Here is a 230686-nt window from a genome sequence, read left to right on the forward strand (position 1 = left end):
AGCGAGTCGCGCCAGCCGTCCTCGGACGCGCGGATGAACCCGTAGACGAGCGAGGTCATCCCGGCGGTGGAGGTGAGGGCGCCGGCGGCGTCGAAGCGGCCCGGGTGGCGTTCGGACTCGTTGATGTAGAGCGGGGCGAGGACGGCGATGAGCACGCCGATCGGCACGTTGACGAAGAGCACCCAGCGCCAGTCGAGCCACTCGGTGAGCATGCCGCCGGCCAGCAGGCCGACGGCGCCGCCGCCGGCGGACACGGCGGCGAAGACCCCGAAGGCGCGGTTGCGGTCGGGGCCTTCGGCGAAGGTCGTGGTGATCAGGGCGAGCGCGGTGGGCGAGGCGATGGCCCCGCCGACGCCCTGGAGGGCGCGGGCCGCCATCAGCTGCCAGGGCTCCTGGGCGAATCCGCCGAGCAGGGAGGCCAGGGTGAACAGCAGGATTCCGGCCATGAAGACGCGGCGTCGGCCCAGGATGTCGCCGGCCCGGCCGCCGAGCAGCAGCAGTCCGCCGAAGGCGAGGGTGTAGGCGCTGATCACCCAGGAGAGGTCGGTGGTGGAGAAGGAGAGCGCCGTCTGGATGTGCGGGAGCGCGATGTTCACGATGGTCGCGTCGAGGACGACCATGAGCTGGCAGGCGGCGATGACGGCGAGCGCCACCCCGGGACGTCCGGGCCGTCGGGCGGCCCCCGGTATCCGGGGCTTGTCGAGCTGAACGCTTGTCACTGTGGATCCCCCCGAAGTGAAATAGTGAACGCATTCGTTCACTGCGGGTCCACGGTAGGAGCCCGAATGTAGGGAACGCAAGCGTTCACTAAGGCGGAAAATGTGCGCGGGAATCGCGCGGGCCGGTCGGAGGTACGGGCATGGCGGGTTCGGGCTGGTCGGCGGGGGCGGCGCCGGTGCGCAGGCGGGGGCCGGCGCTCGAACGGGCGATCCTGGACTCCGCCCTGGAGCAGCTGAGCACCGTCGGCTGGAACGCCCTCACCATGGAGGCGGTGGCGGCCGGGGCGCGCACCGGCAAGGCGGCCGTCTACCGGCGCTGGCCCACCAAGACCGATCTGGTGGCGGAGGTGCTGCGCGCGGGGCTGCCCGCGCTGGGGGAGATCGCCGACCACGGGTCGGTGCGCGAGGACCTGTACGTGCTGTGCGTGCGGATGCGTGACGTCATGCGCTCCCAGGCCGGGGTGGCCCTGCGGGCGGTCCTTCACGAATGCGACCACGCTCATGCCGATCTGTTCCGCGAAGTGATCTGGAAGGGCCTGCACGAGCCGGCCCATGAGGTGATACGCGAGCTCCTCCAGCGCGGAATCGAGCGGCAGGACGTCCGGGCCGATGCCACGAGTCCCCTGCTCACCGATGTGATTCCGGCGATGCTCATGTACCGCGCGAAGGTATGCGGAAGCGAATGGCCGGACGTCGAGATCGCGGAGATGATCGACGGCGTGATGGTGCCGATGCTCCGGGCGTGAACCCCCGGGAAGCCCGGCCGGCGCCTCGCCGAGGCCCCCCGGCGGCGCTTGCCCCGGGCCGGGGTGTGCAGGCGGCCCGGGGCGGCGTAACCTTGCTGGCGCCATGCCGTACGAAGCACCCACCCACACCGTCGAGCGCTCCCTCCGTGCAACCACCGGCGCCAAGGTCATCGCCGGGGTCGACGAGGTCGGACGAGGGGCCTGGGCCGGTCCCGTCACCGTCTGCGCGGCGATCACCGGCCTGCGCCGGCCGCCCGAGGGGCTCACCGACTCCAAACTGCTCACCCCGAAGCGGCGCGACGCGCTGCTGGGGGTTCTGGAGGACTGGGTCACCGCGCACGCCCTGGGGCACGCCTCCCCGGAGGAGATCGACGAACTCGGGATGACGGCCGCCCTGCGGCTCGCGGCGGTGCGCGCGCTGGAGTCGCTCCCGGTGCGGCCCGACGCGGTGATACTCGACGGCAAGCACGACTACCTCGGCCCGGCCTGGCGGGTCCGCACCGTCATCAAGGGCGACCAGTCCTGCGTCGCCGTGGCCGCGGCCTCGGTGATCGCCAAGGTCCGGCGCGACCGGATGATGGCCGCACTCGGCGAACCGGGCGACGGCATCGAGGACTTCGCCTTCGCCGCGAACGCGGGCTACCCCTCGCCGGTCCACCGGGCCGCACTGGAAGTACGCGGGCCCACCGCGTACCACCGGCTCTCGTGGTCCTACCTCGACGCGCTGCCCCAGTGGCGGCACTTGAAGAAGGTGCGCCGCAGCGAGGAGGCCCAGGAGCTGGAAAACGGAGGCCAACTCGGCTTCGATTTCTGATCGCATCCACGTGCCACCGACCGGTACGTTTCGTACCGGTGTTTGATAGATATCAACTCATGCCTCTCACCCCCGCCATCGAGGAGCCTCAGATTCACGAGAGTGCCCAGGGTCCCCGCGTCACGCCGGCCGCGAGCCGCACCGCGCAGACCCCCCGCCCCGTACCTGGTCCGCGTCCCGTAGCCGTTCCGCGGCCCGGGCGCCCCGGTCCCACTCCCGCCGCGGCGAGCCCCGCGGGTGTAGCCCCCCGGCCCGCTCCGCCCGCGCCGCGCGCGGCCGAGTCCACTCCCGGACCCGTTCCCGTAGCCTCCGCCGCGCCGTCCGTCTCGGCGGCGGTCCCGCAGGTCCAGCTGATCCCGGCCTCTGCCGAGGGTGCGCTGGACGCGGCCGAGGAGGCCGTGGACCTGCTGCTCGACACCGGGCGCGCGCCCGGTGAGATCCTGGTGATCACCACCGGCGACCCGCACCCGTGGGCCGCTCACGAACTGTCCTTCGGCGAGGCCTCGTACTGGGCCCAGCACGACGCCGGGGACGACGTCTTCTACGCGGACGCGGCGCACGTGCAGCGCGCCTCCGGCCGCCCCGTCGTGGTCTTCGCCGCCAATGGCGGACCGGCCTCGGCGACCTCCACCGCCCTGCCGGTGGCGCTCACCCGCGCGGCTGCGCTGCTGATCGTGTGCGGCGACGTCAAGCAGATCAACTCCGTGCTGGGTGCGGGCGTCTGACGCCCCGTATCCCGCACGGGCGAGGGGCGGGGCGGCCCACGGGCCGGCCCCGCTGAAGTCCGGAGCCCGACCAGCCGTACCCCCTTCGCGGGAGTACGGCCGTGAGGGCTGCCCCCGCTCGTACGGCGCGGGGCCTCCGACGGCGTACCGGTGTCCTACGGGTTGCCGTCGGCGTCCGGCCCCCGGACCGGGCCCGTCCGGTCGTGGGTTCCTCAGCGCGCGGCGGTCCGGCGCAGGGGCTCCGACGCACCTCCCACGGTGCTCAGCGTCAACGGCGTGAGCTCGGGGGTCAGCGAACCGAGCGGCTCGGGCAGGGAGTCCGAACCGGGCCGACGCCCGCCCCGGCCCTCACCCACCACCTGCCAGCCGCCGCGGGTCAGCGTGATGTACGCGCCGCAGCGCAGCCCGTGCAGGGTGCAGGCGTCGCGCAGCCCCCACATCCAGGCGCCGTCCTCCTCGGTCCAGCGCTCGTCGCCGTCACGGCAGTACATCAGCACCGCCGTCCGCACCGGGGTCCTGCGCCGCAGGTCGTGCGGGATGACCCGGCGCAGCCGCGACAGCAGCGCGTTGCGGTACTCCCAGCCGTCCGCCGAAGCGGACTTCTGCACGAACGAGGCGCTCGCGACGAGCTGTTCCTCGGGGCCGAGCACGGCTATGACGGCGGTGGACGGCGTCGGGGCGTGCCGGGAGTGCAGCCCGCTGACCACCTCGCGCGGATTGCGGAGCAGGGGGACCCCCGCCGCCGTCCACTCGGAGGGTTCGAGCAGTCTGCCGTGCCGGCTGGCGCCACCGGCCGCCGCTGCCAGTGACGTGGTCGAGGACGGGGCGAATCCGAAGGTCACGGTCCTCCCTTCGGGTACACGCCCGCGTACGGGCACGGCTGAGGTGTGGGCGCGCCGCAGCGCGGCCCAGGAGGGTGCCGACGAGCCGAGCGGGAGCACTCCAATTCTCGCGTGGCCCGCGAGGATGGGGCAATGAGCATTTGCGGCCGCGGACCGGAATTCGCCGGTATGCCGCTCATATCCTTGCCCCCCACGCCGAAGATGACGCCTTCCGCTATGCCTGGAGCGCCAGCACCAGCGGAAACACCCCCTCGGCCCCCGCCCTGCGCAGCAGCCTGGAGGCCACCGCGAGGGTCCATCCGCTCTCCGCGCGATCATCGACGAGGAACACCGGACCCCGGACCTCGGAAAGGCTCGCCGCCAGGGCTGGCGGCACGGTCAACGCCTGGTGGAGCCCGCGGACCCGCTGGGCACTGTTCGAGGACGGCAGCCCGAACTGCGGCGCCTGATCCGTGTATTCCAGCGCCCCCAGCAGCGGGATCCGCCCCACCTCGGCGATGCGCGCCGCCAGGGAGCCGACCAGCTGCGGGCGGCTGCGCGAAGGCAGCGCGACCACGCCCACCGGCCGGGCCGGAGCATCAGCGGCCCCCGAGGCCCAACCGCCGGGACCCCGGGCCCAGTCGGCGAGCACGGCCACCACGGCCTGCGCGACATCGTCCGGAACGGGCTGGTCGGCCGCCTGCGGGGCCAGCATGGGGCGCAGCCGGTTGCCCCAGCCGATGTCGGACAGCCGGCCCAGGGCGCGCCCGGTCGACGACTGCTCCCCGGCCGGGATCCGCCCCTTGAGGTCCACGCCCACCGCCACGAGCCCGGTCGGCCACATCCGGCGCGGTTCCAGTTCCACTCCCGGGCGGCCCAGTTCGCCCCGCGCGGTGTCCAACGCCGCGCCCGATACGTCAGCCGTGAAGCGGGCCCCGGCGCAGTTGTCACAGCGGCCGCAGGGCGCGGCCTCCTCGTCGTCGAGCTGGCGGCGCAGGAACTCCATCCGGCAGGCGGTCGTGGCCGCGTAGTCCCGCATCGCCTGCTGCTCGGCGGCCCGCTGCCGGGCGACCCAGGCGTACCGCTCCGAGTCGTACACCCAGGGCTCGCCCGTGGACGTCCAGCCGCCCTTGACCCGGTGGACGGCCCCGTCCACGTCGAGCACCTTCAGCATGGTCTCCAGCCGGGTCCGGCGCAGGTCCACCAGCGGCTCCAGCGCGGGCAGCGAGAGCGGCCGCCCCGCCTGGGCCAGCGCGTCCAGGGTGCGCCGCACCTGCTCCTCCGGCGGGAACGCCACCGAGGCGAAGTACTGCCAGATCGCCTCGTCCTCACGGCCCGGCAGCAGCAGCACCTCGGCGTGCTCCACACCACGGCCGGCGCGCCCGACCTGCTGGTAGTAGGCGATGGGGGAGGACGGCGAACCCAGGTGCACCACGAAGCCCAGGTCGGGCTTGTCGAAGCCCATCCCCAGGGCGGAGGTCGCCACCAGGGCCTTGACCCGGTTCGCCTGGAGGTCGCTCTCCGCCTGCTCGCGGTCGGCGTTCTCCGTCCGGCCGGTGTACGAGGACACCGTGTGCCCGCGGTGGCGCAGGTACGCGGTGACCTCCTCGGCGGCGGCCACCGTCAGGGTGTAGATGATCCCGGAGCCGGGCAGCTCGGTGAGGTGATCGGCCAGCCAGGCCAGCCGGTGCGCGGCGTCGGGCAGGGCCAGCACCGCCAGGCTCAGGCTCTCGCGGTCCAGCGGGCCGCGCAGCACCAGCGCGTCCGTGCCGGCCCCCGTACCCAGCTGCTCCGCCACGTCGGCCGTCACCCGGGCGTTGGCGGTCGCCGTCGTCGCCAGCACGGGCACGCCCGGCGGCAGATCGGCGAGCATCGTGCGCAGCCGGCGGTAGTCGGGGCGGAAGTCGTGCCCCCAGTCGGAGATGCAGTGCGCCTCGTCGACCACGAGCAGCCCCGTCGCGGCCGCCAGCTTGGGCAGCACCTGGTCGCGGAAGTCCGGATTGTTGAGCCGCTCCGGGCTGACCAGCAGGACGTCGACCTCCCCCGCCGCCACCTCGGCCTGGATGCCCTCCCACTCCTCGGGGTTGGCGGAGTTGATCGTCCGCGCGTGGATGCCCGCCCGCGCGGCGGCCTCCACCTGATTGCGCATCAACGCCAGCAGCGGGGAGACGATCACGGTGGGGCCGGCGCCGCCCGCCCGCAGCAGCGACGTGGCCACGAAGTAGACCGCCGACTTGCCCCAGCCGGTGCGCTGGACGACGAGGGCCCGCCGCTTGTGCGCGACCAGGGCCTCGATCGCCCGCCACTGGTCCTCGCGCAGCCGCGCGGTGCCCGTGGGGTCGCCCACGAGACGGGCGAGTACGGAATCGGCCGAGGACCTCAGGTCTGCGTTCATGCCCCCATGCAACCCGATGGCTCTGACATCGCGCCAATGCGGCTCCGGACCTGTGGAAATTGAAGATCGAACGAGTTATCCACAGGGCTTTCCGGATCGGAGCGGGCGCGGGACCGTCGGACGCATGACGACGAACCACGAACCGACCAGCCCGTCCGGACGGCCCTCCATCAGCCCGTCCGGAGTCCCCACCGAACCCCAGATCACCCTGCGCAGCCCGGCGGAACTGGCCGACGCGCTGCCCTACATGCTCGGCTTCCATCCCACCGACTCCCTCGTCATGGTCGCCGTACACGGCGAGAACGGACGCTTCGGCGGCCGCCTGCGCGTGGGCATCCCGCTCGCCCCCGCCGAATGGGAGGACACGGCCCGGCAGGTCGCCGAATGCCTCATCCGCGGAAGCGAACGGCGCGCCGGCAAGCCCGACGGCATCGTGGTCTTCCTCTGCCAGGACCCCCGGCGCGGCGAGAGCGGGCAGCGGGTCATGACCCGGCTGCGGCCGCTCGCCCAGCGGATCCGGATCGCCTGCGGAGCCCTCGACGTGCCCGTCCTGGAGGCGCTGTGCCTCTCCGCGGGCCGCTACTGGTCCTACACCTGCGCCGACGACGGCTGCTGCCCGGCCGAGGGCAACCCGCTGGCACCGCCGGGCACCTCGGTGATGGCCGCCGCGGCCACCTTCGCGGGGCTCCAGGTGCGCGGCTCCCTCAAGGAGATCGAGGGCCGGCTGACCCCGCTCGGCGGGGCCTGGGCCACCGAGCAGGAAGAAGCCCTGGAACGGGCCGCCACGGCCCTGGTGCCGAAGATCCTCGACGGGGCGACCCGGGAGGAGATTGGCGCGCAGACCCTCGACCTGGCGCGGACCCTGATGAGGCGCCTGACCCTCGCGCCGCCCGCCGAGGGCGGGCCCGGCGCCGACGACTGGGACGACGCGCTGCTCGGCCACGACGAGGCCGCCGCCGTGATCCTCGGACTCCAGGACCGGGAGATCCGCGACATCGCCGCCGAATGGATGGAGGACGAGGAAGCCGCGCCCGCCCTGCGGCTGTGGCGGGCCCTGGCCAGGCGCTGCGTCGGCGCCTACGGGGAACACGCCGCGGCCCCGCTCACCCTGGCCGGCTGGGTCTCCTGGTCCACCGGGGACGAGCCGACCGCCCGGATCGCGTTCGGGCTGGCGCTGCGGGCCGACGCCGAGTACCGGTTCGCCCAGCTCCTCCACCACGCCTGCAACGAGGGCATCGACCCCGAAGGGCTGCGGGAGTGCCTGAGGGAGGAGCGCAGGCGCCGGGAACCGGGCCGCAAGCGGCCCGCCGGAGCCACCCGGCCGCCCGGCCGCCGCACCGCACAGCGCCGCCGCCCCTCCCGCCGCACCGAGGGGAGCGGTCAGTGAGCCCCCGACGAGGCCTCGCGGGGACCCGGTGGAGGCCGGGGGGCCGGGCTCCGCGGGGCTCTACGGGGGCCCCGTGCTGGCCGGGGGGCCGGGCTCCGTGGGGTGCGACAAAGGCCCTGTGCCGGCCGGGGGGTCGGGCCACACGCCGAAGCCGGGCCGCCCGGTGCGGGCAGCCGCCACCGGGGGCCGTGACCCGGGCGGGGGTGGGGGCGTTCAGCTGGGGGGTGGTGGGGGCCCGGCCGCGCCGCCGCCCCGCAGAACCGGCCGGAGCGCAGACAAGGCGGCACATGGCTCCCCCCGCACCCCGAAGCGGCCCCTCCGGGCCCCCTGCCACCCCGACGCCCCGCGGGGCGGAATCCCCACCCGGCGGTGGTCCGGCTGAGCTCCCGCCCGAGCGGCAGGCGGGGGCGGTCGGGCCGGGCAGGCCGGACCGACCGGGCGGCCCGCTGCCGGGGGCCGGCGGGCCGGCGGGGGCTGCCACGGCCTCGGGGGCTGCCGGGGGCCGGCGGGCCGGGGGGCCGTGGGGGCGGGAGGCCGCTGGTGGTGCTGGTGTGGATCCTGGCGGGGCGGGGTGGGGTGCCGTCGCGGGGCTGCCGCCTGGTGCTGGGCTGGCGCCTGGTGTCGGTGCCGCCGGTGGGGGTGCTGGGCTGCCGTCTGGTGCCGGGGCCGCTGGTGGTGGTGCCGGGCTGCCGCCCGGGGCCGGGGGCCGGGTGGGCGGTGGGGTGGCCGGGCAGACGGGTGCCGCGGGGCGGCGGGGCGAGTTGCCGCCGGTGCACGGGGCGCTCATCTGCGTCGCCGCGCCCTGCCTGGCCATCTCACCCGAGCACGGCCAGCTGACGGGGCGGGGCATCGACGGGATCTACCGCTCAGGGCGAAGGCTGCTCTCCCGCTGCGTGCTGCGCGTCGCCGGACGGGACCCCGTCGCCCTCCAGGGCCGCAGCATCGGAGCGGACCGCGCCGCCTTCACCGCCACCGTCCGCACCGGCGTCGAGCCCGGACCGGACCCCGACATCGGCGTCGAACGCATCCGCCACGCCGACGGCACCGAGCGCATCACCGTGCGCAGCTACGCCGCCCGCCCGCTGCGCCTGCCCGTGGAGGTCTCCCTCGGCACCGACCTGGCCGACCTGGCCGCCGTCGCCGCCGGCCGCGCCGGGCCGGAGCTCGCCGCCGGGGTGCACGCGGCGGGCCTGCGCTGGAGCACCGGGGACGCCCTGGCCGTCACCACCGCCGAACCGGCCCCCGACGACGCCCTCGCCTCGGCCGGGCTGCTGCGGTGGGAGCTCGAACTCGGCCCCGGGGAGTCCCGCACCATCGAGCTGCGCACCACCCGGGACCGCGCCGCGCGGGCCCCCGCCGGGCAGGTGGCGAACCCCCTGGCCGCAGCCCGCGCCGAGGGGGACGACCCGAGGGCCGACGCGTGGTTCCGCACCAGCGTCGAAGACCTCCGGGCCCTGCTCCTGCGGGACCCCGCCGAACCCGGCGACGCCTTCGCGGCGGCAGGAGTGCCGTGGCGGCTCGGGCCCGCCCCGGCGGAGTCGCTGTGGGCCGCGCGGATGGCACTGCCGCTCGGCACCGGGCTCGCCGCTGCCACGCTGCGGATCCTGGCCCGCGCGCAGACCGGGGGCCGGGGCCCGGACGCGGGGAAGATCCCGGGTCCGTTGCGGGCCGCCGGGCCGCAGCTGCCGCCCGGGTGCACCGGGACCGAAGCCACCCTCGGCTTCCCGGCAGTGCTCGCCGAGGCCCGGCGGTGGGGCCTGCCCGAGGAGGACGTGGCCCGGCTGCTGCCCGTCGCGGAGCGCTGCCTGGACTGGCTGCGCGGGGCGCTGGGGGAGGACGGCTTCCTGGCCGACCCGGATCCGGGGCCCCGGCGTTGCGAGACCCAGGCCCACGCCCACCGGGCCGCGCTGCTCGGCGCCGACCTGCTGGACGGGTGCGGGCGCGGCGGAGCGGGGGAGTGGCGGGAATGGGCGGCCGCCCTGCGGGAGAGGTTCCGGGCCCGGTTCTGGATCGACGGCCCGGACGGCGGCCGCCCGGCCGCCGCCCTGCACCCCGACGGCCGGCCGCTGCCGCGGCTCACCGGAGCGGCCGCGCACCTGCTGGACACCGGCCTGGTCGGCGGGGGCCGGATGGCGCCCGGGCTGCTCGACTCCGTCCGTACCGAACAGCTCGCCCGGCTGCTCGGAGCCCCCGCCATGGATTCGGGGTGGGGGCTGCGGAGCATGGCCGCCCGGGAGCCCGGGCACAACCCGTTCGGCCACCGGTCGGGAGCGGTCCGGGCCCACGAGAGCGCGGTCGCGGTGGCCGGGCTGGCCCAGGCGGGCTTCGAGAAGGAGGCTGCCGGTCTGCTGCGGGGCCTGCTCGACGCGGCGGAGGCCTTCGGGTACCGGCTGCCGGAGATGCACGCCTGCGAGCAGCGCACCGCGGGCAGCGCACCCCTGCCGCACCCGGCGGCCTGCCGGCCCGCCGCGGTGGCCGCGGCCGCCGGGATCCACGCGCTCACCGCCCTCGCCGGCATCCGCCCGGACGCCCCGGCCGGCACGGTCGCCGTGGCCCCCAGGGCGGGTGCCCCCCTCGGCGCCCTGCGCCTGTCCGGGCTGCGGGTGGCGGGGGAGCCCTTCACCGTCAGGATCAGCCGCCTCGGCGTCGGCATGGTGGAGGAGGCGGCCGATGGGCTCCAACTGGGAGGGTGAGGAGAGGCCCGCACGATGGCCCCTGGTACTCGCGAGGATCGTGACTGGGGTCCAGATCACCGTCCTCGGGATCACGAAACGACTGTTTATCGTCAGGCAGACGACTATGATCGCGGCATGTCGCCCTACGACCCGTCGGCCTTTCCGCCCTTCGCCGTCACCGTCGACCTGGTCGTGCTCACCGTGCGGCGCCACGCGCTCTGCGCGCTGGTCGTCCGACGGGGTGAGCAGCCGTTCCAGGGGCGCTGGGCGCTGCCCGGCGGTTTCGTGCGCGGGGACGAGGACCTGGCCGGGGCCGCCGCCAGGGAACTCGCCGAGGAGACCGGCCTGTGCGCGCACGACCCCGCCGCGCCGGGTGTGGACAACGGCGCGCACCTCGAACAGCTCGCCACCTACGGGGACCCGAAGCGCGATCCCCGGATGCGGGTGGTCAGCGTGGCGCACCTGGTCCTCGCCCCGGACCTGCCCGCGCCGCGGGCCGGAGGCGATGCCAACGGTGCCCGCTGGGCCCCCGTCGACGAACTCCTCGAAGGTCCCGACCAGGCCTCCGCCGGGCTCGCCTTCGACCATGCGACGATCCTCGCCGACGGTGTGGAGCGGGCCCGCTCGAAGATCGAGTACTCCTCGCTGGCCACCGCCTTCTGCCCGCCCGAGTTCACCGTCGGTGAGCTGCGCCGGGTGTACGAGGCCGTGTGGGGCGTGGCGCTCGATCCGCGCAACTTCCACCGCAAGGTCACCGGGACCCCCGGGTTCCTGGTGCCCGCCGGGGGGACGACGACCCGTCAGGGCGGACGGCCCGCACAGCTGTTCAGGGCCGGCGGGGCGACCCTGCTCAACCCGCCGATGCTGCGCCCGGAGGTCTGAGCCGCCGGTGCCGGGGCGGCGGCCTCCGCCGTCCGGGGGGTGGCCTGCGGCCATGTCGGTACGGACTCGGGCCGGTTGCGTACAAAATCGGACATATCGCGTTATCTTGCATGCGGTACTCACGCTGCCGCAAAGCGGTCTCACACCCCGCGAGAGAAGCGATGCTCCAGGCCATCGGACTCACCAGCACACCCCGTCGAAATCTCCCGCCCCTCGTGGACGACCTCACCTTCGAGGCCCGCCCCGGGTGCGTGACCGCCCTGCTCGGAGAGCCGGGTTCGGGCAAGACCACCGCACTGCGGCTCATGCTCGAACTCGAACCGGGCCGCGGCGTCACCTACTTCCGCGGCCGCCCGCTGCACCGCATCCCGCATCCCGGCCGCGAGGTCGGGGTCCTCCTCGGCGACGTCCCCGGGCACCCGTCGCGGACGGTCCGCAACCAGCTCCGGATGCTCTGCGCCGCCGTCGGCGTCCCCGCCTCCCGGGCCGACGCCGTGATGGAGGTCGTCGGCATCGGCGGCCTGCGCGACCAGCGGCTCGGCTCGCTCTCCGCCGGGATGGACCGCCGGGTCGGGCTCGCGGCGGCCATGCTCGCGGACCCCTGCACCCTGCTCCTCGACGAGCCCACGGCCGGCCTGGCCCCCCGGGAACGGGCCTGGCTGCACGGACTGCTGCGCGGCCACGCCTCCCTGGGCGGCGCCGTGCTCTTCACCACCGACGACGCGAAGGAAGCCGCCCGGAACGCCGACCGGGTCGTCTCCATCGCCGCGGGCCGGCTCGTCGCCGACCAGGACGCCGCCGACTTCGCGCGCACCCGGCTGCGGCCCAGGGTCGCCGTGCGCACCCCGCACGCCGCCCGGCTGGCCGACGTACTGGGCCGCGAGGCCCGGGCCGCCCACCGGGTGGTGGAGATCGTCGAGGAGAGCGGAAGCCGGCTCTCGGTGTACGGGAGCAACTGCGCGGAGGTCGGCGAGGCCGCGTTCCGCCACGGCGTACTGGTCCACCAGCTCGCGGACGAGACGGGTGACACCGGAGCCCCCGTCCCGCCCGTGCCGCAGGCCCGCACCAGGACCGGCTCGGGGGTCCGGGTGGAGGCCCGCGCCGAGGCCCGGGTGGAAGCCGCCGCGCAGGTCCGCACCGGCCCCGGCGCCATCATGGCCGGCGGTGACGGCGGCGTCCACGCGGAACCCCGGACCGGCACCGGTCCCGCCGACGGGGCCTTCCCCGGCCCCGCCACCACAGCCCCCGCCGCCGGGGGTCGCGGCGAGCCGGCCGGCGAGGCACCGGCCGCCCCGGCCCCGGCATCCGCGCCCGCCCCGTCCTCTCCCGTCCCAGCGCCCGCCGCCGAGGCCGCGGGGAGCACGCGGTCCCTCGCGCGGCGGGCCCGGCACGCCCGGCCCGGGCGCACCGCCCCGGCGGTGCGCCGCGTGGGCGGCCCGCTGCGGCCGCTGCGCTACGAGCTGCGCCGCGTCTTCGGCACGGCCACCCCCTTCCTCACCGCCGCCCTCGTCGTCGCCGTCTCCGCCGCCACCGCCCTGGTGCTCGCCCGGGCCGGCCACACCCCGCGGAACCGGATCCTCGCCGCGTGGCCCGAGCCGTTCCCGCTGCCCCCGGCCGCGCTCGGCGCCGGGCTGCTGGGGGCCCTGGCCTTCGGCGAGGAGTACCGCTACCCCGCCCTCGCCGCCGACCGGGGCACCGTGCCGCGCCGGCTGGGGCTGCTCACCGCCAAGCTCGGGGTGTGCGCGGCCCTCGCCCTCGTACTCGGGGCCCTCGCGGTCGCCGCCGACGCCGCCGCGCTGCGCCTCGTCTTCGGGACCGCCCCGCTGCGGGCCCCGGCCGAGTGGCTCGCCCCGGCCGCCAGTTGGGCCGGGCTGCTGGTCGGCTGCGCCTGGGCCGGGGTGCTCGCCTCCGGGGTGTTCCGGTCCTCCCTCGCCGGCCTGGGCGCCGTGCTCGCCGTACCGGTGGCGGTCGTACCCCTGGTGCGCAAGGCCCTGGAGGGGCAGTCCGCGTACCCCGCGAGCGGGGTGGCCTCCCGGCTGCGCGCCCTGGCCTCCGCCCCCTGGCCGCCGGAAGGCGACCGCTACGTGCTGGGGGCCCTTCGGGTGATGGCCCAACCCGTGGGCACCGCACTGGTGTTGTCGTTGATGGTCCTGTTGTGCGCCTATGGGTTCACAGGACTGCGTGCCAGAGTCCGTTGGTGATCGTTCCGTTGCGGGAGGCGACTGCGGGGAGACCGTAGAAGTCCGCTTCGCGCGGAATCAGGCGAAGCGGACCGCAACTTCCCGCAAAACGCCCGGTTCCTTACGATAAGGCGTCAATTGCGTAGGTGGCACCGATCACCCTTTCGTGTGCTTTTCACCAAAGACCTCAAGGGTCATGGAGGCACGGCCGACAAAGGATTCGTGAGTACCCTTGCGCACACCATGATGACCGCCGCCCGCCATGCCGACACCGGCCTCGCCGGCCCGGGCGAACTCGACCGCTACCCCTACGCGGAGGCCACCGGCTCCGACCGGGTCGGACCACCCCACTGGGACGGCGCCGACGTCGAGTTGAGCCGCGTCGGACGCCGGGCGGCCGGCAGCCGCGGCCGCGGACTGCACGGCCAACTCGTCCAGCAGCTCGGCCAGATGATCGTCTCCGGCGACCTCGGCGCGGACCGGCCGCTGGTCCCCGAGGAGATCGGCCAGCGCTTCGAGGTCTCCCGCACCGTCGTCCGCGAGTCGCTGCGGGTCCTGGAGGCCAAGGGCCTCGTCAGCGCCCGCCCCAACGTGGGCACCCGGGTCCGCCCGGTCGCCGACTGGAACCTCCTCGACCCCGACATCATCGAGTGGCGCGCCTTCGGCCCCCAGCGCGACGACCAGCGCCGCGAGCTCAACGAGCTCCGCTGGACCATCGAGCCGCTGGCCGCCCGCCTCGCCGCCGGACACGGCCGCCCGGACGTCCAGCAGCGCCTCTCCGACATGGTCGAGATCATGGGCCACGCCATCGGCCAGGGTGACGCGATCACCTTCGCCCGCGCCGACAACGAATTCCACGCGCTCCTGATCCAGGTCGCGGGAAACCGCATGCTGGAGCACCTCTCGGGCATCGTGTCCGCCGCCCTCCAGGTCTCGGGGAGCCCCATCACCTCCTGCGACCGCCCCAGCGAGACCTGCGTGGCACACCACGCGCGGATGGCGGAGGCCCTGGCCTCCGGCGACGGGGCGGGTGCCGAGAGCGCCATGCGCCAGCTCCTGACGGTGCATCCGGAGGTCGAGCGCGTGGTCCCCGCCCCGCGCGAGCACTGACGCTCCGACGCACGGGGGCGTGGGAGCGCACCACCGGTCGCCGGGCCCTTTTCGGGCCCGGCGACAGCGGCATGCGGGAGCCGTGTGCGGGGCTCGGCAGGAGCGGCCCCCAGCGAGCGCGGACGACCGCGCGACCGGCATGCCCGCGCACACGGTGTGACGGAGGCCACGAAGGGCCGTATCGGGGACACGAAGATTGGGCGTAACGCTCCGCGACGTCACGCGATGACGTAAGAGGTGATGGCCGACGGAGGGAAGACAGCAGCCCTTGGGGGTGCTGTGCAGCTCCCCGGCCCCTGCCCGCGCCCCCGGCCCATCCCCAGTCGGTGGTCGTCGGCTCCGGTCCAGCACCAGGCCGGGGTCGGAAGCCGTTCCCATCGTTCCGAGAGGTTGTTCGTGTCGGCCAGCACATCCCGTACGCTCCCGCCGGAGATCGCCGATTCCGAGTCTGTGATGGCGCTCATCGAGCGGGGCAAGGCCGAGGGGCAGATCGCCGGCGATGACGTGCGTCGGGCCTTCGAGGCTGACCAGATTCCTGCGACCCAGTGGAAGAATGTCCTGCGCAGCCTCAACCAGATCCTCGAGGAAGAGGGTGTGACGCTGATGGTCAGTGCCGCGGAGTCGCCCAAGCGCACCCCACGCAAGAGCGTCGCAGCGAAGACTCCCGCGAAGCGGACGGCGACGAAGACCGTCGCGGCCAAGACGGCGGCCGCCCCGGCAGTGGCCGACACCGTGGCGGAGGCGGAGGCGGGGGCCGCGGACCCCGACACCGCCGACGCGCTCGCCGGGGAGCCCGCAGCCGAGCCCGCCGCGAAGAAGACGGCGGCGAAGAAGACGGCGGCCAAGAAGGCCGCACCCGCCAAGAAGACCGCCGCGAAGAAGACGGCGGCGAAGAAGACCGCCGCCAAGAAGGACGCCGCCGAGGGCGACGAAGAGGCCCTCGACGAGGGCCCCGACGCCGTGAAGGCGGAAGCCGAGGAGGAGGACGAGGGCGGCGAGAACAAGGGCTTCGTCATCTCCGACGACGAGGACGACGCCCCCGCCCAGCAGGTCGTCGTGGCCGGCGCCACCGCCGACCCCGTCAAGGACTACCTCAAGCAGATCGGCAAGGTCCCCCTCCTCAACGCCGAGCAGGAGGTCGAGCTCGCCAAGCGCATCGAGGCGGGCCTGTTCGCCGAGGACAAGCTGGCGAACTCCGACAAGCTGGCCCCCAAGCTCAAGCGCGAGCTGGAGATCATCGCCGAGGACGGCCGACGCGCCAAGAATCACCTCCTGGAGGCCAACCTCCGCCTCGTGGTCTCGCTGGCCAAGCGCTACACCGGCCGCGGCATGCTCTTCCTGGACCTGATCCAGGAGGGGAACCTGGGCCTGATCCGTGCGGTCGAGAAGTTCGACTACACCAAGGGCTACAAGTTCTCCACCTACGCGACCTGGTGGATCCGCCAGGCGATCACCCGCGCCATGGCGGACCAGGCCCGCACCATCCGCATCCCGGTGCACATGGTCGAAGTGATCAACAAGCTCGCCCGGGTGCAGCGCCAGATGCTCCAGGACCTGGGCCGCGAGCCCACCCCGGAGGAGCTGGCCAAGGAACTCGACATGACCCCCGAGAAGGTCATCGAGGTCCAGAAGTACGGCCGCGAGCCGATCTCCCTGCACACCCCGCTCGGCGAGGACGGCGACAGCGAGTTCGGCGACCTCATCGAGGACTCCGAGGCGGTCGTCCCGGCCGACGCCGTGAGCTTCACGCTCCTGCAGGAGCAGCTCCACTCCGTCCTCGACACCCTGAGCGAGCGCGAGGCGGGCGTGGTCTCGATGCGCTTCGGACTCACCGACGGTCAGCCCAAGACCCTGGACGAGATCGGCAAGGTCTACGGGGTGACCCGTGAGCGCATCCGCCAGATCGAGTCCAAGACCATGTCGAAGCTGCGCCACCCGTCGCGCTCGCAGGTCCTGCGCGACTACCTGGACTGATCCGGTCCGCAGCGGCCCGGCCCGGCGGCGGGCCGCCTCCCGGCCGGGGCGGGCCCCGACCGGGCCTCGACCCCGCGCCGGGCGGTCCGCGACCTGCCTTCGACCGCCCCGGCCCGCTCCGGGGCCGGTCCCGGGGCAGCAGGTGCGCATATCCTCATGGCATCCCACTCTGGGTGTAGTCGAGCACACTCAGAGTCAGGAGGCCTCATGCGTCGTCCCTTCGCCCGTGCCCTGGCGGGCGCTCTGACCCTGGTGGCGGGAGCGGCGGCGGCGCCGCTGGCCCAGGCCCCCAGGGCGGCCGCGGACAGCGTGGTCATAGGCGGGAGCCCGGTACGGGTCGCCGACAGTCCCTGGGTGGTGGCCCTCGCCAGCCGTGACCGGTTCGGAGGTATCCGTGACGGGCAGTTCTGCGGCGGTGTGATCGTCGCGCCGACGACCGTGGTGACGGCCGCCCACTGCCTGGGCCGCCAGGTGCTCGGGGGGCCGGTCGAATCCGTCGCCGACTTCCGCGTGATCACCGGGCGTACGGAGCTCCGCGCGCCCGAGGGCCGCGAGATCGCGGTGGTCGGGGCCCGGGTCAACCCGGCCTACGACCCCGGGACGAACGCCGGGGACCTCGCCGTGCTGGAGCTGGCCGAAGCGGTGCCCGCGGACCACGTGCTCCCCTTGGCCGGGGCCGGCCACCCCGCCTACGGCGAGGGCACCGAGGCGGCCGTGTACGGGTGGGGCGACACCAGCGGCTTCGGCGACTACGCGTACGGGCTGCGGGCGGCGCGGGTCACCGTACTTGCCGACGAGGTCTGCCGGCGGGCGTACCCGGGGGACTCGGACGGGCAGTACCGGGAGGACTCCATGGTGTGCGCGGGAGACCGCGCCGGTGGCAAGGACGCCTGCCAGGGGGACAGCGGCGGCCCGCTGGTGGCCCAGGGGCGGCTCATCGGGCTGGTGTCCTGGGGGCGCGGCTGCGGGCGCGCCGACAGCCCGGGGGTGTACACCCGGATCGCACCGCTCGTCGGCTTCGTGAGCGGCCCGGAGAGGCACGCGCGGCCGAGCGGGGTCTAGGGCACCGCACGAGGTGCCCGGAGGGGCCCCAGGCGCCCCGCAAACCCCGGGAAGGGGCGCCGGGGCCGCCAGGGGCGGACTCGGCGGCAGGGCTCCGGCATCCCCGGGCGCCTGCGGACATGAGGACGGGCGGCGCCCTTGGGTCTCAGGGGTGCCGCCCGTCGACCGGCCTGGCCGGTCCTGGCTCGTCGGATGCGAGGTTCAGGCCTTGTGTCAGCGGTCCTCGTCGGCCGCAGCGGCGGCCGGAGCGGACGTAAGCCGCTCGGTCTCATCCTGTATTTCCGCGGCGATCTTCTTGAGTTCCGGCTCGAACTTACGCCCGTGGTGGGCGCAGAAGAGCAGTTCACCACCGCTCAGGAGGACGACGCGCAGATATGCCTGGGCGCCGCAACGGTCGCATCGGTCAGCGGCCGTCAGCGGGGTCGCGGGTGTCAGAACAGTAGTCACGTCGCCTCTTCTCTAGCTCGACGAGCTGTCGTACCAGGGTCAACATCCAACCAGGCCGAAAACGTTCCCGCTCGCGGCTTTTCCTCGAAACTTCCTTCCGAAGCTGGCCGGCTGCTGCCGGTTGGCGGCGAAGGAGCCGTATTGCGTTGCTTTACGGTTTCGCGTTGTCAGTCGTTCGCTGTAGCAGTTCTCGTCCTCCCGGCGTGAGTGCCGGTTGTTCATGAGGACGTGCCCGAACCCTAAATGGTTCATGCGTCGAAGGGAACGTGATGTTTGCTTCACCCCCACGGGGGATCGAACATCCGTGCGGATCTGCACTAGGCTGTGGAACCCACGAGGGTGGCGTTGCATCGGCTCTACCAGGCCTCGGTACCCTTCGACCGGCGACCCAGCCACCCCTGCGCCCGACCGGGCCAGAAAAGAAATTCAGCGAGGAGCGAACTGCGTGACCGCCGACACGTCCGTGCCTTCCAGCGCGCTGCTGTCCGGAGCAGACCGGGACGGTTCCAACTACACCGCGCGGCACCTGCTCGTCCTCGAAGGCCTCGAGGCCGTCCGCAAGCGCCCCGGCATGTATATCGGCTCCACCGACAGCCGAGGCCTGATGCACTGCCTCTGGGAGATCATCGACAATTCCGTCGACGAGGCCCTGGGCGGCTACTGCGACCACATCGAGGTGATCCTCCACGACGACGCCTCGGTCGAGGTCCGCGACAACGGCCGCGGCATCCCGGTCGACGTCGAGCCCAAGACCGGCCTGTCCGGCGTCGAGGTCGTCATGACCAAGCTGCACGCCGGCGGCAAGTTCGGCGGGGGCTCCTACGCGGCCTCCGGCGGCCTGCACGGCGTCGGCGCCTCCGTGGTCAACGCCCTCTCCGCCCGCCTGGACGTCGAGGTCGACCGGAACAGCTCCACCCACGCCATCAGCTTCCGCCGCGGCGTCCCGGGCGTCTTCACCGAGCAGGGCCCCGAGAGCCCCTTCGACCCGGCGAACGGCCTGCGCAAGGCCAAGCGGATCGCCAAGGGCAAGACGGGCACCCGGATCCGCTACTGGGCCGACCGCCAGATCTTCCTCAAGGACGCCCGGCTCTCCCTGGAGACCCTCTACCAGCGCGCCCGCCAGACCGCCTTCCTCGTCCCCGGCCTGACCATCGTCGTCCGCGACGAGCGCGGCATCGACGGCGCCGGCAAGACCGAGGAGACCTTCCGGTTCGACGGGGGCATCAGCGAGTTCTGCGAGTACCTGGCGCAGGACAAGGCCGTCTGCGACGTGCTGCGCCTGACCGGCACCGGCACCTTCAAGGAGACCGTCCCCGTCCTCGACGACCGCGGCCACATGACCCCCACCGAGGTCACCCGCGAGCTCGGCGTGGACATCGCCCTGCGCTGGGGCACGGGGTACGAGACCGGCGTCAAGTCCTTCGTGAACATCATCGCCACCCCCAAGGGCGGCACCCACGTCTCCGGATTCGAGCGCGCGGTCACCAAGACCGTGAACGAGGTGCTGCGCTCGGCGAAGCTGCTGCGCGTCGCCGAGGACGACGTGGTCAAGGACGACGCGATGGAGGGCATGACCGCGGTCGTGACCGTCCGCCTCGCCGAGCCGCAGTTCGAGGGCCAGACCAAGGAGGTGCTCGGCACCTCCGCGGCGACCAGGATCGTGGCCGCCGTCGTCGCCAAGGAGCTCAAGGCCTTCCTGACCTCCACCAAGCGCGACGACAAGCAGCAGGCCCGCGCCGTGATGGAGAAGATCGTCGCGGCCGCCCGGACCCGGATCGCGGCCCGCCAGCACAAGGAGGCGCAGCGCCGCAAGACCGCGCTGGAGTCCTCCTCGCTGCCGGCCAAGCTGGCCGACTGCCGCAGCGACGACGTGGACCGCAGCGAGCTCTTCATCGTCGAGGGCGACTCCGCCCTCGGTACGGCCAAGCTCGCGCGGAACTCCGAGTTCCAGGCGCTGCTGCCGATCCGGGGCAAGATCCTCAACGTCCAGAAGTCCTCGGTCTCGGACATGCTCAAGAACGCCGAGTGCGGCGCGATCATCCAGGTCATAGGAGCCGGCTCCGGCCGCACCTTCGACATCGACGCCGCCCGCTACGGGAAGATCGTGCTCCTCGTCGACGCCGACGTCGACGGCGCGCACATCCGCTGCCTGCTGCTCACGCTCTTCCAGCGGTACATGCGCCCGATGGTCGAGGCGGGCCGGGTCTTCGCGGCCGTGCCGCCGCTGCACCGGATCGAGCTGGTCCAGCCCAAGAAGGGCCAGGACAAGTACGTCTACACGTATTCGGACAACGAGCTGCGCCAGACCCTGCTGGAGTACCAGCGCAAGAACATCCGGTACAAGGACGCCATCCAGCGCTACAAGGGCCTCGGCGAGATGGACGCGGACCAGCTGGCGGAGACCACCATGGACCCCCGCCACCGCACCCTGCGGCGGATCAACATCGGCGACCTCGACTCCGCCGAGCAGGTCTTCGACCTGCTCATGGGCAACGAGGTGGCCCCGCGCAAGGAGTTCATCACCGGCTCCGCGGCGACCCTCGACCGCTCGCGCATCGACGCCTGACCCCTGCGCGGTACCGGCCGGCCACGGCCGGTACCGCGGATGCGGAAACGGCGTTCCGGCACACCGGTGCCGCTCCTTCCATCACCTGAAGGGGTGAAGAGCACCGGTACATCAGTCCGGAAACCGACCAACCGGCACATCCTTGTGGGCACGCGGCCAATGCGGCGGCGGACAAGGAGAGTTCGGTGGACAAGCACGAAGGTCGTGATGCCGGAACGATCCGGCTGGACGACCCCTGGTACGACGCACTGGCCGTCGGCTGGGGCGAGGGCGAGGACACGGTCCCGGCCCAGGCAGCCCTGGTCCCCGGAGGCCGGGCGGCGCCCGGCGCGTCCGAGATCTACCTCGAAGTGCAGCGCAGCGCCGCCTTCCAGGAGGTCCGCGGCCGCTACCGGGGGTTCGTCGTCCCCGCGACCGCCGGCTTCTTCCTCTGGTACGTCGCCTACGTGGTCGCCGCGACCGCGGCACCCGGGCTCATGGCCCGGCCCGTGGCCGGCGCGGTCAACGTGGCCCTGCTGGCCGGCCTCGGCCAGTTCCTCAGCACCTTCCTGCTGACCTGGGCGTACGCCAGGCACGCGCGGCTGCGCCGGGACCGGGCCGCGCTCGACCTGCGCTGGACGGTCTTCGAGCAGGAACGCGTGCAGGAGCGCGCACAGGACCGGGCGGCCGCGCGCGAGCAGGAGCGCGGCGGGCCGCGGACCAGGACGGTCCGGGGGGAGGGCGCGTGACCACCGAACACCAGACCCTCGCGCTGATCCTGTTCAGCGCCTTCATCGCGGTCACCCTCGGCATCACGACCTGGGTCAGCCGCAACCGGCACGGCTCGGCCGAGGAGTTCTACGCGGGCGGGCGGCTGTTCTCCCCGATGGAGAACGGTTTCGCCATCGCCGGCGACTACATGTCCGCCGCCTCCTTCCTGGGGATCTCCGGGCTGATCGCCCTCTTCGGCTACGACGGCCTGCTCTACTCCGTCGGCTTCCTCGTCGCCTGGCTGGTGGTGCTCTTCCTGGTCGCCGAACTGGTGCGCAACTGCGGCCGCTTCACCCTCGCCGACGTGGTGGCCGCCCGGATGAGCGAGCGGCCCGTCCGGATCGCCGCGGGAACCTCCTCGGTGGTCGTCTCCGTGCTCTACCTGGTGGCGCAGATGGTCGGGGCGGGCAGCCTGGTGGGCCTGCTGCTCTCGGACTCGGGCCCCGCCGCCCGGACCCTGACCGTGATCGGCGTCGGGGCACTGATGGTGGTCTACGTGACCTTCGGCGGGATGCGGGCCACCACCTGGATCCAGATCGTCAAGGCCGTGCTGCTGATGGGCGGGGCCGTCGCCCTGACCGTGCTCGTCCTGCTCCGCTTCCACGGGAACCTCGACCAGCTGCTCACCGGCGCCGCCGAACGCAGCGGGCACGGGGCCCGCTTCCTGAGCCCCGGCCTCAAGTACGGCGGCGGCTGGACCGCCCGGGTCGACTTCATGAGCCTCGGCCTCGCGCTGGTGCTGGGCACGGCGGGGCTGCCGCACATCCTGTCGCGCTTCTACACGGTGCCGACCGCGCGGGCCGCCCGCCGGTCGGTGGTGTGGGCGATCGCGCTGATCGGGGGCTTCTACCTGATGACCGTCGTCCTCGGCTTCGGGGCGGCCGCGCTGGTGGGCCCCGAGGAGGTGCGGGCCTCGAACGCCTCCGGGAACACGGCCGTACCGCTGCTGGCGGCGTTCCTGGGCGGGGGCGCCGAGTCGACCGGGGGCGCGGTGCTGTTCGCGGTCGTCGCCGCCATCGCCTTCGCGACCATCCTCGCGGTGGTCGCCGGGATCACCCTGGCCTCGTCGGCCTCCGTCGCGCACGATCTGTACGCCTCCCTCAAGCGCCGCCACGCCCGGCAGCGCAGCGAGGTGGCCGTGGCGCGGGTCGCCGCCGTCGGGATCGGGGCGGTGGCCATCGCCCTCGGACTGCTCGCGCAGGACCTGAACGTGGCCTTCCTGGTGGGGCTGGCCTTCGCCGTGGCCGCCTCGGCGAACCTGCCGGTGCTGCTGTACTCGCTGTTCTGGAGGGGCTTCACCACGCGGGGGGCGGTGTGGTCGGTGTACGGGGGGCTGGTCCCGGCGGTGCTGCTGGTGGTCCTCTCGCCCGTCGTCTCCGGGAGCCCGGAGTCCCTCTTCCCGGGCGTGGACTTCCAGTACTTCCCGCTCCAGAACCCGGGCATCGTCTCGATCCCGCTCGGCTTCCTCGCGGGCTGGCTGGGCACCATGACCTCCGCGGAGGAGGCGGACGAGCGCAAGTACGCCGAGACGGAGGTCCGGTCGCTGACCGGGGCCGGCGCGGTGTGAGGCGGTCCCCGGGCTCTACGGGGTGTCCGACGGGCGCCAGGTGTAGCGGTGTTCGGGGCGGCCGGTCTCGCCGTAGCGCAGGGCCAGGGTGACCCGGCCCGCCCGGTCCAGGAGCTTCAGGTAGCGCTGGGCGGTCTGCCGGCTGATGCCGGCGCGGTCGGCGATCTGCTGGGTGGACAGCGGGCCTTCGGCGGCGCGCAGGACCTGGCGGACCAGCTCCGCGGTGGTGGGGGAGTGCCCCTTGGGCAGCTCGTTCGGGGTGCCCGCCGCGGCGAGGGCGCCGAAGATCCGGTCGACCTCGGCCTGTTCGGCCTCGCCGCCGCCGGAGAGGGAGCGGCGCAGCGAGGCGTAGGCCTCCAGCTTGGCGCGCAGCCCGGCGAAGGTGAACGGCTTGACCAGGTACTGGAGGGCGCCGAGCCGCATGGCCGCCTGGACGGTGGCCAGGTCCCGGGCCGCCGTGACCATGATCACGTCGGTGTGGTGGCCGAGCTGGCGCAGGCGGCGCACCAGGGCGAGGCCGTTCTCGTCCGGGAGGTGGTGGTCGAGGAGGACCAGGTCCACCGGGCGGGCGGTGAGGAAGTCCAGGGCCTCGGCCGCCGAATGGACTTCGCCGCAGATCCGGAAACCGGGAACCTTCGCCACGTAGGCCGCGTTGATCCTGGCAACACGCATGTCGTCGTCGACGACCAATACGTGGATCGGGGTCTCGTTCACCGCAGGGCCTCCGGGAGCACGACGGAGAATTCCGCCCCTCCGTCCTCTGCCGACCCGGCCCGGGCGCTGCCGCCCTGCCGCTCCGCGAGGCGGCGTACGAGGGCCAGCCCCAGCCCGCGCTCGCGGTGGGCTTCGGGCTTCTTGGTCGACCAGCCCTCGGTGAAGATCTCCTCGTGCCGGCCGGCGGGGATCCCCGGGCCGCTGTCGCGCACCCGCAGCACGGCCGTGCGTCCCTGCGCGCGGATGTCGACCTCGACCAGGGGTGCGGCCGAGCCGGCCGCCGCGTCCAGGGCGTTGTCGACGAGGTTGCCGAGGATCGTGACGAGGCCACCCGGGTCCACCAGGCGGTCGGGGAGGAGGGCGTCCGGGGCGAGGCGCAGGGCGACGCCGCGCTCGGCGGCGACGGTCGCCTTGCCCACGAGGAGGGCCGCGAGCAGGGGATCGTGGACCTTTTCGGTGACCTGTTCGGCGGTGGTGCGGTGGACTCCGACGACCTCGTTGACGAAGTCGACGGCTTCCTCGTGCAGGCCCAGTTCGAGCAGGCCGAGGAGGGTGTGGAGGCGGTTGGCGTGTTCGTGGTCCTGGGCGCGCAGGGCGTCGATCAGGCCTTTGGTGGAGTCCAGTTCGCGGCCCAGGCGTTCCACCTCGGTGCGGTCGCGCAGGGTGGCGACGGCCCCGCCGTCGGCGGTCGGCATCCGGTTGGCGACCAGGACGCGGGGGCCCTGGACGGTGAGCAGGTCCCGGCCGGTGACCCGGCCGGTCAGGACGTCGCTGGTGCGGCCCGCGCCGAGGACCTCGTCCAGGGGCCGGCCGGCGAGGACGGCGGCGCTGTCCGGGGGCAGGCCCAGCAGCCGGGCGGCCTCGTCGTTGACGAGGCGCACCCGGTCGTCGGGGTCGAGGGCGATCACGCCCTCGCGGATGGAGTGGAGCATGGCCTCGCGCTCCGCGAGGAGCCCCGCGATGTCGGAGAAGGCCAGGTCGCGGGTCTGCCGCTGGATCCGGCGGGAGAGCAGGTAGGCGGCCAGCGCACCGGCCGCCAGGGCGCCGCCGGCGTAGGCGAGCAGTCCGGGGATGGCGCCGAGCAGCCGGTCGCGGACGCTGTCGTAGGCGATGCCGACCGAGACGGCGCCGACGACCTCCCCGTCGGCGGCGACCAGGGGGACCTTGCCGCGGGCGGAGCGGCCGAGGGTGCCCTCGTCGATCTCCATCACCTCGTGGCCGGCGAGGGCGTCACTGGGGTCGGTGGAGACGGGCCGTCCGATCCGGTCGGGGCTGGGGTGGGAGCGGCGGATGCCGTGGAGGTCGAGGACCACCACGTACTCGGCGCCCGTCGCCCTGCGGATCCGCTCGGCCGCGGACTGGACGGGGCTGTCGGCGGTCGGCTGCGACCGCAGGAGGTCGGCGGCCAGGGACGGGTCCGCGGCCGTGCTCTGCGCGATGGCCAGGGCCCGCCGCATCGCCTGGTCGTCCAGCTGGCCGCTGAGGGGGGCCAGGAAGAGCCCGGTCGCCAGCACGGCGACGCCGGCCGCGATGGCCAGCTGGGTCAGCAGGATCTGCGAGACGGCCCGTCGGGGCAGCCCGAGGCGCCGAGCGCCCGTGGGGAGGAACCGCATGACTAGCACCGTAGGTCGGCGGGGGCGTAAGCGGAATTTCCCCCGTCTATGAGAAGCCCCACCCGGAGGTCGCCGCCCGAGCCCGTGGCCGCCGGGGCCCGTGGCCGCCGGGGCCTGTGGCCGCCGGGGCCTGTGGCCGCCGGGGCTCATGGCTGCCGGGGCTCATGGCCGTCTGGGGCCAGGGCCGCCTGGGCTCATGCCGCCTGGGACCAGGGCCGCCTGGGCTCATGCCGCCTGGGACCAGGGCCGCCTGGGTCCAGGGCCGCCTGGGCTCACGGCCGCCCGGGCCTGTGGTGGCCTGGGCTCATGGCCGTCTGGGACAAGGGCCGCCTGGGCCGTGGCCCGGCGGGCTGTGCTGTCGGGGGTGGGGGCCGGTGGTCAGGGCAGGGGGCGGGGTGGGCGGGGGCCGGTGTAGTGGCCGCTGGGGCGCATGCGCAGGGGGCGCTCCTGGTACTCCTCCAGCGCGTGCGCGATCCAGCCCGCCGTCCGGGCGACGGCGAAGACCGTCTCGCCGGCCTCGGCGGTCATCCCGCAGGACACCGTCAGCACGGCCAGCGCCAGGTCGACGTTGGGGTGCAGGCCGTGCCGGGCCATCACCGCCGCGACGTCCCGTGCCGCGCCGAGCGCCGACGCGGCCGCCGGGAGCCCCTCCAGGTGGTCGAACAGGGCCCGCGCCCTCGGGTCCTCGCCCTGGTACAGGCGGTGGCCGAACCCGGGCACCCGGCGCCCCGCGCGCAGGTGCTCCGCCACCACGGGCGCGGCCCCGCCCCGCTCCAGCACCTCCGCCAGCATCCCGTGCGCGAGCCGCCCGGCCGCCCCGTGCAAGGGGCCCTCCAGGGCGCCGAGCCCGGCCGAGACGACCGCGTACGGGTGGGCCCGCGCCGAGGCGGCCACCCGCACCGCGAGGGTGGAGGCGGCCAGGTCGTGGTCGACCAGCAGGGCCAGCGCCAGGTCCAGGGCGTCGACGGCCACCGGGTCCGGCTCGTGTCCGGTCAGCCGGGGCCACAGCGCCCGGGCGAGCCGTTCACCGTCCTCGGGGGCCCGGGCCGCCTCCGCTCCCGGCAGGGCGCCGACCAGCGTCGGGATCAGGCAGCGCGCGGAGCCGAGTACCGCTTCCTCGGACAGGTCGAAGCGCAGCGGGTCCACCACCGCCGCGGCGGCGACCGCGACCCGGAGCCGGTCCAGGGGCCCGCTGTGCTCGGGCAGGGCGGCCACCGCCCGCCGGGCGGCGGCGAGCGCCTCCGGGGGAGCGGTGAACCGGGCCCCGTGCGGCAGGGCCCCGGTCCAGAGCCACTCGGCGACCTCCTCGTACGGGTACCGCGAGGCCAGCTCGACGGCGTCGACACCGCGGAAGAAGTACCGGTCGGCCTCGATGAGGGTGAGCGCGGTGCGTACGGAGAGCTCCCCGGCGGGCGCGGCGGCCTCCCGCCGGCTGCGCCTGGCCAGGGCCTCCACCTCCCGCGCGTCGAAGGTGCTGCCCCGGCCGACCGCGTCGCGGCGGCTGCCCAGCTGGCCCCGGCTGACGTACGCGTACACGGTCGCGGGCTTCACCCCGAGGACCTGCGCGGCCTCCCGGGTGGTGAGCCGCCTCTGGTCTTCGCTCATGATGCACACCCTACATATGTTGATCGGATCAATATTGACATCGATCAGATCAAGGATGGATGGTCAATCCATGAACACCACCGTCGAAGTACCCCGCGGTCTCGCGGGAGTCGTGGTCACCGAGACCCAGCTCGGTGACGTCCGGGGCCGCGAGGGCTTCTACCACTACCGCCAGTACTCGGCCGTCGAGCTCGCCGCCGGCCGCACCTTCGAGGACGTCTGGCACCTGATGTTCCGCGGCGCGCTCCCCGCGGACGCCGCGGAGCGTGCCGCCTTCGCCGCCGAGACCGCGCGGCTGCGGCACCTGCCCGACCAGGTCCGCGAGGCGCTCCCCGCCCTCGCCGCCGCCACCGCCCTCTCCGGCCCCCTCGCCGGACTGCGCACCGCGCTCTCGCTGCTCGGCGCCTGCTCCGGCTTCCGCCCGGTGTACGACCTCGACCCCGAGCGCCGGGCCGCCGACGCGCTCGCCGCCTGCGCCGCCGTACCCACCCTGCTCACCGCCCTGCACCGGCTCGGGCAGGGCCTGGAGCCGGTCGCGCCGCGCGACGACCTGCCGTACGCCGCCAACTACCTGTGGATGCTCACCGGTGAGGAGCGCGACCCGGTCAAGGCCCGCGCCGTCGAGCGGTACCTGATCTCCACCGTCGACCACGGTTTCAACGCCTCCACCTTCACCGCCCGCGTCATCGCCTCCACCGGCGCCGACGTCGCCGCCTGCCTCACCGGGGCGATCGGCGCGCTCTCCGGCCCGCTGCACGGCGGTGCGCCCAGCCGGGCCCTGGACACCCTGGACGCCATCGGCACGGTGGAGCGCATCGGGCCGTGGATCCGGGAGCGGGTCCTGGCCGGGGACCGGATCATGGGCTTCGGGCACCCCGTCTACCGCACCGAGGACCCGCGTTCGCGGATGCTGCGCGACATCGCCCGGCAGTTCGGCGGGCCGCTCGTGGACTTCGCCGTCGAGGTCGAACGGCAGGTGGAGGAGATCCTCGCCGAGCTGAAGCCGGGCCGGGAGCTGCACACCAACGTGGAGTTCTACGCGGGCGTGGTCATGGAGCTGTGCGGGCTGCCGCGCGAGATGTTCACCCCGACCTTCTGCGCGGCCCGGGTGGTGGGCTGGAGCGCGAACGTCCTGGAACAGGCCGCCGACTCGAAGATCATCCGCCCGGCCGCGCGCTACACCGGCCCCACCCCGCCGCAGCCGGTGCCCGCCGCGGGCTGACTACGATCGTCCGGGTGAACAGCGTCCAGCCCATTCCCGTCGTGGTCCTCGCCGGATTCCTCGGCTCCGGCAAGACCACGCTCCTCAACCACCTGCTCGGCAACCGGGGCGGCACCCGGATCGGGGTCGTCGTCAACGACTTCGGCTCGATCGAGATCGACGCGATGTCGGTGGCCGGACAGGTCGGCGACTCGATGGTCTCCCTCGGCGGGGGCTGCCTGTGCTGCGCCGTCGACGGCAGCGAGCTGGACGCGTACCTGGACAAGCTCGCCGCCCCCGTCCACCGGATCGACGTGATCGTCATCGAGGCCAGCGGGCTCGCCGAGCCCCAGGAGATGGTCAGGATGCTGATCGCCAACGAGAACCCGGCGATCCGCTACGGCGGCCTGGTGCAGGTCGTCGACGCGGCTGAGTTCGACCGGACGCGGGCAGCGCACCCGGAGACCGACCGCCACCTGTCCGTCGCCGACCTGGTGGTCCTCAACAAGACCGACCGGGTGGACCCCGCCGAACGCGCGCGCATCGAGGGGGAGATCGCCGCGCTCTGCGCCCCCGGGACGCCCCTGGTCGGCGCCGACCACGGGCGGATCGACCCGGAACTGCTCTTCGACCGCCGCCCCTGGACCGAGACGCGGGGGCAGCTGTCCTTCGAGGACCTGCTCGCGGAGGCCGCCGACGGCACCGGGCGCGACGGCCACGCGGACCACGCCCACGCCCGCTACGAGAGCGTCGAGTTCACCTCCGACCAGGCCCTGTCCCCGCGCCGCTTCATCGAGTTCCTCGACCGGCGCCCGGCCGGCCTCTACCGGATCAAGGGGTTCGTCTGGTTCGGCGTGCCCGGCCACCGGGAACGGTACGAGGTCCACGCGGTCGGCCGCTTCCTGCGCTTCGCCCCCGGCCCCTGGGGGCGGGGGGAGCGCCGCCGCACGCAGCTCGTCCTGATCGGCTCCGGCACCGACGGGCCGGCCCTGCTGCGCGAGCTGGACGCCTGCCGGGAGGAGTCCCCCGAACAGGCCCCGCCCGAGAGCATGTGGGGCGTCCTGCGCTACGTCGCGCCGGCCGACCGCGGGGACGACCCCGCGGCGCAGGACGACACCCCGCCGGAAGGCGACCCCGCGCCGGAGGGCGACACCCCGGCCTAGGCCACCTCGACGCCGAAGTCGCCCAGCAGGGCCTCCAGGCCGCCCCGGTAGCCCTTGCCGCCGAGGACGAACTTCCAGTCGCCGCCCGGGCGGCGGCGGAAGGAGCCCAGTACCAGGGCCGTCTCGCCCGCCCGGCCGTCGGAGACCTCCAGCTGGTCGATCTCCGCGCCCGACGCGTCCAGCAGGCGGATGCGGGCGTCGGTGAAGCCCGCCAGATCGGCGTCCGGGTTCACCTCCGGGTCCACCGCGGCGACCAGCACCAGACGGTCGGCGTGCTGCGGCAGGTCGTCGAAGCCGACCTCGACGGCCGCCTTGTCCGGGGCGGAGTACGGACGCGAGCGCACCGAACCGTCCGGGGTGCTCGGGTTGTTGAAGAAGACGAAGTGGTCCTCGCTCAGCACCCGGCCGCCCTCGCAGACCAGCGCGCACACGTCCAGCGCGACCCCGCCCGACCAGGTCATGCCCAGCACGTTGCGGTCGGCGGGCCCGGGAGCCACCTCGACCAGGGTCGGCGTCCCGGCCGGGCCGCCCGCCGGGACCGTGGCCGGGCCGCCGGCCGTGCCCGCCGCGGCCCCGGAAGTCCGCTGGGCCGGCACGGAGCCGCCGCCCAGACGCCCCCGCAGCCCGTACCGGTGCAGCAGCTCCACCAGCTCGGCCCCGGGAACCAACTCCAGCGGCTTGCCGTTGGCAAAGGTGTACGACCCGGGCCCGAAGGACGCGGTGGTGACCAGCACCCCCTTGTTCGCCCCCTTGTCCTGGACCGTGCCGTACAGGTCCCGGACGGCCGTCGGCGGCACGGTGTTGCGGTAGCGCTTGACCTGCACGACGATCCGCCCGCCCCGGATCGGCGCCGGGTCCACGGCCTCGACGTCCACGCCGCCGTCACCGGACCGCTGCGTGGTCACCGCCTCCATGCCCATCGCCCGGAAGAGCTCCGCGACCAGGTTCTCGAAGGCGATCGGGTCCATCTGGAAGAGGTCGGGCTCGTCCTCGCCGCCCGCGGCGTGCCCGCCGTGGCTGACGACGTCCCCGCCGACCTCGCCCGGCCGGCGGCCCGCCCGGACGGCCGTCAGCTGGTCCGGGCGCGCCGACAACTGCCCCCGCAGCCCCTCGACCAGGCAGTCCACCGCGCTCACCTGCTCCAGCCGCAGCCCGGAGAAGGCATCGCGCGCCGCCTGCACCGTCGCCAGCACGAGCTGCGCCTCGCGGCCCGTCACCGGATCGTGGTCGTCCACGAACCCGTTGACGACCACCGAGTCCAGGGCGCCGAACTCGTCCGCCGCGTACAGCTCGCGCAGCACCAGCAGCAGGCACTGGGCGAGCAGGTCCCGGTACAGCGCCCGGCGCTGCGTGGCCGGTCGCGCCGTCTCCCGGTCCTGGTCCGTGCTCGGCACGTACCGCACGGCCTTCACCTCCGGCACCACCTCGTACCGGGGCAGCTCCCAGTCCAGGACGAGCTGGCGCGCCGCCGGGTCGTACGCCGCCGACACCTGCCGGGGCAGCTCCCCGGGCCAGGCCGTGGAGGCGTACAGGGCTGCCGAGAAGTACTCCACCACCGCGTCGGGTTCTGCGGCGCGCAGGGAGGCGGCCAGATCGGTGAGGCCGCTGTTGTGCCGGCGGACACCGGCGAGCTGCTCCGCCGCCCACTGGTCGTACTGCTGCCGGTACGCCGCCAGCTGCCGCAGCCGCTCCTGCTCGGCGGCGTGCGCGGCCTGCCAGGCGCGGGTGTACCGGTCGTGGGCCTCCCGCTCCGCCCGGCCGCGCGAGCCCAGGGCCCAGCCGCCGCCGTGCTGGTGGAACTGGGCCAGCTGCGGCATGGGCACCGGATGCCCGAGGCCGCCGGGGTCGAAGGGCTGGACCTGCTCGGACCGCACCAGGGAGGCCATCCGGAAGGCGGGAGCCCGGCAGCCCGAGGCCAGCAGCCCCTGCAGGGCCGCCACCTGCGCCTCCAGCTGCTCGGTACGGCGCCGTGCCTCCGCCTCGCGGTGCTGCTTGTACGCGGCCTGCTGCTCGCGCCGGTCCCGGGCGGCCTCACGCTCGTACGCCCGCTGCCGGCGCTCCGCCTCGCGCGTCTGGATCAGCTGCGTCTGCTGCTGCTGTCGCTGGGCCTCGGCCCACACACCGATCATCCCGCTGGACCGACGGCTCATCAGCTCTGCTCTCCCCCCACCCGCGTGTACCGGGAAAACAGTAGTGGGCGGGCGGGGCCGGTGACCCGGGGAACGCCTCCGTCCACCCGGTCCACCCGCCCCGACCGCCCCTCACACGGCTACAGCGCGGCCCCCGCCAGCGACTCGACGTCGGCCGGCAGCGCGGCGCCCGAGCCGTCGCGGCGCGGGTCCGGGGCCGGCAGTTCGGCCGGGGAGCCGTTCTTCGCGGCCGCGCGGACCGGGGCGTTGCCCGTCCAGGCCAGCGTCAGCAGGTCCTCGCCCTTCAGGAACCGCTGGCAGCGCACGCCGCCGGTGGCCCGGCCCTTGCGCGGGTACTGGTCGAACGGGGTCAGCTTGCCGGAGCGCACCGAGTCGTCCAGCGTGCCGTGGGAGCCCGCCACCGTGAACACCAGGGCGTCCCGGGCCGGGTCCACCGCCGAGAAGTGGATCACCTTGGCGTTCTCGGAGAGCTTGATGCCCGCCATGCCACCCGCCGGGCGGCCCTGGGGGCGCACCTGGCCCGCCGGGTAGCGCAGCAGCTGGGCGTCGTCGGTGATGAAGACCAGGTCCTCCTCGCCCGTGCGCAGCTCGACCGCGCCGACGATCCGGTCGCCCTCCTTGAGGGTGATGACCTCCAGCTCTTCCTTGTTCGCCGGGTAGTCGGGCACGACCCGCTTGACCACGCCCTGCTCGGTGCCCAGGGCCAGGCCCTGCGAGGACTCGTCCAGGGAGAGCAGGCAGACCACCGTCTCGTCGGCCTCCAGCCCGGAGAGGAACTCCGAGACCGGGGCGCCGCCCGCCAGGTTCGGCGCCGCCGCCGTGTCCGGCAGCTGCGGCAGGTCGATCACCGCGAGCCGCAGCAGACGGCCGTACGAGGTGACGACGCCGATGTCGGCCCGGGCGGTCGCCGCGACCTGCGAGACGACCACGTCGTGCTTCGCGCGGGCGCCGCCCTCCTCGACGGGGAGCGGGCCGGCGTTCGCGGTACGGGCCAGCAGGCCCGTGGAGGACAGCAGCACCCGGCACGGGTCGTCGGCGACCTCCAGGGGGACGGCCGCCACCGAGGTGCCCGCCGACTCCAGCAGCACGGTGCGCCGCTCGGTGCCGAACTTCTTCGCCACCGAGGCCAGTTCCGCGGATACCAGCTTGCGCAGCGCCGAGTCCGACTCCAGGATCCCGGTCAGCTCGTCGATCTCGCCGGTCAGCCGGTCGCGCTCGGACTCCAGCTCGATCCGGTCGAAGCGGGTGAGGCGGCGCAGCGGGGTGTCCAGGATGTACTGCGTCTGGACGTCGCTCAGCGAGAAGCGCTCCATCAGGCGCTCCTTGGCCTGCGCGGAGTTGTCGCTGTCGCGGATGATCCGGATGACCTCGTCGATGTCGAGCAGGGCCACGAGCAGGCCCTCGACCAGGTGCAGCCGGTCGCGGCGCTTGCCCCGGCGGAACTCGCTGCGCCGGCGCACGACCTCGAAGCGGTGGTCGAGGTAGACCTCCAGCAGCTCCTTGAGGCCCATCGTCAGCGGCTGCCCGTCGACCAGCGCGACGTTGTTGATGCCGAAGGACTCCTCCATCGGCGTCAGCTTGTACAGCTGCTCCAGGACGGCCTCGGGGTGGAAGCCGTTCTTGATCTCGATGACCAGGCGCAGGCCGTGCGAGCGGTCCGTGAGGTCCTTGACGTCGGCGATGCCCTGGAGCTTCTTCGAGCCGACGAGGTCCTTGATCTTCGCGATGACCTTCTCGGGACCCACCGTGAAGGGCAGTTCGGTGACGACCAGGCCCTTGCGGCGCGGGGTCACGTCCTCCACGGCCACGGTCGCGCGGATCTTGAAGGTGCCCCGGCCGCTCTCGTAGGCGTCCTTGATCCCGGACAGGCCCACGATCCGGCCGCCGGTCGGCAGGTCCGGACCCGGCACGAAGCGCATCAGCGCCTCCAGGTCCGCCTCCGGGTACCGGATCAGGTGGCGGGCGGCCGCGATGACCTCGCCCAGGTTGTGCGGGGGCATGTTGGTGGCCATGCCGACCGCGATGCCGGAGGCGCCGTTGACGAGGAGGTTCGGGTAGGCCGCCGGCAGGGCGACGGGCTCGCGCTCCTGGCCGTCGTAGTTGGCGGCGAAGTCGACGGTGTCCTCGTCGATCGACTCCGTCATCAGCGACGTGGCGTCGGCCATCTTGCACTCGGTGTAGCGCATCGCGGCCGGCGGGTCGTCGTTGCCGAGCGAGCCGAAGTTGCCGTGGCCGTCGACCAGCGGGAGCCGCATCGAGAAGGGCTGGGCCATGCGCACGAGGGCGTCGTAGATCGACTGGTCGCCGTGCGGGTGGAGCTTGCCCATGACCTCGCCGACGACGCGGGCGCACTTGACGTAGCCCCGGTCGGGCCGCAGGCCCATCTCGTTCATCTGGTAGACGATGCGCCGGTGCACCGGCTTCAGGCCGTCGCGGGCGTCGGGCAGGGCGCGGGAGTAGATCACCGAGTACGCGTACTCGAGGAAGGAGCCCTGCATTTCGTCGACGACGTCGATGTCGAGGATCTTCTCCTCGAAATCCTCCGGCGGCGGGGTCTTCGTGCTGCGGCGGGCCATCGCTGCGCGGCTCCTTAACCAAGGTTCGGGGGGTACTGGGGGGATCTGGCGTGTTTGACGCGGACCATTGTGGCCCGAGGCACCGACAACGCGGACTCCGACCCCGGGGGTCCCCCGTACGGAGTCGGGGGGAGTGACCCGGGAACTTGTCCGGCCGTCGGTGCGCTTGCATACAGTGGCAGGTCTGACAGAAATCTCTGCATCGCGATCGAAGGGACCACATGCCCATGGGTCACACGGCCACAGCTCAGGCCGGCTCCGGCGGCCTGACAGCGACCGAGCACCGGCTGGCCAACGGCCTGCGCGTGGTGCTGTCCGAGGACCACCTCACTCCGGTCGCCGCCGTCTGCCTCTGGTACGACGTCGGCTCGCGCCACGAAGTCAAGGGGCGGACCGGTCTGGCTCACCTCTTCGAGCACCTGATGTTCCAGGGTTCGGCGAGCGTACCGGGCAACGGGCACTTCGAGCTCGTCCAGGGCGCCGGTGGCTCGCTGAACGGCACCACCAGCTTCGAGCGCACCAACTACTTCGAGACCATGCCGGCCCACCAGCTGGAGCTCGCCCTGTGGCTGGAGGCGGACCGCATGGGCTCGCTGCTGGCCGCCCTGGACGACGAGTCCATGGAGAACCAGCGCGACGTGGTCAAGAACGAGCGCCGCCAGCGGTACGACAACGTCCCCTACGGCACCGCGTTCGAGAAGCTGACCGCCCTCGCTTACCCGGAGGGCCACCCGTACCACCACACCCCGATCGGCTCGATGGCCGACCTGGACGCGGCGTCCCTGGAGGACGCGCGCGACTTCTTCCGTACGTACTACGCGCCCAACAACGCCGTGCTGTCGGTCGTCGGCGACATCGACCCGGAGCGGACCCTCGCCTGGATCGAGAAGTACTTCGGCACCATCCCGGCGCACGACGGCAAGCAGCCGCCGCGCGACGGCTCGCTCCCGGAGACCATGGGCGGGCAGCTGCGCGAGGAGATCGTCGAGGAGGTCCCGGCGCGTGCGCTGATGGCCGCCTACCGCCTGCCGCACGACGGCACCCGCGAGTGCGACGCCGCCGACGTGGCGCTGACCGTGCTGGGCGGCGGTGAGTCCTCGCGCCTGCACAACCGCCTGGTACGCCGTGACCAGACGGCCGTGGCGGCCGGGTTCGGCATGCTGCGCCTGGCCGGCGCGCCCTCGCTGGGCTGGCTGGACGTCAAGACCTCCAGCGGCGTCGAGGTGCCCGCCATCGAGGCGGCCGTCGACGAGGAGCTCGCGCGGTTCGCCGCCGAGGGCCCGACGGCCGAGGAGATGGAGCGCGCGCAGGCGCAGCTGGAGCGCGAGTGGCTGGACCGGCTCGGCACCGTGGCCGGCCGCGCCGACGAACTGTGCCGCTTCGCGGTGCTGTTCGGCGACCCCCAGCTCGCCCTGACCGCCGTCCAGCGGGTGCTGGACGTCACCGCCGAGGAGGTGCAGGCCGTGGCCGCGGCCAGGCTGCGCCCCGACAACCGCGCGGTGCTGGTCTACGAGCCGCTGGCCGGCGCCGAGGCCCACGAGACCGAGCAGCACGACGAGAACGAGGGGGCGGAGCAGTGAGCGACACCGCAGCCGTCACGATGACCTTCCACCCGCGGCCGCAGGCCGGCGAGGCGAAGCCGTGGGCCTTCCCGGCCCCGGAGCGCTCCACGCTGTCCAACGGCCTGACCCTGCTGCGCTGCCACCGCCCCGGCCAGCAGGTGGTGGCGGTCGAGGTCAACCTCGCGGCCCCGCTGGACGCCGAGCCCGAGGGCCTCGACGGGGTGGCCACCATCATGGCCCGTGCCCTGTCGGAGGGCACCGACAAGCACTCCGCCGAGGAGTTCGCCGCCGAGCTGGAGCGCTGCGGCGCCACCCTCGACGCCCACGCCGACCACCCCGGCCTGAGGGTCTCCCTGGAGGTCCCGGCCTCCCGGCTGCCCAAGGCGCTCGCCCTGCTCGCCGAGGCCCTGAGCGCGCCCGCCTTCGCCGACAGCGAGGTCGACCGCCTGGTGCGCAACCGGCTCGACGAGATCCCGCACGAGCTGGCCAACCCGCAGCGCCGCGCCGCCAAGGAGCTCTCCAAGGAGCTGTTCCCGGCCGCGCTGCGGATGTCCCGCCCGCGCCAGGGAACCGAGGACACGGTCGCGCGGATCGACTCCGGTGCCGTACGCGCCTTCTACGAGGCCCACGTACGCCCCTCCACCGCCACCGCGGTGGTCGTCGGCGACCTGACCGGCATCGACCTGGACGCCCTGCTGGCGGACACCCTGGGCGCCTGGACCGGCGACACCGCCCCGGCCCGCCCGGTGCAGCCGGTGACGGCCGACGACACGGGCCGCGTGGTCATCGTGGACCGGCCCGGCGCCGTCCAGACGCAGCTGCTGATCGGCCGGATCGGCCCGGACCGGCACGACATCGTCTGGGCCCCGCAGGTCCTCGGCACCTACTGCCTCGGCGGCACCCTCACCTCCCGCCTGGACAAGGTGCTGCGCGAGGAGAAGGGCTACACCTACGGCGTGCGCGCCTTCGGGCAGGTGCTGCGCTCGACCGCCGACGGCAAGGGCGCCTCGATGCTCGCCATCAGCGGTTCGGTGGACACCCCCAACACGGGTCCGGCGCTGGAGGACCTGTGGAAGGTGCTGCGGACCCTCGCGGAGGGCGGCCTGACCGACGCCGAGCGGGACGTGGCGGTGCAGAACCTGGTGGGCGTGGCCCCGCTGAAGTTCGAGACGGCCGCCTCCGTCGCCGGCACGCTCGCCGACCAGGTGGAGCAGGAGCTGCCGGACGACTACCAGGCGCGGCTGTACGCGCGGCTGGCCGAAACCGGTACGGCGGAGGCCACTTCGGCCGTGGTGAACGCCTTCCCGGTGGACCGTCTGGTCACCATCCTGGTGGGCGACGCCGCGCAGATCGAGGAGCCCGTCCTGGCCCTCGGGATCGGTGAGGTCACCGTCGTCTCCAACTGAGCGGCGGGGGGCCCGAGACGGGCCGGGCTCCGGCCCGTTTCCAGGGGGGCTCCGGCGGAACATCCGCCGGAGCCCCCTTTGTCCGTTTGGTGGCGTGGTTGCAGGTATGCGGTGTGGCGTACGCAACAAAACCGCTCGTCTGTTTGGCGATTGACTGATGATCCGCCTAGCGTCGGCCGTGCTGTTCGTCAGTTGTAACCGCCGCACCCGCGGCACCGGACAGCGATCGCCGAGTCCCCGTCAGGCGCGAGCCTGGGGAGCCGGGGACCCACATGTCCCTGGGGTGAATCGGACCCCCTCGCCAGAGGAGGCCCGTAGGAGACCTTCCTGCTCCGAACCCGTCAGCTAACCCGGTAGGCGAGAGGGAAGGAAAGGATCACCCCCTTCATGGCGTTTGGCAGTCGTGCCGCCGGTTCTGGTAAGCACCGTGGTTCCAGCCGTCTGAGCCGCAAGACCGCCGGCTTCGCCGGCGTCGCCGCCCTCGCCACCACGGGCGTGGTCGGCACCCTGGCCGCTCCGGCCTTCGCGGCGGACCACAGCAGCTCCCCGTCCATGGAGGACACCGGTCAGAACGCGATCGTCGTCGCCGACGGTCTGCAGGACGACATCGAGGTCCAGGCCGCCACCCAGCAGAGCGCCGCCGAGGCCGTCGCCGCGCAGGCGCAGGCCGAGGCCGAGGCGAAGACGCGGGCCTCCGAGGCCAAGCGCGCCGCCGAGGCCAAGGAGAAGGCCGAGCGCGAGGCCGCCGAGAAGGCCGCCCAGGAAGAGGCCCGCAAGCGCCTCAACACCTTCGTCGCCCCGGTGGACGGCTCCTACGTCAGCACCCAGTACGGCGCGGGCGGCGGCATGTGGTCCTCCGGCAGCCACACGGGCATCGACTTCCACGCCGACGAGGGCAGCATCGTCCACGCCGTGGGCGCGGGCACCGTCGTCGAGGCCGGCTGGGGCGGCGCGTACGGCAACAACGTCGTCATCCGCCACAACGACGGCACCTACACCCAGTACGGGCACCTGATGTCGCTGAGCGTCTCCGCCGGCCAGACGGTCACCCCGGGCCAGCAGATCGGCCTGTCGGGCTCCACGGGCAACTCCAGCGGCCCGCACCTGCACTTCGAGGCCCGCACCGGCGCCACGTACGGCACGGACATCAACCCGCTGACGTACCTGCGCAACCACGGCGTCGGCGTCTGACCCGCACGCACGCGGCACGCTTCACCGAGGAAGGCCCCGGCTCACCGAGCCGGGGCCTTCCTCGTATTTCCGGCCCTCTTTCCGCACCCGCTCGTAAACCCGCCGCGTATTGCAATAGAGTCGCGGCACGGCCACGATAAACCGAAACGAAACCAGCGGAGGTCCGGCCTTGCGTATTCCGGCGCACGCGGTGTGCACAGCGATTCGCGACGACATCGTCTCCGGTTTCTTCGGTCCGGGCGGCCGGCTGACCGAGGAGGTGCTCGCCCGCCGCTACGGGGTCTCGCGCGTTCCGGTCCGCGAGGCGCTGCGGACCCTGGAGTCCGAGGGCTTCGTCACCACGCGGCGGCACGCGGGCGCCTGTGTGGCCGAGCCGACCGCGCAGGAGGCCGCCGACCTCCTGGAGCTGCGGATGCTGCTGGAGCCGCTCGCGGCCTCCCGGGCCGCCCGGCGGCGCACCGACGGCCACCTCAAGGTGCTGCGGGGGCTGGTCAGGCTGGGCCGGGAGCGGGCCGGCCGGGGCCGGGGGGAGGACCTGCGCTCCCTGGGGAGCTGGTTCCACGAGACGCTGGCCCAGGCCTCCGCGAGCCCGGGTCTGATCGCCCTGCTGACCCAGACCCGGCACAAGATCGCCTGGATGTACGTGGTCGAGACCCCCGCGCAGCCCGTGGAGTGCTGGGCCGAGCACGCCGCGATCGTGGACGCCGTCGCGCGCGGTGACGCGGAGCGGGCCAGGGCCCTGACCGCGCTGCACGCGCAGAGGTCGGCCGGGGCGCACCGGCCGAGGGTGAGGAATCCGCAACCTGCCGTAAACACGGCGGGCTCTCCGCATTAACAATTCCCGTATACAACGGAGGGGTATTCCCGCCCGTCCGTTCTTTCCGCCCGCCGGGACTGCCGGGGAATTGCCGTCGATTTTTGCGCCGCCGCTGCCGCCGGGTCCCGTCGCGTCGAATTCGCGGATCACCCGAACGGGAAAGCACGGAAGCCGCGGTCCCCCGGGTGTGGGGAGCGCGGCTTCCGGTGTACCGGACCCGAAGGGGTCAGACGGTCTCGGGGAGCTCCTCGAGACCCTCGGCGACCAGCTTCGCGAGGCGGTCGAGCGCGGCGTCCGCGCCCTCGGCGTCGGAAGCCAGGACGATCTCCTCGCCGCCCTGGGCGCCCAGGCCCAGGACCGCCAGCATCGACGCGGCGTTGACGGGGTCGCCGCCGGCCTTCGCGATGGTCACCGGAACTCCGGAGGCGGTCGTCGCCCGGACGAAGATCGAGGCGGGACGAGCGTGCAGGCCCTCGGCCCAGCCGACGTTGACGCGGCGCTCTGCCATGGTGATGCCCTTCAGGTTCTACGGGTTGTCTAGACCAGTCTCTCACGCCGTCCGGAATGCTCGGACCGACCTTCGGCCCGCATCCACCGCCGTTCGACCCTCCCCAGCTTGCACTGGTTCGCCACGGTGTGCCGCATTCGCCGCGCGCTCGCCGGGCGGGCCGCCCACCGCACCCGCACACCCGGCCGGACCGCCCCTTAAGGTGGCCCCATGACCACCGCGTCGGACCCCTCCTACCCGGCCCACTGGGAAGCGGACGTCGTGCTGCGCGACGGCGGCACCGCCCGGATCCGCCCCATCACCACCGAGGACGCGGGCCGCCTGGTCAGCTTCTACGAACAGGTCTCGGACGAGTCGAAGTACTACCGCTTCTTCGCGCCCTACCCCCGCCTCTCGGACCGCGACGTCCGCCGCTTCACCCACCACGACTACGTCGACCGGGTCGGCCTCGCCGCGACCATCGGCGGCGAGTTCATCGGCACGGTCCGCTTCGACCGCATCGGCCCCGACGGCCGGCCCGCCTCCGCCCCCGCCGACGAGGCCGAGGTCGCCTTCCTCGTCCAGGACGCCCACCAGGGCCGCGGGGTCGCCTCCGCCCTCCTGGAGCACATCGGCGCGGTGGCCCGCGAACGGGGGATCCGCAGGTTCGCGGCCGAGGTGCTGCCCGCCAACACCAGGATGATCAAGGTGTTCACGGACGTCGGCTACCAGCAGAAGCGCAGCTTCGAGGACGGCTCCGTCCACCTCACCCTCGACCTCGAACCCACCGCCGAGTCCCTCGCCGTCCAGCGCGCCCGCGAACAGCGCGCCGAGGCCCGCTCCGTCCAGCGCCTCCTCGCCCCCGGCTCCGTCGCGGTGATCGGCGCCAGCCGCTCCGGTGCCGGCGTGGGCGCCACCGCCCTGCGCAACCTGCGCGACGGCGGTTTCCGCGGACACCTCTACGCCGTCAACGAGGCCCGCGCCCCCGGCATGGAGGGCGACCTCCTCGAAGGCGTACGGGCCTACCGCGCCCTCGCCGACGTCGGCGCCCCCGTCGACCTCGCCGTGATCGCCGTCCCCGCGGACCGGGTCCCCGACGCCGTGGCCGCCTGCGGCGAGCACGGAGTGCAGGGCCTGGTGGTGCTGTCCGCCGGATACGGCGAGAGCGGCCCGGCCGGACTCGCCCGCCAGCGCGAACTGGTGCGGCAGGTCCGCTCGTACGGGATGCGGCTCATCGGGCCCAACGCCTTCGGGGTGATCAACACCGCCCCGGAGGTGGAGCTGAACGCCTGCCTCGCCCCGGCCCCCGCCTCCGCGCGCGGCCCGATCGGCCTGTTCACCCAGTCCGGGGCCATCGGCATCGCCCTGCTGTCCGCCCTGCTGCGGCGCGGCGAGGGACTGTCGTCCTTCGTCTCCGCCGGGAACCGGGCCGACGTCTCGGGCAACGACATCCTCCAGTACTGGTACGAGGACGAGGCCACCGACGTCGCCCTCATGTACCTGGAAACCCTCGGCAACCCGCGCAAGTTCACCCGCCTCGCCCGCCGCACCGCCGCGGTCAAGCCCGTCGTCGTCGCCCTCGGCGGCCGCCACACCCCCGCCGGACACGTCGTCCCCGGCACCCGGCTCCCCGAGGCCACCGTCTCCGAGCTGCTCCGCCAGGCCGGCGTCATCCGCGTCGACACCGTCACCGAGCTGGTCGACGTCGGCCTGCTGCTGGCCGGGCAGCCGCTGCCGGCCGGCCCCAGGGTGGCCATCCTCGGCAACTCCGAGTCCCTCGGAGTCCTCACCTACGACGCCTGCCTGACCGAGGGACTGCGCCCGCTGCCCCCGCTGGACCTGACGACCGCCGCCGGCCCGGCCGACTTCCGCGCCGCCCTGCGCGCGGCGCTCGCCTCCGGGGACTGCGACGCCGTCGTCGTCACCGCCATCCCCTCCGTGAGCGACCGCCGGCTCGCCGACGACCTCGCGCAGGCGCTGCGGGAGGCCGTCGCCGAGGTCCCGGGCAAGCCCGTCGCCGTGGTCCACGTGGAACTCGGCGACCTCGTCGAAGCCCTGGCCGCCGCGGCCGGCGACACGCCCCCCGCCTCGCCCCCGCCGCCCGCCGAGGTGCCCGGCGGCGGCGCCCACGGTGGCACCCACGGCATCGAGGGCGCCGGCCGGATCCCCGCCTACCCCGCGGCCGAGCGCGCCGTGAAGGCCGTCGCCGAGGCCGTGCGGTACGCCCGGTGGCGCCGGGACAACGCCGAGACCGGCCAGGTCCCCGAGTACGAGGACATCGACGAGGCGGGCGCCGCCGCCCACCTCGCCACCCTGCTGACGGGCGTCGAGGAGGGCGCCGCGCCGACCCTGGACGAGGCCGACGCCCGCGGGCTGCTGGCCCGCTACGGGATCCGGGTGCTGCCCACCCTCCCCGCCCCCGGCCCGGACGCCGCCGTGCGCGCGGCCCGGGTCCTGGGCTACCCGGTCGCCCTCAAGACCACCGCCCCGCACCTGCGCCACCGCGCGGACCTGGGCGGCGTACGCCTCGACCTCACGAGCGAGGCCGAGCTCAGACGTTCGTACGAGGAGCTCACCGAGGCCCTCGGCAAGCCGGCCGAGCTGCAGCCCGTGGTGCAGTCGATGGCCCCGCGCGGAGTGGACACCGTCGTCCGCGCCACCGTCGACCCCGCCGCCGGAGCCGTCCTCTCCTTCGGCCTCGCCGGCGTCCCCTCCGAGCTGCTCGGCGACACCGCCCACGGCCTCGTCCCCGCCACCGACCGGGACACCGCCGCCCTGATCCGCTCCATCCGCGCCGCCCCCCTGCTCTTCGGCTGGCGCGGCAGCGACCCCGTCGACACCCCCGCCCTGGAGGAGCTGCTGCTGCGGCTGTCCCGGCTGCTGGACGACCACCCGGAAGTGACCGGGGTCTCGCTGGAGCCGGTCGTCGTCGCCACCGAGGGCCTCTCCGTGCTCAGCGCCACCGTCCGCGTGGCACACCCGCCCGCCCGGACCGACCTCGGCCCGCGCACGCTGCCGAGCTACTGAGCGCACGGCAGGCAGGGGGAGCCCGTACGGGCCTTAGGATGGACCTCATGGCGAAATCCGGTACGACGACCCAGGGGCTGCGCGCGGCCATCGAGCGCAGCGGCTACTACCCGGCCCTCGTGGCCGAGGCGGTGGAGGCCGCCGTGGGCGGCGAGCCGATCTCGTCGTACCTGGTCCACCAGGAGACCACCTTCGACTCCAACGAGGTACGCCGGCACGTCACCGTGCTGGTCCTGACCGGCAACCGGTTCATCGTCAGCCACACCGACGAGCAGGCCGCCGACGCGGGGTCGCCGTCCCCGTACGCGACCACCTCCACCGAGTCGGTCAAGCTCTCCAGCATCTCCTCCGTGGTGCTCAGCCGCGTCGTGGCCAACCCGGAGTCCTACACGCCCGGCCAGCTGCCCCGCGAGGTCGTCCTGACCATCGGCTGGGGCGCGGTCTCGCGCATCGACCTGGAGCCCGCCGCCTGCGGCGACCCCAACTGCGACTCCGACCACGGCTACACCGGCAACTCCACCGCCGACGACCTCAGCCTGCGCGTCAGCGAGGCCGGCGACGGCCCCGAGACGGTCCGCCAGGCGCTGCTCTTCGCGCAGGCACTCAGCGAGGCGACGGCGGCGACCTCCGGCCCCGCCCGCTGATGTCGTACTCCGTACCGTCGAACTGGCAGGACGAGCCGGAACCGCTCGACCTCGCGGGCGCCCCCGTTCCCCAGTACGGCTCCGGCTCCCTCGCCGACCTGCTGCCGACCCTCGCGGCCGGCCAGGGCGTACCCGGTCTCGCCGCGGGGATCGCCGAGCTGGCGCCGGCCGACCGGAACTGCGTGTTCCTGGTCGACGGCATGGGCTGGGAGCAGATCAAGGCCCACCCGGACGAGGCCCCGTTCCTCACCTCCCTCCTCGCGAGCTCGCGCGGCGGCACCGGCCGGCCGATCACCTCCGGCTTCCCCGCGACCACCGCCACCTCCCTGGCCTCCGTCGGCACCGGCCTGCCCCCCGCCCGGCACGGCCTGCCCGGCTACGCCGTGCGCAACCCGGCTTCCGGCGAGCTGATGAACCAGCTCCGCTGGCACCCGTGGACCCCGCCGAAGGCCTGGCAGCCGTACCCGACGGTGTTCCAGCTCGCCGACGCGGCCGGGGTGCACACCGCGCAGGTGTCCGCGCCGAACTTCCAGAGCACCCCGCTCACCAAGATCGCGCTCAGCGGCGGCACCTTCCACGGCCGGATGACCGGCGAGGAACGGATGGACCTCGCGGCGATCCAGCTCGCGGCCGGCGAGCGCTCGCTCGTGTACACGTACTTCAGCGAGCTCGACGGCGCCGGCCACCGGCACGGCGTGGACTCCGACGCCTGGCGCGGCCAGCTGATGTACGTCGACCGGCTCGTGCAGCGCCTCGCGGAGCAGCTGCCGCCGCGCGCCGCCCTGTACGTCACCTCCGACCACGGCATGGTGGACGTGCCCTTCGACGAGGACTCCCGGATCGACTTCGACGAGGACTGGGAGCTGGGCGCGGGCGTGGCCCTGCTGGGCGGTGAGGGACGGGCCCGGCACGTCTACGCGGTACCGGGCGCCGAGGCCGACGTACTGACCGTCTGGCGCGAGGTGCTCGGCGACCGCTTCTGGGTCGCGAGCCGCGAAGAGGCCCTGGCACTGGGCTGGTTCGGGACGCCGGGGGAGTGCGACGAGCGGGTCCTCGGGCGGATCGGCGACGTGATCGCCGCGGCCCAGGCCGACGTCGCGATCACCGCCTCCCGCAACGAGCCCAACGAGTCGGCGCTCACCGGGATGCACGGCTCCATGACCGCGGCCGAGCAGCTGGTCCCGCTGCTCGAAATCCGCACCTGACCGCCCCGCTCCTGCCCGCCACCCTCCACCCCGACCTGAAAGGTCCCGTACTTCCCATGCCCGAGCTGGTGTTCTTCTCCGGAACGATGGACTGCGGAAAGAGCACGCTGGCTCTGCAAATCACGCACAACCGCTCCGCGCGGGGGCTGGTGGGCGTGATCTTCACCCGCCAGGACCGGGCGGGCGAGGGCAAGCTCTCCTCGCGCCTGGGCCTGGTGACGGACGCCGTCGAGGTCACCGACGTCATGGACGTCTACGCGTACCTGGTGGGGGAGCTCTCGGCGGGCGGCAAGGCGGACTACGTGATCGTCGACGAGGCCCAGTTCCTCGCGCCCGAGCAGATCGACCAGCTGGCGCGCGTCGTGGACGACCTCCACATGGACGTCTTCGCCTTCGGCATCACCACCGACTTCCGCACCAAGCTCTTCCCCGGCTCGCAGCGCCTCATCGAGCTGGCCGACCGGATCGAGCAGCTCCAGGTCGAGGCCCTGTGCTGGTGCGGCGCCCGCGCCACGCACAACGCCCGTACGGTGGGCGGGCAGATGGTGGTCGAGGGCGCGCAGGTGGTGGTCGGCGATGTGAACCGCCCGGCGGAGGAGATCGGCTACGAGGTCCTCTGCCGCCGTCACCACCGCCGCCTGATGACCTCGGCGTCCGCCCACGCCGGCTCCCTCTCCCCGGACGTCCTCCCGGTCAACAACGTCTGAGCCGTTCAGAAGAGGCCCGGGGCGGTGGGGCCGACGATGCTGAACGTGGCGCCGTCGGGGTCGCGCAGGGTGCGTTCGTGGGGGAAGGCCGCGGAGTCCGCCGCGGGGACGGTGGTGCCGCCGAGGGCGGTGGCGGCCTCGATCGCGGCGTCGAGGTCGGGGACCCGGAAGTGGGCGCGCCAGCGGGGCCTCAGGTGCGGGTCGGGGGCCTCCGCGAGGGTTCCGCCGTGCAGGCGGGCCACCGTCCGGCCCGCGCGGCGGAGCAGGATGCGGTCGTCCTCCTCCACGTAGGCGACCTCGCAGCAGCCGGTGTGGTCGCAGGCCCACTCCAGGACCTCGCCGTAGAAGATGGCGGCGTCGAAGGCGTTGCGGGTGTGCAGCTCCAGCCAGGCCGGCGCCGCGTCGCCGCCCATGCCCCAGTCCGGGATGGCCTCGCCCTGCCAGATGCCGAAGACCGCCCCGTCCCGGTCGGCGGCGAGCGCGGCCCGGCCGGTGCCGAAGGACAGGGGGCCGACGGCGACGGTTCCGCTGCGCTCGCGGATGCGTGCCGCGGTGACGTCGGCGTCGTCCACCGCGAAGTACGGGGTCCAGGTGACGGGGATGCTGAGCGTCGGGGGCAGCGCGCCGATACCGGCCACGGGGACCCCCGAGGCGAAGCCGACGGCGAAGGCCTCGCCGAGGTGGGCGGGGCCGAATTCCCAGCCGAGGACCGCGCTGTAGAACTCCTTCGACGCGTCGAGGTCGCGGGCCATGAGGCTGACCCAGCAGGGCGCGCCGAACGTTTCGTGACTCGATGTCGACACGGTGTACCCCATCCGCCGGTGCGCCCCCGGAAGCCCTTCCACAGTACTCGTGGGCGTCCCCGGGGCGGTGCGTAGCCGCGTGGGCGCGGGCCGTCAGGTGCGGGAACGCCCCGCCCATCCTCGTACCGGCGCCGGGGCACCCGGCGGTGACACGCCGCGTTCGGTGCGGCGGGCCCGCGATGGCCGCGAGGGCGGCGACGCGCCGCCGGTGGCCGGCCAGGCCCTCCCCGGTCAGGAGCACGACCGACAGGCGCACGGCCGAGGAGAGCAGCGGGGCCGGCGAGGCCGCGGCGGCCGTGGCCCCCTGGCCGACGGCCGGGCGGCCCGCCTTGAGTGCCCGTCAGGCCTCCGGGGCGAGGCCGTCGGCGATCAGGCCGGTCAGGACCGCCTGGCCCAGGGCCTGGACGGCGGACTGGGGGCGGACCATCACCGTGAACTCCTTCACCCGGCCCTCTTCGTCGAACTGGAGCTGGTCGATGCCGTGGATCTGCTTGCCCGCCACCAGCGCGCGGAAGGGCAGGATCACCGTCGGGGCCTGCCCGTCGCCGGAGGTGGTCTCGGCGGCGCCGTCCAGCCGGCCGAGGTAGCGGAGGTCCTCGAAGGTGCGCACCAGCACGCCGAAGAGGCCGAGGACGGCGGCCTTGCCCTCGAAGGGCTTGAACTTCACCGGGCTGTAGAGCCGGATGTCGTCGGTGAACAGGTCGTCCAGCGCGGCGAGGTCCCCCTTCTCCACGGCGGTGCGGAAGCGTTCGGCGGTCCCCGCGGTGTCCACGGTCCCCATGTGAAGCCCTCCTCCTGCTCGGCAGTGCCGGGCGATGGCGGTGGCTACTCAAAAATGCGAGTAGTCATGTTTTTGAGTATGGTGCCGGTGCGGGCACGGAAAGGGAAGGGGGAGCGGCCATGGCTTTGCGGCACGCGGTGCTGGCGGCGCTGCTCGACGGCGAGTACAGCGGCTACCAGCTGGCGAAGGCCTTCGACATCAGCGTCGCGAACTTCTGGCACGCCTCGCCCCAGCAGCTCTACGCCGAACTGGCGCGGCTGGAGGCGGACGGGCTGGTCGCCGGCCGGGAGGTGGTGCAGGAGTCCCGGCCGAACAAGCGGCTGTTCCGGGTCACCGACACCGGCCGCGCCGAACTGGAGCGGTTCGCCGGAGCGGCGTCCAAGCCCTCCTCGATCCGCGACGACCTCCTCGTGAAGGTGCAGAGCGCCGACCGCATCGGCACCGCCCCGGTCATCGGGCAGCTCCTGGAACGGGCGGCCGCCGCCGAGGCCAAGATCGAGGTGCTCCGCGGGCTGCTGCGGGACATGCGCGGCGAGCTGGACGAGGAGGAGTTCCTGCTGCGCGGCGAGCGGATCGGCGGCTACCTGACCTGCCTGCGCGGGGTGGCCTTCGAGGAGGGCCACCGGGACTGGTGCCTGCGCGCCGCGGACGTGCTGGGCAAGAGGGAGGGGACCACCCGTGCGGAAGTCTGAGTACCTGCGCTACGTCGCCCTGGGCGACAGCCAGACCGAGGGGCTGGGGGACGGTGACGACACGGTGGGCCTGCGCGGCTTCGCCGACCGCCTCGCGGGACACCTCGCGGCCGCCGCCCCCGGGCTGCGGTACGCCAACCTCGCGGTGCGGGGCCGCCTCGCCGGACAGGTCCGGGCCGAGCAGCTCGGGCCCGCCCTGGAGCTGCGGCCGGACCTCGCGACCGTCGTCGCCGGGGTCAACGACCTGCTCCGGCCGCGCTTCGACGCCGCCCAGGTGGCCGGCGAGCTGGAGGAGGTGTTCGCCGCGCTCACCGCCGCCGGAGCCCGGGTGGCGACCGTGACCTTCCCCGACGTGGCGCGCATCGCCCCCCTGGCACGGCCGCTGAGCCCCCGCGTGAGCGAGCTCAACAGCCACATCCGGGCCGCGGCCGCCCGCCACGGGGTGGTGGTCGCCGAGACCGGCCGCGAGGCCGCGGCCGCCGACCCGCGGATGTGGGCGACCGACCGGCTGCACGCCAGCCCCCTCGGCCACGCCCGGATCGCCGCCGCACTGGCCGAGGCCCTGGAGCTGCCCGGCAGCGGCGGTGCCTGGAGGGAGCCGCTGCCGCCCCGGCCGCCCCGCGCGCTCGCCGGGGCCGTCGCCGCCGAGGCGGCCTGGGTGGCCGGGTTCCTCGGCCCCTGGCTCGGCCGCCGGCTGCGCGGCAGGTCCTCGGGCGACGGCCGCACCGCGAAGCGTCCGCAGCTGCTGCCGCTCTAGGCCGGCGTCCGGACGAGGGCGAAGACCGCCCCCTCCGGGTCCGCGACCACGGCCAGCCGGCCCGTGATCCGCTCCCGGGGCGGGGTGACGACCCGGCCGCCCAGCCCCGCCACCCGGGCGGCGGCCGCGTCGGGGTCCGCCACCTCGAAGTACGTCATCCAGTGCGGCCCCCGGTCGTGCGGCAGCGACCGTCCGACGCCGTGGACGGCGGCGACCGGACGGTCGCCCAGGCGCAGCGTCAGGTAGTCGAAGTCGGACGGCACGTCCGGGTGCGGCTCGGCCTCGTGGCCGAAGACGTGCTCGTAGAACTTGCCCACCGTCGAGGACTCCTGGGTGAGCAGCTCGTTCCACACCGGGGTGCCCGCCGCCCCCGCCCGGCGGGCCGCGGGGTGCCCGTCCGTCTGCCAGATCCCGAAGATCGCCCCCAGCGGGTCGGAGCAGATCGCCATCCGTCCCGCCGCCCCCGCGTCGAGCGGGCCCACCGCGACCGTGCCGCCGCAGGAGCGGATGGACTCGGCGGTGCAGTCGGCGTCGTCCGTGGCGAAGTACGGGGTCCACGCCACCGGAAGATGGCGGTCCGGCGGCATCTCGCCGATTCCGGCGACCTCCTGACCGTCGAGGAAGGCCCGCACGCTCGGCCCGAACTGGGTGGGGCCGGGCTCGTACTCCCAGCCGAACAGGTCGGCGTAGAAGTCCTCCGTGCTCCCGAGTCCGTGCACCATCAGGCTCACCCAGCAGGGTGTGCCGGGCGTGCGCCGCGAAGCCCCCGATGCCTGCGTCATGTCAGCCGTCTCCCGCCGTCGTGTCCCTGTTCCCCGCAGATGCTTGCACTCCGCGGCACCCCGTGCGCCCCGACCGGCCGCGTGACCGGGGTGCGGAACAGAGATGTCCGAATCACTGCGCCCCGTCGATGTCGGGCTTGTTACACGGGTTCGAGGGCGGGGAGGAAGATGGGCCCATGACTGCGATTCTCTCGGCCTCCGAACTGCGGGGCGAACTGGCCGGCTCCCGCCCGCCGGTACTCCTGGACGTCCGATGGCAGCTGGGCGGCCCCGACCAGCGCCCCGCCTACGAAGCCGGGCACCTGCCCGGTGCCGTGTACGTCGACCTGGACCGCGAACTGGCAGGTCCGCCGGGGACGGGCGGGCGCCACCCGCTCCCCGACCCGGAGGACTTCGGCGCCGCGATGCGCCGGGCCGGGGTGCGCGCGGACGGGCCGGTGGTCGTGTACGACGGCGGCCTCGGCTGGGCGGCCGCCCGCGCCTGGTGGCTGCTGCGCTGGACGGGGCACCGGAACGTGCGCGTGCTGGACGGCGGCCTGGCCGCGTGGACGGCGGTGGGCGGCGCGCTCAGCACCGACGCGCCGAGGCCCGTCGAGGGCGATTTCAAGCCAAACCCGGGGGAGTTCGGCCTGCTGGAGGCCGACGACGCGGCCACGCTGGCGCGTACGGGCCTGCTGCTGGACGCCCGCGCGGGCGAGCGGTACCGCGGCGAGGTCGAGCCGATCGACCGGGTCGGCGGCCACATCCCGGGCGCGGTGTCGGCCCCGACCACCGAGAACGTCGGTCCGGACGGGCGGTTCCTTTCGGCCGGGGAGCTGCGCGCCCGGTTCGCGGCGCTCGGCGCCGCGGGGGACACCGCGGTGGGCGTGTACTGCGGTTCCGGGGTCTCCGGGGCGCACGAGGTCCTCGCCCTGGAGGTGGCCGGTATTCCGGCCAGCCTGTACGCGGGCAGCTGGTCGCAGTGGTCCTCGGACCCGGAGCGGCCCGTGGCCACCGGTCCCAACCCCTGACGCGCACGCGGCCGGCGGCGCCCCCTCGGGGGCGCCGCCGCGCGCTACTCCTGCTTCTTGCGCCGGGTCCCGAAGACGATCTCGTCCCAGCTGGGCACGGCCGCCCGGCGCCCCGGCCGGACCCCGTCGGCCTCGGCCTGCCGGTCGGTGGTACCCGTCAGCCGCTCGCGGTGGCCCGCCACCGTACGCGGCATCAGCACGTCCGCGTACGCCGCGCCGGCACCCGCCGACGCCGCCGCGGCCGGGGGCTCCTCGGACTCCTGCTCCTCGGCGGGGGTCTCCGTACGGTCCGGCACCACCAGGTCGCCCCGGAAGCTCGGGACCGCCTCCAGCAGGCTGGTCAGCGTGTCCCGCTCCTCCTCCGGCTCCGGCGGGGGCGGCGGAGCGGGCCGGCTGTCGGGCCGTTCGATCTGCCGGTCCAGGGCGCGGTCCAGCGGCCGGTCCCGGGGCAGGCGGGCGATCCTCGGCACGAACGGGAAGCTCGGCTCCGGGGTGGAGGGCAGGTCGTCGGCCTCGCCGATCAGCGAGCGGGCCTCGTCGTCCACGGCGACGACCAGCCGGCGCGGCGGGTCGTACGACCAGCTCGCCGAGTGCGGTTCGCCCGCCACCCGGTAGACCAGCAGCACCTCCCAGGTGCCGTCGTCGCGGCGCCAGGAGTCCCACAGCACGGAGTCCTTGTCGGCCCCGCGCAGGGTGAGGCGCTCCTGCACGGCCTCGCCGAGCTGCGGTCCGGTGTTCTCGCCGGGGCGGCGCACGGGGGTCTTGCGGGCGCGCTCGGCCATGAAGGCGCGCTCGGCCAGCACCGGGCCCTCGAAGCGGCGTACCCGGTCGACCGGGATGCCGGCGAGCTGGGCGACCTCCTCCGCGGAGGCACCGGCCCGTATGCGGGCCTGGATGTCGCGGGGGCGGAGGTGGCTCTCCACCTCGATCTCGATCTGGTTCAGGCGCGCGCGGTCATTGCGCACGGCAGCCCGCAGCCGCTCGTCGATCGGAAGCGTGTACTCCGTGCTGTCCGCAGCCTTGAGCACCAGTCGTGTTCCGTCATTCGAGACGGCCACGACACGCAGTTCGGGCATGGGGACCTCCCGGGTGGTGCCTGCCGACGTCACGTGCGTCGCTGCTTCCGCTAGTCGAGTGTGGCCTGCCCGGGTGCAGCCTGCCACAACCTTGCCGAGTTAAACCGGCGTGTCGGGCATGCGCCCTTGATCGACGTTATGGCACGGTTACCTGTTGGGCACGCACAGTGACCAAGTGGTTACTGTGCGCAGCAGGAACCCGTGCGATACCGCGGCATCACCGGTCTTGAGCGCCGCTTCTCCATCAGCCGGCCCCCTCTCCCGGGTCCGGACATCCGGAAGGAAGGACGGTCCCAGGGCTCGCCACAGTACTCCATTCGGGCCACCCGGGTGGACCGCCGCGCCGTCGAACTTGTCCCCGGCGGCGGGAGTTGGCCTGCCCGGAATCGGACCGGCATCCGGGTCCACCTGCGGACGCGGCCGTATTCAGGTGTCCTGCTTCACAGAATCCGCAGAAACGGAACTTTTCATTTCGCTCAGCGGTCAGTAACTGCAGGAAGAGGAGAGGCGCGAGAGGCGGGACACACAGCGGATGGCGATGCGTCAGAAGGCGGCGGACACGGCGGACGCGGCGGATCCGGACGAACGGGGGCGCAGGAAGCTCGACCTGAGCGCGACCCAGGTCGCGGGCAGCTCCCTGGCCACCGTCGCGGCCGCCCTGCTCGCCTCGAAGATGGGCGTCTACGGGACCATCCTCGGCGCGGGGGTGGTCAGCGTGGTCGCCACCGCCGGCGGGCCCGTCATCCAGCACCTGTTCCGCCGCACCGGCGACCAGCTCCGCGAGAGCGCCCGCCCCAGGACCCGTCAGGTCCCGCCGCCCGAGGGGGAACGGGACCCCGGGGCCCCGCAGCCGGGGGAGTTCGGGGAGGCCACCGTGCACGGAACCCGCGTACGGGGCTGGAAGCGCACGGCAGTGGCGTCCGGGGCCGCCTTCGCCCTCGCCCTCGGCGGCCTCGGGACGTACGAGGCCTTCGCGGGCACCGCCGTCAGCAGCGACGGCCGCACCCTCCTGTCGGGCGGCTCCCGCACCGCCCCCGACCACGAGCCCGCACCGCCGAAGCGGCACCCGGACCGCGACGGCGACGGCGGGACGGGCCGCGAGGGGCGGACCGGCGGCGGGGAGGACCGGAGCGGCACGGCGGGGACGGACGGGAAGACCCCCGGATCCGGGACCTCCCCGAGCCCCTCCCGCTCGCACGGCGGCCGGACCCCGTCCCCCGGCCCCACCCCCTCCGGGTCCGGGACTCCGACGGAGCCGACGCCCGCCCCGACCCCGTCGAAGCAGACCCCCGGTCCCGGCCCGGCCCCGGGCTCCGGCGGCACCGGAGGCGGCCGTGAGCCGTCGCCCGGCGCCTCTTGAGCGGGGGTCAGTCCCCGAGGACCCGCCTCAGGTAGTCGTTGCCGAACAGCCGGTCCGGATCCAGCCGGTCCCGCACCGCCGTGAACTCGGCGAAGCGCGGGTAGACCTCGGCCAGCTGCTCCGCGTCGCGGGTGTGCACCTTGCCCCAGTGCGGCCGGCCCCCGTGGGCGGTGAAGATCCGCTCGGCCGCCGTGAAGTAGGCCTGGTACGGGGTGCCCCGGTACATGTGCACCGCGACGTACGCCGTCTCCCGCCCCGAGGCGGTGGACAGCGTGATGTCGTCCGCCGGAGCGGTGCGCACCTCCACCGGGAAGCTGATCCGCAGGCCGGAGCGTTCGACCATGGTCTTGAGCTCCCGCAGCGCCTCGACCGCCCGCTCGCGCGGAAGGGCGTACTCCATCTCCACGAACCGCACCCGGCGGGGACTGGTGAACACCTTGTAGGGGATGTCCGTGTAGGTGCGCGCCGACAGGGCGCGGCTGGCCACGCGGGCGATGGAGGGGATGGCCGCCGGGACGGCGCGGCCCAGGGAGTTGACGGCCTGGAAGAGGCCGTTGGAGAGCAGCTCGTCCTCGATCCAGGCGCTGACCGCGCCGGGCGGGGAGGCGGGGCCCTGGCTGCGGTTGTTGCGCTTGGTGTTGCAGTTGCCGGTGTGCGGGAACCAGTAGAACTCGAAGTGCTCGTTCTCCGCGACGTGCTGGTCGAACTCGGCGGTCACCCGGTCGAAGCGCATGGGCTCCTCGCGGGCGGTCAGGAGGAAGAGCGGCTCCACCGCGAAGGTGAGCGAGGTGACGACGCCCAGGGCGCCGATGCCGATCCGGGCCGCCGCGAAGACCTCGGGGTTCTCCTTCTCCGAGCAGGTCATCAGCCGGCCGTCCGCCGTGACCAGTTCCAGCGCGCGGATCTGGGCGGAGATGGAGGCCGAGTCGCGGCCGGTGCCGTGCGTGCCGGTGCCGGTGGCGCCGGAGACCGTCTGCTCCATGATGTCGCCCATGTTGGTGAGCGAGAGGCCCTGCCGGGCCAGGTCCCGGTTCAGGTCCTTGAGGGCGGTGCCCGCCGCCACGGTGACGGTGCCGGCCGTCCGGTCGACCGCGAGGATCCCGCTGAGCGCCTGCGGCCGTACGAGCACCCCGTCGGTCGCGGCCGCCGCGGTGAAGGAGTGGCCGGTGCCGACCGCCTTCACCCGCAGCCCTTCCTCGGCGGCCCGGCGGACCGCCTCCTGGAGCTCCCCGACCGAGGCCGGAGTCACCACGCGCGCGGGCGTGGCGCGGACGTTGCCCGCCCAGTTACGCCACGTGCCCGGTGCGTTCTTCGCTGCTGCTGTCCCCGACGTCGCCATCGCTGGCAGGCTCCTCCCCTTGCGCCGGCCTCGTCAGCCGGCGGTAACCCGCGAACGCCACCGCCGCCGCGGCCACTCCCGAGGAGATCGAGACCACGAACCCGCGCTGGGCCCCGGCCGCGTCGATGACCAGACCGGTCACCGAGGAGCCGACCGCGACCCCGACCGCCAGGCCGGTGCTGATCCAGGTCATGCCCTCGGTGAGCTTCGCGCGTGGTACGTGCGCTTCGATCAGGGCCATCGTGGTGATCATCGTGGGAGCGATGGCGAGGCCCGAGACGAAGAGCGCCACGGCCAGAAACGGAAGGTTCCCGGCCAGTAGGAGGGGGATCATACTCACGGCCATCGCACAGATGCCCAGTACCCAGCGGCGTTCGGCCTTGCCCTTGAGGTGCAGCAGGCCGAAGACGATTCCGGCGATACAGGACCCCGCCGCCCAGATCGCCAGGATGAAGCTGGCGGAGGACTTGCTGCCCTGCTCCTCGGCGAAGGCCAGCGTGGACACGTCGATGGAGCCGAAGATCGCGCCGGTCGCCATGAAGGTGGCCGTCAGCACCTGGAGGCCGGGGGAGCGCAGGGCCGAGGTGCGGTCCGCGTCGGGGCTGCGCGGGTGCGGGGCCGGCTCGGTGGAGCGCTGGGCGGTGAGCAGCCAGACCCCGACGAGCAGGCAGCCGGCCGCGATGACCGGCCCGGCCTCGGGGAACCAGGTGGTGGACAGGCCGATGGCGAGGATCGGGCCGAAGATGAAGCACACCTCGTCGATCACGGACTCGAAGGAGTACGCGGTGTGCAGCTCGCGCGGGGAGTCGCGGTAGAGCTCGGTCCAGCGGGCGCGGACCATGGAGCCGACGCTCGGCACGCAGCCGGCGACGGCGGCGAAGACGAAGAGGGTCCAGTCGGGCAGGCCGTTCGCGGCGGCCAGTACCAGGCCGGTGACGGCGGCCGTGGAGATCAGGGTCGCGGGGCGCAGGACCCGCCGCTGTCCGTACTGGTCCACCAGGCGGGAGACCAGGGGGCCGATGAACGCGGCGGCGAGGGCGAGGGTGCCGGTGAGGGCGCTCGCCATCGCGTAGCGGCCGGTCAGCTCCGAGATCATCGTGAGGATGCCGACGCCGACCATGGATATCGGCAGCCGGCCTATGAGGCCGGCGGCACTGAACCCCTTGGTGCCGGGGGCCGCGAAGATCGCGCGGTAGGGACTGGGCAAGGTCGCTCCGTAAGGGACGTCAGAGGCCCATACAGGTTACGACTGCCGGCACGGCGCCCGCATGGGGAAAAATCAACGATTCAACTTAGGGTCACCTTACCTACGCCGCGTCCGGGATGCGGACCGGCCGGTTCTCCCCGCCGGACCCCGAGTGGCAGGATTCGAGGCATGTCAGACCAGCTCCGTGCCCCCGACGCGCCCGCGGCCGACAGCCCCGCCGCCCCCTACGACGCCCTGCTGCTGCTGTCCTTCGGCGGCCCCGAGGGACCCGACGACGTCGTGCCGTTCCTGGAGAACGTCACGCGCGGCCGGGGCATCCCGAGAGAGCGGCTCAAGGAGGTCGGGCAGCACTACTTCGGCTTCGGCGGGGTCAGCCCGATCAACGCGCAGAACCGCGAGCTGCTGGACGCCCTGCGCAAGGACTTCGCCGAGCACGGGCTGGACCTGCCGGTCTACTGGGGCAACCGGAACTGGGCCCCGTACCTGACCGACGTGATGCGGGAGATGGTGCGCGACGGCCACCGCCGCATCGCGGTCCTCGCCACCAGCGCGTACGCCTCGTACTCGGGCTGCCGCCAGTACCGCGAGAACCTCGCCGACGCCCTCGCCACCCTGGAGCAGGAGGGCCTGGAACTGCCGCGCGTGGACAAGCTGCGGCACTACTTCAACCACCCCGGCTTCGTACAGCCCATGATCGACGGGGTGCTCGCCTCGCTCGCGGCACTGCCCGCCGAGGTCCGGGACGGGGCCCGGCTGGCCTTCACCACCCACTCCATCCCCGACTCCGCGGCCGACACCTCCGGCCCGGTCGAGGACCACACCGAGGGCGGCCGGGGCGGGGCCTACGTCAAGCAGCACCTCGACGTGGCCCGCGTGATCGCCGACGCCGTGACGGCGGAGACCGGCACCGCGCACCCGTGGCGGCTCGTCTACCAGTCCCGCAGCGGCGCCCCGCACATCCCGTGGCTGGAGCCGGACATCTGCGACCACCTGGAGGCCCTGCACGCCGACGGCGCGCCCGCCGTGGTCATGGTGCCGATCGGCTTCGTCTCCGACCACATGGAGGTCCTCTACGACCTCGACACCGAGGCCAGGGCCAAGGCCGCCGAACTGGGCCTGCCGGCCGAGCGCTCCGCGACCGTCGGCGCCGACCCCCGCTTCGCCGCCGCGGTACGCGAACTCGTGCTGGAGCGCGCCGCCCGCGAGCGCGGGGAGAGCCCGCGGGAGTGCTGGGTGGGCACGCTGGGACAGAGCCACGACCTGTGCGCGGTGGGCTGCTGCCCGGCCCGCGCGCCCCGGCCGGCCGCCGCCGGCACGGACAGCCCGTACGCGTAGGGGGAGAGCGTGATTCCGCAGGACCTGAAGGACGAGCTGCTGGACGTGGCCCTGGAGGCCGCCGGTCGCGCCGGGGCGCTGCTGCGCGACGGCCGGCCGGCCGACCTGACGGTGGCCGCGACCAAGAGCAGCCCGATCGACGTGGTGACCGAGATGGACATCGCCGCCGAGAAGCTGATCACCGGCATCCTCGCCGAGCGCCGGCCCGCGGACGGGCTGCTGGGCGAGGAGGGCGCGGACAGCCCCGGCACGAGCGGGGTGCGCTGGGTCGTCGACCCGCTGGACGGCACCGTGAACTACCTCTACGGGCTCCCGGGCTGGGGGGTGTCCATCGCGGCCGAGTACCGCGGCGAGACCGTGGTGGGCGTGGTGGCGGCGCCGATGCGCGGGGAGACGTACCACGCGGTGCTGGGCGGCGGGGCCTGGTCGGGCGCCGCCCGGCTGGCCTGCCGGGCGGACGCGCCGCTGGACCGGGCGCTGATCGCCACCGGATTCGGGTACGTCCAGACCAGGCGGGCCCACCAGGCCGAGGTCGCCGCCCGGATCATCCCGCTGGTACGGGACATCCGGCGCGGCGGTTCGGCGGCGCTCGACCTGTGCGACGTCGCCGCGGGCCGCCTCGACGGGTACTGGGAGCGCGGGCTGAACCCCTGGGACCTGGCGGCGGGCGAGCTGATCGCCCGCGAGGCGGGCGCCCTGACCGGAGGGCGGCCCTCGGAGCCGGCCTCGGGGGAGCTGGTGCTGGCGGCCACCCCGGCGGTCTTCGCCCCGCTCCAGCTGCTCCTGGAGGAAGCCGGGGCCTGGCACGACTGACCGGAGGCGATCGAGGGGCGGACGGCACCGGGCCCCGGCCGCCTCTCGGCGGCCGGGGCCCGGTGGGTGCGCTGTGAGCTCGGAGGTACTGCCGTCGGGTCAGGCGGCGGAAACCGGTACGCCGTGTTCTGCGGCGAGCCGCTGGAGGTCTTCCAGTTCGGCCTGTTCCACATCCGCGAGGTAGTCGTCGCCCGTCTCACGGGCCTTGCTGAGGTCCGACTGCGTGGCTTTGATGCGCTGCAGGAGACCCGCGGTGAATGCGTCCATGGTGGGTGCGCCCCCTCTGCGTGGGTCGACGGCGGAGAGCAGGGAGCAGTCCGCCGCTTCAGGGTGTGGATGGGGTGTGCTCCTCGTCCTCCCCGGCACCCTGGGCCCAGAAACCTCGTGAGGCGAGGGAATCCTCACTTCCACCGCGCCCACACCCCGCTTCCACGCCGTACGCACGCCCGAGGTGGGCCCCAGAGGGCGCCCAAGGGCGCCTTACAGCCGGTTTACGGCCGAAACCGGCAGGATGGAGGCGCAACACACGTGTGCCCTGAAGGGCTCGAAGGAAGGAAACGACGTGCGCGTACTCGTCGTCGAGGACGAGCAGCTGCTCGCCGATGCGGTGGCCACGGGCCTGCGCCGGGAGGCCATGGCCGTGGACGTCGTGTACGACGGCGCCGCGGCGCTGGAGCGCGTCGGGGTGAACGACTACGACGTGGTCGTGCTCGACCGGGACCTTCCGCTGGTGCACGGCGACGACGTCTGCCGGAAGATCATCGAGCTGGGCATGCCCACACGCGTGCTCATGCTCACCGCCTCCGGCGACGTCAGCGACCGCGTCGAGGGCCTGGAGCTCGGGGCCGACGACTACCTGCCCAAGCCCTTCGCCTTCACCGAGCTGACCGCCCGCGTGCGCGCCCTCGGCCGGCGTACCACCGTCGCGCTCCCGCCCGTGCTGGAGCGGGCCGGCATCAAGCTGGACCCGAACCGCCGCGAGGTGTTCCGGGAGGGCCGCGAGGTGCAGCTGGCGCCGAAGGAGTTCGCGGTGCTGGAGGTGCTCATGCGCAGCGAGGGGACCGTGGTGTCCGCCGAGCAGCTGCTGGAGAAGGCCTGGGACGAGAACACCGACCCGTTCACCAACGTGGTCCGGGTGACCGTCATGACCCTGCGCCGCAAGCTCGGGGAGCCGCCCGTCATCGTGACCGTGCCCGGCTCCGGCTACCGGATCTGATCCGGTGGCCCCGACCCCGGCGCCACCCGCGGCGCCACCGAAACCGACCTGGGACCCCGGCCAGCCCGAGGGTCCCTTCCCTTGGCTGCGGCCGACCATCCGGATAAGGCTCACGCTGCTGTACGGCGGCATGTTCCTGATCGCCGGGATCCTGCTGCTGTCGATCATCTACCTGCTGGCCGCCCAGGCCCTGAGGGAGGGCAACGCGCTCCCCTTCAAGATCGTCGGCGGCCAGAAGGTCGAGGTGTCCAGCACCACCTGCTCCGGCGTGGGCATCGACCAGTCGATCGACCAGTTCAACGCCGCGATCGCGCAGTGCATCCTCGACCAGCGCAAGCACGCCCTGGACGACCTGCTCAGCCGGTCGCTGATGGCCCTGCTGGGCCTCAGCGTCATCGCCTTCGCCTTCGGCTACGCGATGGCCGGCCGGGTGCTCTCGCCGCTGGGCAAGATCACCCGCACTGCCCGCCGGGTGGTGGGCTCCGACCTGACCAGGCGGATCGAGCTGGACGGGCCGGACGACGAGCTGAAGGAGCTCGCCGACACCTTCGACGAAATGCTCGACCGCCTGGAGCGGGCCTTCACCGCCCAGCAGCGCTTCGTGGCCAACGCCTCGCACGAGCTGCGGACCCCCCTGGCGATCAACCGGACGCTGCTGGAGGTCCACCTCTCGGACCCCGGAGCGCCGGTGGAGCTCCAGCAGCTGGGCAAGACGCTGCTGGCCACCAACGAGCGCAGCGAGCAGCTGGTCGAGGGCCTGCTGCTGCTGGCCCGCAGCGAGAACCAGATCGTCGAGCGCAAACCGGTCGACCTCGCCGAGGTCGCCTCGCGCGCCATCGACCAGGCCCGCGGCGAGGCCCTCGCCAAGGGCGTGGAGATCCGCGGCGAGCGCGCGCTGGTGGTGATCCAGGGCAACGGCGTCCTGCTGGAGCGGATCGCCCTCAACCTGGTGCAGAACGCCGTCCGGTACAACGTGCCGGAGGGCGGCTGGGTGGAGGTCACGACCGAGGCGCAGCACGGTCAGGCTGTGCTAGTCGTCTCGAACACGGGTCCCGTTGTTCCCGCGTACGAGGTGGACAGCCTCTTCGAGCCCTTCAGACGGCTGCGTACCGAGCGAACGGGCAGCGACAAGGGGGTGGGGCTCGGTCTGTCGATCGCGCGCTCCGTGGCGCGCGCACACGGCGGCCGCATCCTCGCGACGCCCCGGGAGGGCGGTGGCCTCGTGATGCGTGTCACGTTGCCCCTTTGATCCACCCGGGTCCTGTTCGCCGTCAGCGGAACGCGGCGGCGCCCGCGGAGGGCCCTTCCTGTGTGATCGATCACAGTGTCGAGTGTCGGGTCATGCGCGTTCTGTGACCCCAAGGTGGCCGGAAAGCCCGGGAAGTCCGGGTTTCCGGCCCCCCGGATGGCGGGAAATACACGGGGTGGCGTTCGTGCAAGACGACCCCCCGACCGTGTACGGTCCCGCTCGACATCCCGGCCACGGAGTCCTTCGGGTACGCGGTTGGGTGTCGATTGAGTAACAGACCTTGATGTGAGGCAAAATCTCCGCCTCAGGTCGGGCACAAGTCCGGCCTCTCGCGCGTTACGTGCGCTGAGACACCGCTAAATCCCAGAGGGGGAGAGCGACAAAAATGGCAACGGACTACGACACCCCACGCAAGACCGACGACGACGTCGACAACGACAGCATCGAAGAGCTCAAGGCTCGGCGCAGTGACAAGGTCACCTCCAGCGTCGACATCGAGGACTTCGACGGCGCCGAGAGCCTGGAGCTCCCGGGTGCCGACCTCTCCAACGAGGAGCTGGCCGTCCGGGTGCTGCCCAAGCAGGCCGACGAGTTCACCTGCATGAGCTGCTTCCTGGTGCACCACCGCAGCCAGCTGGCGCGCGAGAAGAACGGCCAGCCGATCTGCCGCGACTGCGACTGAGGACGGCCGTGACCGGCTCGACGCCCTTTCGGAAGCGACGCTTCCGGAAATCTGCCGATCCGGAGGCGCAGGTTCGCGCGGTGACCACGGGCCCGGAAACGGGCCCCGCGGACGCCGGCGGCCAGGCCTTCGGGACGACCGCGGTGCCGTCCGACACCGCCGCCGCGGTGCCGTCGGCCGCAACGGCGGACGAGGAGCCCCCGGGCGGGCCCGGGAAGCGCCGGATGCAAGCCGTCAGGAACGGTGTGCGCAAGGGCGGCGAGAGCGCCAAGGCCGCCGCCCTGTACACCGCCGACCTGATCATCGAGAACGCCCCGCGCGTTCCGGTACGGGACCTCGCGACCCTGCGCGCGCAGTTCCCGGGCCTCGGTCCCGACCAGCTGGCCGACAAGCTGATCGCCGGGGCCGCCAACAGCACCTCGACCGTGGGCGCCGGCATCGGCGCCGCGGCCATGCTGCCGGTCCCGCCCGCGATGCTGGCGGAGCTGGCCGCGGAGATCACCGCGGTCGCCGCGATCGAGCTGAAGCTCATCGCCGAGCTGCACGAGGTCTACGGGCAGCGCCCGCCGGGCACCCTGAAGGACCGCAGCTTCGCCTACCTGACCTCCTGGACGGAGGAGCGCGGTATCGACCTGACCAAGCCGACGACGCTGAACGCGGCGCTCGGCGGGCAGATGAAGCGCGAACTGCGCCAGCAGATCATGAAGCGGACGTTCCGCAACCTGCCGAACCTCATGCCGTTCATGATCGGCGCCGCCGTCGGCGCCGTGATGAACCGCCGGGACACCAGGAAAGTCGCCGAGAAGGTCCGTGGGGACCTGCGCCGCCACGCCGTGCCCTGGGACGCCCTCCCCGCCCTGCCGCCCCTGGAGCGCCCCTCAGGGCCCCTTCCCGAGGCCACCAGGGCCGCCCTCGAAGGGCGACGCCCGGACGGCCGCTGAGCACACCGCCGGATCAGGCCCCCGGCGCGGCGGCCTTCGCCGCGCGGACGGCCGCCGCGAGGGCCTGCGGCTCGCGCGTGGAGAGGTACACGTACGGGGTCGGGTCCGCCGGGTCGGTGACCTCGATCCGGACCGCCGTGGGGACGTAGCTGCGCATCAGCATGAAGGCCCGGGTGTCGGCCTTGTACGTGCGCCAGGCGCGCGCCTCCTCGGCGTCCAGCACCTCGGGCTCGCCCAGGGCCGTCACCGGGATGCGGGCGTCGCCGGCCGCGAGCGCGCCGTTCACCACGCGCACGCGCGCGGAGCCGTACGAACTGACCAGCATCCCCGTCAGCGCGGCGCCGCCGACCAGCCCCGCCAGCAGCGGCAGGGTGCCGAGCGGCAGCAGCATCAGGGCGCACGCCAGGCCGGTCAGGGCCGCTATGCCCCACCAGGAGCGGGGCGCGGAGAGTCGTTCGTCGTGGTGCGCGGGGGAGGACTGCATGGCACCTAGCCTCCCACGGGGCGACCGGCGGGTAGCCGCGCGGGTAAGGTCAGCGCCTGTGAGTGGACGAAACACGGCGTTGACGCCCCCGGCCGATGCCTCCGCACCGGTCCGGCACCCCGATGCCCCGGCGCCCGGGGAGCTCCTCGGCGCGCACTACGAACACTGTTTCGGCTGCGGCGGGGGCCAGCCGCACGGGCTCCACCTGGAGGCCCGGGCGGGCGAGGGCGTGCGCGTCACGGCGGAGTTCACCGTCAAGCCCGCCCACCAGGGAGCACCCGGTCTCGCGCACGGCGGCGTCCTGGCCACCGCGCTCGACGAGACGCTGGGCTCCCTGAACTGGCTGCTGCGCGTCATCGCGGTGACCGGCCGGCTGGAGACCGACTTCGTGCGGCCCGTGCCCGTGGGCACCGTGCTGTACCTGGAGGCCGAGGTCACCGCCGTCGCCGGCCGGAAGATCTACTCCACCGCCGTGGGCCGGATAGGCGGGCCGGACGGCCCCGTCGCCGTCCGCGCGGACGCGCTCTTCATCGAGGTGAAGGTCGACCACTTCATCGACAACGGCCGGCCCGAGGAGATCCGGGCGGCGATGTCCGACCCGGACCAGGTCAGGCGCGCACGCGCCTTCGAGGTGAACCCCTGATGTCCCAGAACACCCATGCGCCCGTCGACGTGCTGATCCGCCGCGTCGACCCCGAGGTGCCCATCCCCGCCTACGGCCACCCCGGCGACGCCGGCTGCGACCTGGTGACCACGGTGGCCGCCGAGCTGGAGCCCGGGGAGCGGGCCGTACTGCCCACCGGGGTGTCCATCGCCCTGCCCGACGGGTACGCGGCCTTCGTGCACCCGCGCTCGGGCCTGGCGGCCCGCTGCGGGCTCGCGCTCGTGAATGCCCCGGGGACGGTGGATGCCGGGTACCGTGGGGAGATCAAGGTGATCGTGGTCAATCTCGACCCGCGCGAGAGCGTCCGGTTCGAGCGATTCGACCGCATTGCCCAGCTGGTTGTCCAGCGGGTCGAGAAGGTGCGCTTCCACGAGGTGGCGGAGCTTCCCGGCTCGGCCCGGGCCGACGGGGGGTTCGGCTCCACCGGCGGCCATGCGGCCGTGACCGGATCCGGGGCTGGTCAGCAGCAGGGTGGGAATGGCTACGCTTCGGTCGTATCCGACCGGGAAGGACAGTGACGTGTTCGGACGTCGCAAGAAGAACGACTCCGCCCATGACGGCGGCGCGGCCGAGCAGGTCGTGAACGGCGTGGCTGCCGACGAGCAGGCCGGCGACGACTCCGCCGCGCCCCGCAGGCTCAACCTGCCCCCCGCCCCGCGGCCCGACGGCCCGTGGGACGTCTCCGAGGTGCTCGGCAACCCGGCCGACGGCCGGGTCGACCTGGGCGGCATCCTCGTGCCCGGCGTCGAGGGCATGGAGCTGCGCGTCGAGGTCGCGGGTGACGCGATCGTGGCCGCCACGGTCGTCCTGAACGACAGCGCCGTGCAGCTGCAGGCCTTCGCCGCCCCCAAGAAGGAGGGCATCTGGGGCGAGGTCCGCGACGAGATCGCCTCGGGCATCACCCAGCAGGGCGGCATCATCGACGAGGTCGACGGCCCGCTGGGCTGGGAGCTGCGCGCGCAGGTCCCCGTACCGCTGCCCGACGGCCAGACCGGTGCCCAGCTGGTGCGCTTCGTCGGCGTCGACGGCCCGCGCTGGTTCCTGCGCGGCGTCATCTCCGGCCAGGGCGCGGTGCGTCCCGAGTCGGCCGGCGTGCTGGAGCAGATCTTCCGGGAGACCGTCGTCGTCCGCGGCGACGGCCCGATGGCCCCGCGCGACCCGATCGTCCTGAAGCTGCCGAACGACGCCCAGATGGTGCCGGACGGCGTGCAGACGGCCGAGGAGCAGGAGGGCTCGCGCTTCTCCGGCGGCATGGGCCAGCTGGAGCGCGGCCCGGAGATCACCGAGGTCCGCTGACCCGGACCCCGCGGAGGTTTTCCGGCCCGCGGGTCCCGTTCCCCCTGGAGGGGGCGGGCCCGCGGGCCTTCGCGCGTCCGGGGCGCGGGCGCGCGCGTCAGGGATGCGTCAGGGATGTCCGCGGCACCCCCTTTCGGTGCGTGAACAGCGGGAACGTCCCCGAGAATGAGCGCATGGGACGCGGAAGGCTAAGGATCCATCTCGGCGCGGCACCCGGAGTGGGCAAGACGTACGCCATGCTCTCGGAGGGCCACCGCCGGGTGGAACGCGGCACCGACTGCGTCGTCGGCTTCGTCGAGCACCACGGGCGGCCGCGCACCGAGGTGATGCTGCACGGCCTCGAACAGCTGCCCAGGCGCGAGCTCTCGTACCGGGGGGCCGCCTTCACCGAGATGGACGTGGACGCGCTGCTCGCCCGGCGCCCCGCCGTGGCCCTGGTGGACGAGCTCGCGCACACCAACGTCCCCGGCTCGCGCAACGCGAAGCGCTGGCAGGACGTCGAGGAGCTGCTGCGCGCCGGGATCGACGTGGTGACCACCGTCAACATCCAGCACCTGGAGTCCCTCGGGGACGTGGTGGAGAAGATCACCGGCGTGCGCCAGCGCGAGACCGTGCCGGACGAGGTGGTGCGGCGGGCCGACCAGATAGAGCTGGTCGACATGTCCCCGCAGGCGCTGCGCCGGCGCATGGCGCACGGCAACATCTACCAGCCGGACAAGGTCGACGCGGCCCTGTCGAACTACTTCCGTCCGGGCAACCTGACCGCGCTGCGCGAGCTCGCGCTGCTGTGGGTCGCCGACCGGGCCGACGAGTACCTCCAGCAGTACCGGGGCGAGCACGGGATCCGCTCGGCCTGGCAGGCCCGTGAGCGGATCGTGGTGGGGCTCACCGGCGGCCCCGAGGGCCGCACCCTCATCCGCAGGGCCGCCCGGATGGCGGCCAAGGGCTCCGGCAGCGAGGTCCTCGCCGTCTACATCGCCCGCAGCGACGGGCTGACCTCGGCCTCGCCCAAGGAGCTCGCGGTGCAGCGGACCCTGGTCGAGGACCTTGGCGGAACGTTTCATCATGTGATCGGCGACAACGTCCCCGAGTCCCTCCTGGCCTTCGCCCGCGGCGTCGACGCCACCCAGGTCGTGCTGGGCTCCAGCCGCCGCAAGGCCTGGCAGTACGTCCTGGGGCCCGGGGTGGGCGCCACCGTCGCCCGTGACTCCGGGCCCGACCTCGACGTGCACATCGTCACCCACGAGGAGGTGGCCCGGGGGCGGGGGCTGCCCGTGGCCCGCTCCGCGGCCCGGCTCGGCCTGCCCCGGATCGCGGCCGGCTGGGTGGTCGGCGTGGTCTTCCCCGTGCTGCTGTGCGCGCTGCTGACCAACATCGACGCCGACCCCGGCCTCGCCAACGACATGCTGCTCTTCCTGGCGCTGACGGTCGCGGCCGCCCTGCTGGGCGGACTCTGGCCGGCGCTGGCCTCGGCGGCCTTCGGCTCGCTGCTGCTGAACTACTTCTTCGCGCCGCCGGTGCACCGGTTCACCGTCTCCGACCCCCGCAACATCATGGCCATCGCCGTGTTCTTCGGGGTGGCCGTCTCGGTCGCCTCGGTGGTCGACCTCGCCGCCCGCCGCACCCACCAGGCCGCCCGGCTGCGGGCCGAGTCCGAGATCCTGTCCACCCTGGCCGGGAGCGTGCTGCGCGGCGAGACCGCGCTGGACGCGCTGCTGGAGCGGGTGCGGGAGACCTTCGCGATGGAGTCGGTGGCCCTGCTGGAGCGGGCCGGCGAGGTGGAGCCCTGGACCCCGGCCGGCAGCGTCGGGCCCCGCCCCGCCGCCCGGCCCGAGGACGCCGACGTCGACATGCCGATCGGCGACCACATGGCCCTGGCCCTGTCCGGGCGGGTGCTGCCCGCCGAGGACCGCCGCGTCCTCGGCGCCTTCGCCGCCCAGGCCGCCGTGGTGCTGGACCGGCAGCGGCTCGTGGGGGAGGCCGAGGAGGCGCGCCGGCTGGCCGAGGGCAACCGGATCCGCACCGCCCTGCTGGCCGCCGTCAGCCATGACCTGCGTACGCCCCTGGCCTCCATCAAGGCCTCCGTCAGCTCCCTGCGCTCCGACGACGTGGAGTGGTCCGAGGAGGACCGGGCCGAGCTGCTGGCCGGGATCGAGGAGGGCGCCGACCGGCTCGACCACCTGGTCGGCAACCTGCTGGACATGTCCCGGCTCCAGACCGGCACCGTGACCCCGCTGATCCGGGAGATCGACCTCGACGAGGTGGTCCCGATGGCGCTGGGCGGCGTACCGGAGGACAGCGTGCTGCTCGACGTGCCGGAGACCCTGCCGATGGTGGCGGTGGACCCGGGGCTGCTGGAGCGGTCCGTGGCCAACGTGGTGGAGAACGCCGTCAAGTACAGCCCCGCCGGAGAACGGGTACTGGTCGCGGCCAGCTTCCTCGGGGACCGGGTCGAGGTGCGCGTCGTCGACCGCGGGCCCGGCGTGCCGGACGAGGCCAAGGACCGGATATTCGCCCCCTTCCAGCGGCACGGCGACGCCCCGCGCGGCGCGGGCGTGGGCCTGGGGCTCGCGGTGGCCAGGGGCTTCGCCGAGGCCATGGACGGCACGCTCGCCGCCGAGGACACTCCCGGGGGCGGACTGACCATGGTGCTCACCCTGCGGGCGGCCGCCCGCGGCGGCCCGCCGGACCCCGCCGGAAACGAACAGACCGAAGCCGGGGGCCTCCCCGCCGAACGACAGAAGGCAGGTCCCCGATGACCCGGGTGCTCGTGGTGGACGACGAGCCGCAGATCGTCCGAGCCCTCGTGATCAACCTCAAGGCGCGCAAGTACGAGGTCGACGCGGCCGCCGACGGGGCGGGCGCCCTGGAACTCGCGGCCGCCCGCCACCCCGACGTGGTCGTCCTCGACCTCGGCCTGCCCGACATGGACGGGGTCGAGGTCATCAGGGGCCTGCGCGGCTGGACGCGGGTGCCGATCCTGGTGCTCTCCGCCCGGCACAGCTCCGACGAGAAGGTCGAGGCCCTCGACGCGGGCGCCGACGACTACGTCACCAAGCCCTTCGGCATGGACGAGCTGCTGGCCCGGCTGCGCGCCGCCGTCCGCCGGGCCGAACCGGCCGCCGGGACCGGCGAGGACGAGGTGGTCGTCTCGACCGAGGGCTTCACGGTGGACCTCGCCGCCAAGAAGGCGGTGCGCGAGGGGCGCGACGTACGCCTCACCCCCACCGAGTGGCACCTGCTGGAGGTGCTCGTGCGCAACGGCGGGAAGCTGGTCAGCCAGAAGCAGCTGCTCCAGGAGGTCTGGGGGCCCTCCTACGGCACCGAGACGAACTACCTGAGGGTCTACATGGCCCAGCTGCGCCGCAAGCTGGAGGCGGACCCCTCGCACCCCCGGCACTTCATCACCGAACCGGGCATGGGGTACCGCTTCGAGAAGTAGCGGGGGCTTCGAGAGGCGGCGGGGGCGCCGGTACGCTTCCGGTATGAGTGCTGAACCGCGTCCCGAGAAGCCCGCGAAACCGGCCAGGCCGGCGGGCCGGTTCCGCCGGATGATAGAGCGGCTGTCCACCTCCCAGGAGGAGCTGCATTCGGCGGAGCTGCAGGAGGACGCAGAAGCCGCGGGGTGCACGCGGATCTGCGACTGCCACGACCGTCAGATAGTGAAGGTGACCGGTACGCTGCGCACCGTCACCCTCCGGCCCCGCGCGGGGGTGCCCGCCCTGGAGGCCGAGCTGTTCGACGGCTCCGCCGCGCTGGACGTCGTCTGGCTCGGGCGTCGCTCGATCGTGGGAATCGAACCCGGGCGGCGCATGATCGCCTCGGGCCGCGTCTCGATGAGCCACGGCCGCCGGGTGCTCTTCAACCCGAAGTACGAACTCCGCCCACTCGGACAGGAGCACTGACCGGTGACGCCACTCGACAAGCCGACCACGCCGGAACCGGGCGCCGCGCCCGCCGACGACCAGAGCGCGGTCACGCAGGCGGCGCTCTTCGACGCCTTCGGCGGCATCCGGGGCACCGTGGAGACGATGCTCCCGGGCCTGCTCTTCGTGATGATCTACACGATCAACAAGGACGTGAAGATGTCCGCCATCGCGGCGGGCGTCGTCGCGGTGCTGCTGGTGGTCGTCCGCCTGGCGCGCAAGGACACCGTGAAGCACGCCTTCAGCGGCGTCTTCGGCGTCGGCGTCGGCGTGGCCTTCGCCCTCTTCACGGGCAGCGCCAAGGGCTTCTACCTGCCGGGCATGATCTACGGGGTCTGCCTGGGCCTGGCGTTCACCCTGTCGGCGCTGGCCGGGTTCCCGCTGCTGGGAGTGATCCTGGGGCCGGTCTTCAAGGAGAACCTCTCCTGGCGCACCCGCAACCCCGGGCGCAAGAAGGCGTACGTCAAGGCCAGCCTGGCCTGGGGGCTCATCTTCCTGGCCAAGTACGCGATCCTCTTCCCGCTGTACTGGTGGGGCGACGAGACGCAGCTGGGCTGGGTGCTGATCGCGCTCAAGCTCCCGCCGATGGTCCTGGCCGTGTACTTCACCTGGGTCTTCCTGGCGAAGGCGCCGCCGCCGATCGACGTGATCGCCGAGTACGAGGCCGAGGAGGCCGCGCAGGAGGCCGCCAAGGCGGCGCAGGCCGGGCAGCCGGGGCAGCCGGCCCAGCCGACGCAGCCGGGGCAGTCCGGCCGGCACAAGCGGGTCTGAGACGCGGGAAGGGGGCGGGGCGGCCATCCGGTCGCCCCGCCCCCTTCCCGTGTGCGCCGCCGGCTAGTGACGGGCCTGGAGGAGGTCCTCCAGCTGCTCCTCGCGGGCCTGGGCGGCGACGAAGAGGAGCTCGTCGCCCGGCTCCAGGGTCTCCTCGCCGTGCGGGGTGAGCACCCGGTTGCCGCGGATGATCGTGACCAGGGAGGTGTCCTCCGGCCAGGAGATCTCGCTGATCTGGGTGCCCGCGACCGAGGAGTCGGCCGACAGGGTCAGCTCCACGAGGTTCGCGTCGCCGTGGCTGAAGCGCAGCAGCCGGACCAGGTCGCCGACGCTGACGGCCTCCTCGACCAGCGCCGACATCAGACGCGGCGTGGACACCGCGACGTCGACGCCCCAGGACTCGTTGAAGAGCCACTCGTTCTTCGGGTTGTTCACGCGGGCCACCACCCGCGGGACCCCGTACTCGGTCTTCGCCAGCAGCGAGACGACCAGGTTCACCTTGTCGTCGCCCGTCGCGGCGATGACCACGTTGCAGCGCTGCAGCGCCGCCTCGTCGAGCGAGGTGATCTCGCAGGCGTCGGCCAGCAGCCACTCCGCCTGCGGCACCCGCTCCACCGAGATGGCGGTCGGCGCCTTGTCCACGAGGAGCACCTCGTGGCCGTTCTCCAGCAGCTCGCCCGCGATGGAGCGGCCCACGGCCCCGGCTCCGGCGATCGCGACCCTCATGCGTGTGCCTCCTCGGGGCCCTCGGCGAAGACCGCCTCGACCTTGTCGATCTCGTCCGTGCGCATCATCACGTGGACGAGGTCGCCCTCCTGGAGGACGGTCTGCGAAGTCGGCAGCATCGCCTCGCCCAGGCGGGTGAGGAACGCGACACGGACGCCGGTCTCCTCCTGCAGTGTGCTGACCTTGTGGCCTATCCAGGCCGCGGAGGTGTGCACCTCCGCGAGCTGCACGCCGCCGCTCGGGTCACGCCACAGCGGCTCCGCGCCCGAGGGGAGCAGCCGGCGCAGCATCTGGTCGGCGGTCCACCGTACGGTCGCGACGGTGGGGATCCCCAGGCGCTGGTACACCTCGGCGCGCTTGGGGTCGTAGATGCGGGCGGCGACGTTCTCCACGCCGAACATCTCGCGGGCCACGCGGGCTGCGATGATGTTGGAATTGTCACCACTGCTGACGGCCGCGAAAGCGCCCGCCTCCTCGATCCCGGCCTCCCGCAGCGTGTCCTGGTCGAAGCCGACACCGGTGACGCGGCGGCCGCCGAACGAGGCCCCGAGCCGGCGGAATGCGGTGGGGTCCTGGTCGACCACGGCGACCGTATGCCCCTGCTGTTCCAAGGTCTGCGCGAGGGCGGAGCCCACCCTTCCGCAGCCCATAATGACGATGTGCACGGCCGTCCTTCCGGCTGACAGCTGCTCGCTGGTTTCCAGCCTCATTGCATGCTCTGGCTAATCAGGGTCTCAGACCATGGCCCAAGCTACACACGGGCGGTCACCAGTGTGGCCGTTTGGGGTCCGGCAGGTGCTTCATTGGAGGCGCATTGGTGCGGATTAGGGGTACGGGGTTCGTCAGCCACATTTCGAACGCTTACGATCCTCTGCGTGTCCAAACTGACCGACGTGCCCAAACGGATCCTGATCGGCCGGGCGCTGCGCAGCGACCGCCTCGGGGAAACGCTCCTCCCCAAGCGGATCGCCCTCCCTGTGTTCGCATCCGACCCGCTCTCCTCGGTGGCGTACGCCCCGGGTGAGGTACTGCTGGTCCTGTCCATCGCGGGCGTGTCGGCGTACCACTTCAGCCCCTGGATCGCGCTCGCGGTCGTCGTGCTGATGTTCACCGTGGTCGCCTCCTACCGGCAGAACGTCCACGCGTACCCCAGCGGCGGCGGCGACTACGAGGTGGCCAACACCAACCTCGGCCCCCAGGCCGGCCTCACCGTGGCCAGCGCCCTGCTCGTCGACTACGTCCTCACCGTCGCCGTCTCCATTTCCTCCGGCGTCGAGAATCTCGGCTCCGCCGTCGATTTCGTCATCGAGCACAAGGTGCTCTCGGCGATCGTCATGATTCTGCTGCTCACGCTGATGAATCTGCGCGGAGTGAAGGAATCCGGGAAGCTCTTCGCCATCCCGACGTACGTCTTCGTCGGCGCCGTGTTCGTGATGATCGCGTGGGGTGCCTGGCGCGGCCTCGTGATGGGCGACACGATGGAGGCCCCGACCGCCCACCTGGAGATCAAGGCCGAGCACCAGGGGCTGGCCGGCTTCGCGCTGGTCTTCCTGCTGCTGCGCGCCTTCTCCTCCGGCTGTGCCGCCCTGACCGGTGTCGAGGCGATCAGCAACGGCGTACCGGCCTTCCGCAAGCCCAAGAGCAAGAACGCCGCCACCACCCTCGCCCTCATGGGCGGCCTGGCCGTGACCATGTTCTGCGGCATCATCGGCCTGGCCATGGCCACCGACGTGAGGATGGCCGAGGCCCCCGCCACCAACCTGCTCGACAACGGCGTCCCGGTCGGCGAGGACTTCGTCCAGCACCCGGTGATCTCCCAGGTCGCCGAGGCCGTCTTCGGCAACGGCAGCTTCCTGTTCGTGCTGCTCGCCGCGGCCACCGCGCTCGTCCTGTTCCTGGCCGCGAACACCGCCTACAACGGCTTCCCGCTGCTCGGCTCGATCCTCGCCCAGGACCGCTACCTGCCGCGCCAGCTGCACACCCGCGGCGACCGCCTCGCCTTCTCCAACGGCATCGTGCTGCTCGCCGGCGCGGCCATACTGCTGGTGTGGATCTACGACGCCGACTCCACCAAGCTGATCCAGCTCTACATCGTCGGCGTGTTCGTCTCCTTCACGCTGAGCCAGATCGGCATGGTGCGGCACTGGAACCGCCACCTGAAGACCGAGCGCGACCAGGCCGCACGCCGCCGGATGATCCGCTCGCGGGCGATCAACACCTTCGGCGCCTTCTTCACCGGCATGGTGCTGGTCGTCGTCCTCGCCACCAAGTTCACCCACGGCGCCTGGGTCGCCCTGCTGGGCATGCTGATCTTCTACGGCACCATGACCGCGATCCGCAAGCACTACGACCGCGTCGCCGCCGAGATCGCCGCCGACGAGGGCCCCAGCGACGACAGCGTGCGCCCCTCCCGGGTCCACTCCATCGTCCTGGTCTCCAAGGTCCACAAGCCCACCCTGCGCGCCCTGGCCTTCGCCAAGCTGACCCGCTCGGACACCCTGGAGGCGCTCAGCATCAGCGTCGACCAGGCCGAGACCAAGGCCCTGCGGGCCGAGTGGGAGCGGCGCGGCATCAACGTCCCGCTGAAGATCCTCGACTCGCCCTACCGCGAGATCACCCGGCCCGTGGTCGAGTACGTGAAGGGCCTGCGCAGCGAGAACCCGCGCGACGCGGTCAGCGTCTACATCCCCGAGTACGTCGTCGGACGCTGGTACGAGCACCTCCTGCACAACCAGAGCGCGCTGCGCCTCAAGGGCCGGCTGCTGTTCACGCCCGGCGTGATGGTCACCTCGGTGCCCTACCAGCTGGAGTCCTCGGAGCTCGCCAAGCGGCGGGCGAAGAAGCGCCAGGAGTGGAACGCCCCGGGCGCGGTGCGCCGCGGCCCCGTCGACACGCCGAGGCCGCGCCAGAAGGACCCGGCGGGCAAGTAGTCCTGGTGGTGAACGGCCGGAGGAGACCCACGTAAACTGGTGGGTCGGTCCTCCGGCCGTTCTCTTTCCCTTTCTTTCCTTGGAGCCCCCTCACCATGACCGAGCAGAACGAGAAGCAGTCACTGGTCGGGGAGGAGTACGAGGTCGAGGTCGGCCCCGTCGCGCACGGCGGCCACTGCATCGCCCGCACCTCGGACGGCCGCGTCCTGTTCGTCCGCCACACGCTGCCGGGCGAGAAGGTCGTCGCACGCGTGACGGAGGGCGAGTCGGACTCCCGCTTCCTGCGGGCCGACGCCGTCACCGTCCTCACCGCCTCCAAGGACCGCGTCGAGGCCCCCTGCCCGTACGCCGGCCCCGGCAAGTGCGGCGGCTGCGACTGGCAGCACGCCAAGCCGGGCGCCCAGCGCCGGCTCAAGGGCGAGGTCGTCGCCGAGCAGCTGAAGCGGCTCGCCGGGCTCACCCCGGAGGAGGCCGGCTGGGACGGCACCGTCATGCCGGCCGAGGGCGACAAGCTCCCCGCCGGAGAGGTCCCGCAGTGGCGCACCCGCGTCCAGTACGCGATCGACGAGACGGGCCGGGCGGGCCTGCGCAAGCACCGCTCGCACGACATCGAGCCCGTCGACCACTGCATGATCGCGGCGCCCGGGGTCTCGGAGCTCGGGATCGAGAAGCAGGACTGGCCCCAGATGGCGACCGTCGAGGCCATCGCGGCGACGGGCTCGGGTGACCGCCAGGTCGTCCTCACCCCGCGCCCCGGCGGCCGCCTCCCGCTGGTGGAGCTCGACAAGCCGGTCTCGGTGCTCCGCGTCGAGGAGAAGGACGGAGGGGTGCACCGCGTCCACGGCCGCCCCTTCGTGCGCGAGCGCGCGGACGGCCGTACGTACCGCGTCGGCATGGGCGGCTTCTGGCAGGTCCACCCCCAGGCCGCCGACACCCTGATCAAGGCCGTCATGCAGGGCCTGATGCCGCGCAAGGGCGAGATGGCCCTCGACCTCTACTGCGGCGTCGGCATCTTCGCGGGCGCGCTCGCGGAGCGCCTCGGCGAGACGGGCGCGGTCCTCGGCATCGAGTCGGGCAAGCGCGCGGTGGAGGACGCCCGCCACAACCTGGCGGACTTCCCCCGGGTCCGCATCGAACAGGGCAAGGTCGACACCGCCCTCCCGCGCACCGGCATCACCGAGTGCGACCTGGTCGTCCTGGACCCGCCCCGCGCGGGCGCCGGCAAGCAGACGGTCCGCCACATCGCGAGCCTCTCGGCCCGCCGCATCGCGTACGTCGCCTGCGACCCGGCGGCCCTGGCCCGCGACCTGGGCTACTTCAAGGACGCGGGCTACCGCGTCCGCACCCTCCGCGTCTTCGACCTCTTCCCGATGACCCACCACGTGGAGTGCGTGGCCATCCTGGAGCCCGCCGAAAAGGGCCGCTGACCTGGCGTTTCTCTGAGTGTGCGTGATGGGCGTTACGTGCGTTAGGTGCGATATCTCGACGCATGTCTGACGCACGTGACGCACGTTTGACGCACGGACGGGGTGGTTTCTGATGGGTCGTCATGCGCGCTTGGCGACCGCCGGGTGGAGCCCTCGGCTGTGGGACGGTAGGCATCTTGAGGTGGCTGGGGCGCTGGTTGCGGAACTGTTGGCTGCCCCTGCCCCTGCCCCTGCCCCTGCCCCTTCCGCTTCTCGGTAGTGACGTTCTGTGACGCTCGGTGGAGTGTCCGGTCCGTGTTGTGTCAGGGGCCGTAGGGGCTCCAATGCCCGAGAAAAGGCCTGAGGTCGTCGGCTCGTGGTTCGGGGATGTCGGGCAGTCGGGGCGGTGTGCGCAGGGGGTCGAGGCGCTCCACGCGTGCTGCTGCCCAGTCGATCCGTGCTTCGGCTTCGGTTCTGGTAGCTGGTCTTCGAGGGGCGGCCGGGGGTGTCGGCCCATTCGCTCGCCCGGTGCGGCTGGCCGCCGCTGAGGGCGAAGCGGAGGCGTTCGGACGGGGTGTAGTCGAAGCGGGGGATCCTGATCCAAGAGTTCTTCTTGGCCTCGGCGAGCTCCGTCTCGGTGGCGACGTGCTCAGTCCGGTCCTGCTTCTGGAGGACGAGGAACTCCGCGGTCTGGCCCTGCGCGGTGATGGTGAAGTGGGGAGACGCCCTGCGGCGGCGATGGGACGGGGGCGCGAAGCCGGTCTGCCCTGCCGCACTGGAGTGTCCTGCGTTCTCGGTGGCGAGGACCAGCGCCTGGATAAGCCTGAGGGCGCGTCCTTGGTCAGGCCCAGTGGCTGGGGTTCGTTCTGCACGGCTCCGGATCGTTCCATCCCCCGCAGGGTTATCGGTACTTGACCGGTGAAGACCTCCGAAAGGTCGCACAGGTCGCACCGGCGACCGCGGCGGCCCTCCAGGGATCGTTGAACGACCTCACGTCTGCCTAGCTAGGGGGTGTCCGAACCGGGAAGCTGTGCATGGACGGCTCGTGCACCGTTTCAGCAGGTCGGAGCCCCGGGAGCCCGCGGAATTCTCCGACGCCCGCGGTGCACATCAGGCACGGTGATCAGGCGCATCGGCGTGCGTGCCGGTGGTGTTCGCTTTGACGCAAGGGGGCGAAGGCGCCTCATGTTTACCGATGCAGGTGATCTTCGTCGGTGGCGAGGGATGTCAAGCGTGCTGCCCAGGGCGGGTCGGCGCCGGGGACGGAGCAGGTGAGGGCAGCCACGTGTGCGGCGAAAGAGCAGGCGTTGGCGGTGTCATCGAGGGTCAGGGTCTCGAGTCGGCCGCCGAGGTGACCGAGTGTGGTGAGGCGGTGGAGCAGCCCGGCGGTGAAGGAGTCGCCGGCGCCGACGGTGTCGACGACTTCGACGGCCGGTGCGGGGACGGTGACGCGGTGGCCGTCGAGAGAGGCGAGGGCGCCGCGGCTGCCGAGGGTGATGACGACGAGACGGGCTCCGGCCTCGTGCCAGGTGTCGCAGGCCTGCTCGGGAGTGGCTCCGGGAAGAAGCAGGGCGAGGTCGTCTTCGCTGAGACGGAGGATGTCGGCGAGGGCGCACCAGCGGTGGAGTCGCCTGCGGTAGGCGGCGGGCGGCACGAGCAGGGGACGGACATTGGGGTCGATGGAAACGCTGGCGTGTTCGCGTGCGTCGGCGAGGTGGTCCTCGATGTGGCTTCCGCCGGGCCGGCGGATCAGTGCCAGGGATCCGGTGTGCAGGGCGGCGGTGTGCCCGTCCGGTGCGGTGGTCAGTTCCTCGGGCCTCCACTGCCAGTCGGCGGCACCGTCGGCGAAGAACGAGTAGGTGGCCTGGCCGGCCTCGTCGAGGTGGGCGATGGCGAGGGTGCTGGGCTCGGGGGCGTTCACGCTGTCGGTCAGGTCGACGCCGGAGGCGGTGAGGTGGTTGCGGAAGAGGGTGCCGAAGACGTCGTGGGAGATGCGGGCAAGGAAGCGGGTGGGAGTGCCGAGCCGCGCGAGGGCGACAGCCGTGTTGGCGGGGCCGCCGCCGGGGAGGACGTTCAAGGCGAGTTGGGCGCGGAAGGATTGGGAAGCGTCGGTGAAGGCGTCGGCGACGCATTCGCCGATGACGGTGATGCCGCAGGTGGCCGTGCTCATGAAGTGTCTCTCTGCGGGGATGGACATGGGGTGCGCACGCAGGTGCTGGTGCTCGGTCGGTGGGTCAGCCCTTGACGGCGGAGCTGGCGACGCTCTGGACGAACCACCGCTGGAAGAAGGCGAAGACGATCAGGACGGGCAGGACGAGCAGGACGCCGAAGGCGAGGACCTGGCCCCAGTCGACGGGCGTCTGTCCCTGGAAGACGCTCAGTTCCAGCGGCAGGGCGCGGACCGAGGGGTCGGAGACCATGAGGACGGGCCAGAGGAAGGAGCCCCACTGGGTGAGGAAGGTCAGGATGGCGACCGAGGCGAAGACCGGCTTCGACATCGGGACGATGATCGCGAAGAAGGTGCGCCAGGGGCCGGCGCCGTCGATGCGGGCTGCCTCTTCGATGCTGGGCGGGATGGCCCGGAAGAAGGTGGCGAACTGGTAGATGGAGAAGGCGTTGGCGATGAAGGGGATCGCCTGCATGTAGATGGTGTTGCGCTGGCTGTTGAACATGTAGAACAGCGGCACCGCCACCGCTTCGAACGGGACCAGCATCAGCAGCAGGACGAGGGCGAAGACGACGCCCTGACCTTTCCAGCGCAGGCGGGTCAGCCCATAGGCGGCCATGGAGTTGACAATCAGGCCGCCGAGGACGACGACGGTGGACAGGAGCAGGGAGATACCCATGAAGCGCCAGAAGTAGCCGGTGGCGTCCGAGTCGAAGCTGTCCACGACGGCGCTGTAGTTGTCGAAGGAGAGGTGGGTGGGCAGGAAGCCGGTGAGGCCGCTCAGGACTTCGTCGGAGGGCTTGAAGCTGCCGAGGATCAGGTAGAGGACGGGCAGGACGAAGATGAAGGACAGCACGCTCAGGACGGCGTAGTCGAGGAAGCGGCGCAGGGAGTTTCGGGTCCGGGCCATGGGGATCAGTCCTCGTTGCCGGTGCGGACGACGCGGCGCTGGATGAGGGTCAGGGCGACGACAATCAGGAAGAAGACGACGGTGATCGCGGATGCCTGGCCGATGTTGTTCTGGTCGAAGGCGGTGGTGACGGCCTGGTACATCACGGTCCGGGTGGCGTCCTCGTCGAGTCCGCCGCCCTTGACGAGGACGTAGACCTGGTCGAAGACCCGGAAGGACAGCACCGAGGTGAGCATGGCGACGAAGGCGAGGGTGCCGCGGATGCCGGGCAGGGTGACGTGGCGGAACTGCTGCCAGCGGGAGGCTCGGTCGAGTTCGGCGGCCTCGTAGAGCTCGCCGGGGATCTGCTGGAGTCCTGCGAGGAGGATGACCATCTGGAAGCCGACACCTTGCCAGATGGACAGCACGATGATCGAGGCCATGGCGGTCAGACCGTCGCCGAGCCAGTCGAAGGCCCCCCAGTTGCCGAAACTCACCGCGTCCAGGGCGGAGTTGAGCAGGCCGTCGCCGCTGCGGGCGAGGATGAGCCGCCAGATGACGGCGACCAGGGCCATGGGGAAGACGACCGGCAGGAAGAACAGCGACCGGAAGACGCCGATGGCCTTGAGTTTACGGTTGAGTAGGATCGCGAGTGCCAGCGCGAGGCCGGTCTGTACGGGGACCACGACCACGGTGAAGGTGAGGTTGTTCAGCAGGGCCCGCAGGAAGGGGCCGGACATGTCGGGGTCGGTGAACAGGCGCCGGTACTGCTCGATGCCGAAGAAGCGGGGCTGCAGCGGGGAGCCGAGGCGGACGTTGTAGAAGGAGAGCACGACCGCGTAGACGAAAGGTACGCCGACGAAGGCGATCAGTCCGCCGAGGGCGGGCGCGGACATGAGCAGTCCGCGCAGCCCGTCGCGGTTCCTGCGCCCGGGCCGTTCGTGCGTCCGGGAGGTCGATGGCGGGGGCGGTTTCCTGCCTGCGGGGGCGGCGGGTGCGGGGCTCAGGGTGGTCACGGTAGGGGTCCTCTCCCGGCTGCTGGATGCCGGCTATGGCGACTGACCGGCTACGGCAGCTTGTAGCCGTCGTTGTCCGAGAAGTCCTGGTCGATGGCGCGGGCGGCCTTCTCGAGGGCGGCCTTCGGATCGGCCCCGCCGTAGACGCCGGCCAGCGCCTGGCTGAACTTGGCGGTGACCGTGGGGTATCCGGCGGTGACCGGGCGGGTCACGGCGACGCAGGACTTGTCGCTGTGGGAGTCGCCACAGGGCGTGGCGAGTTGGTCGGCGAAGAGCTGGAGCGGGCCACCCTGCTTGTACAGGTCGCTCTTGGCGAGCACAGACGTGGTCCCGGGAGGGGCACCGTTGGCTGTGGTCATCGCGGTGACGTTGGTGTCGTTGAGGAGGGAGTCGAGGAAGGCGCCGGCGGCCTTGCCGTTCTTGGTGTTGGCGCCGATGCCCCACTGCCAGGAGCCCTGACCGGTCTTGGGGCCGTTGCCGAAGTCGGGCAGCGGCAGGACGACCAGGTCGTCGCCGAGGGCCTTGCTGTAGGTGGGGTACATCCAGTGGCCGACCCAGCTCAGGGCAACGCGGCCCTTGGCGAAGGCGTTGCCGTCGGTGTTGGGGTCGGTGTACTTCTTCCAGTCCTGGAACGTCTTCAGCGCCGACGCCACCGCCGGTGTGTCCAGGACGCCTTCCGCCTTGCCGTTCTCCAGCAGCGAGCCGCCGGCCGACCAGACGATCGGGGCGAAGCCGTAGGTGCCCCATTCGTTGGCGTAGCCGCCGCTCTCCTGGAGGTCCAGGCTCTTGCCGTCGGAGTCCTTGGCGGCGAGGTTCGTGACGGCGGCCGTGAACTCGGCCGCGGTCCAGTCGTCGGACAGCCCAGTGGGGTACTTGATCCCGGCCGCGTCCAGAAGCTTCTTGTTGCCGTAGATACCGAGCCCGGAGTCGTACATGCCCAGGCCGTAGTGCTTGCCGTTGATCTCGCCCTGGGCCTTGATGGCGTCCGTGGCATTGGCCATGGTCTTGACGGAAACGTGGTCGTCGATCGCGGCGAGCTTCTTGTTGTAGACGAAGTTCGCCATGGTCGGACCGTCGAACTCCATCACGTCCGGCAGCTTGGAGGCGTCGGTCGCGGTGAGGGTCTTGGTGTAGTCGGTGTCCGGAATCAGGGTCAGCTTGACCTTGACCTTGTTCTGGGAGGAGTTGAACGACTTCACCGTGTTCTGCAGGGCGGTCGACTCACCGGCCTGGCCCTGGTGGGCCCAGACGGTGATGGTGCCGGTGCCGCTTCCGGCCTCGGCGGAGGTGTCGGCAGGGCCGCCCGGCCCGCAGGCGGCCAGCGCCACCAGGGGGGCCAGGGCCAGGCCCGTACATGCGGTGCGGCGGTACTTTCTGCTGATTGAACTCATGGCTGTGCCTCCGTGCTGGGGGGAGTTCGAGGTGCTGTCGTGCTTTACGGGTGTGGGGTTGGGGAGCTATCGCGGGCCGCGCGGGCGCGGCGGGGCGGTGGTCTCGCGCAAGACGAGGCGGATGGGCATCTGCACCTGCGCGACGGGTGGTTCGGCGTCGGGTTCGTCCATCTGGCGCAGCAGCAGCCGGGCGGCCTCGGCGCCCTGCTCGGCGACCGGCTGGGCAACGGTGGTCAGGCCGACCACGTCGGCGAGTTCGTGGTCGTCGAAGCCGACGACCGACACGTCCTCCGGCACCTTCAGCCGGTGCCTGCGCAGGGCGCGCAGGGCGCCCATCGCCATCTCGTCGGACTGCGCGAACACGGCGGTCGGCGGCCGGGCAGTGGCCAGCAGTTCGGTCATCGCCCGCTCGCCGCCCTCGACGGTGTAGTCGCCGTCCGCCTCCAGGGCCGCATCGTGGTCGATCCCGGCGTCGGCCAGGACGTCGAGGTAGGCGTTGCGGCGCTCGATGGGCGTGGTCCAGTGCAGCGGTCCGCTGGACCCGCTGATCATGCCGATCCGGCGGTGGCCCAGGTTCACCAGATGCCGTACGGCGCTCTCGGTGCCGGCCCGGTCGTCGATGCCGACCACGGTGAAGCCGGGCCGGGTTCCGCCGACCGTGGTGGCCAGCGGCACCCCCAGTGAGCGCAGCGCCGCCGACTCCTCCTCATCAGGAATGAGGAGCGTCAGCACCGCGTCCACCCGCTTGCGGACCGGCAGCCTGGTGAAGAAGCGCTTGCGGGTCTCCGGCGAACCCAGGTTGTACAGCAGCACGTCGTATCCGGCGGCGCTGAACACCTTCTCGGCAGCGTCCAGTACGGTGCCGAAGAACCAGCGGCCCACGTACGGGACCAGCACACCAACGGTGTAGGTGCGGCCACTGGCCAGGCTGGAGGCCGAGCGGGACGCGGTGTAGCCGAGTTGCGCGGCGAGGGCCACGATCCGGTCCCGCGCCTCCGCCGACACCCCCGGCCGGCCGCGCAGCGCGCGGGACACGGTGGACGCCGAGACTCCGGCGGCGCGAGCGACATCGGTGATGCTGGCAGTCACGGCGGACTCCTCCCCTTGATTTTCACGTCGGTGTGATCTGTGGGTGACGTGACCGTAAACCCGCGCACCTTGTTGCGCAAGCGTTTGCGTTCATATCTACTTGGGCTCGTCCTTGGGGGACCTTCTTTTTGATCAACGTCAGCGCACGCGTTTGCGCGCTGCGGAGCGACAGGAACTGTGTATGCGATACGCCCCGCCCGGCCTCTGTGTGAACGACTTCGCCCTCCTGCGCGACGAGGACGGCACGTATGTGGTGCTGCACCTGCAGGGACCCTGGACACCAGAGTTCGACCATCTGCGGATGGAGACCTCCTATGGCCGGGCAACCTCCACCGACCTGGTCCACTGGCAGCCCCAGGGCACCGCCTTCGGCAACGGCCTGCCCGGCCGGTTCGACCAGCAGGCCGTGTGGACCATGCACCCCTTGCGGCACGCCGGCGCAATGGCGATGTTCTACACAGGCGTCTCCGGTCTCACCCCGGGTGGCTGGCCACTCCAGTCGGTCGGACTGGCGTACTCCGACCGCACCGACGGCACAGCCTGGCGCCGTCATGGCATCGGGCCGGTCGTCGAAGCGGACCCACGCTGGTACCGCACCGATGAACGCATGGGCTGGCGCGACCCATTCGTCGTACGTGACGACGAGTCGGACGGCTGGGTCATGGTCATCTGTGCCAGCGATGCCTCCCTCCCGGTGGAGGTCAGCGGCTGCGTCGCGCTGGCCACCTCCGACGACCTGGAGCACTGGACCGTCCACCCGCCGCTCATCTCACCCGGTGACGTCGACGAGCTGGAGTGCCCTGTCCTGGAACGCCTCGACGACGGCAGCTGGCTGCTGCTCGGCTCGATCGGCGCCACCCGGGGCTTCGACGCGTGGACCGCCCCCCGCCTCAGGGGCCCCTGGACCCGCCGTGGCCCGCTCGGCCCGACCGGCGCCTATGCTCCGCGCGTGATCGCCGCGCCCGACGGCTCCCGCGTCGTGCTGCACACCACGCCCCGCCGCGCCGGTCTCAGGGACACCGGTGCCAGCTGCCGCGGCATGCTCGCCCAGCCGAAGTCACTTGTGATGGGGGGCGATGCGGCTCCCCGCCTGGAATGGTGGCCCGGCCTGAACACCTGGCTCGGGGAGGAGACCGACCACCCCACCCTGCACGCGGTCGGCGACATCGGCATCACCGGGCCGGTTGAGATCACCCTGCGCACCGACACACCGGGCGGCGACCGTCCCGCCCTCGCCGTGGGCTGCGACGGCAAGAACCTCTGGGTCACCGGCCCCGAGGGGACCCGACTCGGCGAAACCGTCCTGACCAGCCCCGCCGCCACCCTGCGCATCCTCACCATCGGCGAATACGTCGAGGTCTACGCCGACGGCGTGTTCGCCCTGACCACCCTGTGCTACTCCGGGCACCCCGCCCCGTGGACGGCCGCCGCAGAAGGACGCCAACGCACGATGCCGGTCCGCCCGATCCGGCTGCCCGACCCGCACCGCGACGACGCCTCGGCCATCTGGCCCGGCCCCTCGACTCCCTGAGGGACGAGAGCCCGCGCCCAACGGTCAGTTCGGCCTGAACCCACTTCATCGTGATCGGGTCCATGGCACAGACGTCCAGGCGCGTGGTATCCATCAGCAGGTCTCCGCCCGGCCTTGCGGGCCGCAGTTTCCCGTACGCGCCCGGCGGCCTGGCGGCGATGCCCCGGTTGCGCTTCACACTCAGCCGGAAGGTCGGCAGCCACCGCTCCAGCTCCTGAAGCCGCCGGTATGCCGTCGCGCGACCGGGCAGCTCCACCTCCCCTTCGCCGTAGTGGGCCTCCAGGCGCGTGCCGACGGAACGGATTACCTTCCCACGGGTCGGCTTCGACTCTTTCCCGTGCTCCCCCAGGGCCATCTCAACCCACCGCACGGCGGCCCGGCCCAGCCCTGCCATGTCGCCGCTCCCACGGTCCGGGCCGTCACGCACGAGCCCGGCTTCCCGGTCGCTAGCGCGCGCCCACCGCTTGATGGCCCTCACACTCACGCCCAACTCGGTGGCCTTCGCCTCGTATCACTGCAGCTTGGGCACCGTGGTCGCGTACTGCGGCCGGCGCTCGCCAGGCTCTGCGAGTTCGTCGCTGCCCGACCGGAAGCCGGTCAGAACCTCGTTGCTATGAGCAGCCCGCTCCCGAACTGCGGCAAGTTCCTCATCGCTGAGCTGAGCGAGCAGCACCGAGGCCGTCTCGTGGTTCGTCGTCCGCCTGCGGCCCCTGCCCGGTCGCGATGACCTGGGCCACCGTACGGGACCGGCTGGCGAACTGGAGTGGTCCGCCGAGGCCGCCACCGCCTGGGACGACATCGAGCAGGCCGCCACCTACACCTTCGCTCCCTCCGGAGACATTCTCTGGCCCACGTTCCGGATGAGCCCGGTCCCCGCGTGGCGCGTCGAGGTCGGCGCGTTCCTCGCGAGAAACCCCGACGTGTGCAAGGGCGCGCGGGACGTCATCCTCATCCGCTCGGCCGAGGCACTGGAGACGGCGCACAAGCTCGACACCATCGTCCTGGACAAGACGGGCACCGTCACCGAGGGCGGGCCAGCCCTCGCCGATGCGGAGCCGGTCGGCGGCTTCAGCGAGGACGAGCTGCTCGCGCTCGCGGCCGGCGCCGAGGCCGACAGCGAGCACCCGGTCGCCCGCCCTCTGGCTTCGACTCTGTCACTGGGCATCGCCGACACCGTCAAGGACGACTCGGCCCGTGCCGTGGCCGCCTTGCAGCGACTCGGCACGGACATCGTGATGCTCACCGGCGACAACGCCGGGACCGCCGCTGCGATCGCCGGGCACGGCGACATCCCCAGGGTCCTGGCCGAAGTGTTGCCCGAGCACAAGGCGGACGAGATCCGTCGGCTCCAGGGCGAGGGCCGCACGGTCGGGATGGTCGGTGACGGCATCAGCGACGCCCCCGCCCTCGCCCAAGCCGACGTCGGCCTCGCGATCGGCACCGGCACCGACGTCGCCATCGAGGCCGCCGACATCATCCTCGTCTCCGGCTCCCTCGCCGGAGTCGTCACCGCCATCCGCCTCTCCCGCGCCACCATGCGCAACATCAAGCAGACCCTCTTCTTCGCCCTCGTTTACAACGCCGGCGGAATCCCGATCGCCGCCGGCGCCCTCTGTCGTCTGTGGGGCATACGCCTCAGCCCGATCATCGCCGCCGCGGCCATGGCCGTGTCGTCCCCTTCGGTGGTCACCAACGCCTAGCGACTTCGCCGTTGGCGCCCAACGCCACTCCCGGCGGAGGCGAGAGTCAGACCTTCTCGACGGTGATACGTGGGTGGTCGCTGGTGAGCAGGGTGATGTCCTCGACGTCGGACGTCAGGATCGTGACGCGGCCGGGCTGGGCGAAGGCGGTGGCGCACAGCATCGCGTCGATGGCGTACTTGTGTCCGTGCAGGCCGGCAGCGCGCAGCAGACCGGCGGCGGTCTGGGCGAGGGCCTGAGTGACTGGCTCGACCCGGAGCCGGGACAGCGTCCACTTCAGGGCGGCGTCGTTTATCCGGGGGTGGATCACCTCGACGAGGATCGGGGCGGAAGTGATCACAGGAAGGTCGGCGTCGCGTGCGGCGGTCAGCCACTCGTGGACCTCGCGGTCGCGTTGCACGGCTTTGGCCAGGCCCTCGCTGTCCAGGATGAGCGCGCCGCTCACGCGGCTGCCCCGGCGTCGGAGGAGGTGCCGCCGGTGAGCTTGGCTCGTTTGGCTGCGACGGCTTCGGGGTCGGCGGGTCCATGAGTCTTGTCGAAGTCGGCGATCAGCTCATCCAGGTTGTCCCGCTCGATCTGCCGTTGCGCGGCCTTCTCCAGATACGCGGACACGCCTCGCTTGCCTACTCGCTCACGGATCGCTTGCAGGGTGCCGGCGGTCAGGGAGACGGAGATGCCGCTAGTGGGGCCGTCACCGGGCGGGAAGTCGGTGTCGTCGTCAGCCATGCCGGAAGTATGGCATTGCAAATGCCATAAGGCGAGCTTCGCGATGGCGCGGAGTCCGGGGATGCCACCCTCCGTGCGTCAGGCATCGCGCGTAACGCCCATCGTGCACGTCATGCACATTGATCTTGCATCCGTTTTGCGTCGCGCACGCCTCTGACCTGCGGTTTTCTTTGAGCTGTTTTGGCTCTACATGTTTGCGATGACCCACCACGTGGAGTGCGTGGCGATCCTGGAGCCGGTGCGCGAGGACGTCTGACCCGGTCCACGGGGATTCACACGGCAGCAGGGCCCGGACCGCGACGTGCGGTCCGGGCCCTGCTCCGTGTGGTGCCGCCCTGCGGCGGCGGTGCGTCAGCTCTCTGCGGCGTCGTCGTCGGGCTGTCCGGCGTCCTCGGCCCCGAGTACCTTCTCGCGCATCTTGCGCACCAGCTCGGCCTTCTGGCCGGCGGCGCCCTGGCGGTCGAGGTTGCGGTGCGGGCCGTTGTTCTGCCGTTCGGCGCGGGACTGCCTCTTGCGCTGGCCGCCGCCCTGGCCCACGGGATTGTTGATGTTCTTGCTGTCGGTCACGGGCTCTCCCAGTGGTGCTGTGAAGTGGTCTGCGGATTCATCGGTGGGAACGGGCGGCGGGGTCGAGGGACGTCGTCGGGGGCCGTCACGCTCTCACGCGTACATCGGTCTGGAAGAACATGACAATCACGCTACCCGGTTCCGTCGGCCTGGCGTGCCGAGCTCCGCCCGGGGCCGGTCCGGGCGGCCGGATCGGGGTTGGCGGGGTGGGGGTGGGGGAGGGGGTGGCCGGTTGGGGGTGGGGGTGTGTGGCGGGGGTGTGAAATTTCGGGGGTGTGGGGGATGTCGGGGCGGGGGGTCGGTCGTTGGAGGGGTGCGAAGGGAGACAGGGGGAGGTTGACGGGATTCGGGGAGGTGGCCTCGGGGTGGTGGGGTCCGGGCTGCTGGGAGGTGGCGGGTGGGTGGCTTGGGGGCGGCGTGAAGGGGACCTTCCTGTTCCCTGGGTTTGGCCGGATGTAGACCTCGTGGGTGTTCGGCGGGTGCCGGTAGGGTGCCGATCGATTCCAGCCATTCACGAGATGATCGATCAGCTTTCGGTCATGGTGTCCCACCAGCCGCAAAGCTTGGGTCTCGGCCCTTTTCTGTCAGCGGCAGACAGGTAGGGTGATCGCGCTGCCGGGCCCGGTGGCGACGGGGGGAGACACAGTTGGGCGAGCCACTCAGATTCGGAATTCTCGGACCACTCATGGTGACCGTGGGGGAACGGTCCGTTCAGGTCGGCGGTGCCCGGCAACGTACGATTCTGGCCCTTCTGCTCCTGAGTCCGGGGCGGATCGTTCCGGTTGACACCCTCGTGGACGTGGTCTGGAACGGTCGTCCGCCAGCCACCGCGCGGACCCAGGTGGCCATCGTCATCGCGGCCCTGCGCAAGGCGATCAAGAGCGAGGGGGTCGCCGAGGAGGTCATCGCCACCGCGCACCCCGGGTACCTGCTGCGGCCCGACGGGCACGTGCTCGACACCGTCACCTTCAGCGGGCTCGTCGCCGAGGCCGAGGAGGCCGTGCGCACGCACCGGCCCGCGGACGCGGCGCGCTGCTACGCCGAGGCGCTCGCGCTCTGGCGGGGCCCCGCGCTCGCCGGGGTCACGGGGCAGCTCGTCGAGGACGAGGCGGCCCGGTGGGAAGAGGTCCGCATCAACGCCTACGAGGCGATGACGAGCGTGCAGCTGGAGCTGGGGCGGCACCAGCTGCTGCTGCCCGAACTGGCCGCCGCCGTACGGGAACACCCGCTGCGCGAGCGCACCCGGTACCACCTGATCATCGCCCAGTACCGCTCCGGACGGCGGGCCGAGGCGATGGAGAGCTTCCGGGAGGCGCGGCGCCAGTTCATCGACGAGCTCGGCATGGACCCGGGCCCCGAACTCCAGGAGCTGCACGACGCGATCCTGCGCGATGATCCGTCCCTGGCCTTCGAACCGCCGGCGGACGTGGTGGCGGGGGGAGAAGGTGCCGCCGACGCGTTAGCGGTACGCGGGCGCGTCGTGCCGTCCGAACTGCCGCCCGATGTACCGGGGTTCGCGGGCCGCGGGCTCGAACTCGCGGCGCTCGACACCCTGGTGGAGGGTCAGGGCGGGGACGGGCGGACGTCCACCGTCGGGCTGGTCACCGGTGTCGCGGGGGTGGGCAAGACCGGCCTCGCGGTGCGCTGGGCGCACCGTGTTACCGAACAGTACCCGGACGGGCGGCTGTTCGCGGACCTCCGCGGCTATGACGAGCACCACGCGCCGACCACCGCCGGGGACATACTCAGCCGCTTCCTGCGCTCGCTCGGCGTGGACAGCGAGGACGTGCCCATCGGCCTGGAGGACCGCATCGCGCTGTACCGCAGCGTGCTCGCGGAGCGCAGGGTGCTGATCGTGCTGGACAACGTACGCACCTTCGCGCAGATCCGCCCCCTGCTGCCGGGCAGCGGCGGCTCCACCGTGCTCGTCACCAGCCGGGAGCAGCTGGAGCAGCTGGTGACCTGGCCGCAGCGGGGACGGGTGCACCTGGGCGTGCTCTCCGAGGCGGACTCGGTCGAGCTGCTCGGCCGGATCGTCGGCGAGGTCCGGATCCAGGCCGCCCCCGGGGACTCGGCCCGCCTGGCCGAGCTGTGCGACCGGCTGCCGCTGGCGCTGCGCATCGCGGCGGCCCGGCTGGCGTCGAAGCCGCACTGGACGGTGCGCCACCTGGTGACCCGGCTGAGCGACGGGCGGCGCCGGCTGGACGAGCTCAGCCAGGGCGAGTCCCAGGTCCGGGCCAGCTTCGAGCTGAGCTACCGCTACCTGCACAAGGACGCGGCCCGGCTCTACCGGCTGCTCGGGCTGCTCGGCGTACCGGACTTCACCACGTGGGTGGGTGCCGCGCTGCTGGACGGGGACGTCATGGACGCGGAGCGGCTGATCGAGCACCTGGTGGACGCGCAGTTCCTGGAGGTCGTCGGCGTCGACGCCACCGGGCAGCTGCGCTACCGCTTCCAGAACCTGATGCGGCTGTACGCGGAGGAGCTGGCGCGGGAGGAGGAGAGCGAGGAGGACCGGCGGGAGGCCTGCGAACGGGTGTTCCGGACCTCCCTGACCATTGCCGAGCAGGCCTTCCGGCGTGAGAAGGGCGGCGACTACGGCACCGTGCGCGGCGACGAGCCGCGGCGTGACGTCGACTCCGTGCTGGTGGAGGAGCTGCTGGCGGCGCCGCTGGAGTGGTTCGAGGCGGAGCGCCTGTCGCTGGTGGCGGTCGTCGAGCAGGCGGCGGAACTGGGCATGGACGACCTGGCCTGGGACCTGGTCATGTCGATGGAAGTCCTGTTCGAGTCGCGGAACTACCTGGAGGACTGGCGCCGATGCAGCGAGTACGCCCTCGAAGTGGCCCGTGACGCCGGCAACCTGCGCGGCTGGGCGGCCATGGAGCAGCAGCTCGGCGTGATCGAGCTCCGGCACCGCCGGCTGGCCGCGTCCGCCGCGCGGCAGGAGAAGGCACTGGGCCTCTACACGCAAGCGGGTGATCCGCGGGGCCGGGCCCTGGTCCTCAACAATCTCGCCTTCATCGACCGGATCCGGGGCGACTACGACCTGGGGATGAGCCGGCTGCGCGAGGCACTCGAGGTCTTCCGTGCGCAGGACGACCGCACCACGCAGGCGTACGCACTCCAGTTCATGTCCCAGATCGCCCTCGAACAGGGGCGGCCGGAGATGGCGGTGGAGCTGAGCATGGACTCCCTGCGGGTGTGCGAGGGCATCAAGGGAGGCGGGCGCACGCTGGCCCTGGCCACGTACCGGCTGGCCAGCGCGTACCTGGCGCTGGGACGCCTCGGGGCGGCGGAGGAGAACTTCTCCCGGGTGGTGGACATCGTCAGGGAGAAGTCCGATCTGCTCGGTCTGGCCTACGCGCTGCTGGGGCTCGCCGAGGCGCGGCTCAAGGCCGGCGCGGCGGACGCCGCCGAACGGACCTTCGCGGAGGCCCTGGAGGTGGCCCGCCGCACCCGGAGCCCCATGGTCGAGGGGCAGATCCAGCTCGCGCTGGGGGAGGCCTGCCGGCAGTCGCGTCGCCTGGAGGAGGCGGCGGCGCACGCTGCCGCCGCACTCGCCATGTTCCAGGGCATCGGTTCTCCGCCCTGGGAGGCGAAGGCGGAGGCGGCGCTGCGCCGGGTGGCCGAAGCGGCAGGGGCGGCCGGAGGTGTCGCGGGAGCATCCGTAACCGGTCAATAACCCGGCGATAAAGCGGCTCCCTAGCGTCATCGCAGACGAGAAAACTGCCGAGCTGTGGAGTCTGCGATGTCACGTACGACCGGCGCGCCCTCTTTCGCCGTGATCCCCGGCGCCCAGGTGCACGAAGTCCTGGACGGCCGTGCGCCCGAAGTGGTCGGATTGATCGAATCCGCTTATCGGGTGCACGGCGAGGGCGGGACGGTCAATCCGCCGTCCTATTTCCTGCGATTTCCCGACCGGCCCACCTCGCGGATCATCGCGCTGCCGGCGTCGATCGGGGGAGCGGCCCCCGTCGACGGGGTGAAGTGGATTTCGAGCTTCCCCGAAAACGTGGCGGCCGGAATTCCGCGCGCCTCCGCCGTGCTGATACTCAACGACCCCGCGACCGGTTATCCGCTCGCCTGCCTGGAATCCTCGATCATCAGCGCGGCCCGCACCGCCGCCTCCGCCGCCCTGGCGGCCGACCGGCTCAGCCCGGCGGGCCGCCGGCCGCGCCGGATCGGGTTCTTCGGCGTCGGGCTGATCGCCCGCTTCATCCACCAGTACCTGGCGGGCACCGGCTGGGAGTTCGACGAGATCGGCGTGCACGACCTGTCCGCCGAGCACGCCGACGGCTTCGCCGACTACCTCACCCGCTCCGGCGAGCAGGGTCCGGTCACCGTCCACGACAGCGCCGAGAAGCTGATCCGCGGCAGCGACCTCGTCGTCTTCGCGACCGTCGCCGGCACCCCGCACGTCACCGAGCCCGACTGGTTCGGACACAACCCGCTCGTGCTGCACGTCTCGCTGCGCGACCTGTCGCCCGAGGTGATCCTCTCCGGCTTCAACGTCGTCGACGACGTCGAGCACTGCCTGAAGGCCGACACCTCCCCCCACCTGGCCGAACAGCTCACCGGCAGCCGGGACTTCGTCGACGGGACGTTGTACGACGTGCTGTCGGGGCAGCTGTCCGTGCCCGAGGACAGGCCCGTCTTCTTCTCGCCCTTCGGCCTGGGCGTCCTCGACCTCGCGGTCGGCCGGCACGTCTACGACACCCTGCACGAGCGCGGCGACCTCGCCGTCGTCGAGGACTTCTTCCACGAAATGCGCCGCTACGGCTGAGCCCCGCCGCGTACACCCGGCCGCCCCGAACGGCCCCGAGCCATCCGAGGAAAGTGATTCAGTGACCACACTGCTCGACACCGCCACTCGGGCGCCGGCCGCACACGGCCGGCGCCCCCTCCCCGTCCGGATCGAGGAGACCGCCCTCGACCCGCACCCCCCGATCGAGCTGTACGAGGCCCTGCGGGCGCGGTTCGGGGAGGACGTCTTCCTCCTGGAGTCCCTGGAGAGCCCCGAGTTCGACGGAAACTCCGCCGTCGTCGGCTTCGGCCGCCTCGCCGAGCTGCGCATCCGCGCCGGGCGGATCTCCGCCGTCGGCGCGGCGCCCGTACTGGCCGAGCTGTCCCGGGTCGCCGACGGGCTGGGGCTGGCCGCCGGCCCCGGGGGCGACCGGATCTTCGAACGTCCCGGGCAGGTCTGGGACGTGCTGCGCGCCGTCCAGTCCCGCTTCGACGTCGACAGCACCCGCCCCGACTACGCCTTCGGCTTCCTCGCCACCATCGGTTACGGCGCCGCCTGGTACATGGAGGACCTGCCCGTCCGGGAGCACACCGACGAGGGCGCCCCCGACCTGGTCCTGACCCTGTTCCAGGACACCGTCTGGTACGACCTGGACGCCGGCACGGCCGTCCGGCTGGCCGCCCGCAGCGAGGCCTTCGGCCCCGACGGGGGCCCCGCCGCCCGTACCGACCTGGCCGGCATCGTCGAGCGGCTGACCTCCGGGATGACCGAGCCCGCCGGCCGCGTCCCGGCCGCCCCCGCCCCGCGCGCCGTGCGCGACAGCACCGACGAGGAGGCGTTCCGCGCCCACGTGGAGCGCTGCCTGCGGCACATCGGCGTCGGCGACATCTACCAGATCCAGATCGGCCACCGCATCGAGGTCGACACCGACCTCACCCCGCTCGACGTCTACCGGCGGCTGCGCGGACGCAACCCGTCGCCGTACATGTACCTCGTCCCGCGCGACGGCTCCACGCTGATCGGCGCCAGCCCCGAGGTGCTCTTCCGCACCGAGGGCGACCGCATCGTCATGCGCCCCATCGCCGGCACCACCCCCCGCAGCGGCGACCCCGCCGTGGACGGGCCGCGCGTCGAGGCCCTGCTCGCCAGCGAGAAGGAGCGGGCCGAGCACGTGATGCTGGTCGACCTGTGCCGCAACGACATCGGCCGGGTCTGCCTGCCCACCACCCTCGACGCTCCCCAGCTGATGACGGTCGAGACCTTCAGCCACGTCTTCCACCTGGTCTCCACCGTCGAGGGCAGCCTCGCCCCCGGCGAGGACACCTGGTCCTCGCTGGCCGCGACCTTCCCCGCCGGGACGGTCACCGGCGCCCCCAAGATCCGCGCCATGGAGATCATCTCCGAACTGGAGTCCGAACCGCGCGACATGTACGCCGGCGCCGTCGGCCTCGTCGACGTGCGCGGCTGGTCCCGCCTGGCCCTGTGCATCCGCACGGTCACCCACGACGGAACGGCCTACTCCACCCAGAGCTGCGCCGGCATCGTCGCCGACTCCTCGCCCGCCGCCGAGTGGCACGAGACCCTGCACAAGATGGGAGCGGCCTACTGGGCGCTCACCGGTGAGGAGCTGCTCCCGTGAAGGTCCTGCTCGTCGACGCCTACGACAGCTTCACCCACATCATCGACCAGTACCTGCGCACCCTCGGCGCCGACACCGAGGTCGTCCGCTCCCGCACCGAGAGCCCCGACGAGCTCGCCGCGCGGCTGCCGGACGCCGTGGTCCTGGGCCCCGGCCCGGGCCACCCGGCCGAGTCCGGCCACGTCGAGCTGGTGCACCGGTTCGCCGGACGGGTCCCCCTGCTGGGCATCTGCCTGGGCCACCAGGCCATCGGCCTGGCCTACGGGGGCCGCGTCCAGGTCGCCGACCGGCTCAAGCACGGCAAGACCAGCGAGGTCGCCCACGACGGGGCCGGGGTCTTCGCCGGGCTCGGCGAGACGATGACGGCGACCCGCTACCACTCCCTCATCGTCGCCGAACCCCTGCCGCAGGAGCTGCTCGCCACCGCGCACGCCGTCGACGACGGCTACGTGATGGGCCTGCGCCACCGCACCCTCGCGGTCGAAGGGGTGCAGTTCCACCCCGAGTCCATCACCACCGTCGGCGGCATGCCGCTGCTGCGGAACTTCCTCACCGGAGCACGGACCCGCCCGGCCGGCACCCTCGCCGGATGACGCAGGAGCCTCGAAGGAGCGATCTCGTGGAGCACGTCGATTCCTGGCGGGCCCGGCCCGCCGCACAACAGCCCGAATGGCCCGACCCCGCCGCCCTGGCCGAGGTACGGGAACGACTGCGCGAGTCCGTCCCGCTCGTGGTCGCCGCCGAGTGCGAGCAGCTCAAGTACCGGCTCGGCGCCGTCGCCCGGGGCGAGGCCTTCCTGCTCCAGGGCGGGGACTGCGCCGAGACCTTCGCGGACGTCCGCGAGGACTCGGTACGGCGCAAGGTGCAGACCCTGCTGCAGATGGCGCTCGTCCTCCAGTACGCCGCCTCCGTGCCGGTCGTCAAGATCGGCCGGATGGCGGGCCAGTACGCCAAACCCCGGTCCAAGCCCACCGAGACCCGCGGCGGGCTGACCCTGCCGGCCTACCGGGGCGACGCCGTCAACGGCTTCCCCTTCGAGGCGGCCGAGCGCACCCCCGACCCCGACCGGCTGCTGCGGATGCACCGGGCCGCCTCCGGCACGATCAACCTCGTCCGCGCCTTCACCACCGGCGGCTACGCCGACCTGCGCCAGGCGCACGCCTGGAACCAGGACTTCGTGGCCCGCTCGCCCGTCGGCGAGCGCTACGCGGCGCTCGCCACCCAGATCGACCAGGCCCTCAACTTCATGCGGGCCTGCGGGGCCGACGAACGCATCCAGCACGCCGTGGAGTTCTACGTCAGCCACGAGGGCCTGCTCCTGGAGTACGAGGAACCGCTGGTCCGGGAGGACCCGGCGACCGGCCGGCGCTACGCGACCAGCGGGCACATGCTCTGGATCGGGGAGCGCACCCGGGACCTGGACGGCGCCCACGTGGAGTTCTTCTCGAAGATCGCCAACCCGGTCGCGGTCAAGCTCGGCCCGACGACGGACTCCGACACCGTCCTGCGGCTGATCGACCGACTGGACCCCGAGCGCGAGCCCGGCCGGCTTACCTTCGTCGTCCGGATGGGCGCCGGACAGGTGCGCGACCGGCTGCCCGAGCTGGTGGAGAAGACGGCCGCGGAGGGCGCGCCGGTGGCCTGGGTGAGCGATCCCATGCACGGCAACACCTTCGAGGCGCCGTCGGGCCTCAAGACCCGCCGCTTCGACGACATCGTCGACGAGGTGAAGGGCTTCTTCGAGGTCCACCGCGAGCTCGGGACGCATCCCGGGGGCGTGCACCTGGAATTCACCGGGGGCGACGTCACGGAATGCGTGGGAGGCGGTGAGGAGGTGAGCCTGGACGGGCTGAGCGAACGCTATGAGTCCACTTGTGACCCCCGGCTCAACCGCACCCAGTCGCTGGACCTCGCATTCCTGGTCGCCGAGATGTACCGGGAACGCTGAATTCCGGTTAAAGCCGTTATCGCGGGGTGCCCCGGAGGGTGTCCAGAGGGCCTCTCAAGCGGCCCGCAAGCAGTCGTCAAGAGGGGTTCGGGAGTACTTTATTGCCCCACGGACCCCTCTTGACCTGCAGGTATATCGTCCTTATCGAAATGGCGCAGCCTCGGAAGGCGCAGCGATATCAGCTCGAAGCCGCCCCTTCCTAGTGTTCTTCTCACCGGAACAAAGCGAAGCTCAAGCGGAACTCAACGGGGGAAGAACAGAGATGCAGAACACGTGGCGTACCCAGGTCAAGCGCATCACCGTCGCGATCATCGCCGCCATGGCGATCGCGGGTGGCGTACAGATCGCCGCCGAGGATGGTCCGGCCGGCAGCAGCGGCAGTGCCGGCACCGGCGTGACCGCAGACGCCACGACCCCGCAGGCTCCGCCCGCGGCCCCCACCCCGTCGCCGTCCGCCACCAAGGACAACGACGAGTGGAGCTGAGCGGCGGGGGCCACCCCACCACTCACCCGAGGGAGACCCAAGTGACCACCGCCAGACCAGAACCCGCCCGCGAAGCGCGCAGCTGGCCCGCCTTGCTGGACACCCTGCTCGCCGGCCGAGACCTGGCCCCCGCCGACACGGCCTGGGCCATGGACCGGGTGATGAGCGGCGAGGCCACCGACGCCCAGCTCGCCGGCTTCCTGGTCGCCCTGCGGGGCAAGGGGGAGACGGTCGGTGAACTGGAGGGCCTGGTACGGGCCATGCTCCACCACGCGGTACCCCTCGACGTCCCCGGCGCCACGGTCGACGTGGTCGGCACGGGCGGTGACGGGGCCCGGACCGTCAACATCTCGACCATGTCGGCGATCGTCGCGGCCGGCGCCGGCGCCCGGGTCGTCAAGCACGGCAACCGGGCGTCGAGTTCGGCCTCGGGCTCGGCGGACGTGCTGGAGGCCCTGGGCGTGCGGCTGCGCCTGGAGCCGGCGCGGGTGGCCGCCCTCGTGGAGGAGGCCGGGATCACCTTCTGCTTCGCCCCCGACTTCCACCCGTCCATGAGGCACGCCGCCGCGGTCCGCAAGCAGCTGGGGATCCCGACCGTCTTCAACGCGCTCGGGCCGCTGACCAACCCGGCCCGGCCGACCGCCCAGGCGGTCGGCGTGGCGGACGCGCGGCTGCTCCCGCTGATCGCCGGGGTGCTGGCCCGCCGGGGCGGCAGCGCCCTGGTGTTCCGCGGGGACGACGGCCTCGACGAGCTCAGCGTCACCACCACCTCGACCGTGCTCAGCGTCGAGGGGGGAAGGGTCCGGGAGGAGTCCTTCGACCCCCGCGACGCGGGCATCGCGCCCGCCCCGGTGGACGCCCTGCGCGGCGGGGACGCCGCGCACAACGCGGAGGTGGCCCGGCGGCTGTTCGCCGGCGGGGAGCGGGGTCCGGTGCGCGACGCGGTGCTGCTCTCGGCCGCGGCCGCGCTGGCCGCGGCCGAGCCGTCCCGGGGCCGCACGGTCACCGAGCGGCTGCGCGAGGGGATCGCCGCCGCTGCGGCCGCCCTGGACTCGGGGGCCGCGGAGGCGGTCCTGGAGCGCTGGGCGCGGGCGGCCGCCGGACACGCCGGAGCGCCGCTCGCCGCCGCCGGGCGGTGAGCGGCAGGCGCCGCACGGAACGCCGACGCGCCGCGGTGCGGCCGGGCCGGTCCCTGGGAGGGGGACGGCGCGGCCGCACCGGCGGCGGTCGGCGGTCGGGGGTGGGGCGTCGCGGGGTCAGGGCGAGAGGGCGGCCGCCTTCGCCGGCAGCCGTACCGGCTCGTGGACCAGCGGCCCCTCGGCCGTGTCGGCGGCCTCCTTGCCCGGGGACACGCCCCGGCGGATCCAGGACAGGGCGGGCGAGGTGATCGCGGTGGTGAGCAGGGCCATCAGGACGAGCATCGTGAACAGCTCGGGCCCGATCACCCCCAGCTCCAGCCCCAGGTTCAGCACCACCAGCTCGGTCAGGCCGCGGCAGTTCATCAGCGCCCCGATCGACATGGCGTCCCGCCAGGACTGGCCGGTGGCCCGGGCTGCCGCCGTGCTGCCGCCCCACTTGCCGAGGAAGGCCACGACCATGACGGCGCCGGCCCACAGCAGCATCATCGGGTCGGCGGCCACCAGCCCCACATCGGTCTTCAGGCCGGTGTTGACGAAGAACAGCGGCAGCAGGATGGGGATGGTGAAGGCCCGCAGCCGGGCCGCGCACAGCTCGATCACCCGCGAGCCGCGCGGGGTGATCACCCCGAAGACGAAGGCGCCGAACAGGGCGTGCACGCCGATCTTGTCGGTGGTGAAGGCCGACAGGCACAGACCGCTGAACAGCACCACCAGGACGACGGAGTCCACCGTGCGGGCGGCCCGTACGGCCCACTTGGCGAGCAGCGGCCGGACCGCGTAGATCATGAAGGCCAGGAACAGGGCCGCGAGGGCCGCCGTCGTCGCCGCCTCGACGGGGGAGCTGCTGGTGCTGACGGCGACGACCGCGGCCAGCAGGCACCACGCGGTCACGTCGTCCACCGCCGCGCAGGCCATGGCCAGCGCGCCGATCCGGGTGTGGTAGAGCCCCCGGTCGGTGAGGATCCGGGCGAGCACGGGGAAGGCCGTGATGCTCATGGACACGGCGATGAACAGCACGAACGCGAGCTTGGTGACCCCCTTCGGGGCCATCGTGTCGTACATCAGCAGTGCCAGGCCCGAGCCGAGGACCAGCGGGAGCGCGATGCTCGCCTGGCTGACGCCGATGGCGGTACGGCTGTGCCCGCGCAGGGCCGAGAGGTTGAGTTCCAGGCCCACCAGGAACATGAACGCCAGCAGACCGATGTTTCCGAACGCCCCGGTGAACGGCAGGACCGTCCCGGGGAACAGCCATGCCTGGGCTCCGGGCCACAGCCAGCCGAGCAGCGAGGGGCCCAGCAGGATGCCGACGGCGATCTCGCCGACCACCGGCGGCTGACCGATCCGGCGGAAGAGCATCGCGCCGGCCTTGCACGCGATGATGACGGCGGGGATCGCGATCAGCAGATCGGGCAGCGGGTCACGGGCGGACACCGGCGGCTCCTTCCCGGTCCGACGGGGCGGCGAGCGGGGCGGGTATCGCCGGCAGGGGAGGGGCCGCCGCGGGCGGGCCGGGGACGGCCGTGGCGTCGGTCCAGCGGGCGTAGCGGCGCTTGCCGTACAGCAGGGGCTCCTCGCCGTCGTGCAGCGAGACCCGGCTGATCCGGACGAACACGGCGGTGTGGTCGCCGAACTCGACGGCCTGGGTGACCTCGCCGTCGGCGATGGCGTGCGAGGACCCGGCCAGGTGCGGGCCGCCGGCGCCCAGCGGCAGCCGCCACTCGACGCGCTCGAAGCGGTCGGGGGCGCCCGAGGCGAACAGGTCGGAGACGGGGCGGGCGTTCTCGTGGAGCAGGTTGACGGCCACGTGCCCGGTCTCCAGGACGGCCTGGACGGTCGGGCTCGCGGTGCGCAGGCACAGCACCACGGTGGGCGGGGAGAGGGCGACGCTGGCGAGCGAGCTGCACGTCATGCCGCGCGGCTCGGAGTCCGCGCCGATCGTGGTGATCACCGAGACGCCGGAGGGGAAGGCCGACATCAGGGGCCTGATGTCGGCTTCGGCCGCGTCGGACAGACCGGCGCGGACGGTGGTGGCGCTCGGGGCGATCGGGGCGGTGCGGGCGGACGGGGACGGCTGCGAGGTGGCTGTCATGAGCGGGACTCTCCTGGTCTGGGGTGCGGCGCGGGGCCCGGAAGCCGGAGGGAGGGGCCGGCTCCGGGCCTGCGCACCGGAAGGAAGCGACTGCGTACTAGCCGTGCAGCTTGCGGAGGTAGTCGTACGTGCTGGGGAGGGTGTCGAGGAGGTGGTTCTGCTCCTGCTTGACCTTGCCGAACAGGGCCTCGGCGCCGGCCACCGAATCGGGCTTGTGGGCGAGGATCGGCAGCGGGGCGTCCGGCTCCAGGCCGAGGCCGGCGAAGACGCAGTAGTAGCTGCCGTTGGTCCAGAAGTTGCGGAATTCCGCCTCGAAGTTGCCGTAGTACGTGGACTCGTCCGCGATCGGCGAATTGATGGCCAGGCCGGCCTTGTAGGCGGAGATCTTCTCCTGGATGTTCTTCGGGAGGGTCAGCTCCTTGTTGGCCCGCCAGAACGGCGTGTCGTTGCGCGGCGCGTAGTAGAAGTGCGCCTGGATGAAGTCGCGGGTGTCGTCGAACATCACCTCGATCTCGTGGTTGAAGCTGTTCGCCAGCTCCGGGTTGAAGGTGCGGTCCGGGAAGTGCTTGGCGAGCTGGTAGATGGCCGCGGTGATGAAGTAGATGCCCGTCGATTCCAGCGGCTCCAGGAAAGCGGAGGAGAGGCCGATGCTGACGACGTTGTTCACCCAGGCGCGGCGGTTGCGGCCGACCCGGAACTTCACGTGGTTGAACTTCGTCGTCTCCGGGTCCAGGCCCCACAGGGCGCTGAATTCCCTGGTCGCCTCCTCCTTCGTCGTGAACTTGCTGGAGTAGACGTAACCGGAGCCGAAACGGCCCAGCATCGGGATCTTCCAGGTCCAGCCGGAGGACATCGCGATGGCGGAGGTGTACGGCTCGATGCCGTTCGCCTCGTCGTCGTGCGGGACGGCGGTGGCGACGGCGCTGTCGCACAGCAGGTGGTCGCTCATGTCGATGAACGGCTCTTCCAGCGCCTGGTTGATGAGCAGGCCGCGGAAGCCGGAGCAGTCCACGAACAGGTCGGCGTCCAGCACCCGGCCGGCCTTGGTGTGCAGGGCTTTGACGAAGCCGCGCTCGTCCTTCTCGGCGTGCGTCATCTCGTCCTGGACGTGGTGGACGCCCTGCTTCTCGGTGGCGAAGCGGCGCAGGAAGTCGGCGACCAGCGCGGCGTCGAAGTGCCAGGCGTAGCGGGTGGACGGGGTGCCGTCGAGCCACTTCGGGGACTTCTTCGCGTCCATCACCGGGGGCTCGCGGAAGCACGCGTAGTCGAACGGCTCCTCGGTCAGGCCCTCCAGCTTCCGCTTGGCCCAGTAGTGCGACATCGGGACGTTGTCGCTGTCGGGCAGGATGCCGAACGGGTGGTAGAAGTGGTCCGGGCCGCCGTTCTCCAGCTCACGCGCGTCGGGCTGGCCCTGGCCGCCGGTTCTCCAGTTCACGAACCGCACCGCCATCTTGAAGCTGGCGTTGCACTCCCGCATCCACTCCTCCTCGGCGATGCCGAGGTAGTCGAAGAGGACCTTGTGGAGGTTCGGGACGGTGGCCTCGCCGACACCGATCCGCGGAATCGCCGGCGCCTCCAGGACCGTGATGTCCACGGTGCCCTGCAGGGCCTTCCCGAGATAAGCGGCGGTCATCCAGCCGGCGGTGCCGCCGCCCAGGATGACGACTTTCTGAATGCGCGAGTCGGTGCCGGTCATGTGGGGACTCTCTCTTCCGTCTGCTGGGGAGTTCCGTTGTGCGATGGGAAGAGATTCGGACCGTCGACTATGCGCCACCTATAACCGGCCGTATGGCGTCGATATAGCGGATTGGCCGAATCTCGGTCCCGTTGTATCCGCACCCCGCAACTCCCAGCAGAGGATGGCTGCATCAGATGCCGTACGACGAAGGGACGAAGGGAATCCTCTCGACAGTGGGAGGAACACCGCTCATCGAACTGGAGCGTTTGCTGCCGGGCCTCGGCTCGCGGGTGTTCGCGAAGGTGGAGCGGTTCAATCCCGGAGGAAGTATCAAAGACCGCTCGGCACTCTCCATGGTGCTGGCGCGCATCAGGTCCGGGGAACTCGTCCCGGGCACATCCACGGTGATCGAGTCGAGTTCGGGCAATCTCGCGATCGGGCTCGCCCAGATCTGCGGCTATTTCGGCCTGCGCTTCATCTGCGTCGTCGACGCCCGCACGACCCGGCAGAACGTGGCGATCCTGCGGGCCTACGGGGCCGAGGTCGAGGTCGTCGTCGACCCCGACCCGGTCACCGGCGAGCTGCTGCCCGCCCGGCTGCGGCGGGTCGCCGACCTCGTCGCCGAGACCCCCGACGCCTACTGGCCCGACCAGTACTCCAACCCGCTCAACCCGGTCGCCCACCAGAACACGATGCGCGAGATCGCCGAGGCCCTCGACGGCCGCGTCGACCAGCTCGTCGTGGCCGCGGGCACCAGCGGAACCCTGGGCGGCTGCGCCGAGTACATCCGCCGGCACGGGATGAACACCACCGTCAACGCGGTCGACGCCATCGGCAGCGTGCTGTTCGCCCCGCCCGAGCGCGTCACCCGGCTGATCCCGGGACACGGCGCCTCGGTCGTGCCCCGGCTGCTGCGCCCCTCGGACGCGGACCGGGTCATCCACGTCGGCGACCTCGACTGCGTCGTGGGCTGCCGCCGCCTGGTGCGCCAGGAAGCGGTGCTGGCCGGCGGCTCCTCGGGGGCCGTGGTCGCCGCCCTGGAGCGGATCGCCCCGGACATCATCCCGGGCTCCAACGTGGTCCTCGTCCTGCCCGACGGCGGCGACCGCTACCTGGAGACGATCTACGACGACGACTGGGTGCGCCGCCAGTTCGGCGAGGTCTCCCACCTGTGGAAGGACCCGCAGCCGGCCGTCACGCCCCACCTCGTGGATATAGGCCACGGATAGCGGCCGCTCCCACCATCGAACCATCGCCCCCGCACGATCCCCACCCAACGGAGGAATTCGGATGACCACCCAGATCGCCACCCTCGACGCCGAGCGCAAGGAGCAGATCAAGGAGATCGTCTGCGACATCCTGGAACTCGACCTCGACGAGGTGACCGAGACCAGCCTCTTCAAGGAGGAGCACGACGCCGACTCCCTGCGCACCATCGAGATCCTCGCCTCGCTGGAGCGCGTCTTCGGCATCACGCTGGAGCAGGCCGAGCTCAGCCGCATGGTCAACCTGGTCGGCGTGTACGCCGTGATCGCGGAGGCCGAGGGCAAGTGAGCGACCGGACGGCCGCGACGGGGCGGCGACCCGCCGCCCGGCACCGGGTGGTGATCACGGGTCTCGGTGTCGTGACGAGCATCGGCACGGGCGTCGACGCCTTCGCCGAGGGCCTGCGGGGCGGACGCAGCGGGGCCAAGCCCATCAGCGCGTTCGACACCACAGGCTTCGCCCATTCCAACGCCTGCGAGATCACCGACTTCGAGCCGGAGGCCTGGCTGCGCGAGCTGCCGGCCGACGAGCTCGGCCGGGCCGCCCAGTTCGCGGTCGCCGGGGCCCGCATGGCGGTGGCCGACGGCGGACTCACCGAGGCGGACGTCCGGGCCAGGCGCTCCCTGGTCTCGGTCGGCACCACCGACGGCGAGTCCCGCGACCTCGACCACCTCACCGGGCTCCAGGTCGCCCAGGGCGAGGACACCCTCGACCCGGTGGTCGCCCGGCGCGTCTGGCCGGGCCGGCTCTCCGCCGGGATCGTCCGCGAACTGGGCCTGGAGGACGTCGAGACGGTCACCGTCCCGACCGCCTGCGCCGCCGGCAACTACGCCGTCGGCTACGGCTACGACGCCATCAGCTCCGGCGACGTGGAGATGGCCCTGTGCGGCGGCGCCGACGCCCTGTGCCGCAAGACGTTCACCGGCTTCTACCGGCTCGGCACCATCGCCCCCGACGTGTGCCGGCCCTTCGACGCCGACCGGCAGGGCATCCTCACCGGCGAGGGCGCCGGCATCCTGCTGATGGAGTCCCTGGAATCCGCCCTGGCCCGCGGCGCCCGGATCTACGCCGAGGTCCTCGGGTACGGGCTGTCCTGCGACGCCAGCCACCCGGTCGCCCCCGACCGGGACTCGATCGCCCGCTGCATCACCGCCGCGCACGCCAACGCCGGCATCACCCCCGCCGACGTGGACTTCATCTCCGCGCACGGTACGGGCACCAGGGCCAACGACGTCACCGAGGTCGGCGCGATCCGCCAGGTGTTCGGCGAGGACCTGCCCCGCACCGTCTCCATCAAGTCGATGATCGGCCACACCATGGGCGCCGCCAGCGCCCTGGCCTCAGCGGCCTGCGCCCTCGCCCTGCGCGAGGGGTTCATCCCGCCGACGATCAACCACCGCACCACCGACCCCGAGTGCGGCGTGGACTGCGTACCGAACGAGGCCGTCGAAGCCGACCTCAAGGTCGTGCAGAACAACGGACTCGCCTTCGGCGGCAACAACGCCGTGCTGGTCCTCGGCCACTGGGAAGACGAGAGGAGCGCCGTCGCATGAGCACGGCAGCGGAACCCCGCGAGCGCCAGCTCGTCATCTCGGGCTGGGCGGTCAGCTCCCCGTACGGGCTGGGCCGCCGGGCCTTCGCCGAGGGACTCCTCGCGCGGACGGCGGCCACCGCCCCCGTCGACACCGTCAAGTGGCCCGTCCCGTACGAGGACGCGGGCCTGATCCCCGGCTTCGACATCAAGGAGGTGCTCGGCCGCAAGGGCACCCGCTCCATGGACCGGGCCACGGGCATCGCCGTCGTCACCGTCGGCGAGCTCCTGGAGGACTTCGGCCGGGGCCTGGCCGCCGACCCGGAGAAGACCGGGCTGGTGCTCGGCACCTCCGGCAGCGTCCAGTCCATCATGGACTTCACCAAGGACGCCCTGACGGGGGAGAAGCCCTACCTCGTCGACCCGGCCCGGTTCCCGAACACCGTGATGAACTGCCCGACCGGCCAGAGCGCCATCCGGCACACCCTCAAGGGCCCCAACGTCACCGTCTCCGGCGGTTCCGCCACCGGCCTGCTCGCCCTGAACTACGCCTCCCGCCTGCTGCGCGGCGGCCACGCCAACGCCCTGCTGGCCGGCGCCGCCGAGGAGTACTCCGTCCAGCGGGCCCGTCTGGAGCGGGTCGCCGACCACGGCGGGGCCGAGGCCGACCCGCTCGGCGAGGGCGCCGCGCTGTTCCTGCTGGAGAGCGGGGACGCCGCCCGCGACGGGGGCCGCCAGGTCCTCGCCACCGTACTCGGATCCCGTTTCCGGGCCTTCCCCGAGAGCGGCCGGGCCGGCGCCGCGCTGGCCCGCTGCGTCGAGGAGGTCCTCGCCGACGCGGGCGCCGCCCCCGAGGACATCGCACTGGTCGCCCCGGGCACCCCGGCCGGGCTGCTCGGCAAGCAGGAGGAGTCCGCGCTGGACGGTGTCGCGGGCGAGCGGATCGCCGTACGCCCCCTCGTCGGCGACGCCACCGCCGCCTCGGCCGCCTTCCAGCTGGCCGCCGTCCTCGCCCACGCGGGCGCCCGGCCGGCCCTGGTCGACCGGCTCGCCCTGGTCACAGCCCTCGACCGGGACGGCACCGTCGGGGCCACCCTGCTCCGGCTCGGCTGAACCGGCGGTCCGGAACGGGGGCGCCCGCCGACGCGCCCCCGCCCGCAGTCCCGTATCCCGCCCGCAGCCCCGTACCCCCGCCCGTCCCACCCGTCCCACCCGTCCCGCGCACCCGCGCACGCCCCGCACGCACACCCGCGTTCCGAGAGAGAGGCACCTATCCATGTCCGAGACACCGAGGCCGGTAGCCCTCGTCACCGGCGGCTCGCGCGGCATCGGCCGGGCCGTGGTGGAGATCCTGGCGCGGGACGGCCACGACGTGGCCTTCTGCTACCAGTCCAACGAGGAGGCAGCCCGGCTCGCCGCGAAGTCCGCCGAGGCGCTGGGGGCGCGGGTGCTGGCCCGCCGGGTGGACGTCACGGACCGCGGACAGGTCCGGGCCTTCACCGCGGAGGCCGAGGCGGAGCTGGGCCCGGTGGAGGTGCTGGTCACCGCCGCCGGCATCGTCCGCGACGGCCACCTCGCCATGATGAAGGACGAGGACTGGGACGCGGTCGTCCGCACCAACCTCGACGGCACCTTCAACTTCGCCAAGGCGGTGGCCTTCCCGATGATGAAGCGCCGCCGCGGCACCATCATCACCCTTTCCTCCGTCGCCGCCGCCGGCAACGCCACCCAGAGCAACTACTCCGCCACCAAGGCCGGGATCATCGGCTTCACCAAGGCCCTCGCCAAGGAGTCCGGCCGCAGCGGCCTGCGCGCCAACGCCGTGGCCCCCGGCTTCATCGCCACCGACATGGTCGGCGGCCTGTCCGAGAAGCACGCCAAGGAGATGACGGACCGCATCCCGCTGCGCCGCTTCGGAGAGGCGCACGAGGTCGCCGAACTGGTGTCCTTCCTCGCCTCCGACCGCGCCTCCTACATCACCGGACAGGTCTTCCACATCGACGGCGGTCTGGTCGTCTGACCCGCCCGACCACCGGGACCAGCCTGATTCACAGAGGAGTTTCGACATGGCCGGCCGTGCCGCCAAACCGCCCCGGTTCTACTTCAACCTGCGCAGCCCCTACAACTTCTTCGCCCTGCACGACATCGAGCGCCGCCACCCCGGACTGCTCGACCGCCTCGAATGGCGCCCCTTCTGGGAGCCCGACGAGAGAACCGGACGCCTCCTCGACGAGGCCGGCGGGCAGTTCCCGTACACGCCGATGAGCCGCGCCAAGCAGTTCTACATCCTGCGCGACGTACGCCGCCTCGCCGCCGACCGGGACCTGCCGCTGACCTGGCCGGCCGACCGCACCCCATGGTGGGAGCCGGCCCACCTGACCTGGTTCCTCGCCGCCGACGCGGGCCTCGGCCGCGAGTGGGTGGCACGCGCCGGGCGGGCCCGCTGGCTGGAGGGCCGCGACATCTGCGACCCGGACACCGTCGTCGAACTGGCCGCCGGGATCGGCCTGGACCCCGCCGCCGTGGCCGCCGCCCCCGACGACGCCGGCCTGCGCGCCCGCGGGGCCGCCGCGCTGAAGGACGTGCACCGCGACGGGGTCTTCGGAGTCCCGTACTTCATCAGCGGCAGCGAGCCCTACTGGGGCCTGGACCGGGTCGAGGAGTTCGCCGCCTCCTTCGCGGACGGGGCCCCCGCCCCGGCCGCACGCCCCGAGGAGAGGGAACTCGCCGTCGTCGGAGCCGGCCGCACCACCGACATGAGCCACGCCGGAGGCTGCGGATGAGCACCACCACCGTGGAGGCGCTGCCGCTCACCGCGATCCAGCAGTCCATGTGGACGGCCTACCGGGTCTCGCCCGAGGCCTCCGCCTACAACATCGTCATGCCGCTGCGGCTGCGCGGCCGCGTCGACCCCCTCGCCATGGACGCCGCCGTCACCGCCGTCGGCGCCCGCCAGGACCTGCTGCGCTCGGTCTTCACCGAGAGCGCCGCCGGAGTGCGCCGCACCGTCAGCGAACGGCCCCTGGTCCGCCTCGAGTTCCACGACCTCGACGGCGCCTCCGAGGAGGAGCTGCACCGGGCCGCCGAGGAGGCCGGGGCCCGCCCCTTCCGCCTGGAGTCCGGAGCCTTCCGGGTGGTGCTGCTGCGCCGCTCCGACACGGACTGGGCCCTCGTCACCTCCGCCCACCACATCGTCAGCGACTTCACCTCCCGCTGGCTCCTGGTCCGCGACGTCCTCGACGCCTACGCGGGCATCGCCGCCGCCGCCGAACCCGCCTGGCGCCCCATCCCCGGCTCGTACGCCGACCACGCGGCCGAGGAGCTGCGCTACACCGCCTCCGAGGCGGGGCAGCGGGCCGCCGCCCTGTGGCACGAGTCGGTGGCCGGCGCCGCCGCCGCCGAACTGCCCCTGGACCGGCCCCGGCCCGCCCTGCGCTCCTACCGGGGCGGAACCGTCGTACGGCAGCTCGCCGAGGACACCGCCGACGGGCTGCCCGCGGCGGCCTCCGCCGCCGGGGTGACGCCCTTCGCGTACCTGCTCTCCGTCTTCCAGGCCCTCACCCACCGCTGGACCGGCCAGGACGCCTTCGTCCTCGGCGTTCCCGCCACCAGCCGGATGGGCCGCGCCCAGCGCGACGTGATCGGCTGCTTCCTCAACACCATGCCGGTCCGCGCCGACTTCGACGCCCGCTCCACCTTCCGCAGCGCGGCCGCCCAGGCCGGCGAACGCGTCATGCGCGGCATGGTCAACGTCCGCTACCCCTGCGCACTGGCCTTCCCCCGCGCCACCGTCTTCCGCACCGCGCTGTTCCTCGTCCAGATGGACCGCATGGAGCCGCCGGTGCCCAACGTCCCGCCGGGCGCGAGCGAGGGGCCCTCCGTCCCGTACGCGGGGCTCGACATCGCCCTGATCGACGTCCCCCAGCAGGAGGGCCAGCTGGACCTGCTGCTGCGCATCGAGCAGACCCCGCAGGGGGTCACGGCCGTCTTCTCCTACGACACCGACGTACTGGACCGCGAGACCGTCGCGCGGTTCGCCGACGGCTACGAGCGGATGCTCGCGGCCGCCGTCCAGGACCCGGACACCCCGGTCGCCGACGTGGAACTCGCCGGCGCGAACGAACTGGAGGCCCTGCTGGCCCTGGGCACCGGCGCGGACACCGGACTCGACGGCTTCGACGGCTTCGACGAGTTCGACGAGTTCGAGTCCTTCGAGAACGCCCGGGAGCAGCGGTGAGCCCCCGCGTCGCCGTCATCGGCGCGGGACTCGGCGGCCTGACCGCCGCCGCGGCCCTGTACGCCCGCGGCCTGGACGTCACCGTGTACGAGCGCGGCGAGGCCCTGCGCGAGCAGGGCGTCGGCATGCACCTGGGCCCCAACGGCACCAGACTGCTGGAACGCCTGGGCCTCGCCCCGCGCCTCGCCGAAATGGCCGTCCGCCCCGAGGCCCTGGAGGTCCGCGCCTTCCACGACGGGGCCCCGGTGGCCGTGCAGGAGATGGGCGAGGCCTGGGAGCGGCGGTTCCGCGCCCCCTACCTCACCGTCCACCGCGGTGACCTGCACCGCATGCTGGCCGGCCTGGTCCCGGCGGAGCGGGTGCGCACCGGCAAGGAGCTGGTGCGGTACGAGGAGCGCCCCGACGGGGTACTGCTGGAGTTCGCCGACGGCACCACCGACCGGGCCGACGTCCTCGTCGGCGCCGACGGGGTGCACTCGGCGGTGCGCCGCGCCCTCGCCGGCGACGACGCCTCCGTGTACTCCGGGAACAGCGCCCTGCGCGGCCTGGTCGCCGCGGCGGACGTACCCGGCCTCGACCCGGCCCGCATGTACATGTTCGCGGGCCCCGGCGCACGCGTGCTGTGCTACCCGGTCTCCGGCGGGCGGGAGTTCACCTACGTGGTGGTGGCCCCGGCCCCCGAGGGCGACGCCGAGTCCTGGACCAGCGCCGGCGACCGGGCCGACCTGGACTCCGTCCTCGCCGGCTGGGCGCCGCAGGTCCGCGAACTGGCCGGCGCGGCGGGCGAGGTGCGCCGCTGGGCCCTGTACGACCGGGCCCCCCTGGAACGCTGGAGCACCGCCCGCACCACCCTGCTCGGCGACGCCGCCCACCCGATGCTCCCGCACCACGGACAGGGTGCCAACCAGGCCCTCGAGGACGCCGTCGCCCTCGCCGTCTGCCTCGCCGAAGCAGCCCCGGACGCCCCCGGCACCGCCGCCGCCCTCGAACGCTACGAGGCGCTCCGCCGCCCCCACACCACCCGGGTGCAGCTCGGCTCCCGCGAGGGCGGCAAGCCCCCCGGCGGCCCCGGCGGTGACGTCAGGGGCGCGGCCGCCGACGTGAGCTGGATCCTCGACCACGACGTGGAAGCGGCCCTGCGCACCCCGGTGACCAGCGCCGCCGCCTGAACCGCACCTCCCCCTCCCACGGGCCCCCGACGCCATCCGGCGCCGGGGGCCCGTCCCGCGTTCCGGCCCGTATATCCGCTCGATAGGGCATCGATAGCGCCCTCTTCAAGGATGGCCACACCTGATCACGCGAAGGGAACAGCGATGAGCGAACAGCAGAACGGCAACCGGTCCGGCGACGCGGAGGCACAGACCCGCTACCGCGTCGTCCTCAACGACGAGGAGCAGTACTCGATCTGGTGGTCCGGGCGCGAACTCCCCGCCGGCTGGACCGCCGAGGGCACCGAGGGCACCCGCGAGGAATGCCTCGCCCGGATCACCGAGGTGTGGACCGACCTGCGCCCCGCCAGCCTGCGCCGGCGCATGTCCGCCGCCTCCGCGGCCTGACCCACCCGCACCGCCGGGCCCGTCCCGGACCGCCAAGGCCTCGGGCACGGCCGACGCCACCCGATCCCGATGAAGGAGAGAACGTGAACGACCGTACGCAGTCGGGATCCGCCCCCGGCCGTCTGCTGCTGCCCGCCCTGTTCAGGGCCCAGGCCGCCCGCACCCCCGAGGCCCCCGCCGTCCTCGGCGCCGACGGAGCCGTCCTTGACTACGCCGCCCTGGACGGGCTCGCCGCCCGCTACGCCGCGGCCCTGCGCGCCCGGGGCGTGGCCCCCGGCGACTTCGTCGGCGTCTGCCTGCCCCGCGGCCCGGAACTGGTCGCCGCGCTGCTCGGCGTCTGGTTCGCCGGCGCCGCCTACGTCCCCCTCGACCCCCACTACCCCGAGGCCCGCCTCGCCCTCGTGCTGGAGGACGCCGGCGCGGCCGTCGTCCTCGCCGCGCAGGGCACCGCCGCCCGGCTGCCCGCCGGCACCACCGTCCTCGACGTCACCGACGCGCCGCGGACCGTACCGGACGAGGAGGCCGCCGCCTTCCCGCTGGCCCCCGACGCCGCCCGGCCCGCGTACGTCCTGCACACCTCCGGCTCCACCGGCCGCCCCAAGGGCGTCCTGGTCCCGCACAGCGGCATCGCCAACCGGGTCCGCTGGCTGGCCCACCGCCACAAGCTGGGCGCCGCCGACCGCTTCCTGCTGAAGACCACCATCGGCTTCGACGCCGCCGGCCTGGAGGTCTTCTCCCCGCTGATCAGCGGCGGCGCGGTCGCCGTCGCCCCCGAGGACGCCGAACGCGACCCGGCCGCCCTGCTGCGCGCCGTCGCCGCGCACGGGGTCACCGTCCTGCAGGGCGTGCCCTCCGTCTACCGGCGCCTGGTCGAACAGGCCGGCTGGGAGGACGCCGGCGCCCTGCGGCTGATCTTCAGCGCGGGCGAGCCGCTGCACGCCGAACTCTGCCGGACGCTCGCCGAGCTGGCCCCGCGCGCCGAGATCTGGAACACCTACGGCCCCACCGAAGCCTCCGTCGACGTCACCGAGCACCGCTGGGACCCGGCCCAGCAGACCGGCGCCGTCCCCATCGGCCGCCCCATCGCCCACATGCGGGCCCTCGTCCTCGACCCGGCCGGCCGGCCCGTGCCCGTCGGCGTCCCCGGCGAACTGCACGCCGGCGGCGTCGGCCTCGCCCTCGGCTACCAGGGCCGCCCCGACCAGACCGCCGAACGCTTCGTGCCCGACCCGTACGGCGCCCCCGGCGAGCGGCTCTACCGCACCGGCGACCGCGTCCGCTGGCTCGCCGACGGCACCCTGGAGTACCTCGGCCGCCTCGACCACCAGGTCAAGGTCAACGGCGTCCGCATAGAGACCGGCGAGGTCGAGGCCGCCCTCGCCGCCCACCCCTGGGTCCGCGCCGCCGTCGCCGCCGCCGTCCCCGACGGCTCCGGCGGACACCGCCTCGTCGCCTGGGTCCAGTCCCGCGGCGAGCTGCTGCGCCCCGAGGAACTGCGCACCTTCCTGCGCCGCGCCCTGCCCGACCCGCTGATCCCGTCCCTCTACGTGCCCGTCGCCGAGTTCCCGCTCACCGCCAACGGCAAGATCGACCGCTCCGCCCTGCCCGAGCCGGCCGCCGCGGCCGCCTCCGCCGCCGAGGGCGCCCACGTCCCCGTGCGCACCCCCGCCGAACGGGTCGTCGCCGAGCAGTGGTCCGCCCTCCTCGGCATCCCCGCCGACCGGATCGGCGCCACCAACGACTTCTTCCAGCTCGGCGGCGCCTCCCTGCTCCTCAGCCGGCTCGCCGAGGCCCTGACGGCCGCCGCCGGCACCAGGGTCCCGCTGCGCGCCCTGTTCACCGCCACCACCGTGGAGGCCCAGGCCGCCCTGCTCGCCGACGCCCCCGCCCTCGCCGCCACCGCCGCCGGAGCCGACGCCGACGCCGACGAGACCGTCCGGCCCGTGGAACGCCCCGCGCAGGGCCTGCCCCTGTCGCCCGGCCAGCAGGGCCTGTGGCTGATGGACCGGATGCGCCCCGGCAGCGCCGAGTGGAACGCGCCCGTCTTCATCACCCTGCCGCACGAGTACGCCGACACCACCGTCGCCGCCGCCCTGACCGGCCTCGCCGAACGCCACGAGATCCTGCGCACCCGCTACGTCCTGCGCGCTGCCGAGCCCGTCCAGATCGCCGACGCCGACGCCCGCGTCGAGCTGCGCACCACCCGCGCGGACACGGCGGCCGCCCGGGGCGCCCTGATCGAGGACGAGTTCAGCCGGCCCTTCGACCTGGAGGACGGCCCCGTCTGGCGCGCCCTGACCGTACGCGGCACGGACTCCCTGCACCTCGTGCTGTCCGTCCACCACATCGCCTGCGACGGCTGGTCCTCCGTCGTCCTCGAACGCGACCTGCTGGCCCTCGCCGCCGCCCACCACCACGGCACCACCGCCGAACTGCCCGCCCTGCCCGTGCAGTACGCCGACCACGCCGCCCACCAGCGGCGGCGGCTGGCCGGATCCGCCGCCGGCGCGGAGCTCTCGTACTGGAAGCAGGCCCTGGAGGGCATCCTCCCCGTCGACCTGCCCGCCGACCGGCCCCGGCCCGCCGTCCGCGACGGACTCGGCGCCGCCCACGTGTTCACCGTCCCCGCCGAGCTGGCCGAACGGGCCGCCGCCCTCGGACGCGGCCACGGCGCCACCCTCCAGCAGACCCTGCTGACCGTGTTCGGGACCCTCGTGGCCCGGCTCACCGGCCAGTGGGACGTCCCCGTCGGCGTGCCCGTCGCCGGGCGCGAGCGGCCCGAGGTCGCCGACGTCGTCGGCTTCTTCCTCAACACCCTGGTGATGCGCTGCGACGCCCCCGCCGACGCCACCTTCGCCGAGGCACTGGTCCGGGTCCGCGACACCGCCCGGGCCGCCTTCGCCCACCAGGACCTGCCCTTCGACCGGCTCGTCGCCGAGCTGGACGAGTCCCGGGACCCCGCCCGCACCCCCCTCTACCAGGTCATGTTCGACCTGCACGAGGAGGGCCGCACCGGTACCGCCACGGCCGCCGACGACGTCGACGCCTTCCGCGGAGCCTGGCGCTCCGCCCGCACCGACCTCACCTTCGTCGTGCAGCGGCAGGCCGACGGCTCCCTGCTCGGCATGGTCGAGTACGCCACCTCCCTCTTCGACGCGGCCACCGTCGAACGGTTCGCCGCCGGCTGGGTCCGGCTGCTGGAGTCCGTCACCGCCGACCCCGGGGTCCGCCTCGGCCGCGCCGACCTGCTCCCGCCCGCCCTGCGCGCGGAGCTCCTGGCCCTGGGCCCGGGCGCCCCCGAACCCGGCGCCGGCCGGGCCGCCGAGGACACCGTGCACACCGCCGTCGCGGCCGTCGCCCGCCGCACCCCGCAGGAGACCGCCGTCGTCTGCGGCGGCGAGAGCTGGAGCTACGCCCGGCTGGAACGCCGCGCCGAGGCCTTCGGGCAGCGGCTGCGGGAACTGGGCGCGGGCCCCGAGACCACCGTCGCCGTCATGCTGGGCCGCACCCCCGACCTGATCGCCGCCTACCTCGGCACCTGGAAGGCCGGCGCCGCCTACGTACCGCTCGACCCGGCGGCCCCCGACGACCGCCTCGGCTACGTCCTGCGGGACGCCGGCGCCACCCTGCTGGTCTCCGACCTGGCCGGCGCCACCCGGCTGCGCGGCCACCACGAGGGCCCCTGGCTGGCGGTGGACACCGACACCCGCCTCGCCGCCGCCTCCGGCGCTCCGCAGGGTTCCGGGCTCGCCGCCCGGGCGCCCGGCGCCGGGGTCGCCGCCGCCGCGGGCGCCGCCGCCCTGGCCTCGGCCAGCGACCCGGCGCTCGCCGCCGACGGGCTCGACGCGTGGGCCCGTACCGCCCGGCCGCACAGCGAGGGGCCGCCGTCCTGGTCCACCACACCGCCGGAGGCACCGGCCGACCCGGCGCGGCTCGCGTACATCATGTACACCTCCGGCTCCACCGGCCGCCCCAAGGGCGTCGCCGTCGAGCACCGGACCCTGCTGGCCATGCTCCGCGCATCGCAGGCCCACCTGGACTTCGGGCAGGGCCCCGACGACGCCTGGCTCGCCCTGGCCCAGCCCACCTTCGACATCTCCTGCACCGAGCTGCTGATGCCGCTCGTCGCCGGCGGCCGCGTGGTCCTGGCACAGGAGCGGGACCTCGGCGACCACGCCGCACAGCTGCGGCTCATCGAGGAGCACGGCGTCAGCCACCTCCAGGTCGCCCCGCCGCACTGGCAGATGCTCATCGACGCGGGACTCGGCCGGCGCCCGCTCGTCGGCCAGACCGGCGGCGAGCCCTGCCCGCCCGCCCTGGCCCGGGACCTGTCCCGCCGCCTGCTGCGGTTCGTCAACGAGTACGGGCTCACCGAGACCACCATCGCCGCCACCCGCTGGGACGCCCACGACACCGCAACGGCCGTACCCGTCGGCCGCGCCTACCCGCACGTCACCGCCCGCGTCCTGGACGAGTACCTGGAGCCCGTCCCGTACGGGACCACCGGCGAACTCTGCGTCGGCGGCGCCGGCCTGGCCCGCGGCTACCACGGCCGCCCCGGCCTGACCGCGGCCTCCTTCGTCCCCGATCCGTACGGAAACCCCGGCGCCCGCCTCTACCGCACCGGCGACCGGGCCCGGATGTCCGCCGACGGCACCATCGAGTTCGCCGGCCGCGCCGACGGCCAGGCCAAGATCCGCGGCCGCCGCGTGGAGACCGGCGAGGTGCAGGGCGTCCTCGCCGAGCACCCCGGCGTCTCGCAGTGCGCGGTCGTCGTGCACGGCACGGGCTCCACCGCCGCGCTCGTCGCCTACTGGGTCCCCAGCGGCTCCAACCCGCCCGGGGACTCCGAACTCCTCGACCACTGCGCCCGCAGCCTGCCGGACTACATGGTCCCCGCGCTGCTGGTACCCGTACCGGAGATCCCGCTCACCCGGCACAACAAGGTCGACACGGCGGCCCTGCCCGCCCCCGACCTCGCCGCGGCCCTCTCCGACGAGCCGTACACCGCGCCGGAGGGCCCGGTCGAGGAGATCGTCGCCGAGATCTGGGCCGAGGTCCTCGCCGGGGAGGACGGCACCACCCGCCGGATCGGCGCCCGCCAGGGCTTCTTCCGGATCGGCGGGAACTCCGTCCTCGCCGCCCGCGTCATCGCCCGACTCCACGAGGAGTTCGACGTCGAGATGCCGCTGCGCGCCGTCTTCGAGCACCCCACCGTCGCCGGTCTCGCCGCAGCCGTCGAAGAGGCCGTCCGCCTCGAGATCGAGACCCTCGACCACGCCGAACTCGCCATCGCCCACAGGGAGTACCAGCCGTGACCGCACCCACCGCACCCACGCAGGACGAGCTGCGCGCGGAGCTGCTGCGCAGACGGCTCGCCGGCCGCGCGGGCCGCGCCGCGGGCGGCCCGGCCCGTACCGGGATCCCGCGCGCCGACCGGGGGGCGCCGCTGGCGCTCTCCGCGGGCCAGCGCCAGCTGTGGTTCCTGCACCAGCTCGACCCGGACAGCCCCGAGTACCTCCTGCCGCTCGCCCACCGGCTGCGCGGCCCCCTCGACGAGAACGCCCTGCGCCGCTCCTTCGACGCGCTGGCCGCCCGCCACGAGATCCTGCGCACCCGCTACCTCCTCGACGGCGCCGAGCCCCGCCAGTGCGTCGACGCGGCCGGCCCCGTCGACTACGCCGTCACCGAGGTCAGCGGCGTCGCCGACGCCGACCGGGACGCCGCCGCGGCCGCCTTCGCCCGGGCCCGCGCCACCGAGGTGTTCGACCTGGCCACCCAGGCCCCGCTGCGGGTGCGGCTGCTGCGCCTGGCCGCCGACGACCACGTCCTGGTCGTGGTCATGCACCACATCGCCTGCGACGCGCTGACCCGGCCGCTGCTCCTCGCCGACCTGGCCGCCTGCTACCGGGCCGCCGTGACCACCACCGGCCCGCTGGACGGCGTACTGCCCGAACCGCCCGTCCAGTACGCCGACTACGCGGCCTGGATGAACGCCCGCCAGAGCGGCCCCGCCGCCGAGGCCGCCCTCGACTGGTGGCGCGGACAGCTCGCCGGCACCGAACCGCTCGGACTGCCCACCGACCGGCCCCGGCCCTCCGTGCGCGGCTGGGCCGGCGCCGTCACCGAGTTCGACGTGCCGGCCGCCACCGCCGCCCGGCTGCGCACCCTCGCCGAACAGGAGGGCGCCACCCTCTTCATGGTCCTGCTCAGCGCCTACCAGGCACTGCTGGGCCGCTACACCGGCAAGCGGGACGTCAGCGTCGGCACGGCCGTCTCCGGCCGCACCCGCCCCGAACTCCAGCAGATGGCCGGCTACGCCTACAACAGCCTGGTGCTGCGCGGCCGCTGGCAGGGCGACCCCGCCTTCCGCGAGCTGCTCGCCGGCAACCGCACCGCCGTCCTGGACGCCTTCGACCACCAGGACACCCCCTTCGACAGGATCGCCGACGAGCTGGAGCCCGAACGCGACCTGTCCACCACCCCCCTCTTCCAGGTGATGTTCGACCTGGCCTCCGGGCAGGGCTCCGACAGCCCCGACCTGCCCGGCCTCACGGCCGGCCCGGTCGCCGCCAGCGGCAAGATCGCCCGCTTCGACCTCACCATGCACCTCGCCGAACGCCCCGACGGCTCCCTGCACGGCGCCCTGGAGTACGCCACCGACCTGTTCGAGGCCGCCACCGCCGAGCGGATCACCGGCCACTACGCCGCCCTGCTCGCCGCCGTCGCCGAAAACCCCGGCGCGCCCCTGTCCACCCTGGAGTTCATCGGCGGCGCCGAGCGCGCCCTGCTCCTCGACGGCCCCGCCGAGCCCGTCGGCGCCCCCGTGGACGCCGCCGCCCTGCGGCCCGTCTTCGAGACCATCGCCGAGCGGATGGCCGCCACCCCCGGCGCGGTCGCCGTCCGGCACGCCGGCGGCGAGCTCACGTACGCCGAACTCGACGCCAGCGCCGACTCCTTCGCCCGCCGCCTGGTCGGGCTCGGCGTACGCCCCGACGACACCGTGGGCGTGCTCCTGGACCGGGGCCCCGACCTGGTCGCCGCCCTGCTGGGCATCTGGCGGGCCGCCGCCGCGTACGTGCCGATCGACCCGGGCTACCCGGACGAGCGGATCGCCTACATGCTCGGCGACACCGGCACCCGCCTCGTCGTCACCCAGTCCCGGCACGCCGGCCGCTTCGAGAACGGGGCCGTGTCCCTCGTCGTCGTCGACGACCCGGCCGAGCGCACCGCCCTCGCCACCGCCGAGGCCGAACTGCCCGCCGCCCACGACCTCGACCAGCTCGCCTACGTCATCTACACCTCCGGCTCCACCGGCAAGCCCAAGGGCGTCCTCATAGGCCACCGGGGCCTGGCCAACTACCTCACCTGGACCGCCGGCGCCTACGCCTCGGCCGGCACCGGCGGCGCCCCCCTGTTCTCCTCCGTCGCCTTCGACCTGGGCGTCCCCGACCTGTACGCCCCGCTGATGACCGGGCAGAGCGTCCACCTGCTGCCCCAGGACTTCGACACCGCCGACCTGGGCGCGCTGCTCGCGGACGGGGGACCGTACGCCTTCATCAAGCTCACCCCCGGCCACCTCGACCTGCTCTCCCAGCAGCTGGAGCCCGCGCAGGTCCGCGACCTGGCCGGACTGGTCATCGCCGCCGGCGACTCCTTCACCCACCGCCTCGCCGAACGCTGGGCGGCCGCCGCGGGCCCCGACGGCACCTGCCTCGCCGCCGAGTACGGCCCCACCGAGATCACCGTCGGCAACTCGGCGCACTTCCTCGCCGCCGACGGCGCCCCCCGCGGCCCCGTCACCACCGAGCTCGTCTCCATCGGCCGGGCCATCCCCCACACCACCATGTACGTCCTCGACGAGCGGCTGCGGCCACTGCCGCTGGGCGTCCCCGGCGAGGTGTGGATCGGCGGCACCGGCCTGGCCCGCGGCTACGCCGGCCGCCCCGACCTCACCGCGGAACGTTTCCTGCCCGACCCGTACGGCGCACCCGGCGCCCGCATCTACCGCACCGGCGACCTCGCCCGGGTCCTGCCCGACGGCAGCCTCGACTTCGTCGCCCGCATCGACCACCAGGTCAAACTCCGCGGCTACCGCATCGAACTCGGCGAGATCGAGACCGCCCTCACCGCGCTGCCCGCCGTCGGGGAGGCCGTCGCCCTCGTCCGCGAGGACACCCCCGGCGACAAGCAGCTGGTCGCCTACCTCGTCCCCGCCCCCGGCGCCGACGAGGGCGCACTGGCCCCCGCCGCCCTCAAGGACGCGCTGGCCGAGGCCCTGCCCGCCTACATGATCCCCTCCGCCTACCTGCGCCTGGACGCCCTCCCGCTCACCGCCAACGGCAAGCTCGACCGGCGCGCCCTGCCCGCCCCCGGCCGCGAGGCCACCGCCGTCGGCGAGCACGTCGAGGCCCGCGACGCCGCCGAGGCCTCCATCGCCGCCGTCTGGGCCCAGGTCCTCGGCCTGGAGAAGGTCGGCGTCCACGACAACTACTTCGACCTCGGCGGCGACTCCATCCGCGCCGTCTCCCTCGTCGGCGCCCTGCGCGAGGCCGGCTGGGAGACCAGCGTCCGCGACGTCTTCGAACACCGCACCGTCGCCAGGCTCCGCGCCGCCCTCGGCGACCAGACCGGCGACGGCTCCGCCGAACGCGCCGACGGCCCCGTCGCCCCCTTCGCCCTGATCTCCGAGGAGGACCGGCTCACCCTGCCCGCCGACGTCACCGACGCCTACCCGGTCTCCCGGATCCAGGCCGGAATGCTCGTCGAGATGCACGGCCGCAGCGGCGAGAACCGCTACCACAACATCACCTCCTTCCGGATCCGCGACGCCCTCCCCTTCGACCCCGAGGTCTTCCGGCGCGCCGCCGACCTGATCGTCGAACGCCACGAGGTGATGCGGACCTCCTTCGCCATGGCCGGCTACAGCGAGCCCCTCCAGCTCGTCCACGCCGTCGGCACCGTCTCCATGCCGTGCGTCTTCGAGGACCTGCGCCACCTGCCCCGCGAGGAACGCGAGTCCACCCTGTGGTCCTTCGCCGACCGCGACCGCGAGGAGCTGTTCGACCTCACCGCCGCCCCCCTCATGCGGATGGCCGTCCACCTCGTCGACGACGAGAGCTGGTGGCTGTCCATCACCGAGTGCCACCCCGTCATCGAGGGCTGGAGCTACCACTCCCAGCTGATGGAGCTGCTCCGCGCCTACAACGCCATCCGCACCGGCGGCGAGCCCGAACCGGCCCCGCCCGTCCCGGCCGTGCGCTACGCCGACTTCATCGCCGGCGAGCTGCGCTCCCTGGCCGACGCCGGGGACCGCGACTACTGGCGCGAACTCGTCGACTCCCACGAGAAGTTCACCATCCCCACCGGCTGGGGCGGCGACCCGCACGGCATCGACGAGCGCTACCGCATCGACATCGACCTCGCCGAGGTCGAGCCGGGCCTGCGCGCGCTCGCCTCCGCCGCGCAGGTCCCGTACAAGAGCGTCCTGCACGCCGCGCACGGCAAGGTCCTGTCGATGCTGACCCGGGCCGGGGCCTTCCGCGGCGGCATGGTCGCCGACGCCCGCCCCGAGGAGGCCGGCGCCGAGCGGGTCTCCGGCATGTACCTCAACTCCGTGCCCTTCCCCTACCGCACGGGCGCCGCTACCTGGGGCGAGCTGGCCCAGGAGGTGTTCGCCCGCGAGGTCTCGCTGTGGCCGCACCGCCGCTACCCGATGCCCGCCATGCGCGTGCCCGGCGGCGAGAGCCACCTGATCGACGTGCTCTTCCACTACCTGGACTTCCACCAGGTCGACGTCGAACTCATCGACATCATGGCCAGCCGCGACGACAGCCCCAACGAGTTCCCGCTCGTCGTCGGCACCCCGGTGCGCGGCCACATGTCGATCGCCTCCCGTACGAGGACCCTCGCCAAGGCCAACGCCGAACGCCTCGCCGGGCTCTACCGGGCCGTGCTCGCCGAGATGGCCCGCACCGGGGCCGACGGGGACGCCACCGGCGCCTTCCCCACCCCGTACGAGAGGGCCCGCCTGGCCGCGCCGCCGCTGCCGCACCCCGAGACCCCGGTGGACGTCCTCACCGGCTTCGAGGCACGGGCCGCCCGCACCCCGTGGGCCACCGCCCTCACCGGCGCCGGCACCCCCGGCACCTCCTACGCCGAGCTCGACGAGCGGGCCAACCGCATCGCCCGCCGGCTGCGCGCCCTCGGCGCCGGCCCCGAGACCCGGGTCGCCGTCCTGCTGGACCGCGGGCCCGAGCTGGTGGCCGCCCTGCTCGGCGTGTGGAAGGCCGGCGCGGCGCAGCTCCCGGTCGACCCCTGCACCCCGGACGCCCGGATCGCCGGGCTCGGCTTCGAACTGGCCCTCACGCAGGCCTCGTACGCCCCGCGCTTCGCCGGGATCCTGCCCGAGGGGCGGGTGCTCGCCACCGAGGACGTCTCCCACGAGGGCGACGGCGGCCCGCTCGGCCTGGCCCTCGACCCGGACCGGCTGGCGTACGTCCTGCACACCTCCGGCTCCACCGGCACCCCCAAGGGCGTCGAGGTCACCCACCGGGCCCTCGCCCACTACCTCGACTGGGCCGTACGGGCCTACGCGGAGGCCGGCACCGGCGGCGCCCCCTGGTTCACCTCCGTCGGCTTCGACCTGGGCCTGCCCGCCCTGTACGCGCCGCTGCTCACCGGGCAGCGGGTGCACCTGCTGCCGCAGGACTGGCAGCCGGGCGAGTTCGGCCCGCTGCTGCTGGCCGGCGCCCCGTACTCCTTCGCCGGCCTGACCCCCGGCCACCTCCAGCTGCTGGAGGCGCAGCTCACCGACAGCGAGCTCGGCGGCCTCGCCGGGATCACCGTCTGCGCCGGCGACGCCTACCCGACCGCGCAGGCCGAGCGGGTCTCCGCCCGGATCGCCGCGGCCGGCGGGCGGATGCTGCTCGGCTCCGAGTACGGGCCCACCGAGGCCACCGTCGCCGCCACCTTCGGGTACGTCCGCCCCAACACGGGCCGCACCCTCGTCCCGCTCGGCTCCAGCCTGCCCGGCGTGCTGCTGAGGATCCTCGACGAGCGGCTGCGGCCGGTGCCCGACGGCATCGCCGGCGAGGTCTGGCTCGGCGGCGAGGGACTGGCCCGGGGGTACGCGGGACAGCCCGCACTCACCGCCGAATCGTTCCTCCCGGACCCGTACGGACTCCCCGGCACCCGCATCTACCGCACCGGCGACCTCGCCCGCCTCCTGCCCGGCGGCATCCTGGAGTTCACCGGCCGCGCCGACGAGCAGGTCAAGATCCGCGGCCACCGCGTCGAACCCGGCGAGGCCGAGGCCGCCCTGACCGCCGACCCGGCCGTCCGTGAGGCGCTCGTCACCCCCGTGGACGCCGCCGACGGCGGCAAGCGGCTCGCCGCCTGGGTGGTCCCCGCCGACGGGGCGCCCGTCGAGGTGGCCGCCCTGCGCGACCGGCTGCGCACCGTCCTGCCCGCCGCCGTCATCCCGGCCACCGTCACCGTCGTCGCCCGGCTCCCGCTGACCGCGAACGGCAAGCGCGACAAGGCCGCCCTGGCCTCCCGCCAGGCCACCGCGACCCCCCTGCCGTACACCGCCCCCCGCACCGACCTGGAGAAGGTGCTCGCCGAGGTCTGGCGCGAGGTACTCGGCCTCGAACAGGTCGGCGTCCACGACGACTTCCGCGACCTCGGCGGGGACTCCCTGCTGGTCGCACCCCTGCTCGTCACCGCCCGCAGGCACGGACTGGCCCTCGACCTGGCCACCGCGCTCCGCAACCACACGGTCGCCCAGACGGCCACCGCGCTCGAAGCCGCCGCCCGCGAGGACGGCGCAGACCACCCCCGGAAGGGCTGATCCGATGGACCGCCACACCACCGACCGGCGGGGCCGCCGCCCCGCCCGCCACCTGATCTCCATCGACGACCTCACCGACCTGGACCTGCGCCGCATCGTCGCCCGCGGAGCCCAGTTCTCGGCCGGCACCGCCACCGGCTCCGACGCCCTCGACGGCCTCGTCGCCGGCATCTACTTCGCCAAGACCTCCACCCGCACCCGCACCGCCTTCTCCTCCGGCGCCCTGCGCGTCGGCGCGAAGACCGTCGCCTACGGCCCCGGCGACCTCCAGCTCAACACCGGCGAGTCCGTCGAGGACACCGGCCGCGTCCTGTCCGGCATGCTCGACGTCCTCGTCGCCCGCACCGCCGGACCCGAGGCCGAACTGCGCGGCTGGGCCGCCCAGGACCGGATGGCCGTCGTCAACGCCATGAGCGCCGAGGAGCACCCCACCCAGGCCCTCACCGACCTCACCACCCTGCTGCGCCACTTCGGCCGGATCGAGGGGCTGCGCATCCTGTACGTCGGCGAGGGCAACAACACCGCCGCCGCCCTCGCCCTGGCCCTCACCCGCTTCCCGGGCGTCCACTTCGAACTGCGCACCCCGCCCGGCTACGGGCTGCTGCCGTCCCTCGCGCGCAGGGCGCTGGCCCAGGCCGAGCGGACGGGCGCGGTGCTCGTGGAGCGGCACGACATGGACCTGCTGCCCGAGGGCTTCGACGTCGTCTACACGACGCGCTGGCAGACCACGGGCACCGAGAAGCCGGACGCGAACTGGCGGGAGATCTTCGCCCCGTTCCAGGTCACCGCCGGACTGTGGGAGGGCAGCCCGCGCGCCGCCTTCATGCACGACCTGCCCGCCCACCGGGGCGAGGAGGTCACCGCGGAGGTGCTGGACGGGCCGATGAGCATCGCCTTCGCCCAGGCCACCAACAAGATGCACAGCGCGATGGCGGTACTGGAGTACACCCACTCCGGCCCGGACGCCGCCGCGGACGACCTGGCCGGGCTCCGCCCCGCCCTGGCCGTACGGTGACCCCGCCGCCGAAGACGGCGACCGACCCGGCGGTCCTCCAGTGGCACCTGAACGAGGCCGCCGACGCCGACGCCGTCTCCGACGCCGGGAACCCGGGTCCGGCCGCCCCCGCCGGGGCCGTCACGCGAGCCCCCGCCGCGGCTGCGGCCGAGCCCACCCGGGCCGGGGACGTGACCGAAGCGGAGGCCGGGGACCCCGCCGGGGGCGAGGTGGTGCCGCTGCGGCGGAACCGGGACTTCTCGCTGCTCTGGGGCGGCGCCGGGCTGTCGCTCCTCGCCGGGCGGGCCACCGCCGTGGCCTACCCGCTCACCGTGCTGTGGCTGACCGGCTCGCCCGGCGACGCCGGCCTGGTCGGCACCGCCCTGCTCCTCCCGCAGCTCCTCGTCCAGCTCCCCGGCGGCGCCCTCGTCGACCGCTGGGACCGGCGCCGGATCATGCTCGGTGCCGGCCTCGGACAGGCGCTGGTCGCCGGGGCGGTCGCGGCGCTGCTGCTCAGCGGCCACGTCTGGCTGTGGGCCCTGCTCGCCGCCGCCTTCGTGGAGGGAACCCTCGGCGTCCTGCACCAGCTCGCCGAGCGGGCCGCCGTCCCCGCCGTCGTCCCGGCCGGACAGCTCCCCGCCGCCCTCACCGGCAACGAGGCCCGCACCCGCGGCGCGGCCATCGCCGGCCAGCCCCTGGGCAGCGGCCTGGTCGCCCTCGGGGCCTCCTTCCCCTACGTGGCGGCTCTCGTCGGCCAACTGGCGTCCGTGGCTCTGCTGTTCGGGGTCCGCGGCAAGCTCCAGGCCGAGCGGACCGGCCCGCGCCCCGACCTCCTCGCGGACGTCAGGGAGGGGCTCGTCTGGATGTGGCGCCAGCACTTCCTGCGCGCCGTCATGGCCGCCGTGGCCGTCTCCAACCTGCTCTTCCAGGGCCTCAACCTCGCGGTGATGACCGGGATCCAGGAGAAGGGCGGCTCGCAGTTCGAGATCGGCCTCGTCCTCTCGCTGAGCGGGGCCGGCGGGCTCGTCGGCGCCATCAGCGGCGGCTGGTGGGCCACCCGGTTCTCCCTGCGCACCCTCGTCCTCGGCGGGCTGGCCGTCTGGACGGCGCTCATGGTGCCCGTCGCCGTCCTGCGGGACCCCTTCGCCCTCGGCGCCCTCTTCGCGGCCAGCGGCTACGTCGGCGGCGTCTTCAACGTCGCCGGCGGGGTCTTCATGGTCCGCGTCGCCCCCGACCGGATGCGGGGGAGGGCCAACTCCCTCGCCATGCTGGTCGGCGGCGGGGCCATGGCCGCCGGACCCGTCGCCGCGGGCTTCGCCCTGGAGGCGTACGGGCCCACCCGTACCGTCCTCGGCCTCAGCGCCGCCATGGGCCTCACCGCGCTCGCCGCGCTGCTCTCGCCCGCCCTGCGCCGCAACCCCCTGGAGGCGTAGCCCTTCACGCCCCGCCCCGCCCCCGCCCCGAACCCGCGCAGGCCCCCGCCCAGGGGGCCTGCGCGGCCGCGTTCCCCGGGCCCGGACACACGTACGGAACGTATAGAGCGGCCATAGCGGGCCACGGAAAAGTACAGGTCATCGCAGTACCCCGAATGCCCGTCCGCATCCGCGCCAGACCCCGAAGGAGCACGACCATGCCGCTCAACTCCATGGACCGGAGGAGCGTCCTGCGGACCGCCCTCGGCGTCGCCGGAGCCGCTGCCACCGTCGGCCTCGCCGGTGCGACGCCGGCCGCCGCCCACGGCCGCCACCGCCCGGAGCTGCCCAAGGTCGAGGGCCTGGTGGGCGACCGCTGGGCGAGCGAGTTCTGGTACGACTACGACGAGATGTCGTACTACAACCCCAGCGCGGAGATGAAGGCCGCGGTCGGGGCGATCACCGCCCCCTTCGGCGGGTTCACCAAGTCGTACGACGCCTGGGCCGCCACCCGCAAGGGCGGCCGCTACCCGCGCAGCTGGATCGAGATCATCCAGCCGAACCGCGCTCACTTCGAACTGCTCTCCCGAGAGCAGAAGAAGGTCTACGACAAGTGGTACGGCCGCGACCCGAAGGGCCTCGTCTTCGCCTTCCAGGAGTTCGGCCAGGGCACCCTCTTCGACCCGCGCCGCCCCGCCGGCAACAAGGTCCACATGATGAACTACACGCCGCCCACCCCCACCCAGGCCTACCACCGCTGGCACGCCTACCTGCAGTCCTTCCAGCTGCTGGACATCGACCGCCGCTTCTGGGCGCACATCAACCGCCTCGCCGGCACGGCCTGGGAGCTCCAGTCGATCGGCAAGCCGGTCAACGACGCCAACGACAACAAGCACCTGCCCAGGCACGTGGTCAACAAGGTCACCGCCAAGTGGCTGTGCCGCTCCGACGCCAAGGTCACCGCGGCGTTCGACGTCTGGCCCTACCCGGCCGACCTGGGCAAGTAGCCCCCGCCCCGGGCCCGTCCGCCGTACCGGACGGGCCCCGGACCCCACACCCCGGCACCAGATTCCTTACGGCTCAGGAGGATTGGCACACCATGCGAGACACGACCGGATCAGCACCCCGAATCGGCGTCTGGATGGTCGGCGCGCGCGGCTCGGTCGCCACGGCCGCCGTCGCCGGCGCCGCCGCCGTCGTCGCGGGCGCCGCCTCCCCCGTCGGGTGCGTCACCGAAACCCCCCCTTTCGCGGACGCGCCCCTCCCGGCCCTCGCCGACCTGGTGTTCGGCGGCCACGACGTCGTCGGCACACCGCTGTCGGCGAGGGCCCGGCAGCTCGTGGACGCGGGAGTGCTGCCCGCGTCCGTCCTGGGGGCGCTGGACGCCCCGCTGGCCGCCGCCGAGCTGGAGATCCGCGACGGATCCGCCCGCCCGGGCGAGTCCCAGTCGGACACCGCCGCCCGCCTCGCCGAGGACATGGCCGCCTTCCGCGACCGGCACGCCCTGGAACAGGTCGTCGTCGTCAACGTCTCCTCCACGGAGCCGCTGCCCGACCCCGACCCGGCCTTCCTGGACCTCGCCGCCCTCGAGGCGGGCCTCGCCGCCGGCTCGGTGACCCTGCCCCCCAGCTCCCTCTACGCCTACGCCGCCTTCACCGCGGGCTGCTCCTACGTCAACTTCACCCCCTCGGCGGGCGCCGGCCTGCCCGCACTGGAGGAACTGTCCCGGCTGCGCCGCGTCCCGCACGCCGGCCGCGACGGCAAGACCGGCGAGACCCTCGTCAAGAGCGCCCTCGCGCCCATGTTCACCCAGCGCGCGCTGCGCCTGCGCTCCTGGTCCGGCACCAACCTGCTCGGCGGCGGCGACGGCGCCACCCTCGCCGACCCGGCCGCCGCCCGCTCCAAGACCGAGTCCAAGCAGCGCGCCCTGGAGGACACCGTCGGGCACCCCGTCCAGGGGCAGACCCACATCGACAACGTCCCCGAGATGGGGGAGTGGAAGACCGCCTGGGACCACATCTCCTTCGAGGGCTTCCTCGGCGTCCGCATGACCATGCAGTTCACCTGGCAGGGCTGCGACTCCGCGCTCGCCGCCCCGCTGGTCCTGGACCTCGTACGGCTCACCGCGCTGGCCGGCCGGCGCGGCGAGGCCGGGGCGCTGACCGCCCTCGGCTTCTTCTTCAAGGACCCGGCCGGCTCCGCCGAGCACAACCTCACCCTCCAGTACGAGACCCTGCGCGCCTGGGCCACCGCCCCCGCGCCGGTACGCCCGGACCCGCTGAGCGGAGCCCGGCCGTGACCCCCGCGGCCGCCCCCGCCGCGAACGCCGCCCCCGCCGCCACGGCCGGGCCGGCGGCCCGCCCCCGCACCACCGCCACCGAGACGCCGGCGCACCTGCCGCCCTTCCCCGGCCGTGCCTTCCGGGCCCGCCGCACCCTGCGCGCCTACGCCGAGCTGCTCCGGGCGCCCGCCGCGATCACCGTCCCCGGCGACGTCCTCGCCGGGGCGCTGGCCGCGGGCCGCGGCGCCGGCCCCCGCACCCTGGGCCTGGCCGGCTCCTCCGTCTGCCTCTACTGGGCGGGCATGGCCCTCAACGACTGGGCCGACCGGCAACAGGACGCCGCCGAGCGGCCCGAACGGCCCCTGCCGTCCGGCCGGATCAGCCCCCGCGCCGCCCTCACCACGGCCGCCGCGCTCACCGCCGCCGGACTGGGCGCCGCCGCCCTCGCCGGCGGGACCCGTACCGTCCTCACCCGGACCCTGCCCCTGGCCGCCGCCGTGTGGGCCTACGACCTCGGGGCCAAGAACACCCCCCTCGGGCCCGCCGTGATGGCCGCCGCCCGCGGCCTCGACGTCCTGCACGGCACCGGCCCCGGCCCCCTGCGCCCGGCCCTCGCACCGGCCGCCGCCGTCGCCGGCCACACCCTGGCCCTGACCCGGCTCAGCCGCCACGAGGTCGCGGGCGCCCCGCCGTACGAGGCCGCCCTGACCGCCCTGGCCTGTGCCGCCGCGGCCGCGGGCACCCTCCGCCGCGGCACCGGACCCGTACAGGGCGCCGCCCTCGCCCTCTACGGCGCCGGCTACGGACCCGCCCTCGCCCGAGCCGTCCGCCACCCCGCCGCCCCCGAGGTACGGCGGGCCGTCGGCGCCGGCATCCACGCCCTCCTGCCCCTCCAGGCCGCCCTGGCCGCCCGGGCCGGAGCCCCCCGGCCCGCCGCCGCGCTCGCCGCCGCCCTGCCGGTGGCGCGCCGGCTCGCCCGGAAGGTCTCCCCGACATGAGCGCACCCGCCCCGCTCCGCTTCGCGTACGGCACCAACGGCCTCGCCGACCACCGCCTCGACGACGCCCTGCGCCTCCTCGCCGACCTCGGCTACGAGGGCGTCGCGCTCACCCTGGACCACCAGCACCTGGACCCGTACGCCCCCGGACTCGCCGCCCGCCTGAACGGGATCCGGCGCGCCCTGGACGACACCGGCCTGGACGTCGTAATCGAGACCGGCGCCCGCTACCTCCTCGACCCGCGCCACAAGCACCGGCCCACCCTGCTGACCACCGATCCGGCGGGCCGCGCGCTCCGCCTCGACCTGCTGCGCCGGGCCGTCGGCATCGCCGCCGTCCTGGGCGCCCGAGCCGTGCACTTCTGGAGCGGCACCCCCGACCCCGACACCACCCGCGAAGAGGCCTGGCGACGGCTGGTCGACGGCTGCGCCGAAACCCTCGCGCACGCCGAGGCCGCCGGGATCGACCTGGCCTTCGAACCCGAGCCGGGCATGCTCGTCGCCGACCTCGCCGGCTACCGCCGGCTGCTGGCCGACCTCGGCCGGCCGGACCGCTTCCGCCTCACCCTGGACCTCGGCCACTGCCGCTGCCTGGAGCCCTGGCCCGTCGCCGACTGCGTGGCCCTGGCCGCCGACCGCCTCGCCCACGTCCAGATCGAGGACATGCGCCGGGGCACCCACGAGCACCTCCCCTTCGGCGAGGGGGAGATCGACTTCCCGCCCGTCCTGCGCGCCCTCGCCGACGCCGGCTACCAGGGCCTCGTCTCCGTCGAACTCCCGCGCCACAGCCACGCCGGAGCGGAGTCGGCCCGCCACAGCATCGCCTTCCTGCACGCCGCCGCCGGCCGGCGGCCGCAGCGGCGGACCCCACAGAAGGAGGCCGTACCGGTATGACCGCCCCCACCCTCGCCCCGCCCGCCGCCACCCTCGCGGACAGCGCCGTACACGACGCGCTGACCCTGCGCACCCTCCGCGAGTCCCTGCGCTCCGTCCTCGACCAGGAACACCGCACCCGGCTCACCGCCGCCGAGGACGCCGTCGCGGCCGTCGGCCCCGCCGCCCTGGACCGGCGCTTCCCCGCCGCCGGACGCGAATACGGCCGCGGCCCCCTGCCGGGCTGGGCCGACTGGGCCGTCGAGGACGCCGTACGCACCGTCCTGCTGCTCGCCCTGACCCGGTACGGCACCTCCGGCGCCGCCCTGACCGCCGAAGCCGCCGAACGCTACGCACACGGCGACGCCGCCGAACGCCGCGGCGTCCTGCGCGCCCTGCCGTTCCTGCCGGTCGGCGCCCGCGCCGCACACCTCACCGACGACGCCCTGCGCACCAACGACAACCGCCTCATCGCCGCCGCCCTCGGCCCCTACGCCCGCGCCCACCTCGACCAGTACCGCTGGCGCCAGGCCGTCCTCAAATGCCTGTTCACCGGCATCCCCCTCGCCAAGGTGGCCGGCCTGCACGAACGCCGCGACGCCGAACTCGCCCGCATGGCCCACGGCTTCGCCGCCGAACGGCGCGCCGCCGACCGCACCGTGCCGGCCGACCTGTGGCTCGTGGCCACCCTCGACAACTGACGTCCCACCAACCCCGACCGGAGCCCGACCATGCGCATCTTCGACCCGCACATCCACATGACGTCCCGCACCACGGACGACTACCGGGCCATGCACGCCGCCGGCGTGCGCGCGCTGGTCGAGCCCGCGTTCTGGCTGGGCCAGCCCCGCACCTCACCCGCCAGCTTCACCGACTACTTCGACGCCCTCCTCGGCTGGGAGCCCTACCGGGCCGCCCAGTTCGGCATCAGCCACCACTGCACCATCGGCCTCAACCCCAAGGAGGCGAACGACCCGCGCTGCACTCCCGTACTGGACCTGCTGCCCCGCTACCTCGCCAAGGACGGGGTCGTCGCCGTCGGCGAGATCGGCTACGACACCGTCACCGAGGCCGAGGACCACGCCTTCGCCGTCCAGCTCGCCCTCGCCGTCGAGTTCGCCCTCCCCGCCCTCGTCCACACCCCGCACCGCGACAAGGCCGGCGGCACCGGACGCTCCCTCGCCGTGATCCGCGAGTCCGGCATCGACCCCGGCTTCGTCGTCCTCGACCACCTCAACGAGGTCACCGTCCGCGAGGTCCGCGACTCCGGCTGCTGGATGGGCTTCTCCATCTACCCTGACACCAAGATGACCCCGGACCGCATGGTCGCCATCCTCAAGGAGCACGGCACCGAGCGGATCCTCGTCAACTCCGCCGCCGACTGGGGCCACAGCGACCCGCTGCTCACCCGCGCCACCGCCGAGGCCATGCTCGCCGCCGGCTTCGACGAGGACGACGTGGACCGCGTGCTGTGGCGCAACCCGGTCGCCTTCTACGCCCAGTCCGGCCGCCTCGGCCTCGACGGCTACACGGACGTCCAGGCCGCCGGCCTCTTCGCGGGCAACTCCATCGCCCGCGGCGGAAACTGATCAGGAGGAAGGAACGCCTGATGCGCTTCCGCCACCCGGACGGCACCGCCGTCCACCTCGCCTACTGCACCAACGTGCACCCCGCGGAAACCCTGGAGGGGATCACCGCCCAGCTCGACACGTACGCCGAACCGGTCCGCCGGGCCACCGGCGAACCCCTCGTCGGCCTCGGCCTGTGGCTGCCCGTCGGCGCGGCCGCCGCCCTCGCCGCCGACCCGGCCGCCGTCACCCGGCTGCGCCGCGAGCTCACCGCCCGCGGCCTGGAGACGGTGACCCTCAACGGCTTCCCCTACCGGGGCTTCCACGCGTCCGTGGTCAAACGGGCCGTGTACTACCCCGACTGGTCCGAGCCCGCACGCCTCGACTACACCCTGAACCTGGCCCGGATCCTCGCCGGACTGCTGCCCGACGACGCCGAGCGCGGCTCGATCTCCACCCTGCCGCTGGCCTGGCGCACCGCCTGGTCGCGCACCCGCACGGCCGCCGCCTCCCGCAACCTCGACGCGCTGGCCGCCGGCCTCGCCCGGATCGAGGCGGAGACCGGCCGCACCGTGCGCGTCGCCGTCGAGCCCGAGCCGGGCTGCGTCGCCGAGACCACCGAGCAGGCCGTCGCGGTCCTCTCCGGCGCCGACCACGACCGGATCGGGCTCTGCCTGGACGCCTGCCACCTCGCCGTCGCGCACGAGGACCCCGCCACCGCCGTCGGCCGGCTGCTCTCCGCCGGACTCCAGGTCGTCAAGCTCCAGGCCTCCAGCGCCCTGGAGGCCACCGACCCGCAGGACCCCCGGGTCCGGGAGGCGCTGGCGGCCTTCGCCGAGCCGCGCTTCCTGCACCAGACCCGCGAGGCCGGCCCCGACGGCACCGGCCTCCACGGCTCCGACGACCTCGGGCCCGCCCTGGCCGGAGCCCTGCCCGGCAAGGCACCCTGGCGCATCCACTACCACGTGCCGCTGCACGAGGAGCCCGCCCCGCCGCTGGCCTCCACCCGGCCGGTGCTGCGCGACACCCTGCGGACCCTGTTCGGCGGGGACCACGCCGTCACCGACCACGTCGAGGTGGAGACGTACACCTGGTCCGTGCTGCCCGAGGCGGCCCGGCCCGTCGGCGACGCCGGCCTCGCCCGGGGCATCGCCGCCGAACTCGCCTGGACGGCGCGGGAGCTGACCGCACTCGGCCTCACCGCGCCCGCCCCGGTCCCGACCGCCCCCGCCGCGCAGAAGGAGCCCGGCTCATGACCGCCCCCACCCCCTCCGGCCGGCGGCGCAAGACCGCCGTCCTGTGCACCGTCGGCCTCACCCCCCGGCTGCTGCCGCACATGCCGAACGTCCGGGCCATCGGGGAGCAGGGCTTCGCCGCCGCGCTCGACACGGTGTTCCCCGCGGTCACCGCCACCGTCCAGGCCACCCTCACCACCGGCACCCTGCCCCGCGAACACGGCGCCGTCGGCAACGGCTGGTACTTCCGCGACCACGGCGAAGTGATGATGTGGCGCCAGCACAACGCCCTCGTCCGCGGCGAGAAGGTCTGGCAGACCGCCCGCCGACGCGACCCGGACCACACCACCGCGTACCTGTGCTGGTGGTGGGCCATGGGAGCGGACGTCGACACCGTCCTCACCCCGCGCCCCGTCTACCACTACGACGGCCGCAAGGCCCCCGACTGCTACACCGTCCCCGCCGCCCTGCGCGACGAACTGACCGCCGCCCAGGGCGAGTTCCCGCTCTTCAACTACTGGGGGCCGACCGCCTCGCTCACCTCCACCCGCTGGATCGCCGGCGCCGCCCGGCACGTCGCCGACACCCGCGACCCCGACCTGTCCTTCATCTACGTCCCGCACCTCGACTACGACCTCCAGCGCTTCGGCCCCGACAGCCCCGAGGCCGTCCGCGCCGCCCGCGAGGCCGACGCCGCCCTCGGGCCGCTCCTCGCCGACCTGCGCGACCGCGGCACCACCGTCGTCGCCCTCAGCGAATACGGCATCTCGCCCGTCAGCCGGCCCGTCGACATCAACCGCGCGCTGCGCCGCGAGGGCCTGCTGTCCGTCTACGCCCAGCGCGGGATGGAGTACCTCGACCCGTACACCTCCCGGGCCTTCGCCGTCGCCGACCACCAGGCCGCCCACGTCTACGTCGCCGACCCGGGCGACATCCCGCGCGTGCGCGACGTACTGAAGTCCCTGGACGGCGTCGACGAGCTCTGGGACCGCACCCAGCAGGCCGACTACGGCATCGACCACCCGAACGCCGGCGAGCTCGTCGCCGTCTCGGAGCCCGACGCCTGGTTCACGTACTACTACTGGCTCGACGACGCCCGCGCCCCGGACTTCGCGCGCGGCGTCGAGATCCACCGCAAGCCGGGCTACGACCCGGCCGAGCTGTTCTTCGACCCCGCCGATCCGGCGGCCAAGGCGAAGGCGGCCCTCGCGGTGCTGAAGAAGAAGGCGGGGATGCGCGCACCGCTCCAGGTGGTGCCGCTCGACCCCGGCTGCGTCCGCGGCAGCCACGGACGGCTGCCCGGCGACGACCGGGACGGGCCCGTGCTGCTCTGCTCGGACCCGTCCCGGGAACGGCCCCGCTACCACGCCACCGAGGTGAAGGACCTGCTCCTGAGCCTGGGCGGACTCACCTGACAACGCCCTCAAGGGGGGAGAGGAGGACCCGATGACGAGCCAGACCCTGACCGCCGTGCGCGGCCGCATCGACCACACCGCCACGACCGGTGTACTGCCCGTGCCCGTGACGGCCGCACGGCAGGCCGCGAGACTGCGCGCCACGGGCGAGGCACACGTGTGGTGGTGGCCGCTCGAGGACCGGGTGGACCAGGCCGACTTCGACCTGCTGGACGAGGTCGAGCAGGTACGCGCCCGCCGCTACCGGGCCGAGAAGGACGCCGCCGCGTTCATCCGGACCCGGGCCGCCGCCCGGCGCGCGATCGGCGAGCTGCTGGGGGTGGAGGCCCGTACGGTGGCCCTCGGCCGCCGCGTCTGCCCCGGCTGCGGGGACCTGGAGCACGGCCCGCCGGCCGTGGCGAGCCCCGCCGTCGGGCTCGCCGTGAGCCTGACCCGCACCAGCGGCTGCGGGGTGCTCGCCCTGCACGCGGGGGACTGGATCGGCGTGGACGTCGAGGCGCTGCGGCCCGTGGAGTCTGGCTCCCTCGCCAATGTCGTCCTCGCCCCCGCCGAGCACGCCTACATCCTGTCGCTGCCGGCCGGACCGGAGCGGACCGCGGCCTTCCACCGGGTGTGGACCCGCAAGGAGGCCGTGCTCAAGGGGGTGGGGCTGGGGCTGCTCGGCATCGACCTCAACGCCCTGGACGTCACCCCGGGCACGGCCGGCCCGGTCGAGGTGGAACACGGCTACCAGGGCGAGGTCAGCCGCTGGCAGATCGACGACCTCGACCTGGACGGCAACTGGTCGGCCTCCCTGGCCCGCCCGGTGGACGGCTCCCCCCTGGGCCCGGTCCACCGCCACCGCCCGGCGTAGGCCCCCGCCATCACCTCCCGGGGGCCCCGGCCGGGGCCCCCGGGAGCGGGCCCCGGCCCCGGGCCCCGCTTTCCGGCCCGAACCGACCGGCCGCCGGGCCCGGCCGGCAGACCCCGCCTCCCCGCACGGAGGACCGACTCTTCCCGGAGCTCCCATGGCTCAGCCCACCGCCACCCGCACCGCCGACCCGGCCCCCGCCGCCGCGCCCGCCCCGGCCCGGCCGGGGCCCCCGCACACCCCCGCCCCCGGGGCCGCGGCCGTCACCGGCGGGCTGCTCGTCGTCGCCCTGCTGCTGTGCGCGGGCCCCCTCGCCGGCGGCGCCGTCCAGGAGTTCCTGGACCGGATGGCCGGCGTGTTCGCGCTCGTCGCGCTCTCCGGCTCCGTGATGCTCGGCCTCACCACCGTCTTCCGCGACGTACTCACCCCCGCCCAGCGGCAGTTCGCCCAGCTCCTGCACCGCGCGGCCGGCCTGGCCGGCGTCGGCTTCCTCCTCGTCCACATCGGCGTCAAGGTCGCCGGCCGGAAGATCGGCGCGGCCGACGCCGTACTCGGCTGGGGGAGCGGGGACCTCCTGGTCGACCTCGGCACCCTGGCCGCCCAGCTCTTCGTCCTCGCCCTGCTCACCGGCCTGTGGCGGGGCGTCTTCGCCACCCGCCGCTGGATCCGCCCCTTCCGCCTCCTGCACGGCGCCGCCTACGCCGGCTGGGCCGCCGGCCTCGTCCACGGACTCGGCGCCGGCCGCACCCCCGCGGGCTGGGTCGTCGCCTGCTACGTCCTGTGCGCCGCCGCCACCCTCGCCGCCCTCGCGTACCGCCTCACCCGAGGCCGGGGCCGGGGCCCCCGCCCCCGCTGACCGCTCTCCCCGCTCACCGAACGGCCCCGGACCGCACGGCTTTGGCCGGAGGGCACCGCCCCCGGCCGGAAACCGGCGCCCGGGGCCTCCTCGCGTAGAGGGAATATAGACCCGCCCCCAAGGATCGGCGTGTTGCATCCGCCGACTTGGGCGGATGGGGCTGCTGACAAACCCCCCTCAAACGCATGGGAAGGACTGGTCGCGCATGCGGACCCAGACGAACAGCCTCCGTGGGCAGAGCAGCACCGGATCCCCCGGGTTCGCGCTGCGCCTGGACGGGGTCGTGAAGGAGTACGGAAAGAGCGGGCGCGGCGTACGCGCCCTTGACGGGGTCTCGGTGGGCATCGAGCGCGGCTCGTTCACGGCCGTCATGGGACCCTCCGGTTCCGGAAAGTCGACCTTCCTGCACTGCGCGGCCGGCCTCGACAAGCCGTCCAGCGGCAAGGCCTACATCGGCGACACCGAACTCGGCGGGATGAACGAGACCCAGCTGACGAAGCTGCGCCGACAGCGCATCGGCTTCGTCTTCCAGGCCTTCAACCTCATCCCGGCCCTGTCGGTGCGCCAGAACGTGGAGCTCCCGCTGCGCCTGGCCGGCGAGCGCCTCGACCCGGCCTGGCTGGAGGAGATCCTCACCCGCGTGGGCCTGGGCGGCCGCGCCACCCACCGGCCCGCCGAACTCTCCGGCGGCCAGCAGCAGCGCGTCGCCATCGCCCGCGCTCTGATCACCCGCCCCGACGTCATCTTCGGCGACGAGCCCACCGGCGCCCTCGACACCGTTACCGCCAAGGAGATCCTCTCCTTGCTGCGGTCCTGCGTCGACGAGACCGGCCAGACCGTGGTCATGGTCACCCACGACCCGGTCGCCGCCTCCTACGCCGACACCGTCCTCTTCCTCGCCGACGGCCGCATCGCCGACCGGATGAACGCCCCCACCGCCGACCGCGTCGCCGACCGCATGACCCACCTGGGAGCGTGGGCCTGATGCTGCGCTATGCCCTGCAGACCCTGCGCGCCCGCAAGGGCGGCTTCATCGGGGCCTTCCTCGCCCTCTTCTGCGCCGCCGCGCTCGTCACGGCCTGCGGCATCCTCCTGGAGACGGGTTTAAGAGGAGAGATCGGCACCGAGCGCTACGCCGGTGCCCCGGTGATCGTCGGCGGTGACCAGAACGTCCACCAGGTCACCGTCAAGAACAAGGGTGACAAGACCAAGACCAAGGAGAAGGAGAAGCCGCTCGGCGAGCGGGTCTGGCTCCCCGCCGACACCGCCGCCACCCTCGGCTCGCTGCCCGGCGTCAAGGCCGCCCTGCCCGAGGTCACCTTCCCGGCCTACGCGGTGAGCCCCAAGGGGCAGGTCGTGCCGGGCGTCGACGGAAAGCCCTCCTACGGCCACTCCTGGACCTCCGCGGCCCTGACCCCCTTCGCCCTGTCCGAGGGCGCCGCCCCGGCCGGCGCCGACGAGGTCGTCGTCGACCGCGAACTCGCCCGCCGGGCCGGCATCAAGCCCGGCACCGAACTGACCGTCCAGGCCACCGGCTCACCGCGCAAGTACCGCGTCAGCGGCATCGCCGCGCCCGCCGGCGGCGACCTGGAACAGCAGACCTCGCTGTTCTTCTCGGACTCCGAGGCCGAGCGGCTCTCCGGCCGCGCCGGCCAGGTCGCCGTGGTCGGCGTCCTGGCCAAGCCCGGCGTGTCCACCGCGGACCTCGCCCAGCAGGTGAGGAAGGCCCTCGACGGCACCACCGCCCAGGTGGTCACCGGCGGCGAACGCGGCCCGGTCGAGTTCCTCGACGCCGCCAAGGCCCGCATCAAGCTGGTCTCCATGGGCGGCGCCATCGGCGGCACCTCGCTGCTCGTCGCGATCCTCGTGGTCGTCGGCACCTTCGCCCTGTCCATCCAGCAGCGCTACCGCGAACTGGCCCTGCTGCGCGCCATCGCGGCGACGCCCAAGCAGGTCCGCCAGCTCATCGGCCGCGAGGCACTGATCGTCGGCGCCCTCGCCGGTGTACTCGGCTCGGTCACCGGCCTGCCCATCGCCTACTGGCTGCACGGCAAGTTCGTCGGCTTCAAGGCCATCCCCGACACCCTCGAAGTCACCTTCAGCGTCTTCCCGTTCTTCGCGGCGATCGGCGCGGCCCTGCTGGGAGCCTGGGCGGCCGCACGCATCTCCGCCCGCCGCACCGCCCGCATCCGCCCCGCCGAGGCCCTGTCCGAAGCGGCCATGGAACAGCGGAACTTCGCCTGGGGCCGGCTCGGCGCCGGCGCCGCGTTCCTGGCGGGCGGCATCGTCCTGCTCGCGGTCCTCTCGGTGCTGCGCAGCGAACCGGCCTCCACCCCGGTGACCTTCCTGTCGGTCGTGGTCCTCGCGGTGGCGGTGTCGCTGCTCGGGCCGCTGATCGCCCGGATCGCCGTCGCCGTCCTCGGGGTCCCCCTCAGGGCCTCCCGGGTCGGCGGCTACCTGGCCACCGCCAACGCCCGCGCCAACACCAAGCGGCTGTCCGCCGCGGTCACCCCGCTGGCCCTGCTGATCGGCATGGCCTGCACGGTGTTCTTCGTCCAGACCACCATGGGCGCGGCGGCCACCGCCCAGGCCAAGGCCGGCAACAAGGCCGACTGGGTCGTCGGCTCGGCCGGCCCCGGGGTGCCCGCCCAGGCCGCGGACAGCCTCCGCCGGGTCCCCGGCGTGTCCGCGGTGACCGAGGTCGTACGCACCTCCGTGCGCGTCGGCCTGGAGAAGTACCCGGCCCAGGGCGTGTCCACGCAGGGCCTGACCCACACCTGGGACCCGGGCGTCAGCGTCGGCACGCTGGACGGCTTCGGACCGCAGTCCGTCGCCCTCAGCGACGTCGCCGCCGACAACCTCGGCAAGAAGCCGGGGGACACGCTGAAACTGACCCTCGGCGACGGCACCGAGACCGAGCTGACCGTCGCGGCCGTCTACGACCGCGGGCTCGGCTTCGGCGACCTGACGATGTCCCACGAACTGGTCGTCAAGCACGTCGACAACCCGCTCGCCTCCTCGCTGCTGGTCAAGACCGCCGGCGAGGGCAAGCCCGGCCGCGCCGAGCTGCAGAAGGCCGTCGGCGCCCTGCCCGGTGTCGGTGTCCTCGACCGCGACCAGGTCGAGGACCTGCAGGCCGAGGTCCAGCAGTCCAACGCCGAGGTCAACTACGTGGCGATGGGCCTGATCATCGCCTTCACCGCGATCGCCGTGGTCAACACCCTGGCCATGTCGGTCTCCGACCGCATCCGCGAGTTCGCCCTGCTCCAGCTCGTCGGCACCACCCGCCGGCAGGTGATGGGCATGCTCCGCATCGAGTCCGCCCTGGTGGTCCTCATCTCCGCCGTGCTCGGCACCGGCATCGCCTTCGCGGTGCTCACCGCCTTCAGCGTCGGGATGACCGGCTCCGCGTCCCCGTCGATCGACCCCTGGATGTACCTCGGGGTGCTGGGCTTCGCGGCGGTGCTCACCGCCCTGGCCACCCTGGTCCCGGGCCGGCTCGCCCTGGCGGGCCGCCCCGCGGACGTCATCGGCTCGCGCCAGTAGCGGCCACCACGGCCGGAGGGCCGGCCCCCTCACGGGGGCCGGCCCTCCGGCCTTCGGTGCGTGCGGTCCGGTCCTCAGTCGAGCACCGCCCCGCCGCCCTTGCGGTCCACCCGGCTGCGCCGGTGGTCCAGGTGCGCGTACACCCGGTGCAGCCAGCGGTCCTGGCCGTCGTAACGAGGGGTGAAGGAGGTCCTGCCGTGCACGGCGAGCCGGTTGTCCACCACGGCGAGGTCGCCGACCCGCAGCGCCAGCGCCGACATCGTCCGCATGAGCGCCTCGCGCAGCTCGGACATGGCGGCCGCGGCCTCGTCGTCCAGCGGGTGCGTCGCGGCGAAGTCCACCAGGATGTTCGGGTCCTCGCGGTCCCCGACCAGGATGGGGTGCGCCGGCGTGACGGAATTCAGGTCGCCGAAGGACGGCGGCGGCTCGGTGAGGAACCGCGGCGCGGCCAGTACCGCGACCGTGCGCTCGGAAAGCAGCGGGAGCGCCCGCCGTATCGAGGAGGTGCACAGCTTGGCGTCGCCCGTCGCGTCCTCGCGCACGCACAGCAGCCCCACGTAGTCGGGCTTGTTGTCATGGAAGGCGTTCTCGACGTGGAGTTCCAGCAGAACCGATCCCGCGTTGCTCTGGGAATTCTCGCTCCCCGGCACCGGCACGACGTTCTGCACCAGGGCGCCGGTCTTCTCGCTGCGATAGGCGATGACCTCGCCGAGCTGCATCATCGCGGCCGTGACCAGGGCCGACGCCACGGCCGGCACCCGCTCCACCGAACCGGGCACGCTCGGCGTCTCCGGCAGCGGTTCGCTCGCCACCACCGGCACGTTGCGCAGCAGCAGCACCGCGTCCGGTCCGGCGTCGTGCCGGAAGCGGCGCAGCTCGGCGAGGATCCGGCGGGGCAGCATCGCCGAGGCGTCCCGGACGGTGTCCAGCCAGGCCGGCTCGTCGATCCGTGCCGGCCCGGCGGCGAGCACCCCGGAGGCGAGGGCGACCAGTTCGTCGCGCTCGGCGTCGGTGAGGGTGACGGCGTCCGGCGTCGTACCGGTCTCGGGAAGGGTAAGGGTGTGCTCTCGCGTCCTTGGCATGAAGAATTCCTCGGGGTAGATGAGCCTTGACCCGAGTCAGTTTCCGGACGTGCCCTATCACATTCCTATGGAAAACACTCCCGAACGTGCAGCGGAAAGAGGTATAGGCGGCACATAGTTGTCCGCCGAATGCTTATGGGGCGGCTTTGTCCCCGGTGGAATACGCCGGCCGGCCGCAGTTCCCGCACCGTTCGACGGGGGAGAAGAAGGGAGGATTTCATGGCATTGAGGGAAGAGGACCCCGCCCACGGCGCGGCGGTCGCCGCGGCCGGCGCCCTGGGCGCCCAGGGGGAGGCCCACGTCTGGTGGTGGCGTCCGCCCGAGAACACCGATCCGGCCGACCTGCCGCTGCTGGACACCGAGGAGTTCCGGCGGGCGCTGTCCCTGCCCGCGGAACGCGACGCCGCGGCCTTCGTCCGCTCCCGCGCCGCCGCCCGCCGGGCACTCGGGGAGCTGTTCCGCCTCGAACCCCGGGACATCGCCCTGGGCCGGGACGCCTGTCCCGGCTGCGGCGACGGCAGCCACGGTCCGCCCCGGCTGGTCGTCCCGCCGGTGCCGCTCGCGCTCAGCACGAGCCGTACGAACGGCTGCGGTGTCTTCGCGCTCGGCGCCGGCCCCGCGATCGGCATCGACGCAGAGGCCCTGCGGCCCGTGCGCCGCTCGGCGACCACCGACCCGGACCTGACCCCCGCCGAGCGCGCCCACCTGGCCGCCCTGCCCCAGGGGCCCGAACGGGACGCGGCCTTCCACCGGATCTGGACCCGGAAGGAGGCCGTGGTCAAGGCCACCGGCCTCGGCCTGTCCGGGGTCGAACTCGGCCTGCTGGAAACCCATCCCGCCCGCACGGGCCCCGTCCGGGTCACCCACACCCACCGCGGCCGGACCACCGCCTGGACCGTGGAGGACCTCCGGGTGTTCGACGGGGTCGCCGTGGCACTGGCCCGGCCGGCGGGACCCGCCGCGCACGGCCCCGTCCACCACCACACGGACCGGCCGGCCACCCCCTGAAACCCGCGCACCGCCCCAGCACCAGCACCAGCCCCAGCCCCTGCACCAGCACCGCGCCCGCCGCGCACCCGTCCCCGCCGGACCGCCCCGGTACCGCCTCAGCGAAAGGCCCGCAGAGCCATGACCATCGAGTCCTTCCTCCCTGTGGAAGAGCTGATCACCGCCCACTCCGGCCCCGGCCGGCCCGCGTCCCAGACCCCGGCCGGCACCACCCTGCTGGGCCTGACCACCGAGGACCTGGAGGCCTACTTCACCCGGATCGCGGAGGCCGTCGAGCAGGACGACCCGGGCCCGGCCGCACGCGGCGGCTGGGAGGAGCGGGAGCGGCTGCGCTTCTCCACCTGGGTCCGCCGGGTGTACGAACACCCGCTCTCGCCCGCCGTCTTCGCGCTGCCCGTCACCCGGCTCATCCGCGAGGTCCAGCTGGCCCAGGCCGCCGAACTCGCGTTCCGCATCGACGTGGGACGGGCCCGGGCGAAGGCCGCGAAGCCCTCCGCCGAGGTCCGGGCCACCGCCGCGGTCGCCTCCGCGTGGGCCATCGCCGCCGACGCCCTCTCCCGGTCGCCGCGCCCGCCGCGCGAGCGGGTCGTCGGCGACGTGTGGACCATCGTCCGGGAGACCATCGAGCCCGCCCTGCGGCCGGCCGGCACCTTCCAGCCGCGCTCCCACAGCTCCTGGTGAGCGCCGCCCCGTAGGTGCCCGGCCGGCCACGGGTTCACCGCACCGCGGAGGGGAAGGCGTCCCGCGTGGTCAGCGAGGCCGCCAGCAGCCGTACCAGGTCGTTGCACCGGTACAGCGGCCTGCCCTGGGCGTCCAGCCCGGACAGCTCCATCAGGGCGCCGTCCACCAGGGCGTCCAGGGCCGACTCCGCCTCCTCCTCCGCGGTGCCCAGCACCAGCGCCGCGTACTGGGCGGAGAACGGCTCCCCGTCCCAGTCGGCGAGCCCGGTCAGCGTGGCCAGCTCCGGGCCGCCGACCCGGCGCACGCAGTGCACCAGCGCCTCGCGCACGCTCACGTCCCCGTACGCCAGCTCGGCCAGCCGGCCCTCCGGATCGGCCAGCCGGGCCGCCAGCCGGGCCACCGGCCAGTGCGGCCGCGCCGCGAGCCGGGCCCCCGTCACCGCGAGGGCCAGCGGCAGCCCGGCGCAGTACGCCACCAGGTCGTCGGCCGCGTCCGGGTCCGCCTCCAGCCGGTCCCGGCCCACCAGCGAGGCCAGCAGCTCCATCGCCTCGTCGTCGTCGACCGGGGTCAGCGCGGTGGTGTCCGCGCCCGCCACCCGGGCCAGCCGGGCCTGACCGGTGATCAGCACCGCCGCCTCCGGGCCGCCCGGCAGCAGCGGCGCCACCTGCCGGTCGCCCACCGCCCCGTCCAGCACCAGCAGCAGCCGGGCGCCCGAGGTGCGGGTCCGGTACAGCCGCACCAGCTCCTCCAGATCCTGCGCGGCGGCCGCCGCCGGGGGTTCCCCGAGGGCGCGCAGCAGCCGCACCAGCACCTCGGCGGGCTCCTTCGGGGCGCCGTCCGGGTGGCACAGCTCCACGTACAGCTGCCCGTCGGGGAAGCGCGCGGCGCAGTCCTGGGCCGCCCGCACCGCGAGCGCCGTCTTGCCCACCCCGGCCATGCCGGTGATCAGCAGCCGGCGCGGGCGGCCGTCCTCGCGGGTCAACCGCTCGCACAGCGAGGCCAGTTCGGCCCCGCGTCCGGTGAACTCCCCGTAGGGCGCGGGCAGCGTCGAGGGCGCGGCCCGTCCCGCGGGCACCGCCGCGGCCGCCGCGGCCTCCGCGGCGGACGCCGGGGGCGCGGCCGAGGCCAGGCCCAGTCCGCCGCCGAGCACCGCCTGGTAGGTGGAGCCCAGCGCCTCGCCCGGGTCCACGCCCAGCTGGTCGGCGAGGACCGCGCGCCCCTCGTAGTAGGTGTGCAGCGCGTCGGCCTGCCGACCGCAGCGGTACAGGGCCGTCATCAGCTGGGCGCGCAGCCGCTCCCGCACGGGGTGCTCGGCGACCAGTCCGGTCAGCTCGGCGGTCACCTGCTCGTGCCGCCCGACGGCCAGGTCGGCCTCGATCCGGCTCTCCAGCGCGATCATCCGCGCCTCTTCCAGCGGGGGCAGCTCCGCCTCGATCATCTGCTCGGTCGCGTTGGCCAGCGCGGTGCCCCGCCACAGGTCCAGCGCGTCGCGCAGCAGCGTCCCGGCCTCCTCGAAGCGCCGGTCGGCGAGGGCCTCGCGGCCCAGCCGGTCGAGCCGGGTGAACTCGGTCAGGTCGATCCACGCCCCGGGCGCCCGCAGCACGTAGCCGGGCTGGCGCCGGACGATCTCGATCTCCTCGCCGAGGTGCTTGCGCAGCCTCGACATGTACGTGTAGATCTGCGCGCTCGCCGTGGCCGGCGGGTCCCACCCCCACAGGAGCGCGCTGAGCCGTGCGTCGGAGACCACGCGTCCCTCGGACAGCAGCAGCGCGGCGAGCACCGTGTGCACCTTCGAACCGGAGAGCGGGATCGTAGCGCCGCCTCCCCGTTTGGCCTCGATCGGCCCGAGCAGCCGGAAGTCCATGCGGCACCCCCTTCTGGTGTGAGCGTCCGTTCTGGATTCCAGAAGCTATGCGGGGGCCTTATTGGAGGGTTATCGCTCGCCGTGCGCCTCCCGGACCGCGGTGATATCCGCAGGCCACGGGGGTGGCGCCGACTCACACGGGCAGGCCGGTGGGGTCCTTGACGCGCTTCATGATGATCTGGGAGTTGACCTCGGTGACCCCCTCGAGCGCCGTCAGCCTCTCGATCCACAGCCGCTCGTACGCGCGCAGGTCCGCGACCGCGATGCGCAGCAGGCAGCCGGGGCTGCCGAACAGCCGGTAGGCCTCCACCACGTCGGGGATGTCCTGGAGGGCGGCCTCGAAGGCCTCGACGGCGTCCCGGTCCCGGCGGACCTCCACCGACACCAGCACCTCGAAGCCCCGGCCCACCGCCTCGGGGTCGATGACCGCGCGGTAGCCCTGGATCACCCCGTCCTGCTCCAGCTGGCGCACCCGGCGCATGCAGGGGGAGGGGGTCAGGCCCACGCGCTGGGCCAGCTCCTGGTTGCTGAGCCGGCCGTCGCGCTGGAGCTCGCGCAAGATTTCACGGTCAATCGCGTCCATCGCGCAATTATCACTCAGCTTTTATTGCAGCTCGGCCCAAACGCGCAATCGCATTGCGCGTAGATGTCACTATCATTGCCCCCTCCAGAAAATCTGTACGAAGCATACGAAGGAAGGGTGGCCATGGGGCGCATCGTCGTCATCAGCACCGGCGGGACGATAGCCAGCCGGTGGATGGGCTCGGGCTTCGCCGCCGAGGCGGACGGCCGCGAGGTCATGGCCACCGCACCGCTGCCCGAGGGCGTCAGCGTCGAGGTCGTCGACCTGTTCAGCGTGAACAGCCCCCGCCTCACCACCGCCCACCAGCTGACCCTGCTGCGCACCGTCCACGAGGTCCTCGCCGACCCCGGCGTCGACGGCATCGTCGTCACCCACGGCACCGACACCCTGGAGGAGTCGGCCTTCCTGGTCGACCTGCACCACCACGACGCGCGCAGCGTCGTCTTCACCGGCTCGCAGCTCCCCATGGGCTCCGCCGACGGCGACGGCCCGGGCAACCTCTACGACGCCCTCCTCACCGCCGCGACCACGCGCGGGCTGGGCGTCCTGATCACCTTCGCCGGCCGGGTCCACGCCGCCCGCGGCACCGTGAAGACCCAGGCCGTGGCCCTGGACGCCTTCGCGGACCCCTCGAAGGAACTCCTCGGCAAGATCGGCTTCGGCAAGGTCGCCGTGCTCCGCACCCCCGAGCGCCCGGCCCCCCTCGCCCTGCCCGCCATGCCCGAGCTGCCGCCGCGCGTCGACATGGTCATGCACCACGCCGACGCCGACCCGCTGCTGCTGAACGCCGCCGTCGAGGCAGGCGCCCAGGGCGTCGTCCTCATCGGCACCGGCGCGGGCAACGCCACCCCGGAGATCGTCGAAGCCGTACGGGCCGCCGTCGCCCGCGGCGTCCTCGTCGCCCTGACCACGCGGGTCGCCGCCGGCCCGGTCACCGAGATCTACACGCACGGCGGCGCGGTCGACCTCGTCGCGGCCGGAGCCGTCCCCACCGGCACCCTGCGCGCCGGCCAGGCCCGCATCGCCGTCCTCGCGGCCCTCCTGTCCGCCCCCGACCCCGCCACCCGCACCCAGACCCTGCGCGCGGCCCTGGGCACCCCGGACCCGGTCCTGGTCGACGCGTAGGGAACGCGCGCGGGCCCGCCCCCGTACGACGGTGACGGGCCCGCCGGGAGACCGGATCAGCCTCCGAACGCGTCCAGGATCCGGTCCGCCGCCGATGTCGGCGTGACGGTGCCCGCCCGGACGGAGGCTTCCAGACCGGGGGCCAGTTCGCGCACCGCCGGGTTCGAGCGGAGGCGGTCCAGGAGCTCGTCGCGGACCATCGACCACGTCCACTCCACCTGCTGCGCCGCCCGCTTGGCCGCCAGCCTGCCGCCCGTCTCCAGGACCGTCCGGTGCTGCTCCAGGCGGTTCCAGACCTCGTCCAGGCCCGAGGACTCCCGCGCGCTGCACGTCAGCACCGGCGGGGTCCACGCCGCGTCCGCCGGGTGCATCAGGCGCAGCGCGCCCGACAGTTCCCGGGCCGCGGCCTTCGCGTCGCGCTCGTGCGGGCCGTCCGCCTTGTTCACCGCGAGGACGTCCGCCAGTTCCAGGACGCCCTTCTTGATGCCCTGGAGCTGGTCGCCCGTACGGGCCAGCGACAGGAGCAGGAAGGAGTCGACCATCCCGGCGACCGTGGTCTCCGACTGGCCGACGCCGACCGTCTCCACCAGGACCACGTCGTAGCCCGCCGCCTCCATCACGATCATCGACTCGCGCGTGGCCTTCGCGACCCCGCCCAGCGTCCCCGCCGAGGGCGAGGGCCGCACGAAGGCCGCCGGGTCGACCGCGAGGCGCTCCATCCGGGTCTTGTCACCCAGGATGGAGCCGCCCGTGCGCGTGGACGAGGGGTCCACCGCCAGGACCGCGACCCGGTGCCCCAGGCCCGTCAGCATCGAGCCGAACGCGTCGATGAAGGTGGACTTGCCCACCCCCGGCACCCCGCTGATGCCGATCCGGCGCGCCTTTCCCGCATGGGGCAGGAGCTCCGTCAGCAGCCGCTGGGCCAGGGCCCGGTGGTCCGCCCGGGTGGACTCGACCAGGGTGATGGCGCGCGCGACGTGCGCGCGCTTCCCGTCGAGCACGCCCTTCACGTACACGTCGATGTCGATCCTCGGGGGCATCCGCTCGGCCGCCTACAGCTCGTGGCCCAGGTCCGCGGCCAGCCGCGTCACCAGGTCGTGGGCGGCGTCCGGGATGACCGTGCCCGGCGGGAAGACCGCCGTCGCACCCATCTCCAGCAGCCTCGGGACGTCCGCCGGCGGGATCACACCGCCCACCACGATCATGATGTCCTCGCGCCCCTCCTCCGCCAGCTGCTCGCGCAGCGCCGGTACGAGGGTCAGGTGGCCGGCCGCCAGCGACGAGACGCCCACCACGTGGACGTCCGCCTCGACGGCCTGGCGGGCCACCTCCGCGGGGGTCTGGAACAGCGGGCCGACGTCCACGTCGAAGCCCAGGTCGGCGAAGGCCGTCGCGATGACCTTCTGGCCGCGGTCGTGGCCGTCCTGGCCCATCTTCGCGACCAGGATGCGCGGACGGCGGCCCTCCGCCTCCTCGAACCGGTCGACGAGCGCACGGGTGCGCTCCACGGACGGGGACTCGCCTGCTTCGGTGCGGTACACACCCGAGATCGTACGGATCTGGCTCGCGTGGCGCCCGTACACCTTCTCGAGTGCGTCCGAGATCTCACCGACCGTGGCCTTGGCCCGCGCCGCGTCCACCGCCAGCGCCAGCAGGTTGCCCTCCAGGCCCTGGCCCGCGCCGCGCTCCGCCGCGTTCGTCAGAGCCCGCAGCGCGTCCTGCGTGCGCGCCTCGTCGCGCTCCTCGCGCAGCCGCCGCAGCTTGGCGATCTGCTGCGCGCGCACCGAGGAGTTGTCGACCACGAGGACGTCGATCTGCTCGTCGTTCTCCACCCGGTACTTGTTGACGCCGATCACCGGCTGCCGGCCCGAGTCGATCCGCGCCTGCGTACGGGCCGCGGCCTCCTCCACGCGCAGCTTCGGGATGCCCGCGTCGATGGCCTGCGCCATGCCGCCGGCCGCCTCGACCTCCTGGATGTGCTGCCACGCCCGGCGCGCCAGGTCGTACGTCAGCTTCTCCACGTACGCGCTGCCGCCCCACGGGTCGATCGACCGGCAGGTCCCCGACTCCTGCTGGAGCAGCAGCTGGGTGTTGCGGGCGATGCGCGCCGAGAAGTCCGTCGGCAGGGCCAGCGCCTCGTCGAGGGCGTTCGTGTGCAGCGACTGGGTGTGGCCCTGGGTCGCGGCCATCGCCTCGATGCAGGTGCGCGTGACGTTGTTGAAGACGTCCTGCGCCGTCAGCGACCAGCCCGACGTCTGCGAATGGGTGCGCAGGGAGAGGGACTTGGCGTTCTTCGGGTCGAACTGCCTGACCAGCTTCGCCCACAGCAGGCGCGCCGCGCGCAGCTTCGCGACCTCCATGAAGAAGTTCATGCCGATCGCCCAGAAGAACGACAGCCGCGGCGCGAACGCGTCCACGTCCAGCCCGGCGCCCTGCCCGGCCCGCAGGTACTCCACGCCGTCGGCCAGGGTGTAGGCCAGCTCCAGGTCGGCCGTGGCCCCCGCCTCCTGGATGTGGTACCCGGAGATCGAGATGGAGTTGTAGCGCGGCATCTTCTGCGAGGTGAAGGAGAAGATGTCCGAGATGATCCGCATCGAGGGCTTCGGCGGATAGATGTAGGTGTTGCGGACCATGAACTCCTTGAGGATGTCGTTCTGGATGGTCCCGGCGAGCTTGTCGGGCGAGACGCCCTGCTCCTCCGCCGCCACGATGTACAGGGCGAGGACCGGCAGCACCGCGCCGTTCATCGTCATGGACACCGACATCCTGTCCAGCGGGATGCCGTCGAACAGCTGGCGCATGTCGTAGATCGAGTCGATCGCCACGCCGGCCATGCCGACGTCGCCCGTCACGCGCGGGTGGTCGCTGTCGTAGCCGCGGTGCGTCGGCAGGTCGAACGCCACCGACAGGCCCTTCTGCCCGGACGCCAGGTTGCGCCGGTAGAAGGCGTTGGACTCCTCGGCCGTGGAGAAACCGGCGTACTGCCGGATCGTCCAGGGCTGGTTCACGTACATCGTCGGGTACGGGCCGCGCAGGTACGGCGCCGCACCCGGGTAGGTCCGCAGGAAGTCCAGGCCCTCCAGGTCACGTCCCGTGTACAGCGGCTGTACGCCGATGCCCTCGGGCGTCTCCCACAGCAGGTCGGCAGGGGTGGTGCCGGTGGACTCCTTCACCGCGGCGCGCCACTGGTCCTCGGTGGCGCCGCGCGGGGCCGCACCGAGGGCGAGCTCGGAGAAATCGGGGATGCTGCTCACACGGCGCTCACTGGTCACGGGGCACTCCCATCCGGTCGAGTACGGAGGACAGCACGGCGACCGCGTCGCAGCCGGCGAACACGTACTCGTCCACCGCGTCGGCGCAGGTGCCGGGCTTGCCCGCGAGGAACACCGTCGTCGCGCCGGCACCGCGCAGGGCGGCGGCCACCGCCGCGGCCCGCTCCTCGTACAGCGCGTCCGAGGAGCACAGCACCGCCACACCGTCCGCGCCGCTCGCCGCGTACGCCTCGGCGGCGTTCGCCGCGTCCACCGACACCGGGTCGTGCACGGGCTCGATGCCGCCCGCCTGGAACAGGTTCGACGCGAAGGTCGCCCGCCCGGTGTGCGCGGAGGCCGGGCCCAGGGCCGCGAGGAAGATCCGCGGCCGGCTGCCGGTGGCCTCCAGGTGCGCGTCACTGCGGGCGCGCAGCGCCTCGTACGCCTCGTCGCGCCGCACCCGCGGCAGACCGCCCGAGGGCGCGGCCGGAGCCGCCTCGCGGACCAGGGGCTTCTCCGACAGCAGCGGGAACTCGCTGACCCCGGTGACCGGTTCGCGGCGGGTGGCCAGCTTCTTGGAGCGCGCCGCCCACGTGGCCGCGAGCCGCTCCGCGACCAGCCCGGATCGCAGCGCGGCGGCCAGGCCGCCGGCTCGCTCGACGGTCTGGAAGAACTCCCAGGCCGCGTGCGCCAGTTCGTCGGTGAGCTGCTCCACGTAGTACGAGCCGCCCGCCGGGTCGATCACCCGGGCCAGGTGCGACTCCTCCAGGAGGACGGTCGAGGTGTTGCGTGCGATGCGGCGCGCGAAGGCGTCCGGCAGACCCAGCTCGCTGTCGAACGGGAGCACGGTGACGGAGTCCGCGCCGCCCACACCGGCCGCCATGCAGGCCACGGTGGTCCGCAGCATGTTCACCCACGGGTCGCGGCGGGTCATCATCACCGGCGAGGTCACGGCGTGCTGCCGCTGCGCACCCGCCTCGGGGGTGCCGCAGGCCTCGGCGATCCGGGCCCACAGGCGGCGCGCGGCACGCAGCTTGGCGATGGTCAGGAACTGGTCGGCGGTCGCCGAGTAGCGGAACTCCAGCTGCCCGAAGGCGGCTTCGGTGCCGAGGCCGGCCCCGGTGAGGGCGCGCAGGTACGCGACGCCGGTGGCCAGGGACAGGCCGAGCTCCTCGGCCGCCGAGCCGCCGGCCTCGTGGTACGGCAGGGCGTCGACGGTCAGCGCGCGCACGCCCGGCCAGGACGCGGCCGCCTCGCGGGCGATCTCCACGGCGGGGGCGGTGTCCACGGCCTCGCCGGTGCGGGCCTCGTGGCCCAGCGGGTCGATGCCGAGCGCGGCGCGGGCGGCCTCGGGGGCCACCTCGCGCTCCGCGTACAGGGCGAGCAACGCGCGCGCGGCGTCGGCGTATTCGGCTCCGGCGTCCAGGGTGACCGGGGCGAGGTCGAGGTAGACGTCCTGCAGGGCGCGGCCCAGGGCCTCGGCGGGTACGCCCTGCCGGCCGACGGTCAGCCAGAGGGAGGTGGTGCCGTTCTCCAGGTCGGCGAGGGCCGCCTCGTTGACCCGTACCGGATCACTGCCCGCGATGCGCTGGCGCACGTCCCAGCCCGAGGCGCTGCCGCCTTCGGGGGTGCCGCCCCGTACGAAGGGCGCGAACCCGGGGAAGCCGGTGTCGGGGCCGTCCGCGTCGGGGCCGTCCGCTTCGGGGCGCGCCGTGTACAGCGGGCGGGTGATGAGCCCGTCCTCTAGCTTGGTGGACAGTGCTGCTTCCGCTGCCTCGCCGGTGACTTCCTTGCCCGACTTGCGCAGTACGCCCTCGACGAGGCGTTGCCACTGCTCATGTGTCGTGTCAGGAAATTCGGCGGCCAGGGAGAGCCCGTCGTCAGGCAGGACCGTCATGGCTCGAATGCTAGGGGTGGCTACTCGGCGGTTACCAGAACCACCGGATGTGATCTCCCCCTCTCAGATGAGCTGTGGGGTCGGGGGCGGGGTGGGAGTGGGGTCGGGGTGGGGTGGAGGTGGGGTGGGAGCCGGGACGGGGTCCGTGCTGGGGGCCGGGGAGCCGCCCGCCGGGTCCCGGAACAGCGGGGCCAGGAGGACGGTCGCGGCGGCCTGGGGGAGTACGGCCGGGCCGGCGTGCGGGGCCACGATCCGGGCGGGGTCGTCGCAGACGCGGGAGCGCTCCAGGGCGGCGGTGCGGATCTCGTCGAGGTAGGCGTCGTTCAGGACGCTGGAGAGCTCCGTGACGACCATGACCGCCGGGTTGAACACGTCGAGGAGCAGGGCCGCGGCCCGCCCCACGTCCCGGGCGCGCTCGCGCAGCAGCCGGTCGGCGCGCGGGTCGCCCGCGGCCGCGGCGTCGGCCAGGAGGGGGACCGACGGATCGGGGACGATGCCCCGCCGCACGGCCTCGGCGCCGAGCGCGGTGTCGGAGGCGGCCGCCTGGAGGCACCCCGTACGGCCGCACGCGCAGGCGGCGCCGGACCCGGGCACGGGGAGGTGGGCGACGTCGCCGGCGGCGGAGCCCGGGCCCTGGTGGACGGTGCCCTCGATGCCGAACGCGGCGTCGACGACGTTGCCGATGAACAGGTGGACGAGGCTGCGGCGGGCCGCCGGGTGCCCGAACAGGACCTCGGCGGCCGCGACGGCCCGGGCGTGGTTGTCGACCCGGACGGGGAGCCGGAGGGCGGCGCCGAGTTCGTCCGCGAGGGGGCGGTCGTGCCAGTCGAGCGCGGGGTGGCGCACGACGGTCCCGGTGTCGGGGCGGACCCAGCCGCCGAGGGCCGCGCCGAGGCCGAGCAGGGGGCGGCCGGTGTCGGAGTCGCGGAGGAAGTCGCGGAGCGCGCAGGCGATGAGGGCGGGGTCGTTCCGCCCGGCGTGGTGGGGGAGGGAGCGGCGGGCCAGGGTCCGGCCGCGCAGGTCGACGAGGCTGAAGGTGGAGGAGGGCACCCCGATGTGCAGCCCGGCGGCGACGGGCCCGCCGACGGCCCCGGTGTGCAGGTCGAGCGGCACCCGCGGCCGACCGGACCCGGCGTGCGCCGGGGGCCCGGGCAGCTCGCGCAGCAGCCCGGCCCGCAGCAGCCCGGTCGCCTGCCGCGACACCGCGGCGGGACTCAGCCCGCACAGGGCGGAGATCCCGCTCCGCGCGACGGGTCCGTGGTCCAGCACGGTCCGCAGCACGGCGGCGGCATTGGCGGCCCCCCGGCCGTCGCCCGGCATTCTCGTCATGCGTCGATGATGCCGGGCGGGGCGGGAGGTTCGTGGCGCGGGGCAGGTGCGGCGCGCGAGCCTCCTCCCCCTCGCCCCGGGGGGTACGAGGCACCCTGCCGCGGCGAGGTGACCTCCGGGGGACGACCCCGGGACGGCGTCCGCCCCCGCGGGCGCGGGGTGCGGACCTCGCCCGGCACCGCGGCGGGGGCGCGCCCCACGGCCCGGAGCGCGGGCGCGCGTCGGTTGCGGGGCGGGCTCCGGGTCGACGGCAGCCCCTGACCGCCCCGGCGGGCTACCGCCTCCCCCCCCGCCCCCTGCGGAGCGACATGGCGGGGGCGTTGCGGCCCCGTGAAATCCGGCCACGGCTTTTCGGCCGTTGCGGGTTGCGAAGGTGCAGGTCAGGGGCCTGGGGCGGGGCCGCGGAGGGGGAGTGGGCGGGGGTTGACCCCGGGCGGGGGCGCTGACAGGCTCCGAGTCATGACCGCGAACGCGTACCCCGCCCCGCGGCTCCACACCTCCGGACCCTGTAGCGCGCCCGGCCGGTGTCCGGGCCGCTGTCCGGCCCTTCTCGGGGCCTGAGCCCCCGACCCGCCGGCCCCCGGCCGCCCCGCACCCCCGCCGCGTGATCGCCGCGGGGTCCGGGGCGCAGCCCCCGGCCGCTCCCGCACCACCGCTCCGCCGTGCCCCGGCGTACCGCCGGGTGCCGGGTTACTGCTGCGTCCATTTCTTCCGCTGCGGAAATAAACACCGAGGAGTCCTCATGGCCACCGCCACCGCCACCACCGTCACGAAGATCGGCGGCCGCATCGGCGCCGAGATCGGCGGCGTCCGCCTGGGCGGCGAGCTCGCCGCCGAGACCGTCGCCGAGGTCCGGGCCGCCCTGCTCGCCCACAAGGTCGTCTTCTTCCGCGACCAGGACCACCTGGACGAGGCCTCCCACGAGGCCTTCGCCCGGCTGCTCGGGACGCCCGTCGCGCACCCCACCGTGCCCTCCGCGGACGGGCGTTACGCCCTCGGCATCGACTCCCACCACGGCGCCCGCGCCAATCAGTGGCACACCGACGTGACCTTCGTCCCCGCCTACCCCGCCTTCTCGATCCTGCGGGCCGTCACCATCCCCCCGTACGGCGGCGACACGCTCTGGGCCAACACCGCCACCGCCTACTCCCACCTGCCCGAGCCGCTGCGGGCGCTCGCCGACGGGCTGCGGGCCGTGCACTCCAACGAGTACGACTACGCCGCCCTGAAGCCGGACGCCCTCCCCGAGGCCCTCGCCCAGTACCGGGAGGTGTTCACCTCCACCTCCTTCCTCACCGAGCACCCGCTGGTCCGCGTCCACCCCGAGACCGGTGAGCGGACCCTGCTCCTCGGCAACTTCGTGCAGCGGATCCAGGGCCTGACCGGCCGGGACTCGCGGGCCCTGGTGGACCTCTTCCAGGCGCACGTCGAGAGCCCCGAGAACACCGTGCGGTGGCAGTGGCGCACCGGTGACGTCGCGATCTGGGACAACCGCGCCACCCAGCACTACGGCGTCGACGACTCCGACGACCACGAGCGCACCCTGCGCCGGGTCACCGTCGACGGCGACGTCCCGGTCGGGCCCGACGGGGTGCCCTCCCGCCTGATCAGCCCCGAGGCCGTACCCGAGCCGTCCTTCGGCATCGCGTCCGGAGCCTCGACCTCCGCCTGACCCCCCCCCGCGCCCGAGAACGGAGCACGCCGTGCCGTCCAAGTTGCTCGCCCTCACCGGCAGCCCCTCCGCCCACTCCCGCACCGAGGTCGTCGCCGACCACGTGCTGCGGCGCCTGGCCCACGCCGGGTTCGAGACCGCGCACCTGTCCGTACGCACCCTCCCCGCCGCCGACCTGCTGGCCGCCCGGCGCGGTGAGCCGGAGATCCGCAGCGCCCTGGAGGCCGTCGCCGCAGCCGACGGCCTGGTCATCGCGACCCCGGTCTACAAGGCCTCGTACACCGGCCTCCTCAAGGCCTTCCTCGACCTGCTCCCGCAGGACGGCCTGGCCGGGAAGACCGTCCTGCCGCTGGCCACCGGCGGCAGCCTCGCCCACGTCCTGACGATCGACTACGCCCTGCGCCCGGTGCTCGCCGCCCTCGGCGCCCGGCACGTCACCGCCGGCCGGTTCGTCCTGGACTCCTCGGTCGAGCGCGGGGCCGGCCCCGACCGGCTGCGCCCCGAGGCCGAGCTGGACCTCTTCCAGGCCGTCGACGAGTTCGCCGACGCCTTCCCCGCCCTGACCACCGTCCCGTAACGTCCCGCACCCCAAGGAACCGTCATGTCCGCAGCATCCACCACCGCCACCCGTTCCCGGCGCCAGTTCCTGACCCTGCTCGGCATCTCGGCGGCCGCGGTGAGCTGCGGCACGGCCACCGCCACCGGAGGCGGCTCCGGCCGCCCCGGCGGCCAGGTCACCACGCTGAAGTACCAGGGCAGCGTGGGCGCCGTCACCCTTCCCGAGCTGGCCGCCGACCTCGGCTACCTCGGGAACCTCAAGCTGGAGTGGGTCGGCAACACCATCAGCGGCCCGCAGGACATCCAGTCCGCCGCCACCGGCCAGATCCACTTCGGCGGCGCCTTCAACGGCGCCATCGTCAAACTCGCCTCCAGCAAGGCCCCGATCACCTCCGTCATCTCCTACTACGGCGTCGACCAGGACGCGTACAGCGGCTACTACGTCCTGGAGGACAGCCCGATCCGCTCGGCCCGCGACCTGCTCGGCAAGAAGGTCGGCATGAACACCCTGGGCGCGCACTCCCAGGCCCTCCTGGACATCTACCTGAGCCGCAACGGGATATCGAAGGCGGAATCGGCCAAGGTCGAGGCGCTCGTCGTGCCGCCCGTCAACACCGAGCAGGTGCTGCGGCAGAAGCAGATCGAGGTCGGCGTGCTGGGCGGCGTCCTGCGCGACAAGGCCCTCGCGGCCGGCGGCATCAGGCCGCTGTTCAGCGACTACGACCTGCTCGGCAAGTTCAGCGCCGGCTCCTACGTGATGACGAAGCAGTTCGTGAAGCAGAACCCGGACACCGTCCGCACCTTCGTCACCGGGATCGGCAAGGCCATCGAATGGTCGCGCACCACCCCGCGCCAGGAGGTCATCGCCCGCCAGACCGAGATCGTCAAGAAGCGCGGCCGCAACGAGGACACGGCCACCCTCCAGTACTGGCGCTCCTACGGGGTCGCCGGGCAGTACGGGCGGATCGAGGACAAGGAGTTCCAGCTCTGGCTGGACTGGCTCGGCGAGCGGGGCGAGATCAAGCCCGGCCAGCTCAAGGCCGCCGACCTGTACACCAACGAGTTCAACGGCCAGGGGAAGGGCTGAACCGCCATGGCCAAGATCGTGTTCGAGTCCGTGACCAAGACCTTCCCGGTCAAGGGGGGCGGAAAGGGCGCCGAGTTCACCGCGCTCGACGGGATCGACCTGGAGATCGCGGCGGGGGAGTTCCTGGTCGTCGTCGGCCCCAGCGGCTGCGGGAAGTCCACCCTCCTGGACCTCCTCGGCGGCCTCACCCGGCCCACCTCCGGCCGCATCCTGCTCGACGGCGAGCCCGTCACCGGGCCGGGGCTGGACCGGGGCATCGTCTTCCAGCAGTACGCGCTCCTGCCCTGGCGCACCGCGCTCGGCAACGTCGAGTTCGGCCTGGAGGCCACCGGCGTCCCGCGCAGACAACGGGCGGCGAAGGCCCGGGAGTTCCTCGACCTGGTGGGACTGCGCGGATTCGAGGACCGGCATCCGCACGAGCTGTCCGGCGGGATGCGCCAGCGGGTCGCCATCGCCCGCTCGCTGGCGTACGACCCGGACGTGCTGCTGATGGACGAGCCCTTCGCAGCGCTGGACGCGCAGACCCGCGAGTCCCTCCAGGACGAACTGCGGCGCATCTGGCAGCGGACCGGCAAGACCGTCGTCTTCATCACGCACGGCATCGAGGAGGCCGTGTACCTCGGGCAGCGGGTGGCCGTCATCACCTCCCGGCCCGGCCGGGTCAAGGAGGTCGTCCCGGTCTCGCTCGGCGACCGGCTCACCGGGTCCACCGGCGAGGACCTGCGCTCCAGCCCGGAGTTCGCCCGCTACCGCCACGAGATCTGGAGCCTGCTCCACGACGAGGTGGCCCGCGCCCAGCAACTGGAGAAGGAAGAGGCCGCCGCATGAGCACCGACACACCCGTCACCGCCACCGCCACCGCCAGCGCCACCCGCGCCGGGACCGGCACGCTCGTCCCCGCCGCCCCGGCCCCCGCCGCCCCGGACGCCCTACGGGACGGGGCGCGGCCGGCGGCCCCCGCCGCCCCCGCCCCCGCCGCGCCCGCCGCTCCCCGGCCGGCCCGGTCGGTGCCCGTACTGCGCTGGCTGCGGGCCTCGCTGCTGCGGTCGGCGGCGATCCTCGCCCTGCTCGCGCTGTGGGAGGCCGCACCCCGGCTCGGCCTGGTCGACGCCACCTTCCTGCCCCCGGTCAGCGAGGTGGCCCGGGCCTGGTGGGAGCTGCTCGGCGACGGCCAGCTCGGCGAGCACACGTGGGCCAGTCTCACCCGGTCCTTCGGCGGCTTCGCCATCGCCGTCGCGGTGGCGGTCCCGCTCGGTCTCCTGATCGGGTGGTACCGGCCCGTCGCGGCCTTCCTCGGCCCGCTGCTGGAGCTGTTCCGCAACACGGCGGCCCTCGCGCTGCTCCCCGTCTTCGTCCTGCTCCTCGGCATCGGGGAGACCTCGAAGGTGTCGATCGTCGTCTACGCCTGCGTCTGGCCGATCCTCCTGAACACCATCAGTGCCGTCGGCAACGCGGACCCCACCCTGGTCCGGCTGGCCCGGTCGATGAACCTGTCGACGCCCAGGCTCTTCCAGAAGGTGATCCTCCCGGCCTCCGTCCCGGCCGTCTTCACCGGCATCCGGCTGGCCGGAGCGGTGTCGATCCTGGTGCTGGTGGCCGCCGAGATGATCGGCGCCAAGGCGGGGCTCGGCTACCTGATCAACGCCTCGCAGTTCAACTTCGCCATCCCGCAGATGTACGCGGGGATCGTCACGATCTCGGCCATCGGCGTGGCCTTCAACCAGGTCCTGGTGGCGGTCGAACGCCGCCTCAGCCTCTGGCGCGTCCCCGCCTGACCACCGGGCCCGCGCCCGCCCTCCCGCCCGCCCGACCCAGGGAACAGACATGCCCGCACCCCGCACCCTCCACCTCAACGCCTTCCTGATGAACGCAGGCCACCACGACGCCGCCTGGCGGCACCCGGCCAGCACCCCCGAGCGCATCACCGACGTGCGCTACTTCCAGGAGCTGGCCGGCACCGCCGAACGCGGACGACTGGACTCGATCTTCTTCGCGGACGGCGTGGCCCTGTGGGGCAAGGCCCGCTACAACGCCCTCGGCGGCTTCGAGCCGATCACCCTGCTCTCCGCCATCGCCGCCGTCACCGAGCACATCGGCCTGATCGCCACCGTCTCCACCACCTTCAACGAGCCCTACAACCTCGCCCGCAAGTTCGCCTCCCTCGACCACATCAGCGGCGGCCGGGCCGGCTGGAACATCGTCACCTCCGGCACCCTCGACGAGGCCCGCAACTTCAACCGGGAGGAGCACCTGGAGCACGGGCTGCGCTACGACCGGGCCCGCGAGTTCCTCGACGTCGCCACCAAGCTCTGGGACAGCTGGGAGGACGACGCGATCGTCCTCGACAAGGAGCGCGGCATCTACGCCGACACCGACAAGCTCCACCCGGCCGCGCACAAGGGCGAGTACTTCGGCGTCGCGGGCCCGCTCAACGTGCCGCGCTCCCCGCAGGGCCACCCGCTGCTCGTGCAGGCCGGCTCGTCCGAGTCCGGCAAGGAGTTCGCGGCCCAGTACGCGGAGGCCGTCTTCACCGCGCAGCAGACCCTCGCCGACGGCCAGACCTTCTACAAGGACCTCAAGTCCCGCCTCGCCCGCTACGGCCGCACCGAGGACGAGCTGCTCGTCCTGCCCGGCATCGCCCCCGTCATCGGCGCCACCGAGGCCGAGGCGAAGGCACTGGAACGGGAGCTCACCGAGCTCCAGGTCCCCGAGTACGGGCTCGCCCAGCTGTCGGGGATGCTGGGCACCGACCTCACCGGCGCCGACCTCGACGGCCCGCTGCCCGAGCTCCCCGAGGAGCGGGAGATCAACGGCAACAAGAGCCGCTTCACGCTCGTCGCCGAGATCGCCCGCCGCGACGGGCTCACCCTGCGCCAGCTGATCGCGCGCCTCGGCGCCGGGCGCGGCCACCGGGTCTTCGCGGGCACCGCCGAGCAGATCGCCGACCAGCTGGAGGAGTGGTTCACCCAGGGCGCGGCCGACGGCTTCAACATCATGGCGCCCGTGCTGCCCACCGGCCTCACCGACTTCGTCGACCAGGTCGTGCCGGTCCTCCAGGAGCGGGGGCTGTTCCGCACCGAGTACGAGGGGCGCACCCTGCGCGAGAACTACGGCCTGGCGCGCCCCGCCAACCGCCACACCCGGTAGGGGGGCGAGGGGGGAGGGGAACGGTACGGGCCCCCGGAGCGCGTGCTCCGGGGGCCCGTTCGCGTTCCGGGTCCGGACGGCTCCCGGGGCCGACCGCACGCGGCCCCCGGCTGCGCCCGGCCGGCGCTCAGACCGTCAGGACGATCTTGCCCCGGGTGCGGCCCGCGGCGCTGAGCTCCCAGGCCTTCGCGGCCTCGGCGAGCGGCAGCGCGTGTTCGACGTTGACCGTGAGGCGGCCCGAGTCGGCGAGTTCCGCCAGGAACGTCAGGTCGGCGGTGTCCGGGCGCACCCACGGCTGGTGCGCGCCCTTGGCGGCGGCTTCGTAGTCGGCGATGGAGACCACCCGGCCGCGCTCCTTGACGAGCGACTGGAGGACCTCCACGGCTCCTGCGCCGAAGAAGTCCAGCCCGGCGTCGATGCCTTCGGGGGCGAGCTCGCGGATCCGGTCCGCGAGGCCGTCCCCGTACAGGACGGGCTCGGCGCCGAGGGAGCGCAGGTAGTCGTGGTTGTGCGCGCCGGCCGTGCCGATGACGCGCAGACCGAGCGCGACGGCGATCTGCACGCCGAGGGAGCCGGTGCCGCCCGCGGCGGAGTGGATGACGACGGTCTCGCCGGCCTTGACGTCCACGCGGGTGAGGGACTGGTACGCGGTGAGGCCGGCCAGCGGGACGCCCGCGGCCTGCTCGAAGGTCAGGGCGCGCGGCTTGCGGGCCAGCGTCCGCACGGGGGCCGCGACGAGCTCGGCGTAGGTGCCGAGTTCGACCCACTCCTTGCGGACGTACCCGTAGACCTCGTCGCCGACGGCGAAGTCGAAGGTGTCGGGGCCGACGGCTTCGACGACTCCGGCCACGTCCCAGCCGGGTATGACGGGGTAGCGCACTTCGAGGATCGCATCGAGGTATCCGGCGGCGAGCTTCCAGTCCACCGGGTTGACCCCGGCGGCCTTGACCCGGATCAGGACCTCCCCGGGGCCGACCTTGGGCTCGGGTGCCTCAACGAGCTCCAGCCGGGCGGGAGTTCCGTAACTGCTGTAGGTGATTGCCTTCATGTACGCCACAACGGAGCAGGTCAAGGCGGGAATTCCGGGTCGACACCCCGGTTCGAGCGATCCTCAAGCGGGGAGGGAGTTGCGGTGCGAGCGCCGCCGGGCCGCGCTGAGCAGGGCCTGGATCTGGGTGCCCGCCTGGTCGACGTCGTCGAGGACGGAGGGGAAGGGCAGGCGCACGTCGCGGTGGCCGGCGCGCTCCTCCAGGCGCAGGGTGATCCCGTACCGGTCCAGGGCGAGCGGCAGCGCGCGCAGGACGGCGGCCGAGGGCAGCGGCCGGACCAGCCGCAGGAGCAGGGTCACCAGTTCGGGGTGCTCGTCGAGGAGGTGGGTGAGCATGCCGGCCTCGTAGGTGGCCAGCGGGTCGGGCCAGGCCCCGTCCAGCTCCTCCAGCCCGATGTACGAGGTTCCCCGCGCGGTCTCCAGGACCGCCCGGCCGTACTCCACGCAGGTGGTGGTCCCGGGGGCGGAGGACCCGTCGGCCCAGGGGGTCAGCAGGTGGCCCAGGACGGTGACGCGGGCGCGCACCCGGTCGCGTACGGGTGTCGGGGCGATGTCGGTGAACTCCAGCCGGATGGCGGGCGGTCCGTCGTGCGGGAGCGGGAGCGGGGCCGGCTGCCCGGCCCGGGGCGCGGCGGGGTGCAGGTGCAGCCGGCCGAGCACGTCCCCGCCGTCCAGGTCGCGGACCTCGTGGCGCACGCCGTCGATGACGACGGTCATCGAGTGGGCGGCGGCCAGGACGGAGCGGACCCGTTCGGCCTCGGTGGGCCGGGCGGGGGGCGTGGCGGCGGGGGCACCGGGCAGGCGCATGCGGATCTCTCCCTCGTTCGAGGTTGACTTAGGTATGCCTAACCTAACCCATCTGTGGGTCGGGGAGTACCCCGCGCGCCAGCCGCCCGAGCGTCTCGGCGATCCGCGCGGGCGCGAAGCCCAGGGTGTGCCGCTGGAACTGGTAGACCTCCGGGGAGAGCGGGCTGAGCAGGGCGTCCACACTGACGTCGGGGTCGTCGGCGTCCGCCTCCACGAGCAGGGCCCGGACGTGCGCCCGCCACTGCCGGTACGTGCCGCCCGCGAACCGGGCCGGGCCCGGGCCGATGCCCAGCGCCAGCGGCAGGTGCCGCTCCAGGTGCTCCAGGGCCGCCGCGTAGAAGGCGGCCAGCCGCTGCGCCGGCGGGGCGCCCGGCCCCAGCGGCGGCGGCCCGAACGCGAGGCGCCCGTGCAGGGTCCGCTCGTGCTCGTCCAGCAGTGCCGCGGCCACGGAGGCCGGATCGGGGAACCGGCGGTAGAGCGTCGCCCGCCCGACGCCGGCCGCCTTGGCTATGTGGTCCATCGTCACGCCGCGCGGATCCCGCTCGGTGAACAACTGCTCCGCGGCGGCCAGGATCTGCGCGCGGTTGCGGATCGCGTCCTCGCGGCGCGGTGGCCGCACGGCCGGCCCGGCCCTCCCCGTGGCACCCGACCGGGCGGGGCCGGAGCCCGCGGTGTCGCTCAACGTGCGGACCTCGTCGCCATTGGTCATGGCGGCGACCCTACGTCCTTCGTGTCGGTGTTGGGCTGAACGGGTGAAACGCGAGAGGATGGGTGGATGCACATGAAGCGCACGGCCGAGGCGGCCCGGTGAGCAGGTACGACGTCACCGACGAGCAGTGGGAGGGACTCGCGCAGGTGGTACCCCTGCGCAGTCGCAACGAATGGCCCTCCCGGGTGGACCACCGCACCATCCCCAAGGCCCCCGGGGCGGCCGCGGCGGAACAGCGGCGCTTCGTGGTGATCCGGGTTCAGATCTTCGCCGACGCGCGGGAGGTGGCCGAGTACCTGATCGCACAGATCCCCGTACTGCTGGACCTCACCGGCGCCGACAGCGAAGTGGCCAAGCGGATCCTCGACTTCAGCAGTGGTGTGGTCTTCGGCCTGGGCAGCGGCATGCACCGGGTCGACCGCAACGTCTTCCTGCTGGCCCCGGTCGGGACCGAGGTGGAGGGGATCGCGGCCGCGGCCGTCCCCCGATCGTAGGAAGGTCGCGGCGGCTAAACGGTTCGGCGGGCACCCCGGCACCCGCGCGGACCGTACCGTCCGGCCATGGACGCCACCCTGGACGCGGCGGGACCCGGCCGCCCCGCCGCCACCCCGACCGTCACACCCCCGCACACGGCACCCCCGGCTGACAGCCCGTCACCCGCCCACCCCCGCCACGGCCCCGGCCCCGCCGAGTCCGGCTGCGCCGAGTCGGGCCGCGCTGAAGTCGGCCTCGCCGAACCGTGCCCCGCCGAGTCCGGCTGCGCCGAGCCGGGCCGCGCTGAAGTCGGCCGCGCCGAGTCCGGCCGCGCTGAGGTCGGCCGCGTCGAGCCGGGCTGCGCCGAGTCCGGTCGTGCCGAGTCCGGCTGCGCCGAGCCGGGCCGCGCAGAAGTCGGCCGCGCCGACGCCGGCCCCGCCGAACCCTGCCCCGCCGAGGACGGCCGCGCCGAGTCGGGCCGCGCTGAGGTCGGCCTCGCCGAACCGTGCCCCGCAGAAGCCGGCCGCGCCTCCGGTGCGCCGCCGCGGGTCGGTGGAGTCGCGCCCTCCGGCGGTGTGTCCGCCGATACCGGACCGGCCCGGCCCGCCGTCACCGAGCTGCGGCTCTCCGCCTTCGGCCCGCACCGGGCGGCCGCCTTCCCGCTGGGCCCGGTGACCCTGTTCACCGGCCCCAGCGGCAGCGGCAAGACCCAGGCCCTGGACGCCTACCGGGCGCTGGCCGCCCTCGCCTCCGGGGCCACCCTGCGCGAGGCCTTCCCCGACCCCGCGTCCCGGGTGCCCGACCGGGCCGTCCCCGACGGCGGCGGCCGGCGCGGCTTCCGCCTCGGCTGCACGGTCGACGGCCCCTGCGGCCCCGTCCGGCTCGACCTCGCGGTCCAGGCCGAGCCGGTGCTGCGCATCGCCGGCGAACGGCTCTCCCAGGACGGCCGGATCCTGCTCACCACCGCCCTGCGCGACCCGCGCCGACGCACCCTGGAGGCCGCCTGGTTCACCGGGGGCACCGTGGGCGTGACCCGCGCGCCGATGCCCGACGACCGCCTCGGCACCGTACTGCTGCCGCTGCGCGTCGCCGGGTCCACGGCGGGCCAGCGCCGGGTGCTGGCCGCCGCCGAGCAGGCGGTGGTGGCCCTGCGCGCGGTGTTCGCCTGCGACCCGGACCCCGGCCGGATGCGGGCGCCCGTCCCGGCCGGCGAGGGCCGGCTGCGCACCGACTGCGGGAACCTGGCCGACGTGCTGCGCCGGACCCGCCACGAATGCGGCACCCGCCACGCCCTGCTGGCCGGAGCGGCGCGGACCGGCTGCGCCGGGCCGGTGGCGGGGCTGGACGTACGGGCCGCCACCGGAGGGGCCGGGCTGGTGGCGGCCGTGCTCGACCGCGGCCCCGGCCGCCCCGCCACCGGCCTGGACCGGCTTGGCGCGGGCGAACTGCGCTTCCTGGCTCTGGCCCTGGTCCTGCTCACCGGGCCCGGCGTGCTGGAGGTGGACCCGGCCGCCGAACTGCTCTCCGCCCGCCAGGCACTCACCGTCCTCGCCGACGGCCTGGACCGGGGGCTGGACCGCCGGCAGGCCGCCGAACTGCTGCGGCTGGCCGTCCTGTCCGGCGGACGCGGGCACATCAGGCTGGTGGCGGCGGTCGGCGAGGACACGGCGGGAACCGGACGCGGGGTCCCCGGCGTCTCAGTGGTAGACCTGTCCCCATGAACGACGTCCCCACGAACGGCGCGGCACCCACAGGTGACGGGCCCCCGCCCCGGCGGGACGAACGGCTGTACCAACTCCAGCGACGGCTGGCCGCCTTCGCGGCCGCCCGGGACTGGGCCCCGTACCACACGCCCAAGAACCTGGCCGTGGCCCTGAGCGTCGAGGCCGCCGAACTGGTCGAGATCTTCCAATGGCTGACCCCCGAACAGTCGGCGGCGGTCATGGAAAAGCCCGAAAGCGCACACAGAGTGGCCGACGAGGTCGCCGACGTGATGGCGTACCTGCTGCAGTTCTGTGAGGTTGTCGGGGTTGATGTGCTGGATGCGCTGGCCGCGAAGATCGAGAGAAACGAGCACCGCTTCCCGGTAACCGGTACTTCGACACCAGATCGTCACTCTTCGGAGTGATGGCGTCGTCCACAACCATGTTTGTGTCCACAGATTTCCGAATACCCCTGGCTTTACTGGCTCGTTGCCTTCACTCTGGGTAGTGGAGAACGGCGGGATGTCGTGCGGACGGGGGACGGCATATGGATGCGGTACGGCTCATCGCGGCCGGCCGGCACGCGCTGGCACGGAGCGGGGAGGCATGGGGCATCGTGGGCGAGGCCTGGCAGGCCCAGGCGCTCGCCCAGGGCGTGGGGAGCTGGCTGGCGGTCACCGGGCCGCCCGAGCTCAGAGCGGAGGCGCGGGGACTGGGGGAAGCCGGCGGCAGAGGGTGCGGGGTCATCGACCGGGCGGCCCTGAGGGGCGAGGGAAGACCGCCCGAACAGCCGCCGAGGGCGGCGCAGCTCACGGGGACGGCCGACATACGGCAGGCGCTGCTCGGGCTCCAGGAGCTGCTCGGCGAGGTCGGCATAGCCCTCGTCGGGGTGGCCTGCGCGACGGACGACGAAGGCCTGTACTGGCAGTGCATAGAGTCGATCGACGCGGCGGACGAGTCGAGCGACCGGGTGCGGACACTGCTGCGCCGGATGGCGGCCGTGCCCCAGCGGGGCTCGGCGTCGGGCGTGAGCTGAGCCGAGGCGGGCCCGGGCGGGCGGGTGCGCTGCCGAGGGTCCCGCCGTGCGTGACGGGACCCCCGCGCGGTCAGAAGGACCGGTCGGAGTGGCGGTCGGAGCGGAGCTCGCCCTCGTACGTCCGGCCCCCGGGGGCCGCCGGCGCGGCCGGCAGGGTGCGGTCCGCGGAGTGCTGGAGGTCGGCGTCGAGCTGGGAGAGGTCGGCGTTCAGCGCCGCCATCAGCTCCTCCATCTGCTGGAGCAGGCCTTTCGGCGCGCCGCCCTGGGCGGGTGCCGGGGACTCCTGGCGTGCGTGGTCGTGTGCAGCCTGTCCGGTCTGTCCGGGATGCTCTGGCGCGGACTCGTGGGACATGGCGGCCTCCTCGGCCCTGGCCCTTCCGGTACGGAAGGGGGCGGTGGACGCATCGACGGGAGGCCGCCGGCGCGCGGGCCGGGCGGTCCGGCTCCGTCCGAGCCAACGATCCCCATCCGCGCTGGTCACTGGCGGGGCGGGGGGCGGCCCTTCCGGTTGACGAAGATTCACCATTCCTAGCGATGTTGGCCGCTGTTGGCCGGATCGCCGTAAACCGGGCTGGCCGGTTGTCCCCCCGAACGGTCTTGGGAGACGGGGAGCAGCGCGAGCGGGTCGCTTCGGTCCCTGCAGGTCTTGGTGCCTTGGTGGGGCGTGCCTGTGGTCCTTGGCGGGCTCGTGGTCCCGCGTGCCCTCGGGTGGGGGACGGTCTGGCCGGTAGCTCTCCGCACCACGATCCTCTGGTCGTGTGCGGTCACACCGGGCCGACGCCGTAGCCCGTGTCCGAGGGCGCGCCTGCCGATCGCCACTGCGGCCGCGTGGTGGCCGGTGACGACGGTCGTCTTCGACTGCTGCTGGAGAGGCTGCCTCCAGTGCTGTGCTCCCCAACGGGAGGTGTAGGCGGGGTCGACCGCGACGACGACGAGCCCGGCATGGTGGGCCATGCCTCGCACTCGTTCCCGGAAGCGGGCGGTGGGGAGGCCGGCGACCGTGCGGCGGAAGGCCTTGCCGCGTTTGCCGCGGCCCATGGTTTCGCGGCCGGTGGCGCGGGCGTCGTCGAAGCCGAGGTTTTCGATCGCCAGACCGGCGCAGTCGTTCGTCTTGGCGAGGTGGATGAGTTCGCTGATCGCCTGCCGCAGTCGTCCGTCGCGCTGCGATGCGGGTCCGGTCAGGTTGGTGGGGACGGTAACGGGCTGGTCCACTGGATTGCCGTGCGCGTCGATGACGCATGCGGCGAGGTGGCCAGCGTTGAGGTCCACGGCCAGCAGCCGCACACCGGTGGCAGCCAGCTCGACCGGGCTGGGCAGGACCGTATTCGGCGTGGACCAGGACGCGTCGAGGTACCAGCGGCCACGGTCGGGGTCGTGGGTGATGTCGTAACGCACGGCGCGGTGGGCGGTGACCCGGTCCAGCCACTCGCCCCGGCGGTGGTGGAAGGTGACGGTGCAGGTGAGGCGGTAGCGGCCGCGTGGCGCGTTCGCCAGGTGCCGCAAGGGTTCGGGAAGAACGATCGTGACCGTGCCGTCGACCGGGTCCACGCTGATCGTGTAGTTCCCGTACGGGGCCCCGGACTCCCCGTCGGCAGTCAGGAAGAGACGGGCCGCCTCCCACCGCTCCCGCCACCCGGATTCGCTGAGACCGGCGTCCGTCAGGTGGTGCCGCACCTTCGCCAGACGGCGGCCACCCACAACGACTGCTGGATGCCCAGCGTCGATACGAGCCTCCACATCGGCCAGACGCGCGGTGAGGACCTGCAACCGGCGCTGCTTCTGTGCCCGTTCGGCCCGGCTTGGGTAGCCCCGGACACCGCCCGCACGCTGCCCGCACGGCACCGCCAGACGCTGACGAATCTTGCTAGTGGCCCGGCGCAGGGAGGCCCGCTCATGGAACAGGCACTGCAGGGAGAGCTGGTACTGGTCCTCACTGGTGCGGGTGATCGCCCCCGCCCAGCGCGAAGACGACACCCTCGTCAGCACCCGCTTACGCTCGGCCCGCCGATTCTCCCTCACCGCCACCTTGCCGATCCGCACCCGCTCGGCAAGATCGGCACGGGCGCACCCGCCGAGATGTTCGCCGACGACCCGCAAGACGCGGGCCTCCTCGGCGGACACGCGCAGACGATCCCTGATCCGCGCACCTGCGGGAGCAGACACGGTGAACGGCGCGACCAGCTCGCGCAGCGCACGCTTCCGCTTTCCCCGACCGCGCGCCATCGGCCCCCTCCTCATCCTCTACGGCAGCACGGACGTTCCCTGCTCAGACTGACGTCTCAACAAGCCATCGGTCCCTGCAACGCCTCCCGTTCACCCGTACGAGGCAGTCGACGGCCAGCCACGGCCAACAGCCAAATGAACTGCCGACCACCCGGCAGGGGTGGGGAGGGCAGGATGGAGGGCATGGATCTCCGCGTTTTCACCGAACCGCAGCAGGGTGCGAGTTACGACACCCTCCTGACCGTCGCCAAGGCAACCGAGGACCTGGGCTTCGACGCGTTCTTCCGATCGGACCACTACCTGCGGATGGGCTCCGTCGACGGCCTGCCGGGGCCCACGGACGCCTGGATCACCCTCGCCGGCCTGGCCCGGGAGACGAAGCGGATCCGGCTGGGCACGCTGATGACGGCCGGGACCTTCCGGCTGCCCGGCGTCCTCGCGATCCAGGTGGCACAGGTCGACCAGATGTCCGGCGGCCGGGTGGAACTGGGCCTGGGCGCGGGCTGGTTCGAGGAGGAGCACAAGGCGTACGGGATCCCCTTCCCCGCGGAGCGCATGGCCCGGCTGGAGGAACAGCTGGCCATCGTCACCGGGATGTGGGCCACCGAGCCCGGCGCCGCCTTCGACCACCGGGGGGTCCACTACCGGGTGGAGAACTCCCCGGCGCTCCCCAAGCCCGCCCAGGCCAAGGTGCCCATCCTCGTCGGCGGCCACGGCGCACGGCGCACCCCCCGCCTCGCCGCCCGCTACGCGGACGAGTTCAACATGCCGTTCGCCTCGGTGGAGGACAGCCGCCGGCAGTTCGCCCGGGTCCGGGAGGCCGCCGCCGCGGCCGGCCGCAAGGCGGACGAACTCGTCTACTCCAACGCCCTGGTGGTGTGCGTCGGCAAGGACGACGCCGAGGTCGCCCGCCGGGCCGCCGCCATCGGCCGCGAGGTCGACGAGCTGAAGGCCAACGGCCTGGCCGGCTCCCCGGACGAGGTCGTCGAGAAGCTCGGGACCTACTCGGCCATCGGCTCCTCGCGCGTCTACCTCCAGCTCCTCGACCTCGCCGACCTGGACCACCTGGAGCTGGTCTCCGCCCGCGTCCTGCCCCAGCTCGGCCGGTAGGGCCGCCGCCGTGCCGCGTGCGACCGGCCCGCTCGCCGAAGCCCTGGCCCGCAGGGCCGTGCTCCTGGACGGCGGGCTCAGCAACCAGCTCGCCGACCAGGGCTGCGACCTGTCCGGGGGGATGTGGACGGGCCGGGTGCTCGCCGAGCGCCCGGGCCAGGTGCTCGCCGCCCACACGGCGTACGTCCGGGCCGGCGCCGAGGTGCTGATCACCGCGAGCTACCAGGTCGGCCACGAGCCGGACCTGCTGGAGCGGAGCGTGCGGGTGGCCGGCGCGGCCGCCCGGGCCGCCGACCGGGAGGTCTGGGTGGCCGCCTCGGCGGGCCCGTACGGGGCGCTCCTGGCGGACGGCTCCGAGTACCGCGGCCGGTACGGGCTCACGGAGGCGGAGCTGGCCGACTTCCACCGGCCCCGGATCGGGGCGCTGCTGGCGGCCGGCCCCGACGTCCTGGCGCTGGAGACCGTCCCCGACGTCCTGGAGGCGCGGGCCCTGCTGCGGGTGCTCGCCGGTACGGGCGCCCGCGCCTGGCTCACGTACACGGTCGCGGGCGGCCGCACCCGGGCCGGCCAGCCGCTCGCCGAGGCGTTCGCCCTGGCGGCGGCCGCCCCCGAGGTGATCGCGGTCGGCGTCAACTGCTGTGATCCCGAGGACGTCCTGCCCGCTCTGGAAGCCGCCGCCTCCGTCACCGCCAAGCCGCTGGTGGCCTATCCGAACGACGGCTCCGTCTGGGACGCCGCCAGCCGCAGCTGGAACGCCCCCGCCCCCGCCGCCACCGCCCCCTGGCCCGTGGAGGCGTGGCGCGCGGCCGGCGCCCGGCTCGTCGGGGGATGCTGCCGCATCGGCCCGGACCGCATCGCCGCACTGGGGCCGCTCCTGGCGTGATCCGGGGCGACGGCAAGGGGGCGCGGCCGACTATCACTCGATCGGGTGAAGGCCCTTTATGGTCGGCTCCTGCTGGGATAGGCAGGACAGATGAAGCGCACCAGCAGGACGGGCGCCGCCGCCAGGCGCCGCATCACCCGCTCCAGGGCGTGCGGGGAGAAGAAGCAGTTCGCGAACGAGGCCGCGGCGGAACACGCCGCGAGCGAGATGCACCGGATCCAGCCGTGGCAGCACGAGCGGATCGCCTATCTGTGCCCCTACAGCGGCACCGAGCCGCACTGGCACATCGGCCGCCCGCTGAACATCCCCAAGCAGCGCTGACCCGACCCCAGGGGAGGACCTCGCGGAACGGCGGCCGGACCACCCGCAGGGCGGGCCGGCCGCCACCCGGAAATACGTTCGCACCGACGGTGGTGCGCGGGACATGCTGGAGCGCATGTTCCTGACGATCAGCACCACCGGCACGACGGAGAATCCGGCCACTGACCTGGGATTCCTGCTGCACAAGCATCCCGGCAGGGCACAGGCCTTCTCCACCTCGCACGGCACCGCCCACGTGTTCTACCCCGAGGCCACGGCCGAACGGTGCACGGCGGCGCTGTTGCTGGAGGTGGACCCCGTCGCGCTCGTCCGGCGCGGCCAGGGCAAGGGACGGGGCGGAGCGCCGGACGCCGCCCTCGCCCAGTACGTCAACGACCGCCCGTACGCGGCCTCCTCGCTGCTCGCCGTCGCGCTCAGCGGGGTCTTCCGCACCGCCCTCAAGGGCCAGTGCTCCCTGCGCCCCGAACTGCCGGGCCGCACGCTCCCGCTGCGGATCGAGATCCCGGTGCTGCCCGCCCGGGGCGGCCCGGAGATGGTGGGCCGCCTGTTCGGCCCGCTGGGCTGGGACCGGGTGGAGAGCACGCCGGTCGCGCTGGACGAGCGGTTCCCGGAATGGGGCGACAGCCGTTACGTGCGGCTCGTGCTGGAGGGCGGGGCCAGGCTGGAGGACGCCCTGCGCCAGCTGTACGTGCTGCTGCCGGTGCTCGACGACGCCAAGCACTACTGGGTCGCCCCCGACGAGGTCGACAAGCTGCTGCGCGCGGGCGACGGCTGGCTGGCCGGGCACCCCGAGCACGCGCTGATCACCGCCCGCTACCTGGCCCGCCGCAAGGAGCTCACCCGCGACGCCATGGAGCGCCTGGAACTGGCCCGGCTGGCCGAGGCCGACGGGAGCGAGGCCGAGGAACTCGACAACGCCGTGGCCGCGGCCCCGGACGGCGCCGACGCGGCCCCCGAGGTCCCGGGCACCCCGGAGCGGGCCGTCCCGCTCGCCGTGCGCCGGCGGGACGCGATCCTCGGCGCACTGCGCGAGGCCGGCGCCCAGCGGGTGCTCGACCTCGGCTGCGGCGAGGGACACCTCGTGCGGGCCCTGCTCAAGGACCCGGCGTACACCGAGGTCCTCGGCGTCGACGTGTCCGTGCGGGCCCTGACCATCGCCGCCCGCCGGCTGCGGCTGGAGCGGATGGGGGAGCGCCAGAGTTCCCGCGTCCGGCTCCTGCAGGGCTCGCTCGCCTACACCGACAAGCGGCTGGCGGGCTACGACGCGGCCGTGCTCAGCGAGGTCATCGAGCACCTCGACCTGCCCCGGCTGCCCGCGCTGGAGTACGCCGTCTTCGCCGCGGCGCGCCCCCGCACCGTCCTCGTGACCACCCCGAACGTCGAGTACAACGTCCGCTGGGAGTCCCTGCCCGCCGGACACGTACGCCACCGCGACCACCGCTTCGAGTGGACCCGCGAGGAGTTCCGCGCCTGGGCTGCCCGCGTCGCCGGCCGGTACGGCTACACCGTCGCCCACGTACCCGTCGGCGACGAGGACCCCGAGGTCGGAGCCCCGACCCAGATGGCCGTCTTCACCGCCGCGGAGACGGCCGCCACCCGGACGGCCGCCACCGAGACCGCCGCCACCGAGACCCTGAAGGAGGGTGAGGCAGCATGACCACCCCCACCACCGACCGCCCGGCCGCCCGGCCGGCACACCGCGTGCTCCCCGTCACCGACCTGTCCCTCGTCGTCCTCGTCGGCGCCACCGGATCGGGCAAGTCCACCTTCGCCCGCAAGCACTTCAAGCCCACCGAGATCCTCTCCTCCGACTACTGCCGGGGCCTGGTCGCCGACGACGAGAACGACCAGGGCGCCAGCAAGGACGCCTTCGAGGTGCTCCACTACATCGCCGGCAAGCGGCTCGCCGCCGGACGACTGACCGTCGTGGACGCCACCAGCGTCCAGAAGGAGTCCCGCCGCGAGCTCGTCCGCCTGGCCCGCGAGCACGACGTCCTGCCCATCGCGATCGTCCTCGACATGCCCGAGTCGGTCTGCGCCGAGCGCAACGCCGCCCGCCCCGACCGGGCCGGCCTGCCCCGCCGCGTCATCCAGCGGCACCGCTCCGAGCTGCGCCGCTCCCTGCGCGGCCTGGAACGCGAGGGCTTCCGCAAGGTGCACGTCCTGCGCACGGTGGAGGAGGCCGAGTCCGCCGAAGTGGTGCTGGAGAAGCGCTTCAACGACCTCACCCACCTCACCGGCCCCTTCGACATCGTCGGCGACATCCACGGCTGCTCCTCCGAGCTGGAGACCCTGCTCGCCAAGCTCGGCTACGAGGACGGCGTCCACCCCGCCGGCCGCACCGCCGTCTTCGTCGGCGACCTCGTCGACCGCGGCCCCGACAGCCCCGGCGTGCTCCGCCGGGTGATGGGCATGGTCAAGTCCGGCAACGCCCTGTGCGTGCCCGGGAACCACGAGAACAAGCTCGGCCGTTACCTCAAGGGGTCCAAGGTCCAGCAGACGCACGGCCTCGCCGAGACCGTCGAGCAGCTCTCCCGCGAGAGCGACGAGTTCGTCAAGGAGGTCAGGGAGTTCATCGCCGGCCTGGTCAGCCACTACGTCCTCGACGGCGGCAAGCTGGTCGTCTGCCACGCCGGGCTGCCCGAGAAGTACCACGGCCGCACCTCCGGCCGGGTCCGCTCGCACGCCCTGTACGGCGAGACCACCGGCGAGACCGACGAGTTCGGCCTGCCCGTGCGCTACCCGTGGGCCGAGGACTACCGCGGCAAGGCCGTCGTGGTCTACGGCCACACCCCGGTCCCGGACACCACCTGGATCAACAACACCATCTGCCTCGACACCGGCGCCGTCTTCGGCGGCCGGATGACCGCCCTGCGCTGGCCCGAGCGCGAACTGGTCGACGTACCGGCCGAGAAGGTCTGGTACGAGCCGGTCAAGCCGCTCGCCGCCGAGGTGCCCGGCGGCCACGACGGGCGCCCCCTCGACCTGGCCGACGTCCACGGCCGGCGGGTGGTGGAGACCCGCCACCTGGGCAACGTCGGCGTCCGCGAGGAGAACGCGGCCGCCGCCCTGGAGGTCATGAGCCGCTTCGCGGTGGACCCCCGGCTGGTGCCCTACCTGCCGCCGACCATGGCGCCGACGGCCGCCTCCCAGGAGGAGGCCCGCGGCGGAGCCGCTGACGGGGGCTTCCTGGAGCACCCCGCCGAGGCCTTCGCCCAGTACCGGGCCGACGGCATCGGCCGGGTGGTGTGCGAGGAGAAGCACATGGGCTCCCGCGCCACCGTCCTGCTGTGCCGGGACGCGGAGACGGCCCGCGCGCGGTTCGGCGTGGAGGACGGCCCCACCGGCTCCCTCTACACCCGCACCGGCCGCCCGTTCTTCCCGGACCCGGAGCTCACCGAGGAGTTCCTCGCCCGGCTGCGCACGGCGGTCGACCGCGCGGGCCTGTGGGAGGAACTCGGCACTGACTGGCTGCTGTTCGACGGGGAACTGCTGCCCTGGTCCCTGAAGTCCACGGGCCTGCTCCGCAACCAGTACGCGGCCGTGGGCGCCGCCTCCCGCGCCGTCCTGCCGGACGCGGTCGCCGCCCTGGAGGCGGCCGCGGCCCGGGGCGTGGACACCGGCGCGCTGCTGGAGCGCCAGCGCGGGCGGGCCGCCGACGCCGCCGCGTTCACCGAGGCGTACCGGCGCTACTGCTGGAGCACCGACCGGCTGGACGGCGTACGTTTCGCGCCGTTCCAGCTGCTCGCCGCGGCCGGCCGGTCGCTGGCGGCCGTCCCGCACGACGAGCAGCTCGCCTGGCTGGACCGCCTCGCGGACGCCGACGGGGGCACGGACGCGCCGCTGCTGCGCCGCACCCGCCGGGTGTACGTGGACACCGGCGACGAGGAGTCCGTCCGCGCGGGCACCGAGTGGTGGCTGGAGCTGACCGCAGCCGGCGGCGAGGGCATGGTCGTCAAGCCGCTCCAGGCGTACGCCCGGGACGGGAAGGGCCGGCTGGTCCAGCCCGGGGTGAAGGTCCGCGGGCGCGAGTACCTGCGGATCGTCTACGGGCCGGAGTACGCGCGCCCGGAGCAGCTGGAGCGGCTGCGCCACCGGTTCCTGGGCCACAAGCGCTCGCTCGCGCTGCGCGAGTACGCGCTCGGCCTGGAGGCGCTGGACCGGCTGGCGGCGGGGGAGCCGCTGTGGCGGGTCCACGAGCCGGTGTTCGCCGTGCTGGCCCTGGAGTCGGAGCCGGTCGACCCGCGCCTGTGACCCGGCGCTCGGTTCGGGGCGGGCGTAAAGCGGGAGCCCCCGTACGGCCTCGAATTAGGTCGTATGGGGGAACTTTCCCGCGGAAGTCCGGGGAAAGCGGCGGCGGGATCGTTCATCCAGGGCAGCGGAGTGTCCGCGACCCAGGAAGGACGGAACGTCACCTATGAAGATGACCGCGCGCGGAAGCATTGCGGCGCTCATGACCTGTATGGCCGCGGCCGGCGCGGCCTCCCCGGCCGTGGCCGACTCGGTCCCGGTGGGTGTCCCGCTGGAGGCGGTGGAGACCACGCTGGGCCTGCCGGCCCCGCACCTGGCCACGGGTGTCCCGGTGCCGATGGTCGGCGCCCCGGAGTCGCCCCGGTTCCACCAGGGCGACCTGCTGCCCACCCCACTGCTCCCGGTGGTGCCGATCGCCGCCGACCTCGGAGCCACCCGGGTCGCCTCGGTGGTGCCCAACCTGATGGGCGAGCCCGAGACGGACGGCGAGGGCTCCCTGGAGTCCCCGGCCACCACCCTCCTCACCCGCACCCCCGGTGCGGTCGTCGGCGCCCCGCTGACGATGCCGGACGCGAGCAACAACGGCGTCCCCAACCTGGCCGTCCCGAAGCTGGGCCTGACCGCCCCGGACGTCATCGGCACCCCGACGGCACTTCTCGGCCTGCGCTGAGCGGGTACTGCCGAGGCGGGGTCGCAAAGCCGCCCGGTCTGGGAATGTGTACGCCATGGGATTCCATGTCGACTCCGAGACCGGGCGGCTGCGCCGCGTCATCCTCCACCGGCCCGACCTGGAGCTGAAGCGGCTCACACCAAGCAACAAGGACGCCCTGCTCTTCGACGACGTGCTGTGGGTGCGCCGGGCCCGCCAGGAGCACGACGGGTTCGCGGACGTCCTGCGCGACCGCGGCGTCGCCGTCCACCTCTTCGGCGACCTGCTCCGCGAGGCGCTCGACGTCCCCGAGGCGCGGCACCTCGTACTGGACCGGGTCTTCGACGAGAAGGAGTACGGTCCGCTCGCCACCGACCACCTGCGCGCGGTCTTCGACGGGCTGCCCTCCGCCGCCCTCGCGGAGGCCCTGGTCGGGGGGATGACCAAGAGGGAGTACCTGGAGCGGCACGCCGAGCCGTTGTCGGTGCGCTTCCACGCCCTCGACATGGACGGCTTCCTGCTGGGGCCGCTGCCCAACCACCTCTTCACCCGCGACACCTCCGCCTGGATCTACGACGGGGTGTCCATCAACGCCATGCGCTGGCCCGCCCGCCAGCGCGAGACCGTGCACTTCGAGGCGATCTACCGGCACCACCCGCTGTTCACCGGTTCCGGCGCCTTCCACTACTGGTCGCAGGGGCAGGCCGACTACCCCTCGACCATCGAGGGAGGGGACGTCCTGGTCATCGGCAACGGCGCCGTGCTGATCGGGATGAGCGAGCGGACCACCCCGCAGGCGGTGGAGATGCTCGCCCGGGGCCTGTTCGCGGCCGGGTCGGCCTCCGTCATCGTGGCCCTGGACATGCCCAAGCGGCGGGCGTTCATGCACCTGGACACGGTGATGACGATGGTCGACGCAGATACGTTCACTCAGTACGCGGGGCTCGGCATGCTGCGCTCCTACACGATCCGGCCGGGCGAGGGGCCGGGCGAGCTGAGGGTCAGCGACCACCCGCCGGAGCACATGCACCGGGCCATCGCGGCCGCGCTCGGCCTGGACAAGGTGCGGGTGCTCACCGCCACGCAGGACGTGCACTCGGCGGAGCGCGAGCAGTGGGACGACGGGTGCAACGTGCTGGCCGTGGAGCCGGGGGTGGTCGTCGCCTACGAGCGGAACGTCACCACCAACACCCACCTGCGCAAGGAGGGCATCGAGGTGATCGAGATCCCCGGCAGCGAGCTGGGGCGCGGCCGGGGCGGCCCGCGCTGCATGAGCTGCCCGGTGGAGCGGGACGCGGCGTGACGGCCGGGGCGTGACGGAGGGCGCGTGACGGCCGTCGTGTGACGTGATCCACTGTCCCGTATATGAATGCAGAGGATCGTATAGACTTCCAGCATCCCCTGTCAGCGCACTCTGGAGCGTCCCCATGGCCACCGACCTCTTCGGCCGCAGTTTCCTCAAGGAGCTCGACTTCACCGCCGCCGAGTTCCGCGGCCTCGTCGAGCTCGCGGCCGAACTCAAGGCGGCCAAGAAGGCCGGGACCGAGCAGCGCCGGCTCCAGGGGAAGAACCTCGCGCTGATCTTCGAGAAGACCTCCACGCGCACCCGCTGCGCCTTCGAGGTCGCCGCTGCCGACCAGGGCGCCCACACCGTCTACCTCGACCCCTCCGGTTCCCAGATGGGCCACAAGGAGTCCGTCCGGGACACGGCGCGGGTGCTCGGCCGGATGTTCGACGGCATCGAGTACCGGGGCGACAGCCAGCAGGCCGTGGAGGAGCTGGCCGCCCACTCCGGCGTGCCCGTCTTCAACGGCCTCACCGACGACTGGCACCCCACCCAGATGCTCGCCGACGTGCTCACCATGACCGAGCACAGCACCAAGCCGCTGGACCGGATCTCCTTCGCCTACCTGGGCGACGCCCGCTTCAACATGGGCAACTCGTACCTGGTGACCGGCGCCCTGCTGGGCATGGACGTGCGCATCGTCGCGCCGAAGGCCTACTGGCCGGCCGACGCCGTCGTGGCCCGGGCCCGCGAGCTCGCCGCCGTCAGCGGGGCCCGGATCACCCTGACCGAGGAGGTCGCGCAGGGCGTCGCGCAGGCCGACTTCGTGGCCACGGACGTCTGGGTCTCGATGGGCGAGCCCAAGGAGGTCTGGGACGAGCGGATCGCGGCCCTGGTGCCGTACGCCGTCACCATGGACGTGCTGCGCGCCACCGGGAACCCGGACGTGAAGTTCCTGCACTGCCTGCCCGCCTACCACGACCTGGGCACCAAGGTGGCCCGGGAGGTCCACGAGCGGCACGGCCTGGACTCGCTGGAGGTCACGGACGAGGTGTTCGAGTCCGCGCACTCCGTCGTCTTCGACGAGGCCGAGAACCGGCTGCACACCATCAAGGCCGTCCTCGTCGCGACGCTCGCCCACCCCGCCGCGTAGCCGGCCGGGCACGCAGCCGCATACTCATGCGGGCTGCGGGCTGCGGGCTGCGGGCTGCGGGCTGCGGGCTGCGGGCGACAGCCGTGGGGTGGCGCGGACTCAGGCGGTCGCCGTCGCCCGGCTCGGCAGGGTGAACCAGACGGCCTTGCCGCGCGCGGTGGGCCGGTGGCCGCAGGCCGAGCTGAGGGCCCGGATCAGCAGCAGTCCGCGGCCGCCCTCCTGCCACGGGTCGGGCGGCGGCCCGGGACGGCCGGCCGTGAGGTCGCCCGGCGGCCCGGGATCGCCGTCGTGCACCTCCACCTGGCAGCCGCCCGGCCGCAGTTCCACGACCAGCTCGATCGGGGCGGCCCCGGCGGTGTGCTCGATGGCGTTGGCCACCAGCTCGGCGGTCAGCAGCTCCGCCGTGTCGCTGTCGGGGCACCGGTCGAGGTCGGTGAGCGCGGTGCGGATCAGGGCGCGGGCCATCGGTACGGCGGCGGTCGTGTGGGGGAGGGCGATCCGCCAGGCGGAGCTGTCGTGCACGGCGGGTCCGTCCTTCCGTGAGGGTGGGGGGCGGGGGCAGTCCTGGATTCAACAATACGGACCGGGCCGGAGCCCCCGTAGGGCACCCCGGCGCAACGCCGGGGGACCAGGGGCGGGGGCGGGCCGGACCTTCGGCCCGTGTGCCGTGCCGCGCCGCCCCGTCCCGCGCCGTACCGCCGCCGGGGTGACCACTTGTCGCGTTTCTCTGACGACGGTCACGATTCGGTGATAGCTTCGATGGCGTGAGTCCCTTCACCGGTTCCACACCAGAGACCGAACGGTGGCGCCACCTGCGGGTGACCCGGCAGGACGGCGTCGCCACCGTCACCCTCGACCGCCCCGAGAAGCTGAACGCGCTCACCTTCGGCGCCTACGCCGACCTGCGCGATCTGCTCGCCGAACTGTCCCGCACCCGCTCCGTGCGCGCCCTCGTCCTCGCCGGCGAGGGCTGCGGCTTCTGCTCCGGCGGGGACGTGGACGAGATCATCGGCGCCACCCTCGCCATGGACACCGCCCAGCTCCTCGACTTCAACCGGATGACCGGCCAGGTCGTCCGCGCGATCCGCGAATGCCCCTTCCCGGTGATCGCCGCCGTGCACGGGGTGGCCGCCGGCGCCGGGGCCGTCCTCGCCCTCGCCGCCGACTTCCGGATCGCCGACCCCTCCGCCCGCTTCGCCTTCCTCTTCACCCGCGTAGGCCTCTCCGGCGGCGACATGGGCGCCGCCTACCTGCTGCCCCGCGTCGTCGGCCTCGGCCACGCCACCCGGCTGCTGATGCTCGGAGAGCCCGTACGCGCCGCCGAGGCCGAACGGATCGGCCTGCTCAGCGAACTCGTCGACGAGGGCAAGGCCGACGCCCGCGCCGCCGAACTCGCCGCCCGCCTCGCCGCCGGCCCCGCCCTCGCCCACGCCCAGACCAAGGCCCTGCTCACCGCCGAGCTGGACATGCCCCTGGCCGCCTCGGTGGAACTCGACGCCAACACCCAGGCCCTGCTGATGAACGGCCGGGACTACGCCGAGTTCCACGCCGCCTTCACCGCGAAACGGCCCCCGGAGTGGAAGGGCAGGTAGCCGCATGTCCGCGAGCGCCATGAGGGTCGCCGTCGTCGGCGGCGGACCCGGCGGGCTCTACGCCGCCGCACTGCTGGCCCGCCGGGGGCACGCGGTGGAGCTCTGGGAACGGGGCGCCCCCGACGACACCTTCGGCTTCGGCGTGGTGCTCTCCGACGAGACCCTCGGCGGCATCGAACGCGCCGACACCGTCGTCCACGCCGCCCTCGCCGCCGAGTTCGTCCGCTGGGACGACGTGGACGTCGTCCACCGCGGCCGGCTGCTGACCTCCGGCGGCCACGGCTTCGCCGCCCTCGGCCGCCGACGGCTCCTGGAGATCCTCCACGAACGCTGCGCCGGCCTCGGCGTACGCCTGCGCTTCCGTGCCGAGGCACCCGACGCGTTCGCGCTGGCCGGCGCGTACGACCTGGTGGTCGCCGCCGACGGGGTGCACAGCGCCACCCGCGCGCGCGGCGCCGCGCACTTCCGGCCCACCGAGACCCCCGGACGCTGCCGGTACGTCTGGCTCGCCGCCGACTTCGCCTTCGACTCCTTCCGCTTCGAGATCGCCGAAACCGAACACGGGGTCATGCAGCTGCACGGCTACCCGTACGCACCCGACGCCTCCACCGTCATCGTCGAGATGCGGGAAGAGGTGTGGCGGGCGGCCGGCCTCGACCTGTGCGACGAGGCCGAATCGGCCTCCCGCTGCGCCAAGACCTTCGCCGAGGCCCTGCACGGCCGGCCGCTGCGCGGCAACCGCTCCGCCTGGACCCGCTTCCGCACCGTCGTCAGCGCACACTGGTCGCACGGCAACGTGGTGCTCCTCGGCGACGCCGCGCACACCGCCCACTTCTCCATCGGCTCCGGCACCAAACTCGCCGTCGAGGACGCCCTCGCCCTCGCCGAGGCCCTCGACCGGCTGCCCGACGTCCCCTCCGCCCTCGCCGCCTACGAGGAGGAGCGGCGCCCGGCCGTGGCCAGCACCCAGCGCGCCGCCGCCGCCAGCATGCGCTGGTTCGAGGACCTCGCCGGATACGTGGACCAGCCCGCCCGGCAGTTCGCCTTCAACCTGCTCACCCGCAGCCGCCGCGTCACCCACGACAACCTGCGGCTGCGCGACGAACGGTTCACCCGGGCGGTGGAACGCGACTTCGGCTGCCCCGAGGACGCCGACGGCACGGGAACCCCGCCCATGTTCACCCCGTTCACCCTGCGGGGCCTCACCCTGCGCAACCGCGTCGTGGTCTCGCCGATGGACATGTACTCGGCCGAGGAGGGCGTCCCCGGCGACTTCCACCTCGTCCACCTCGGCGGGAGGGCCCTGGGCGGAGCCGGGCTCGTCATGACGGAGATGGTGTGCGTCAGCGCCGAAGGCCGCATCACCCCCGGCTGCGCCGGGCTGTGGACCGCGGAGCAGGCGGCCGCCTGGAAGCGGATCGCCGACTTCGTCCACACCTCCGCGCCCGGTACGGCCCTCGGCGTCCAGCTCGGCCACTCCGGCCGCAAGGGCTCCACCCGGCTGATGTGGGAGGGCATGGACGAACCGCTCCCGGACGGCAACTGGCCCCTGGTCGCCGCCTCCGCACTGCCCTACAAGGCCGGGGTCTCCGCCGTCCCGCGCGCCCTGGAGGCGGCCGACCTCGCCGCGATCCGCTCCGACTTCGCGGCCGCCGCGGTCCGCGCCGCCGACTGCGGCTTCGACCTGCTGGAACTGCACTGCGCGCACGGCTACCTGCTGTCCGGGTTCCTCTCCCCGCTCACCAACCACCGCGACGACGCCTACGGCGGCCCCCTGGAGAACCGGCTCCGCTTCCCCCTGGAGGTCTTCGACGCCGTCCGCGAGGTGTGGCCCGAGGAGCGGCCGATGACGGTCCGCCTCTCCGCCACCGACTGGGCCCCCGGCGGCACCACGCCCGAGGAGGCCGAACGGATCGCGGCCGCCTTCGCCGCCCACGGCGCGGACGCCGTCGACGTCTCCACCGGACAGGTCGTCGCCGAGGAGGCCCCGGAGTACGGCCGCTCCTACCAGACCCCCTACGCCGACCGGATCCGCAACGCCCTCGGCGTCCCCGTCATCGCCGTCGGCGCGATCTCGTCCTGGGACGACGTCAACTCCCTGCTGCTGGCCGGCCGCGCCGACCTCTGCGCGCTCGGCCGCCCCCACCTGTACGACCCGCACTGGACGCTGCACGCCGCCGCCGAACAGGGCTACGCCGGCCCCGGAGCCCCCTGGCCCGCCCCCTACCGCGCCGGCAGCCGCAGGCCCCCGACCGGCAAGGGATAGCTCAGACCGCCTCCAGGACGACGCGTTCCTCCACCGGGGTGTAGCCCAGGCGGCGGTAGACGCCGTTGCTGGTGGGGTTGGCCAGGTCGGTGAAGAGCAGTACCTCGGCCGCCCCGGCGGCGTACGCGGCCCGGCTCGTCGCGTGCGTCACCCCGGCGGCGTAGCCGCGGCCCCGGCCGGCGGGCGGGGTGTAGACGGGGCCGATGCGGCAGGCGCCGCCGATCGGGCGGGAGAAGCCGGCCAGCGACACCGGCCGGCCGTCGAGCTCCCACAGCAGCAGCCCGCCGTACGAGAGCCGGTCGCGCAGCCGGCCCTCGGCGGGGCTCGCGGGAATGCCGCACTCCCGGTCGAAGGCCTCGGTCCACTCCAGCAGCAGGGGCAGGTCCGGCTCGGCGGCGGCCCGGGCCCGGCCCGCGGGGGCGGGGTCCGGTGCGGCCAGGGTGCCCAGCCGGTACAGGCGCAGCTCCTCGACGACCCGGGCCGGCGGCCCCCACGCCGCCGCCAGCGTCCGCGCGTCGGCGCGGCGGGCGTTGAAGGCGCCGACGCGGCCGCGCAGCGGGTCGGAGCCGAGTTCCCCGGCCAGGGCCCGGACGGCCTCGGGGGGCACGGCGCCGAGCAGCAGCGGGAACGGCGGGGTGTGCAGCAGGGCCCCCTCGACGGCCCCGTCCGCGCCGGTCCACCAGCCGAACAGGGGACCGGTGCCGCCGAAGGCCCGCGGGCCCCGCCGCTCCAGGGCGTCGGTGACGGTCAGCAGGGTGGTGTTGACGACGGGCTGCGCGGCCACGGCCGGGCGCGCGGCGGCCAGATAGGCCGCCAGATCAGTGCTGAAGGTCCATGTCATGCCCCATGCTGGCGTCCCCGGTCGCCCGCCCGCACCGCAATTTCCGCCCGCGGGGGACGGCCTACGGCCGCTGCCGCACGAAGCGGGCGCCGAGGTCGCGCAGCCGGGTGTGGAGCTCGGCGAAGACGGCCGCGGAGCGGTCGCCCGGCCAGTTGTCCGGGAGCAGTTCGCGGGGCAGGCCCGGGTCGGCGTAGGGGAGCCGCCGCCAGGTGTCCAGGGCGGCCAGGTAGTCCCGGTAGGCGGCCTCGGGGGTGGGGCCGGGGCCCGACTGGAGGGCGCGCAGGACCGGTTCGTGCCGGTCGAGGAACTCCTCGTGCTGCTTGGCCAGGGCGGCCAGGTCCCACCAGCGGGCCACCGCCTCGGCGGTGGGGGCGAAACCGGCGTGGGCGCCGCGGAAGAGCTCCACGTACCCGGTCAGGTGCAGCCGCTCCAGGGTGTGTCCGGTCTCCTCGGCCAGCTGGGCGGGGGCGATCCACACGCCCGGCGCCACCGCCCCGAAGCCCAGTCGGGCCAGGCGCGAGCGCAGCAGGTGCCGCTTGTGCCGCTCCTGCTCCGGGACGGAGAACACCGCGACCAGCCACTCCGGGGACACCGGTACGGTCCCGTAGATCCGCCGGTCCCCGTCCTCCAGCAGCAGCCGGGCCTCCTCGGACGGCTCGTACCCGGCCGAACCGTCGGCGGCCCGCGCGGGCACCAGGAACCCGCGCCGCTTCAGCCGGGACACCGAGGAGCGGACGGAGGGCGCGTCGACGCCGGCCGCGCCCAGCAGGCGGACCAGCGCGGACACCGGGACGGCGCCCTCGAAGGACCGCCCGTAGGCGCCGTAGAAGGTGACGATCAGGGATCGCGGAGTGTGCTGCTCGACCACGGGTTCACTCTAGATCGCGGAGCCGGAAGCGTTGCAGTTTGCCGGTGGGGGTGCGCGGCAGCGCGGGCAGGAAGACGAAGGAGCGCGGGCACTTGTGCGGGGCCAGCTCGCCCTTCATGAACGTCCGCAGGGCCTCCTCCGTCAGCACCGCCCCGTCGCGGGGCACGGTGTACGCCACCACGATCTGCCCGCGCCGCTCGTCCGGGCGGCCGACGACGGCGGCCTCCGCCACGTCCGGATGGCGCAGCAGGGCCTCCTCGACCTCGGGGCCGGCGATGTTGTAGCCCGAGGAGATGATCATGTCGTCGGCGCGGGCGACGTAGCGGAAGTAGCCGTCGGGGTCGCGGACGTAGGTGTCGCCGGTCAGGTTCCAGCCGTCCCGGACGTACTCGCCCTGCCGGGGGTCGGCGAGGTAGCGGCAGCCGACCGGCCCGCGCACCGCCAGCAGCCCCGGCTCGTCGTCGGCGACGGGCCGCCCGCAGGGGTCCACCACCCGGGCCTCCCAGCCGGGCACCACCCGGCCGGTGGTGCCGGGGCGGATGTCCCCGTCGGCGGCGGAGATGAAGATATGCAGCAGCTCGGTGGCCCCGATGCCGTTGATGATCCGCAGGCCGGTGCGCTCGTGCCAGGCCCGCCAGGTCGCGGCGGGCAGGTTCTCGCCGGCCGACACGCAGCGGCGCAGCGCCGACAGGTCGTAGGCGCCCGTGTCGTACGGGCCCAGGGTGTCCAGCATCGACCGGTAGGCGGTGGGCGCCGTGAACAGGACGGTCACCCGGTGTTCGGCGAGGGCCGGCAGCAGCACCCTGGGCGTGGCCTGCTCCAGCAGCAGCGCGCTGGCGCCGGCGCGCAGCGGGAAGACGACCAGTCCGCCGAGGCCGAAGGTGAACCCGAGCGGGGGACTGCCCGCGAACACGTCGTCGGGGCGCGGGCGCAGGACGTGGCGGGAGAAGGTGTCGGCGACGGCGAGGAGGTCGCGGTGGAAGTGCATGCAGCCCTTGGGCCGGCCGGTGGTCCCGGAGGTGAAGGCGATCAGCGCGACGTCGTCGGCGGAGGTCTCGACGGCCCGGTAGGGCCCGGTGCGGGCCTGGGCGAGGCGCAGCAGGTCGTCCTCGGCCGTGCCGCCGTAGGGGGTGATCCGCAGGCCGGGCACCTCGGCCTTGGCCAGGTCGTCCAGGACGTCGACGTGGCACAGGGCGTGCCGTACCTCGGCCATGGCGCAGACGGTGGCCAGTTCCTGGGCGCGCTGCTGGGCCAGTACGGTGACGGCCACCGCGCCCGCCTTCATCACCGCCAGCCAGCAGGCCGCGAGCCAGGGGCCGGTGGGTCCGCGCAGCAGCACCCGGTTGCCGGGGACGACGCCGAGGTCGATGGTGAGGACGTGGGCCAGGGCGTCGACGCGCTCGCGGAGCTCTGCGTACGACCACACGCCGCCGGCGCCGTCGCGGAAGGCGGGCCGGTCCGGTCCGAACCGTTCGATGGTGGCGTCGAGCAGTTCGGTGCCGCAGTTCAGCCGGTCCGGGTAGGCCAGTTCGGGCAGCTCGAACAGGAGCTGCGGCCAGGCGTGGGCGGGCGGCAGGTGGTCACGGGCAAAGGTGTCGGCATGGGCGGATGGCTTGAGCTCCAAGGCGGGTTCGCCCCCTTGCAACGTCCGGATTTTGTGGTGGAGCCGGCCGTGCGAATACGTTCCGAGCGTATCGTGATGGTGACGGCAGTCAACAGGACGCGATAAGAGTGTCGACAGGACGTGGGGGCATTCGGATGGCCGCATTCGCGCTCGGGGCGGAACAAGAGGAATGGTGCGCCCGGTTGCGCGCCCTCGCGCGGGAGCGGCTGCGGCCGCTCGCCGAGAAGGGCGAGCCCGGACGGGTGAACCGGCCGCTCCTCGCCGAGCTGGGGGAACTGGGTCTGCTGGAACGGGTCTTCGGGTCGGGGGCGCTGGAGCTGTGCCTGCTGCGGGAGTCCCTCGCCTACGGCTGCACGGAGGCGGAGACCGCCCTCGCCCTCCAGGGGCTCGGCGCGCACCCGGTGCTCCGGTCGGGCAGCGCCGCCCAGCGGGAGCGGTGGCTCCCGGGGGTCCGGGCCGGCCGGCAGGTGGCGGCGTTCGCACTGAGCGAGCCGGGTGCCGGCTCCGACGCCGCGGCCCTCGCCCTGACGGCGCGGGCGGACGGGCCGGGCTGGCGCCTGACGGGCACCAAGTGCTGGATCTCCAACGCCCCCGAGGCCGACTTCTACACCGTCTTCGCCCGTACGGGTGAGGCGCCGGGAGCGAAGGGCATCACGGCCTTCCTGGTCCCCGCGGACCGCCCGGGACTGACCGGCGAGGCCCTGGAGATGCTCTCCCCGCACCCGATCGGCTCGCTCGCCTTCGACGGCGTGCCCGTCGGCCGCGAGGACGTGCTGGGCGGGCCCGGGCAGGGGTTCCGCGTCGCGATGGAGACCCTGAACCTCTTCCGGCCCAGCGTGGGCGCCTTCGCGGTCGGCATGGCGCGCGCCGCGCTCGACGCGACCGTGGCCCACACGGCCGGCCGGACCGCCTTCGGCGGAGTGCTCGCCGACCTCCAGGCGGTCGCGCACCGCGTGGCGGAGATGGCCACCCGCACCGAGGCCGCCCGGCTGCTGGTGTACGCGGCGGCCGGCGCGTACGACAGCGGCGCCCCCGGCGTGCCGGGCCGGGCCGCCATGGCCAAGCTCCTCGCCACGGAGACGGCCCAGTACGTGGTGGACCACGCCGTCCAGCTGCACGGCGCGGCCGCCCTGCGCCGGGGCCACCTGCTGGAGCACCTCTACCGCGAGGTGCGGGCGCCCAGGATCTACGAGGGGGCGAGCGAGGTGCAGCGCACCATCATCGCCAAGGAGCTCTACCGGGGGGTGGCGGCGCGATGAGTCCCGAACGCCTCAACCCCCCGGAGCTGTCCCCGGCCACCGGCTTCTCCCACGCGGTGTCGGCCACCGGCTCGCGCATCGTCTTCCTGGCCGGCCAGACCGCGCTGGACGGCTCCGGGAAGGTGGTCGGCGACAGCCTGCCCGAGCAGTTCGAGCGGGCCCTCGCCAACCTGCTGACCGCCCTCGCGGCGGCCGGCGGCCACCCCGGCGACCTGGCCCGGGTGACGGTGTACGCGGTGGACGTGGAGGAGTACCGCGCGCACGCCGCCGAACTGGGCCGCGTCTGGCGCCGCCTCGCGGGCCGCGACTACCCGGCGATGGCGGTCGTCGGGGTGGTCCGCCTGTGGGACACCGAGGCCCGGCTGGAACTGGACGGCATCGCGGTGCTCCCGTAGGCGGTGCTCCCGCGGGCGCCCGGCCCGGCCGGATCACCACCGTGCCCGTCCGGATCGGCGAACAGCCGCTGAGCGGGACCTCCGGCCCCACCTGACGGCCTGACAGCCGGCCCTGCGGCCGGAGGCCGCCTCGAGAAGTACTGAACTGGTGTGCGCACAGGTCTTGCCAGTGCAATTTCACATTACTATGTTACAGCTCACACCGCGGCACGTTAATCCCCGTCAAACGCCGCGTGACGCAGGGCAGTTCGCACCTTTCCCCCACCTCCCTCCCAACAGGAGTCCTCGGTGTTCCAGCACAGAGCTGTGCGTACGTCTCTCCTCGCCACCGCCGTCACGGTCACCCTCCTCGCCACCGCCGGCCAGGCCTCGACGCAGGCGGCGGAACGGGTCACCCCCACGGCCGCCCCCGCGGCCACCTTCGCCGCCGGAGCCCAGGGCGCCGCCGCGGCGCCCAACCCCTTCGACGAGGTCGACCGCCGGGCCGACGCCGAGCCGCTCGTCCCGGCGCCCGCACCGGCCCCCGGCGGCAGGGCCGTCACCGACGGCCGGGTGCCCGGCGCCGCCCCCGCCGTGGAGGCCCCGGGCTCCACCGCGGCCGCCGAACGCACCGAGAAGAGCCGCACGTCCGCCCAGGCCGCCCCCACCGCCAAGAGCGTCGCCGCCGGCGTCCCCTGCACCCTCGACGGGATCAAGAACCTCACCCCGGAGCAGTTCGCCGACTTCCTCGGCGACCAGGCCGTCACCGCCGACGGCTGCCTGCGCGGCCTGATCTGGACCTGGGACGCCCGCCTGGCGCCCGTCATGTCCGACGCCCACGTCCAGGCCGTCTCCCGCCGGATATCCAGCCTGGCCGCCGCCCACGACGGCCGTAACTCCTCCCATCTGGAGGAGATGTTCACCTACCTGCACGCCGTCGCCTACCACGACTTCTCCCGCGACGAGATCGACGTCACCGACGCCCCCACCACCGCTGCGATACGCCAGGCCATCGCCGACTTCGGCAACGCCGCACGGACCTTCGACGTCACCCCGTCCAACGCCCGCACCCTGCGCGAGGCCCTCTACGCCGCCGGCCCCGGCCTGCGCCACCACCAGATCGGCCTGATCAAGAAGGTCCTGGCCACCATGGACCCGGCCCACCCGGCCACCAACCTCGACGCCGGCTGGGCCGGCGCCGTCCTCGCCGCCCTCTCCACGAACTACCTGGGCGTCTACCCCGGCAACCAGGACGCGGCCTTCCACGCGGCGGTCGCGGGGGACGCCTCGTACCGCGCCGCCTTCAAGGCCTTCGCCGACTACACGTACCTCAAGGGCACCGGCAACGCCTGGGTGGCGCGCGACGCCCTCAGCGAGTACGCCCGCTTCGGCCAGGTGGAGGGCCTCAAGGACCAGGTCGTCGCCGACCTCGGCGGCATGCTGGACCGCGTCAGGTCCGGCCACGGCACCGACGCCTGGGCGAAGATCGTCTCCTGGCTCAACTTCTACGGCGCCTGCAAGCAGTACGGGGTCTGCAAGGAGGACATCGAGAAGCAGCTCTTCCCGTACACCTACAGCTACGACAACGGCGCCATCAAGGTCCGCACCGCCCTCGACAAGGCCACCGTCGACCAGCTCTACTACGCCAGCAAGCAGGTCAAGACGCAGTTCCACCGCGTCATAGGCACCGACCAGCCGCTCGCCGGGGACCCCAACAGCACCCTCAACATCGTGCTGTACGCCTCCCGCGCCGACTACGAGAACTACCACCCGATCCTGACCGGCTACGGCACCAACAACGGCGGCATCTACATCGAGAACGGCGCCACCTTCTACACCTACCAGCGCCGCGTCCCGCAGGACTCCTCCCTCACCCTGGAAGAGCTCTTCCGTCACGAGTACACCCACTACCTCAACGGCCGCTTCGCCGTGCCCGGCTCCTTCGGCCAGGGCCCCTGGTACGAGGGCGACCGCACGACCGCCATGGACGAGGGCACCGCCGAGTTCTTCGACGGCGCCACCCGCGACAACGGCATCGCCGTCCGCAAGTCCCTGGTCAAGAGCGTCATCAACGACACCGCCGGCGGCGGGCCGCGCATGACCGTCGAGCAGCTGCTCAACGCGACCTACGACGGTGACGGCTTCCGCTTCTACAGCTACGCGGGCACCTTCTTCGAGTTCCTGTGGACCGAGAAGCCCTCGCTGCTGCGCGAGATGTACGGGTACCTGCGCGCCAACGACGTCGCCGGGTACGACGCGTGGCGCCACCGCACGGGCGCGGACACCTACCTCCAGCGCGACTACAACCGCTTCCTGGACGCCCAGATCGCCAAGGTGGACCAGCTCTACGTCCCGAACACCGCCTTCACCCCCAACGAGCGGCTGCGCGACGCCGCGCTCGCCTCGGTGAAGTCCTCCTTCGCGGCGGCCACGTACAACACGCCCGACTGCGTGGAGAACGGCGACCCCGGCAAGCGCCGCTTCACCTGTACCGGCCGGATCACCGCCAACCTGAAGAACTGGCGCAGTGACGACCAGAACTTCAAGGACATGTCGGAGACGGTGGACTACTTCATCCTCGACCGGGCGGGGGCCGCCTCCAACAACCTCGCCGACATGAACTGCTCCTTCGGCCCGGTGGAGATCTGGGACAACAAGGCGGCGGGCACCTCCTCCTACAGCTGCGAAGGCCCGCTCCGCAGCTGACCGCGCGCCCGGCCGGCCCCGGATCCGTACGGGGGGCGGGGCCGGCCGGGCCACCCTAGGCACTCTCAAAAGAATGTGACATATTACTGACCATGGACGTCGTGATCATTGGCGCCGGCGTCGTCGGAGCCGCGTGCGCGTACTACGCGAGCCGCTCCGGCCTCTCCGTGGCGGTGGTGGACCGCGGCCCCGTCGCGGGCGGCACCACCGGCGCGGGCGAGGGCAACCTGCTCGTCTCCGACAAGGGGGCCGGCCCCGAACTCGGCCTGGCCCTCCTGTCGGCGCAACTCTGGCGGGACCTCGCCGCCGAACTCCCGCACGCCGTCGAGTACGAGACCAAGGGCGGCCTGGTCGTCGCCCCGGACGACACCACCCTCAAGGCCCTGCGCGACTTCGCCGAGGGCCAGCGCGCCGCCGGGGTCGTCTCCGCCGAGGTGGGCCCGGACGCCCTGTACGACCTGGAGCCCCACCTGGCCCGGGGCCTGGCGGGCGGCTTCCACTACCCCCAGGACGCCCAGGTCCAGCCCGCCCAGGCGGCGGCCCAGCTCCTCAAGGCGTCAGGCGCCGAACTCCACTTGGGGGAGGAGGTCACGGGCCTCCTCACCCACAACGGAAACATCACGGGCGTCCGCACGGCCCACCGCACCCTCCACGCACCCCACGTCGTGAACGCGGCGGGCACATGGGCCGGCGCCATCGCGGCTCTCGCGGGAACGGACCTGCCCGTCCTCCCCCGCAGGGGCTTCGTCCTGGTCACGGAACCCCTGCCCCCCGTCATCCGCCACAAGGTCTACGCGGCGGACTACGTCGCCGACGTGGCCAGCGACTCGGCGGCGCTCCAGTCCTCCGGAGTGGTGGAGGGCACCCCTTCCGGCCCGGTCCTCATCGGCGCCACCCGCGAACGCGTCGGCTTCGACCGCACCCTCTCCACCGAGGCCCTCCGCCGCCTGGCCGCCCAGGCCGCGGCGCTCTTCCCCTTCCTGGCGGACGTCCGCGTCATGCGCACTTACCACGGCTTCCGCCCCTACCTCCCGGACCACCTCCCGGCGATCGGCGCCGACCCCCGGGTGCCCGGTCTCTTCCACGCCTGCGGCCACGAGGGCGCCGGCATCGGCCTGGCCCCCGCGACGGGAGCTCTCATCGCCGCCGCCCTGACCGGAGCCGAACCCCCGGCGCCCCCGCACCCGTTCCGCCCGGACCGGTTCCCGGAGGGGACGGGGACGGGGCGGGGTGTCGTCCGGGACTAAAACGAGATGATTTCGGCGCGCGGTACCTCGTACAGCCGGACCCGGATCAGGCGCCGAACATCGAAGCCCGTCCCGGACGACACCCCGCCCCGTCCCCGTCCCCGGCCCCGCAGCCACCCCACCCGCACCCCACCCCCGCCCCACCCGCACCCCGCCCGGCCAGGGCAACGGCACACCGACCAACCCCGAGGAGACCCCTGATGCGCAGCCCGCGCGAGCTGGTGGGCGGCAGCCCGGAGGCTACGTTCCCCGTGACCTTCGACGGCCGCGAACTCCCGGCCCAGCAGGGCCAGTCCCTCGCGGCCGTCCTCTGGGCCGCCGGAATCCTCGCCTGGCGCACCACCCGCGAGGGCGGCACCCCCCGCGGGGCCTTCTGCGGCATCGGCGCCTGCTACGACTGCCTCGCCACCGTCAACGGCCGCCCCAACCAGCGGGCCTGCCTCGTCCCGGCCCGCCCCGGAGACTCCGTCACCACCCAGGAGGGCACCGGCCATGCCGACCTCGCCGTCTGAGCACACCACCCCGGACCGGACCGCCGACCTGGCGGTGATCGGCGCCGGCCCCGCCGGCCTGGCCGCGGCCGTCACCGCCGCCCGCCTCGGTCTGCGCGTCACCCTCCTGGACGCCGCCGACCGCCCCGGCGGCCAGTACTACCGCCACCCCGCCCCCGCCCTCGGCGCCACCCGCCCCCAGGCCCTGCACCACGGCTGGCGCGCCTTCGCCACCCGTGAGGCCGCCCTCCGCGCCCACCGCGAGGCGGGCCGCGTCACGTACCTCCCGGCCCACCACGTCTGGACGGTGGTCCCGGCCGGGGAAGACGGCTGGATCCTGCACGCCGTGGCGGGCCACGCCCCCGACGAGACCCCGGCGGCCCTCCGCGCCCGCCACGTCCTCCTGGCCACCGGCGCCTACGAGCGCCAGCTGCCGTTCCCCGGCTGGACCCTCCCCGGGGTGGTCGGCGCCGGCGGCGCCCAGGCCATGCTGAAGAACAACCTCGTCCTGCCCGGCCGCCGCGTCGTCGTCGCCGGCTCCGGCCCCCTCCTGCTCGCCGTGGCCGGTTCCCTCGCCGCCGCGGGGGCCACCGTCCCCGCCGTGGTCGAGGCCGCCGCGTACACCGCGTACGCCCCCCAGGCCCCCGCCCTCCTGCGCAACCCCGCCAAGCTCGTCGAAGGCGCCGCGTACGGCGGCGCCCTGCTGCGCCACGGCGTCCGGCTGCTGACCCGGCACGCCGTCACCGAGGCGCACGGCACCACCCGCGTGGAGGCCGTCACCGTCACCCGCCTCGACGGCGACTGGCGGCCCCTGCCCGGCACCGCCCGCCGGATCCCCTGCGACGCCCTCGCCGTGGGCCACGGCCTGGTGCCGCAGCTGGAACTGGCCACCGCCCTCGGCTGCGCCACCCGCGAGACGGCCGACGGCACGGCCGCCCTGGACGTGGACGCGGAGCAGCGCACCTCGGTGCCCGGCATCTGGTCCGCCGGGGAGACGGGCGGCATCGGCGGAGCCGAACTCGCCCTCACCGAGGGGGAGATCGCCGCGCACGCGGCAGCGGGCCGCCCGGCCCCCGCCGCCCTGGTCCGCCGCCGCGCCCGGCTGCGCGCCTTCGCCGACGCGATGGCCGCCGCCCACCGCCCGGGTACCGGCTGGACGGGCTGGCTGCGGGAGGAGACGGACGTCTGCCGCTGCGAGGAGGTCCCGGCCGGCCGGATCCGCGAGGCGGTGCGGGACCTGGGGGCGCGGGACGCCCGTACGGTCAAGCTCCTCACCCGGGCCGGAATGGGCTGGTGCCAGGGCCGGATGTGCGGTCCGGCCGTGGCGGCCCTGACGGGCGGGGCCCCGGCACCCGACCGGCGCCCCCTGTCCTGCCCGGTCCCGCTGCGCCACCTCGCGGCCCTGGAGCCGCAGGCTCCGCCGCCGGCGTCACCGGACGCCGAACTTCCCGCCCCGGGCCACTGATCGGGTCCGCCCGGACCCTTGTGGCCGACTCACGCCCACTAGTAAAATGTCACACACCACACTAGGGAGTCCTTCATGACCCACGCGCCCACCCCCGCGCCCAGCGCCGACACCCGCACCCGCCCCTGGCACGGCATCATGGTCGCCACCGCCCTGCCCCTGCGCGCGGACCTCTCCGTCGACCACGACGCCTACGCCGAACACGTCGCCTGGCTCATCGCCAACGGCTGCGACGGCGTCGTCCCCAACGGCTCCCTCGGCGAGTACCAGACCCTCACCGACGAGGAGCGGGCCCGTGTCGTCCGCACCGCCGTCGAGGCCGCCGGCGACGGCGCCCGCGTGATGCCCGGCGTGGCCGCGTACGGCAGCGCCGAGGCCCGCCGCTGGGCCGACCAGGCCGCCGAGGCCGGCGCGGGCTCGGTCCTGCTCCTGCCCCCCAACGCCTTCCGCGCCGACGACGAGACCGTGCGCGCCCACTACGCCGAGGTCGCCCGGTCGGGCCTGCCGGTGGTCGCGTACAACAACCCGTACGACACCAAGGTCGACCTGACCCCCGCGCTCCTCGCCCGCCTGCACGCCGACGGCAGCATCGTCGCCGTCAAGGAGTTCAGCGGAGACGTCCGCCGCGCCTACGAGATCGCCGAGCTCGCCCCGGGCCTCGACCTGCTCATCGGCGCCGACGACGTCCTGCTCGAACTCGCCCTCGCCGGCGCCGTCGGCTGGATCGCCGGCTACCCCAACGCCCTGCCGCGGTCCTGCGCGACCCTGTACCGGGCCGCCGTCGCCGGCGACCTCGCCACCGCCCTGCCGCTCTACAAGTCCCTGCACTCCCTGCTGCGCTGGGACTCCAAGACCGAGTTCGTCCAGGCCATCAAGCTCTCCATGGACCTCGCCGGACGCCCCGGCGGCGCCACCCGCCCCCCGCGCTTCCCCCTCACCGGGGAGACCGAGGCCGCCGTGCGCGCCGCCACCGAGAAGGCCCTGGCCGAAGGCCTCAACTGATCCCCGGGGGGACTGGAATGCGCACGCGCCACATCTACCACGCCGTGGACTCCCACACCGAGGGCATGCCCACGCGGGTGATCACCGGCGGCGTCGGGGTGATCCCCGGTGCCACCATGGCCGACAAGCGGCTCCACTTCATGGAGCACATGGACCACGTCCGCACCCTGCTCATGTACGAACCGCGCGGCCACGCGGCGATGAGCGGTGCCATCCTGCAGCCCCCCACCCGGCCCGACGCCGACTTCGGCGTGCTCTACATCGAGGTGTCGGGCCTGCTGCCCATGTGCGGGCACGGGACGATCGGGGTGGCCACCGTCCTGGTCGAGACCGGCATGGTCCCGGCCGTCGAGCCGGTCACCACGGTCCGGCTCGACACCCCGGCCGGACTGGTGAGCGTCGACGTACGCGTCGAGGACGGCGCGGCCACCGCCGTCACCCTCACCAACGTCCCGGCCTTCTGCGTGGGCCTCGGCCTGAAGGCCGAGGTGCCCGGATTCGGCACGGTCGGCTACGACCTCGCCTACGGCGGCAACTTCTACGCCTTCGTCGAACTCGACGCCCTCGGACTGCCCTTCGACCGGGCCCGCAAGGACGACCTGATCGCCGCCGGCCTCGCGGTCATGGACGCGGTCAACGCCGGACCCGACCGCCCCGTCCACCCCGAGAACCCCTCCATCGCCGGGGTCAAGCACGTCTATCTCGCCGCCCCCGGCTCCGACGCCCGCCGCTCCCGGCACGCCATGGCCATCCACCCCGGCTGGTTCGACCGCTCGCCCTGCGGTACGGGGACCAGCGCGCGCATGGCCCAGCTGCACGCCCGGGGGCTGCTGCCGCTCGGCACGGACTTCGTCAACGAGTCCTTCATCGGCACCGAGTTCACCGGCCGCCTCGTCGGGGAGACCACGGTCGGCGGCCGGCCGGCGGTGGTCCCCACCGTCACCGGGCGGGCCTGGATCACCGGCACCGCCCAGTACTTCCTCGACCCGACCGACCCCTTCCCCGGAGGGTTCCTGCTGTGACCACCGTCCGCACCACCGACTACCACACGGCGGGCGAGCCCTTCCGGATCGTCGACTTCACCGCCGGCGGGCTGCCCCCCGTCCCCGGTGACACCGTCGCCGAGCGCTGCGCCACGGCCATCGGCCCCGGGGGCTCCGGCACCATGCCGCGCCGCAGCCCGCTGGACGAGGTGCGGCGCCTGCTGGTGCAGGAGCCGCGCGGGCACGCCGGCATGTACGGGGGGTTCGTGGTGCCCCCGGACGACGACGGCGCCCACCTGGGGGTGCTGTTCTGGCACAAGGACGGCTACTCCACCGCCTGTGGCCACGGCACCATGGCGCTCGGCGCCTGGGCCGTGGACACCGGCCGCGTCCCGGCGCCCGACGACGGGGACGCCCAGGTCCGCATCGACGTGCCGTCGGGCCGGGTCACCGCCACCGTCCACCGGTCCCAGGGCCGCACCAGCGGGGTCACCTTCCGCAACGTCCCGGCCCGGGTGGCCGCCCGCAAGGTCCCGGTCGCCACCACCCTCGGCCTCGCGGAGGTGGACATCGCCCACGCCGGGGCCTGCTACGCCTCGGTCGCCGCGCGGGACCTCGGCCTGGAGGTCACCCGCGCCGCCCTGCCCGAGCTCGTGCGCGCCGGACGGGAGGTCCGGGCCGCCCTGGCCACCCACCCGGCGACCTGGCACCCCGGCGGCCCGCTGCTGTCCGGGGTCTACGGGGTGGTGCTGTACGAGGAGCTCCCCGACACCCCCTTCGGGCCGCACCAGCGCAACGTCACCGTCTTCGCCGACGGGCAGGTCGACCGCTCGCCCTGCGGTTCGGGCACCTCCGCCCGGCTCGCGCTGCTGGCGGAGGACGGCCGGCTGGGGGCGGGGGAGGACCTGCTGCACGAGTCGGTGACCGGCACCGTCTTCACCGGGCGGTTCCTCGCGGGCGGGGTCACCGAGGTCACCGGGGCCGCCTACCGCACCGGCGAGCACGCCTTCACCGCCGACCCGTACGACGCCCTCGGCGCGGGCTTCCTGCTGTGACGGGCCTCCCCGCCGCGGGCCTCCTCCAGCTGGACGCCCGCGAGACGGCCGGCCTGCTCACCGCGGGGCGGGCCGCCGACGCCCTGGAGGCCGCCCTGCGCGCCGGCCTGGACCCGGAGGCCTGCCCGCAGCGCACCAGCGTGCCGGCGCCCGGCGGCGAACTGCTGCTGATGCCGGCCGCGTCGGGCGCGTACGCGGGGGTGAAGATCGCCGGGGTGGCCCCCGGCAACCCGGCGCGGGGACTGCCCCGGATCACCGGCAGCTACCTCCTGCTGGACGGCCCCACCCTGCGCCCGCTGGCCCTCCTGGACGGCGCCGCCCTGACGGCCCTGCGCACCCCGGCGGTCTCCGCGCTCGCCCTGCGGTACCTGACCGCTCCCGGGCGCCCGCTGCGGCTGGTGCTGTTCGGCTCGGGACCGCAGGCGTACGGGCACCTCGAAGCGGTGCTGGAACTGCGGGACCTGGCCGGGGCGGTGGTGGTGGCCCGCGACCCGGGCCGCGCGGAACGGCTCGCGGCGCACGCGCGGGGCCTGGGCGTCCCGGCCCGCACGGGCACGCCCGCCGACGTGGCCGGAGCCGACCTGGTCCTGTGCTGCACCACCGCCCGCGAGCCGCTCTTCGACGGGCGCCTGGTGGCCCCGGGGGCGGTGGTCGTCGCCGTCGGCTCGCACGAGCCGGACGCCCGGGAGACCGACACCGCCCTCGTGCGACGCGCGGCGGTGTACGTGGAGTCGCGGGCGGCCGCGCTGCGCGAGGCCGGGGACCTGCTGGTGCCGGAGGCCGAGGGGGCGATCGGGCCCGGTCACATCGCCGGCACCCTCGCCGACCTGGTCTCGGGGCGCAATGGCCCGGGCGGGAGGCCGAGTTGTCCACAGCTCTTCAAGAGCGTGGGCATGGCCTGGGAAGATCTTGCCGTCGCGGTGGCGATGTACCACGCGACCGGAGCGAACAGCGAAACGTGACATTGTACGCTGTTCCTCCGCACGTCGGTGGTGTGCGGGGTCTCGGAGGAAGAGCAATGGGTGACCTGAAGCAGCACAGTCTCATCAAGGCCCAGGAGCGGCTGCGCGACCAGGTCGGCCACGCCCTGCGCGCCGCGCTGATAGCGGGTGAGCTGCGCCCCGGCAGCGTCTACTCGGCCCCGGGCCTCGCCGCCGAGCTCGGGGTCTCGGCCACCCCGGTCCGCGAGGCCATGCTGGACCTCGCCCGCGAGGGCCTGGTGGAGCCGGTCCGCAACAAGGGCTTCCGGATCACCGAGGTCAGCGAGCGCGACCTCGACCAGTACACCGAACTCCGCACGATGATCGAGGTCCCGACCGTCGGCCGGGTCACCCGGATGGCCACGGCGGAGCAGCTGGAGCAGCTGCGCCCGGTCGCCGAGGAGATCGTCAGCAGCGCCCGCGAGCACAACCTCATCGGCTACCTGGAGGCCGACCGCCGCTTCCACCTCGGGCTGCTCGCCCTCGCCGGCAACGAGCGCCTGGTCGAGACCGTCGGCGACCTGCGCAAGCGCTCCCGGCTGTACGGCCTCACGGGCCTGGACGAGGCCGGCAAGCTGGTCTCCTCCGCCGAGGAGCACATCGAGCTGCTCGACCTGATGATCGCCGGTGACGCGGAGGCGGCCGAGGCCTGCATGCAGCGCCACCTGGGCCACGTCCGCTCGCTCTGGGCGCAGGGCCGCGACGAGCCCGTGGGCCGCCCCCAGGGCGGTCTCGGCTCGGGCGTCTGACCCCGCAGGGCCCGGACCTATCGGTCCGGGCCCAACTCGCGTTTCCGGCAACGGATTTGGACACGGCTGGATAACGGCGGCGGCAACCTCTTGTCAGTACAATTTCACATTACTATGTTACCGGTCACATCCTAAAGCGCGTGCTCAAGCGTGCTGAAGCGCGGCCCTTCCCTGGAGTGACCCATGACCAAGCGCACCCAGCTCACCCTCGCCACCGCCCTGGTGGCGGCGCTCGTACTCGGCGCCTCGGGATGCTCCGACCCCAAGAAGGGCCCCGCGGCCGGCGGCGCGTCCAACCCCGCCGCCGGCAACGACGGGAAGGTCCTGGGCGGTACCCCGGTCAAGGGCGGCACCCTCACCGTCCTGTCCAACCAGGACTTCTCCCACCTGGACCCGGCCCGCAACTGGACGATGCCGACGATGGACTTCGGCACCCGGCTGCTCTACCGCACGCTCGTCACCTTCAAGGCGGAGCCCGGCAAGGCCGGCAGTGAGCTCGTCCCCGACCTCGCCACCGACCTCGGCACCCCCTCCAACGGCGGCCGCACCTGGACCTTCACCCTCAAGGAAGGCCTCAAGTACGAGGACGGCAGCCCCATCAAGGCCCAGGACGTCAAGTACAACGTCGAGCGCTCCTTCGCCCCCGACCTGACCGGCGGCCCCGACTACGCCGCCCAGTACCTGGCCGGCGCCGAAGGCTACAAGGGCCCGCTCCAGGGACAGCACCTCGACTCCGTCAAGACCCCCGACGACCGCACGATCGTCTTCGAACTCAAGCGCCCCGTCGCCGAGTTCTCGCAGACCGCCACCCTCCCCACCTTCGCGCCCGTCCCGCAGTCCCAGGAGAAGGGCACCCAGTACGACGCCCGCCCGTTCTCCTCCGGCCCGTACAAGATCGAGACGTACGACCGCGACAAGAAGCTCGTGCTCGTCCGCAACGAGCACTGGGACCCCAGGACCGACACCGTCCGCAAGGCCTACCCGGACAAGTTCGTGGTCGTCATGGGCCTCAAGGGCGGCCAGATCGACGACCGCATCATCGCCGGCGAGGGCGCCGACGCCTCCGCCGTCGAGTACGCCAACATGCGTCCCGAGAGCGCCCCCAAGGTGCTGCCCAAGCCCGAGGTCAAGGCCCGCATGCTCGCCGAGTCCCAGGGCTGTACGGTCATGCTCCACCTGAACAACTCCCGCGCCCCCTTCAACGACCCCAAGGTCCGCGAGGCCATGCAGTACGCGGTCGACAAGGAGGCCGTCATCACCGCGGGCGGCGGCCCCGCCCTCAACGAGGTCGCCACCGCCTACCTGCCCCCGGCCCTCTCCGGCGGCAAGCAGGCCGACACCCTGAAGATCCCCCCGGCCGGCGACCCGGCCAAGGCGAAGGAACTCCTCAAGGCCGCCGGCAAGGAGAACCTCAAGGTCACCCTCTCCGTCTCCACCGGCGACAAGGGCAAGGCCGAGGCCATCCAGCAGGGCCTGTCCCGGGCCGGCATCCAGGTCGTCATCGACACCGTCGACCCCGGCGCGTACTACGACGTCATCGGCGACCTCTCCACCACCCCCGACATGACCTACACCGGCTGGTGCCCCGACTACCCCTCCGGCTCCACCTGGATGCCCTTCGTCTTCGACGGACGCACCATCAAGGACAAGGGCAACCAGGGCAACTACTCCCAGTTCCGCGACGAGGCCACCATGAAGCGGATCGACGAGATCAACGCGATGGCCGACGCGAAGCAGGCCAACCAGGCCTGGATCGACCTCGACGCCGAGATCATGAAGAAGTCCCCCTCCATCCCGGTCCTCATGGAGCGCAAGCCGCTGCTCGTCGGCCCCAACATCGCCGGCGCCTACGGCCACCCCTCCTGGACCGGCACCATCGACTACGGGACCGTCGGCCTCAAGGACCCGTCCAAGAGCCAGGGCTGAGGAACCCCGAGGCCACCGACACCATGACCACCACCACACCCGGCGCCGCCCCCGCGCCCGACACCCCGGCCGGACGGCCCGCGGCGGCGCCGGGCAGCAGCCCCTGGCAGCTCGCCCGGCGGGAACTGCGCCGTCGCCCCGCCGTCCGCGTCAGCGCCGCCGTCGTCCTCCTCTTCGTCCTCATGGCCCTCACCGCACCCTGGCTCGGGGCGCTCGGCGGCTGGTCCCCGGAGGAGTTCGACAAGAGCGCCGTCGACCCCTACCTCGGCGGCCTCCCGCTCGGCGACCTCGGCGGGATCAGCCCCGAGCACTGGCTCGGCGTCGAACCCGTCACCGGCCGCGACCTGTTCGCCCGCGTCGTCCACGGCGCCCAGGTCTCCCTGCTCATCGCCTTCGCCGCCACCGCCATCGTCGTCCTCGCCGGGACCGCCGCCGGCATCGCGGCCGGCTACTTCGGCGGCCGCACCGACGCCGTCCTGTCCCGGCTGATGGACCTCACCATGTCCTTCCCCTCGCTGATCTTCATGATCGCGATGCTGTCGGTGGCCAAGGACGTCAACCGCATCGCCCTCATGACCGCCGTCATCGGCCTCTTCGGCTGGCCCGGCGTCGCCCGAGTCGTCCGCGGCCAGACCCTCTCCCTCAAACACCGCGAGTACGTCGACGCCGCCCGCGTCGGCGGCGCGAGCGCCTGGCGCATCCTGACCCGCGACATCCTCCCGGGCGTCTCGGGCCCCGTCATCGCCTACACCACCCTGCTCATCCCCGGCATGATCAGCACCGAGGCCGCCCTCAGCTACCTCGGCGTCGGGGTCCGCCCGCCCACCCCGTCCTGGGGCCAGATGATCGCCGAGTCCGTGGCCTTCTACGAGACCGACCCCATGTACTTCGTCATCCCGAGCGTCTTCCTCTTCCTCGCCGTCCTCGCCTTCACCCTCCTCGGCGACGCCCTGCGCGACATCCTCGACCCGAGGGGAGGCCGCAGTTGATCCTCTACCTGCTCCGCCGCCTGCTCGCCCTGGCCGGCGTGCTCCTCGCCATCGCGGCCGTCACCTTCGTCATCTTCTACGTCCTGCCCACCGACCCGGCCGCCGCCGCCTGCGGCAAGACCTGCAGCGCCGAACGGCTGGCCGACGTACGCCAGTACCTCGGCCTCGACCAGCCCCTGTGGCGGCAGTTCGCCGACTTCCTCACCGGCATCTTCACCGGCCGCACCCTCGGCTCCGGCCAGTACGCCGTCCAGTGCGACTTCCCCTGCCTGGGCTACTCCTACGAGAACTCCCTGCCCGTCTGGGACCTGCTGATGGACCGGCTCCCCGTCTCCGCCTCCCTCGCCGTCGGCGCCGCCGCCCTCTGGCTGCTGCTGGGCCTCGGCGCCGGCGTCACCGCCGCCCTGCGCAAGGACACCGCCACCGACAAGGCCCTCATGGTCGGCGCCGTCGCCGCCGCCTCCCTGCCGGTCTACTTCACCTCCGTCGTGCTCATCTACGGAGTCATCCGCGTCGCCGGACTGCTGCCCTACCCCAGCTACCAGGCCTTCACCGACGACCCCCTCGCCTGGGCCTCCAACCTGCTGCTGCCCTGGACCGCGCTCGCCCTGCTCTACGCCGCCATGTACGCCCGCCAGAGCCGCGGCTCGATGATCGAGGCGATGGCCGAGCCCTACATCCGCACCGCCCGCGCCAAGGGCATGCCCGAACGGACCGTCGTCGTCAAACACGGCCTCCGCTCCGGTGTGACCCCCATCCTCACCATCTTCGGCATGGACCTCGGAGGCCTCCTCGCCGGAGCCGTCATCACCGAGTCCATCTTCGGACTCCCCGGCATCGGCAGGCTCTTCTACGGCGCCCTCGTCAGCTCCGACCAGCCCGTCGTCCTCGGCGTCACCCTGCTCGCCGCCTTCTTCATCGTCGTCGCGAACCTCGCCGTCGACCTCCTCTACGCCGTGGTCGACCCGAGGGTGAGGTACTGATGACCACCCCCCTGCTCGAAGTGCGCGACCTGCACGTCACCTTCAGCACCCCGCGCGGGACCGTACGCGCCGTCGACGCGCTCGGCTTCACCGTCGAAGCCGGCCGCACCCTCGGCATCGTCGGCGAATCCGGCTCCGGGAAGTCCGTCACCTCCCTCGCCGTCATGGGCCTGCACCGCACCGGCGCCGAGGTCACCGGCTCCGTCCGGCTCGCCGGACAGGAGCTGAACGGCCTGCCCGAGAAGGAACTGGCCAAGGTCCGCGGCCGCAGGATGGCCATGATCTTCCAGGACCCGCTGTCCAGCCTGCACCCCTACTACACCGTCGGCGAACAGATCGCCGAACACTTCCGCGTGCACTTCCGGGCCGGCCGCGCCGCCGCCCGCAAACGCGCCGTCGACATGCTCGGCGAGGTCGGCATCCCCGAACCCGCCCGCCGGGCCGGGGAGTACCCCCACCAGTTCTCCGGTGGCATGCGCCAGCGCGCCATGATCGCCATGGCCCTGGCCTGCGAACCCGACCTGCTCATCGCCGACGAACCCACCACCGCCCTCGACGTCACCGTCCAGGCCCAGATCCTCGAACTGATCGCCCGCCTCCAGGAGGAACGCGGCCTCGGCGTCGTCATGATCACCCACGACCTGGGGGTGGTGGCCCGCGTCGCCCACGAGGTCCTCGTCATGTACGGCGGCCGGGCCGCCGAACGGGCCCCGGCCGACGAGCTGTTCGCCGGCCCCGCCCACCCCTACACCCGGGGGCTGCTCGACTCCCTGCCCCGCCTCGACAGCCCGGACGACGTCCCGCTGCCCTCCATCCCCGGCTCCCCGCCCTCCCTCCTCCACCGCGACCCCGGCTGCGCCTTCGCCCCCCGCTGCCCGCGCGCCGCCGCCGGCACCCGCGAGGAGCGGGAGCGCTGCACGGGCGAGGTGCCCGAGCCGCGCCCGTACGGGACCCCCGCCCGGACCGCCGCCTGCCACTTCGCCGGCTCCGCCCCCGCCCCCGTCGCCACCCCGGAGGTGTCCCGATGACCGCCCCGGCCACCGGCCAGGACCGGGCCGTACGGCAGGACGCCCCGGCCGGGCCCCTGCTCTCCGTACGGGACCTGACCATGACCTTCCCCGGCAAGCGGTCGCTGACCGGCCGCCGGGCGGCGCCCGTCCGGGCCGTCGACGGCGTCTCCTTCGACCTGGAGCCCGGCCGCACCCTCGGCCTCGTCGGCGAGTCGGGCTGCGGAAAGTCCACCACCGGCCGGATGCTGGTCCGGCTGCTGGAACCCACCTCCGGCAGCGTCACCTTCGACGGCCGCGACATCAGCCGGCTCTCCCAGTCCGCGCTGCGCCCCCTGCGCCGCGACATCCAGATGGTCTTCCAGGACCCCCACTCCTCCCTCAACCCCCGCCAGACGGTCGCCCGGATCATCTCCGACCCGCTGCTGGTGCAGGGCTGGAGCGCGGCGGACGCCCGCCGCCGGGCCGGCGAGCTGATGGAACTGACCGGGCTGATCCCCGAGCACATCGACCGCTACCCGCACGAGTTCTCCGGCGGCCAGGCCCAGCGCATCGGCATCGCCCGCTCGCTGGCCACCAGCCCCCGGCTGGTGATCGCCGACGAACCGGTCTCCGCCCTCGACGTCTCCGTCCAGGCGCAGATCGTCAACCTGATGGAGCGGCTGCGCGCCGAACTGGGCCTGGCCTACGTGTTCATCGCCCACGACCTCTCGGTGGTCAAGCGGGTCAGCGACCGCGTGGCGGTCATGTACCTCGGCCGGATCGTCGAGATCGGGGACAAGAAGTCCCTCTACGAGAACCCGCAGCACCCCTACACCCGGGCGCTGTTGTCCGCCGTACCGCTGCCGGACCCGGCGGCGGAGCGGCGGCGGGAGCGGATCGTGCTCCTCGGCGACCCGCCGAGCCCGGCCGCCCCGCCCCCGGGCTGCACGTTCCACCCGCGCTGCCCCAAGGCGCAGGAGGTCTGCCGCACCGAGCGGCCGTTGCTGCGGCCCGCCGCCTCGCGGGAGGTGGCCTGTCACTTCCCGGGTGACTGACGGGGATCACGGGAAGAAGGGGAGGGCCCCGCGGACGACGACGTCCGCGGGGCCCTTTCCGGTGTGCGGCCCCTTCCGGTGCTCGGGGCTCAGAGGGACAGTTCGCGGCGGAAGAACTCCAGCTCCAGCGCCATGATCTTCTCCCGTGTCCCGCCCGGGGTCATGTGCGTGACGCCGGGCAGCGCGAGCAGCTGGTGCGGGCGGCCCGCGTCGGTGAGGGCCTGCGACAGGCGCAGGGTGTGGGAGGGGTGGACGTTGTCGTCGGCCAGGCCCGTGACAAGCAGCAGGGGCCGGGACAGCCGCGGCGCGTCGGGGATCAGCGAGTCCCGCTCGTAGACCTCGGGGTGTTCCTGCGGAAGGCCGAGGTAGCGCTCGGTGTAGGCGGTGTCGTAGTGCCGGAAGTCGGTCGGTGCGGCCCCGGCGGCCGCCGCGTGGAAGACGTCGGGCCGGCGCAGCACCGCCATCGCCGCCAGGTAGCCGCCGTAGGACCAGCCGCGGACGCCGACCCGGCCGAGGTCGAGGTCGCGGTGGCGTTCGCCGAGCGCTCGCAGCGCGGCGACCTGGTCCTCCAGGGTGACGTCCGAGAAGCCCCGGTACACGGCGTGGGTGTGGGCGGGGGAGACGTACGGGGTGCCCCGGTTGTCGACGGTGACCACGGCGAAGCCCTGGTCGGCCCACCACTGCCGGGCCTGCCAGCGGCGCGGTTCGGCGGAGACGTCCTGGAAGCCGGGGCCGCCGTAGGAGTCCATCAGCACGGGCAGCCTCCGGCCCGGGACGTGGCCGCGCGGCAGCACGAGGGCGGTCGGGAGCCCGAGTTCGGTGACCCGTTCCAGGACCGGCCGCACCCGGTACGGCAGCGGGGCGGACAGGTCGGCGGGCGTGAACTCGCGCCCGTCGGGGGTGCGTACGGTACGCCGGATGCCGTCGGTGTCGGCGCTGGTCAGCAGCAGGGTCCCGGCGTAGGCGGAGACGCCGTGCACGCCGGGCCCGTCGGCGAGCGGGGTCAGCTCGCCGGTGTCGGGGTCCAGCAGCAGCACCTGCTGTTCGGCGGGGTCGCGCAGTCCGGCCTCGATCAGCAGCCGGCCCTCGTGGAGGCCGGCGACCGCGCGGACCTGGATCCCCTCGCCGGTGAGGGGCTTCCCGTCGAGGGCGAGGCCGCGTGCGGTGCCCGCGGGAGTGTCGGCGGCGGTGAGCGTCCGCCCGTCGGGCAGCCGCGCCGGGGTGCCGGGCAGGAGGGGGTCGACCCACTGCGGGTGGGTGGTGCGGGACAGCTCGGTGGTGCGGCCGGTGGCCGGGTCGGCGGCGAGCAGGAGCACGTTGCGCTGGAGCCGGTCCTGCACGGTCAGCAGGATCTCGGTCGCGGACTCCCAGCCCGCGTCGCAGACGTAGGGGAAGGCCCCGGCGTCCCAGTCGAGCCGGACCCGGCCGCCGTCGGGGCCGAGCACCCACAGCTGCACGTCGGCGTTGGGGCCGCCCGCCTCGGGGTACGCGAAGTCCTCGGCCGGCAGCTCCGGGTGCGCCGGGTCGGCGAAGTGGCGGCGCTGGAGGGCGCTCTCGTCGACGCGGGCGGCGAGCAGGGTGACCCCGTCGGGGGACCACCAGTGGCCACGGGTGCGGCCCAGTTCCTCGGCGGCGGCGAACTCGGCCAGGCCCCAGCGGGCCCCGTCGGCGGGGCTGATCCGGCCGCCGGGGTGGACGTGGAGGGCGTCGTCTGCGACGTACGCGGTGCGCGAGCCGTCGGCGTTGGGGCGCGGGTCCAGGGCGGGGCCGGCAGCCGGGAGCGGCTCCGGCGCGGCGGTGCCGTCGCAGGTGACCGCGTACAGCCTGCCGTGGAGGGGGAAGACGGCGCGGCGGCCGTCGCCGGAGAGGGCGTAGGAGCCGATGCCGGCGGCGACGAGGCGGGTGCGTTCGCGCAGGCGGCGCTCGGCGAGGGGGAGTTCACCGGGCGCGGGGGAGAGTTCGCGCGGGTCGGCGAGCCGGGTTTCGGTGCCGGTGGCGGTGTCGAGGACCCAGAGGCCGTCGAGGGCGTCGGTGGGGCCCGTGGAGCGCAGGAACCAGAGGAGGCGGCCGTCGTCGCCGAACGAGAAGGCCCTGGGCGAGCCGTGGGTGAACCGGGCCGTGTCGGCGGAGAGCCTGAGGAATGCATCCATGATCGCATTGTGGCATGTGCAATATCACATAGCATAGACCATTCGAGTGGTGGCCCCTGGTCCACGGGCTTAGCGTCGACTAGTGGACCCGAACGCACTGCCGAACGACAACGGGACCGACGGCAAGGTCCGCGGGAGCGGAAACGGGCTGGCCCTGTTCGTGATTGCCTCCTGCCAGCTCATGGTCGTGCTCGACATCACCATCGTGAACATCGCGCTACCACACATCCAGACCGCGCTCGACTTCTCCACCGAGAGTCTGTCCTGGGTCGTCAACGCCTACACGCTGACCTTCGGCGGACTGCTCCTGCTGGGCGGCCGCACCGGCGACATCCTCGGCCGCAAACGCGTCTTCATCTTCGGCGTCCTGCTCTTCGGCCTGGCCTCCCTGCTCGGCGGACTCGCCCAGAACGAGGGCCAGCTGATGGCCGCCCGGGCCCTCCAGGGCGTCGGCGGAGCCATCGCCTCCCCGACCGCGCTCGCACTGATCACCACCACCTTCCGTGAAGGCCCGGCCCGCAACCGGGCCTTCGGCGTGTTCGCCGGCGTCTCCGCCGGCGGCGGTGCGATCGGGCTCATCGCGGGCGGGGTGCTGGTCGAATGGCTCAACTGGCGCTGGGTGTTCTTCGTCAACGTCCCGATCGCCCTGCTGATCGCCGTACTGGCCTCCCGCGTCCTGCGCGAGTCCGAACGCCACCCCGGACACTTCGACCTGATCGGCGCGCTGCTGGGCACCTGCGGCATGGTCTCCCTGGTGTACGGCTTCATCCGCGCCTCCCAGGAGGGCTGGCGCGACGGGATCACCCTCGCCTCCTTCGGCGCCGCCCTGGTCCTGCTGGTCCTGTTCGTCCTCAACGAGAGGCGCTCGCCGCAGCCGATCACACCGCTGTACATGTTCGCCGACCGCAACCGCGCCGGCACCTACGGGATCATGCTCTTCCTCGCCTGCGCGATCTTCGGCATGTTCTTCTTCCTGACCCTGTTCGTGCAGAACGTCCTCGGCTTCAGCCCGCTGCGCGCCGGACTCGCCTTCCTGCCGGTCAGCGTGATGGTCGCGCTCGCCGCCGGGACCGCCTCCCAACTGCTGCCGAAGTACGGGCCCAAGCCCTTCATGGTCGTCGGCGCGCTGTGCTGCGCCGTCGGACTGGGCTGGATGACCCGCACCGACGTCCACTCCACCTACGCGGGCAGCATCCTCGGCCCGCTCCTGGTCTTCGCCACCGGCATGGGACTCCAGTTCGTCTCGCTGACCCTGATGGCCCTGTCCAACGTCCCCGACCGGGAGTCCGGCGCCGCCTCCGGACTGCTCAACACCATGCAGCAGATCGGCGGATCGCTCGGACTGTCCATCCTGGTCACCGTCTTCGGCACGGCCAGCCGCAACGAGGCCAAGGAACAGGTGCCGGCCTTCCTCGGCTCGGCGAGCCCCGAACAGAAGGCCCTCTTCGCCCGCACCGGACAGCTCCCCAAGCCCTGGGCCGACCAGGTCCTGACCTCCGGAGTCAGCGCGGCCTTCGTGGCGGCCTCGCTCTTCACCCTCGTCGGCGCGGCCATCGCGGTCTTCGCGATCCAGGTCCGGCCCTCCGACCTGGAACGGCTCCAGGGCAACCACGCCCCGGCGGCCGTTCCGGGCGAGCGGGGCGGGTAGGCTCTGTCGATCATCGAAAACCGGGGGGAAAATCCGATGTTCCGATCCACCCTGCGCGGCGCCGCCGCGGCAGCCCTGACCGTCACCCTGGCGGCGCTCACCGTCTCCTGCGGGAACGGCGCCGAGCCGAAGGCCAAGGCCCCGTCGGCCTCGTCACCTGCCGCGGCCTCCTCGCCCGGCTCCTCCCCGCAGGCCCCCGCCGCCTCCCCGGCCGGCACGGGAACCCCCGCACCGGCCGCGACACCGACCGCGCGGCCCACGGCGAGCTCCCTGTCGTCCACCCCGCCCGAGCTCGTCCGGGACGCCTTCGCCGGACTCCAGGCGACCCTGAACGACTCCTGCACCCCGGGCAACTGCGCCTACTTCCTCGGCCGGGTGTACGACGAACTCCACCGCCTGGACCGTGCGATGAAGGCCGACCCGAAGGGCCCCGGCCACTTCCCCGAGCCCATCGCCCTCATCGTCAAGCTCGACAAGGAACTCGGCGGCGACCGCACCTTCGAGAACCTGAAGAAGCACCAGAACACGCTCACCGGCACCCGGGACGAGATCAACACCTGGATGCAGGACCACCCCGACGACTACCGCTGACGCGGGACCGGCCTAGCTCTGCGGGCGGCGGATCCGGCAGCGCGCCGGCCCCTCCGCCCGCAGGGTGATCCCGGCGCTCACCGGCACCTCGCTGTCCAGGGCCTCGAACTCGTACGCCCGCAGCAGCATCGCCAGCGCGATCACGGACTCCAGCATCGAGAAGTGCTGCCCGATGCAGGCGCGCGGGCCGCCGCCGAACGGGAACCACGCGTACCGGTGCCGGCCGGCCTCGGCCTCCGGCGCGAAGCGGTCGGGGTCGAAGCGCTCCGGGTCCTGCCAGTACCGGGGGTGGCGGTGCGTGACCCAGGGGGCCACGATCACGTCGGCCCCCGCCGGGACGGTGTGGCCCTCGATCTCGGTGGCGGCGACCGCCTTGCGACCGATGACCGGAGCCGCGGGGTAGAGCCGCATGGCCTCCTTGAGCACCTGCGTGAGGTACGGGAGGCGCTCCAGGTCACCGGCCTCGGGCACCCGTTCACCCAGCACGCTCCGCACCTCCGCGCGGGCCCGGGCCTGCGCCTCGGGGTGGCGGCCGAGCAGGTGCAGGGCGAAGGCCAGCGAGGTGGCGGTCGTCTCGTGTCCGGCGAGCAGGAAGACGAGCACCTGGTCGCGGAGTTCGGCGGGGTCGAAGGTGGCGTCGTCCTCGCCCCGCGCCCCGGCCAGCAGCGAGAGCAGGTCCTCGCCCCCCTCGCCCTCCTCGCCCTCCTCGCCCTGCGGCCGCCCGGACGGGGCCGCCCCGAGCCGCTGGTCGATGATCTTGTCGCAGACGGCGTACAGCTCCTCCAGCGCGGCGGCCGCCCGCCGGTTGCCGGGGGTCGGCCAGCCGCGCGGCAGGTTGGCGGGGGAGTAGCCCCGGCGCAGCACGTACTCCGTGATGACCGGAAAACACCGGTCCACGACGTCCACGGTGGCGTCGACATCGGCACCGAAGAGGATCCGGGAGACGGCGCGCAGGGCCAGGTGCATCATCTCGGCGCAGACGTCGACGATCCCGTCCTGTGCCTCGGCCCACGCGGCGAGGGTGCTGCGCGTCTCGGCGGCGACGGCCCCGGCGTAGCCGTCCACCCGCTTGCGGGTGAACAGCGGCTGGACCAGCCGGCGCTGACGCATGTAGTCGGCGTCCTGGCTGGTGAGCAGGCCGTTGCCGAAGGAGTCGCGGACCTCCTGGTAGAAGGCGTTGTCCTTGCGGAAGTTCGCGGCCTCGGAGGCCAGCACCCGCTGGGCGCCCTCCGCGGAGAACACGCAGTACAGCTCGGCGCGCAGCCCGGGCGGGCCGGCACTGATCCGCACGACGTCCCCGTGCCGCTGCCTGGCCCGCTCGTAGGTCCCGAGGGAGTCCGCCTTGAGGTCGAGGAGCGACCCGAGCAGCGGAACCCCTTCCAGGTCCGGAACCCGCACACCGTCAGCCATTGCCGCCCCCACCTCTGAACACCGTCCGACGAGGCCGATTCTGCCCGCCCGCCCCGCCCGGGATCGACCCCTGACAAGCCATCCGGCCGAATACCGCCGTCGGCGCCTGGAATCCGCTATGCGACGTGATGAGCCACCCTGGCACGCATTGCCATCCACATTCCGCTGACTGTTCGTCAGTTGATCACCGTGACGACATCTTCAGATCTCAGGATCCACGCGCTACCGTCCCCGCCTCTCCCAAGGAAGGACCACTCGCGTGAGATCCGTCTACCGTGCCGTCAGCGCGTCCGCCGTCGCCCTGGCCCTCGCCGCCACGCTGTCCCCCGTGGCCGCCCACGCCGCGCCCGCCGCCCCCGCGTCCGTCACCACCGCACCCGGCCGCGTCCTGTCCGTCCCCGGGCTGGTCAACGCCCGCGACCTCGGCGGCTACACCACCTACGACGGCAAGACCACCAAGTGGGCCACCGTCTACCGCACCGAGACCCTCTCCAAGCTCACCCCCGAAGGCGTCAACGCCGTCGGCGCGCTCGGCCTCGGCAAGGTCGTCGACCTCCGCACCACCCCGGAGATCTCCGCCGACGGCACCGACAAGCTCCCGGCCGGCGTGACCGCGGTGGCCCACCCGGTCGACGACACCAGCCTCTTCGCGTTCATCGGCGGTGTGGTCCGCTCCAAGGACCCGGTCTACCAGCAGGCGCAGCTCGGCAACGGCGCGGCGGAAGTGCGCATGACCGCCCTCTACAGGCGCTTCGTCACCAACCCGGCCAACCGGGCCCAGCTCGGTGCCGCGATCAAGGACGTCGCCGGCTCCACCAGGCCGATCGCGTTCCACTGCTCGGCGGGCAAGGACCGCACCGGCGTCCTCGCGGACACGATTCTGCGCGCCGTCGGCGTCCCGGCCTCCACCTCGGAGCAGGACTACCTCCTCTCCAACAGCCTGCGCGCCGCGTCGGACAAGGCCCTGCGCGACCAGGTCAAGGCGGCCGGGTACATGCAGAACCCGGACCTGCTGATCCCGCTCCAGGAAGTCCGCGGCGACTACCTCGCCGCCTTCCGCAACCAGGCCGTGGCCGACTACGGCAGCTTCGGCGCCTTCCTCACCGACGGCCTCGGCCTGACCCCGTCGGACCTCCTCAAACTCCGCACACGCACCGTCGCCTGACCCGGAAATCGACGAAGGCCCCCGCCTGGCCCGGCTCGTGCCGGGGGCGGGGCGGGGGCGGGTCAGGGCCCTCGGTGACGGCTCGGAGCCTTCTTCGGCATGGGCTACGGAGGGAAACGCGTTGGTCAGGCTGCCCGTGCGGTGACCAGTAGGGTCCCGAGCGCGCCTCTGTCCGGATTCGGGACGACATCGGCCTGGACGTCCGCGAAGCCGTGGCGCTTGATGAGGTCGCCCCACTGCGCGGGAGTGTGCTGCCAGCGCAGCACGGTCAGTTCGGTCCGGCGGCCCTCCAGCCACTTCCCGCCCATCTCCTGGGCGCCGTACTGGCCGGCGACGGGTTCGCGGTGGGAAAAGGCGAAGATGCCCCCGGGGGAGAGGCGGCGGGCGACGCGGGGGAACAGCTCGTCGGGGTCGGTGAACCAGACAGCGCCCCAGGTCGAGTAGATGGCGTCCCACAGCCGCACGTCCTGGTCGAGGAAGGCACAGGCTTCGGCCTGGACGAACTCCAGGTTCGCCTCGTCGTGCCAGAACCTGCGGGCGCGGTCGACCTGGACGGGGGAGAAGTCCACGGCAGTGACCTCCACGCCGGAACGGGCGAGGAAGGCGGCGTTCTCGCCCTCGGCCGGCCCCAGGTCGAGCGCGGTCTTCGGGGTGCCGAGGATCTCGGCACCGGGGCCGGTGCCGGGCAGGCCGGTCCAGTCGAAGCGGTCCGCGGCCGGGCGGGGCTGCGGTTCCTCGCCACGGTGGGGGCGGTACTTGTCCCAGTACTCGGCTGCGGTGCTGGGGGCGGCGCTGGTCATTGAGGCGACCTCCGGGAAGGGTGCCGTGTCGAGGGGCGCCACGCTATCGACGCTGTCCTCGGGGCAGTGCGAAAGACGGGAACTCGCATGTATACGAACAAGGGGATCCCGGAGGTGCGCGGGGCACCTCCGGGTTCGAGTGGGCCTACGGCCCTACGGGCTCAGTGGCACTTGGAGCCGGGGTGGCACGGGCCGCACTTGGCGTAGTCGGCTTCCCACAGCTTCCAGTCCACCTCGAACCCGTTGTCGTGGATGATCTGTGCGGTCCGCTCCACGGAGCCGTCGTATTTGAACGCGATCTCGGGGATGTGCTCCAGGAACCGGCCGCGGAAGTGCTCGGCGCAGAACTCGCGGTAGTTCTTGGTGTCGAGGATGAACACGTGCACGGCGATGTCCACGATCCGGCCGCAGCACATCTCCAGCGGGACCGGCTCGTCCCACTTCTCCATCGCGGTGATGAGGTAGGTGACCGCCGCGTGGAACAGCCGGGTCGCCATCACCTCGTCGAAGGGGTAGTCGCGCATCAGCAGCGTGATCTCGCGGTCCCAGACCTCAGGCTTCACGAAGTCGCGCGGGTTGCGGTACCGGCCGGCTCCTGTGGTGTCGACGGGCCTGGTCAGCATCTCGGCCATGTCGTGCTCCTCTCGACCATCTTCGAGTGGTGCATGGGTCCGGAGCCGGTGGGACTACTCCGGGGCGCGTCCACCAACGTAGGGAGGGGCCCGAGAGGGCGCCAATGCAGTTGCGGCTAATTGCGGAATCTCAACCGAGGGAGTCGAGCGCGGCGGCGATCAGCGCGCGCGCGTTGTCGCCGTAGACCGCCATCTTCGCCAGGTCCTCGAACGCCTTGGCATAGTCGGCGAGTTCGCGGGGCTGGGTGATGCCGATCCTGGCCGTGAGGGTTTCCACGGCCACCTGGCGGTCGTCGTACAGGTAGAACGCTTCCAGGGGCCACACCGTGCGCTCGGCGGCGAAGGGGATGATCCCGAGCGAGACGGATGCGAGCGGCATCACGGTGAGCAGGTGACGGAGTTGCCCCGCCATCGCGTCCGCGTCGCCGATCCGGGAACGCAGCACCCACTCCTCCATCAGGACGGCGTACCGGTGGTTGCCCTCGTAGAGGAAGCGTGAGCGGGCAACGCGGGCGGCCACGGCTTCCGTCACGTCGTCGGGGGTGCCCTGGAAGCGCGTGATGCTCCTCAGTAGCGCGGCGGCGTAGGCGGGGGTCTGGAGGAACCCGGGCACGACGTTGGAGACGTAGACGCGCTGGAGCGACGCCTTGGCGTTGGAGGCGTAGGCGTTCCCCTGGGACCGGCGCAGCCCGGTGCGGTGGAGGCGCCGCCACTCTTGATACATGGAGTCGACAGCGCGAGAGATGGCGATCAGATCGTCCACCTGGTCCGCGGCACCGCAGGCAGCGCACCAGGCCCGGATGTCGGAGTCGGACGGGGCGACCTCGCCCTTCTGGATGCGGGTGGTCTTCGCGGGGTGCCAGTCGCACAGGGCGGACAGCTTCCGTCCGGTGAGACCGGCGTCCCTGCGCAGGTGCGCGAGGCGCACGGCGAGGGCTTCACGGGCCGCCTGTGCGCTGGAGGAGGGGGACGCGGGCACGGGCGTGGTGGTCAGACGGTGTACCGGTCGTGCGGGATCCCGCGCTCCCACACCGTCTCGAAGGCCGACGCGCACAGCTTCACCACGGCGGGGTCCTCGGTCCGTACCTTCGGCTCATCAGGGTGCCAGTCACCGGTCCCCGTCCAGTTGTGCAGCTGGACAAGGCGGCCGTCGAACAGCCAGAAGTCGGTGCCCGGCAACGCGATGTCGAAGGCGCGGCGGCGGGGGAGCCAGCGGACCTGTTCCCCCGCGTCGATGTTCATCTGAGTGCCGGCGTGCTCGTAGCGGATGTAGTCGCTCACCGGCTCGGAGACGATGCGGGCGCGGCGCATGACGACGCCCCGGGCGGTGGCGGCCGAGACATTGTTCAGCCAGCTGGAGCGCTCCGCCCGCTGGGCTTCCTCGCTCCACTCGCCGCGCAGGAATGCCGCGAAGGTGTCGGCCTCGCCGGCCACCCCGTAGCTGTCACGCATCTCCAGGTGGACTGCTGACGTCTGCGTCTGCTCCAGCAGCTCCGCGAAGCTGGGCGCGTTCTGCGGCATTGCACGCCTCCCTCAAGATCGGCACCATGCGGGCCGGGATACGGATCACTGTCTCGTGGGCGGGGATGCCCGGAGCGTGGCCGGGGACCCACTGGATCTCGTGGATGTGTGTCCGTAGGACTTCCTCGGCGGTCACCCCCTGGAGGACCAGGTCGGCGGTCTCCTCCTCCACCCATACCGTGGGAGAGCCCTCCTCGCCGGTGTTGGGATCCATCCCGACGAACTGTAGATCCATGGTGATCTCCCCTGTCCGACCGGTTGCGGGTGCTTGCGCATGAGACTTCTCTCCGAGTCCAGGTGCGTCAAGGGGCCCCTTCAGCCAAGACGAGCGGCCGTCCCGTCACCGTGTCCGGCACCTCGGCCCGTGGTGTCGGGTCGCCATCCGTGCCCTGCGGTACTCCGCCGACCCTTCGGCACCTGACGGTACTGCTGCGCCTTCACCGGATCCCTGTCCGAGGCTGCCGACATGGAGGAGGCCTGGCACGAGGAAGGCCCCGCCTTGTCCGGAGGGTTCCGGGGGCGGGGCCTTCGTGCTGCGCCGGGGCGGCTCAGATGTCGCGGAAGATCTCGATCTGCGCGCCCACCGAGTTGAGGCGTTCGGCGAGTTCCTCGTAGCCGCGGTTGATGACGTAGACGTTGCGCAGGACCGAGGTGCCCTCGGCCGCCATCATGGCCAGGAGGACGACCACCGCCGGGCGGAGGGCCGGGGGGCACATCATCTCGGCCGCGCGCCAGCGGGTGGGGCCCTCGACCAGGACGCGGTGGGGGTCCAGGAGCTGGAGGCGGCCGCCGAGGCGGTTGAGGTCGGTCAGGTAGATGGCCCGGTTGTCGTACACCCAGTCGTGGATCAGGGTCTTGCCCTGCGCGGACGCGGCGATGGCGGCGAAGAACGGGACGTTGTCGATGTTCAGCCCGGGGAACGGCATCGGGTGGATCTTGTCGATCGGGGCTTCGAGCTTGGAGGGGCGGACCGTGAGGTCGACCAGGCGGGTGCGGCCGTTGTCGGCGACGTACTCCGCGGAGCGGTCGTGGTCGAGGCCCATCTCCTCCAGGACCGCGAGCTCGATCTCCATGAACTCGATCGGGACGCGGCGGATGGTGAGCTCGGACTCGGTCACCACGGCGGCGGCCAGGAGGCTCATCGCCTCGACCGGGTCCTCGGAGGGGGAGTAGTCCACGTCGGCGTCGATGACGGGGACGCCGTGCACGGTCAGGGTGGTCGTGCCGATGCCCTCGACCTTGACGCCCAGCGCCTCCAGGAAGAAGCAGAGGTCCTGGACCATGTAGTTGGAGGAGGCGTTGCGGATGACGGTGACGCCGTCGTGGCGGGCCGCGGCCAGCAGGGCGTTCTCGGTGACCGTGTCCCCGCGCTCGGTCAGGACGATGGGGCGGTCGGGGGCGACCCCCGCCTCGACCTTCGCGTGGTAGATGCCCTCGGTCGCGGTGATGTCCAGGCCGAAGCGGCGCAGGGCGATCATGTGGGGCTCGATGGTGCGGGTGCCGAGGTCGCAGCCGCCGGCGTACGGCAGGCGGAACTGGTCCAGGCGGTGCAGCAGCGGGCCCAGGAACATGATGATGCTGCGGGTGCGGACGGCCGCGTCCGCGTCGATGGCGTCCATGTCGAGGCGGGCCGGCGGGACGATCTCCAGGTCCACGCCGTCGTTGATCCAGCGGGTGCGGACGCCGATGGAGTTCAGGACCTCCAGGAGGCGGTAGACCTCCTCGATGCGGGCGACCCGGCGCAGGACCGTGCGGCCCTTGTTGAGCAGGGACGCGCACAGCAGCGCCACGCACGCGTTCTTGCTCGTCTTGACGTCGATGGAACCGGACAGCCGGCGGCCGCCGACGACGCGCAGGTGCATCGGGCCGGCGTAGCCCAGGGAGACGATCTCGCTGTCGAGCGCTTCACCGATTCGGGCGATCATCTCAAGGCTGATGTTCTGATTGCCGCGCTCGATGCGGTTCACGGCGCTCTGGCTCGTGCCGAGGGCGTCCGCGAGCTGACTCTGCGTCCAGCCCCGGTGCTGCCGGGCGTCACGGATGAGCTTGCCGATGCGTACGAGGTAGTCGTCTGCCATGGGTGCACCGTATCTCAGATATGAGATGTGGATCGCCCGGGGCGTGGCGGACGGGTGTTATCGACCCGTCAGATTGCCCGTACGGCCCAACAGGGCTTGCGCCGCGCCGACTCCGCCAACTCCTCTGTGTGACTCCCCTTTGTGCGGATGTATCGGGCATATGCGGATGGGTCGCCTGTTGTCCTGCTCGCGCCGATCGTGCTTTTCGGTCGGGTGGCGGAGCCGGGCGTGGCGGCGCCGGCGGCGCGCGGCGGCGCCCGCCCGGGCGGTGTCCGGGCGTGCCGGAGCGGCCGCCCGGTGGACGGCTCCGGCGGGGCGCGAGGTGTGCACCTCGTGCCCGCCCCTCGACATGTACTAGAGTTATCTCGACATCGAGATATCTGCCGAAGGCGTACCGCAGCCGCCCCCGCTGGTAAGGGTTACCTAACTTAGCCTTACCTTAGCGGATTGGCCACAGGGCGTGGCGGCAGGATTGCGGTTATACGCGCGAGATCATGCATGAAGGAGACTGTCGTGTCGGCGAACAGCTTCGACGCCCGCAGCACGCTGCAGGTGGGCGACGAGTCGTACGAGATCTTCCGGCTGGACAAGGTTGAGGGCGCCGCCCGCCTTCCCTACAGCCTGAAGGTCCTGCTGGAGAACCTGCTCCGCACCGAGGACGGCGCGAACATCACCGCCGACCACATCCGGGCCCTCGGCGGCTGGGACTCCCAGGCGCAGCCCAGCCAGGAGATCCAGTTCACGCCGGCGCGCGTGATCATGCAGGACTTCACCGGCGTCCCCTGCGTCGTGGACCTCGCCACCATGCGTGAGGCCGTGAAGGAGCTCGGCGGCGACCCGTCCAAGGTCAACCCGCTCTCCCCGGCCGAGCTGGTCATCGACCACTCGGTCATCGCCGACAAGTTCGGCACCAAGGACGCGTTCGCCCAGAACGTGGAGCTGGAGTACGGCCGCAACAAGGAGCGCTACCAGTTCCTGCGCTGGGGCCAGACCGCCTTCGACGACTTCAAGGTCGTCCCCCCGGGCACCGGCATCGTCCACCAGGTCAACATCGAGCACCTGGCCCGCACGGTCATGGTCCGTAACGGTCAGGCGTACCCCGACACCCTCGTCGGCACCGACTCGCACACCACCATGGTCAACGGCCTCGGCGTCCTCGGCTGGGGCGTCGGCGGCATCGAGGCCGAGGCCGCGATGCTCGGCCAGCCGGTCTCCATGCTGATCCCCCGCGTCGTCGGCTTCAAGCTGACCGGCGAGCTGCCGACCGGCACCACCGCCACCGACCTGGTCCTCACGATCACCGAGATGCTGCGCAAGCACGGCGTCGTCGGCAAGTTCGTCGAGTTCTACGGTGAGGGCGTCGCCGCCACCTCCCTCGCGAACCGCGCCACCATCGGCAACATGTCGCCGGAGTTCGGCTCCACCGCCGCGATCTTCCCGATCGACGGCGAGACCCTGAAGTACCTCAAGCTCACCGGCCGCTCCGAGCAGCAGGTCGCGCTCGTCGAGGCGTACGCCAAGGAGCAGGGCCTGTGGCTGGACCCGGCCGCCGAGCCGGACTTCTCCGAGAAGCTGGAGCTCGACCTCTCCACGGTCGTCCCCTCCATCGCCGGCCCGAAGCGCCCGCAGGACCGCATCGTCCTGGCCAACGCCGCCCAGCAGTTCGCGGTGGACGTCCTGAACTACGTGGACGACGCCGACGAGGCGGGCAAGGAGTCCTTCCCGGCCTCCGACGCCCCGGCCGCCACCAACGGCGTCCCGAGCCGCCCGACCCAGGTCACCCTGGCCGACGGCACCTCCTTCGAGATCGACCACGGCGCCGTCACCGTCGCCGCGATCACCTCCTGCACCAACACCTCGAACCCCTACGTCATGGTCGCCGCGGCGCTCGTGGCCAAGAAGGCGGTCGAGAAGGGCCTGACCCGCAAGCCGTGGGTCAAGACCACCCTGGCCCCGGGCTCGAAGGTCGTCACCGACTACTTCGACAAGGCCGGCCTGACCCCGTACCTCGACAAGATGGGCTTCAACCTCGTCGGGTACGGCTGCACCACCTGCATCGGCAACTCCGGTCCGCTGGACGAGGAGATCTCGCAGGCGATCAACGAGCACGACCTCGCGGTCACCTCGGTCCTCTCGGGCAACCGCAACTTCGAGGGCCGCATCAACCCCGACGTCAAGATGAACTACCTGGCCTCCCCGCCGCTGGTCGTCGCGTACGCCATCGCGGGCTCCATGAAGGTGGACATCACGACGGAGGCCATCGGCACCGACGCCGAGGGCAACCCGGTCTTCCTCAAGGACATCTGGCCCTCCGAGGCCGAGGTCAACGACGTCGTCGCCAACGCCATCGGCGAGGACATGTTCTCGAAGTCCTACGAGGACGTCTTCGCGGGTGACGCCCAGTGGCAGGCGCTGCCGATCCCGACCGGCAACACCTTCGAGTGGGACACCGAGTCCACCTACGTCCGCAAGCCCCCCTACTTCGAGGGCATGACGATGGAGACCACCCCGGTCTCCGACATCGCCGGCGCCCGCGTGCTGGCGAAGCTGGGCGACTCGGTCACCACCGACCACATCTCCCCGGCCGGTGCGATCAAGGCCGACACCCCGGCCGGCAAGTACCTCACGGAGCACGGCGTCGAGCGCCGCGACTTCAACTCGTACGGTTCCCGCCGCGGCAACCACGAGGTCATGATCCGCGGTACCTTCGCCAACATCCGCCTGCGCAACCAGATCGCGCCGGGCACCGAGGGCGGCTTCACCCGCGACTTCACCGTCGAGGGCGCGCCGGTCTCCTTCATCTACGACGCCTCCCAGAACTACCAGGCCGCCGGCATCCCGCTGGTCATCCTGGCGGGCAAGGAGTACGGCTCCGGCTCGTCCCGCGACTGGGCGGCCAAGGGCACCGCGCTGCTCGGCGTCAAGGCCGTCATCGCCGAGTCCTACGAGCGCATCCACCGCTCGAACCTGATCGGCATGGGCGTCCTGCCGCTCCAGTTCCCCGAGGGCGCCACCGCGGCCTCCCTGGGCCTCACCGGCGAGGAGACCTTCTCCTTCACCGGTGTGGAGGAGCTGAACAACGGCACCACCCCGCGCACGGTCAAGGTCACCACCGACACCGGTGTCTCCTTCGACGCGGTCGTCCGCATCGACACGCCGGGTGAGGCGGACTACTACCGCAACGGCGGCATCATGCAGTACGTCCTGCGGAACCTCATCCGCGGCTAAGGGCGCGCCAGGCGGAGCGATCCGCCGTCAGTCGGCACCATAGGGCCGTACCCCCGTTAAGGGGGTGCGGCCCTTCCGCTTTTCGCGGCGGCGGTCCCAGGCAACGGACAGGTCTCAACTCGGAAAAGCCGGGAACGATCCTTGTGCACGATCTTGCTCAGTCGAGCGGAAGTGGACTATACCTGTGCGCGTCCGGGCCACCGCGCGACGAGCGGCCCCGGACCGGGGGAAGCCGGGGGACCTGCGGCGATGCCCGCCTGCACGGTAACTGCCGCTGTTTCCGGCCTCCTTCACACATCTGACGAAGGCGAGGACATGAGCATGGGATCCACTGGTGAGGGCCTCGGCCGCCGTGATCTGATCAAGCGTTCCGCAGCGCTCGGACTGATCAGCGTGCCGACGATGAGCTTCTTGTCCGCCTGCGCCTCCGGCGGTGAGGGCACCACGAAGGGCCCCGACAAGGGGGTCGTGTCCAAGGAGAACCCCTTCGGTCTCGCCAAGGGCGGGAAGCTCGACGTGGTCATCTTCAAGGGCGGTTTCGGTGACGACTACGCGAAGGCCTGGGAGGCCGCGTTCGACAAGAAGTGGGGCACCACCAGCTCCCACCTGGCCACCCAGGAGATCGCGGCCAAGCTCCAGCCCCGCTTCAACGCGGGCAACCCGCCGGACGTCCTCAACGACTCCGGCGCCCAGATGATCAAGATCGACGTCCTGGCCAAGGGCGGCCAGCTCGCCGACCTGACCGCGCTCCTGGACTCCCCCTCGCTCGACGACCCGACCAGGAAGGTCCGCGACACCCTGATCCCCGGCACGGTCGAACAGGGCTCCCAGGGCGGCAAGTTCGTCGCCCTCAACTACGTGTACACCGTTTTCGGCCTCTGGTACTCCGGCAAGCTCTTCAAGGAGAAGGGCTGGACCGAGCCGAAGACCTGGGACGAGTTCCTGGCCGTCTGCGCCAAGGCCAAGGAGGCCGGCATCGGCGGCCTGGCCCACCAGGGGAAGTACCCCTACTACATCAACGTCGTCATCATGGACCTGATCGCCAAGAAGGGCGGTCTGGAGGCCATGAAGGCCATCGACAACCTCGCCCCGAACGCCTTCGAGGGCAACCCCGCGGCCCTGGCCGCCGTGGAGGCGGTCTACGAGGTGGTCGAGAAGGGCTACCTCATGCCCGGCACGAACGGCCTGACCCACACCGAGTCCCAGACCGCCTGGAACCAGTACAAGGCCGCCTTCATCCCATCCGGCTCCTGGCTCGAGAACGAGCAGCTCAAGCAGACCCCGGAGGACTTCGACATGAAGTTCCTGCCGGTCCCCGTGCTCGCCGACAGCAAGCTGCCCCTCACCGCCATCCGGGCCGGCGCCAACGAGGCCTTCGTCGTCCCCGAGAAGGCCGCCAACAAGGCCGGCGGCCTGGAGTTCCTGCGCTCCATGCTCTCCCGCGAGTGGTCCACCCTCTTCGCCCAGCAGGCCAACTCCCTGACCGTCGTCAAGGACGGCGTCGACCCGGGCGTCAAGCTCCGGCCGGGCACGCAGTCCGCCGTCGCCGCGGTCAAGGCCGCCGGGGCCGACACCTTCAACTACCTCTACCCCGACTGGTACAGCGAGATGGACTCCGACATCCAGAACGCGTCCAATGAGCTGATGGCCCAGCGGATCCAGCCAAAGGAGTGGATCAAGCGGGCCCAGGCTGCGGTAGACAAGGCTGCCAAGGACCCCAACGCCAAGAACAACCACCGCAGCTGACCCCACGTCGACCGGCAGCGTCACAGGGACGGACACCATGAGCCAAGTAGCCCGGCGCAGGGGAAGGACCACCGGCTTCATCGCCGGCTTCCTCGTCCTGCCGCTCGCGCTGTACCTGACCTTCGTCATCTGGCCCTACGTTCAGACGTTCGGCTACTCCTTCACCAACTGGTCGGGCCAGTCGCCGACGTTCGACTTCGTCGGCCTGGAGAACTACTCCGCCCTGATGGACGACGAGGTCTTCCGCGGCGCCCTCTGGCACAACCTGCTGCTCCTGGTGTTCGTCCCCGTGATCACCATCCTGCTCGCCCTCTTCTTCGCCTTCATGGTGAACGCGGGAGGGCGCAGCGGGGCCGGCGGGGTGCGGGGCGTACGCGGATCGGCCTTCTACAAGATCGTCTACTTCTTCCCGCAGGTCCTCTCCCTCGCGATCCTCGCGGTGCTCTTCGGAGCGGTGTACCGCAGCGACGAGGGCGGCCTGCTCAACGGCCTGCTCTCCTGGGCGGGCCTGGTCGACCCGGCCCGCCCGGTCGAATGGCTCAACGACCCCGACCTCGTCCTGTGGTGCCTGCTCCTCGTGGTGGTCTGGCACGGCGTCGGCTTCTACCTCGTCCTCTTCTCGGCCGCCATGCAGTCCTTGCCCAGGGACATCTACGAGGCCGCCCTGCTCGACGGCGCCGGGCGCGCCCAGACCTTCCTGCGGGTGACGCTGCCCCTGCTGTGGGACTCTGTGCAGACCTCCGCGGTCTACCTGGGCATCGCCGCGATGGACATGTTCGTCCTGGTGTCGACCATGACCTCGGGCCAGTTCGGCGGCGGACCCGACCACCACAGCGAGGTCATGGCCACGGTGCTGATGCGCAACTTCCTCTACTTCGGCAAGAGCGGCTACGCCTGCGCCATGGGCGTGGTCATGCTCGTCCTGACCATGATCCTCTCCATCGTCACGCTGCGCGCCACCCGCCGCGAGCGCATCGAGTTCTGAGCGGGAGTCCACGATGACCACAGTGATCAAGGCGCCGGGCGAGTCCTCCGCCGAGCGTTCCGGCGGCTCCGGGGGCCCCGGCCAGGGCGGCGGGGGCCGCCGCTCCGACGGCATGGTGCTCAACGTCTTCTCGCACGGTTTCCTCGCCGTCTGGGCGGTGCTGATCGTCCTGCCGCTCGTCTGGCTGGCGCTCGGCTCCTTCAAGACCGACACCCAGATCGGCGCCTCGGCCCTCAGCTGGCCCTCCAACTGGCACTTCGACGCCTTCGCCCGCGCCTGGGACAAGGGAATCGGCGGCTACTTCGGCCACACCCTGATCGTGATGGCCTTCTCGGTCCCACTGACGATGCTGCTGGGCTCGATGGCCGCGTACGTCCTGGCCCGCTACCCCTTCCGGGGGAACCGGATCATCTACTACTTCTTCGTCAGTGGGGCCATGTTCCCCGTCTTCCTGGCGCTCGTACCGCTGTTCTTCATGGTCCGGCGCCTGGACATGCTCAACACCTACCAGGGGCTGATCCTGGTCTACGTCGCCTACTCGCTGCCCTTCACGGTCTTCTTCATGCACTCCTTCTTCCGCACCCTGCCGACGGCGGTGCACGAGGCGGCGGTGATCGACGGGGCCTCCGACACCCGGATCTTCTTCCAGGTGATGCTGCCGATGGCCAAGCCCGGCCTGATCAGCGTGGGGATATTCAACGTCCTGGGCCAGTGGAACCAGTACATCCTGCCCTCGGTGCTGATGCAGCCGCAGAGCGGGTCCGACCCCGAGCGGTACATGCTCACCCAGGGCCTGATCCAGCTCCAGTACCAGATGGGCTACGAGACGGACCTGCCGGTGCTGTTCGCCGGCGTGACCATCGCGATGATCCCGATGCTGGTGGTCTACCTGTCCTTCCAGCGCCAGATCCAGGCGGGCCTCACCTCGGCGACGCTGAAGTAGCCTTCCGCAGCTGGTACCGCTTCCCGGAACCGGGCCCCCCGACGCTCTGGTGGATCCTCGGCTCCCGTCCGGTGCCGCCGACGCCCCACGCCGGCCAGCCGCACCCCGGTACGTCCACGCGGACCCGCTGGGACCACGGGTCCCGGCCGGGCTCGTATGACCAGGTGCCCGTGCCCGAGCAGCCCGGCGGGACGCCGCCCCAGGTGTCGCCGGGGGAGTGCTCGGCGACACCGGAGGCGGTGACCCGGCCGTCCGCCGTGAAGGTCAGGGTGTTGCCCGTGTGGTCGGACCAGGTACCGGCCAGGGCCGCCGGTCCGATCACGGGGGGCTCGTACGGGGGCAGCGCTCCGGTGACGAGCCCCAGGGTGCCGAACAGGCCCGTCCCCGCCACCAGGGCTCCGCCCCACAGCGCCACCCGGCGCGCGAGGCCCTCACCCCGGGGCCGGGCGGCCAGGGCCCCCGCCGACAGCGAGGCCGTGGCCGAGGCCCAGAAGAGCAGCACGGGCCGGGTCTGCGCGTCGTTGTACGAGGCGAAGACCCAGACGGGCGGCGCCAGCAGGGCGGCCACCAGCAGCGGTACGCAGCACCACGCGGCACGCTCGCCGAGCCGGCGGCCGAGCAGGTCGGACAGCGCGACCGCCGGGAGCACGAAGAGCAGCGACAGCAGGAACCCGATGACGCCGGTGAGTCCGGCGACGGAGAAGAGGGCCGCTGCGATCCGGTCCCGGTCGGGCGGGGTGTCCGGGGGCGGCTGCGTCCGGACGTACAGCAGTGCGACCACGACGGTGAGCGCGACCTCCAGGTATCCCACCAGGACCGAGACCGCCAACACCCGCCCGTACGAACGTTTCTGACGCATGCCCGCCCCCTGGTGACCGCCCTGGACCCATACTGCCAGCCGGCCTGAACGCGTTCAATTCATTGGGGGTGACCGGCCGTCTCCCGGCCTAGAGCCAGGTGCCGAAGCGGCGGATGTAGAAGGTCTTCACGAGCTGGGTGAGCGTGCAGTACGCGAGCAGTACGCCGATCAGCCACGGGAAGTACGCCGCCGGCAGGGCGGTGAACCCCAGTGCGGGGGCCAGCGGGGAGAAGGGGAGCCAGAGCCCGGTCAGTACCGCGAGGACGGTCATCGCCATCACCGGCCAGGAGGCGCGGGACTGGACGAACGGGATCTTGCGGGTGCGGATCATGTGGACGACCAGGGTCTGCGAGAGCAGTCCCTCGACGAACCAGCCGGACTGGAAGAGCGACTGCTCGGCCGCGGTGTTCGCCGCGAAGACGTGCCACATGATCAGGAACATGGCGATGTCGAAGACGGAGCTGATGGGGCCGATCCCGACCATGAAGCGGAGGATGCCCTTGGCGTCCCAGTCGCGCGGCTTGCGCAGGTACTCCTCGTCCATCCGGTCCCAGGGCGTGGCCAGCTGGGAGATGTCGTAGACCAGGTTCTGCACCAGCAGCATGATCGCGAGCATCGGCTGGAAGGGGATGAACGCGCTCGCCACCAGCACCGAGAAGACGTTGCCGAAGTTCGACGAGGCCGTCATCTTGATGTACTTGATCGTGTTACCGAAGGTGGTCCGGCCCTGGAACACGCCCTGTTCCAGGACGGTCAGGTCCTTCTCCAGCAGGATGATGTCCGCCGACTCCTTGGCGATGTCCACGGCGGTGTCGACCGAGATGCCGACGTCGGCCTCGCGCAGGGCGGCCGCGTCGTTGATCCCGTCGCCGAGGAAGCCGACGGTGTGCCCCTCGGCCCGCAGGGCCCGGACGATCCGCGCCTTCTGGACCGGGTTGGCCTTGGCGAAGACCGTAGTACGGGCGGCCAGCGCGCGCAGCGCCGTGTCGTCGAGGGCGTCCACCTCGGAGCCCGGGACCACGTGGCCCACCTCGATGCCGACGTCGGCGCAGACCCGGGCGGCGACGAGCTCGTTGTCCCCGGTGACCACCTTCACCGCGATGCCCTTGTCCGCGAGACCCCGCAGGGCGGCGGCCGCGGAGGCCTTCGGCGGGTCGAGGAAGGCGAGGAAGCCGACCAGGGTCAGCCCTTCCTCGTCCGCGACGGTGTAGGTGTCGCGGGGCTCGGCGACGGTGCGGGTGGCCACCGCCAGGACGCGCAGGCCCTGCCGGTTGTTCTCCTCGGCGATCCGGGTGGCGCGCCGGCGCAGTTCGCCGGTCAGCCCGACCTCCACGCCGCGGTCGGTCATGTGGGTGCACAGGGCCAGGACCTCCTCGACCGCACCCTTGGTGATCAGGACGTGCTCGGGCCGGCCGGCCTTCCCGGCCACGCCGTTGCGGTTGAGGACCACGGACATCCGGCGCCGGGCGAAGTCGAAGGGGATCTCGTCGACCATCGAGAACCGTGCGTCGACGACAACCTCCTCGGCCTCGTTGACGCGGTCGATGACCGCCTGGTCCATCAGGTTCTTCAGGCCGGTCTGGAAGTGGGCGTTGAGGTAGCCGTACTCCAGGACCTCGCCGTCGTCGGCGCCGTGCACGTCCAGGTAGCGGTCCAGGACGATCCGGTCCTCGGTGAGGGTGCCGGTCTTGTCCGTGCAGAGCACGTCCATCGCGCCCAGGTTCTGGATCGCGTTCAGCCGCTTGACGACCACCTTGCGCCGGGACATGGCGACCGCGCCGCGCGCCAGGTTGGCGGAGACGACCATCGGCAGCATCTCGGGGGTCAGGCCGACCGCGACGGCGACACCGAACAGGAAGGCTTCGTTCCAGTCGCCCTTGGTGAGGCCGTTGACCACGAAGACGACGGGGACCATCACCAGCATGAAGCGGATCAGCAGGAAGCTGACCTTGCGCACGCCGGTGTCGAAGCTGGTCTGCGGACGCTCGCCCACCAGGCTGCCGGCCATGGAGCCGAAGTAGGTGTCGGCGCCGGTGGCGACGACCACGCCGGTGGCGGTGCCGGAGGTCACCGAAGTGCCCATCAGGCAGAGGTTGTCGGCCTCCACCGGGTCGGTGGTCGCGTCCTGGCCGAGGTCCTCGCGACGGGTGTCGGCCTTGGGGACGGGCAAGGACTCGCCGGACAGCGCCGCCTGGCCGACCATCAGGTCCTTGGAGGTGATCAGCCGCAGGTCGGCGGGGATCAGGTCGCCGGCGGCCAGCTTGACCAGGTCGCCCGGGACCACCCGGTCCATCGGCACCTCGACGGTGGTGGGCACCGATCCGCCGCCGGCCCGGCGCTGCACCGCGCAGGTGGTGGTGACGAGCTCCTTCAGGGCGTCGGCGGCCCGGCCCGAGCGGTACTCCTGCCAGAACCGCAGCAGCCCGCTGACCGCCACCATCACCGAGAGGATGACGACCCCGGGATCCGCCGGGTCCTGCCAGAACATGACGGCGGCGAGGAAGGCCAGGACGCCGATGAAGGGGTTGCAGAAGGCCTTCGCGAGCTGCGTGGTCCACAGCGGGGCGCGTTCCCGGGCGACGACGTTGGGGCCGTGGCGCTCCAGCCGCCGTGCCGCCTCGGCGTGGGTGAGGCCCGACCGGCAGGCGTCGGCGTCCTGGAGGACCCGTACGGCCGGACGGGCGCTGATCGCGGCCAGACGTTCGCCGGCGAGGCGGGTGGCGGCCTCCAGCTCGGCGGCCTTGCGCTCGCGGCGGCCGCGGCCCGGCGGCGCGAGCTTCTGAGGGGTGCGCGGGGTGAGCATGGTCATGACGAATACCTCCCTCCACGGCGTCCGGGCAGCGCGGAGCCGCGCGGTGACGTGGAGTGATCGATGTGCGGCGCGGGGTGGCGCGGGACGCCACGGGGTGCGCCGCGGACATGGATGACGTATGCCTGACAGGAGAGTCAGGGCATGCGGACGGAGAGGAGAGGGGAAACGGTCCCGCGGGAGGACCCGGCGCGGGCGCGGCACGGGAACGGCACGGGGTCGTGGCCGTGGGCGTGCGCGGAGGGTCAGCCGGTCAGCGGGGCCAGGGCCCGGACGGCCGTCGGATCAGCCTGCGCAGGCGCGGCGAGGACTTCGATCGGGACTCATCCCGAACACCTCCTCGCGTAGCGCTGTCACGGCACGGCGCGCGGTCCGGCCGGAAAGGCCGCAGAGGACCGGCGCCTCAGCGACCGTAGCACGATCCAGGTGGCCCTTGTTCATACTTTCGGGCTATGTGTCCGGTTCGCTCTGTCTCAGCCTCTTGACGGCGGAGAGGGCAAAGGCTCGACTTAAGGTTCACAAGTTGGAGAGACGCCGGGGTCTCGGAGCACGCAGCCGCGATGACCGGCCGGGGGGCGACGGATGGCCGTCGCTTATGGGCAGGAGTGGATGAGTCGTGCAGACTCCCGGATCGCAGTCCTCGCTGCATCGCGCGAACCTGGAGAGAGTCGTGCGGGCCGTGCGCCTCGCCGGTTCGCTGACCCAGGCGGAGATCGCCCGCACCACCGGACTGTCGGCGGCCACGGTCTCCAACATCGTCCGTGAACTGAAGGAGAGCGGCACCGTCGAGGTCACCGACACCTCGGCCGGCGGCCGCCGGGCCCGCAGCGTCTCGCTCAGCGGGGACGCGGGCATCGTCATCGGAGTGGACTTCGGCCACACCCACCTGCGGGTGGCCGTGGGCAACCTGGCGCACCAGGTGCTCGCCGAGGAGGCCGAGCCGCTGGACGTGGACGCGTCCTGGGTGGACGGCTTCGACCGGGCGGAGTCCCTGGTCGGACGGTTGGTCCAGGGCATCGGGGTGGCCCGCGACAAGGTCATCGGCGTCGGGCTCGGCGTCCCGGGCCCGATCGACGTGGAGTCCGGCACGCTGGGCTCGACGGCGATCCTGCCGGGCTGGGCCGGGATCAACCCGCGCCAGGAGCTCTCGCAGCGCCTGGGCGTGCCCGTCTACGTGGACAACGACGCGAACCTCGGCGCGCTGGGGGAACTCGTCTGGGGCAGCGGCCGGGGGGTCCGCGACCTGGCGTACATCAAGGTCGCGAGCGGTGTGGGCGCGGGCCTGGTGATCAACGGTCAGATCTACCGGGGGCCCGGCGGCACGGCCGGGGAGATCGGGCACATCACCCTCGACGAGTCGGGTCCCGTCTGCCGCTGCGGCAACCGCGGCTGCCTGGAGACCTTCGCCGCGGCCCGGTACGTGCTGCCGCTGCTCCAGGGCACGCACGGGCCGGAACTGACGATGGAGAAGGTGGTCGAGCTGGCCCGCGGCGGCGACCCGGGGTGCCGCCGGGTCATCACCGACGTGGGCCGGCACATCGGCAGCGGCGTGGCCAGCCTGTGCAACCTCCTGAACCCGAACCGGATCGTGCTCGGCGGCTCGCTGGCGGAGGCCGGGGAGCTGGTGCTGGCACCGATCCGCGAGTCCGTGGGGCGGTACGCGATCCCCAGCGCGGCCCGGCAGCTGTCGGTCCTCACGGGGTCGCTGGGCGGCCGCGCGGAAGTACTCGGCGCACTGGCCCTCGTACTCAGCGAGATGGGCGATTCGACGCTTTTGGCGGAAAATGGCATTGGGGTGCGAGTCCCTGCCGCCATGTCTTCAGGTAGATAACGGATGGCACCGTTGTCATCTCGTTAAGTATTCACTCCTTGACGGCAAACGACGGCCGGGGTTGACTCACGTCCACCTCGGCCGCAGCGTTGCGGCCTCGTCAGGGAGGTTCAACGAATGAACACGCGTATGCGTAGAGCCGCCGTTGCCGTCGCCGCCGGCGCCATGGCCGTTTCGCTGGCCGCATGTGGCAGCGCCAAGGAAGCGGGCGGCGAGAAGAAGCCCTCCGGTTCCGCCGCCGCAGGTGACGCGATCAAGGTCGGTCTGCTCCTGCCCGAGAACCAGACCGCGCGCTACGAGAAGTTCGACAAGCCGCTGATCGAGAAGAAGATCGCCGATCTCACCGGCGGCAAGGCCCAGGTGGTCTACGCCAACGCCAAGCAGGACGCGACCACGCAGAACTCGCAGGTCGACACGATGATCACCAACAAGGTGAACGTCCTGATCGTCGACGCGGTCGACGCCAAGGCCATCGCCGGCTCGGTCAAGAAGGCCAAGGACGCCGGCATCCCGGTCGTCGCCTACGACCGCCTGGCGGAGGGCCCGATCGACGCCTACACCTCCTTCGACAACGAAGAGGTCGGCAAGGTCCAGGGCAAGGCGCTGCTGGAGGCCCTGGGCGACAAGGCCAAGGACGGCCAGATCGTCATGATGAACGGCTCCGTGACGGACCCGAACGCCGCGCTGTTCAAGAAGGGCGCCCACTCCGTCCTCGACGGCAAGGTGACCATCGGCAAGGAGTACGACACCAAGGAGTGGAAGCCGGAGAACGCCAACACCAACATGGCGGGCGCGCTGACCGCGCTCGGCAAGGACAAGGTGATCGGCGTCTACTCGGCCAACGACGGCATGGCCGGCGGCATCATCACCGCCCTCAAGGCCGCCGGTCTGTCCCCCCTGCCCCCGGTCACCGGCCAGGACGCCGAACTCGCCGGTGTGCAGCGGATCGTGGCGGGCGAGCAGTTCATGAGCGTCTACAAGCCGTACGCTCCCGAGGCCGCGGCCGCCGCCGAGATGGCCGTCGCCCTCGCCAAGGGCGAGAAGATCGACGGGATCATCAACAACAAGGTCGACAGCCCGACCAGCAAGGGCGTCCCGTCCGTGCTGATCCCGGTCGTCTCGCTCACCAAGAGCAACATCAAGGACACCGTCGTCAAGGACGGCGTCTACACGGTCGACGAGATCTGCACCGACAAGTTCGCGGCCGCCTGCGCCACCATCGGCCTCAAGTAAGGCCCCCCGCCGCCGCCCCTCCGTGGCCCGGCGGCCCCCCCTGCCCTGCCCGGCGCCCCGCCCCTCATACCCCGCCAACCGCGGGGCGCCGGGCAGAAACGCCGCATTGCGAAGCCGCTGCATTACAAGAACGCCGCATTGCAAGAACGCTTTACCGCAAAAACGATTCGCCTTTCGCTTGTCGTATCCCATCCGCCCCGCTCCTGCTCTTTTGCACGACATCCCCGCCGGTCAGGCGGCGAAGGAGATGGTTCATGTGTCCGCTGCGCCCGTGCTGGCGTTGCGAGGGGTCTCGAAGCGGTTCGGCGCCGTCCAGGCCCTGACCGACGTAGAACTCGAGATCCACTCCGGTGAGGTGGTCGCCCTGGTCGGCGACAACGGCGCCGGCAAGTCCACGCTGGTCAAGACGATCGCCGGCGTGCACCCCATCGATGACGGAGTCATCGAGTGGGAGGGCCGCCCGGTCTCCATCGGCAAGCCCCACGACGCCCAGAACCTCGGCATCGCGACCGTCTACCAGGACCTCGCGCTGTGCGACAACATCGACGTCGTCGGCAACCTCTTCCTCGGGCGCGAGCTCAAGCGCTTCGGCGTCCTGGACGAGGTGGAGATGGAGCGCCGCGCCCGCGAGCTCCTCACCACCCTGTCCATCCGGATCCCCAGTGTCCGGATCCCCATCGCCTCGCTCTCCGGCGGCCAGCGCCAGACCGTCGCGATCGCCCGCTCGATGCTGGGCGAGCCCAAGCTCGTCATCCTCGACGAGCCCACCGCCGCCCTCGGCGTCGAGCAGACCGCACAGGTGCTCGACCTCGTCGAGCGGCTGCGCGAGCGCGGCCACGCCGTCATCCTCATCAGCCACAACATGGCCGACGTCAAGGCCGTCGCCGACAAGGTGGCGGTGCTGCGGCTGGGCCGCAACAACGGCGTCTTCAACGTCGCCGACACCTCGCAGGAAGAGATCATCTCCGCCATCACCGGGGCCACGGACAACGCCGTGACCCGCCGGGCGGCCCGCACGGGGGAGGCCCGCAAGTGAGCACCGAACACCACACCGCGGCGGAAGAGGTGGCCAAGCTGGCCAACCCCGCCGCCCCGGCGGACGCCATTCCGGTGGTCGACCCCCGCCTGCTCGTGCGCGAGCAGGGGCTGTCCGGCTACCTGAGCGAGTTCGGCCGCAAGATGAAGGCCGGCGACCTGGGCTCGATCCCGGTCGTCCTCGGCCTGATCATCATCTGGAGCATCTTCCAGGGGCTGAACTCCAACTTCCTCTCCCCGGAGAACCTCTCCAACATCGCGATCACCATGGTCGCCACCGGCATGATGGCCGTCGGTATCATCTTCGTGCTGCTGCTCGGCGAGATCGACCTCTCGGTCGGCTCGGTCAGCGGCGTCTCGGGCGCCATCGTCGCCGTCCTCGCCGTCACCCACGGCGTCAACGAGTGGGTCGCGATCCTCGCCGCCGTCGGCGGCGGCGCCCTGATCGGCGCGATCCACGGCTTCTTCTTCGCCAAGATCGGCGCCCCGGCCTTCGCCGTCACCCTGTCCGGCCTGCTGTTCTGGTCCGGCGCCATGCTCCAGATCCTCGGCAGCAACGGCACCATCAACCTCGACTCCGAGGGCGTCGTCGGACAGCTCACCACGTACTATTTCTCGGACGTGGCCGCCGGCTACGGCCTCGCGGCCGTCGCCACGGTGGCGTACTTCCTCGCCACCTACTTCGACAACCGCCGCCGGGAGGCCGCCGGCGTCCCCTCGCGGCCGCTCAGCGAGATCCTGCTGCGCACCGGTCTGCTCGCGGTCTTCACCTTCGGCCCCGCCGTCGTGTTCAACCAGTACAAGGGCCTGCCCCTGGCCCTGGTCATCTTCGTGGTGGCCCTGGTCGGCACGGACTTCGTCCTGCGCCGCACCACCTTCGGCCGCAACGTCTTCGCCCTCGGCGGCAGCGTCGAGGCCTCCCGCCGCGCGGGCATCAACGTCAACGGCATCCGCATCGCCGTCTTCTCCATCGCCGGCACCTTCGCGGCCATCGGCGGCCTCTTCTGGGCCTCCAAGATCGCGGCGGCCAACCAGAGCGCCGGCGCCGGCGACCTGCTGATGAACGTGATCGCGGCGGCCGTCATCGGCGGCACCAGCCTCTTCGGCGGCCGCGGCCGCACCTGGAACGCCCTCCTCGGTGTGATGGTCATCACCAGCATCCAGTACGGTCTGGCCCTGGAGGGGATCGCGACTCCGATCCAGTACATGATCACCGGCGCCGTCCTGCTGGCGACGGTGGTCATCGACTCGGTGACCCGCAAGACCCAGAAGTCGGCCGGCCGCGCCTAGCCGCGTGGCCTGGGCCGATCCCAGGCGGTAAGACCCGTCACAGTGCCCGGTGCCACTTCGTGTGGTGCCGGGCACCCGTGCGTACGCGCGTACGTACGAGTGTGCTGGTATACGCCCGTTTGGGATGTGTGACGTCGCGACGAGGTGTACAGGTATGACAAAGGCGTGCCCCGCCAGGTACCGCCCGATGACCGCCCTCGCGAGCGGAACATTAGACTCGACAGACCAGCAAGCAACTGCAAGGAGGCACGGGTGCTGCTGCCCCGCATCAAGGGACCGCGCGATCTGGACCGGCTCAGCCAGGAGGAGCTCAACCAGCTCGCGGCCGAGATCAGGTCCTTCCTCGTCGACGCCGTCTCCAAGACCGGCGGGCACCTCGGCCCCAACCTCGGCGTGGTCGAACTGACGATCGCCCTGCACCGGGTCTTCGAATCGCCCAAGGACAAGGTCCTCTTCGACACCGGCCACCAGGCCTACGTCCACAAGCTGCTCACCGGCCGCCAGGACTTCACGGACCTGCGCGCCAAGGGCGGCCTGTCCGGCTACCCCTCGCGCGCAGAGTCCGACCACGACGTGATCGAGAACTCGCACGCCTCCACGGTGCTGGGCTGGGCCGACGGCCTCGCCAAGGCCAACGAGGTGCTCGGCCGCGAGGACCACCACGTCGCCGCCGTCATCGGCGACGGCGCCCTCACCGGCGGCATGGCCTGGGAGGCGCTGAACAACATCGCGGCCGCCAAGGACCGCCCGCTCGTCATCGTCGTCAACGACAACGAGCGCTCGTACGGCCCCACCATCGGCGGCCTCGCGAACCACCTGGCCACCCTGCGCACCACGGACGGCTACGAGCGCTTCCTGGCCCGCGGCAAGGAGATCCTGGAGCGCACCCCCGTCGTCGGGAAGCCGCTCTTCGAGACCCTGCACGGCGCCAAGAAGGGCCTCAAGGACTTCATCGCCCCCCAGGGCATGTTCGAGGACCTGGGCCTGAAGTACATCGGCCCCATCGACGGCCACGACATCGAGGCCCTGGAGTCCGCGCTCCAGCGCGCCAAGCGCTTCAGCGGTCCGGTCATCGTGCACTGCCTCACCCAGAAGGGCCGCGGCTACACGCACGCCGAGCAGGACGAGGCCGACCGCTTCCACGGCATCGGCCCGATCCACCCCGACACCGGGCTCCCGGTCAAGACCGCCGCCGCCAGCTGGACCTCCGTCTTCGCCGACGAGATGGTCAAGCTCGGCCACGAGCGCGAGGACATCGTCGGCATCACCGCGGCCATGCTCCACCCGGTCGGCCTCAAGAAGTTCGCGGACACCTTCCCGGACCGCATCTACGACGTCGGCATCGCCGAGCAGCACGCGGCCACCTCGGCCGCCGGCCTCGCCACCGGCGGCGTCCACCCCGTCTTCGCGGTCTACGCCACCTTCCTCAACCGCGCCTTCGACCAGGTCCTGATGGACGTGGCCCTGCACAAGTGCGGGGTCACCTTCGTCCTGGACCGCGCCGGCGTCACCGGCGACGACGGCGCCTCCCACAACGGCATGTGGGACATGTCCATCCTCCAGGTCGTCCCCGGCCTGCGCCTGGCCGCCCCGCGCGACGCGGAGCAGCTGCGCGCCCAGCTGCGCGAGGCCGTCGAGGTCAAGGACGCCCCGACCGTCGTGCGCTACTCCAAGGGCGTCGTCGGCCCGGCCGTCCCGGCCGTCGGCCGGATCGGCGGCATGGACGTCCTGCGCACCCCGGCCCCCGAGGTCACCCGACCGGACGTACTCCTCGTCTCCGTCGGCGCGCTCGCCCCGATGTGCCTGGAGATCGCCGGCCTCCTCGACAAGCAGGGCATCTCCACCACCGTCGTCGACCCCCGCTGGGTCAAGCCGGTGGACGAGGCGCTCGCCCCGCTCGCCGAGCGCCACCGGGTGGTCGTCACCGTCGAGGACAACGGCCGCACCGGCGGTGTGGGCGCCGCGGTCTCCCAGGCCCTGCGCGACGCCGGCGTCGACGTACCGCTGCGTGACTTCGGCATCCCGCAGCGCTTCCTCGACCACGCGCAGCGCAAGGAGATCATGGCCGAGATCGGGCTGACCGCCCCGGACATCGCCCGCCAGGTCACCGGTCTCGTCGCCAAGCTTGACGGGCGCTTCGAGAGCGAGCCTGCCGCCGCCGTCGACTAGCCGCAACGGGCCGGATCGCGCGGTTGCACGTCACGGGCCGGGAGATCACCCTTGAAGGGTGGGCCTCCCGGCCCGTTCGCGTACTTCTTGGGAGGTGCGTCGGTGAGCACGGATCAGAACAGCCCGTTCCGTACCAAGACGGTGGAACAGTCCATCCGTGACACGGAGGAGCCGGAGCACGCGCTCCGCAAATCGCTCTCCGCCTGGGACCTGACGGTCTTCGGTGTCGGCGTCATCATCGGCACCGGCATCTTCGTCCTCACGGGCATCGCGGCCCGCAACAACGCCGGCCCCGCCACCGCGCTCTCCTTCGTGGTGTCGGGCGTCGTCTGCGCCCTCGCGGCCCTCTGCTACGCCGAGTTCGCGTCCACCGTCCCGGTGGCCGGATCGGCGTACACGTTCGCGTACGCCTCGATCGGCGAGCTGCCGGCCTGGATCATCGGCTGGGACCTGGTCCTCGAATTCGCGCTCGGCACGGCCGTCGTGGCCGTCGGGTGGTCCGGGTACGTACGCCACCTCATGCACACGAACCTCGGCTGGGACATGCCCGTGGCGCTGTCCGGACCCGATGCGGGCGGCACCTTCGACCTGATGGCCTTCCTGCTGGTCATCGTCCTGACCGCGATCCTCGTCGTCGGCACGAAGCTGTCGGCCCGGATCACCGCGGTCGTCGTCGCCATCAAGGTCTTCGTGGTCCTGCTGGTCATCGTCGCGGGCCTGTTCTTCATCAAGGCCGACAACTACTCGCCGTTCATCCCCCCGGCGAAGCCGCAGGAGGGAGGCAGCGGCTGGACGGCACCACTGGTCCAGCTGCTGTTCGGGTACGAGCCCACCAACTTCGGCGTCATGGGCATCTTCACCGCTGCATCCCTGGTCTTCTTCGCCTTCATCGGCTTCGACGTCGTGGCCACCGCGGCGGAGGAGACCAAGAACCCGCAACGGGACATGCCGCGCGGCATCCTCGGCTCGCTGCTGATCTGCACGCTGTTGTACGTCGCCGTGACCATCGTCGTCACCGGCATGCAGTACTACGCGGAGATGTCGCCGACCGCGCCGCTCGCCGAGGCCTTCAAGTCCGTGAACCAGCCGTTCTTCTCCGGCGCCATCAGCCTCGGGGCGGCCGTCGGCCTGATCACGGTCAGCATGATCCTGCTGCTGGGCCAGACGCGCGTGTTCTTCGCGATGAGCCGTGACGGACTGCTGCCGCGCGTCTTCTCCGTCACCCACCCCAAGTACCGCACCCCCTACCGGGCCACGCTGCTCCTCGGCGGGATCATCGCGGTCATCGCGGGGTTCACCAGCCTGGCGAAGCTCGCCGAACTGGTCAACATCGGCACCCTGTTCGCCTTCGTCATCGTGGCGCTCGGCGTGATCATCCTCCGCAGGACCCGCCCCGACCTGCACCGGTCCTTCCGCACCCCGTGGGTGCCGGTGATCCCGATCCTGTCGATGGCGGCCTCGCTCTGGCTGATGCTCAACCTGCCGGCCGAGACCTGGCTGCGCTTCGGGATCTGGATGCTGATCGGCCTCGTCGTCTACTTCGCCTACGGCAGGCGCAAGAGCCGCCTCGCGCAGGTCGGCCAGGACGCCAAGTACTAGGACGAGGACGGGGACGGCCCGGGCGTGCGGGACTTGGCGCCCGGGCCGCCGCCCTTGGCGGGGGAGTCCTTCGCCGAGGCGGGCACCTTCCGGTCGTTGCGCAGGGCCTCCCACAGCTGGGAGGCCTGCTCCTGTGCGACCACGACCCGGTTCGGGTCCACCTTGTCGTAGGCCACCGGCAGCATGATGGTCTCCATCGTGGACGGGTCCACGCCCTGCAGGCTCCGCGCGAAGTCGGACAGCGCGGTGAGCGAGGCCAGGTCGGAGTCGGTGGTCAGCGACTTGGTTCCGGCGTCGGCGAGCTTGTAGAGCCGGGCCGGATTGCCGAGGGCGTCCTGCTTCTTGATCTCGGACAGCATCGCCAGCATGAACTGCTGCTGAAGGCCTATGCGTCCGAGGTCGCTGCCGTCCCCGTAGCCGTAGCGGGTCCGTACGAACTTCAGCGAGTCGGTGCCGTTCAGGCGGTGCGTCCCCGCGTCCAGCTTGAGGCCGCCCTTCGCGCCGGTCATCGGCTGGTCGAGGGTGACGGTGACCCCGCCCAGGGCGTCGACGAGGTCCTTGAAGCCGGCGAAGTCCACCTCGACGAAGTGGTCCACGCGGATCCCGGACAGCTGCTCCACCGTCTTGACCACGCAGGCCGGACCGGCCAGCGAGTAGACGGAGTTGAACATGACCCGGCGGGCCTCGGGGACCGTGGCGCCGTCCCCGTCCTTGCACTCGGGCCGGGTGACCAGGGTGTCGCGCGGGATGCTCACCGCGGTGGCCCTGGACCGGCCCTCGGGTATGTGCACCAGCATCGCGGTGTCGGAGCGGGCGCCGCTGACGTCGCCGTGGTCGAGCTCGCCGTTGGCCCCGGCCCGCGAGTCGGAGCCGAGGACCAGGACGTTCTGCGCGTTCTGGACGACCTTCGGCGGCCGGTTGTCGGTGCCGATGGCCTCGTCCAGGTCCACGCTGTCGATGTTCCCGCTGAGGTGGCCGTAGACCCACCAGCCGGACCCCGCCGCGCCGAGGACCACCACGGCCGCCGTCCAGGCGAGGCCCCGCCGGATCCGGGAGGCGCGGGAACGGGGCGGCTTCGTGGTGGCGGTGGAGTCTGAAGTCACGGGCTACAACATAGACGCAGGGGGCCGCCCGGGAGCCCCGGGGTATCCTGAATCTGTTCGAACGACGAAGCGGAAGGGTTGCTGCGGTTCCATGGCGACGCGATCCCGGCGCGGTTCGGACAGGTCCCCCGGGCAGACCTCCGCAGCCACCCGCACCCCCGGGCCCGGCCGGAACGCCGCCGCGCTGGGCCCCCTGACCGGCCGTTGGCTCCTCATCGGCAAGGACGGCCGGCTCACCGCCTATGCCCGTGCCGGGGACGGCGTGCTCCGCTGGACCGAGACCGCCCCCGGCGGCCCCGGCTGGACGGGCCCCGACCTGCTGCCCGCGGACGGCCTGACCGACCTCGCGGTGGGCCAGGGGCCGGACGGGTACGCCCACTTCGCGGGCCGGCGCCGCACCGGGAGCGGGGACGCCGCGACGGTCACCTACCACCACGCGGTGCAGTACCAGAGCGGCCGCCCGATGGGCCCCTGGCAATCCCTCGGCACCCTCTACCAGCGGGCCGGGATGTCGCACCGAGGCGGTCCGCCCGCCGTGGCGGTCGACGCCCGGGGCACGCCCCACCTCTTCGTCCGCAACGCGGGCCGCGGAGTCCACGTCAGGCGCCAGGACGGCAGGGGCGACTGGCAGCCCTGGGAGGACCTGCGGGGCAGCAAGGCCTTCGAGGGCATCACCGCCGACTCCACCGCCGACGGCCGCATCTGGCTCACGGCGCCCGGCGAGAAGGGCCTCTCCCGCTGGACCCAGAACACGCCCGGCGGCCCCGTGGAGCGGGCCGAGGACGTCCCGTACGCCGCCCAGGACGGCTCGGCGCGCACCCTGGAGACGTCCCCGGGCCGGGTCACCCACTTCTGGCACGCGGCCGACGGGAGCGGGGTGTTCGCCTGCCGGGAGGGCGCCGGGGTCCTCGCGCTCGGCGGCGGGCCGGGCACCGGCGCGGTCGCGGCCGTCCGCGCGCTGGTCGACGGCTACGACTGCACGGTGCTGGCCCACCGGGGCGTCAACGGGCGTACCGCCCTCGCCGCGTACCCCACGGAACACGAGGCGGCGGGGCTGTGGTGGACCGAGATCGGCGAGGAGG

Annotated in this window: 188 protein-coding genes and 1 riboswitch (2 of these 189 cut by a window edge); of the genes, 129 read left to right on the plus strand and 59 right to left on the minus strand. The window is 73.1% G+C overall.

Features of this window, described 5'->3' with window-relative positions; translation table 11 throughout:
* Positions 1 to 719, minus strand: partial view of an MFS transporter gene (locus D1J60_RS26655; protein WP_125603346.1) — the beginning only. 835 nt of this gene lie to the left of the window's left edge; 719 of the gene's 1554 nt are visible here — the first part of the coding sequence; it begins with the start codon at positions 717 to 719; the stop codon falls past the left edge of the window.
* Positions 720 to 859: 140 nt separating this feature from the next.
* Here D1J60_RS26655 and D1J60_RS26660 point away from each other — a divergent pair, with 140 nt between their 5' ends.
* The 3 genes from D1J60_RS26660 (at position 860) to D1J60_RS26670 (ending at position 3004) form a co-directional block, all read left to right on the plus strand.
* On the plus strand, positions 860 to 1465 hold the full coding sequence (locus D1J60_RS26660; protein ID WP_125822787.1) for a TetR/AcrR family transcriptional regulator: 606 nt from the start codon (positions 860 to 862) through the stop codon (positions 1463 to 1465).
* 103 nt (positions 1466 to 1568) lie between these two features.
* Complete coding sequence (locus D1J60_RS26665) at positions 1569 to 2279, plus strand: ribonuclease HII (protein WP_125603348.1); 711 nt, start codon at positions 1569 to 1571, stop codon at positions 2277 to 2279.
* A gap of 59 nt (positions 2280 to 2338) precedes the next feature.
* A complete protein-coding gene (locus tag D1J60_RS26670; protein ID WP_125603349.1) occupies positions 2339 to 3004 on the plus strand; it encodes a hypothetical protein in 666 nt (221 codons plus the stop codon).
* 212 nt (positions 3005 to 3216) lie between these two features.
* Here the strand turns inward: D1J60_RS26670 and D1J60_RS26675 are convergent, their stop codons facing one another.
* Together D1J60_RS26675 and D1J60_RS26680 are read right to left on the minus strand one after the other, a co-directional pair.
* Entirely contained in the window at positions 3217 to 3846 is a 630-nt protein-coding gene (locus D1J60_RS26675; protein ID WP_125822788.1) for a hypothetical protein, read from the minus strand.
* Between the two features lie 214 nt (positions 3847 to 4060).
* Positions 4061 to 6220, minus strand: a complete 2160-nt coding sequence (locus D1J60_RS26680) for a RecQ family ATP-dependent DNA helicase (RefSeq protein ID WP_125822789.1) — start codon at positions 6218 to 6220, stop codon at positions 4061 to 4063.
* A gap of 124 nt (positions 6221 to 6344) precedes the next feature.
* Here D1J60_RS26680 and D1J60_RS26685 point away from each other — a divergent pair, with 124 nt between their 5' ends.
* From D1J60_RS26685 to D1J60_RS26715, 7 genes are all read left to right on the plus strand, one after another.
* A complete protein-coding gene (locus D1J60_RS26685) occupies positions 6345 to 7607 on the plus strand; it encodes a DUF4192 domain-containing protein (protein ID WP_125822790.1) in 1263 nt (420 codons plus the stop codon).
* A gap of 722 nt (positions 7608 to 8329) precedes the next feature.
* Entirely contained in the window at positions 8330 to 10300 is a 1971-nt protein-coding gene (locus tag D1J60_RS26690; RefSeq protein ID WP_241253402.1) for a glycogen debranching N-terminal domain-containing protein, read from the plus strand.
* A gap of 117 nt (positions 10301 to 10417) precedes the next feature.
* The gene (locus tag D1J60_RS26695) at positions 10418 to 11164 is read left to right on the plus strand and encodes an NUDIX domain-containing protein (RefSeq protein WP_125604859.1); all 747 of its coding nucleotides are present in this window, start codon (positions 10418 to 10420) and stop codon (positions 11162 to 11164) included.
* 161 nt (positions 11165 to 11325) lie between these two features.
* Entirely contained in the window at positions 11326 to 13365 is a 2040-nt protein-coding gene (locus D1J60_RS26700; RefSeq protein ID WP_125822791.1) for an ABC transporter ATP-binding protein, read from the plus strand.
* Positions 13366 to 13512: 147 nt separating this feature from the next.
* Complete coding sequence (locus D1J60_RS26705) at positions 13513 to 14454, plus strand: FadR/GntR family transcriptional regulator (protein ID WP_277607515.1); 942 nt, start codon at positions 13513 to 13515, stop codon at positions 14452 to 14454.
* A 396-nt stretch (positions 14455 to 14850) separates the two neighbouring features.
* On the plus strand, positions 14851 to 16428 hold the full coding sequence (locus D1J60_RS26710; protein ID WP_277607516.1) for an RNA polymerase sigma factor: 1578 nt from the start codon (positions 14851 to 14853) through the stop codon (positions 16426 to 16428).
* 207 nt (positions 16429 to 16635) lie between these two features.
* Positions 16636 to 17490, plus strand: a complete 855-nt coding sequence (locus D1J60_RS26715; RefSeq protein WP_125822794.1) for a serine protease — start codon at positions 16636 to 16638, stop codon at positions 17488 to 17490.
* Between the two features lie 213 nt (positions 17491 to 17703).
* On the opposite strand, the gene D1J60_RS26720 is transcribed toward D1J60_RS26715, so the two are convergent.
* Positions 17704 to 17937, minus strand: coding sequence for a hypothetical protein (locus D1J60_RS26720; RefSeq protein ID WP_125601645.1), 234 nt, complete (start codon positions 17935 to 17937; stop codon positions 17704 to 17706).
* Between the two features lie 445 nt (positions 17938 to 18382).
* Here D1J60_RS26720 and D1J60_RS26725 point away from each other — a divergent pair, with 445 nt between their 5' ends.
* The 3 genes from D1J60_RS26725 to D1J60_RS26735 all read left to right on the plus strand — a co-directional run bounded on the left by D1J60_RS26725 (position 18383) and on the right by D1J60_RS26735 (position 22820).
* Positions 18383 to 20503, plus strand: a complete 2121-nt coding sequence (locus tag D1J60_RS26725; RefSeq protein WP_125601642.1) for a DNA topoisomerase IV subunit B — start codon at positions 18383 to 18385, stop codon at positions 20501 to 20503.
* 185 nt (positions 20504 to 20688) lie between these two features.
* Positions 20689 to 21231 (plus strand): DUF485 domain-containing protein, encoded by a 543-nt coding sequence (locus D1J60_RS26730; RefSeq protein WP_125822795.1) that lies wholly within the window; start codon positions 20689 to 20691, stop codon positions 21229 to 21231.
* A complete protein-coding gene (locus D1J60_RS26735) occupies positions 21228 to 22820 on the plus strand; it encodes a cation acetate symporter (RefSeq protein WP_125601637.1) in 1593 nt (530 codons plus the stop codon). Before D1J60_RS26730 ends, D1J60_RS26735 begins: the two co-directional genes overlap by 4 nt.
* A 15-nt stretch (positions 22821 to 22835) precedes the next feature.
* On the opposite strand, the gene D1J60_RS26740 is transcribed toward D1J60_RS26735, so the two are convergent.
* The 3 genes from D1J60_RS26740 to D1J60_RS26750 all read right to left on the minus strand — a co-directional run bounded on the left by D1J60_RS26740 (position 22836) and on the right by D1J60_RS26750 (position 26752).
* Positions 22836 to 23534, minus strand: coding sequence for a response regulator (locus D1J60_RS26740; protein ID WP_125601634.1), 699 nt, complete (start codon positions 23532 to 23534; stop codon positions 22836 to 22838).
* Positions 23531 to 25147: a sensor histidine kinase gene (locus D1J60_RS26745; protein WP_125822796.1), complete on the minus strand. Its 1617-nt coding sequence runs from the start codon at positions 25145 to 25147 to the stop codon at positions 23531 to 23533. The genes D1J60_RS26740 and D1J60_RS26745 overlap by 4 nt, the downstream gene beginning before the upstream one ends.
* 378 nt (positions 25148 to 25525) lie before the next feature.
* Positions 25526 to 26752, minus strand: a complete 1227-nt coding sequence (locus D1J60_RS26750) for a citrate synthase (RefSeq protein WP_125822797.1) — start codon at positions 26750 to 26752, stop codon at positions 25526 to 25528.
* Positions 26753 to 26807: 55 nt separating this feature from the next.
* Here D1J60_RS26750 and D1J60_RS26755 point away from each other — a divergent pair, with 55 nt between their 5' ends.
* Positions 26808 to 27974: a citrate synthase gene (locus tag D1J60_RS26755; protein WP_125822798.1), complete on the plus strand. Its 1167-nt coding sequence runs from the start codon at positions 26808 to 26810 to the stop codon at positions 27972 to 27974.
* A gap of 14 nt (positions 27975 to 27988) precedes the next feature.
* On the plus strand, positions 27989 to 29116 hold the full coding sequence (locus tag D1J60_RS26760; RefSeq protein ID WP_125822799.1) for a GTP-binding protein: 1128 nt from the start codon (positions 27989 to 27991) through the stop codon (positions 29114 to 29116).
* Here D1J60_RS26760 and D1J60_RS26765 read toward each other — a convergent pair.
* Together D1J60_RS26765 and D1J60_RS26770 are read right to left on the minus strand one after the other, a co-directional pair.
* Positions 29113 to 31266 carry a restriction endonuclease gene (locus D1J60_RS26765; protein ID WP_241253403.1) on the minus strand — a complete coding sequence of 718 codons (2154 nt, stop codon included), beginning with the start codon at positions 31264 to 31266 and terminating at the stop codon, positions 29113 to 29115. The two genes, D1J60_RS26760 and D1J60_RS26765, sit on opposite strands and share 4 nt — an antisense overlap.
* A 119-nt stretch (positions 31267 to 31385) precedes the next feature.
* Positions 31386 to 33842 (minus strand): DNA topoisomerase IV subunit A, encoded by a 2457-nt coding sequence (locus D1J60_RS26770; protein ID WP_125822800.1) that lies wholly within the window; start codon positions 33840 to 33842, stop codon positions 31386 to 31388.
* 227 nt (positions 33843 to 34069) lie between these two features.
* Between D1J60_RS26770 and D1J60_RS26775 the strand changes: the two genes are divergently transcribed.
* The 4 genes from D1J60_RS26775 to D1J60_RS26790 all read left to right on the plus strand — a co-directional run bounded on the left by D1J60_RS26775 (position 34070) and on the right by D1J60_RS26790 (position 38836).
* Positions 34070 to 35422, plus strand: coding sequence for a pitrilysin family protein (locus D1J60_RS26775; RefSeq protein WP_164721085.1), 1353 nt, complete (start codon positions 34070 to 34072; stop codon positions 35420 to 35422).
* Positions 35423 to 35442: 20 nt separating this feature from the next.
* Complete coding sequence (locus tag D1J60_RS26780; RefSeq protein ID WP_125602931.1) at positions 35443 to 36810, plus strand: pitrilysin family protein; 1368 nt, start codon at positions 35443 to 35445, stop codon at positions 36808 to 36810.
* A 217-nt stretch (positions 36811 to 37027) separates the two neighbouring features.
* Positions 37028 to 37185: riboswitch (cyclic di-AMP (ydaO/yuaA leader) on the plus strand.
* Positions 37186 to 37197: 12 nt separating this feature from the next.
* The gene (locus tag D1J60_RS26785) at positions 37198 to 38001 is read left to right on the plus strand and encodes a M23 family metallopeptidase (protein ID WP_125822802.1); all 804 of its coding nucleotides are present in this window, start codon (positions 37198 to 37200) and stop codon (positions 37999 to 38001) included.
* Between the two features lie 169 nt (positions 38002 to 38170).
* Complete coding sequence (locus tag D1J60_RS26790) at positions 38171 to 38836, plus strand: GntR family transcriptional regulator (protein ID WP_125822803.1); 666 nt, start codon at positions 38171 to 38173, stop codon at positions 38834 to 38836.
* Between the two features lie 208 nt (positions 38837 to 39044).
* On the opposite strand, the gene D1J60_RS26795 is transcribed toward D1J60_RS26790, so the two are convergent.
* Complete coding sequence (locus D1J60_RS26795) at positions 39045 to 39326, minus strand: HPr family phosphocarrier protein (RefSeq protein WP_007267025.1); 282 nt, start codon at positions 39324 to 39326, stop codon at positions 39045 to 39047.
* 210 nt (positions 39327 to 39536) lie between these two features.
* Here D1J60_RS26795 and D1J60_RS26800 point away from each other — a divergent pair, with 210 nt between their 5' ends.
* Genes D1J60_RS26800 through D1J60_RS26815 form a run of 4 tightly spaced genes read left to right on the plus strand, consistent with a single transcriptional unit; the run spans position 39537 to position 44888 of the window.
* On the plus strand, positions 39537 to 42332 hold the full coding sequence (locus D1J60_RS26800) for a bifunctional GNAT family N-acetyltransferase/acetate--CoA ligase family protein (protein ID WP_125822804.1): 2796 nt from the start codon (positions 39537 to 39539) through the stop codon (positions 42330 to 42332).
* Between the two features lie 47 nt (positions 42333 to 42379).
* Positions 42380 to 42976, plus strand: a complete 597-nt coding sequence (locus tag D1J60_RS26805; protein WP_206436577.1) for a DUF5998 family protein — start codon at positions 42380 to 42382, stop codon at positions 42974 to 42976.
* Positions 42976 to 44181 carry a nucleotide pyrophosphatase/phosphodiesterase family protein gene (locus tag D1J60_RS26810; RefSeq protein ID WP_125822806.1) on the plus strand — a complete coding sequence of 402 codons (1206 nt, stop codon included), beginning with the start codon at positions 42976 to 42978 and terminating at the stop codon, positions 44179 to 44181. The genes D1J60_RS26805 and D1J60_RS26810 overlap by 1 nt, the downstream gene beginning before the upstream one ends.
* Positions 44182 to 44237: 56 nt before the next feature.
* Positions 44238 to 44888, plus strand: coding sequence for a thymidine kinase (locus D1J60_RS26815; RefSeq protein ID WP_125822807.1), 651 nt, complete (start codon positions 44238 to 44240; stop codon positions 44886 to 44888).
* 5 nt (positions 44889 to 44893) lie between these two features.
* Here the strand turns inward: D1J60_RS26815 and D1J60_RS26820 are convergent, their stop codons facing one another.
* Both D1J60_RS26820 and D1J60_RS26825 read right to left on the minus strand, forming a co-directional pair.
* Positions 44894 to 45640 carry a VOC family protein gene (locus D1J60_RS26820; protein ID WP_125603623.1) on the minus strand — a complete coding sequence of 249 codons (747 nt, stop codon included), beginning with the start codon at positions 45638 to 45640 and terminating at the stop codon, positions 44894 to 44896.
* Positions 45641 to 46031: 391 nt separating this feature from the next.
* Complete coding sequence (locus tag D1J60_RS26825) at positions 46032 to 46472, minus strand: nuclear transport factor 2 family protein (protein WP_125822808.1); 441 nt, start codon at positions 46470 to 46472, stop codon at positions 46032 to 46034.
* A gap of 119 nt (positions 46473 to 46591) precedes the next feature.
* Here D1J60_RS26825 and D1J60_RS26830 point away from each other — a divergent pair, with 119 nt between their 5' ends.
* Both D1J60_RS26830 and D1J60_RS26835 read left to right on the plus strand, forming a co-directional pair.
* Positions 46592 to 47164, plus strand: a complete 573-nt coding sequence (locus tag D1J60_RS26830; protein WP_125603620.1) for a PadR family transcriptional regulator — start codon at positions 46592 to 46594, stop codon at positions 47162 to 47164.
* On the plus strand, positions 47151 to 47921 hold the full coding sequence (locus D1J60_RS26835; RefSeq protein ID WP_125822809.1) for an SGNH/GDSL hydrolase family protein: 771 nt from the start codon (positions 47151 to 47153) through the stop codon (positions 47919 to 47921). The genes D1J60_RS26830 and D1J60_RS26835 overlap by 14 nt, the downstream gene beginning before the upstream one ends.
* Here the strand turns inward: D1J60_RS26835 and D1J60_RS26840 are convergent.
* On the minus strand, positions 47918 to 48703 hold the full coding sequence (locus tag D1J60_RS26840; protein ID WP_125603618.1) for a VOC family protein: 786 nt from the start codon (positions 48701 to 48703) through the stop codon (positions 47918 to 47920). The two genes, D1J60_RS26835 and D1J60_RS26840, sit on opposite strands and share 4 nt — an antisense overlap.
* Before the next feature lie 176 nt (positions 48704 to 48879).
* On the opposite strand from D1J60_RS26840, the gene D1J60_RS26845 reads away from it, so the two are divergent.
* On the plus strand, positions 48880 to 49713 hold the full coding sequence (locus D1J60_RS26845; RefSeq protein WP_125822810.1) for a sulfurtransferase: 834 nt from the start codon (positions 48880 to 48882) through the stop codon (positions 49711 to 49713).
* 44 nt (positions 49714 to 49757) lie between these two features.
* Here D1J60_RS26845 and sepH read toward each other — a convergent pair whose 3' ends face one another.
* A complete protein-coding gene (gene sepH, locus D1J60_RS26850) occupies positions 49758 to 50789 on the minus strand; it encodes a septation protein SepH (protein ID WP_125822811.1) in 1032 nt (343 codons plus the stop codon).
* 532 nt (positions 50790 to 51321) lie between these two features.
* Between sepH and D1J60_RS26855 the strand changes: the two genes are divergently transcribed.
* On the plus strand, positions 51322 to 52149 hold the full coding sequence (locus tag D1J60_RS26855) for a hypothetical protein (RefSeq protein ID WP_241253404.1): 828 nt from the start codon (positions 51322 to 51324) through the stop codon (positions 52147 to 52149).
* A gap of 7 nt (positions 52150 to 52156) precedes the next feature.
* Here D1J60_RS26855 and D1J60_RS26860 read toward each other — a convergent pair whose 3' ends face one another.
* Both D1J60_RS26860 and D1J60_RS26865 read right to left on the minus strand, forming a co-directional pair.
* Positions 52157 to 53488 carry a D-arabinono-1,4-lactone oxidase gene (locus D1J60_RS26860; protein WP_125822813.1) on the minus strand — a complete coding sequence of 444 codons (1332 nt, stop codon included), beginning with the start codon at positions 53486 to 53488 and terminating at the stop codon, positions 52157 to 52159.
* Positions 53436 to 54695, minus strand: a complete 1260-nt coding sequence (locus D1J60_RS26865; protein ID WP_125822814.1) for an MFS transporter — start codon at positions 54693 to 54695, stop codon at positions 53436 to 53438. Before D1J60_RS26865 ends, D1J60_RS26860 begins: the two co-directional genes overlap by 53 nt.
* A 168-nt stretch (positions 54696 to 54863) precedes the next feature.
* Here D1J60_RS26865 and D1J60_RS26870 point away from each other — a divergent pair, with 168 nt between their 5' ends.
* Both D1J60_RS26870 and D1J60_RS26875 read left to right on the plus strand, forming a co-directional pair.
* Entirely contained in the window at positions 54864 to 56030 is a 1167-nt protein-coding gene (locus D1J60_RS26870) for a ferrochelatase (RefSeq protein ID WP_125822815.1), read from the plus strand.
* A 9-nt stretch (positions 56031 to 56039) separates the two neighbouring features.
* Positions 56040 to 56843: an inositol monophosphatase family protein gene (locus tag D1J60_RS26875; protein ID WP_185899261.1), complete on the plus strand. Its 804-nt coding sequence runs from the start codon at positions 56040 to 56042 to the stop codon at positions 56841 to 56843.
* Between the two features lie 99 nt (positions 56844 to 56942).
* Here D1J60_RS26875 and D1J60_RS37440 read toward each other — a convergent pair whose 3' ends face one another.
* Positions 56943 to 57110 (minus strand): hypothetical protein, encoded by a 168-nt coding sequence (locus D1J60_RS37440; protein ID WP_164720975.1) that lies wholly within the window; start codon positions 57108 to 57110, stop codon positions 56943 to 56945.
* Positions 57111 to 57405: 295 nt separating this feature from the next.
* Here D1J60_RS37440 and D1J60_RS26880 point away from each other — a divergent pair, with 295 nt between their 5' ends.
* The 4 genes from D1J60_RS26880 (at position 57406) to D1J60_RS26895 (ending at position 60931) form a co-directional block, all read left to right on the plus strand.
* Positions 57406 to 58059, plus strand: a complete 654-nt coding sequence (locus tag D1J60_RS26880) for a response regulator transcription factor (RefSeq protein ID WP_007267046.1) — start codon at positions 57406 to 57408, stop codon at positions 58057 to 58059.
* 4 nt (positions 58060 to 58063) lie between these two features.
* Positions 58064 to 59308, plus strand: a complete 1245-nt coding sequence (locus D1J60_RS26885) for a HAMP domain-containing sensor histidine kinase (protein ID WP_125594771.1) — start codon at positions 58064 to 58066, stop codon at positions 59306 to 59308.
* Between the two features lie 385 nt (positions 59309 to 59693).
* Positions 59694 to 59990: a DUF4193 domain-containing protein gene (locus tag D1J60_RS26890; RefSeq protein ID WP_007267048.1), complete on the plus strand. Its 297-nt coding sequence runs from the start codon at positions 59694 to 59696 to the stop codon at positions 59988 to 59990.
* A gap of 8 nt (positions 59991 to 59998) precedes the next feature.
* Positions 59999 to 60931: a hypothetical protein gene (locus tag D1J60_RS26895; protein WP_125594770.1), complete on the plus strand. Its 933-nt coding sequence runs from the start codon at positions 59999 to 60001 to the stop codon at positions 60929 to 60931.
* Between the two features lie 13 nt (positions 60932 to 60944).
* Here the strand turns inward: D1J60_RS26895 and D1J60_RS26900 are convergent, their stop codons facing one another.
* Positions 60945 to 61415 (minus strand): DUF3093 domain-containing protein, encoded by a 471-nt coding sequence (locus D1J60_RS26900; RefSeq protein WP_125822816.1) that lies wholly within the window; start codon positions 61413 to 61415, stop codon positions 60945 to 60947.
* Between the two features lie 58 nt (positions 61416 to 61473).
* Between D1J60_RS26900 and D1J60_RS26905 the strand changes: the two genes are divergently transcribed.
* The 7 genes from D1J60_RS26905 (at position 61474) to D1J60_RS26935 (ending at position 68072) form a co-directional block, all read left to right on the plus strand.
* Positions 61474 to 62058, plus strand: coding sequence for a PaaI family thioesterase (locus D1J60_RS26905; RefSeq protein ID WP_125822817.1), 585 nt, complete (start codon positions 61474 to 61476; stop codon positions 62056 to 62058).
* A complete protein-coding gene (dut, locus tag D1J60_RS26910; RefSeq protein ID WP_125594767.1) occupies positions 62058 to 62597 on the plus strand; it encodes a dUTP diphosphatase in 540 nt (179 codons plus the stop codon). Before D1J60_RS26905 ends, dut begins: the two co-directional genes overlap by 1 nt.
* A gap of 1 nt (position 62598) precedes the next feature.
* On the plus strand, positions 62599 to 63375 hold the full coding sequence (locus D1J60_RS26915; RefSeq protein ID WP_007267053.1) for a DUF3710 domain-containing protein: 777 nt from the start codon (positions 62599 to 62601) through the stop codon (positions 63373 to 63375).
* 173 nt (positions 63376 to 63548) lie between these two features.
* Positions 63549 to 66134, plus strand: a complete 2586-nt coding sequence (locus tag D1J60_RS26920) for a sensor histidine kinase KdpD (RefSeq protein WP_125822818.1) — start codon at positions 63549 to 63551, stop codon at positions 66132 to 66134.
* Complete coding sequence (locus tag D1J60_RS26925) at positions 66131 to 66817, plus strand: response regulator (RefSeq protein WP_007267056.1); 687 nt, start codon at positions 66131 to 66133, stop codon at positions 66815 to 66817. The genes D1J60_RS26920 and D1J60_RS26925 overlap by 4 nt, the downstream gene beginning before the upstream one ends.
* Before the next feature lie 43 nt (positions 66818 to 66860).
* The gene (locus D1J60_RS26930) at positions 66861 to 67280 is read left to right on the plus strand and encodes an OB-fold nucleic acid binding domain-containing protein (RefSeq protein WP_007267057.1); all 420 of its coding nucleotides are present in this window, start codon (positions 66861 to 66863) and stop codon (positions 67278 to 67280) included.
* A gap of 3 nt (positions 67281 to 67283) precedes the next feature.
* Positions 67284 to 68072 (plus strand): DUF3159 domain-containing protein, encoded by a 789-nt coding sequence (locus D1J60_RS26935; RefSeq protein WP_125822819.1) that lies wholly within the window; start codon positions 67284 to 67286, stop codon positions 68070 to 68072.
* 63 nt (positions 68073 to 68135) lie between these two features.
* On the opposite strand, the gene D1J60_RS26940 is transcribed toward D1J60_RS26935, so the two are convergent.
* On the minus strand, positions 68136 to 68798 hold the full coding sequence (locus D1J60_RS26940; protein ID WP_007267059.1) for a TrkA family potassium uptake protein: 663 nt from the start codon (positions 68796 to 68798) through the stop codon (positions 68136 to 68138).
* Positions 68795 to 69463, minus strand: a complete 669-nt coding sequence (locus D1J60_RS26945) for a TrkA family potassium uptake protein (RefSeq protein WP_125594763.1) — start codon at positions 69461 to 69463, stop codon at positions 68795 to 68797. The genes D1J60_RS26940 and D1J60_RS26945 overlap by 4 nt, the downstream gene beginning before the upstream one ends.
* A gap of 210 nt (positions 69464 to 69673) precedes the next feature.
* Between D1J60_RS26945 and D1J60_RS26950 the strand changes: the two genes are divergently transcribed.
* Together D1J60_RS26950 and D1J60_RS26955 are read left to right on the plus strand one after the other, a co-directional pair.
* Complete coding sequence (locus D1J60_RS26950; RefSeq protein WP_125594762.1) at positions 69674 to 71728, plus strand: APC family permease; 2055 nt, start codon at positions 69674 to 69676, stop codon at positions 71726 to 71728.
* 95 nt (positions 71729 to 71823) lie between these two features.
* Positions 71824 to 73155: a TRAM domain-containing protein gene (locus tag D1J60_RS26955; protein WP_125822820.1), complete on the plus strand. Its 1332-nt coding sequence runs from the start codon at positions 71824 to 71826 to the stop codon at positions 73153 to 73155.
* Positions 73156 to 74323: 1168 nt separating this feature from the next.
* Here D1J60_RS26955 and D1J60_RS26965 read toward each other — a convergent pair.
* The 5 genes from D1J60_RS26965 to D1J60_RS26985 all read right to left on the minus strand — a co-directional run bounded on the left by D1J60_RS26965 (position 74324) and on the right by D1J60_RS26985 (position 79686).
* The gene (locus D1J60_RS26965) at positions 74324 to 75304 is read right to left on the minus strand and encodes a carbohydrate kinase (RefSeq protein ID WP_125822821.1); all 981 of its coding nucleotides are present in this window, start codon (positions 75302 to 75304) and stop codon (positions 74324 to 74326) included.
* Positions 75305 to 75368: 64 nt separating this feature from the next.
* A complete protein-coding gene (locus tag D1J60_RS26970; RefSeq protein WP_125822822.1) occupies positions 75369 to 76211 on the minus strand; it encodes a carbohydrate ABC transporter permease in 843 nt (280 codons plus the stop codon).
* A gap of 5 nt (positions 76212 to 76216) precedes the next feature.
* Positions 76217 to 77206, minus strand: a complete 990-nt coding sequence (locus D1J60_RS26975) for a sugar ABC transporter permease (protein ID WP_125822823.1) — start codon at positions 77204 to 77206, stop codon at positions 76217 to 76219.
* Positions 77207 to 77256: 50 nt separating this feature from the next.
* A complete protein-coding gene (locus D1J60_RS26980; protein ID WP_125822824.1) occupies positions 77257 to 78597 on the minus strand; it encodes a sugar ABC transporter substrate-binding protein in 1341 nt (446 codons plus the stop codon).
* Positions 78598 to 78663: 66 nt separating this feature from the next.
* Positions 78664 to 79686 (minus strand): LacI family DNA-binding transcriptional regulator, encoded by a 1023-nt coding sequence (locus D1J60_RS26985; protein WP_125822825.1) that lies wholly within the window; start codon positions 79684 to 79686, stop codon positions 78664 to 78666.
* 181 nt (positions 79687 to 79867) lie between these two features.
* On the opposite strand from D1J60_RS26985, the gene D1J60_RS26990 reads away from it, so the two are divergent.
* Together D1J60_RS26990 and D1J60_RS27000 are read left to right on the plus strand one after the other, a co-directional pair.
* Positions 79868 to 81217 (plus strand): mucin-1, encoded by a 1350-nt coding sequence (locus tag D1J60_RS26990; protein WP_125822826.1) that lies wholly within the window; start codon positions 79868 to 79870, stop codon positions 81215 to 81217.
* 860 nt (positions 81218 to 82077) lie between these two features.
* Positions 82078 to 82917, plus strand: coding sequence for an HAD-IC family P-type ATPase (locus D1J60_RS27000; RefSeq protein ID WP_125822827.1), 840 nt, complete (start codon positions 82078 to 82080; stop codon positions 82915 to 82917).
* 46 nt (positions 82918 to 82963) lie between these two features.
* Here D1J60_RS27000 and D1J60_RS27005 read toward each other — a convergent pair whose 3' ends face one another.
* The 3 genes from D1J60_RS27005 to D1J60_RS27015 all read right to left on the minus strand — a co-directional run bounded on the left by D1J60_RS27005 (position 82964) and on the right by D1J60_RS27015 (position 84210).
* On the minus strand, positions 82964 to 83362 hold the full coding sequence (locus tag D1J60_RS27005; RefSeq protein ID WP_125822828.1) for a DNA-binding protein: 399 nt from the start codon (positions 83360 to 83362) through the stop codon (positions 82964 to 82966).
* Positions 83359 to 83643, minus strand: a complete 285-nt coding sequence (locus tag D1J60_RS27010) for a hypothetical protein (RefSeq protein WP_125822829.1) — start codon at positions 83641 to 83643, stop codon at positions 83359 to 83361. The genes D1J60_RS27005 and D1J60_RS27010 overlap by 4 nt, the downstream gene beginning before the upstream one ends.
* Before the next feature lie 351 nt (positions 83644 to 83994).
* The gene (locus D1J60_RS27015) at positions 83995 to 84210 is read right to left on the minus strand and encodes a DUF6243 family protein (RefSeq protein WP_125822830.1); all 216 of its coding nucleotides are present in this window, start codon (positions 84208 to 84210) and stop codon (positions 83995 to 83997) included.
* A gap of 685 nt (positions 84211 to 84895) precedes the next feature.
* On the opposite strand from D1J60_RS27015, the gene D1J60_RS27020 reads away from it, so the two are divergent.
* The 7 genes from D1J60_RS27020 (at position 84896) to trpD (ending at position 94164) form a co-directional block, all read left to right on the plus strand.
* Positions 84896 to 87892: a BTAD domain-containing putative transcriptional regulator gene (locus D1J60_RS27020; protein ID WP_125822831.1), complete on the plus strand. Its 2997-nt coding sequence runs from the start codon at positions 84896 to 84898 to the stop codon at positions 87890 to 87892.
* A gap of 66 nt (positions 87893 to 87958) precedes the next feature.
* On the plus strand, positions 87959 to 88993 hold the full coding sequence (gene sbnB / locus D1J60_RS27025) for a 2,3-diaminopropionate biosynthesis protein SbnB (RefSeq protein ID WP_125822832.1): 1035 nt from the start codon (positions 87959 to 87961) through the stop codon (positions 88991 to 88993).
* 61 nt (positions 88994 to 89054) lie between these two features.
* Positions 89055 to 90593: an anthranilate synthase component I family protein gene (locus D1J60_RS27030; protein WP_125822833.1), complete on the plus strand. Its 1539-nt coding sequence runs from the start codon at positions 89055 to 89057 to the stop codon at positions 90591 to 90593.
* Complete coding sequence (locus D1J60_RS27035) at positions 90590 to 91186, plus strand: aminodeoxychorismate/anthranilate synthase component II (RefSeq protein ID WP_125596498.1); 597 nt, start codon at positions 90590 to 90592, stop codon at positions 91184 to 91186. Before D1J60_RS27030 ends, D1J60_RS27035 begins: the two co-directional genes overlap by 4 nt.
* Entirely contained in the window at positions 91183 to 92541 is a 1359-nt protein-coding gene (locus D1J60_RS27040; protein ID WP_125822834.1) for a 3-deoxy-7-phosphoheptulonate synthase class II, read from the plus strand. Before D1J60_RS27035 ends, D1J60_RS27040 begins: the two co-directional genes overlap by 4 nt.
* Before the next feature lie 262 nt (positions 92542 to 92803).
* Positions 92804 to 93025, plus strand: a complete 222-nt coding sequence (locus tag D1J60_RS27045) for a hypothetical protein (RefSeq protein ID WP_125596505.1) — start codon at positions 92804 to 92806, stop codon at positions 93023 to 93025.
* 41 nt (positions 93026 to 93066) lie between these two features.
* The gene (trpD, locus tag D1J60_RS27050; RefSeq protein WP_125822835.1) at positions 93067 to 94164 is read left to right on the plus strand and encodes an anthranilate phosphoribosyltransferase; all 1098 of its coding nucleotides are present in this window, start codon (positions 93067 to 93069) and stop codon (positions 94162 to 94164) included.
* 117 nt (positions 94165 to 94281) lie between these two features.
* Here trpD and D1J60_RS27055 read toward each other — a convergent pair whose 3' ends face one another.
* The 3 genes from D1J60_RS27055 to D1J60_RS27065 all read right to left on the minus strand — a co-directional run bounded on the left by D1J60_RS27055 (position 94282) and on the right by D1J60_RS27065 (position 97949).
* Complete coding sequence (locus tag D1J60_RS27055) at positions 94282 to 95595, minus strand: cation:proton antiporter (protein ID WP_125596511.1); 1314 nt, start codon at positions 95593 to 95595, stop codon at positions 94282 to 94284.
* A complete protein-coding gene (locus D1J60_RS27060) occupies positions 95582 to 96253 on the minus strand; it encodes a flavin reductase family protein (protein ID WP_125822836.1) in 672 nt (223 codons plus the stop codon). Before D1J60_RS27060 ends, D1J60_RS27055 begins: the two co-directional genes overlap by 14 nt.
* 97 nt (positions 96254 to 96350) lie before the next feature.
* Complete coding sequence (locus D1J60_RS27065; RefSeq protein WP_125822837.1) at positions 96351 to 97949, minus strand: tryptophan halogenase family protein; 1599 nt, start codon at positions 97947 to 97949, stop codon at positions 96351 to 96353.
* 176 nt (positions 97950 to 98125) lie between these two features.
* Between D1J60_RS27065 and sbnA the strand changes: the two genes are divergently transcribed.
* The 25 genes from sbnA (at position 98126) to D1J60_RS27190 (ending at position 134399) form a co-directional block, all read left to right on the plus strand.
* Positions 98126 to 99160, plus strand: coding sequence for a 2,3-diaminopropionate biosynthesis protein SbnA (gene sbnA, locus D1J60_RS27070; protein WP_125596520.1), 1035 nt, complete (start codon positions 98126 to 98128; stop codon positions 99158 to 99160).
* A gap of 61 nt (positions 99161 to 99221) precedes the next feature.
* Positions 99222 to 99485 (plus strand): acyl carrier protein, encoded by a 264-nt coding sequence (locus tag D1J60_RS27075; protein ID WP_007267082.1) that lies wholly within the window; start codon positions 99222 to 99224, stop codon positions 99483 to 99485.
* Positions 99482 to 100750, plus strand: coding sequence for a beta-ketoacyl-[acyl-carrier-protein] synthase family protein (locus D1J60_RS27080; protein ID WP_125596523.1), 1269 nt, complete (start codon positions 99482 to 99484; stop codon positions 100748 to 100750). Before D1J60_RS27075 ends, D1J60_RS27080 begins: the two co-directional genes overlap by 4 nt.
* Positions 100747 to 101841, plus strand: a complete 1095-nt coding sequence (locus D1J60_RS27085; protein ID WP_125822838.1) for a beta-ketoacyl synthase N-terminal-like domain-containing protein — start codon at positions 100747 to 100749, stop codon at positions 101839 to 101841. The genes D1J60_RS27080 and D1J60_RS27085 overlap by 4 nt, the downstream gene beginning before the upstream one ends.
* Positions 101842 to 102004: 163 nt before the next feature.
* On the plus strand, positions 102005 to 102748 hold the full coding sequence (gene fabG, locus D1J60_RS27090; protein WP_125596529.1) for a 3-oxoacyl-[acyl-carrier-protein] reductase: 744 nt from the start codon (positions 102005 to 102007) through the stop codon (positions 102746 to 102748).
* A 46-nt stretch (positions 102749 to 102794) separates the two neighbouring features.
* Complete coding sequence (locus D1J60_RS27095) at positions 102795 to 103511, plus strand: DsbA family protein (protein WP_125822839.1); 717 nt, start codon at positions 102795 to 102797, stop codon at positions 103509 to 103511.
* The gene (locus tag D1J60_RS27100; RefSeq protein WP_125822840.1) at positions 103508 to 104965 is read left to right on the plus strand and encodes a condensation domain-containing protein; all 1458 of its coding nucleotides are present in this window, start codon (positions 103508 to 103510) and stop codon (positions 104963 to 104965) included. The genes D1J60_RS27095 and D1J60_RS27100 overlap by 4 nt, the downstream gene beginning before the upstream one ends.
* Positions 104962 to 106134: an FAD-dependent monooxygenase gene (locus tag D1J60_RS27105; protein ID WP_125822841.1), complete on the plus strand. Its 1173-nt coding sequence runs from the start codon at positions 104962 to 104964 to the stop codon at positions 106132 to 106134. Before D1J60_RS27100 ends, D1J60_RS27105 begins: the two co-directional genes overlap by 4 nt.
* 144 nt (positions 106135 to 106278) lie before the next feature.
* Positions 106279 to 106521, plus strand: a complete 243-nt coding sequence (locus tag D1J60_RS27110; protein WP_125596541.1) for an MbtH family NRPS accessory protein — start codon at positions 106279 to 106281, stop codon at positions 106519 to 106521.
* Positions 106522 to 106604: 83 nt separating this feature from the next.
* A complete protein-coding gene (locus D1J60_RS27115) occupies positions 106605 to 111839 on the plus strand; it encodes a non-ribosomal peptide synthetase (RefSeq protein ID WP_125822842.1) in 5235 nt (1744 codons plus the stop codon).
* Positions 111836 to 118372 (plus strand): non-ribosomal peptide synthetase, encoded by a 6537-nt coding sequence (locus tag D1J60_RS27120; RefSeq protein ID WP_125822843.1) that lies wholly within the window; start codon positions 111836 to 111838, stop codon positions 118370 to 118372. The genes D1J60_RS27115 and D1J60_RS27120 overlap by 4 nt, the downstream gene beginning before the upstream one ends.
* Before the next feature lie 4 nt (positions 118373 to 118376).
* Complete coding sequence (locus tag D1J60_RS27125; protein ID WP_241253405.1) at positions 118377 to 119387, plus strand: ornithine carbamoyltransferase; 1011 nt, start codon at positions 118377 to 118379, stop codon at positions 119385 to 119387.
* Complete coding sequence (locus D1J60_RS27130) at positions 119384 to 120799, plus strand: MFS transporter (protein ID WP_241253406.1); 1416 nt, start codon at positions 119384 to 119386, stop codon at positions 120797 to 120799. The genes D1J60_RS27125 and D1J60_RS27130 overlap by 4 nt, the downstream gene beginning before the upstream one ends.
* 197 nt (positions 120800 to 120996) lie before the next feature.
* Positions 120997 to 121785, plus strand: coding sequence for a Tat pathway signal sequence domain protein (locus D1J60_RS27135; protein ID WP_125598721.1), 789 nt, complete (start codon positions 120997 to 120999; stop codon positions 121783 to 121785).
* A 92-nt stretch (positions 121786 to 121877) separates the two neighbouring features.
* On the plus strand, positions 121878 to 123077 hold the full coding sequence (locus D1J60_RS27140) for an inositol-3-phosphate synthase (protein WP_125822844.1): 1200 nt from the start codon (positions 121878 to 121880) through the stop codon (positions 123075 to 123077).
* A 95-nt stretch (positions 123078 to 123172) separates the two neighbouring features.
* A complete protein-coding gene (locus D1J60_RS27145; protein ID WP_206436673.1) occupies positions 123173 to 124057 on the plus strand; it encodes an SCO3242 family prenyltransferase in 885 nt (294 codons plus the stop codon).
* A complete protein-coding gene (locus D1J60_RS27150; RefSeq protein WP_125822845.1) occupies positions 124054 to 124950 on the plus strand; it encodes a sugar phosphate isomerase/epimerase family protein in 897 nt (298 codons plus the stop codon). Before D1J60_RS27145 ends, D1J60_RS27150 begins: the two co-directional genes overlap by 4 nt.
* The gene (locus D1J60_RS27155) at positions 124947 to 125630 is read left to right on the plus strand and encodes an EboA domain-containing protein (protein ID WP_125822846.1); all 684 of its coding nucleotides are present in this window, start codon (positions 124947 to 124949) and stop codon (positions 125628 to 125630) included. Before D1J60_RS27150 ends, D1J60_RS27155 begins: the two co-directional genes overlap by 4 nt.
* A gap of 30 nt (positions 125631 to 125660) precedes the next feature.
* Positions 125661 to 126518 (plus strand): TatD family hydrolase, encoded by an 858-nt coding sequence (locus tag D1J60_RS27160; protein WP_125603945.1) that lies wholly within the window; start codon positions 125661 to 125663, stop codon positions 126516 to 126518.
* Between the two features lie 20 nt (positions 126519 to 126538).
* Positions 126539 to 127753, plus strand: a complete 1215-nt coding sequence (eboE, locus tag D1J60_RS27165) for a metabolite traffic protein EboE (protein ID WP_125822847.1) — start codon at positions 126539 to 126541, stop codon at positions 127751 to 127753.
* Positions 127750 to 129147 carry a nucleotide pyrophosphatase/phosphodiesterase family protein gene (locus D1J60_RS27170; RefSeq protein WP_125822848.1) on the plus strand — a complete coding sequence of 466 codons (1398 nt, stop codon included), beginning with the start codon at positions 127750 to 127752 and terminating at the stop codon, positions 129145 to 129147. Before eboE ends, D1J60_RS27170 begins: the two co-directional genes overlap by 4 nt.
* Before the next feature lie 31 nt (positions 129148 to 129178).
* Positions 129179 to 130000, plus strand: coding sequence for a 4'-phosphopantetheinyl transferase superfamily protein (locus tag D1J60_RS27175; RefSeq protein WP_125822849.1), 822 nt, complete (start codon positions 129179 to 129181; stop codon positions 129998 to 130000).
* Positions 130001 to 130154: 154 nt separating this feature from the next.
* Entirely contained in the window at positions 130155 to 130853 is a 699-nt protein-coding gene (locus D1J60_RS27180; RefSeq protein ID WP_125822850.1) for a hypothetical protein, read from the plus strand.
* A gap of 205 nt (positions 130854 to 131058) precedes the next feature.
* The gene (locus tag D1J60_RS27185) at positions 131059 to 131838 is read left to right on the plus strand and encodes an ABC transporter ATP-binding protein (RefSeq protein ID WP_125599765.1); all 780 of its coding nucleotides are present in this window, start codon (positions 131059 to 131061) and stop codon (positions 131836 to 131838) included.
* A complete protein-coding gene (locus D1J60_RS27190) occupies positions 131838 to 134399 on the plus strand; it encodes an ABC transporter permease (RefSeq protein ID WP_241253407.1) in 2562 nt (853 codons plus the stop codon). Before D1J60_RS27185 ends, D1J60_RS27190 begins: the two co-directional genes overlap by 1 nt.
* Before the next feature lie 74 nt (positions 134400 to 134473).
* Here the strand turns inward: D1J60_RS27190 and D1J60_RS27195 are convergent, their stop codons facing one another.
* On the minus strand, positions 134474 to 135481 hold the full coding sequence (locus D1J60_RS27195; RefSeq protein ID WP_125822852.1) for a TauD/TfdA family dioxygenase: 1008 nt from the start codon (positions 135479 to 135481) through the stop codon (positions 134474 to 134476).
* A gap of 219 nt (positions 135482 to 135700) precedes the next feature.
* Between D1J60_RS27195 and D1J60_RS27200 the strand changes: the two genes are divergently transcribed.
* Together D1J60_RS27200 and D1J60_RS27205 are read left to right on the plus strand one after the other, a co-directional pair.
* Entirely contained in the window at positions 135701 to 136489 is a 789-nt protein-coding gene (locus D1J60_RS27200) for a 4'-phosphopantetheinyl transferase superfamily protein (protein ID WP_125599758.1), read from the plus strand.
* 120 nt (positions 136490 to 136609) lie between these two features.
* Entirely contained in the window at positions 136610 to 137170 is a 561-nt protein-coding gene (locus tag D1J60_RS27205) for a hypothetical protein (RefSeq protein ID WP_125822853.1), read from the plus strand.
* 34 nt (positions 137171 to 137204) lie between these two features.
* On the opposite strand, the gene D1J60_RS27210 is transcribed toward D1J60_RS27205, so the two are convergent.
* Positions 137205 to 139034, minus strand: coding sequence for an AfsR/SARP family transcriptional regulator (locus D1J60_RS27210; RefSeq protein ID WP_125822854.1), 1830 nt, complete (start codon positions 139032 to 139034; stop codon positions 137205 to 137207).
* Positions 139035 to 139167: 133 nt separating this feature from the next.
* Positions 139168 to 139617, minus strand: coding sequence for an Lrp/AsnC family transcriptional regulator (locus tag D1J60_RS27215; RefSeq protein WP_042802011.1), 450 nt, complete (start codon positions 139615 to 139617; stop codon positions 139168 to 139170).
* A 123-nt stretch (positions 139618 to 139740) separates the two neighbouring features.
* Between D1J60_RS27215 and D1J60_RS27220 the strand changes: the two genes are divergently transcribed.
* Positions 139741 to 140742 carry an asparaginase gene (locus D1J60_RS27220; protein WP_125822855.1) on the plus strand — a complete coding sequence of 334 codons (1002 nt, stop codon included), beginning with the start codon at positions 139741 to 139743 and terminating at the stop codon, positions 140740 to 140742.
* Positions 140743 to 140798: 56 nt separating this feature from the next.
* Here the strand turns inward: D1J60_RS27220 and meaB are convergent, their stop codons facing one another.
* From meaB to D1J60_RS27240, 4 genes are all read right to left on the minus strand, one after another.
* A complete protein-coding gene (gene meaB, locus D1J60_RS27225; protein WP_125822856.1) occupies positions 140799 to 141782 on the minus strand; it encodes a methylmalonyl Co-A mutase-associated GTPase MeaB in 984 nt (327 codons plus the stop codon).
* Positions 141783 to 141794: 12 nt separating this feature from the next.
* Positions 141795 to 143987, minus strand: a complete 2193-nt coding sequence (gene scpA / locus D1J60_RS27230; protein ID WP_125599768.1) for a methylmalonyl-CoA mutase — start codon at positions 143985 to 143987, stop codon at positions 141795 to 141797.
* Positions 143988 to 144003: 16 nt separating this feature from the next.
* Positions 144004 to 145890 carry a methylmalonyl-CoA mutase small subunit gene (gene mutA, locus D1J60_RS27235; protein WP_125822857.1) on the minus strand — a complete coding sequence of 629 codons (1887 nt, stop codon included), beginning with the start codon at positions 145888 to 145890 and terminating at the stop codon, positions 144004 to 144006.
* Between the two features lie 63 nt (positions 145891 to 145953).
* Positions 145954 to 147219: an ROK family protein gene (locus D1J60_RS27240; RefSeq protein ID WP_125822858.1), complete on the minus strand. Its 1266-nt coding sequence runs from the start codon at positions 147217 to 147219 to the stop codon at positions 145954 to 145956.
* 742 nt (positions 147220 to 147961) lie between these two features.
* On the opposite strand from D1J60_RS27240, the gene D1J60_RS27245 reads away from it, so the two are divergent.
* Genes D1J60_RS27245 through D1J60_RS27270 form a run of 6 tightly spaced genes read left to right on the plus strand, consistent with a single transcriptional unit; the run spans position 147962 to position 153683 of the window.
* Positions 147962 to 148891 (plus strand): TauD/TfdA family dioxygenase, encoded by a 930-nt coding sequence (locus D1J60_RS27245; RefSeq protein ID WP_125605015.1) that lies wholly within the window; start codon positions 147962 to 147964, stop codon positions 148889 to 148891.
* Positions 148892 to 148922: 31 nt separating this feature from the next.
* A complete protein-coding gene (ssuE, locus tag D1J60_RS27250; protein WP_125605017.1) occupies positions 148923 to 149468 on the plus strand; it encodes an NADPH-dependent FMN reductase in 546 nt (181 codons plus the stop codon).
* Between the two features lie 24 nt (positions 149469 to 149492).
* Positions 149493 to 150536 carry an ABC transporter substrate-binding protein gene (locus tag D1J60_RS27255; RefSeq protein WP_125605019.1) on the plus strand — a complete coding sequence of 348 codons (1044 nt, stop codon included), beginning with the start codon at positions 149493 to 149495 and terminating at the stop codon, positions 150534 to 150536.
* A 6-nt stretch (positions 150537 to 150542) separates the two neighbouring features.
* Positions 150543 to 151364 carry an ABC transporter ATP-binding protein gene (locus tag D1J60_RS27260; RefSeq protein ID WP_125605021.1) on the plus strand — a complete coding sequence of 274 codons (822 nt, stop codon included), beginning with the start codon at positions 150543 to 150545 and terminating at the stop codon, positions 151362 to 151364.
* The gene (locus D1J60_RS27265) at positions 151361 to 152311 is read left to right on the plus strand and encodes an ABC transporter permease (protein WP_125822859.1); all 951 of its coding nucleotides are present in this window, start codon (positions 151361 to 151363) and stop codon (positions 152309 to 152311) included. Before D1J60_RS27260 ends, D1J60_RS27265 begins: the two co-directional genes overlap by 4 nt.
* 49 nt (positions 152312 to 152360) lie before the next feature.
* Positions 152361 to 153683, plus strand: a complete 1323-nt coding sequence (locus D1J60_RS27270; RefSeq protein WP_125822860.1) for an LLM class flavin-dependent oxidoreductase — start codon at positions 152361 to 152363, stop codon at positions 153681 to 153683.
* Between the two features lie 127 nt (positions 153684 to 153810).
* On the opposite strand, the gene D1J60_RS27275 is transcribed toward D1J60_RS27270, so the two are convergent.
* The 3 genes from D1J60_RS27275 to D1J60_RS27285 form a co-directional block, all read right to left on the minus strand.
* A complete protein-coding gene (locus D1J60_RS27275) occupies positions 153811 to 154731 on the minus strand; it encodes an NADP-dependent oxidoreductase (protein WP_125822861.1) in 921 nt (306 codons plus the stop codon).
* Positions 154732 to 154794: 63 nt separating this feature from the next.
* A complete protein-coding gene (locus D1J60_RS27280) occupies positions 154795 to 155538 on the minus strand; it encodes a DUF2470 domain-containing protein (protein WP_125822862.1) in 744 nt (247 codons plus the stop codon).
* Between the two features lie 43 nt (positions 155539 to 155581).
* The gene (locus D1J60_RS27285; protein WP_241253408.1) at positions 155582 to 156247 is read right to left on the minus strand and encodes a TetR/AcrR family transcriptional regulator; all 666 of its coding nucleotides are present in this window, start codon (positions 156245 to 156247) and stop codon (positions 155582 to 155584) included.
* Between the two features lie 98 nt (positions 156248 to 156345).
* Here D1J60_RS27285 and D1J60_RS27290 point away from each other — a divergent pair, with 98 nt between their 5' ends.
* On the plus strand, positions 156346 to 156741 hold the full coding sequence (locus D1J60_RS27290; protein WP_125606022.1) for a cell division protein SepF: 396 nt from the start codon (positions 156346 to 156348) through the stop codon (positions 156739 to 156741).
* Positions 156742 to 156900: 159 nt separating this feature from the next.
* Here the strand turns inward: D1J60_RS27290 and D1J60_RS37445 are convergent, their stop codons facing one another.
* A complete protein-coding gene (locus D1J60_RS37445; protein WP_164720784.1) occupies positions 156901 to 157365 on the minus strand; it encodes a hypothetical protein in 465 nt (154 codons plus the stop codon).
* On the opposite strand from D1J60_RS37445, the gene D1J60_RS27300 reads away from it, so the two are divergent.
* From D1J60_RS27300 to D1J60_RS27310, 3 genes are all read left to right on the plus strand, one after another.
* Positions 157297 to 158442: an ATP-binding protein gene (locus tag D1J60_RS27300; RefSeq protein WP_125824203.1), complete on the plus strand. Its 1146-nt coding sequence runs from the start codon at positions 157297 to 157299 to the stop codon at positions 158440 to 158442. The genes D1J60_RS37445 and D1J60_RS27300 overlap by 69 nt on opposite strands.
* 65 nt (positions 158443 to 158507) lie before the next feature.
* Entirely contained in the window at positions 158508 to 158849 is a 342-nt protein-coding gene (locus D1J60_RS27305; protein WP_125598216.1) for a nucleotide pyrophosphohydrolase, read from the plus strand.
* A gap of 122 nt (positions 158850 to 158971) precedes the next feature.
* Entirely contained in the window at positions 158972 to 159460 is a 489-nt protein-coding gene (locus D1J60_RS27310; RefSeq protein WP_125822863.1) for a DUF6099 family protein, read from the plus strand.
* A 70-nt stretch (positions 159461 to 159530) separates the two neighbouring features.
* On the opposite strand, the gene D1J60_RS27315 is transcribed toward D1J60_RS27310, so the two are convergent.
* Both D1J60_RS27315 and D1J60_RS27320 read right to left on the minus strand, forming a co-directional pair.
* Entirely contained in the window at positions 159531 to 159812 is a 282-nt protein-coding gene (locus tag D1J60_RS27315) for a hypothetical protein (protein ID WP_206436690.1), read from the minus strand.
* Positions 159813 to 159988: 176 nt separating this feature from the next.
* Positions 159989 to 161683 (minus strand): hypothetical protein, encoded by a 1695-nt coding sequence (locus D1J60_RS27320; RefSeq protein ID WP_241253409.1) that lies wholly within the window; start codon positions 161681 to 161683, stop codon positions 159989 to 159991.
* Positions 161684 to 161866: 183 nt separating this feature from the next.
* Between D1J60_RS27320 and D1J60_RS27325 the strand changes: the two genes are divergently transcribed.
* From D1J60_RS27325 to argF, 8 genes are all read left to right on the plus strand, one after another.
* The gene (locus tag D1J60_RS27325) at positions 161867 to 162793 is read left to right on the plus strand and encodes an LLM class F420-dependent oxidoreductase (RefSeq protein ID WP_125598187.1); all 927 of its coding nucleotides are present in this window, start codon (positions 161867 to 161869) and stop codon (positions 162791 to 162793) included.
* A 10-nt stretch (positions 162794 to 162803) separates the two neighbouring features.
* On the plus strand, positions 162804 to 163676 hold the full coding sequence (gene mmuM, locus D1J60_RS27330; protein ID WP_125822864.1) for a homocysteine S-methyltransferase: 873 nt from the start codon (positions 162804 to 162806) through the stop codon (positions 163674 to 163676).
* 90 nt (positions 163677 to 163766) lie between these two features.
* Entirely contained in the window at positions 163767 to 163997 is a 231-nt protein-coding gene (locus D1J60_RS27335; RefSeq protein WP_125822865.1) for a hypothetical protein, read from the plus strand.
* A 115-nt stretch (positions 163998 to 164112) separates the two neighbouring features.
* A complete protein-coding gene (locus D1J60_RS27340) occupies positions 164113 to 165654 on the plus strand; it encodes a 3' terminal RNA ribose 2'-O-methyltransferase Hen1 (protein ID WP_125824205.1) in 1542 nt (513 codons plus the stop codon).
* On the plus strand, positions 165651 to 168251 hold the full coding sequence (locus tag D1J60_RS27345) for a polynucleotide kinase-phosphatase (protein ID WP_125822866.1): 2601 nt from the start codon (positions 165651 to 165653) through the stop codon (positions 168249 to 168251). Before D1J60_RS27340 ends, D1J60_RS27345 begins: the two co-directional genes overlap by 4 nt.
* Before the next feature lie 163 nt (positions 168252 to 168414).
* On the plus strand, positions 168415 to 168918 hold the full coding sequence (locus D1J60_RS27350; RefSeq protein ID WP_125822867.1) for a hypothetical protein: 504 nt from the start codon (positions 168415 to 168417) through the stop codon (positions 168916 to 168918).
* Between the two features lie 55 nt (positions 168919 to 168973).
* Complete coding sequence (locus D1J60_RS27355; protein WP_125598200.1) at positions 168974 to 170200, plus strand: arginine deiminase; 1227 nt, start codon at positions 168974 to 168976, stop codon at positions 170198 to 170200.
* Between the two features lie 124 nt (positions 170201 to 170324).
* Positions 170325 to 171335 carry an ornithine carbamoyltransferase gene (argF, locus tag D1J60_RS27360; RefSeq protein ID WP_125822868.1) on the plus strand — a complete coding sequence of 337 codons (1011 nt, stop codon included), beginning with the start codon at positions 170325 to 170327 and terminating at the stop codon, positions 171333 to 171335.
* A gap of 99 nt (positions 171336 to 171434) precedes the next feature.
* Here the strand turns inward: argF and D1J60_RS27365 are convergent, their stop codons facing one another.
* The gene (locus D1J60_RS27365; RefSeq protein ID WP_241253610.1) at positions 171435 to 171800 is read right to left on the minus strand and encodes an ATP-binding protein; all 366 of its coding nucleotides are present in this window, start codon (positions 171798 to 171800) and stop codon (positions 171435 to 171437) included.
* Between the two features lie 299 nt (positions 171801 to 172099).
* Between D1J60_RS27365 and D1J60_RS27370 the strand changes: the two genes are divergently transcribed.
* Together D1J60_RS27370 and D1J60_RS27375 are read left to right on the plus strand one after the other, a co-directional pair.
* Positions 172100 to 172927: an enoyl-CoA hydratase family protein gene (locus D1J60_RS27370; protein WP_125822870.1), complete on the plus strand. Its 828-nt coding sequence runs from the start codon at positions 172100 to 172102 to the stop codon at positions 172925 to 172927.
* 4 nt (positions 172928 to 172931) lie between these two features.
* Positions 172932 to 175193: a bifunctional salicylyl-CoA 5-hydroxylase/oxidoreductase gene (locus D1J60_RS27375; RefSeq protein ID WP_125822871.1), complete on the plus strand. Its 2262-nt coding sequence runs from the start codon at positions 172932 to 172934 to the stop codon at positions 175191 to 175193.
* Position 175194: 1 nt separating this feature from the next.
* On the opposite strand, the gene D1J60_RS27380 is transcribed toward D1J60_RS27375, so the two are convergent.
* The 3 genes from D1J60_RS27380 to D1J60_RS27390 form a co-directional block, all read right to left on the minus strand.
* Positions 175195 to 176034: a GNAT family N-acetyltransferase gene (locus D1J60_RS27380; RefSeq protein ID WP_125822872.1), complete on the minus strand. Its 840-nt coding sequence runs from the start codon at positions 176032 to 176034 to the stop codon at positions 175195 to 175197.
* A gap of 61 nt (positions 176035 to 176095) precedes the next feature.
* Positions 176096 to 176902, minus strand: a complete 807-nt coding sequence (locus D1J60_RS27385; protein WP_125594753.1) for a PaaX family transcriptional regulator C-terminal domain-containing protein — start codon at positions 176900 to 176902, stop codon at positions 176096 to 176098.
* 4 nt (positions 176903 to 176906) lie between these two features.
* Positions 176907 to 178526, minus strand: coding sequence for an AMP-binding protein (locus D1J60_RS27390; RefSeq protein ID WP_125822873.1), 1620 nt, complete (start codon positions 178524 to 178526; stop codon positions 176907 to 176909).
* A gap of 134 nt (positions 178527 to 178660) precedes the next feature.
* On the opposite strand from D1J60_RS27390, the gene D1J60_RS27395 reads away from it, so the two are divergent.
* The 16 genes from D1J60_RS27395 to D1J60_RS27470 all read left to right on the plus strand — a co-directional run bounded on the left by D1J60_RS27395 (position 178661) and on the right by D1J60_RS27470 (position 196779).
* Positions 178661 to 179785, plus strand: a complete 1125-nt coding sequence (locus D1J60_RS27395) for an acyl-CoA dehydrogenase family protein (RefSeq protein ID WP_125594751.1) — start codon at positions 178661 to 178663, stop codon at positions 179783 to 179785.
* Positions 179782 to 180180: a RidA family protein gene (locus tag D1J60_RS27400; protein WP_125594750.1), complete on the plus strand. Its 399-nt coding sequence runs from the start codon at positions 179782 to 179784 to the stop codon at positions 180178 to 180180. The genes D1J60_RS27395 and D1J60_RS27400 overlap by 4 nt, the downstream gene beginning before the upstream one ends.
* Positions 180181 to 180468: 288 nt before the next feature.
* Entirely contained in the window at positions 180469 to 182865 is a 2397-nt protein-coding gene (locus D1J60_RS27405) for a collagenase (RefSeq protein ID WP_125822874.1), read from the plus strand.
* A 92-nt stretch (positions 182866 to 182957) separates the two neighbouring features.
* Complete coding sequence (locus D1J60_RS27410; protein ID WP_125822875.1) at positions 182958 to 184112, plus strand: FAD-binding oxidoreductase; 1155 nt, start codon at positions 182958 to 182960, stop codon at positions 184110 to 184112.
* Positions 184113 to 184309: 197 nt separating this feature from the next.
* Positions 184310 to 184624, plus strand: coding sequence for a (2Fe-2S)-binding protein (locus tag D1J60_RS27415; RefSeq protein ID WP_206436674.1), 315 nt, complete (start codon positions 184310 to 184312; stop codon positions 184622 to 184624).
* Positions 184605 to 186068, plus strand: a complete 1464-nt coding sequence (locus tag D1J60_RS27420; protein WP_125822877.1) for an NAD(P)/FAD-dependent oxidoreductase — start codon at positions 184605 to 184607, stop codon at positions 186066 to 186068. Before D1J60_RS27415 ends, D1J60_RS27420 begins: the two co-directional genes overlap by 20 nt.
* A 75-nt stretch (positions 186069 to 186143) precedes the next feature.
* The gene (locus tag D1J60_RS27425) at positions 186144 to 187070 is read left to right on the plus strand and encodes a dihydrodipicolinate synthase family protein (RefSeq protein WP_125602849.1); all 927 of its coding nucleotides are present in this window, start codon (positions 186144 to 186146) and stop codon (positions 187068 to 187070) included.
* A 17-nt stretch (positions 187071 to 187087) separates the two neighbouring features.
* Positions 187088 to 188092: a proline racemase family protein gene (locus D1J60_RS27430; RefSeq protein WP_125822878.1), complete on the plus strand. Its 1005-nt coding sequence runs from the start codon at positions 187088 to 187090 to the stop codon at positions 188090 to 188092.
* Complete coding sequence (locus D1J60_RS27435; RefSeq protein WP_164720976.1) at positions 188089 to 189108, plus strand: proline racemase family protein; 1020 nt, start codon at positions 188089 to 188091, stop codon at positions 189106 to 189108. Before D1J60_RS27430 ends, D1J60_RS27435 begins: the two co-directional genes overlap by 4 nt.
* Positions 189109 to 189137: 29 nt before the next feature.
* Positions 189138 to 190070 carry an ornithine cyclodeaminase family protein gene (locus D1J60_RS27440; RefSeq protein ID WP_125824206.1) on the plus strand — a complete coding sequence of 311 codons (933 nt, stop codon included), beginning with the start codon at positions 189138 to 189140 and terminating at the stop codon, positions 190068 to 190070.
* Positions 190071 to 190126: 56 nt separating this feature from the next.
* Positions 190127 to 190837 carry a GntR family transcriptional regulator gene (locus D1J60_RS27445; RefSeq protein WP_125822879.1) on the plus strand — a complete coding sequence of 237 codons (711 nt, stop codon included), beginning with the start codon at positions 190127 to 190129 and terminating at the stop codon, positions 190835 to 190837.
* 183 nt (positions 190838 to 191020) lie between these two features.
* Positions 191021 to 192763, plus strand: coding sequence for an ABC transporter substrate-binding protein (locus D1J60_RS27450; protein WP_125822880.1), 1743 nt, complete (start codon positions 191021 to 191023; stop codon positions 192761 to 192763).
* Positions 192764 to 192786: 23 nt separating this feature from the next.
* Positions 192787 to 193752 (plus strand): ABC transporter permease, encoded by a 966-nt coding sequence (locus D1J60_RS27455; protein WP_125822881.1) that lies wholly within the window; start codon positions 192787 to 192789, stop codon positions 193750 to 193752.
* The gene (locus tag D1J60_RS27460; protein ID WP_125602854.1) at positions 193749 to 194735 is read left to right on the plus strand and encodes an ABC transporter permease; all 987 of its coding nucleotides are present in this window, start codon (positions 193749 to 193751) and stop codon (positions 194733 to 194735) included. Before D1J60_RS27455 ends, D1J60_RS27460 begins: the two co-directional genes overlap by 4 nt.
* A complete protein-coding gene (locus tag D1J60_RS27465) occupies positions 194735 to 195763 on the plus strand; it encodes an ABC transporter ATP-binding protein (protein WP_125822882.1) in 1029 nt (342 codons plus the stop codon). Before D1J60_RS27460 ends, D1J60_RS27465 begins: the two co-directional genes overlap by 1 nt.
* Positions 195760 to 196779 carry a dipeptide ABC transporter ATP-binding protein gene (locus D1J60_RS27470; RefSeq protein WP_125822883.1) on the plus strand — a complete coding sequence of 340 codons (1020 nt, stop codon included), beginning with the start codon at positions 195760 to 195762 and terminating at the stop codon, positions 196777 to 196779. Before D1J60_RS27465 ends, D1J60_RS27470 begins: the two co-directional genes overlap by 4 nt.
* Before the next feature lie 89 nt (positions 196780 to 196868).
* On the opposite strand, the gene D1J60_RS27475 is transcribed toward D1J60_RS27470, so the two are convergent.
* The gene (locus tag D1J60_RS27475; RefSeq protein ID WP_125822884.1) at positions 196869 to 198929 is read right to left on the minus strand and encodes an alpha/beta fold hydrolase; all 2061 of its coding nucleotides are present in this window, start codon (positions 198927 to 198929) and stop codon (positions 196869 to 196871) included.
* Positions 198930 to 199011: 82 nt separating this feature from the next.
* Here D1J60_RS27475 and D1J60_RS27480 point away from each other — a divergent pair, with 82 nt between their 5' ends.
* Both D1J60_RS27480 and D1J60_RS27485 read left to right on the plus strand, forming a co-directional pair.
* The gene (locus D1J60_RS27480; protein ID WP_241253410.1) at positions 199012 to 200577 is read left to right on the plus strand and encodes an MFS transporter; all 1566 of its coding nucleotides are present in this window, start codon (positions 199012 to 199014) and stop codon (positions 200575 to 200577) included.
* Between the two features lie 36 nt (positions 200578 to 200613).
* On the plus strand, positions 200614 to 201168 hold the full coding sequence (locus tag D1J60_RS27485; protein WP_125822885.1) for a hypothetical protein: 555 nt from the start codon (positions 200614 to 200616) through the stop codon (positions 201166 to 201168).
* Between the two features lie 12 nt (positions 201169 to 201180).
* On the opposite strand, the gene D1J60_RS27490 is transcribed toward D1J60_RS27485, so the two are convergent.
* Positions 201181 to 202578 (minus strand): cytochrome P450, encoded by a 1398-nt coding sequence (locus tag D1J60_RS27490; protein WP_125822886.1) that lies wholly within the window; start codon positions 202576 to 202578, stop codon positions 201181 to 201183.
* A gap of 259 nt (positions 202579 to 202837) precedes the next feature.
* On the opposite strand from D1J60_RS27490, the gene D1J60_RS27495 reads away from it, so the two are divergent.
* A complete protein-coding gene (locus tag D1J60_RS27495; protein ID WP_125822887.1) occupies positions 202838 to 203743 on the plus strand; it encodes a tyrosine-protein phosphatase in 906 nt (301 codons plus the stop codon).
* 125 nt (positions 203744 to 203868) lie between these two features.
* On the opposite strand, the gene D1J60_RS27500 is transcribed toward D1J60_RS27495, so the two are convergent.
* From D1J60_RS27500 to D1J60_RS27525, 6 genes are all read right to left on the minus strand, one after another.
* Positions 203869 to 204543: a class I SAM-dependent methyltransferase gene (locus tag D1J60_RS27500; protein WP_125822888.1), complete on the minus strand. Its 675-nt coding sequence runs from the start codon at positions 204541 to 204543 to the stop codon at positions 203869 to 203871.
* A gap of 161 nt (positions 204544 to 204704) precedes the next feature.
* Positions 204705 to 205175 carry a hypothetical protein gene (locus D1J60_RS27505; RefSeq protein ID WP_241253411.1) on the minus strand — a complete coding sequence of 157 codons (471 nt, stop codon included), beginning with the start codon at positions 205173 to 205175 and terminating at the stop codon, positions 204705 to 204707.
* 130 nt (positions 205176 to 205305) lie between these two features.
* The gene (locus tag D1J60_RS27510) at positions 205306 to 206154 is read right to left on the minus strand and encodes a helix-turn-helix transcriptional regulator (RefSeq protein ID WP_125822889.1); all 849 of its coding nucleotides are present in this window, start codon (positions 206152 to 206154) and stop codon (positions 205306 to 205308) included.
* Between the two features lie 11 nt (positions 206155 to 206165).
* Positions 206166 to 206696: a DUF6879 family protein gene (locus D1J60_RS27515; protein WP_125822890.1), complete on the minus strand. Its 531-nt coding sequence runs from the start codon at positions 206694 to 206696 to the stop codon at positions 206166 to 206168.
* Complete coding sequence (locus D1J60_RS38225; RefSeq protein ID WP_125822891.1) at positions 206620 to 206931, minus strand: hypothetical protein; 312 nt, start codon at positions 206929 to 206931, stop codon at positions 206620 to 206622. The genes D1J60_RS27515 and D1J60_RS38225 overlap by 77 nt, the downstream gene beginning before the upstream one ends.
* 313 nt (positions 206932 to 207244) lie before the next feature.
* Complete coding sequence (locus D1J60_RS27525) at positions 207245 to 208774, minus strand: UDP-N-acetylglucosamine 1-carboxyvinyltransferase (protein WP_125599594.1); 1530 nt, start codon at positions 208772 to 208774, stop codon at positions 207245 to 207247.
* A gap of 513 nt (positions 208775 to 209287) precedes the next feature.
* Between D1J60_RS27525 and acnA the strand changes: the two genes are divergently transcribed.
* From acnA to D1J60_RS27545, 4 genes are all read left to right on the plus strand, one after another.
* Positions 209288 to 212002 (plus strand): aconitate hydratase AcnA, encoded by a 2715-nt coding sequence (gene acnA / locus D1J60_RS27530; protein WP_125822892.1) that lies wholly within the window; start codon positions 209288 to 209290, stop codon positions 212000 to 212002.
* Between the two features lie 315 nt (positions 212003 to 212317).
* A complete protein-coding gene (gene ngcE / locus D1J60_RS27535; RefSeq protein ID WP_125822893.1) occupies positions 212318 to 213748 on the plus strand; it encodes an N-acetylglucosamine/diacetylchitobiose ABC transporter substrate-binding protein in 1431 nt (476 codons plus the stop codon).
* A 37-nt stretch (positions 213749 to 213785) separates the two neighbouring features.
* A complete protein-coding gene (locus D1J60_RS27540; protein ID WP_125822894.1) occupies positions 213786 to 214733 on the plus strand; it encodes a sugar ABC transporter permease in 948 nt (315 codons plus the stop codon).
* A 13-nt stretch (positions 214734 to 214746) separates the two neighbouring features.
* A complete protein-coding gene (locus D1J60_RS27545; protein ID WP_125599584.1) occupies positions 214747 to 215676 on the plus strand; it encodes a carbohydrate ABC transporter permease in 930 nt (309 codons plus the stop codon).
* Here the strand turns inward: D1J60_RS27545 and D1J60_RS27550 are convergent.
* Together D1J60_RS27550 and mgtA are read right to left on the minus strand one after the other, a co-directional pair.
* Positions 215654 to 216535, minus strand: a complete 882-nt coding sequence (locus D1J60_RS27550) for a hypothetical protein (protein WP_125822895.1) — start codon at positions 216533 to 216535, stop codon at positions 215654 to 215656. The genes D1J60_RS27545 and D1J60_RS27550 overlap by 23 nt on opposite strands.
* A gap of 88 nt (positions 216536 to 216623) precedes the next feature.
* The gene (mgtA, locus tag D1J60_RS27555; RefSeq protein WP_241253412.1) at positions 216624 to 219344 is read right to left on the minus strand and encodes a magnesium-translocating P-type ATPase; all 2721 of its coding nucleotides are present in this window, start codon (positions 219342 to 219344) and stop codon (positions 216624 to 216626) included.
* A gap of 616 nt (positions 219345 to 219960) precedes the next feature.
* Here mgtA and D1J60_RS27560 point away from each other — a divergent pair.
* From D1J60_RS27560 to D1J60_RS27585, 6 genes are all read left to right on the plus strand, one after another.
* Positions 219961 to 221175 carry an ROK family transcriptional regulator gene (locus D1J60_RS27560; protein WP_125599578.1) on the plus strand — a complete coding sequence of 405 codons (1215 nt, stop codon included), beginning with the start codon at positions 219961 to 219963 and terminating at the stop codon, positions 221173 to 221175.
* A gap of 117 nt (positions 221176 to 221292) precedes the next feature.
* Positions 221293 to 222408 (plus strand): substrate-binding domain-containing protein, encoded by a 1116-nt coding sequence (locus D1J60_RS27565; RefSeq protein WP_206436579.1) that lies wholly within the window; start codon positions 221293 to 221295, stop codon positions 222406 to 222408.
* A gap of 247 nt (positions 222409 to 222655) precedes the next feature.
* Complete coding sequence (locus D1J60_RS27570; RefSeq protein WP_007267176.1) at positions 222656 to 223444, plus strand: ATP-binding cassette domain-containing protein; 789 nt, start codon at positions 222656 to 222658, stop codon at positions 223442 to 223444.
* 29 nt (positions 223445 to 223473) lie between these two features.
* Positions 223474 to 224733 carry a sugar ABC transporter permease gene (locus D1J60_RS27575; protein ID WP_241253612.1) on the plus strand — a complete coding sequence of 420 codons (1260 nt, stop codon included), beginning with the start codon at positions 223474 to 223476 and terminating at the stop codon, positions 224731 to 224733.
* Between the two features lie 252 nt (positions 224734 to 224985).
* Positions 224986 to 226902, plus strand: coding sequence for a 1-deoxy-D-xylulose-5-phosphate synthase (gene dxs, locus D1J60_RS27580; RefSeq protein ID WP_125822897.1), 1917 nt, complete (start codon positions 224986 to 224988; stop codon positions 226900 to 226902).
* A gap of 102 nt (positions 226903 to 227004) precedes the next feature.
* Complete coding sequence (locus tag D1J60_RS27585) at positions 227005 to 228501, plus strand: amino acid permease (protein WP_125822898.1); 1497 nt, start codon at positions 227005 to 227007, stop codon at positions 228499 to 228501.
* On the opposite strand, the gene D1J60_RS27590 is transcribed toward D1J60_RS27585, so the two are convergent.
* Positions 228498 to 229550: an LCP family protein gene (locus D1J60_RS27590; RefSeq protein WP_241253613.1), complete on the minus strand. Its 1053-nt coding sequence runs from the start codon at positions 229548 to 229550 to the stop codon at positions 228498 to 228500. The two genes, D1J60_RS27585 and D1J60_RS27590, sit on opposite strands and share 4 nt — an antisense overlap.
* Positions 229551 to 229695: 145 nt before the next feature.
* Between D1J60_RS27590 and D1J60_RS27595 the strand changes: the two genes are divergently transcribed.
* Positions 229696 to 230686, plus strand: partial view of a hypothetical protein gene (locus tag D1J60_RS27595; protein ID WP_125822900.1) — the 5' portion only. It continues 137 nt past the right edge of the window; only the first 991 of its 1128 coding nucleotides appear in the window; the start codon lies at positions 229696 to 229698; its stop codon lies off the right edge, out of view.

Origin of the sequence: Streptomyces sp. W1SF4 (assembly GCF_003950035.1) — a bacterium.
Lineage (GTDB): Bacteria > Actinomycetota > Actinomycetes > Streptomycetales > Streptomycetaceae > Streptomyces > Streptomyces racemochromogenes.

Bases quoted from the DNA above. Each gene is read 5' to 3' on its own strand.
- D1J60_RS26660 (WP_125822787.1), top strand. From the start codon at position 860: ATGGCGGGTTCGGGCTGGTCGGCGGGGGCGGCGCCGGTGCGCAGGCGG.
- D1J60_RS26665 (WP_125603348.1), top strand. From the start codon at position 1,569: ATGCCGTACGAAGCACCCACCCACACCGTCGAGCGCTCCCTCCGTGCA.
- D1J60_RS26670 (WP_125603349.1), top strand. From the start codon at position 2,339: ATGCCTCTCACCCCCGCCATCGAGGAGCCTCAGATTCACGAGAGTGCC.
- D1J60_RS26680 (WP_125822789.1), bottom strand. From the start codon at position 6,220: ATGAACGCAGACCTGAGGTCCTCGGCCGATTCCGTACTCGCCCGTCTC.
- D1J60_RS26685 (WP_125822790.1), top strand. From the start codon at position 6,345: ATGACGACGAACCACGAACCGACCAGCCCGTCCGGACGGCCCTCCATC.
- D1J60_RS26695 (WP_125604859.1), top strand. From the start codon at position 10,418: ATGTCGCCCTACGACCCGTCGGCCTTTCCGCCCTTCGCCGTCACCGTC.
- D1J60_RS26700 (WP_125822791.1), top strand. From the start codon at position 11,326: ATGCTCCAGGCCATCGGACTCACCAGCACACCCCGTCGAAATCTCCCG.
- D1J60_RS26715 (WP_125822794.1), top strand. From the start codon at position 16,636: ATGCGTCGTCCCTTCGCCCGTGCCCTGGCGGGCGCTCTGACCCTGGTG.
- D1J60_RS26745 (WP_125822796.1), bottom strand. From the start codon at position 25,147: ATGCGGTTCCTCCCCACGGGCGCTCGGCGCCTCGGGCTGCCCCGACGG.
- D1J60_RS26750 (WP_125822797.1), bottom strand. From the start codon at position 26,752: ATGAGCGAAGACCAGAGGCGGCTCACCACCCGGGAGGCCGCGCAGGTC.
- D1J60_RS26755 (WP_125822798.1), top strand. From the start codon at position 26,808: ATGGATGGTCAATCCATGAACACCACCGTCGAAGTACCCCGCGGTCTC.
- D1J60_RS26765 (WP_241253403.1), bottom strand. From the start codon at position 31,266: ATGAGCCGTCGGTCCAGCGGGATGATCGGTGTGTGGGCCGAGGCCCAG.
- D1J60_RS26770 (WP_125822800.1), bottom strand. From the start codon at position 33,842: ATGGCCCGCCGCAGCACGAAGACCCCGCCGCCGGAGGATTTCGAGGAG.
- D1J60_RS26775 (WP_164721085.1), top strand. From the start codon at position 34,070: ATGGGTCACACGGCCACAGCTCAGGCCGGCTCCGGCGGCCTGACAGCG.
- D1J60_RS26780 (WP_125602931.1), top strand. From the start codon at position 35,443: ATGACCTTCCACCCGCGGCCGCAGGCCGGCGAGGCGAAGCCGTGGGCC.
- D1J60_RS26785 (WP_125822802.1), top strand. From the start codon at position 37,198: ATGGCGTTTGGCAGTCGTGCCGCCGGTTCTGGTAAGCACCGTGGTTCC.
- D1J60_RS26795 (WP_007267025.1), bottom strand. From the start codon at position 39,326: ATGGCAGAGCGCCGCGTCAACGTCGGCTGGGCCGAGGGCCTGCACGCT.
- D1J60_RS26800 (WP_125822804.1), top strand. From the start codon at position 39,537: ATGACCACCGCGTCGGACCCCTCCTACCCGGCCCACTGGGAAGCGGAC.
- D1J60_RS26805 (WP_206436577.1), top strand. From the start codon at position 42,380: ATGGCGAAATCCGGTACGACGACCCAGGGGCTGCGCGCGGCCATCGAG.
- D1J60_RS26810 (WP_125822806.1), top strand. From the start codon at position 42,976: ATGTCGTACTCCGTACCGTCGAACTGGCAGGACGAGCCGGAACCGCTC.
- D1J60_RS26815 (WP_125822807.1), top strand. From the start codon at position 44,238: ATGCCCGAGCTGGTGTTCTTCTCCGGAACGATGGACTGCGGAAAGAGC.
- D1J60_RS26820 (WP_125603623.1), bottom strand. From the start codon at position 45,640: ATGGCCCGCGACCTCGACGCGTCGAAGGAGTTCTACAGCGCGGTCCTC.
- D1J60_RS26825 (WP_125822808.1), bottom strand. From the start codon at position 46,472: ATGGGGACCGTGGACACCGCGGGGACCGCCGAACGCTTCCGCACCGCC.
- D1J60_RS26830 (WP_125603620.1), top strand. From the start codon at position 46,592: ATGGCTTTGCGGCACGCGGTGCTGGCGGCGCTGCTCGACGGCGAGTAC.
- D1J60_RS26840 (WP_125603618.1), bottom strand. From the start codon at position 48,703: ATGACGCAGGCATCGGGGGCTTCGCGGCGCACGCCCGGCACACCCTGC.
- D1J60_RS26845 (WP_125822810.1), top strand. From the start codon at position 48,880: ATGACTGCGATTCTCTCGGCCTCCGAACTGCGGGGCGAACTGGCCGGC.
- sepH (WP_125822811.1), bottom strand. From the start codon at position 50,789: ATGCCCGAACTGCGTGTCGTGGCCGTCTCGAATGACGGAACACGACTG.
- D1J60_RS26855 (WP_241253404.1), top strand. From the start codon at position 51,322: ATGGCGATGCGTCAGAAGGCGGCGGACACGGCGGACGCGGCGGATCCG.
- D1J60_RS26860 (WP_125822813.1), bottom strand. From the start codon at position 53,488: ATGGCGACGTCGGGGACAGCAGCAGCGAAGAACGCACCGGGCACGTGG.
- D1J60_RS26870 (WP_125822815.1), top strand. From the start codon at position 54,864: ATGTCAGACCAGCTCCGTGCCCCCGACGCGCCCGCGGCCGACAGCCCC.
- D1J60_RS37440 (WP_164720975.1), bottom strand. From the start codon at position 57,110: ATGGACGCATTCACCGCGGGTCTCCTGCAGCGCATCAAAGCCACGCAG.
- D1J60_RS26890 (WP_007267048.1), top strand. From the start codon at position 59,694: ATGGCAACGGACTACGACACCCCACGCAAGACCGACGACGACGTCGAC.
- D1J60_RS26900 (WP_125822816.1), bottom strand. From the start codon at position 61,415: ATGCAGTCCTCCCCCGCGCACCACGACGAACGACTCTCCGCGCCCCGC.
- dut (WP_125594767.1), top strand. From the start codon at position 62,058: ATGTCCCAGAACACCCATGCGCCCGTCGACGTGCTGATCCGCCGCGTC.
- D1J60_RS26920 (WP_125822818.1), top strand. From the start codon at position 63,549: ATGGGACGCGGAAGGCTAAGGATCCATCTCGGCGCGGCACCCGGAGTG.
- D1J60_RS26925 (WP_007267056.1), top strand. From the start codon at position 66,131: ATGACCCGGGTGCTCGTGGTGGACGACGAGCCGCAGATCGTCCGAGCC.
- D1J60_RS26930 (WP_007267057.1), top strand. From the start codon at position 66,861: ATGAGTGCTGAACCGCGTCCCGAGAAGCCCGCGAAACCGGCCAGGCCG.
- D1J60_RS26940 (WP_007267059.1), bottom strand. From the start codon at position 68,798: ATGAGGGTCGCGATCGCCGGAGCCGGGGCCGTGGGCCGCTCCATCGCG.
- D1J60_RS26955 (WP_125822820.1), top strand. From the start codon at position 71,824: ATGACCGAGCAGAACGAGAAGCAGTCACTGGTCGGGGAGGAGTACGAG.
- D1J60_RS26965 (WP_125822821.1), bottom strand. From the start codon at position 75,304: ATGAGCACGGCCACCTGCGGCATCACCGTCATCGGCGAATGCGTCGCC.
- D1J60_RS26970 (WP_125822822.1), bottom strand. From the start codon at position 76,211: ATGGCCCGGACCCGAAACTCCCTGCGCCGCTTCCTCGACTACGCCGTC.
- D1J60_RS26980 (WP_125822824.1), bottom strand. From the start codon at position 78,597: ATGAGTTCAATCAGCAGAAAGTACCGCCGCACCGCATGTACGGGCCTG.
- D1J60_RS26990 (WP_125822826.1), top strand. From the start codon at position 79,868: ATGCGATACGCCCCGCCCGGCCTCTGTGTGAACGACTTCGCCCTCCTG.
- D1J60_RS27000 (WP_125822827.1), top strand. From the start codon at position 82,078: ATGAGCCCGGTCCCCGCGTGGCGCGTCGAGGTCGGCGCGTTCCTCGCG.
- D1J60_RS27010 (WP_125822829.1), bottom strand. From the start codon at position 83,643: ATGGCTGACGACGACACCGACTTCCCGCCCGGTGACGGCCCCACTAGC.
- D1J60_RS27020 (WP_125822831.1), top strand. From the start codon at position 84,896: ATGGTGACCGTGGGGGAACGGTCCGTTCAGGTCGGCGGTGCCCGGCAA.
- sbnB (WP_125822832.1), top strand. From the start codon at position 87,959: ATGTCACGTACGACCGGCGCGCCCTCTTTCGCCGTGATCCCCGGCGCC.
- D1J60_RS27040 (WP_125822834.1), top strand. From the start codon at position 91,183: ATGACGCAGGAGCCTCGAAGGAGCGATCTCGTGGAGCACGTCGATTCC.
- D1J60_RS27045 (WP_125596505.1), top strand. From the start codon at position 92,804: ATGCAGAACACGTGGCGTACCCAGGTCAAGCGCATCACCGTCGCGATC.
- D1J60_RS27060 (WP_125822836.1), bottom strand. From the start codon at position 96,253: ATGACAGCCACCTCGCAGCCGTCCCCGTCCGCCCGCACCGCCCCGATC.
- D1J60_RS27065 (WP_125822837.1), bottom strand. From the start codon at position 97,949: ATGACCGGCACCGACTCGCGCATTCAGAAAGTCGTCATCCTGGGCGGC.
- sbnA (WP_125596520.1), top strand. From the start codon at position 98,126: ATGCCGTACGACGAAGGGACGAAGGGAATCCTCTCGACAGTGGGAGGA.
- D1J60_RS27075 (WP_007267082.1), top strand. From the start codon at position 99,222: ATGACCACCCAGATCGCCACCCTCGACGCCGAGCGCAAGGAGCAGATC.
- D1J60_RS27085 (WP_125822838.1), top strand. From the start codon at position 100,747: ATGAGCACGGCAGCGGAACCCCGCGAGCGCCAGCTCGTCATCTCGGGC.
- fabG (WP_125596529.1), top strand. From the start codon at position 102,005: ATGTCCGAGACACCGAGGCCGGTAGCCCTCGTCACCGGCGGCTCGCGC.
- D1J60_RS27095 (WP_125822839.1), top strand. From the start codon at position 102,795: ATGGCCGGCCGTGCCGCCAAACCGCCCCGGTTCTACTTCAACCTGCGC.
- D1J60_RS27100 (WP_125822840.1), top strand. From the start codon at position 103,508: ATGAGCACCACCACCGTGGAGGCGCTGCCGCTCACCGCGATCCAGCAG.
- D1J60_RS27110 (WP_125596541.1), top strand. From the start codon at position 106,279: ATGAGCGAACAGCAGAACGGCAACCGGTCCGGCGACGCGGAGGCACAG.
- D1J60_RS27125 (WP_241253405.1), top strand. From the start codon at position 118,377: ATGGACCGCCACACCACCGACCGGCGGGGCCGCCGCCCCGCCCGCCAC.
- D1J60_RS27135 (WP_125598721.1), top strand. From the start codon at position 120,997: ATGCCGCTCAACTCCATGGACCGGAGGAGCGTCCTGCGGACCGCCCTC.
- D1J60_RS27140 (WP_125822844.1), top strand. From the start codon at position 121,878: ATGCGAGACACGACCGGATCAGCACCCCGAATCGGCGTCTGGATGGTC.
- D1J60_RS27150 (WP_125822845.1), top strand. From the start codon at position 124,054: ATGAGCGCACCCGCCCCGCTCCGCTTCGCGTACGGCACCAACGGCCTC.
- D1J60_RS27155 (WP_125822846.1), top strand. From the start codon at position 124,947: ATGACCGCCCCCACCCTCGCCCCGCCCGCCGCCACCCTCGCGGACAGC.
- D1J60_RS27160 (WP_125603945.1), top strand. From the start codon at position 125,661: ATGCGCATCTTCGACCCGCACATCCACATGACGTCCCGCACCACGGAC.
- eboE (WP_125822847.1), top strand. From the start codon at position 126,539: ATGCGCTTCCGCCACCCGGACGGCACCGCCGTCCACCTCGCCTACTGC.
- D1J60_RS27170 (WP_125822848.1), top strand. From the start codon at position 127,750: ATGACCGCCCCCACCCCCTCCGGCCGGCGGCGCAAGACCGCCGTCCTG.
- D1J60_RS27175 (WP_125822849.1), top strand. From the start codon at position 129,179: ATGACGAGCCAGACCCTGACCGCCGTGCGCGGCCGCATCGACCACACC.
- D1J60_RS27180 (WP_125822850.1), top strand. From the start codon at position 130,155: ATGGCTCAGCCCACCGCCACCCGCACCGCCGACCCGGCCCCCGCCGCC.
- D1J60_RS27185 (WP_125599765.1), top strand. From the start codon at position 131,059: ATGCGGACCCAGACGAACAGCCTCCGTGGGCAGAGCAGCACCGGATCC.
- D1J60_RS27190 (WP_241253407.1), top strand. From the start codon at position 131,838: ATGCTGCGCTATGCCCTGCAGACCCTGCGCGCCCGCAAGGGCGGCTTC.
- D1J60_RS27195 (WP_125822852.1), bottom strand. From the start codon at position 135,481: ATGCCAAGGACGCGAGAGCACACCCTTACCCTTCCCGAGACCGGTACG.
- D1J60_RS27200 (WP_125599758.1), top strand. From the start codon at position 135,701: ATGGCATTGAGGGAAGAGGACCCCGCCCACGGCGCGGCGGTCGCCGCG.
- D1J60_RS27205 (WP_125822853.1), top strand. From the start codon at position 136,610: ATGACCATCGAGTCCTTCCTCCCTGTGGAAGAGCTGATCACCGCCCAC.
- D1J60_RS27210 (WP_125822854.1), bottom strand. From the start codon at position 139,034: ATGGACTTCCGGCTGCTCGGGCCGATCGAGGCCAAACGGGGAGGCGGC.
- D1J60_RS27215 (WP_042802011.1), bottom strand. From the start codon at position 139,617: ATGGACGCGATTGACCGTGAAATCTTGCGCGAGCTCCAGCGCGACGGC.
- D1J60_RS27220 (WP_125822855.1), top strand. From the start codon at position 139,741: ATGGGGCGCATCGTCGTCATCAGCACCGGCGGGACGATAGCCAGCCGG.
- meaB (WP_125822856.1), bottom strand. From the start codon at position 141,782: ATGCCCCCGAGGATCGACATCGACGTGTACGTGAAGGGCGTGCTCGAC.
- mutA (WP_125822857.1), bottom strand. From the start codon at position 145,890: ATGACGGTCCTGCCTGACGACGGGCTCTCCCTGGCCGCCGAATTTCCT.
- D1J60_RS27240 (WP_125822858.1), bottom strand. From the start codon at position 147,219: ATGACGAGAATGCCGGGCGACGGCCGGGGGGCCGCCAATGCCGCCGCC.
- D1J60_RS27245 (WP_125605015.1), top strand. From the start codon at position 147,962: ATGGCCACCGCCACCGCCACCACCGTCACGAAGATCGGCGGCCGCATC.
- D1J60_RS27255 (WP_125605019.1), top strand. From the start codon at position 149,493: ATGTCCGCAGCATCCACCACCGCCACCCGTTCCCGGCGCCAGTTCCTG.
- D1J60_RS27260 (WP_125605021.1), top strand. From the start codon at position 150,543: ATGGCCAAGATCGTGTTCGAGTCCGTGACCAAGACCTTCCCGGTCAAG.
- D1J60_RS27265 (WP_125822859.1), top strand. From the start codon at position 151,361: ATGAGCACCGACACACCCGTCACCGCCACCGCCACCGCCAGCGCCACC.
- D1J60_RS27270 (WP_125822860.1), top strand. From the start codon at position 152,361: ATGCCCGCACCCCGCACCCTCCACCTCAACGCCTTCCTGATGAACGCA.
- D1J60_RS27275 (WP_125822861.1), bottom strand. From the start codon at position 154,731: ATGAAGGCAATCACCTACAGCAGTTACGGAACTCCCGCCCGGCTGGAG.
- D1J60_RS27280 (WP_125822862.1), bottom strand. From the start codon at position 155,538: ATGCGCCTGCCCGGTGCCCCCGCCGCCACGCCCCCCGCCCGGCCCACC.
- D1J60_RS27285 (WP_241253408.1), bottom strand. From the start codon at position 156,247: ATGACCAATGGCGACGAGGTCCGCACGTTGAGCGACACCGCGGGCTCC.
- D1J60_RS27310 (WP_125822863.1), top strand. From the start codon at position 158,972: ATGGATGCGGTACGGCTCATCGCGGCCGGCCGGCACGCGCTGGCACGG.
- D1J60_RS27315 (WP_206436690.1), bottom strand. From the start codon at position 159,812: ATGTCCCACGAGTCCGCGCCAGAGCATCCCGGACAGACCGGACAGGCT.
- D1J60_RS27320 (WP_241253409.1), bottom strand. From the start codon at position 161,683: ATGGCGCGCGGTCGGGGAAAGCGGAAGCGTGCGCTGCGCGAGCTGGTC.
- D1J60_RS27325 (WP_125598187.1), top strand. From the start codon at position 161,867: ATGGATCTCCGCGTTTTCACCGAACCGCAGCAGGGTGCGAGTTACGAC.
- D1J60_RS27335 (WP_125822865.1), top strand. From the start codon at position 163,767: ATGAAGCGCACCAGCAGGACGGGCGCCGCCGCCAGGCGCCGCATCACC.
- D1J60_RS27340 (WP_125824205.1), top strand. From the start codon at position 164,113: ATGTTCCTGACGATCAGCACCACCGGCACGACGGAGAATCCGGCCACT.
- D1J60_RS27345 (WP_125822866.1), top strand. From the start codon at position 165,651: ATGACCACCCCCACCACCGACCGCCCGGCCGCCCGGCCGGCACACCGC.
- D1J60_RS27350 (WP_125822867.1), top strand. From the start codon at position 168,415: ATGAAGATGACCGCGCGCGGAAGCATTGCGGCGCTCATGACCTGTATG.
- D1J60_RS27355 (WP_125598200.1), top strand. From the start codon at position 168,974: ATGGGATTCCATGTCGACTCCGAGACCGGGCGGCTGCGCCGCGTCATC.
- argF (WP_125822868.1), top strand. From the start codon at position 170,325: ATGGCCACCGACCTCTTCGGCCGCAGTTTCCTCAAGGAGCTCGACTTC.
- D1J60_RS27365 (WP_241253610.1), bottom strand. From the start codon at position 171,800: ATGGCCCGCGCCCTGATCCGCACCGCGCTCACCGACCTCGACCGGTGC.
- D1J60_RS27375 (WP_125822871.1), top strand. From the start codon at position 172,932: ATGTCCGCGAGCGCCATGAGGGTCGCCGTCGTCGGCGGCGGACCCGGC.
- D1J60_RS27380 (WP_125822872.1), bottom strand. From the start codon at position 176,034: ATGACATGGACCTTCAGCACTGATCTGGCGGCCTATCTGGCCGCCGCG.
- D1J60_RS27395 (WP_125594751.1), top strand. From the start codon at position 178,661: ATGGCCGCATTCGCGCTCGGGGCGGAACAAGAGGAATGGTGCGCCCGG.
- D1J60_RS27400 (WP_125594750.1), top strand. From the start codon at position 179,782: ATGAGTCCCGAACGCCTCAACCCCCCGGAGCTGTCCCCGGCCACCGGC.
- D1J60_RS27410 (WP_125822875.1), top strand. From the start codon at position 182,958: ATGGACGTCGTGATCATTGGCGCCGGCGTCGTCGGAGCCGCGTGCGCG.
- D1J60_RS27420 (WP_125822877.1), top strand. From the start codon at position 184,605: ATGCCGACCTCGCCGTCTGAGCACACCACCCCGGACCGGACCGCCGAC.
- D1J60_RS27425 (WP_125602849.1), top strand. From the start codon at position 186,144: ATGACCCACGCGCCCACCCCCGCGCCCAGCGCCGACACCCGCACCCGC.
- D1J60_RS27430 (WP_125822878.1), top strand. From the start codon at position 187,088: ATGCGCACGCGCCACATCTACCACGCCGTGGACTCCCACACCGAGGGC.
- D1J60_RS27445 (WP_125822879.1), top strand. From the start codon at position 190,127: ATGGGTGACCTGAAGCAGCACAGTCTCATCAAGGCCCAGGAGCGGCTG.
- D1J60_RS27450 (WP_125822880.1), top strand. From the start codon at position 191,021: ATGACCAAGCGCACCCAGCTCACCCTCGCCACCGCCCTGGTGGCGGCG.
- D1J60_RS27455 (WP_125822881.1), top strand. From the start codon at position 192,787: ATGACCACCACCACACCCGGCGCCGCCCCCGCGCCCGACACCCCGGCC.
- D1J60_RS27465 (WP_125822882.1), top strand. From the start codon at position 194,735: ATGACCACCCCCCTGCTCGAAGTGCGCGACCTGCACGTCACCTTCAGC.
- D1J60_RS27470 (WP_125822883.1), top strand. From the start codon at position 195,760: ATGACCGCCCCGGCCACCGGCCAGGACCGGGCCGTACGGCAGGACGCC.
- D1J60_RS27475 (WP_125822884.1), bottom strand. From the start codon at position 198,929: ATGGATGCATTCCTCAGGCTCTCCGCCGACACGGCCCGGTTCACCCAC.
- D1J60_RS27485 (WP_125822885.1), top strand. From the start codon at position 200,614: ATGTTCCGATCCACCCTGCGCGGCGCCGCCGCGGCAGCCCTGACCGTC.
- D1J60_RS27490 (WP_125822886.1), bottom strand. From the start codon at position 202,578: ATGGCTGACGGTGTGCGGGTTCCGGACCTGGAAGGGGTTCCGCTGCTC.
- D1J60_RS27500 (WP_125822888.1), bottom strand. From the start codon at position 204,543: ATGACCAGCGCCGCCCCCAGCACCGCAGCCGAGTACTGGGACAAGTAC.
- D1J60_RS27505 (WP_241253411.1), bottom strand. From the start codon at position 205,175: ATGGCCGAGATGCTGACCAGGCCCGTCGACACCACAGGAGCCGGCCGG.
- D1J60_RS27515 (WP_125822890.1), bottom strand. From the start codon at position 206,696: ATGCCGCAGAACGCGCCCAGCTTCGCGGAGCTGCTGGAGCAGACGCAG.
- D1J60_RS38225 (WP_125822891.1), bottom strand. From the start codon at position 206,931: ATGGATCTACAGTTCGTCGGGATGGATCCCAACACCGGCGAGGAGGGC.
- D1J60_RS27525 (WP_125599594.1), bottom strand. From the start codon at position 208,774: ATGGCAGACGACTACCTCGTACGCATCGGCAAGCTCATCCGTGACGCC.
- ngcE (WP_125822893.1), top strand. From the start codon at position 212,318: ATGAGCATGGGATCCACTGGTGAGGGCCTCGGCCGCCGTGATCTGATC.
- D1J60_RS27540 (WP_125822894.1), top strand. From the start codon at position 213,786: ATGAGCCAAGTAGCCCGGCGCAGGGGAAGGACCACCGGCTTCATCGCC.
- D1J60_RS27545 (WP_125599584.1), top strand. From the start codon at position 214,747: ATGACCACAGTGATCAAGGCGCCGGGCGAGTCCTCCGCCGAGCGTTCC.
- D1J60_RS27550 (WP_125822895.1), bottom strand. From the start codon at position 216,535: ATGCGTCAGAAACGTTCGTACGGGCGGGTGTTGGCGGTCTCGGTCCTG.
- mgtA (WP_241253412.1), bottom strand. From the start codon at position 219,344: ATGACCATGCTCACCCCGCGCACCCCTCAGAAGCTCGCGCCGCCGGGC.
- D1J60_RS27565 (WP_206436579.1), top strand. From the start codon at position 221,293: ATGAACACGCGTATGCGTAGAGCCGCCGTTGCCGTCGCCGCCGGCGCC.
- D1J60_RS27570 (WP_007267176.1), top strand. From the start codon at position 222,656: ATGGTTCATGTGTCCGCTGCGCCCGTGCTGGCGTTGCGAGGGGTCTCG.